The organism is Aeromonas sp. 19NY04SH05-1, from assembly GCF_040581895.1.
Lineage (GTDB): Bacteria > Pseudomonadota > Gammaproteobacteria > Enterobacterales > Aeromonadaceae > Aeromonas > Aeromonas enteropelogenes.
In genome coordinates, this window is the sequence record NZ_CP095328.1 from 1432805 (window position 1) to 1662582 (window position 229778).

Annotated in this window: 199 protein-coding genes, 4 tRNA genes, 1 pseudogene and 1 riboswitch (2 of these 205 running past the window's edge); of the genes and pseudogenes, 98 read left to right on the forward strand and 106 right to left on the reverse strand. The window is 60.9% G+C overall.

Going from position 1 to position 229778, the window contains the following annotated elements; genetic code table 11:
* Nucleotides 1-985, reverse strand: partial view of an L-threonine dehydrogenase gene (yiaY, locus tag MRK42_RS06780; RefSeq protein ID WP_338612018.1) — the 5' portion only. It extends 167 nt beyond the left edge of the window; only the first 985 of its 1152 coding nucleotides appear in the window; its start codon is at nucleotides 983-985; the stop codon falls past the left edge of the window.
* Between the two features lie 392 nt (nucleotides 986-1377).
* Between yiaY and udp the strand changes: the two genes are divergently transcribed.
* Entirely contained in the window at nucleotides 1378-2133 is a 756-nt protein-coding gene (gene udp / locus MRK42_RS06785) for a uridine phosphorylase (RefSeq protein ID WP_042072075.1), read from the forward strand.
* Between the two features lie 138 nt (nucleotides 2134-2271).
* Here udp and MRK42_RS06790 read toward each other — a convergent pair whose 3' ends face one another.
* Nucleotides 2272-2967 (reverse strand): RluA family pseudouridine synthase, encoded by a 696-nt coding sequence (locus MRK42_RS06790; RefSeq protein ID WP_354688947.1) that lies wholly within the window; start codon nucleotides 2965-2967, stop codon nucleotides 2272-2274.
* 198 nt (nucleotides 2968-3165) lie between these two features.
* Here MRK42_RS06790 and rihA point away from each other — a divergent pair, with 198 nt between their 5' ends.
* Nucleotides 3166-4101, forward strand: a complete 936-nt coding sequence (gene rihA, locus MRK42_RS06795) for a pyrimidine-specific ribonucleoside hydrolase RihA (protein ID WP_354688948.1) — start codon at nucleotides 3166-3168, stop codon at nucleotides 4099-4101.
* A 33-nt stretch (nucleotides 4102-4134) separates the two neighbouring features.
* Nucleotides 4135-4605, forward strand: coding sequence for a hypothetical protein (locus MRK42_RS06800; RefSeq protein WP_201940222.1), 471 nt, complete (start codon nucleotides 4135-4137; stop codon nucleotides 4603-4605).
* A 70-nt stretch (nucleotides 4606-4675) separates the two neighbouring features.
* On the opposite strand, the gene MRK42_RS06805 is transcribed toward MRK42_RS06800, so the two are convergent.
* From MRK42_RS06805 to MRK42_RS06815, 3 genes are all read right to left on the reverse strand, one after another.
* On the reverse strand, nucleotides 4676-4972 hold the full coding sequence (locus tag MRK42_RS06805) for a winged helix-turn-helix domain-containing protein (protein ID WP_354688949.1): 297 nt from the start codon (nucleotides 4970-4972) through the stop codon (nucleotides 4676-4678).
* Nucleotides 4969-5499 carry a DUF1523 family protein gene (locus MRK42_RS06810; protein ID WP_042028425.1) on the reverse strand — a complete coding sequence of 177 codons (531 nt, stop codon included), beginning with the start codon at nucleotides 5497-5499 and terminating at the stop codon, nucleotides 4969-4971. Before MRK42_RS06810 ends, MRK42_RS06805 begins: the two co-directional genes overlap by 4 nt.
* 169 nt (nucleotides 5500-5668) lie before the next feature.
* Nucleotides 5669-7291 carry a methyl-accepting chemotaxis protein gene (locus MRK42_RS06815; protein ID WP_354688950.1) on the reverse strand — a complete coding sequence of 541 codons (1623 nt, stop codon included), beginning with the start codon at nucleotides 7289-7291 and terminating at the stop codon, nucleotides 5669-5671.
* Between the two features lie 231 nt (nucleotides 7292-7522).
* Between MRK42_RS06815 and MRK42_RS06820 the strand changes: the two genes are divergently transcribed.
* Complete coding sequence (locus tag MRK42_RS06820; protein WP_026456777.1) at nucleotides 7523-8155, forward strand: LysE family translocator; 633 nt, start codon at nucleotides 7523-7525, stop codon at nucleotides 8153-8155.
* Between the two features lie 62 nt (nucleotides 8156-8217).
* On the opposite strand, the gene MRK42_RS06825 is transcribed toward MRK42_RS06820, so the two are convergent.
* The 3 genes from MRK42_RS06825 to MRK42_RS06835 are packed head-to-tail and all read right to left on the reverse strand — an operon-like array spanning nucleotide 8218 to nucleotide 12339.
* Nucleotides 8218-9429 carry a cation:proton antiporter gene (locus tag MRK42_RS06825; RefSeq protein ID WP_354688951.1) on the reverse strand — a complete coding sequence of 404 codons (1212 nt, stop codon included), beginning with the start codon at nucleotides 9427-9429 and terminating at the stop codon, nucleotides 8218-8220.
* Nucleotides 9430-9468: 39 nt separating this feature from the next.
* Entirely contained in the window at nucleotides 9469-10572 is a 1104-nt protein-coding gene (locus tag MRK42_RS06830) for a beta-N-acetylglucosaminidase domain-containing protein (RefSeq protein WP_354688952.1), read from the reverse strand.
* Between the two features lie 39 nt (nucleotides 10573-10611).
* The gene (locus MRK42_RS06835) at nucleotides 10612-12339 is read right to left on the reverse strand and encodes a potassium/proton antiporter (protein ID WP_042028431.1); all 1728 of its coding nucleotides are present in this window, start codon (nucleotides 12337-12339) and stop codon (nucleotides 10612-10614) included.
* Between the two features lie 354 nt (nucleotides 12340-12693).
* Between MRK42_RS06835 and MRK42_RS06840 the strand changes: the two genes are divergently transcribed.
* On the forward strand, nucleotides 12694-13965 hold the full coding sequence (locus MRK42_RS06840) for a GGDEF domain-containing protein (RefSeq protein ID WP_354688953.1): 1272 nt from the start codon (nucleotides 12694-12696) through the stop codon (nucleotides 13963-13965).
* Nucleotides 13966-14063: 98 nt separating this feature from the next.
* Here the strand turns inward: MRK42_RS06840 and MRK42_RS06845 are convergent, their stop codons facing one another.
* The 5 genes from MRK42_RS06845 to MRK42_RS06865 form a co-directional block, all read right to left on the reverse strand.
* The gene (locus MRK42_RS06845) at nucleotides 14064-14210 is read right to left on the reverse strand and encodes a hypothetical protein (protein ID WP_124240348.1); all 147 of its coding nucleotides are present in this window, start codon (nucleotides 14208-14210) and stop codon (nucleotides 14064-14066) included.
* Nucleotides 14207-14896 carry a M15 family metallopeptidase gene (locus MRK42_RS06850; protein ID WP_354688954.1) on the reverse strand — a complete coding sequence of 230 codons (690 nt, stop codon included), beginning with the start codon at nucleotides 14894-14896 and terminating at the stop codon, nucleotides 14207-14209. Before MRK42_RS06850 ends, MRK42_RS06845 begins: the two co-directional genes overlap by 4 nt.
* Before the next feature lie 52 nt (nucleotides 14897-14948).
* The gene (gene dapE / locus MRK42_RS06855) at nucleotides 14949-16076 is read right to left on the reverse strand and encodes a succinyl-diaminopimelate desuccinylase (protein WP_354688955.1); all 1128 of its coding nucleotides are present in this window, start codon (nucleotides 16074-16076) and stop codon (nucleotides 14949-14951) included.
* Between the two features lie 22 nt (nucleotides 16077-16098).
* On the reverse strand, nucleotides 16099-16449 hold the full coding sequence (locus MRK42_RS06860) for an ArsC family reductase (RefSeq protein WP_201940207.1): 351 nt from the start codon (nucleotides 16447-16449) through the stop codon (nucleotides 16099-16101).
* 218 nt (nucleotides 16450-16667) lie between these two features.
* Nucleotides 16668-16982 carry a hypothetical protein gene (locus MRK42_RS06865; RefSeq protein WP_042072059.1) on the reverse strand — a complete coding sequence of 105 codons (315 nt, stop codon included), beginning with the start codon at nucleotides 16980-16982 and terminating at the stop codon, nucleotides 16668-16670.
* A 285-nt stretch (nucleotides 16983-17267) separates the two neighbouring features.
* Here MRK42_RS06865 and dcuC point away from each other — a divergent pair, with 285 nt between their 5' ends.
* Together dcuC and MRK42_RS06875 are read left to right on the forward strand one after the other, a co-directional pair.
* Nucleotides 17268-18644: a C4-dicarboxylate transporter DcuC gene (gene dcuC, locus MRK42_RS06870; RefSeq protein ID WP_042028438.1), complete on the forward strand. Its 1377-nt coding sequence runs from the start codon at nucleotides 17268-17270 to the stop codon at nucleotides 18642-18644.
* Between the two features lie 104 nt (nucleotides 18645-18748).
* The gene (locus tag MRK42_RS06875) at nucleotides 18749-19888 is read left to right on the forward strand and encodes a M20 family metallopeptidase (RefSeq protein ID WP_354689045.1); all 1140 of its coding nucleotides are present in this window, start codon (nucleotides 18749-18751) and stop codon (nucleotides 19886-19888) included.
* A gap of 76 nt (nucleotides 19889-19964) precedes the next feature.
* Here the strand turns inward: MRK42_RS06875 and MRK42_RS06880 are convergent, their stop codons facing one another.
* The 3 genes from MRK42_RS06880 to asnS form a co-directional block, all read right to left on the reverse strand.
* Entirely contained in the window at nucleotides 19965-20621 is a 657-nt protein-coding gene (locus tag MRK42_RS06880) for a hypothetical protein (protein WP_354688956.1), read from the reverse strand.
* Nucleotides 20622-20746: 125 nt separating this feature from the next.
* On the reverse strand, nucleotides 20747-22090 hold the full coding sequence (locus MRK42_RS06885) for an anaerobic C4-dicarboxylate transporter (RefSeq protein ID WP_354688957.1): 1344 nt from the start codon (nucleotides 22088-22090) through the stop codon (nucleotides 20747-20749).
* Nucleotides 22091-22455: 365 nt separating this feature from the next.
* On the reverse strand, nucleotides 22456-23856 hold the full coding sequence (gene asnS, locus MRK42_RS06890; RefSeq protein WP_061475530.1) for an asparagine--tRNA ligase: 1401 nt from the start codon (nucleotides 23854-23856) through the stop codon (nucleotides 22456-22458).
* A gap of 188 nt (nucleotides 23857-24044) precedes the next feature.
* On the opposite strand from asnS, the gene MRK42_RS06895 reads away from it, so the two are divergent.
* Nucleotides 24045-24389, forward strand: coding sequence for a hypothetical protein (locus tag MRK42_RS06895; RefSeq protein ID WP_026457027.1), 345 nt, complete (start codon nucleotides 24045-24047; stop codon nucleotides 24387-24389).
* Here the strand turns inward: MRK42_RS06895 and MRK42_RS06900 are convergent.
* Complete coding sequence (locus tag MRK42_RS06900; protein ID WP_026457026.1) at nucleotides 24386-25201, reverse strand: HAMP domain-containing protein; 816 nt, start codon at nucleotides 25199-25201, stop codon at nucleotides 24386-24388. The two genes, MRK42_RS06895 and MRK42_RS06900, sit on opposite strands and share 4 nt — an antisense overlap.
* 142 nt (nucleotides 25202-25343) lie before the next feature.
* Nucleotides 25344-26618 carry an adenosylmethionine--8-amino-7-oxononanoate transaminase gene (gene bioA, locus MRK42_RS06905; RefSeq protein ID WP_354688958.1) on the reverse strand — a complete coding sequence of 425 codons (1275 nt, stop codon included), beginning with the start codon at nucleotides 26616-26618 and terminating at the stop codon, nucleotides 25344-25346.
* Between the two features lie 206 nt (nucleotides 26619-26824).
* On the opposite strand from bioA, the gene bioB reads away from it, so the two are divergent.
* The 5 genes from bioB (at nucleotide 26825) to htpX (ending at nucleotide 31660) form a co-directional block, all read left to right on the forward strand.
* Nucleotides 26825-27922 (forward strand): biotin synthase BioB, encoded by a 1098-nt coding sequence (gene bioB / locus MRK42_RS06910; RefSeq protein WP_354688959.1) that lies wholly within the window; start codon nucleotides 26825-26827, stop codon nucleotides 27920-27922.
* Complete coding sequence (gene bioF, locus MRK42_RS06915) at nucleotides 27919-29115, forward strand: 8-amino-7-oxononanoate synthase (RefSeq protein ID WP_354688960.1); 1197 nt, start codon at nucleotides 27919-27921, stop codon at nucleotides 29113-29115. The genes bioB and bioF overlap by 4 nt, the downstream gene beginning before the upstream one ends.
* Nucleotides 29108-29929 (forward strand): malonyl-ACP O-methyltransferase BioC, encoded by an 822-nt coding sequence (bioC, locus tag MRK42_RS06920; RefSeq protein ID WP_354688961.1) that lies wholly within the window; start codon nucleotides 29108-29110, stop codon nucleotides 29927-29929. Before bioF ends, bioC begins: the two co-directional genes overlap by 8 nt.
* 71 nt (nucleotides 29930-30000) lie before the next feature.
* Nucleotides 30001-30678: a dethiobiotin synthase gene (bioD, locus tag MRK42_RS06925; RefSeq protein ID WP_354688962.1), complete on the forward strand. Its 678-nt coding sequence runs from the start codon at nucleotides 30001-30003 to the stop codon at nucleotides 30676-30678.
* A gap of 109 nt (nucleotides 30679-30787) precedes the next feature.
* Nucleotides 30788-31660, forward strand: a complete 873-nt coding sequence (gene htpX / locus MRK42_RS06930) for a protease HtpX (protein WP_042025577.1) — start codon at nucleotides 30788-30790, stop codon at nucleotides 31658-31660.
* Nucleotides 31661-31720: 60 nt separating this feature from the next.
* Here htpX and MRK42_RS06935 read toward each other — a convergent pair whose 3' ends face one another.
* On the reverse strand, nucleotides 31721-33433 hold the full coding sequence (locus MRK42_RS06935; RefSeq protein WP_354688963.1) for a methyl-accepting chemotaxis protein: 1713 nt from the start codon (nucleotides 33431-33433) through the stop codon (nucleotides 31721-31723).
* Between the two features lie 229 nt (nucleotides 33434-33662).
* Nucleotides 33663-35471, reverse strand: coding sequence for an MOSC N-terminal beta barrel domain-containing protein (locus MRK42_RS06940; RefSeq protein WP_354688964.1), 1809 nt, complete (start codon nucleotides 35469-35471; stop codon nucleotides 33663-33665).
* Nucleotides 35472-35834: 363 nt separating this feature from the next.
* On the opposite strand from MRK42_RS06940, the gene MRK42_RS06945 reads away from it, so the two are divergent.
* The 6 genes from MRK42_RS06945 to yciA all read left to right on the forward strand — a co-directional run bounded on the left by MRK42_RS06945 (nucleotide 35835) and on the right by yciA (nucleotide 43962).
* Nucleotides 35835-37481, forward strand: a complete 1647-nt coding sequence (locus MRK42_RS06945) for an NAD(P)-binding protein (protein ID WP_354688965.1) — start codon at nucleotides 35835-35837, stop codon at nucleotides 37479-37481.
* The gene (gene nifJ / locus MRK42_RS06950; protein WP_354688966.1) at nucleotides 37478-41053 is read left to right on the forward strand and encodes a pyruvate:ferredoxin (flavodoxin) oxidoreductase; all 3576 of its coding nucleotides are present in this window, start codon (nucleotides 37478-37480) and stop codon (nucleotides 41051-41053) included. The genes MRK42_RS06945 and nifJ overlap by 4 nt, the downstream gene beginning before the upstream one ends.
* Nucleotides 41054-41300: 247 nt before the next feature.
* Entirely contained in the window at nucleotides 41301-41687 is a 387-nt protein-coding gene (locus tag MRK42_RS06955) for a hypothetical protein (protein ID WP_354688967.1), read from the forward strand.
* A 9-nt stretch (nucleotides 41688-41696) separates the two neighbouring features.
* On the forward strand, nucleotides 41697-42578 hold the full coding sequence (locus MRK42_RS06960) for a hypothetical protein (RefSeq protein WP_354688968.1): 882 nt from the start codon (nucleotides 41697-41699) through the stop codon (nucleotides 42576-42578).
* 85 nt (nucleotides 42579-42663) lie between these two features.
* The gene (locus MRK42_RS06965; protein ID WP_354688969.1) at nucleotides 42664-43497 is read left to right on the forward strand and encodes an NAD-dependent epimerase/dehydratase family protein; all 834 of its coding nucleotides are present in this window, start codon (nucleotides 42664-42666) and stop codon (nucleotides 43495-43497) included.
* A 60-nt stretch (nucleotides 43498-43557) separates the two neighbouring features.
* Nucleotides 43558-43962, forward strand: a complete 405-nt coding sequence (gene yciA / locus MRK42_RS06970; RefSeq protein WP_354688970.1) for an acyl-CoA thioester hydrolase YciA — start codon at nucleotides 43558-43560, stop codon at nucleotides 43960-43962.
* On the opposite strand, the gene MRK42_RS06975 is transcribed toward yciA, so the two are convergent.
* Nucleotides 43963-44187 carry a hypothetical protein gene (locus MRK42_RS06975; RefSeq protein ID WP_026458683.1) on the reverse strand — a complete coding sequence of 75 codons (225 nt, stop codon included), beginning with the start codon at nucleotides 44185-44187 and terminating at the stop codon, nucleotides 43963-43965.
* A gap of 96 nt (nucleotides 44188-44283) precedes the next feature.
* Between MRK42_RS06975 and MRK42_RS06980 the strand changes: the two genes are divergently transcribed.
* From MRK42_RS06980 to MRK42_RS06990, 3 genes are all read left to right on the forward strand, one after another.
* Complete coding sequence (locus MRK42_RS06980; RefSeq protein ID WP_042025586.1) at nucleotides 44284-45129, forward strand: endonuclease/exonuclease/phosphatase family protein; 846 nt, start codon at nucleotides 44284-44286, stop codon at nucleotides 45127-45129.
* Between the two features lie 320 nt (nucleotides 45130-45449).
* Nucleotides 45450-46400, forward strand: a complete 951-nt coding sequence (locus MRK42_RS06985; RefSeq protein ID WP_061475523.1) for an outer membrane beta-barrel protein — start codon at nucleotides 45450-45452, stop codon at nucleotides 46398-46400.
* A gap of 25 nt (nucleotides 46401-46425) precedes the next feature.
* On the forward strand, nucleotides 46426-48792 hold the full coding sequence (locus tag MRK42_RS06990) for a hypothetical protein (RefSeq protein ID WP_354688971.1): 2367 nt from the start codon (nucleotides 46426-46428) through the stop codon (nucleotides 48790-48792).
* Nucleotides 48793-48955: 163 nt separating this feature from the next.
* Here MRK42_RS06990 and MRK42_RS06995 read toward each other — a convergent pair whose 3' ends face one another.
* The 9 genes from MRK42_RS06995 to MRK42_RS07035 form a co-directional block, all read right to left on the reverse strand.
* Nucleotides 48956-49219 carry a GrxA family glutaredoxin gene (locus MRK42_RS06995; protein ID WP_026456982.1) on the reverse strand — a complete coding sequence of 88 codons (264 nt, stop codon included), beginning with the start codon at nucleotides 49217-49219 and terminating at the stop codon, nucleotides 48956-48958.
* 218 nt (nucleotides 49220-49437) lie between these two features.
* Entirely contained in the window at nucleotides 49438-50871 is a 1434-nt protein-coding gene (dacB, locus tag MRK42_RS07000; RefSeq protein ID WP_354688972.1) for a D-alanyl-D-alanine carboxypeptidase/D-alanyl-D-alanine-endopeptidase, read from the reverse strand.
* An 87-nt stretch (nucleotides 50872-50958) separates the two neighbouring features.
* A complete protein-coding gene (locus tag MRK42_RS07005) occupies nucleotides 50959-52719 on the reverse strand; it encodes a DEAD/DEAH box helicase (RefSeq protein ID WP_354688973.1) in 1761 nt (586 codons plus the stop codon).
* Between the two features lie 115 nt (nucleotides 52720-52834).
* Complete coding sequence (locus MRK42_RS07010; protein WP_354688974.1) at nucleotides 52835-53872, reverse strand: HlyD family secretion protein; 1038 nt, start codon at nucleotides 53870-53872, stop codon at nucleotides 52835-52837.
* A 3-nt stretch (nucleotides 53873-53875) separates the two neighbouring features.
* On the reverse strand, nucleotides 53876-54214 hold the full coding sequence (locus MRK42_RS07015; RefSeq protein WP_026457466.1) for a DUF3302 domain-containing protein: 339 nt from the start codon (nucleotides 54212-54214) through the stop codon (nucleotides 53876-53878).
* 207 nt (nucleotides 54215-54421) lie between these two features.
* On the reverse strand, nucleotides 54422-55843 hold the full coding sequence (locus tag MRK42_RS07020) for a carbon starvation protein A (protein WP_354688975.1): 1422 nt from the start codon (nucleotides 55841-55843) through the stop codon (nucleotides 54422-54424).
* A 140-nt stretch (nucleotides 55844-55983) separates the two neighbouring features.
* On the reverse strand, nucleotides 55984-56688 hold the full coding sequence (gene btsR / locus MRK42_RS07025) for a two-component system response regulator BtsR (protein WP_225632992.1): 705 nt from the start codon (nucleotides 56686-56688) through the stop codon (nucleotides 55984-55986).
* A gap of 94 nt (nucleotides 56689-56782) precedes the next feature.
* Entirely contained in the window at nucleotides 56783-58453 is a 1671-nt protein-coding gene (locus MRK42_RS07030; RefSeq protein ID WP_354688976.1) for a sensor histidine kinase, read from the reverse strand.
* Between the two features lie 352 nt (nucleotides 58454-58805).
* Entirely contained in the window at nucleotides 58806-60050 is a 1245-nt protein-coding gene (locus tag MRK42_RS07035; RefSeq protein WP_342009558.1) for an HD domain-containing phosphohydrolase, read from the reverse strand.
* A gap of 215 nt (nucleotides 60051-60265) precedes the next feature.
* On the opposite strand from MRK42_RS07035, the gene MRK42_RS07040 reads away from it, so the two are divergent.
* Nucleotides 60266-61882 (forward strand): phosphoethanolamine--lipid A transferase, encoded by a 1617-nt coding sequence (locus MRK42_RS07040; protein WP_042072031.1) that lies wholly within the window; start codon nucleotides 60266-60268, stop codon nucleotides 61880-61882.
* An 83-nt stretch (nucleotides 61883-61965) separates the two neighbouring features.
* On the opposite strand, the gene MRK42_RS07045 is transcribed toward MRK42_RS07040, so the two are convergent.
* From MRK42_RS07045 to nagB, 3 genes are read right to left on the reverse strand one after another with little or no spacing between them, the layout of a single operon-like run.
* Nucleotides 61966-63180, reverse strand: a complete 1215-nt coding sequence (locus MRK42_RS07045) for an ROK family protein (protein WP_042025596.1) — start codon at nucleotides 63178-63180, stop codon at nucleotides 61966-61968.
* Nucleotides 63181-63184: 4 nt separating this feature from the next.
* The gene (gene nagA, locus MRK42_RS07050) at nucleotides 63185-64330 is read right to left on the reverse strand and encodes an N-acetylglucosamine-6-phosphate deacetylase (protein WP_026457908.1); all 1146 of its coding nucleotides are present in this window, start codon (nucleotides 64328-64330) and stop codon (nucleotides 63185-63187) included.
* 9 nt (nucleotides 64331-64339) lie between these two features.
* Nucleotides 64340-65140, reverse strand: a complete 801-nt coding sequence (gene nagB / locus MRK42_RS07055) for a glucosamine-6-phosphate deaminase (RefSeq protein WP_026457909.1) — start codon at nucleotides 65138-65140, stop codon at nucleotides 64340-64342.
* 273 nt (nucleotides 65141-65413) lie between these two features.
* Between nagB and nagE the strand changes: the two genes are divergently transcribed.
* From nagE to glnS, 3 genes are all read left to right on the forward strand, one after another.
* Complete coding sequence (gene nagE, locus MRK42_RS07060) at nucleotides 65414-66892, forward strand: N-acetylglucosamine-specific PTS transporter subunit IIBC (RefSeq protein ID WP_042025599.1); 1479 nt, start codon at nucleotides 65414-65416, stop codon at nucleotides 66890-66892.
* Nucleotides 66893-67014: 122 nt separating this feature from the next.
* On the forward strand, nucleotides 67015-69678 hold the full coding sequence (locus MRK42_RS07065; protein WP_354688977.1) for a beta-N-acetylhexosaminidase: 2664 nt from the start codon (nucleotides 67015-67017) through the stop codon (nucleotides 69676-69678).
* A 336-nt stretch (nucleotides 69679-70014) separates the two neighbouring features.
* Nucleotides 70015-71676 carry a glutamine--tRNA ligase gene (glnS, locus tag MRK42_RS07070; RefSeq protein ID WP_354688978.1) on the forward strand — a complete coding sequence of 554 codons (1662 nt, stop codon included), beginning with the start codon at nucleotides 70015-70017 and terminating at the stop codon, nucleotides 71674-71676.
* Nucleotides 71677-71792: 116 nt separating this feature from the next.
* On the opposite strand, the gene fur is transcribed toward glnS, so the two are convergent.
* Complete coding sequence (fur, locus tag MRK42_RS07075; RefSeq protein WP_026457520.1) at nucleotides 71793-72221, reverse strand: ferric iron uptake transcriptional regulator; 429 nt, start codon at nucleotides 72219-72221, stop codon at nucleotides 71793-71795.
* A gap of 240 nt (nucleotides 72222-72461) precedes the next feature.
* On the opposite strand from fur, the gene MRK42_RS07080 reads away from it, so the two are divergent.
* Nucleotides 72462-72941 carry a DUF4442 domain-containing protein gene (locus MRK42_RS07080; RefSeq protein ID WP_026457521.1) on the forward strand — a complete coding sequence of 160 codons (480 nt, stop codon included), beginning with the start codon at nucleotides 72462-72464 and terminating at the stop codon, nucleotides 72939-72941.
* 69 nt (nucleotides 72942-73010) lie between these two features.
* On the opposite strand, the gene fldA is transcribed toward MRK42_RS07080, so the two are convergent.
* Genes fldA through MRK42_RS07100 form a run of 4 tightly spaced genes read right to left on the reverse strand, consistent with a single transcriptional unit; the run spans nucleotide 73011 to nucleotide 74951 of the window.
* Nucleotides 73011-73535, reverse strand: coding sequence for a flavodoxin FldA (fldA, locus tag MRK42_RS07085; protein WP_042072025.1), 525 nt, complete (start codon nucleotides 73533-73535; stop codon nucleotides 73011-73013).
* Between the two features lie 39 nt (nucleotides 73536-73574).
* Nucleotides 73575-73871, reverse strand: coding sequence for a LexA regulated protein (gene ybfE, locus MRK42_RS07090; RefSeq protein ID WP_026457523.1), 297 nt, complete (start codon nucleotides 73869-73871; stop codon nucleotides 73575-73577).
* Between the two features lie 20 nt (nucleotides 73872-73891).
* Nucleotides 73892-74113: a DUF2788 domain-containing protein gene (locus MRK42_RS07095; protein WP_005334296.1), complete on the reverse strand. Its 222-nt coding sequence runs from the start codon at nucleotides 74111-74113 to the stop codon at nucleotides 73892-73894.
* Nucleotides 74114-74168: 55 nt separating this feature from the next.
* Nucleotides 74169-74951 carry an alpha/beta fold hydrolase gene (locus MRK42_RS07100; RefSeq protein ID WP_354688979.1) on the reverse strand — a complete coding sequence of 261 codons (783 nt, stop codon included), beginning with the start codon at nucleotides 74949-74951 and terminating at the stop codon, nucleotides 74169-74171.
* Between the two features lie 274 nt (nucleotides 74952-75225).
* On the opposite strand from MRK42_RS07100, the gene seqA reads away from it, so the two are divergent.
* Entirely contained in the window at nucleotides 75226-75735 is a 510-nt protein-coding gene (seqA, locus tag MRK42_RS07105) for a replication initiation negative regulator SeqA (RefSeq protein WP_026457525.1), read from the forward strand.
* A gap of 57 nt (nucleotides 75736-75792) precedes the next feature.
* Nucleotides 75793-77442: a phosphoglucomutase (alpha-D-glucose-1,6-bisphosphate-dependent) gene (gene pgm / locus MRK42_RS07110; protein ID WP_354688980.1), complete on the forward strand. Its 1650-nt coding sequence runs from the start codon at nucleotides 75793-75795 to the stop codon at nucleotides 77440-77442.
* Nucleotides 77443-77566: 124 nt separating this feature from the next.
* On the opposite strand, the gene MRK42_RS07115 is transcribed toward pgm, so the two are convergent.
* Nucleotides 77567-78145, reverse strand: coding sequence for a TetR/AcrR family transcriptional regulator (locus MRK42_RS07115; RefSeq protein ID WP_354688981.1), 579 nt, complete (start codon nucleotides 78143-78145; stop codon nucleotides 77567-77569).
* A 112-nt stretch (nucleotides 78146-78257) separates the two neighbouring features.
* On the opposite strand from MRK42_RS07115, the gene MRK42_RS07120 reads away from it, so the two are divergent.
* Nucleotides 78258-78923: a peroxiredoxin-like family protein gene (locus MRK42_RS07120; protein WP_354688982.1), complete on the forward strand. Its 666-nt coding sequence runs from the start codon at nucleotides 78258-78260 to the stop codon at nucleotides 78921-78923.
* A 101-nt stretch (nucleotides 78924-79024) separates the two neighbouring features.
* On the opposite strand, the gene mltB is transcribed toward MRK42_RS07120, so the two are convergent.
* The 9 genes from mltB to MRK42_RS07165 form a co-directional block, all read right to left on the reverse strand.
* Nucleotides 79025-80116, reverse strand: a complete 1092-nt coding sequence (gene mltB, locus MRK42_RS07125) for a lytic murein transglycosylase B (protein WP_201977034.1) — start codon at nucleotides 80114-80116, stop codon at nucleotides 79025-79027.
* An 85-nt stretch (nucleotides 80117-80201) separates the two neighbouring features.
* Nucleotides 80202-80816 carry a CDP-alcohol phosphatidyltransferase family protein gene (locus MRK42_RS07130; protein ID WP_026457892.1) on the reverse strand — a complete coding sequence of 205 codons (615 nt, stop codon included), beginning with the start codon at nucleotides 80814-80816 and terminating at the stop codon, nucleotides 80202-80204.
* An 11-nt stretch (nucleotides 80817-80827) separates the two neighbouring features.
* Entirely contained in the window at nucleotides 80828-81472 is a 645-nt protein-coding gene (locus MRK42_RS07135; protein WP_354688983.1) for an ATP-binding cassette domain-containing protein, read from the reverse strand.
* Between the two features lie 16 nt (nucleotides 81473-81488).
* The gene (locus tag MRK42_RS07140; protein WP_354688984.1) at nucleotides 81489-83162 is read right to left on the reverse strand and encodes an ABC transporter permease; all 1674 of its coding nucleotides are present in this window, start codon (nucleotides 83160-83162) and stop codon (nucleotides 81489-81491) included.
* Complete coding sequence (locus tag MRK42_RS07145) at nucleotides 83162-84346, reverse strand: ABC transporter substrate-binding protein (RefSeq protein WP_354688985.1); 1185 nt, start codon at nucleotides 84344-84346, stop codon at nucleotides 83162-83164. The genes MRK42_RS07140 and MRK42_RS07145 overlap by 1 nt, the downstream gene beginning before the upstream one ends.
* A 17-nt stretch (nucleotides 84347-84363) precedes the next feature.
* On the reverse strand, nucleotides 84364-86514 hold the full coding sequence (locus MRK42_RS07150; RefSeq protein WP_354688986.1) for an FAD-dependent oxidoreductase: 2151 nt from the start codon (nucleotides 86512-86514) through the stop codon (nucleotides 84364-84366).
* Entirely contained in the window at nucleotides 86511-87098 is a 588-nt protein-coding gene (locus tag MRK42_RS07155; RefSeq protein WP_342009571.1) for a carboxymuconolactone decarboxylase family protein, read from the reverse strand. Before MRK42_RS07155 ends, MRK42_RS07150 begins: the two co-directional genes overlap by 4 nt.
* A 2-nt stretch (nucleotides 87099-87100) precedes the next feature.
* Complete coding sequence (locus MRK42_RS07160) at nucleotides 87101-87793, reverse strand: DUF1499 domain-containing protein (protein ID WP_223380256.1); 693 nt, start codon at nucleotides 87791-87793, stop codon at nucleotides 87101-87103.
* A gap of 311 nt (nucleotides 87794-88104) precedes the next feature.
* On the reverse strand, nucleotides 88105-89145 hold the full coding sequence (locus MRK42_RS07165) for a DUF1214 domain-containing protein (RefSeq protein ID WP_052445737.1): 1041 nt from the start codon (nucleotides 89143-89145) through the stop codon (nucleotides 88105-88107).
* A gap of 74 nt (nucleotides 89146-89219) precedes the next feature.
* Between MRK42_RS07165 and MRK42_RS07170 the strand changes: the two genes are divergently transcribed.
* Nucleotides 89220-90227 (forward strand): LysR family transcriptional regulator, encoded by a 1008-nt coding sequence (locus MRK42_RS07170; protein ID WP_354688987.1) that lies wholly within the window; start codon nucleotides 89220-89222, stop codon nucleotides 90225-90227.
* 129 nt (nucleotides 90228-90356) lie between these two features.
* Here the strand turns inward: MRK42_RS07170 and MRK42_RS07175 are convergent, their stop codons facing one another.
* A complete protein-coding gene (locus tag MRK42_RS07175) occupies nucleotides 90357-90635 on the reverse strand; it encodes a peptidylprolyl isomerase (protein WP_026457964.1) in 279 nt (92 codons plus the stop codon).
* Between the two features lie 109 nt (nucleotides 90636-90744).
* Nucleotides 90745-91119, reverse strand: a complete 375-nt coding sequence (locus tag MRK42_RS07180; protein WP_354688988.1) for a hypothetical protein — start codon at nucleotides 91117-91119, stop codon at nucleotides 90745-90747.
* Between the two features lie 523 nt (nucleotides 91120-91642).
* Between MRK42_RS07180 and MRK42_RS07185 the strand changes: the two genes are divergently transcribed.
* Together MRK42_RS07185 and MRK42_RS07190 are read left to right on the forward strand one after the other, a co-directional pair.
* Complete coding sequence (locus MRK42_RS07185) at nucleotides 91643-93418, forward strand: autotransporter assembly complex family protein (protein ID WP_042025400.1); 1776 nt, start codon at nucleotides 91643-91645, stop codon at nucleotides 93416-93418.
* Nucleotides 93415-97188 (forward strand): translocation/assembly module TamB domain-containing protein, encoded by a 3774-nt coding sequence (locus MRK42_RS07190; RefSeq protein ID WP_354688989.1) that lies wholly within the window; start codon nucleotides 93415-93417, stop codon nucleotides 97186-97188. The genes MRK42_RS07185 and MRK42_RS07190 overlap by 4 nt, the downstream gene beginning before the upstream one ends.
* Before the next feature lie 132 nt (nucleotides 97189-97320).
* Here MRK42_RS07190 and MRK42_RS07195 read toward each other — a convergent pair.
* Both MRK42_RS07195 and MRK42_RS07200 read right to left on the reverse strand, forming a co-directional pair.
* Nucleotides 97321-97405 (reverse strand) — tRNA-Tyr (locus MRK42_RS07195).
* A 34-nt stretch (nucleotides 97406-97439) separates the two neighbouring features.
* Nucleotides 97440-97524: transfer RNA gene (locus tag MRK42_RS07200), tRNA-Tyr, on the reverse strand.
* A gap of 124 nt (nucleotides 97525-97648) precedes the next feature.
* Here MRK42_RS07200 and MRK42_RS07205 point away from each other — a divergent pair.
* Complete coding sequence (locus MRK42_RS07205; protein ID WP_354688990.1) at nucleotides 97649-98158, forward strand: VC2046/SO_2500 family protein; 510 nt, start codon at nucleotides 97649-97651, stop codon at nucleotides 98156-98158.
* A 130-nt stretch (nucleotides 98159-98288) separates the two neighbouring features.
* On the opposite strand, the gene raiA is transcribed toward MRK42_RS07205, so the two are convergent.
* Nucleotides 98289-98627 carry a ribosome-associated translation inhibitor RaiA gene (gene raiA, locus MRK42_RS07210; RefSeq protein ID WP_026456769.1) on the reverse strand — a complete coding sequence of 113 codons (339 nt, stop codon included), beginning with the start codon at nucleotides 98625-98627 and terminating at the stop codon, nucleotides 98289-98291.
* A 381-nt stretch (nucleotides 98628-99008) separates the two neighbouring features.
* On the opposite strand from raiA, the gene MRK42_RS07215 reads away from it, so the two are divergent.
* The 3 genes from MRK42_RS07215 to MRK42_RS07225 all read left to right on the forward strand — a co-directional run bounded on the left by MRK42_RS07215 (nucleotide 99009) and on the right by MRK42_RS07225 (nucleotide 104678).
* Nucleotides 99009-101510, forward strand: a complete 2502-nt coding sequence (locus MRK42_RS07215) for an EAL domain-containing protein (RefSeq protein ID WP_354688991.1) — start codon at nucleotides 99009-99011, stop codon at nucleotides 101508-101510.
* Between the two features lie 99 nt (nucleotides 101511-101609).
* Entirely contained in the window at nucleotides 101610-103511 is a 1902-nt protein-coding gene (locus tag MRK42_RS07220; RefSeq protein WP_354688992.1) for a transglycosylase SLT domain-containing protein, read from the forward strand.
* Between the two features lie 168 nt (nucleotides 103512-103679).
* Nucleotides 103680-104678 (forward strand): LacI family DNA-binding transcriptional regulator, encoded by a 999-nt coding sequence (locus MRK42_RS07225; protein WP_042025406.1) that lies wholly within the window; start codon nucleotides 103680-103682, stop codon nucleotides 104676-104678.
* Nucleotides 104679-104761: 83 nt separating this feature from the next.
* On the opposite strand, the gene MRK42_RS07230 is transcribed toward MRK42_RS07225, so the two are convergent.
* Nucleotides 104762-105829: a 3-deoxy-7-phosphoheptulonate synthase gene (locus tag MRK42_RS07230; RefSeq protein ID WP_354688993.1), complete on the reverse strand. Its 1068-nt coding sequence runs from the start codon at nucleotides 105827-105829 to the stop codon at nucleotides 104762-104764.
* A 115-nt stretch (nucleotides 105830-105944) separates the two neighbouring features.
* Nucleotides 105945-107897 (reverse strand): TonB-dependent receptor, encoded by a 1953-nt coding sequence (locus MRK42_RS07235; RefSeq protein ID WP_338612054.1) that lies wholly within the window; start codon nucleotides 107895-107897, stop codon nucleotides 105945-105947.
* Nucleotides 107898-108161: 264 nt separating this feature from the next.
* Between MRK42_RS07235 and MRK42_RS07240 the strand changes: the two genes are divergently transcribed.
* From MRK42_RS07240 to MRK42_RS07290, 11 genes are all read left to right on the forward strand, one after another.
* Entirely contained in the window at nucleotides 108162-109310 is a 1149-nt protein-coding gene (locus MRK42_RS07240; protein ID WP_338612055.1) for an isochorismate synthase, read from the forward strand.
* Nucleotides 109307-110956 carry an AMP-binding protein gene (locus MRK42_RS07245; protein WP_338612056.1) on the forward strand — a complete coding sequence of 550 codons (1650 nt, stop codon included), beginning with the start codon at nucleotides 109307-109309 and terminating at the stop codon, nucleotides 110954-110956. The genes MRK42_RS07240 and MRK42_RS07245 overlap by 4 nt, the downstream gene beginning before the upstream one ends.
* Nucleotides 110953-111843, forward strand: coding sequence for an isochorismatase family protein (locus MRK42_RS07250; RefSeq protein ID WP_338612057.1), 891 nt, complete (start codon nucleotides 110953-110955; stop codon nucleotides 111841-111843). The genes MRK42_RS07245 and MRK42_RS07250 overlap by 4 nt, the downstream gene beginning before the upstream one ends.
* Nucleotides 111840-112592: a 2,3-dihydro-2,3-dihydroxybenzoate dehydrogenase gene (gene dhbA / locus MRK42_RS07255; RefSeq protein ID WP_354688994.1), complete on the forward strand. Its 753-nt coding sequence runs from the start codon at nucleotides 111840-111842 to the stop codon at nucleotides 112590-112592. The genes MRK42_RS07250 and dhbA overlap by 4 nt, the downstream gene beginning before the upstream one ends.
* Before the next feature lie 125 nt (nucleotides 112593-112717).
* Nucleotides 112718-116662, forward strand: coding sequence for an amino acid adenylation domain-containing protein (locus tag MRK42_RS07260; protein WP_354688995.1), 3945 nt, complete (start codon nucleotides 112718-112720; stop codon nucleotides 116660-116662).
* Nucleotides 116659-117516 carry a hypothetical protein gene (locus MRK42_RS07265; protein ID WP_354688996.1) on the forward strand — a complete coding sequence of 286 codons (858 nt, stop codon included), beginning with the start codon at nucleotides 116659-116661 and terminating at the stop codon, nucleotides 117514-117516. The genes MRK42_RS07260 and MRK42_RS07265 overlap by 4 nt, the downstream gene beginning before the upstream one ends.
* Before the next feature lie 235 nt (nucleotides 117517-117751).
* Nucleotides 117752-118840 (forward strand): pyruvate dehydrogenase (acetyl-transferring) E1 component subunit alpha, encoded by a 1089-nt coding sequence (gene pdhA / locus MRK42_RS07270; RefSeq protein WP_216991987.1) that lies wholly within the window; start codon nucleotides 117752-117754, stop codon nucleotides 118838-118840.
* Nucleotides 118833-119816 carry an alpha-ketoacid dehydrogenase subunit beta gene (locus tag MRK42_RS07275; protein ID WP_124239729.1) on the forward strand — a complete coding sequence of 328 codons (984 nt, stop codon included), beginning with the start codon at nucleotides 118833-118835 and terminating at the stop codon, nucleotides 119814-119816. Before pdhA ends, MRK42_RS07275 begins: the two co-directional genes overlap by 8 nt.
* Complete coding sequence (locus tag MRK42_RS07280; RefSeq protein ID WP_042025419.1) at nucleotides 119813-120913, forward strand: dihydrolipoamide acetyltransferase family protein; 1101 nt, start codon at nucleotides 119813-119815, stop codon at nucleotides 120911-120913. The genes MRK42_RS07275 and MRK42_RS07280 overlap by 4 nt, the downstream gene beginning before the upstream one ends.
* Before the next feature lie 206 nt (nucleotides 120914-121119).
* The gene (locus tag MRK42_RS07285) at nucleotides 121120-121329 is read left to right on the forward strand and encodes a cold-shock protein (protein WP_005302803.1); all 210 of its coding nucleotides are present in this window, start codon (nucleotides 121120-121122) and stop codon (nucleotides 121327-121329) included.
* 91 nt (nucleotides 121330-121420) lie between these two features.
* Nucleotides 121421-121720 (forward strand): hypothetical protein, encoded by a 300-nt coding sequence (locus tag MRK42_RS07290; RefSeq protein ID WP_354688997.1) that lies wholly within the window; start codon nucleotides 121421-121423, stop codon nucleotides 121718-121720.
* Here MRK42_RS07290 and MRK42_RS07295 read toward each other — a convergent pair.
* On the reverse strand, nucleotides 121707-121955 hold the full coding sequence (locus tag MRK42_RS07295; protein ID WP_026457400.1) for a TIGR02647 family protein: 249 nt from the start codon (nucleotides 121953-121955) through the stop codon (nucleotides 121707-121709). The two genes, MRK42_RS07290 and MRK42_RS07295, sit on opposite strands and share 14 nt — an antisense overlap.
* A 246-nt stretch (nucleotides 121956-122201) precedes the next feature.
* On the opposite strand from MRK42_RS07295, the gene MRK42_RS07300 reads away from it, so the two are divergent.
* Nucleotides 122202-122756 carry a hypothetical protein gene (locus tag MRK42_RS07300; protein WP_342016996.1) on the forward strand — a complete coding sequence of 185 codons (555 nt, stop codon included), beginning with the start codon at nucleotides 122202-122204 and terminating at the stop codon, nucleotides 122754-122756.
* A gap of 155 nt (nucleotides 122757-122911) precedes the next feature.
* Entirely contained in the window at nucleotides 122912-123304 is a 393-nt protein-coding gene (locus tag MRK42_RS07305; protein ID WP_026457402.1) for a DUF2750 domain-containing protein, read from the forward strand.
* An 89-nt stretch (nucleotides 123305-123393) separates the two neighbouring features.
* Here the strand turns inward: MRK42_RS07305 and MRK42_RS07310 are convergent, their stop codons facing one another.
* The 5 genes from MRK42_RS07310 to MRK42_RS07330 all read right to left on the reverse strand — a co-directional run bounded on the left by MRK42_RS07310 (nucleotide 123394) and on the right by MRK42_RS07330 (nucleotide 130758).
* Nucleotides 123394-125244, reverse strand: a complete 1851-nt coding sequence (locus tag MRK42_RS07310; RefSeq protein ID WP_354688998.1) for an extracellular solute-binding protein — start codon at nucleotides 125242-125244, stop codon at nucleotides 123394-123396.
* 131 nt (nucleotides 125245-125375) lie between these two features.
* Nucleotides 125376-126269: an EamA family transporter gene (locus MRK42_RS07315; protein ID WP_042025424.1), complete on the reverse strand. Its 894-nt coding sequence runs from the start codon at nucleotides 126267-126269 to the stop codon at nucleotides 125376-125378.
* A gap of 140 nt (nucleotides 126270-126409) precedes the next feature.
* Complete coding sequence (locus tag MRK42_RS07320) at nucleotides 126410-127156, reverse strand: DNA-binding transcriptional regulator YciT (protein WP_042025426.1); 747 nt, start codon at nucleotides 127154-127156, stop codon at nucleotides 126410-126412.
* 227 nt (nucleotides 127157-127383) lie between these two features.
* On the reverse strand, nucleotides 127384-129816 hold the full coding sequence (locus MRK42_RS07325; RefSeq protein ID WP_338612065.1) for a formate C-acetyltransferase/glycerol dehydratase family glycyl radical enzyme: 2433 nt from the start codon (nucleotides 129814-129816) through the stop codon (nucleotides 127384-127386).
* 45 nt (nucleotides 129817-129861) lie between these two features.
* Nucleotides 129862-130758, reverse strand: a complete 897-nt coding sequence (locus MRK42_RS07330; protein ID WP_026457585.1) for a glycyl-radical enzyme activating protein — start codon at nucleotides 130756-130758, stop codon at nucleotides 129862-129864.
* 129 nt (nucleotides 130759-130887) lie between these two features.
* On the opposite strand from MRK42_RS07330, the gene fsa reads away from it, so the two are divergent.
* Both fsa and MRK42_RS07340 read left to right on the forward strand, forming a co-directional pair.
* The gene (gene fsa / locus MRK42_RS07335) at nucleotides 130888-131541 is read left to right on the forward strand and encodes a fructose-6-phosphate aldolase (protein ID WP_042071985.1); all 654 of its coding nucleotides are present in this window, start codon (nucleotides 130888-130890) and stop codon (nucleotides 131539-131541) included.
* Between the two features lie 102 nt (nucleotides 131542-131643).
* On the forward strand, nucleotides 131644-131823 hold the full coding sequence (locus MRK42_RS07340; RefSeq protein WP_026457583.1) for a hypothetical protein: 180 nt from the start codon (nucleotides 131644-131646) through the stop codon (nucleotides 131821-131823).
* A gap of 15 nt (nucleotides 131824-131838) precedes the next feature.
* Here the strand turns inward: MRK42_RS07340 and MRK42_RS07345 are convergent, their stop codons facing one another.
* Nucleotides 131839-133038 carry an HD-GYP domain-containing protein gene (locus MRK42_RS07345; protein WP_268854844.1) on the reverse strand — a complete coding sequence of 400 codons (1200 nt, stop codon included), beginning with the start codon at nucleotides 133036-133038 and terminating at the stop codon, nucleotides 131839-131841.
* Between the two features lie 166 nt (nucleotides 133039-133204).
* Here MRK42_RS07345 and rsuA point away from each other — a divergent pair, with 166 nt between their 5' ends.
* The gene (gene rsuA, locus MRK42_RS07350) at nucleotides 133205-133897 is read left to right on the forward strand and encodes a 16S rRNA pseudouridine(516) synthase RsuA (RefSeq protein WP_338612066.1); all 693 of its coding nucleotides are present in this window, start codon (nucleotides 133205-133207) and stop codon (nucleotides 133895-133897) included.
* A 24-nt stretch (nucleotides 133898-133921) separates the two neighbouring features.
* Here rsuA and MRK42_RS07355 read toward each other — a convergent pair whose 3' ends face one another.
* A complete protein-coding gene (locus MRK42_RS07355) occupies nucleotides 133922-134818 on the reverse strand; it encodes a DMT family transporter (protein ID WP_338612067.1) in 897 nt (298 codons plus the stop codon).
* 158 nt (nucleotides 134819-134976) lie between these two features.
* On the opposite strand from MRK42_RS07355, the gene MRK42_RS07360 reads away from it, so the two are divergent.
* Both MRK42_RS07360 and yfcE read left to right on the forward strand, forming a co-directional pair.
* Nucleotides 134977-136614 carry a peptide ABC transporter substrate-binding protein gene (locus tag MRK42_RS07360; RefSeq protein ID WP_338612068.1) on the forward strand — a complete coding sequence of 546 codons (1638 nt, stop codon included), beginning with the start codon at nucleotides 134977-134979 and terminating at the stop codon, nucleotides 136612-136614.
* A 10-nt stretch (nucleotides 136615-136624) separates the two neighbouring features.
* On the forward strand, nucleotides 136625-137167 hold the full coding sequence (gene yfcE, locus MRK42_RS07365; RefSeq protein WP_338612069.1) for a phosphodiesterase: 543 nt from the start codon (nucleotides 136625-136627) through the stop codon (nucleotides 137165-137167).
* A 36-nt stretch (nucleotides 137168-137203) separates the two neighbouring features.
* Here yfcE and MRK42_RS07370 read toward each other — a convergent pair whose 3' ends face one another.
* The 3 genes from MRK42_RS07370 to flgA all read right to left on the reverse strand — a co-directional run bounded on the left by MRK42_RS07370 (nucleotide 137204) and on the right by flgA (nucleotide 138713).
* The gene (locus MRK42_RS07370) at nucleotides 137204-137620 is read right to left on the reverse strand and encodes a flagellar protein FlgN (RefSeq protein ID WP_338612070.1); all 417 of its coding nucleotides are present in this window, start codon (nucleotides 137618-137620) and stop codon (nucleotides 137204-137206) included.
* The gene (flgM, locus tag MRK42_RS07375; protein ID WP_338612071.1) at nucleotides 137617-137937 is read right to left on the reverse strand and encodes a flagellar biosynthesis anti-sigma factor FlgM; all 321 of its coding nucleotides are present in this window, start codon (nucleotides 137935-137937) and stop codon (nucleotides 137617-137619) included. The genes MRK42_RS07370 and flgM overlap by 4 nt, the downstream gene beginning before the upstream one ends.
* A 92-nt stretch (nucleotides 137938-138029) precedes the next feature.
* A complete protein-coding gene (flgA, locus tag MRK42_RS07380; RefSeq protein ID WP_124239744.1) occupies nucleotides 138030-138713 on the reverse strand; it encodes a flagellar basal body P-ring formation chaperone FlgA in 684 nt (227 codons plus the stop codon).
* 143 nt (nucleotides 138714-138856) lie between these two features.
* Here flgA and MRK42_RS07385 point away from each other — a divergent pair, with 143 nt between their 5' ends.
* The 14 genes from MRK42_RS07385 to mgtE all read left to right on the forward strand — a co-directional run bounded on the left by MRK42_RS07385 (nucleotide 138857) and on the right by mgtE (nucleotide 153453).
* Nucleotides 138857-139768, forward strand: coding sequence for a chemotaxis protein CheV (locus MRK42_RS07385; protein ID WP_042025439.1), 912 nt, complete (start codon nucleotides 138857-138859; stop codon nucleotides 139766-139768).
* An 18-nt stretch (nucleotides 139769-139786) separates the two neighbouring features.
* A complete protein-coding gene (locus tag MRK42_RS07390) occupies nucleotides 139787-140611 on the forward strand; it encodes a protein-glutamate O-methyltransferase (RefSeq protein WP_042025440.1) in 825 nt (274 codons plus the stop codon).
* 251 nt (nucleotides 140612-140862) lie between these two features.
* Nucleotides 140863-141261 carry a flagellar basal body rod protein FlgB gene (gene flgB / locus MRK42_RS07395; RefSeq protein ID WP_338612072.1) on the forward strand — a complete coding sequence of 133 codons (399 nt, stop codon included), beginning with the start codon at nucleotides 140863-140865 and terminating at the stop codon, nucleotides 141259-141261.
* Entirely contained in the window at nucleotides 141261-141680 is a 420-nt protein-coding gene (gene flgC, locus MRK42_RS07400) for a flagellar basal body rod protein FlgC (RefSeq protein WP_026456459.1), read from the forward strand. The genes flgB and flgC overlap by 1 nt, the downstream gene beginning before the upstream one ends.
* A 15-nt stretch (nucleotides 141681-141695) precedes the next feature.
* Nucleotides 141696-142442 (forward strand): flagellar hook assembly protein FlgD, encoded by a 747-nt coding sequence (locus MRK42_RS07405; protein WP_216992000.1) that lies wholly within the window; start codon nucleotides 141696-141698, stop codon nucleotides 142440-142442.
* A 10-nt stretch (nucleotides 142443-142452) separates the two neighbouring features.
* Nucleotides 142453-143811 carry a flagellar hook protein FlgE gene (flgE, locus tag MRK42_RS07410; RefSeq protein ID WP_026456461.1) on the forward strand — a complete coding sequence of 453 codons (1359 nt, stop codon included), beginning with the start codon at nucleotides 142453-142455 and terminating at the stop codon, nucleotides 143809-143811.
* Between the two features lie 152 nt (nucleotides 143812-143963).
* Nucleotides 143964-144710 carry a flagellar basal-body rod protein FlgF gene (flgF, locus tag MRK42_RS07415; protein ID WP_026456462.1) on the forward strand — a complete coding sequence of 249 codons (747 nt, stop codon included), beginning with the start codon at nucleotides 143964-143966 and terminating at the stop codon, nucleotides 144708-144710.
* A gap of 14 nt (nucleotides 144711-144724) precedes the next feature.
* Nucleotides 144725-145513, forward strand: a complete 789-nt coding sequence (flgG, locus tag MRK42_RS07420) for a flagellar basal-body rod protein FlgG (protein ID WP_026456463.1) — start codon at nucleotides 144725-144727, stop codon at nucleotides 145511-145513.
* A 14-nt stretch (nucleotides 145514-145527) separates the two neighbouring features.
* Complete coding sequence (gene flgH, locus MRK42_RS07425; RefSeq protein ID WP_026456464.1) at nucleotides 145528-146199, forward strand: flagellar basal body L-ring protein FlgH; 672 nt, start codon at nucleotides 145528-145530, stop codon at nucleotides 146197-146199.
* Between the two features lie 8 nt (nucleotides 146200-146207).
* Complete coding sequence (locus tag MRK42_RS07430) at nucleotides 146208-147305, forward strand: flagellar basal body P-ring protein FlgI (protein WP_042025443.1); 1098 nt, start codon at nucleotides 146208-146210, stop codon at nucleotides 147303-147305.
* 43 nt (nucleotides 147306-147348) lie between these two features.
* Nucleotides 147349-148416 carry a flagellar assembly peptidoglycan hydrolase FlgJ gene (gene flgJ, locus MRK42_RS07435; protein WP_042025444.1) on the forward strand — a complete coding sequence of 356 codons (1068 nt, stop codon included), beginning with the start codon at nucleotides 147349-147351 and terminating at the stop codon, nucleotides 148414-148416.
* Between the two features lie 3 nt (nucleotides 148417-148419).
* The gene (locus MRK42_RS07440) at nucleotides 148420-150423 is read left to right on the forward strand and encodes a flagellar basal body rod C-terminal domain-containing protein (protein WP_338612073.1); all 2004 of its coding nucleotides are present in this window, start codon (nucleotides 148420-148422) and stop codon (nucleotides 150421-150423) included.
* Nucleotides 150424-150427: 4 nt separating this feature from the next.
* A complete protein-coding gene (gene flgL, locus MRK42_RS07445; protein ID WP_042025446.1) occupies nucleotides 150428-151636 on the forward strand; it encodes a flagellar hook-associated protein FlgL in 1209 nt (402 codons plus the stop codon).
* Between the two features lie 174 nt (nucleotides 151637-151810).
* Nucleotides 151811-151980, forward strand: a riboswitch (M-box (ykoK) riboswitch).
* Between the two features lie 123 nt (nucleotides 151981-152103).
* On the forward strand, nucleotides 152104-153453 hold the full coding sequence (gene mgtE, locus MRK42_RS07450) for a magnesium transporter (protein ID WP_338612074.1): 1350 nt from the start codon (nucleotides 152104-152106) through the stop codon (nucleotides 153451-153453).
* A 68-nt stretch (nucleotides 153454-153521) separates the two neighbouring features.
* Here mgtE and ppx read toward each other — a convergent pair whose 3' ends face one another.
* The 3 genes from ppx to MRK42_RS07465 form a co-directional block, all read right to left on the reverse strand.
* Entirely contained in the window at nucleotides 153522-155012 is a 1491-nt protein-coding gene (gene ppx / locus MRK42_RS07455) for an exopolyphosphatase (protein WP_338612075.1), read from the reverse strand.
* Nucleotides 155002-157071, reverse strand: coding sequence for a polyphosphate kinase 1 (gene ppk1 / locus MRK42_RS07460; RefSeq protein ID WP_268854836.1), 2070 nt, complete (start codon nucleotides 157069-157071; stop codon nucleotides 155002-155004). Before ppk1 ends, ppx begins: the two co-directional genes overlap by 11 nt.
* A gap of 72 nt (nucleotides 157072-157143) precedes the next feature.
* The gene (locus MRK42_RS07465) at nucleotides 157144-157656 is read right to left on the reverse strand and encodes an ACT domain-containing protein (RefSeq protein WP_042025450.1); all 513 of its coding nucleotides are present in this window, start codon (nucleotides 157654-157656) and stop codon (nucleotides 157144-157146) included.
* A 234-nt stretch (nucleotides 157657-157890) separates the two neighbouring features.
* Between MRK42_RS07465 and MRK42_RS07470 the strand changes: the two genes are divergently transcribed.
* The 5 genes from MRK42_RS07470 to MRK42_RS07490 all read left to right on the forward strand — a co-directional run bounded on the left by MRK42_RS07470 (nucleotide 157891) and on the right by MRK42_RS07490 (nucleotide 163784).
* On the forward strand, nucleotides 157891-158760 hold the full coding sequence (locus MRK42_RS07470; RefSeq protein ID WP_338612076.1) for a DUF2726 domain-containing protein: 870 nt from the start codon (nucleotides 157891-157893) through the stop codon (nucleotides 158758-158760).
* A 242-nt stretch (nucleotides 158761-159002) separates the two neighbouring features.
* On the forward strand, nucleotides 159003-160424 hold the full coding sequence (locus MRK42_RS07475) for a sigma-54 dependent transcriptional regulator (RefSeq protein WP_042071969.1): 1422 nt from the start codon (nucleotides 159003-159005) through the stop codon (nucleotides 160422-160424).
* Between the two features lie 106 nt (nucleotides 160425-160530).
* Nucleotides 160531-161565, forward strand: coding sequence for an ATP-binding protein (locus tag MRK42_RS07480; RefSeq protein ID WP_124239155.1), 1035 nt, complete (start codon nucleotides 160531-160533; stop codon nucleotides 161563-161565).
* Nucleotides 161562-162902: a sigma-54 dependent transcriptional regulator gene (locus MRK42_RS07485; protein ID WP_338612077.1), complete on the forward strand. Its 1341-nt coding sequence runs from the start codon at nucleotides 161562-161564 to the stop codon at nucleotides 162900-162902. The genes MRK42_RS07480 and MRK42_RS07485 overlap by 4 nt, the downstream gene beginning before the upstream one ends.
* Nucleotides 162903-163022: 120 nt before the next feature.
* A complete protein-coding gene (locus tag MRK42_RS07490) occupies nucleotides 163023-163784 on the forward strand; it encodes a Nif3-like dinuclear metal center hexameric protein (RefSeq protein WP_354688999.1) in 762 nt (253 codons plus the stop codon).
* Between the two features lie 118 nt (nucleotides 163785-163902).
* Here MRK42_RS07490 and purN read toward each other — a convergent pair whose 3' ends face one another.
* Both purN and purM read right to left on the reverse strand, forming a co-directional pair.
* Nucleotides 163903-164541: a phosphoribosylglycinamide formyltransferase gene (gene purN / locus MRK42_RS07495; RefSeq protein WP_338612078.1), complete on the reverse strand. Its 639-nt coding sequence runs from the start codon at nucleotides 164539-164541 to the stop codon at nucleotides 163903-163905.
* Entirely contained in the window at nucleotides 164538-165575 is a 1038-nt protein-coding gene (gene purM, locus MRK42_RS07500) for a phosphoribosylformylglycinamidine cyclo-ligase (RefSeq protein WP_061475490.1), read from the reverse strand. The genes purN and purM overlap by 4 nt, the downstream gene beginning before the upstream one ends.
* Before the next feature lie 175 nt (nucleotides 165576-165750).
* On the opposite strand from purM, the gene upp reads away from it, so the two are divergent.
* From upp to hda, 3 genes are all read left to right on the forward strand, one after another.
* On the forward strand, nucleotides 165751-166377 hold the full coding sequence (gene upp / locus MRK42_RS07505) for a uracil phosphoribosyltransferase (RefSeq protein WP_026456137.1): 627 nt from the start codon (nucleotides 165751-165753) through the stop codon (nucleotides 166375-166377).
* 141 nt (nucleotides 166378-166518) lie between these two features.
* Nucleotides 166519-167538 (forward strand): DUF2066 domain-containing protein, encoded by a 1020-nt coding sequence (locus tag MRK42_RS07510; protein ID WP_338612079.1) that lies wholly within the window; start codon nucleotides 166519-166521, stop codon nucleotides 167536-167538.
* 102 nt (nucleotides 167539-167640) lie between these two features.
* The gene (gene hda, locus MRK42_RS07515; protein WP_026456135.1) at nucleotides 167641-168342 is read left to right on the forward strand and encodes a DnaA inactivator Hda; all 702 of its coding nucleotides are present in this window, start codon (nucleotides 167641-167643) and stop codon (nucleotides 168340-168342) included.
* Between the two features lie 214 nt (nucleotides 168343-168556).
* Here the strand turns inward: hda and aceA are convergent, their stop codons facing one another.
* The 4 genes from aceA to MRK42_RS07535 all read right to left on the reverse strand — a co-directional run bounded on the left by aceA (nucleotide 168557) and on the right by MRK42_RS07535 (nucleotide 172675).
* Nucleotides 168557-169870, reverse strand: a complete 1314-nt coding sequence (gene aceA, locus MRK42_RS07520) for an isocitrate lyase (protein WP_026456134.1) — start codon at nucleotides 169868-169870, stop codon at nucleotides 168557-168559.
* Nucleotides 169871-169943: 73 nt separating this feature from the next.
* A complete protein-coding gene (gene aceB / locus MRK42_RS07525) occupies nucleotides 169944-171551 on the reverse strand; it encodes a malate synthase A (RefSeq protein WP_338612080.1) in 1608 nt (535 codons plus the stop codon).
* A gap of 685 nt (nucleotides 171552-172236) precedes the next feature.
* Nucleotides 172237-172377 (reverse strand): hypothetical protein, encoded by a 141-nt coding sequence (locus MRK42_RS07530; RefSeq protein WP_197064441.1) that lies wholly within the window; start codon nucleotides 172375-172377, stop codon nucleotides 172237-172239.
* 221 nt (nucleotides 172378-172598) lie between these two features.
* Nucleotides 172599-172675: transfer RNA gene (locus MRK42_RS07535), tRNA-Pro, on the reverse strand.
* Nucleotides 172676-172972: 297 nt separating this feature from the next.
* Here MRK42_RS07535 and tadA point away from each other — a divergent pair.
* The 7 genes from tadA to MRK42_RS07570 all read left to right on the forward strand — a co-directional run bounded on the left by tadA (nucleotide 172973) and on the right by MRK42_RS07570 (nucleotide 181480).
* The gene (tadA, locus tag MRK42_RS07540; protein ID WP_354689046.1) at nucleotides 172973-173455 is read left to right on the forward strand and encodes a tRNA adenosine(34) deaminase TadA; all 483 of its coding nucleotides are present in this window, start codon (nucleotides 172973-172975) and stop codon (nucleotides 173453-173455) included.
* Between the two features lie 217 nt (nucleotides 173456-173672).
* The gene (locus tag MRK42_RS07545) at nucleotides 173673-175910 is read left to right on the forward strand and encodes an ABC transporter permease subunit (RefSeq protein WP_042071961.1); all 2238 of its coding nucleotides are present in this window, start codon (nucleotides 173673-173675) and stop codon (nucleotides 175908-175910) included.
* A gap of 16 nt (nucleotides 175911-175926) precedes the next feature.
* A complete protein-coding gene (gene pstA / locus MRK42_RS07550; protein ID WP_042025460.1) occupies nucleotides 175927-177576 on the forward strand; it encodes a phosphate ABC transporter permease PstA in 1650 nt (549 codons plus the stop codon).
* A gap of 198 nt (nucleotides 177577-177774) precedes the next feature.
* Entirely contained in the window at nucleotides 177775-178593 is an 819-nt protein-coding gene (gene pstB / locus MRK42_RS07555; protein WP_201940135.1) for a phosphate ABC transporter ATP-binding protein PstB, read from the forward strand.
* A gap of 102 nt (nucleotides 178594-178695) precedes the next feature.
* Nucleotides 178696-179406 (forward strand): phosphate signaling complex protein PhoU, encoded by a 711-nt coding sequence (gene phoU, locus MRK42_RS07560; RefSeq protein ID WP_042025462.1) that lies wholly within the window; start codon nucleotides 178696-178698, stop codon nucleotides 179404-179406.
* Between the two features lie 188 nt (nucleotides 179407-179594).
* Nucleotides 179595-180917 carry a hemolysin family protein gene (locus MRK42_RS07565; RefSeq protein WP_042071956.1) on the forward strand — a complete coding sequence of 441 codons (1323 nt, stop codon included), beginning with the start codon at nucleotides 179595-179597 and terminating at the stop codon, nucleotides 180915-180917.
* Nucleotides 180918-180937: 20 nt separating this feature from the next.
* Nucleotides 180938-181480, forward strand: a complete 543-nt coding sequence (locus MRK42_RS07570) for a hypothetical protein (protein ID WP_042071954.1) — start codon at nucleotides 180938-180940, stop codon at nucleotides 181478-181480.
* Between the two features lie 57 nt (nucleotides 181481-181537).
* On the opposite strand, the gene MRK42_RS07575 is transcribed toward MRK42_RS07570, so the two are convergent.
* The gene (locus MRK42_RS07575) at nucleotides 181538-182383 is read right to left on the reverse strand and encodes a sterol desaturase family protein (protein WP_338612081.1); all 846 of its coding nucleotides are present in this window, start codon (nucleotides 182381-182383) and stop codon (nucleotides 181538-181540) included.
* 194 nt (nucleotides 182384-182577) lie between these two features.
* Between MRK42_RS07575 and MRK42_RS07580 the strand changes: the two genes are divergently transcribed.
* Nucleotides 182578-183369, forward strand: a complete 792-nt coding sequence (locus tag MRK42_RS07580; protein ID WP_338612082.1) for a transporter substrate-binding domain-containing protein — start codon at nucleotides 182578-182580, stop codon at nucleotides 183367-183369.
* Nucleotides 183370-183479: 110 nt separating this feature from the next.
* Here the strand turns inward: MRK42_RS07580 and MRK42_RS07585 are convergent, their stop codons facing one another.
* From MRK42_RS07585 to MRK42_RS07635, 11 genes are all read right to left on the reverse strand, one after another.
* The gene (locus MRK42_RS07585) at nucleotides 183480-184223 is read right to left on the reverse strand and encodes an amino acid ABC transporter ATP-binding protein (RefSeq protein ID WP_338612083.1); all 744 of its coding nucleotides are present in this window, start codon (nucleotides 184221-184223) and stop codon (nucleotides 183480-183482) included.
* An 83-nt stretch (nucleotides 184224-184306) separates the two neighbouring features.
* Nucleotides 184307-185266: an amino acid ABC transporter permease gene (locus MRK42_RS07590; RefSeq protein WP_026457278.1), complete on the reverse strand. Its 960-nt coding sequence runs from the start codon at nucleotides 185264-185266 to the stop codon at nucleotides 184307-184309.
* Between the two features lie 98 nt (nucleotides 185267-185364).
* Nucleotides 185365-186165 carry a transporter substrate-binding domain-containing protein gene (locus MRK42_RS07595; RefSeq protein WP_026457279.1) on the reverse strand — a complete coding sequence of 267 codons (801 nt, stop codon included), beginning with the start codon at nucleotides 186163-186165 and terminating at the stop codon, nucleotides 185365-185367.
* 392 nt (nucleotides 186166-186557) lie between these two features.
* Complete coding sequence (locus MRK42_RS07600; RefSeq protein ID WP_338612084.1) at nucleotides 186558-187892, reverse strand: MFS transporter; 1335 nt, start codon at nucleotides 187890-187892, stop codon at nucleotides 186558-186560.
* Nucleotides 187893-187919: 27 nt separating this feature from the next.
* Nucleotides 187920-189440, reverse strand: coding sequence for a signal transduction histidine-protein kinase/phosphatase UhpB (gene uhpB, locus MRK42_RS07605; protein WP_338612085.1), 1521 nt, complete (start codon nucleotides 189438-189440; stop codon nucleotides 187920-187922).
* Nucleotides 189437-190027, reverse strand: a complete 591-nt coding sequence (gene uhpA, locus MRK42_RS07610) for a transcriptional regulator UhpA (RefSeq protein WP_042025474.1) — start codon at nucleotides 190025-190027, stop codon at nucleotides 189437-189439. The genes uhpB and uhpA overlap by 4 nt, the downstream gene beginning before the upstream one ends.
* Nucleotides 190028-190207: 180 nt before the next feature.
* Entirely contained in the window at nucleotides 190208-190603 is a 396-nt protein-coding gene (gene rnk / locus MRK42_RS07615) for a nucleoside diphosphate kinase regulator (protein WP_026456481.1), read from the reverse strand.
* Between the two features lie 227 nt (nucleotides 190604-190830).
* Nucleotides 190831-191571, reverse strand: coding sequence for a transporter substrate-binding domain-containing protein (locus tag MRK42_RS07620; RefSeq protein WP_338612086.1), 741 nt, complete (start codon nucleotides 191569-191571; stop codon nucleotides 190831-190833).
* An 83-nt stretch (nucleotides 191572-191654) separates the two neighbouring features.
* On the reverse strand, nucleotides 191655-192338 hold the full coding sequence (locus MRK42_RS07625; protein ID WP_338612087.1) for a hypothetical protein: 684 nt from the start codon (nucleotides 192336-192338) through the stop codon (nucleotides 191655-191657).
* A 53-nt stretch (nucleotides 192339-192391) separates the two neighbouring features.
* Complete coding sequence (locus MRK42_RS07630; RefSeq protein ID WP_338612088.1) at nucleotides 192392-193780, reverse strand: alkaline phosphatase; 1389 nt, start codon at nucleotides 193778-193780, stop codon at nucleotides 192392-192394.
* Nucleotides 193781-193791: 11 nt separating this feature from the next.
* Nucleotides 193792-195183 (reverse strand): alkaline phosphatase, encoded by a 1392-nt coding sequence (locus MRK42_RS07635; RefSeq protein WP_338612089.1) that lies wholly within the window; start codon nucleotides 195181-195183, stop codon nucleotides 193792-193794.
* A gap of 332 nt (nucleotides 195184-195515) precedes the next feature.
* On the opposite strand from MRK42_RS07635, the gene ylqF reads away from it, so the two are divergent.
* Together ylqF and MRK42_RS07645 are read left to right on the forward strand one after the other, a co-directional pair.
* On the forward strand, nucleotides 195516-196466 hold the full coding sequence (ylqF, locus tag MRK42_RS07640) for a ribosome biogenesis GTPase YlqF (RefSeq protein ID WP_005302716.1): 951 nt from the start codon (nucleotides 195516-195518) through the stop codon (nucleotides 196464-196466).
* A 290-nt stretch (nucleotides 196467-196756) separates the two neighbouring features.
* Entirely contained in the window at nucleotides 196757-197905 is a 1149-nt protein-coding gene (locus MRK42_RS07645; protein ID WP_338612090.1) for an MFS transporter, read from the forward strand.
* 157 nt (nucleotides 197906-198062) lie between these two features.
* Here the strand turns inward: MRK42_RS07645 and MRK42_RS07650 are convergent, their stop codons facing one another.
* The 3 genes from MRK42_RS07650 to dinG all read right to left on the reverse strand — a co-directional run bounded on the left by MRK42_RS07650 (nucleotide 198063) and on the right by dinG (nucleotide 201944).
* A complete protein-coding gene (locus MRK42_RS07650; RefSeq protein ID WP_338612448.1) occupies nucleotides 198063-198959 on the reverse strand; it encodes a histone deacetylase in 897 nt (298 codons plus the stop codon).
* A 98-nt stretch (nucleotides 198960-199057) separates the two neighbouring features.
* Nucleotides 199058-199717 carry a DUF2057 domain-containing protein gene (locus MRK42_RS07655; protein WP_042025481.1) on the reverse strand — a complete coding sequence of 220 codons (660 nt, stop codon included), beginning with the start codon at nucleotides 199715-199717 and terminating at the stop codon, nucleotides 199058-199060.
* A gap of 154 nt (nucleotides 199718-199871) precedes the next feature.
* A complete protein-coding gene (gene dinG / locus MRK42_RS07660; RefSeq protein ID WP_338612091.1) occupies nucleotides 199872-201944 on the reverse strand; it encodes an ATP-dependent DNA helicase DinG in 2073 nt (690 codons plus the stop codon).
* A gap of 396 nt (nucleotides 201945-202340) precedes the next feature.
* Between dinG and MRK42_RS07665 the strand changes: the two are divergent.
* A pseudogene (locus MRK42_RS07665) lies at nucleotides 202341-203464 on the forward strand (porin).
* A gap of 493 nt (nucleotides 203465-203957) precedes the next feature.
* Here MRK42_RS07665 and tyrA read toward each other — a convergent pair.
* The 4 genes from tyrA to secF all read right to left on the reverse strand — a co-directional run bounded on the left by tyrA (nucleotide 203958) and on the right by secF (nucleotide 209068).
* Nucleotides 203958-205097, reverse strand: coding sequence for a bifunctional chorismate mutase/prephenate dehydrogenase (gene tyrA / locus MRK42_RS07670; protein WP_354689000.1), 1140 nt, complete (start codon nucleotides 205095-205097; stop codon nucleotides 203958-203960).
* Nucleotides 205098-205167: 70 nt separating this feature from the next.
* Complete coding sequence (locus MRK42_RS07675) at nucleotides 205168-206241, reverse strand: 3-deoxy-7-phosphoheptulonate synthase (RefSeq protein WP_354689001.1); 1074 nt, start codon at nucleotides 206239-206241, stop codon at nucleotides 205168-205170.
* A 370-nt stretch (nucleotides 206242-206611) separates the two neighbouring features.
* The gene (gene glgC, locus MRK42_RS07680) at nucleotides 206612-207931 is read right to left on the reverse strand and encodes a glucose-1-phosphate adenylyltransferase (RefSeq protein ID WP_354689002.1); all 1320 of its coding nucleotides are present in this window, start codon (nucleotides 207929-207931) and stop codon (nucleotides 206612-206614) included.
* A gap of 222 nt (nucleotides 207932-208153) precedes the next feature.
* Complete coding sequence (secF, locus tag MRK42_RS07685; RefSeq protein WP_354689003.1) at nucleotides 208154-209068, reverse strand: protein translocase subunit SecF; 915 nt, start codon at nucleotides 209066-209068, stop codon at nucleotides 208154-208156.
* On the opposite strand from secF, the gene MRK42_RS07690 reads away from it, so the two are divergent.
* Nucleotides 209046-209198, forward strand: a complete 153-nt coding sequence (locus MRK42_RS07690) for a hypothetical protein (RefSeq protein ID WP_354689004.1) — start codon at nucleotides 209046-209048, stop codon at nucleotides 209196-209198. The two genes, secF and MRK42_RS07690, sit on opposite strands and share 23 nt — an antisense overlap.
* Here the strand turns inward: MRK42_RS07690 and secD are convergent.
* The 8 genes from secD to hinT all read right to left on the reverse strand — a co-directional run bounded on the left by secD (nucleotide 209188) and on the right by hinT (nucleotide 216197).
* Complete coding sequence (gene secD, locus MRK42_RS07695; protein WP_354689005.1) at nucleotides 209188-210990, reverse strand: protein translocase subunit SecD; 1803 nt, start codon at nucleotides 210988-210990, stop codon at nucleotides 209188-209190. The two genes, MRK42_RS07690 and secD, sit on opposite strands and share 11 nt — an antisense overlap.
* Nucleotides 210991-211146: 156 nt before the next feature.
* Nucleotides 211147-211566, reverse strand: a complete 420-nt coding sequence (locus MRK42_RS07700; RefSeq protein ID WP_201940106.1) for a hypothetical protein — start codon at nucleotides 211564-211566, stop codon at nucleotides 211147-211149.
* 94 nt (nucleotides 211567-211660) lie between these two features.
* On the reverse strand, nucleotides 211661-212518 hold the full coding sequence (locus tag MRK42_RS07705) for a DUF6279 family lipoprotein (RefSeq protein ID WP_354689006.1): 858 nt from the start codon (nucleotides 212516-212518) through the stop codon (nucleotides 211661-211663).
* A 3-nt stretch (nucleotides 212519-212521) separates the two neighbouring features.
* Nucleotides 212522-213325, reverse strand: a complete 804-nt coding sequence (locus MRK42_RS07710; RefSeq protein ID WP_354689047.1) for a phosphotransferase — start codon at nucleotides 213323-213325, stop codon at nucleotides 212522-212524.
* A 16-nt stretch (nucleotides 213326-213341) separates the two neighbouring features.
* On the reverse strand, nucleotides 213342-213938 hold the full coding sequence (gene lpoB, locus MRK42_RS07715; protein WP_354689007.1) for a penicillin-binding protein activator LpoB: 597 nt from the start codon (nucleotides 213936-213938) through the stop codon (nucleotides 213342-213344).
* Nucleotides 213938-214336 (reverse strand): YcfL family protein, encoded by a 399-nt coding sequence (locus MRK42_RS07720; RefSeq protein ID WP_223380319.1) that lies wholly within the window; start codon nucleotides 214334-214336, stop codon nucleotides 213938-213940. Before MRK42_RS07720 ends, lpoB begins: the two co-directional genes overlap by 1 nt.
* Before the next feature lie 68 nt (nucleotides 214337-214404).
* A complete protein-coding gene (locus MRK42_RS07725) occupies nucleotides 214405-215847 on the reverse strand; it encodes a hypothetical protein (protein WP_338612450.1) in 1443 nt (480 codons plus the stop codon).
* Nucleotides 215847-216197, reverse strand: coding sequence for a purine nucleoside phosphoramidase (gene hinT / locus MRK42_RS07730; RefSeq protein WP_026456433.1), 351 nt, complete (start codon nucleotides 216195-216197; stop codon nucleotides 215847-215849). Before hinT ends, MRK42_RS07725 begins: the two co-directional genes overlap by 1 nt.
* A 248-nt stretch (nucleotides 216198-216445) precedes the next feature.
* On the opposite strand from hinT, the gene MRK42_RS07735 reads away from it, so the two are divergent.
* Together MRK42_RS07735 and MRK42_RS07740 are read left to right on the forward strand one after the other, a co-directional pair.
* Nucleotides 216446-218458: a methyl-accepting chemotaxis protein gene (locus tag MRK42_RS07735; RefSeq protein WP_338612100.1), complete on the forward strand. Its 2013-nt coding sequence runs from the start codon at nucleotides 216446-216448 to the stop codon at nucleotides 218456-218458.
* A 147-nt stretch (nucleotides 218459-218605) separates the two neighbouring features.
* Complete coding sequence (locus MRK42_RS07740; protein ID WP_201940097.1) at nucleotides 218606-219238, forward strand: LysE family translocator; 633 nt, start codon at nucleotides 218606-218608, stop codon at nucleotides 219236-219238.
* 67 nt (nucleotides 219239-219305) lie between these two features.
* Here MRK42_RS07740 and MRK42_RS07745 read toward each other — a convergent pair whose 3' ends face one another.
* Complete coding sequence (locus MRK42_RS07745) at nucleotides 219306-220181, reverse strand: 6-carboxytetrahydropterin synthase (protein WP_338612101.1); 876 nt, start codon at nucleotides 220179-220181, stop codon at nucleotides 219306-219308.
* Between the two features lie 79 nt (nucleotides 220182-220260).
* Between MRK42_RS07745 and MRK42_RS07750 the strand changes: the two genes are divergently transcribed.
* The 4 genes from MRK42_RS07750 (at nucleotide 220261) to MRK42_RS07765 (ending at nucleotide 223986) form a co-directional block, all read left to right on the forward strand.
* Nucleotides 220261-221604, forward strand: coding sequence for a dihydroorotase (locus tag MRK42_RS07750; RefSeq protein ID WP_338612102.1), 1344 nt, complete (start codon nucleotides 220261-220263; stop codon nucleotides 221602-221604).
* 217 nt (nucleotides 221605-221821) lie between these two features.
* Nucleotides 221822-221898, forward strand: a tRNA-Pro gene (locus MRK42_RS07755).
* Nucleotides 221899-222050: 152 nt separating this feature from the next.
* Nucleotides 222051-222521 carry a hypothetical protein gene (locus tag MRK42_RS07760; RefSeq protein ID WP_338612103.1) on the forward strand — a complete coding sequence of 157 codons (471 nt, stop codon included), beginning with the start codon at nucleotides 222051-222053 and terminating at the stop codon, nucleotides 222519-222521.
* Nucleotides 222522-222726: 205 nt separating this feature from the next.
* Entirely contained in the window at nucleotides 222727-223986 is a 1260-nt protein-coding gene (locus tag MRK42_RS07765) for a dicarboxylate/amino acid:cation symporter (RefSeq protein WP_042025500.1), read from the forward strand.
* 43 nt (nucleotides 223987-224029) lie between these two features.
* Here MRK42_RS07765 and MRK42_RS07770 read toward each other — a convergent pair whose 3' ends face one another.
* Nucleotides 224030-224485 (reverse strand): helix-turn-helix domain-containing protein, encoded by a 456-nt coding sequence (locus MRK42_RS07770; RefSeq protein ID WP_338612104.1) that lies wholly within the window; start codon nucleotides 224483-224485, stop codon nucleotides 224030-224032.
* 143 nt (nucleotides 224486-224628) lie between these two features.
* Between MRK42_RS07770 and MRK42_RS07775 the strand changes: the two genes are divergently transcribed.
* Nucleotides 224629-225183: a flavodoxin family protein gene (locus MRK42_RS07775; RefSeq protein ID WP_338612105.1), complete on the forward strand. Its 555-nt coding sequence runs from the start codon at nucleotides 224629-224631 to the stop codon at nucleotides 225181-225183.
* 57 nt (nucleotides 225184-225240) lie between these two features.
* On the opposite strand, the gene MRK42_RS07780 is transcribed toward MRK42_RS07775, so the two are convergent.
* Entirely contained in the window at nucleotides 225241-225843 is a 603-nt protein-coding gene (locus MRK42_RS07780; RefSeq protein ID WP_338612106.1) for a DUF924 family protein, read from the reverse strand.
* A 112-nt stretch (nucleotides 225844-225955) separates the two neighbouring features.
* Here MRK42_RS07780 and MRK42_RS07785 point away from each other — a divergent pair, with 112 nt between their 5' ends.
* Nucleotides 225956-226870 carry a DUF808 domain-containing protein gene (locus tag MRK42_RS07785; RefSeq protein WP_338612107.1) on the forward strand — a complete coding sequence of 305 codons (915 nt, stop codon included), beginning with the start codon at nucleotides 225956-225958 and terminating at the stop codon, nucleotides 226868-226870.
* A gap of 96 nt (nucleotides 226871-226966) precedes the next feature.
* Entirely contained in the window at nucleotides 226967-228775 is a 1809-nt protein-coding gene (locus MRK42_RS07790; protein WP_338612108.1) for a M3 family oligoendopeptidase, read from the forward strand.
* Nucleotides 228776-228832: 57 nt separating this feature from the next.
* Here the strand turns inward: MRK42_RS07790 and MRK42_RS07795 are convergent, their stop codons facing one another.
* Nucleotides 228833-229778, reverse strand: partial view of a nucleobase:cation symporter-2 family protein gene (locus MRK42_RS07795; RefSeq protein WP_338612109.1) — the 3' portion only. Its footprint extends 461 nt past the window's final position; only the last 946 of its 1407 coding nucleotides appear in the window; the start codon falls outside the window, past its right edge; it ends in the stop codon at nucleotides 228833-228835.

Here is a 229778-nt window from a genome sequence, read left to right on the forward strand (position 1 = left end):
CCTTGATGGCCTCGATGGCGGCGGCAGCGCCCTGCTCGTCGCTCATGGCGCTTACATCCACGCCCATGAAACCGGCCACATCCTTCAGACGGGTGGCGCTCACCTGGGCGTTGTAGGCCTGAACATGGGGCAGCAGCACGGCGTTGCAGACCCCGTGTGGCAGGTCGTAGAAGCCGCCGAGCTGGTGGGCCATGGCGTGCACGTAGCCAAGGCTTGCGTTGTTGAACGCCATGCCGGCCAGGAACTGGGCATAGGCCATCTGCTCGCGGGCGTGCAGATCATCGCCCTGGTTGACGGCGGTGCGCAGGTGTTTGGCAATCAGCTGGATTGCCATGACGGCGCTGGCATCGGTCACCGGGGTAGCGATGGTGGAGACATACGCCTCGATGGCGTGGGTCAGGGCATCCATGCCGGTGGCGGCGGTGAGGCCAGCGGGCTTGGCCAGCATCAGCTCGGGGTCGTTGACCGACATCAGCGGGGTGACGTGCTTGTCGATGATGGCCATCTTCACGTGACGGGCCTCGTCGGTGATGATGCAAAAACGGGTCATTTCGGAGGCGGTGCCGGCCGTGGTGTTGATGGCGATCAGCGGCAGTTGCGGCTTGGCGGAGCGATCCACCCCTTCGTAGTCCTTGATGTTGCCGCCGTTGGCCGCCACCAGGGCGATGCCCTTGGCGCAGTCATGGGGGGAGCCGCCGCCCAGAGAGATGACACAGTCGCAGCCATTGGCCTTGATCATCGTCAGACCCGCTTCCACGTTGCTGGTGGTGGGGTTGGGCTTGGTCTCGTCAAATACCACGCTGTCGATGCCGTTTTGTGCCAGCAGGGTGGTGAGCTTGGTCACTACGCCGATTTGGTTGAGGATCTTGTCGGTGACGATCAGTGCCTTGCGGTAGCCGTAACCCTTGATGTCGGCCGCCGCCTCTTGCAGACAGCCTGCACCCATCAGGTTGATCGCGGGGATATAGAACTTGAATGTTGCCATGATGGAATTCCTGTCGTTAGCCATTAAGTGGTATGCGGGCTTCAACATAGCACCCAGAGAGGGGATGGAAAGGGGTCAATGGTATCTGTTTTACAACTTTATGGACTCGATCACGTACTGGCAAAACGGGGTACGACAGGGATTGACAAGGAGGAGAGACAAATGGCGACACGAAAAACGTTTTCCAATTAATTCATCAAGTTAGCAAACGTTTTGCGTGCAATTTGCGGCTGTCAATGCATGGAAGTGTGAGGCGCTTCAAGGAATTGGCAGACGCTTTCGCCCATAGTTGGCCCTTCCCCGAACAGGGGAGCAGGCTTGAAACCTATTATTAAGAATCATCTTATCGTGCGCCCGGACCATGTTTGGCAGGGGGCAACCAGGAGTCCACTATGTCTGATGTTTTTCACTTGGGTTTGAAAAAGGCTGATCTGCAAGGCGCCACCCTGGCGATCGTCCCCGGTGATCCCGAGCGCGTGAAGCGCATCGCCGAGCTGATGGACAACCCTGTGCTGCTGGCCAGCCACCGTGAATTCACCACCTGGCGCGGCGAGATGGACGGCAAGGCCGTCATCGTCTGCTCCACCGGCATCGGCGGCCCGTCCACCTCCATCGCCGTGGAAGAGCTGGCCCAACTGGGGATCCGTACCTTCCTGCGCATCGGCACCACTGGCGCCATCCAGCCGCACCTGAACGTGGGCGATGTGATCGTCACCACCGGCTCCGTGCGTCTCGACGGTGCCAGCCTGCACTTCGCCCCGATGGAATTCCCGGCCGTAGCCGACTTCGAGTGCACCACTGCACTGGTCGAGACCGCCAAGGAGCTGGGCTCCAAGCTGCACGTGGGCGTGACCGCTTCCTCCGACACCTTCTACCCGGGTCAGGAGCGTTACGACACCTTCTCCGGTCGCGTGGTACAACGCTTCCAGGGCTCCATGAAGGAGTGGCAATCCATGGGCGTGCTGAACTTCGAGATGGAGTCCGCCACCCTGCTGACCATGTGTGCCAGCCAGGGCCTGCGCGCGGGCATGGTGGCCGGTATCATAGTGAACCGTACCCAGCAGGAGATCCCGAACGCCGAAACCATGGCGAAGACCGAATCTGATGCCATCAAGATCGTGCTGGGTGCTGCCCGCAAGCTGATCTGATCGCCCTCTTTGTAACGAAGAGTACCGAGTGGGGGGTGGGGGCCGTTGCGCAAGCGCGGCCCCTATCTTTATCCACCGTTTTTCCCGTTTCCCTGTTCTCCCGTCCGCTCACCGTCTACTTTCTCATCCACTCGCTTGTCAGAAGGGGCAGGCACACCTTGCCGCCATGGACTCACCGCTCACCGGGTGGACAAAATCGAGTTCGCTGGCGTGCAGCATCAGCCTTGGCGCCGTTTGTGTGCCGGGCCGCTCCATGCCGCCATAGAGATCGCAACCCAGGATAGGGTGGCCCAGCCACTGGCTGTGAATGCGCAGCTGGTGGGTGCGCCCCGTCTCCGGCACCAGCCTGACCCGGGTCAGGGGAATGGCACCCTGCTCTCCCTGGCGCATCAGGCGCTCCACTACCTGAAAGCGGGAGCGGGCCGGTTTGCCGCCGTTATCGCAGATCTTCATCAGGGGAAAGAGCGCCGGATCCTTGGCGATGGGCGCTTCGATCACCCCCTCGTCTGCCGCCAAGTAGCCGCACAGCAGGGCATGATAGGCCTTGTTCACGGCGCGCTGGCTGAACTGGTGGCAGAGTGCGGCATTGATAGCCTTGTTTCGAGCCACCACCATGATGCCCGAAGTGCCAAAGTCGAGGCGGTGTACCAGAGTACAGCCGGGATACGCCTGCACCAGCCGATGGTGGACCGAGTCGAGGTTCTGCGGGTTCTTGCCCGAGAGGCTCAGCAGGCCGCTCGGTTTGTTGATGAGCAGCAGGTGTTCGTCTGCAAACAGGATCTCGATGGCAGCCTCGCAGGGCGGGGCGATAAATGTATCGACGATAACGGACATAAGGGACGCGGGCTGGAAAAGGGGGAAGGAATCATACCCGAACGGACGGCGTGCGGCGAATCGGGGCGGGCACACGGTAGATCACGATGCTAACTGCTTGATTAGTCGGGAGGGAGCCATTTTGTGACTCCCTCCCGAGTTAATCCGGCCGCCGCTTGTTAAGGTATGGCTCCCTGTCATGTTGTAAGGAGTCTGTCCATGGCGTTGCCCGTTATTCTCGATTGTGATCCCGGCCACGATGATGCCATCGCCCTCATTCTGGCATTGGCCAGCCCAGAGCTGAAGGTGCTGGCAGTGACCACCAGCGCTGGCAACCAGACGCCGAACAAGACCCTCAACAACGCCCTGCGCATCCTCACCTTGCTGGACCGCCACGACATTCCGGTGGCGGCGGGGGCGCCCAAACCCCTGGCCCGCGAGCTCATCATCGCCGACAACGTGCACGGGGAGTCGGGCCTGGATGGCCCGAAATTGCCGGCCCCCGCCTTTGCCCCACAGGCGATGACGGCACTCGAATTGATGGCCAGGTGCCTGCGCGAGAGTCCCGAGCCCGTGACCCTGGTGCCGACCGGTCCGCTTACCAACATAGCCCTGCTGCTGGCGGCCCACCCCGAACTCAAGCCCAAAATAGCCCGCATCGTGCTGATGGGGGGCGCGACCGGACCGGGCAACTGGACCCCGGCGGCGGAATTCAATATTTATGTGGACCCAGAAGCGGCCGATATGGTGTTCAACTCAGGGATCCCCATCACCATGTGCGGCCTCGATGTGACTCACGAGGCGCAGGTGATGGACGAGGATATCGAACGGGTGCGCGCTATCGCCAATCCGGTGGCCCAGTGTGTGGCCGCTCTGCTCGACTTTTTCATGATCTACCACCGGGATCCCAAGTGGGGATTTGCCGGTGCTCCGCTGCACGATCCCTGCACCATCGCCTGGCTGCTGGCCCCCGAGCTGTTTCATGGCATCGAATGCCGGGTCGATATCGAGACGCAGGGGGCACATACTAGCGGCATGACGGTGGTGGATCGCTACTGTCTCACCGGCAAGCCGGCCAATGCGCTGGTGTTGCTGGGGCTGGATCGCCCGGGCTTTATCGACTTGCTGGTCACGCGGCTGCGCGCCTTTGACTGAGCACAGACTCACTCTCAACAGAAGGGACAGGGAATGTGGAAGACAGGGTTGGCACTGTTGGCCGGGTTGCAACTGACCGGCTGTGCGTCGCCGTTCGAGCGGATGTGGCAGGGACTGGCCACCTGCGATCTTGCCGAGCTCTATGTCGATGGCGAGACCGGGCAGGCGGCCCATGCGCAGCTCGGGAAGTACGTCCCCTACAAGGTGAGCGACGGCTTTGCCTGGTACAAGCTGCATGAAGAGCTGCACGGCTTGCCGGTGGTAGGCTTTATCGTGCCGGCTTCCACCTTCGAGGTGCACGCCCTCTTTATCGATACCCCCATCGCCAACGCGCGGCGGCTGACCCACAACGCCTATGGCAGCGAGTTTGCTGACGAAACCCTGCACGACGAGGGCAAGGCTCCCCTGCTGCTGCGCGACCCCAACAACCCCAAACGCACCATCATTGACTGCACCCGGGGCGAGTCGGAAGGGGAACAGGGGGATGCAACCCTGCCCGAATAGGGGCAGTCCGACGCAAAAAAGAGGGGCCAGCCCATCCGGCTGGCCCCTCTTGTTATCTTTCAGCCCAAGCTCAGGGATAGCTCAGGGTCTCCTTGATGACCGGCAACCTCGCGGCAATCCACTCGGGATTGATGGGGCCCCAGTCGCTGATGCGGTAGTGCCCCTGCAGATGGCGGGCCCCCTCGGTTTGCTCGAAGCCGCAACAGATATCGAGATCCGCCAGCGCCGAAAGGGTGTCCTGTGCGGTGCGCCGCGGCATGCCGGTGGCCGCCATGATGGCGGGGACCGTATCCGTGCCCTGGCTTATCAGCCAGGCCACGTAGAGGCGGCGGTAGAAGCTGGTGCGGGTCTTGCTCGATTCCGTCATATCTCGTCCTCAAGGCGATCGAAATAGCGCCAGGTGGCCAGCGCAGCCTTGCCCATCACCAGGGCCCAGACACCGAACCAGAACCAGCGGAAGAAGCTCCAGGTGGAGGCGTCGGGCTCTGTGCTCTCAATCTTGGTGACGTTGGGGAACATGGAGAACATGTTCACGCGCCAGCCGTAGGAAGTAATGATGGCCAGCCGTTTTTCGAATTCCATGGATTTGGCCTTGGCCTGGACGTCGGCGGCGTTGAACTTGAAGTAGAAGGGCCAACCCCACTCGGTATCTTCATTGCGGAACACCCGGATCTGCTCACCGGGACGCTCGGTGTAGATGTAGTAGACGTCGGTGGTGGGGCCATCGGCCGGGTTCTTCTTGCTGATGGGGCCATCCTTGTCGGTACGTTTCACCTCGACCCCTGTGATGGTGGCGATGGTGTGCTCCGGCAGGTAGTAGTCGAGCCAGGTGGCAGAGAGCAGGGCGATCAGGCCCAGCAGAATAAAGGCGGGTTTCTTGAATTTCAGGCTCATGGATGTGCTCGCGTGAGGGGGAGTAACGTGCCTCTACCATACTCACATTTGGCGGAGCGGCCTAGCCCCTTATGGCACCACAAGCCAAAAAATGGCGTTTAAAACAGAAACAAACCCTTCACCTTGGCAACAAAAAAGGCCCTTGCGGGCCTTTGAAAACGGATGGCTATTACAGTTGGAACTGGGCGAGCTGCCTGCGCTGCTGCTCGGCCAGCTGGGAGAGCTCCTGGCTGGCGCTGGCGCTCTGGCTGATCCCGGCAGAGCTCTGGCTCACTATCTCGTGAATGTTGGAGATGTTGCGGCTGATGTCCGCGGTGACGCAGGACTGTTCCTCGGCGGCGGTGGCCACCTGGGCGTTGGCGTCATTGATCTGCTGCACCGCGCCGGTGATCCCGCCAAGCAGGCTCTGTACCTCGGCCGCGAGACGCTGGTTGTGCTCGAGGATGGTCAGGGTCTCCTGCACCCCCTGGTTGGCAGAGAGGGACTGGCTCTGCAACTGCTCTATGATGCCCTGGATCTCCTTGGTGGACTCCTGGGTGCGAGCCGCCAGCATCCGCACCTCGTCGGCTACCACCGCGAAGCCGCGACCGGTTTCCCCGGCGCGGGCGGCCTCAATGGCGGCGTTGAGGGCCAGCAGGTTGGTCTGCTCCGAGATGCCCTGAATGACTTCAATCACCTTGCCGATCTGCTCGGACTGGGACTTGAGCCGGGCCACTACGGCGGCGGCGCTCTCCAGGCTGCCCGCCATGCGATCGTTGGCGGCTACGCTCTCGCCAAAGAGAGTGAGCCCCTGCTCGACCCGGCTGTTGGCATCGCGGGCCAGATCGTCGGCCACGGCGGCGTTGTGGTTGACGTTGTCGGCGGTGCTGGAGAGTTCGGTGACCGCCGAGGCAACCTGCTCGATCTCGCCACGTTGCTGTTGGGCGTTCGCCTCGGCCTGGGTCATCACGGCGGCGAGCTCGGTGGCGGCGGAGGCCACGTTCTGGCTGATGCCGGTCAGGGTCTGGATGGTGTTGCCGAGCTGGCTCAGGGTGAGGTTGATGTCCCGCGCCAGGTGGGTCACTTCGTTATTGCCCTCTTCACTGGCACGGACGTTGAAGCGGCCCTGGGCCATGGCGCGCATCACCCCCTGCAGCTGACTGATGGGTTGCACGATATGGCCTGACAGCCACCAGCCGCAGGCCAGGGCCGCGATCAGGGCGGCGGCCGTCAGCAGCAGGGCATGGAACAGCGCCTCATCATAGTGTTTCTGCTCCCGGACCAGTTCGTCCTGGATCAGCTGGTTGATGTGGGCGGACATGCCGTCGATCTCCTTGTTCAGCTGCTCGCCCAGCTGGCGGAAATGGAGGCGGGCCGCCTCAAAGGCAACCGGATCCTCATTGCCCTGATGTTGCAGTGCCAGCAGCGGCATCATCTTGCCGCGCAGATGATCCAGATAGGCTTGCAGCGCCGCCATTACCTGGCGGTTATCCTGCTCGGCCCCCTCGATCACCAGACGGGCGAGAATGCCCCGGATCTCTTGCTCGGCTGCGTTGAGGCTGGCGGGCAGCTCGGCGAATTGCTTGGCGTCGTAGAGGCCGTAGATGGCATTGGTGCGCATCCGGTAGGCGGCATGGATCAGGGTGGCAATGTCATCCTTGTGGCGGATCACGCTGGCGGTGGTGTCATTTATCTCCCGAATGGCGTTGTCGACTTCCTGTTTGCTGAATCCGGCGGTGATGACCATCAGCAGACTGGCGAGGAGTAATGGAACGAGAACTTGAAGGCGAATTGATAGATTATTCAATGACATAAAAGGCTCTAATCGGAAGAATGGCAAAGTTTGGCATCTTACACAGACGCGACAAGGGTTGTCACAGACTTTATTGCCGACGTTGGAGGTAGTTACAGTTTTTTCTTGTGGTAAAAGAGCGAGATAGACGACACTGTCTGGCCAACTTGGTATAAGTTCGACCAATCCGATTGGATTGGGTCTGTCAGTTCCCGTTTTGTCCCTGTTCTATGCGTTCCATGGAGGTGTTGTGTGTCCAGCTGGATTGATCCGGCCATTCTGGCGTTGTTTATTCCCACTTTTTTCTTTGTCTCCGTGACCCCCGGCATGTGCATGACCCTGGCGATGACCCTGGGCATGAGCCTGGGAGTGCGCCGGGCCCTGCACATGATGTGGGGGGAGCTTATCGGGGTGGGGCTGGTCTCGGTACTGTCGGTGATCGGGGTGGCGGCCATCATGCTCAACTACCCGGGGATCTTCGCCGCGTTCAAATACGTGGGGGGCGCCTATCTGATGTGGCTCGGCATCCAGATGTGGCAGGCCAGGGGCAAGATGGCCATTCCGGCGGATCTCTCGGCGGGCCAGCAGACCAGCGCCATGGGACTGGCCATGCAGGGCTTCGTGACCGCCATCGCCAATCCAAAGGGGTGGGCCTTCATGATCTCCCTGCTGCCTCCCTTTATCTCGGCCAGCAAGCCGATGGCGCCGCAGATCTCGGCGCTGGTGGCCCTTATTCTGCTCATCGAGTTTTCCTGCCTGCTGCTCTACGCCAGCGGTGGCCGCACCCTGCGCCACTTCCTCGCCAGGAGTGGCAACGTCACCCTGATGAACCGCATCGCCGGCACCCTGATGTTGGGGGTCGGCGTCTGGCTGGCGCTGGGTTGACAAAAAGTGCATGAAAAATGCCCCCTCTTTGGCAAAAAGAGGGGGCATTTTTGTGGGTGGCGTCAGGCCTTGCGGGTGAAGCGCCTGACCCAGGGGTTGGCGCTCACCCCGTGCAGAATGACGCTCAAGATAATGGTGCAGAGCACGGTGGCGATGACGGGCAACTGGCCCGTCAGGGCTGGCTGATGCTGCAGCACCATGACGGCGAAGACGATGCTGGCCAGCCCCCTTGGCCCGAACCAGCCGATAAAGAGTTTGAGTTCCAGGGATTGACCCGTGCCCAGCAGGCTCAGCCAGACCGGCACCATGCGCAGCAAGGTGAGGCTGGCGGCGCCATAGAGCCAGTACTGCCACTGCAGCAGGATGGGCAGCAGCGGCATCATGATGGCGCCAAACACCATCCAGATCACCACAGAGAGCAGATCTCCGTACCCTTCGCAGCTGTCCATGTAGGCGTGCTTGTGCTCCCCCAAGCGATGCCCGATCAGCAGCCCGCCGACAAAGGCGGCGATAAAGCCGCTGCCACCCAGAGTTTGGGCCAGGGCAAAACAGAGCAGGGCCAGCCCCGGCATGGTGAGCTGGCGCCACAGCGGCAACTGCCAGCCATTGAGATAGGAGAGTTTGAGCAATCGGATGGTCAGGGTGCTGAGCACGAAGGCCACCAGCACCCCTATGCCTATCTCTTCCAATAACAGGGTCACGGCCAGGGTGGCGGTGCCTGCGTGTTGTTCGGTGGGGGCGATCAGGGCGAGCAGCAGGAGCAAAACGGGTACACAGATGCCGTCGTTGAGGCCGCTCTCCTGATTGAGCCCCTCCCGCACCGCTGCCGGTACTGCCGGATTGCTCACCACCGCCTTACCAAGCGCCGCATCGGTCGGAGCCAGTATGGTGGCGAGGATCGCCACTTCCAGCAGCGGCAGTTCGGGAAACAGCAGGCGGCCGAACAGGGTTCCCGCCAGCAGGGTCAGGGGCAGGCCGATGAGCAGCAACCGGACGGGGAGCTGGCGGTTGGCCAGCAGCACCTGCCAGTTGGTGTTGGCGGCGTCATTGAACAGCACTATGACCAGGGCCAGCTCGGCCAGCAGTTTGAGCCCTTCGCTGTCGATATCGAGGGAGAGCAGGCCCAGGCCGCTAGAGCCCAGTACGCCGCCCACCAGCAGAAACAGCAGGGGACCGTTGATGAGCTTTGACTCGAAGCGTCCGGCAATCAGGCTGTAGAGCAGTAAAAAGGCGGCGAGCACCGCCAGGTTCTGGTAGATCACAGACGCTTCCATGGGCTCTCCTCCTCGTTACTCCCTGCCGTCATAGGGACGTCAATCGGTCAGGCAGTCCGGATCGAACACATATTTCCCCTCCAGCCATCCCACGATCTCGTCGACGCAGGCCTGGTCGCGAAACGGCAGGTAGCGCGCCTTGAGGTGGCTTATTTGTTCCGGGGTGAGCTGGGCCAGGCCTATGTCCTGAAACAGTGGCAAGTCGGCGTCGATCATCGCCGAGATCTGCGGACCACAGGTGGCGTTGAGGGAGGCGTGCAGCGCCTTGTCCGGGTCGTACTGCTTGCCGAGCCGATAGCTCATGGGCAGGGTGGCGAGCGGCAGGACCGAGAGGGCGGCCTGCTTCATGGGATTGACCGCATGACCGCTGACGAGATCCGTCAGCTCCGCGGGACGGTTCTCGAAGGCGCGCAGATGCAGGAAGTTGCTCGCCTTGCTGCCATCGTTGACCGGGTAGTTGTCCCACAGGAAGGGCTTGCGCCCGAGCAGCTCGGTCACCTGTTTAAGGTGCGCCGCCGGGTATTCGCTCGAGCAGACCCTGGGGCCGGTCCAGAAGATCTCGAAGCGGCGGTCGAGCTGCTCGCCGATATCTTCCAGATAGCGGGGAGGCATGGCGCCAAACACCTTCTCCAGCACGGGATCGGTCGAGTAGTAGCTGGGGCAGAAGATGAGCCGGCCCGCCTTGCTGTGAGCCGCGATGTCGTGGGCGATGGTGAGCTGATGATGGGCGAGATCCGGGGTATCCCCCTTCATGTCGTCAAACAGCACCGCCAGAATGTCGGGCTGGAGTGTCTCTTCGATGAGACGCACCTTCTCGAGCAGTGCGGGACGCTTTCGTTCGTAATCGTGGTGGGCCCCCATGGGGCTCAGGCCCACCCCGAAGGCGAGACCGTTGTCACGGCACTGCTGAGCGAGGCGGGCCAGGTCTGCCAGCTGTTGTTCTGGCCAGGGCTGGGCCCAGTGCTTGCGCAGATAGCCATCCTCTTTCGGGGCATAGATATAGAAACCATAGCCGTGGCGAGGCAGCCACTGGGCATAACGGGCGCGTGCCTGCCAGCTCCATCCCTTGCCAAAGAATCCTTCGATCACCCCCAGATTGGGGAAGGGGGCTTGGGGGCCGGACAGCATGTTTTGATATGGCATAACTTCTCTCCCTTCTCGTTTGGAGGTCGGGACCCGGGGTTACACCGGATCTTCTTCCTGGAAACGCACCCCGATTTTGCTCGGCACGCTCTCGTCCATTTCGGCCACGGTCCAGATCAGGCCCTGCCATTCGATGTTGTCACCGACCACCAGATTATCGCCCAACAGGGAGGCAATAAAATCCCCCAGCGTCTGATCCGCCACCTCGCTCACATCAAGCCCGTAGAGGGGGGCAAGATCGATGAGGCGGGCGGAGGCTTCCAGCAGGAAGTCACCGAAGAAGCGCGGGCCCAGATCCTGCTCCGGCGCCTGGCTGAACAGCTGGCCGAGGGCGGGGAGGTCGTGCTCGTGACCGATGACGCAGAGGATGTCATCGGCCAGCAGGCAGGTACTGCCCGAGGGGTGCAGCAGCTCGCGGCCGCGAAACAGGGCGCTGACCCGGGTGCCGGCGGGCATCTTGAGATCCCTCAGCGGCGAGCCGATGCACCACTTCTCGGCCCCCAGCCGGTAGACGAAGGTCTCCCACTGGCTGTCGAGATCGATCTCGAGGCCGGAGCGGTTGATGGGGGACGGGGGCGCCGGCACCTCGACTCGTGCCAGCCTGGAGGCCAGCGGCAGGGAGCTGCCCTGCAGGATGAGGGAGACCAGCACCACGAAGAAGGCCACATTGAAATAAAGCTGGGCATTGGGCAGCCCCGCCATCATGGGGAAGACCGCCAGAATGATGGGCACGGCGCCGCGCAGCCCCACCCAGGAGATGAACCAGCGCTCGCGGGGGGCAAAGTTCTTGAACGGCAGCAGACCAATCCAGACCGAGACGGGGCGGGCAAACAGGATCATCCACATCGCCAGCGCCAGGGCCGGCAGGGCGATGGGCAGCAGCTTGTGGGGGGAGGCGAGCAACCCCAGCACCAGGAACATGCCGATTTGGCTGAGCCAGGTCAGGCCGTCCAGCACCGACAGTGTGCTGCTGCGACTGCGCAGGGCGAGGTTGCCGAGCAGCAGACCGGTGAGATAGATGGCGAGGATGCCGCTGCCCCCCACCGCCGTGGTGAGGGCGAAGATCAAGAGGCCACCACTGACGGTGAGCAGGGGATAGAGGCCGGGAGCCAGTTTGGCGTTGTTGATGAGCTTCCACAACAGCCAGCCGCCGGCCAGGCCGATGCCGGCCCCCATGCCAAATTGCTGGAGCAGTTGCAGCAGCAGGAAACCGGCATCCAACCCCTGCTGGGCGGTGGCCAGCACCTCGATCAGGGTGACGGTGAGAAACACTGCCATGGGATCGTTGCTGCCCGACTCTATCTCCAGGGTCGCGCTGACCCGCTCGTTGAGGCTGCGCCCGCCAAGCAGGGAGAAGACTGCCGCCGCATCGGTGGAACCGACGATGGCGCCGATCAGCATCCCTTGCAGCAGATTGAGGTCAAACAGCCAGGCGGCAGCGAGGCCCGTCAGGCCCGTGGTGATGGCAACGCCCACGGTGGCAAGCGACAGAGCGGGCCAGAGTGCCACCCGAAACGAGGAGACCCGAGTGCGCATGCCGCCGTCGAGCAATATGATGGCCAGCGCCAGGTTGCCCACCAGATAGGCGACCGAGTAGTCGGCGAACTGGATGCCACCGGGTCCATCTTCCCCCGCCAGCATGCCGACGGCGAGAAAGATCACCAGGATGGGGATGCCGAGGCGGGAAGAGAGAGCACTCAGCAAGACGCTGGCTCCCACCAACAGGGCACCGATGAAGAAGAAACTGTTGATGGTGACGGCATCCAAGGGCGAACTCCTTCCTGGCTGGTGTAAAGTAGGCACATTATATGCAGCAAATGTGACAATGTGGCGATTTTGTGTCTCGAATTTGCAATTCATTACATTTCTCCGCCTCTGGCCGGACGCAGTCTGTCGGTATGCCTATGAATCCCTTTCCTCGACCCCGCCGACATCCTGCCATCCCGGAAGCGGTTTTTGTCCTATTTCTTTCCTCTCTCAATTCGCGTCGTCCGCCCGATATGTGGCCCCCATCCGGTTTTCGAGATGACTACTGCTCGAAGTGTTAATAAAAAACCGTTTTCTCAGCGAACTGAGGTATATTCCGGCCATGATGCAATTGACGCTTGGATCGGAATAATAATGTTACAACTCAGACGGTTATGGTGGCTCCTTGCCCTCTTGATGGTGACCTCGCTGCTCCTGGTCGCACTGTTTGAGTGGGGCCCCAGACGCCATCTGGTGATAGTGCCGAGTGACAACTGGGAGATCGCTACCATCGACGATCGCCCCACGGGAGGCGACTCGGTAGCAACTCTGGTGGCGCAAGGCACCGGGATGACGTGCGAGCTGGGGAGCAAATACCGCTGGCCCTATTGCGAGCTGGCGATCACCCTCACCGCCCCCGAACAGGGGATCGATCTCTCCGATTTCGATAACCTGATCCTGCAGCTGGAAGGAGAGGGTCCGAGTGACGCCGCCTGGCGTATCTATCTGCGCAACTACCACCCCGACTACTCCCGGGCCGGGGATCCCGTCTCCCACAAGGTCAACGCCATCCTGTTCGACCCCAAACAGTACCCGGGGCGGGTCGAGATCCCCCTCAAGCTCTTTACCCCCACCACCTGGTGGCTGACCGACTACGACATTCCCCTGATGCAGCAGGGCCAGGATCTGAGCCGGGTCTTCGCCATCGAACTGGCGACCGGCTCCGGGGCGGCGCCGGGCCACTATCAACTCAAGGTGGAGACGCTGATCTTCGAGGGGCCCTGGATGTCGCCCACCCTCTTTTATCGCGCCCTCTTCATCGGCTGGAGCCTGTCGGTGATCTCCCTGCTGCTGATGGATTATCTCGGGATGCGGCGGCGCCTGGCAAAGTTAAGCAGGCAAGCCAGGCAGACCATGGCGCGCAACCGGGATCTCGAGCTGGAGTACCGGATGGCCAGCAACCAGGTGCGATATGACCCCCTGACCGGGGCATTGAGTCGCTATGAGGGGGAGTCCCGACTGGTGCACCACGGCGGCGAGATGACCCTGGTGTTTATCGATATCGACCACTTCAAACAGATAAACGACAGCCACGGTCATCCGGTGGGTGACGAGGTGCTCAAGTGCCTGGTGAGCGAGTTGCTGCTGCAACTGGAGGATGGGGACATGCTCTGTCGCTGGGGCGGGGAGGAGTTCGTATTGCTGTTGCCCGGGCGCTCATTGGCCTGGGGCCAGGCCCTGGCCGAGCGCCTGCGTCTGACGATGGTCGAGAGTCGCAACTGGCCGCTTGGGGTGGCAGTCACTGCCTCGTTCGGGGTGGCAAGCCGCCGGCCTGATGAGCCGCTGCTCAAGACGTTGCAGCGCGCCGACATGGCGCTCTATCGCGCCAAGGGGGCGGGGCGCAACCGGGTAGACGTCGCCGACTGAGGCGGATAAAAAGCGGCGGCCAGTCTCTGCTGGCCGCCTGTGAAGCGTGGTTGTGGCCCGGGATGCCGCCATCCATCGGACCGGGTTTATTCGCGAAGTCAGTCGTCCTCGTCATCCTTCACTTCGCGGATCTTGTCCTTGTACTTGGGCAACTGCTTTTCCAGCTGTTTCATGTCCTTGATGGCATTGAGAAACAGTCCGAGCAGGAAGAGCAGTGGCAAGCCTATCCAGAGCCATAAATTCATAATGTCGTCCTCTCGTCACTCTCGATAGTCACATAACGGGCCAGGATCTCGTCGAGATGGGCCAGTATGGTCTCCTTGCCTTCAATATCCGCCTGTTGCAGGCAAAGTGCCAGCGCATCCGGTTCGAGGCGCAGCTCCCGTGATTCGGGGGCAAAACTCAGATGCCAGGGTTCATAGGCAACGCCCTGGCCAGCCCCGACCGGTTTGTCATACGGCAGGAAGAAGCCAAAATCGTTCATCCGTTCGCCGAGCCATTCGCTCAGGTCGGCAAACCAGCCCCCCTCCTCGTACTCCCAGGGCTCCAGCGCCAGCTTGGTATTGGCGGGCAGGCAGTCCGGATCGTAGATATCGAGATCCGTGCCCCAGTGATGGCGGCTGGTGCCCGGCAGGGCGCTCCAGCGCAGGATGGCGTGCAGCCGCTCCTCGTCGCTCAGTTGCAGGGCGTCGATGGGCTGGCTGGCGGCATCCAGCAGCGGCCGCTCGCCGCGCCACTTGCCGTTCCAGATGGCGAGCTGGCGCGCGAAGCTGCGCCAGCTGGAGGCCGCCTGCAGGTTGAAGCCGTCGTGGGCCGCTGCCACCTGCATGTCGTTGAAGGCCGCCGCGGTGGCGGCGGTCAGGCGATGGGGCCCGCGCCCCATCAGGATAAGATGGCTCTCGTCGAGCCCCAGCAGTTGATCCTGGGTCATATCACAGTCCCTCCGATGGGTCTTGGAAGAGAAAAGCGTTGCTGGTCCGGGTTCACGCCAGCAACCGCGTCAGTACCCCTTGATACATGTCCGCCAGGAGATCCAGATCTTCGGCCTTCACGCACTCGTTCACCTTGTGGATGGTGGCGTTGACCGGACCCAGCTCAATGACTTCCGCCCCGGTGGGGGCGATAAAGCGCCCATCGGACGTTCCCCCCGTGGTGAGCAGAGCCGGCTGCTGGCCGTTGACCTGCTCGATGGCGCCCACGGTCGCCTCAAGCAGAGCACCGGTGTCGGTGAGGAAGGGCTGGCCGGAGAGGGTCCACGTGAGCTGATAGTCGAGGTCGTGCCGCTCCAGCAGCGCCTCGACCCGCTCGCGGATATCCGTGTCGGTGAGTTCGGTGCTGAAGCGGAAGTTGAACTGGACGTGCAGCTCTCCCGGAATGACGTTGGAGGCGCCGGTGCCGGCCTGGATGTTGGCGATCTGGAAGCTGGTGGGGGGGAAGTAGGCGTTGCCCTCATCCCACACGGTGGCAGCAAGTTCCGCCAGCGCCGGCGCTGCCTTGTGGATCGGGTTGTCCGCCAGATGGGGGTAGGCCACGTGGCCCTGCACCCCGCGCACCAGCAGATCGCCGGTGATGGAGCCGCGCCGGCCGTTCTTCACCACGTCGCCCACCTGATTGGTGGAGGAGGGCTCGCCGACGATGCACCAGGTGATCTTCTCCTGGCGCGCCTCCAGGGTGTCGATTACCCGGGTGGTGCCGTTGATAAAGGGGCCCTCTTCATCTGAGGTGATGAGAAAGGCAATCGATCCCTGATGATCCGGATGTTCGGCCACGAAACGCTCGGTGGCCACCACCATGGCGGCCAGCGCCCCCTTCATGTCGGCGGCGCCGCGCCCGTACAACACGCCATCTTGAATGGTCGGCTCGAACGGCGGGGTGTGCCATTTATCGAGCGGCCCGGCCGGTACCACGTCGGTGTGACCGGCAAAACAGAATAGCGGCCCTTCGCTGCCACGCCGTGCCCACAGGTTGGTGGTGTCCTCGAACACCATGGGTTCGATGACAAAACCAAGACGAGCTAGGCGTTCGCTCATCAGGGTCTGGCACCCTTCATCCAGCGGGGTAACGGAGGGGCGGCGGATCAGATCCTTGGCCAGTGCGATGACGTCCGACATCGGTGTTCCTTAAATGCAGAGGTTAACGAGAGAAGAGGGATTGGTAGTGGTCAGCCTTGAACCCCAGGGTCAGTTCGCCATCGCGGTCCAGCAGCGGGCGCTTGATCATCGCCGGGTGCGCCAGCAGCAGGGCACGGGCCTTGTCGTTGTCGAGCCCCTGCTTCTCCTCTTCCGGCAGGGCGCGGAAGGTGGTGCCACGAGTGTTGAGCAGGGCTTCCCAGCCGAGTTTGGCGAGCCAGCCATCCAGCGCGGCCGGATCCAGGCCATCGGCCCTGTGGTCGTGAAAGCGGTAGTCGACACCAGCCTCATCCAGCCACTTGCGGGCTTTCTTGATGGTGTCGCAGTTTTTGATGCCATAGAGGGTGGTGGCCATGGGGAGTCCTTGTCTGCGGGCACAGGCCCTGAAATCGGAAACTTGAGATCGATACGGGAAATCAAGGAGAGGCACGATTCTGGCATTGTGGCGATCCCAAGGCAATCACCGGGGCGCGTCAGTTGGCCGTTGCAGAGCGGAAAATGGCGGGCAGCCAGGGGGCTGATAGCCAAAACGCGCCATCGGGCGCGTTTTGGAGGAGGGAAGGAGCGGCAAGATCAGTGCAGCGTGGTCCACTCGTGATCAAAGACCCGGGCACGTTCCCAGGGAGCGTCCGGCAGACTGGAGGAGAGGCCGGTATATTTGCCCACATCGTCCACCACGATGGCGGAGAGGATCGGCAGATTGTTTTCGGTGCAGTACATGCGAATACGCTGCAGCAGGGTGCGCAGCTCGTCCTGGCACTGTTCCAGCCCGGCCTGTCTGGCCAGTTTGGAGTAGCGAATGGTGGTGCGTTCCCTTGCAGACTCGATGAGGATGTCCCACAGCTTGTAGTCGCAGCTTGAAGTCTCTGCGGTGGCTTGGCTTGTCATAACTCTCTCCGGTGCGAAATGGTCGCTAGGTGTCGATGCGCATCTTGGCGGCTTCAGGGCTCTCTGATGTTGATCCAACGCAAAAAAGAGACCAGTTATGTCGCACGATTCGTGAATAATCTCAGGCAATATGCATGAATCAGTTTAAATATCGAAATTTTGTTAACTTACCGACATATTACGCTGCTAAATGGCGGCGAGTTCACCTTTATTGATGGGGATCAAAGGCTGCTGGCAGAGGGCACACTAGATTTCGCTTTTCGATAAATCTGTCAGGAGTCTGTGTTGGAACTTCTATTCGTCCTGTTCGTCCTGGTGGCCGTGGTTTACGGCATCATCAAGGATTACAACCCGCAAGCCGTGCTGGCGCTGGCGGGCATGGCCATTTTCACCCTGGCCTACTGGCTGGGACTGCACCCCATACTGCCTGCCGACAAGAGCACAGGCTTCGCCCTGTTCGACCTGTTCGAGGTGTTCAAGGGGATCTTCTCCTACCGCGCGGCGGGCCTCGGTCTCACCATCATGGCGGTGGCCGGCTTTGCCACCTACATGTCCCACATCGGCGCCTCTCAGGCGCTGGTGCGGGTGGCGGTCAAACCGGTGGCGGGCATTCAGTCCAGCTACCTGATGCTGGCCATCTGCTACCTGGTGGCGGTGTTCGTCTCCCTGTTCGTCACCTCGGCGACCGGCCTTGGCCTGCTCTTGATGGTCACCATGTACCCCGTGATGCGCAACCTCGGCATCAGCCCGGCCTCCGCCTGCGGCGTCATCGCCACTTCCCAGGCGTTCGAGATTGGCCCGACCCAGACCAACGCCATCTTCTCGGCCGGTCAATCTGGCATGGATCCCACCAGCTACTTCGTCGACTACCAGATCTGGCTGGTGGCCCCCATGCTGCTGGTGACCATGGTGCTGCACTTCTTCTGGCAGCGTCACTGCGATCGTAAAGATGGCTGGGATCCGGCCTTGCATCGCGGCGAGCACGCCGAGCTGGACGAGAAGGGAACGGACGAAGTCAAGGCGCCGACCTGGTATGCCCTGCTGCCCATCATTCCCTTCGTGCTGATGATGACCTTCTCCAAGCTACTGGTGAGCGATATCAAGATGAGCGTGGAAGTGGCCATGCTGTTGTCGGTCTTCATCGGCATGTTGTGCGAGCTGCTGCGTTCACGCTCGGTGCGTACTTCCTTCGCCGGCCTGTCGAGCTTCCTCGACGGCATGGGCAAGGTGTTCGGTCCTGTGGTGGCGCTTATCGTCTGCGCCGAGCTGTTCGCCGAGTCCCTCAAGGCCATCGGTGCCATCGACACCTTGCTCCATTCGGCCAGCGACGCCGGCATCGGCAGCGGTCTGATGACCCTCGTCATGGTGGGCCTCATCATGGTGGCAGCCGTCATCATGGGCTCCGGCAACGCGGCCTTCCTGAGCTTCTCTACCCTAGCGCCAGCGGTGGCGGCCAAGTTTGGCGTGCCGGCGGTGACCATGTTGCTGCCGATGCAGCTGGCCTCCAGTATCGGGCGCAGCATCTCCCCCATTGCGGCCGTGGTGATTGCCTGTGCCGGTATCGCCAAGGTGTCGCCCTTCGTAGTGGTGAAGCGCACCAGTGTGCCCATGGCGGGGGCGCTGATCACCGCCCTGACACTCAACTACCTGCTGTTTATGTAATGGTTTTTTGACGGTATTGGCGAGGCGGGCAGCCAGGCTGCCCGTCTCTTTCACTCTGTTGCCGACGATGGCCCCCTCATGGGGGCCGTTGCATGGAGAAGATGATGACCGATGTAAAAACACCCTTTTCCCTCGAGACTTATCTGGCGGATCTGGCCCCCCTCATCAACCTGGATTGCGGCACCCGCACCCCGGCCGGGGTGGCCAGGGTCGCCGACATCATGACCGAGAAATTCGAGTCCATCGGTTGGCAGGTGCGCCGTCACCAGTTCGCCGCCGAATGTGGTCCCTGTCTCGAGATCACCAATGCGCCGGGCGCCGATCACTACGATGTGATGCTGATTGGTCACATGGATACCGTCTTCCCCGAGGGGACGGCGGCCAAGCGGCCGCTGAAAATCGAGGGCAATCAGGCCTTTGGCCCCGGGGTATCGGACATGAAGAGCGGTTTGCTCTCCCTCTGGTATGCCCTCAAGGGGATGGACCCGGCGGTGTTGGCCAAGCTCAGGGTGCTGGTCTGCTGCAACTGCGATGAGGAGATTGGTTCCCCTTGGTCGAAAGAGTGGCTGGTGGAGAGGGCCCGCCAGAGCGCCTGCGTGCTGGTGGCCGAGGCGGCTCGCCCGAACGGGGATCTCATCAGCGCCCGCAAGGGCAATGCCAAGTACCGGATCACCTTCCATGGCAAGGCTTCCCACGCGGGTTCTGCACTGGCGGAAGGGATCTCGGCCATCACCGAGCTCGCCAACTGGGTGCTCGCCATCAACCAGCAGGTCAACATGGAGACGGGCACTACCATGAACGTGGGGGTGGTACAGGGGGGCACCGGGGTCAATGTGGTGCCGGACTATGCCGAGGCCATCGTCGACCTGCGTTTCTGGAGCAATGAAGAGGCGGCCGCCGTGCACGACAGGCTCGGCTTTATGGCCAAGAACCCCTTCCTGCCGGGTTGCCGGGTCGAGGTGGATCGCCAGACCTTCAAGCCGGCAATGCGCCCGAGCGGCGACACCCAGGCGCTGATGGCACTGGTGGAGGCGGCGGCCAAAGAGGAGGGGATCCCCTTCAACTGGCTGGAGGCGGGCGGCGGCTCGGATGCCAACTTCACCGCCGCGGCCGGAGTGCCCTCTCTTGATGGCTTTGGCCCCATGGGTGGCGGTTTTCACTCCGAGGCCGAGTTTTTGCTGCTCGATAGCATAGCGCCGCGCATTCGCCTGCTGCAGCGGGTGCTGGGCAAGCTGGCCAAATAGTCCTGAGCAAGGACCATGAAAACGGGAGGCGGATGCCTCCCGTTTTTTATCTCTGCGATTGGCCAGAAGGGGGGGCTCACGCCTCCTCTTCGGCCAGGTAGGCGAGGGCTCCCTCCTGCGCCACCTGCCAGTGAGCGAGCCGCACGGGGGCGCTGAACCCGGGGCCATCGGTCACCATGGTGTGAAACTCCCCCTGCTCGCCGCAGGCGTCGAAGCCTTGGCTTGCCGCCAGCTGCTGCAACTCGGCGATGGTTTCACCATCGAGTACCCGGCCGACCCAGTCGGGCGTCAGGAAGCGGGTATCGACGCAGGAGAGGTGTGCCACTATCCCGCGGGTCAGCAGATCCGCCAGCAAGTCGTCACGGGATTGTTGCCAGAGCGGGGTATGAACCGTTATCCCGAGCGGGCGGCAGCGCTCGCGGATCCAGTTGCTGGCGCCCCCCACGCTGTCGATATCGCCGGTGACCACCCCATCGATGGCCCACTCCCGGCGTAGCTGGGCCAGCGCATCCTCATAGCCTCGCTCGAACGGCGCTTCGATGGTGACCAGCCGGTGGGGGAGCGCGAGGGCGGCCGCCTGGCGGCGAATCTGATGCAGTGGATGGGCGAGAAAGCGAGGTTCGGGCGGCGCAAAGGTCACCAGTGCCGCCACCTGATGGCCCTGTTCACGGGCATGGCAGAGGGCCTGCATGGCATCTTTGCCGCCGCTCCAGAGCAGGATGACGCGAGACATGGGGTTCCATTTTTGTGAAAAAAGAGAGGAAGCATGCTACTAGGGCGTCGACTGCTTGGCAAAGCAGCACGGGCCCAAAATGACAAGCCCCCGATGACGGGGGCTTGCGGGATGGGAGTGTCCGGTTACAGCAGTATGCTGGTCAGGATATAGCCCAGGGTACAGGAGGTGATCACCCCGATAAGACCCGGGATGATGAAGCTGTGGTTGATGATGAACTTGCCGATGCGGGTGGTGCCGGAGCGGTCGAAACCGATACAGGCCAGATCGCTCGGATAGGTCGGCAGCACGAAGTAGCCGTAGCTCGCCGGCAGGAAGGCGATCAGCAGCTTGGGTTCGACACCCAGCGCCAGACCCATGGGGGCGATGGCGGTGAGGGCTGCGGCCTGGCTGTTCACCAGCTTGGAGATGAGGAACAGCACCAGGGCGTAGGTCCAGGGTTGGGCCTGCACCACGTGGGCCAGGGTCTCCTTGAGTAGCGGCATGTGGGCCTGGAAGAAGGTTTCGCTCATCCAGGCAACCCCGAATACGGAGAAGATGGCGACCATGCCGGCCTTGAACACGGCACCGTTGGAGATCTCGCCCGGCTTGACCTTGCAGATCATCAGGATGAAGGCGCCGGCGATCAGCATCATCATCTGGATCACCAGGTTCATGGAGAGGGGACCTGTCTTCTCCTTGATGGTGAAGACGGGACGCAGACCCTCATAGGCACCAAGCATCACCACGGCTGCGATGGCGGCGAAGAAGATCCAGGTCGACCAGTAGGCCTGTTTCGGGAACTTGGTATTGAGCAGGGTTTCACCGCCGCCATAGATGAAGGCGCGCTGTTCCGGATCCTGGATCTTGGCCTGGAACTCCTCGTCCTTGTCCAGATCCTTGCCGCGACGCAGGCTCCAGAGGGCGGCGACGATGACGCCGGTCAGGGAGGAGGGAATGGCGACCATCAGGATGTCCAGCAGACCGTAGGCCTGGCCGATGCCGTGGGCCGCCGCCAGGATGGAGACCATGGAGACCACGGCCACCGAGACAGGCGAGGCGCAGATGGCCATCTGGGAGGCAACGGAAGCCACCGCCATCGGACGCTCGGGGCGGATGTTCTTCTGCAGCGCGATGTCGGCGATGATGGGGAACATGGTGTAGACCACGTGGCCGGTACCGCACAGGAAGGTGAGGGTCCAGGTGGTGAGCGGAGCCAGTATGGTGATGTATTGCGGGTGGCGGCGCAGCAGGCGCTCTGCCACCTGCATCATCAGGTTGAGACCGCCGGCGGTCTGCAGGGTGGCGGCACAGCCGATCACCGCCAGAATGGTCAGCATCACCTGTACCGGCGGCTCGCCCGGCACCAGACCGAACACGAAGGTCAGCAGGAACAGACCGATACCACTGATGAGACCGAGTCCCATGCCCCCAAAGCGGGTACCCAGCAGCAAACAGCCGAGTACTACCAAAAATTCCATCAAGATCATTCCATTACCTCGTGTAATTGAATCCATGCCTGAGTTGTGTCGGGCTCATGGATCTGAATAGCCCGTTTTTTATTTAGCCCTAAAGGGTTAGTTGGTATTTTGCCCGCCGGAAAAGGGCAAAAAATTGAGATACTTCAATAAGTCGACGTTTTCTGATTTAACGCCTTAAAAACCACGTATTAACTTAATTGTCATTTTGCTGTGCCGGAGCAGGTACGTATGACACTTGTGGTCTGGCGGAAAGTGGATAAATACCGTACGACTTTGCAAAACCCAAGGACAGGATGGGGTCAGCGGCCGGGTAGGGGGGAAGCAGATAGCAAAAAGCCGACCCTGGGGTCGGCTTTGTCGGCAAAGGCCTGTAATCAGAACTCTGCGGTGCGTGGGGTACGCGGGAAGGGGATCACGTCGCGCACGTTGCCCATGCCGGTCACATAGACCACCAGACGCTCGAAGCCCAGACCAAAGCCGGAGTGCGGCACGGTACCGTAGCGGCGCAGGTCGCGATACCACCAGTAGTCTTCCTTGTTCAGACCCATCTCGGCCAGGCGGGCATCCAGCACGTCCAGACGCTCTTCACGCTGGGAGCCACCGATGATCTCGCCGATGCCCGGGGCCAGTACGTCCATGGCGGCAACTGTCTTGCCGTCGTCGTTGAGACGCATGTAGAAGGCCTTGATGTCTTTCGGGTAGTTTTTCACCACCACCGGAGACCTGAAGTGCTCCTCGGCCAGATAGCGCTCGTGCTCGGAGGAGAGATCGATACCCCAGGAGACCGGGAACTCGAACTTCTTGCCGCAGTTTTTCAGCACTTCGATGGCGTCGGTGTAGTCAATCTGGGCGAAGTCGGAGGCAACGAAGCGCTCCAGACGGCCGATAGCGTCCTTGTCCACGTGCTGGGCGAAGAACTCCAGATCGTCGCGGCGCTCGGTCAGCACGGCGTTGAAGACATACTTCAGCATGGCTTCGGCCAGGGCGGCGTTATCTTCCAGATCGTTGAACGCCACTTCCGGCTCGACCATCCAGAACTCGGCCAGGTGACGGCTGGTGTTGGAGTTTTCGGCGCGGAAGGTCGGCCCGAAGGTGTAGACCTTGGAGAGGGCGCAGGCATAGGTTTCGGCGTTCAGCTGGCCGGATACGGTCAGGAAGGCCTCTTTGCCGAAGAAATCTTCGTTGTAGTCCACCTTGCCTGCGTCGGTACGCGGCAGGTTTTCCAGATCCAGGGTGGAGACACGGAACATCTCGCCGGCACCTTCGGTGTCGGAGGCGGTGATGAGCGGCGTGGCAACCCAGATGAAGCCTTGCTCGTGGAAGAAGCGGTGGATGGCCTGTGCCAGGCTGTTGCGCACCCGGGTCACAGCGCCAACGATGTTGGTGCGCGGACGCAGGTGGGCCTGCTCGCGCAGGTACTCGATGCTGTGGCGCTTGGCGGCCATCGGGTAGGTGTCCGGGTCTTCGACCCAGCCGACCACCTTGACCTCGGTGGCCTGCAGCTCGAACGCCTGGCCGCTGCCCTGGGATTCGGCAACGACGCCGGTCACTTCCACGGAGCAGGCGGTGGTCAGACGCAGCACTTCATTCTCGTAATTGGCCAGGGTATTGGGGACGACGGCCTGTACCGGATGGAAACAGGAGCCATCGGAAATGGCCAAAAATGAGATCCCCGCCTTGGAATCACGGCGAGTCCGGATCCACCCTCGTACAGTCAGGGTGGTGCCAACCGCATGTTTACCGGTCAGCACATCTACTACGGATGCGTGCGTCATCGAAATATTGTCTCCAGCTTGTTCTTGCAGCGCTATGGGTCTGGCCCGGGCATTCAAGGGCCCATCATGGCAGACTAAGCCGTTAATCTTACCCGCGCAGGTTTGATAAACAAGCAAAAATGTCGGACTCTGCTGGGGTTTGCAGCATGTTTTGCGCGAGACGAGAGTCATCAACGCAGGAGAGGCGGGTGAAAGAGCGACGACGTGGACCGGATTGGCTGACCAGGGTATTGCGAGGGCTGGTGCTGCTCTGCTGGGGCGGCTTTATCGTGCTGCTCTCCCTCTATCACTATGCTCGCCCCGAGATAGCCTACGGCTTTCTGGTTTATGGCGGCATTGAAGTGCGAAACTACTGGGAGCCGGCGTTGACCCCCTGGCTGGTGTACGGATTGTGGGGATGTTGCGCGCTCACCCTAGGGGTCTTGCTGCTGGAGCGCAAGCGCAGCCGGCGTCGGGACGATGCCCGCCATATCAATCTGGCCATCCTGTTGCTGATTTTGCTGGCCAGCCTGCTTTTTTATTACGTCGGTTAGCCCGCTGCCCGGTCGTTCTCTTCGTCCGGCTTCTTGGGGCGCTTGCCCAGTTGGCGCTCCACGCTGTCGAGCATCTGGTTGTAGGCGAGCGCTACCCGGCCAATCTCGTCACCGTCGTCCCCCTCCAGGCGGTGGCCGAAGTCGTGCAGATCGGTGGCCTCCTCCATGGAACGGGTCAGCTGGTTGAGGGGGCGAACGATCCAGGTGCGAATGACCCAGAGGGTGAGCAAGAGCCCCAGGCCGAAGATGACGGTGAGGCTCAGCGCCGAGGTGAGGATGTTCTGCTCGACCCGGGTAAAGAGGGAGTCGAGGGAGTAGTCAAAGCGCACCGCTCCCAGCACGCTGTTTTCCGCCACCTGGTGGCAACTGGTGCAGTCGGTGCCGCGAAAATCCTTTCTGGCCAGCAGCGGCTGGGTCACCACCAGCCGGCTGTGCATGCCGTCGTGTACCACCTCCAGACTGCCTTTCCCCGCCAGCGCCAGCTCATCGAACCTGTCTTTGGGCTGCTCGCTCTCGAAGCCGGGACCATACTGCTTGCTCACCCCCTCGCCGCGCACGATGCGGGCATCCTCCACATGGGCGTGCTCCAGAAACTTGGTGCGCAGGGTATCGCGGGCATCCATCTTGCCGGTCAGCATCAGCATGTTGAGGCCGTCGAAATAGGCTTCGGTTTGCTCGCGGCTCTGCTCCTTGATCAGGGTCAGGATGAGGTCGCGCTCGCGCACCGCCTGATAGGCCGCGGAAAAGACCAGCACCATGGAGAAGATGAACAGCAGGAAGAAGTTGATTTTGGCAGCAATGGAGAGGCGCATGGAGAGTCGATCTGTATGGTAAAACCGCTACAGTCTACCCTCCCGTGCGCCTCAGGTCTGGTGTTTTGCTCACATTCTGGCTAATGGGCCCAGATTAAGTTGCCATTGCAATGCAACAAATGGCGATGCTCGTCCGTCAGCCTCAATACTCACCCTGATGGATGGCCTCATGAATGGCGCGGGTCAGCACGCCGAGCTCTTCAGGAGTGATGACAAAGGGCGGCATCAAGTAGATGAGCTTGCCAAAGGGGCGGATCCAGGCCCCCAGTTCGACAAACTTGCGCTGGATGCGCGCCACGTCCACCCGCTCCTTCATCTCCACCACGCCGATGGCGCCGAGTACCCGCACGTCGGCCACTGCCGGGTGCAGGGTCAGCTCGACCAATTCGGTGCGCAGTTGGTGCTCGATGGCGCGCACTCGCTCCTGCCAAGGCGAGGCCAGCAGCAGCTCGATGGAGGCATTGGCGACCGCACACGCTAATGGATTGCCCATAAAGGTGGGGCCGTGCATGAAGACCCCCGCTTTCCCGTCGCAGATAGTGCGGGCGACATGTTCGGTGGTCAGGGTCGCCGACAGGGTGAGGTAGCCCCCGGTGAGCGCCTTGCCCAGACACATGATGTCGGGGCTGATGCCGGCCCAGTCGCAGGCAAACAGTTGGCCGGTGCGGCCAAAGCCGGTGGCAATCTCGTCGGCAATCAAGAGCACGTCGAACTCGTCGCACAGGGCGCGCACCCACTGCAGATAGCGCGGGTGGTAGAAGCGCATGCCACCCGCCCCCTGGACGATGGGTTCGAGCACGATGGCAGCGATTTCCTCATGGGTGTCTGCCATAAGCGTCGCCAGCTCCACCACGCAACTCTCGTCCCACTCGGCGTGAAAGCGACAGCTGGGGGCTTCCACGAAATAGTGCTCGGGCAGGAAGCCCTGATAGAGCTCGTGCATGCCGCCATCCGGATCGCACACGCTCATGGCGCCGAAGGTGTCGCCGTGATAGCCGCCGCGCAGGGCAACGAATTTGGTGCGAGGCGTCCCTTTGGCGTGCCAGTACTGCTGCGCCATCTTGAGCGCCACCTCCACTGCCACCGAGCCGGAGTCCGCCAGAAACACCCGATCCAGCCCGGCCGGGGTGATCGCCACCAGCTTGCGACAGAGCTCCACCGCCGGGGCATGGGTCAGGCCGCCAAACATCACGTGGGACATCTTGCCGAGCTGGGCGGTGGCGGCCGCATCGAGCTCAGGCACCTGATAGCCGTGCACGCAGGCCCACCAGGAGCTCATGCCATCCACCAGTTCGCGGCCGTCGCTGAGGGTAAGGGTCACTCCCCTGGCACTGGCCACTTCATAGCAGGGCAGGGGATGGGTGAGGGAGGTATAGGGGTGCCAGACGTGGTGCAGGTCGAATTCTTGGTTGGTCATTTGTTGTTCTGTTGTCAATTTATGAGGTCTGGTCGGTGTTGACAGTCTACGCCTGCTCTCTACACTAGCCAACAATTTCAGCCACTTGGCCCTGCGCGCACTTTTGCTCGCCCGGGCCCGGTGGCGGATTTTGCGCTCCTCTCTTGCAAAGACGTCTTGCAAGCAAGGCGGCGCAGGATCCCACCTATCACAACCGGAAGCCATGTATGAATGCTCTCACCCGGGGCGGCCACGCCCTTCGTCACGACTGGACCCTCGCCGAGGTTCAGGCCCTGTTTGCCCTGCCATTCAACGATCTGCTGTTCCAGGCCCAGACGGTGCATCGCGCCCATTTCGATCCCAACGAGGTGCAGGTGAGCACCCTGCTCTCCATCAAGACCGGCGCCTGCCCGGAAGATTGCAAATATTGCCCCCAGAGCGCCCGTTATCACACCGGGCTCGAGGCCGAGCGGCTGATGGAGGTGGAGAAGGTGCTGGAGCGGGCCCGCGAAGCCAAGGCCAACGGGTCGTCGCGTTTTTGCATGGGGGCGGCCTGGCGCAACCCCAAAGAAAAAGACATGCCCTACATCTTGCGGATGATCGAGGAGGTGCGCGGGCTCGGCATGGAGACCTGCATGACCTTGGGCATGCTCACCGCCGATCAGGCGGCGCGCCTCGGCGCCGCCGGGCTTGACTATTACAACCATAACCTCGACACCTCGCCGGAGTTTTACGGCGACATCATCACCACTCGCACCTATCAGGACAGACTTGATACCCTGGAGCACGTGCGCAGCGCCGGCATGAAGGTCTGCTCCGGCGGTATAGTCGGCATGGGGGAGCAGGCCAAGGATCGGGCGGGCCTGCTGATGGCGCTGGCCAACCTGCCGCGCCACCCGGAGAGTGTACCCATCAACATGCTGGTCAAGGTGAAGGGGACGCCGCTGGAGAACCAGGAAAATCTCGATCCGTTCGAATTTATCCGCATCATCGCCGTGGCGCGCATCATGATGCCTGCCTCCCATGTGCGCCTCTCAGCCGGACGGGAGAAGATGAACGAGCAGATGCAGGCCATGTGCTTTATGGCGGGGGCAAATTCGATTTTTTATGGCTGCAAGCTGCTAACCACCCCGAATCCGGACGAAAACAGCGACATGCAACTGTTCAAGCGGCTCGGCATTCGCCCCGCCCAGCGGGCCCAGAAGCCGGATCAGGTGCAAGAAGAAGAACTGCTTGCCGAGGTGAGTCGCCAGAGCGAGCCAAGGGATCTCTTCTATGATGCCACCAAAACGAAGACCCCCAGTGCCAGCGGCGCTCGCTCATGAACGCCCCCGTGGTAAAGGGCCCCTTTGCGCTGGGAGAGGCGCTGGCAGCGCGTGAGCAGGCCGCCCTGCTGCGCAGCCGCGTTGCCACCGACGGGACGAGTGGCGGGCGACTCAGGGTGGCGGGGCGAGAGTACCTCAACTTCTCCGCCAACGACTATCTGGGGCTGGCCGGTCACCCCGCCATCAAGGCCGCCTTCAAAGAGGGCATCGAGCGCTATGGCGCCGGCGCGGGCGCCTCGCCGCTGGTGACCGGTTACAGCCGCGCTCATCAGCAGCTGGAAGAGACGCTGGCTGACTGGCTTGGGCTGGAGGCGGTACTGCTCTTCAACTGCGGCTTTTCCGCCAATCAGGCGGTGCTGAAAGCCTTGCTCGGCAAGGATCATCTGCTGTGGCAAGACAGGCTAAACCACGCCTCCCTGCAGGAGATGGGCAGCCAGCTTCCCTGCAAGATGAAGCGCTTTGGCCACAACGATATGGCGGCTCTTGAACGGTTGCTTGAGCCAAACCGCGGGCTCATCGTCTCGGAAGGGGTGTTCAGCATGGATGGGGATCAGGGCCCCTGGGGTGAGCTCGCAGCCCTGGCCGCCCAAAGCGGCAACTGGCTGATGATTGACGACGCTCACGGCCTCGGTGTGCTGGGATCCGAGGGGCGTGGCACCCTGGCGGCCCAGGGGGTGGATCCTGTCCGAGTGCACATCCAGATGGGCACCTTTGGCAAGGCGCTCGGGGTAGCTGGCGCGTTTGTCGGCGGCAGTCGCGAGCTGGTGGAGTATCTGGTGAACTTCGCCCGCCACTATGTCTACAGCACCCATATGCCGGCTGCCCAGGCGTGCGCCGTGAGCCAGAGCATCGAGCTGGTGCGCGGGGCCGACGAGTCCCGTGCCCGGCTTGCTCGCCTTATCGCCCGCTTTCGGCAAGGGGCGCAGGCATTGGATTGGCAGCTTGGCGCGAGCGATACCCCCATCCAGCCGTTGCTGGTGGGGGAGAGCGGTGCTGCCCTGCGACTAGCCGAGCGGCTGCGGGGGTGCGGCGTCTGGGCCGGTGCCATCCGTCCGCCCACTGTGCCGGTCGGCACGGCGCGTCTTCGCATCACCTTGAGCGCCGCTCACCGCGATGAGGATATCGATCGGCTGCTTGATGCCCTCGGCCCTTGCCCCTTTGTCTATAGCGCGAGAGGCACCCAGGATGCATGAGCGTTTTCAGTCGGTCGACAAGGCCCGCCTCGCCCGCCGCTTCGGCGCCGCCGCCCGACACTACGATGCCCACGCCCGCTTTCAGCAGGAGGTGGGGCAGGCGCTGTTGGGGTTGATGCCGCAGGGACCGACCAGTCTGGTTGGATGCGATGTGGCCCGCGCCGGGCTGGATCTCGGCTGCGGCACCGGATATTTTCTGCCCGCGCTCGCCGATCGCTGTCAGAGCCTGGTGGGGCTGGATCTCGCCCCCGGCATGCTGGCCCGGGCCGCGGAGCGCGGCAGCGGCGCCCGCCTGGTGTGTGGCGATGCCGAGCAGTTGCCCTTTGCCGACGAGGCGTTTGATTGGGTCTTCTCCAGCTTGGCCCTGCAGTGGTGCGAGCGGCCGGCCCAGGCCTTTGGCGAGCTGATGCGGGTGCTCAGACCCGGTGGCCAGCTCTTTTTTTCCACCCTGCTGGACGAGTCGCTCTGGCAACTGCGCACCGCCTGGCAACAGGTGGACGGCCGTGCCCATGTCAATCGCTTCCTCAGCCTGCCACAATTGGAGCAGGCGCTGGCGGCGGCCGGGGTCACCGCTCCCCGCTTGCAGTGCCAGACCTGGGATCTTGCCTATCTTGATGTGACCCAGCTGCTGCGTGATCTCAAGGGCATCGGCGCCAATGAGGTCAACGACAACCAAGCCAACAGCGGCGTGGGTCTGAGCGGCCGCGCCCGCTTGCAGCGTCTTGGCCAGGCCTACGAGGCCTTTCGCCAGCCGGATGGCCAGCTGGTCGCCAGCTATCGGGTCTGTCTTGGCCGGATCGACAAACCGGTCTGACGCGAAGCGGATGTTGGAATTGCGGCGTGGCAGGGGCAGTGAGCTCGCTGTCACGCCAGGGAGAGAAGAAGATGAAATCATTTTTTATTACCGGCACGGATACCGACGTGGGCAAGACCCTGGTGGCCCGCACCCTGCTTAGGGAGTTCAGCGCCCAGGGGATCCGCTGCGCAGGCTACAAACCGGTGTCAGCGGGCTGTGCCCGCACCTCGGACGGGCTTCGCAACCTCGACGCCGTGCTCTTGCAGGAGGCGGCGAGTGTTGCGCTGCCTTACGATCTGGTCAATCCGTTTGCCTATGAGCCCCCCATCGCCCCCCATATCGCCGCCAGCGAAGTGCGCCAGCCCATCGACATGCAGGGGATCAGCGAGGGGCTGCGCAAGATTGAGCAGGCCGGGGCCGAGCTGACCGTGGTTGAAGGGGCGGGAGGCTGGTATCTGCCGCTGGATCGCCAGCATCTGATGTCGGACTGGGTGAAGCAGGAGAACATGGCGGTGATCATGGTAGTGGGAGCCAAGCTGGGCTGTCTCAATCATGCGCTGCTCACCTTTGCCGCCATTCGCAACGACAACCTGCCGGTGGCGGGCTGGGTCATCAACCGGCTGCATGGCGCCATGAGCCACTATCAGGAAAATCTGGACACCTTGAGAGGCTTGATACCTGCTCCGTTTTTGGGTGAAATCCCCTTTGTAAACAATCCACTTGAAGCGAATTTGCAGGGACGGCTGGATATCTCCCCACTGCTGTGACGACACATTCAGCGAACATTCATCGAATTTTCCTAGAATGTGGGCATTAACATGGGCAGGAGAGATCCGTTTTCCCCGTCCGTGTCCCTTATTTTCACAAGGAGTCTATATGAAGCGAATAATGCTATTCCTGGTGACCAACCTGGCCGTCATGCTGGTGCTGGGGGTGGTACTCAACATCCTGTTCTCGGTTCTGGGGATCAACAAGTCCAGCATTTCCGGTCTGTTGGTATTCTGTGCCGTGTTCGGTTTTGGGGGCTCCTTCATCTCCTTGCTGATGTCCAAGTGGATGGCCAAGCGCAGCTATGGCGTCCAGGTCATCGAACAGCCCCGCAACGAGACCGAGCACTGGCTGGTGAGCACTGTGGCCCGTCAGGCCCGTGAAGCCGGCATCAAGATGCCGGAAGTGGGTATCTACGATTCCCCCGAGATGAACGCGTTCGCCACCGGCGCCCGTCGTGACGACTCGCTCGTCGCTGTTTCGTCCGGGCTGCTCTACAGCATGAGCCGCGATGAGGCGGAAGCCGTGCTGGCCCACGAGGTGAGCCACGTGGCCAACGGCGACATGGTTACCCTGACCCTGATCCAGGGGGTGGTGAACACCTTCGTAATGTTCTTCGCCCGCATCGTGGCCGGCGTCATCAGCAACTTCTTCAGCTCCAACAATGAGGAAGAGAGCAGCAGCACCGGCGGTTTTGCCTACATGATTACCGTATTCGTGCTGGAGATGGTGTTCGGCGTGCTGGCCTCCATGATCGTCATGTGGTTCAGCCGTCAGCGTGAGTTCCGCGCCGACGCCGGCGCCGCCAAGCTGGCCGGCCGCGACAAGATGATCGCCGCCCTCGAGCGCCTCTCCCGCGGTGCCGAGCCGCAGATGGAAGGCGCCATGATGGCCTTTGGCATCAACGGCAAGCGCTCCATGAGCGAGCTGTTCATGAGCCACCCGCCCATCGAGCAGCGCATCGCCGCCCTGCGCGGTTAAGCGACTCTGCCATGAAAAACGGCTGCCCTCGGGCAGCCGTTTTGCTTTTAGGCTCCCTGCTCAGAGCTTGAAGTGGGCCATCTCCTGGCGCAGCAGCCGTGACAGCTGCTTGAGCTTGGCCGCCTCCTGGGAGACGTGGCGCGCCGCCTCGCCCGACTGTTCGGAGAGGGAGGTGATATTGCCCACGGTGGAGACCACCTCGTTGGCGGCGGTGGATTGCTCGCGCAGGGTGTGGCTGATCTCCCCCATCAGGCCGGTCAGGTTGGCGGCGTGGCTCTGGATGCTGGCGATGGCCTCGCCGGTCTGGTTGGCCAGGCTCACCCCGCGCGAGACGTTGTTGACTGTGAGCTCCATGCTGCGGATGGAGGTGTCCGCCCCGCTCTGGATCTTGCCTATCATGCCGGTGATCTGCTGGGTCGAGGCCGCCGAACGGCTGGCGAGGTTGCGCACCTCGTCGGCCACCACGGCAAAACCGCGCCCCTGCTCCCCGGCCCGGGCCGCCTCGATGGCGGCATTGAGGGCCAGCAGGTTGGTCTGATCGGCGATGCCGCGGATCACCTCTATGATCTCGGAGATCTGCTGGGTATGGTTGTTGAGGTCGGCAAGGCTGCTGGCGGCATCCCCCACCGTGCTCGAGATGTTCTCTATGCTGTCCAGGGTCTGTTTGATGACGCCGGCCCCCTGCTCCAGGGTATCGGCGGAGACCTTGCTCAGCTCGTCGGCATGGGTGGCGTTGTCGGAGAGGTGGCTGATGCTCACCACCAGCTCTTCAATGGCGGCCGCCATGGTCTGTGTGCTGCTCTGCTGGGAAGTGGCGAAGTGGGCCGTCTGCTCGGCAATCTGGGCAATGCTGTCGGCCGACTCCGACAGCTCGCCGCTGGAGTGGGAGACCTGGGCAATGATCCCCTTGAGGGTGGTCTGCATGCCGGCCAGCAGCGCGATCAGGCTATCTTTGGCCCCGTTCGGTACCTTGATCGGGCGAGAGAAATCCCCCTGGGCCAGGCTGTTCAGCTCGCTTCTGAGCTGATCGACCGAGGTGCCGACCAGATCGAGCAGTGCCTTGTAGGTTCGCCACAGGAAGAACATCAACACCAGACCCAAGGCGATGAAGAGGTAGCGCAACATGGTTGCGAGGCTTGCTGCGTCATCCACCGCCTGCTGGGTACGGGTCTCCATCAAGACGTAGAAGTCGTCGATGGGAGACATGATGCGCCCCTTGTTCTGGTGATAGGCCTTGTCATGCATCATGGCGATCGCCTGTTGCTGGTTGCCGGCCAGATCCCCGTCCTGTTGCTGCACCAGCTTGAAGGCGGCCACCTCGGTGTTGACCAGGGAATCCGAGTTGTTCTTGGCCTCGTTGAGTTTGGCCATCTCCTCTTCGGTAAAGCCGGTGTCCTTCATCAGATCGATGAGGCTGCGGCGCAGCCCGCTGTCGGGTCGCGGGTTCTGGCCCGTGGCGGCGACAAAATCCCAATAGATGCGGTTGTAGCCTTGCGGCCGGTTCTGCTCCCCGTTGCGAATGGCCAGGATCCGCATGTACTGCTGTTCGTAGGCGGGATCCTTGGTGATCACATAGGTGCGGGCCAGCCGGGTCAGATCGTCGGAGGATTGCCGTAGTTCGTCGGCCAGCAAATAGGATTGGTAGCGTTGCTGATAGTTGTGTTCGAGCCTGCTTTCCGACCAGCTGTAGGCAAAAAATACCAGTGACAGCAGGATCAGGGTGACAACCGACAGCAGCAGGTTGAGCTGAAAGGCGGGTCTGTTTTGTTCCATGGTTTGAGCGTTCCTTATTCGCGCCAAAGATACCCCCTTGGGCAGACGGCAGAACCCGCTGTCTTGATGGGGTTTTATTTTTGTTGTGAGTATAGGTGGCTGGTCGGACGGAGCAGGGCGCAGGCCAAGAAAAGCGATGTGACGCCGGGAGAGAGATTACGAAGCAGGGAGATAAAGAGGGAACGCAGGTGGAACAAGGGGGCCGGGAGCCTGGCTCCCGGCCTTGTGATTAACGGGGGCCGATCACCAGATCGGTGAGCGGCACGGCGCAGCAGGTGAGGATCTTGCCTTCGGCCCGCTCGGCGGCCGTGATGGCGGGGGCATCCGGGTGCTCCACCTCGCCCTCGAGCAGGGTCTGCTTGCAGCTGCCGCAGATCCCTGCGCGGCAGCTCCAGGGCAGCTCCACACCCTGCTTGTGGGCCTGATCCAGCACGGTGCCCTGATTGTTGCCGGCAAAGGCGCGCTCGCCGATGCGCAGCTGCACCGCCTGATGGGGACGAGCGACCGAGAGAATGGCGCCACCAAAGCTCTCCTGCTGGATGCGTTCGGCGGCAACGCCCAACCCCAGCAGGCGAGCCGTGGCATCGGCCATAAAGCCGTGGGGACCGCAGACAAACACGTCGCGTCCTGCCAGATCTTTCACCTGTTTGAGGTGTTCATCGGCAAGCCGTCCCTTGAGCCCCTGCCAGTGCTCATCGGGTTGGCTCAGGATCAGGGTGAGGGTCATCCCCTGGCGCGCCATGGCGTGCAACTCGTGGGCGGCCGGAATGTCCGCCTCGCTGCGGCACAGGTGCATAAAGTGAACATCCCCAAGCTCCCCGCGCAAGCCTAAGGTACGGGCGATGGAGAGCATGGGGGTCACCCCCGAACCTGCCGAAAGCAACAGCAAGGACCGTCCTGCCCCCAGGTGAAATTCCCCGGCCGGGTCGCTTGCCAGCAGGCGGTCACCCACCTGCAACTGCTGGTGCAGCCAGTGGGAGATGCGGCCATCGGCCACCTTCTTGACGCTGATGCTGTAACGCTCCGGCTGATCCGGGCTGGCGCTCAGGGTATAGCGGCGTTGAATGCGCTCGTTTTTGATATCCAGGCTGATGGGCAGGTGCTGGCCCGGCAGATAATCCGGCAAGGGCTCGCCGTCGGCTGCCTCGAACCAGAAGGTCTCCAGATCCCGGGTCAGGGGCTCGCGGGCCACGCACACCAGCTCGCGCTTTTTCGGGGCCGCGTTGGGATAGACGGGAGCGCGGGCGGTCTCCAGCACCTCTATCTCGCTGCCCGCCTCGATCCACCCCTCGTTCAGGGCTACCAGATTCTGGCCGAAATAGACCTCTCCATCCTCGCCCCGGCGGTAGCGGGTGAGGGTGGCCAGCGGCTCTTTCAGGGCATTGAAGCGATCCGTGCCAGGCTCCACCGTGGTCATGATGCAGCGGCTGCACGGCTTGGCCACCAGAAACTCCACCTCGCCGATGCGGATCCGCTTCCAGCCGTCCTCCTCGAAGGGGCGAGTGCCGCTTGCCACCAGGTTGGTGCGAAACTGGCTCATCTGGTGCAGAGCATCGGATCTCAGGTTGAGATCCTCAAGCGAACCCTGGCTGATAAGCAGCAAGGGATAGCCATCGGCAAAGCTGACCCGGGTGCCTGTCTTCTCCCGAAAGCGGTTGGACTCTTCGCCAAGCCAGAGCAGCTGCACCCTTTCCCCTGCCACCCGGCTTAGCCATGCATCGGCCAGGGCGTGGGTATGCAGGGCATTGAAGTTGTCCTTCCAGACGCCGGTGGCCTGCGGAGTCAGGCTGAACTCGGCCTCCTGCAATGTGAGCGGCTCGAACCCCGGATAGCGCAGCAGCAGGCCGCCATCAATGGGGGTGGCCTGCACTTGTTGCAGCTGGGGGTGGGTGCGGGCGGTGATGAAGGTGCCATCCGGTTTTACCACCATGTAGCGGCGATCCCCCAGCAGACCCTCCTCGGTGACCCGGGCGCGGGTCAGCGCCATGCCTGCGGTCGATTTGACGGGATAGAGATGAATGCTGTCGAGGGTTGGCATGTCCGGCTCCTTGTGACGTGGCTGCGTTGCCCGGGAAGAGGGCAACATAACGGTTTATGGCGTGAGCGGCAATTACGGCAGGTTGCGGATTTTGGGGCTGGCGATGGCAGGCCGCAGGCGCGTTCACGATGACGACCCGTTTGCATGGGGGCTACATGGGTCACAATTCGGACGCGATTGCCCATAAAATGCAACATTTTTTGATCCCGATCGGCCAAGGCGTACAAAAAACAGTCCACTATCGAGTCAGCTTCCAGTTTCTGACGCTTTCGCTTCTTCCCCTTCCGGCCACCGTCTGCCCAGGCTACACGGTATCAAGCGCATTTGGATGGGGCCTGTCCCACAACAAGAAGAAAGCAATGTATGAGCAAACAACTGGATATGACCCCATTGCCGGATCTCTCCCTGAAAACGGGAACAGGCCCGGTGCGTACCCGGCTACCCGTTTGGCGGCCGGCCCTGCCACCCTGCAATCACGCCTGCCCGGCCGGTGAAAACATTCAAGCCTGGCTCTCCCTGGCCCAGGCCGGGCGCTTTGAAGCGGCCTGGCAGACCCTGATCGAAGAAAATCCTCTGCCTGCCGTCCACGGCCGGGTCTGTTATCACCCCTGCGAGGGCGCCTGCAACCGCGCCCGGGTGGATGAAGCCGTCTCCATTCACGCCATCGAACGCTTTCTCGGTGACGAGGCGCTGGCCCAGGGCTGGCAGCCTGCGCCCCCCGCGCCCGCCAGTGGCAAGAAGGTGCTGATCATAGGGGCGGGCCCCTCCGGGCTTTCTTGTGCCTGGCACCTCAATCGGCTCGGCCATCAGGTGGAGATCCGCGAGGCGGGCCCGCTCGCCGGCGGCATGCTGCGCTTTGGCATTCCCGCCTATCGATTGCCCCGCGACGTGCTGGATCGGGAGGTGGCCCGCATTCTGGCCGCCGGGGTGACGCTGACCCTCAACCACAAGGTGGAGGATGTGCTGCGTGAGCGCGACGAGGGGGGCTTTGACGCCGTCTTTATGGCCATCGGCGCCCATCTGGCCAAGCGGGTCGACATTCCGGCCCGGGAGGCGGGCAAGATCCTCGATGCGGTGAGCTTTCTCGAGCAGGCAAGCCTGGCCGAAGAGCAGGGGCTGCCGCTTCCCAAACTGGGGCGCCGGGTAGCCATCTATGGTGGCGGCAACACCGCCATGGACGCGGCCCGCACCGCCCGCCGCCTCGGAGTGGAGGAGGCGATGATCATCTATCGCCGCGACCGGGATCATATGCCGGCCCACGCCTTCGAGGCTGACGAGGCCGAGGAGGAGGGGATCAAGATCAACTGGCTGCGCAGCATCCGCCAGCTCGACAACACCAACATAGAGGTGGAGGTGATGGCGCTGGATGCAGAGGGCAAGCCGGTGCCCACCGGCCAGTTCGAGACTCTGGAAGCTGACTCCCTCATTCTGGCGCTGGGTCAGGAGGTAGACCTCTCCGTGCTTGAAAGCATTCCGGGCGTGCGGGTCAACCGGGATGGGGTGGTGCAGGTTGGCGAAAACCTGATGACCGACGTACCGGGCCTCTTTGCCGGCGGCGACATGGTGCCCTCCGAGCGCACCGTCACCATTGCCACCGGCCACGGCAAGAAGGCGGCGCGCCACATGGATGCCTGGCTGCGGGGGCGCCACTACCAGAAGATGCTCTCCTATCCGCTGGTGGGGCCGGAGCAGTTGCAGCTCTGGTTCCAGACCCATGCGCCCGCCAGCAGCCAGCCGGTGAAACCGACCTGGGCGCGGGACGACTTTGGCGAGATCATCGGCGGGCTGGACGAAACGGCGGCCCGCTACGAGGCGGCGCGCTGCTACTCCTGTGGCAACTGCTTCGAGTGTGACGGCTGTTACGGCAGCTGCCCCGAGCAGGCCATCGAGAAACTGGGGCCGGGCCACGGTTATCGGGTGGATGCCGAACGCTGCACCGGCTGCGGCGCCTGCCACGACCAGTGTCCCTGCCACGCCATCGAGCTGCGCCAACCACAGGAGTCCCTATGAAACACGAACTGATCATGGTTGACGGCAACGAGGCCGCAGCCCGGGTGGCGTACCAGCTGAGCGAAGTGTGCGCCATCTACCCCATCACCCCGAGCTCGACCATGGCGGAGCTCGCCGATGCCTGGGCCGCGGAGGGACAGACCAACCTCTGGGGCAACATCCCCACTGTGGTGGAGATGCAGAGCGAAGGGGGGGCGGCCGGTACGGTCCACGGCGCCCTGCAGGCGGGGGCGCTCGCCACCACCTTCACCGCCAGTCAGGGTCTGATGCTGATGCTGCCCAACATGTACAAGATCGCAGGCGAATTGACCTCGGCGGTGTTCCATGTGGCGGCCCGTTCGCTGGCGGCCCAGGGGCTCTCGATTTTTGGTGACCATCAAGACGTGATGGCGGCGCGCAGCACCGGCTTTGCCATGCTCGCCTCCGGCTCGGTGCAGGAGGCGCAGGATCTGGCGCTGATTGCCCACAGCGTCACCCTGCAGTGCCGGGTGCCCTTTATTCACTTCTTCGACGGCTTTCGTACCTCCCACGAGGTGAACAAGATAGTCGCGCTGCACAAAGATGAAATTCGGGCACTGATCGACAACGACTGGGTGCGGGCTCACCGTGCGCGGGCGCTGAACCCGGATCATCCGGTGATGCGCGGCACGGCCCAGAACCCGGATACCTACTTCCAGTCCCGCGAGAGCGTCAACCCCTTCTACGAGGCGGTGCCGGCCCGGGTGCAGCAGTGCATGGAGAGCCTCGGCAAGCTGACCGGTCGTCACTACCAGCTGGTGGAGTATCACGGCGCCCCCGATGCCACCGACGTCATCGTGCTGATGGGCTCGGGAGCGGCCACCGCTCGCACCACGGTGGATTGGCTAAACCGGCAGGATCGCAAGACCGGGGTGCTGGTGGTGCGCCTCTATCGCCCCTTCCCGGTGCAGGCGCTGCTCGATGCCCTGCCCGAAAGCGTGCGCCGCATCGCCGTGCTGGATCGCACCAAGGAGCCGGGTGCCGGTGGCGAGCCCCTGCTGCTGGATGTGCAAAGTGCGCTGATTGACGGCTTGCAACGAGGCCTTATCAAGCGCCTGCCTTGGCTGAGCGGCGGTCGCTACGGTTTGTCTTCCAAAGAGTTCACCCCCGCCATGTGCGCCGCCGTGTTTGAGGAGCTCTCCTCCGATGCGCCGCGCCCGCGCTTTACCGTAGGGATTGTGGATGACGTGTCGGGCCTCAGTCTGGCCTGGCACCCCATCGGCGATCTGGAGCCCCCTAGCCGGGTGCGGGCACTGTTCTTCGGCCTCGGTGCCGATGGCACGGTCGGCGCCAACAAGAACAGCATCAAGATCATCGGCGAGCTGGAGGGCTTCCACGCCCAGGGCTACTTCGTCTACGACTCCAAGAAGTCGGGCTCGCGCACCGTCTCCCACCTGCGCTTTGGCCCCGAGCCCATCGACGCCCCCTGGCTTATCGAGCAGGCGAGCTTTATCGGCTGCCACCAGTGGGGCTTTGTGGAGTCGGTGGACCTGCTGGAACACGCCGCAGAAGGGGCGACCCTGCTGCTTAACGCGCCTTTTGAGGCCGATGAGGTGTGGGAGCAGCTGCCCGAGCGGCTGCGCGCCCGCATTCGCGCCCTCAATATCCAGCTCTACTGCATCGACGGGGATCGGGTGGCCGAGCAAAACGGCATGGGCAATCGCATCAACACAGTGATGCAGACCTGCTTCTTCGCCCTGGCCGGCATCTTGCCGCGGGATGAGGCGATCGCGCTTATCAAGGAGAGCATCGAGAAGAGCTATGCCCGCAAGGGGCCCGAGGTGGTGGCGCGCAACTTCGCGGCGGTGGACGATACCCTGGCCCACCTCTACCGGGTGAGCATTCCGGACGGGGAGGACGAGGCGGGTGACTATCCGCTGCCCCTGGCCCCCGGCGGCAGCGAGTTTGTCCAGCGGGTCACAGGCGAGATGCTGGCGGGGCGCGGCGATTTGATCCCCGTCTCCATGCTGCCGGTGGATGGCACTTACCCCACCGCTACCAGCCGCTTCGAGAAGCGGGATATCGCCCGCGAGATCCCTATCTGGCATTCGGATATCTGCATCCAGTGCGGAAACTGCGTCTTCGTCTGCCCCCACGCGGCGCTGCGGGCCAAGTTCTATCACCAGGACTGGCTGGCGAGCGCCCCCGAGGCGGCCCAGTCGGTGCCGGTGACCGCCAGGGGCTTTCCCGACAGCCGCTACACCTTGCAGCTCTATCCGGAAGATTGCACCGGTTGCGGCCAGTGCGTGCAGGCCTGCCCGGTGCGAGCCGGTGCCGATGAAGAGCACGAAGGGGAGCGCGCCATCGTCATGATGGACAAGATGCCGCACCTGGCCGGCCAGAAGCAGGCACTGCACTGGTTCGAGAGCCTGCCGTGGCCTGCCCGCGAGCGGGTGGATTTTTCCACGGTGCGCGGCGCCCAGTTCCTCGAGCCCCTGTTCGAGTTCTCCGGCGCCTGCGCGGGCTGTGGCGAGACGCCCTATCTGAAGCTGCTGACCCAGCTGTTTGGCGATCGCATGCTGGTGGCCAACGCCACCGGTTGCTCCTCCATCTATGGCGGCAACTTGCCGACTACTCCCTGGGCCAAGAACGGCGAAGGCAAGGGGCCGGCCTGGTCCAACTCCCTGTTCGAGGACAACGCCGAGTTTGGCTTTGGCTTCCGCCTCACCGCCGATCAGCACCACGCCCAGGCGGTGGCGGCGCTGCAGGCCATGAAGGGGGATCTCGGTGAGGCACTGGTCGACACCCTCATCAACGCCCCACAGCGGCTGGAGTCGGAGATCCGCGCCCAGCGGGGCCGGGTGGCGCAGGTGCGCGAGCGACTGGAGGAGGTGCGATCAAGCCGGGCCCAGGAGCTGCTCTCGCTCATCGATCAGTTGGTGCGCCGCTCGGTCTGGATCATCGGCGGCGATGGCTGGGCCTATGACATCGGCTCGGCGGGGCTCGATCACGTGCTCGCCTCCGGGCGCGATGTGAACGTGCTGGTAATGGATACCGAGGTCTACTCCAACACCGGCGGCCAGATGTCGAAATCGACGCCGCTCGGTGCCGTCGCCAAGTTCGCGGCGGGGGGCAAGACGCTGGCCAAAAAGGATGTGGCATTGCAGGCCATCTCCTACGGCAACGTCTATGTTGCCCGCATCGCCTTTGGTGCCAACCCGCAGCAGGCGCTGCAAGCGTTGCGCGAGGCCGAGGCCTATCCGGGCCCCTCGCTCATCATCGCCTACAGCCACTGCATCGCCCACGGCATCGATATGGAGCAGGGGCTGACCCAGCAAAAACGCGCCGTGGCCTCCGGTCACTGGCCGCTGATGCGCTACAACCCTGTGTTGCGCAGTGCGGGGCAGAACCCCTTTAGCCTCGACAGCCTGCGCCCCTCCATCCCGCTTGCCGACTACCGGGCCGAGGAGACCCGTTACCGGGTGCTGGCCCAGAGTCATCCGGAAGAAGCGCAGCGGCTGATGCAGGTTGCCCAACAAGTGGCGTGGCAGAAATGGGCCACCTACGAGGAGATGGCTACCCGCGGGGCCAGCCAGTTTCATCCGCCGGTGTGATGATGGGGTGAAATAGGTATGACAAAGCGGGCTATTGGCCCGCTTCGTTGTCAGGTAATATCATAGAAGGCTGTATAAAAATCCCTATTTATCTAGTTGTAAATATGGTCTACTTAACGGCGATATAATGATGTTGTTGATGTGTCATCTATTTGCAGGCTGCATGAGTGGATATGTTGATTGTTATGCAACCAATAGTGGTGCAATATTTATCTAGTTAATTTTAGTTAAATTGAGAGTGGGTTTCATGAAAGAGAAGTTAGAAGTGTTAGAGAAGTTTTTACTCGTTATCACGCTAGTTGTTGGCCTTGCCGCTAGTGGGTGGAAGGGGGCAGAATATATATCTGCACAATCATCTATTATTAATGCGAAAGCCATCCAGGAAAAGGAGATTGGAACTGCACAGCAGTTATTAACAAAAACATACTCTGATTTGCTCGCGAAGCTAGATTTGGATATTCGAGAGATAGATAAGAAACTGGAAGATGAATCATACAAAGGTACACTAGGATGGGAAAAATTATTCTCAATTCGCCAGTCAAAGGTAACTGATCGAAATCAGCTTTTAACATTGTTAGGAAGTCAGGTTACTGAAATGAAAGCTCAAGCTACAAGTGAAAAAACTAAAGAGTAAGGCTATTGAATGGATATTACTACTATACTTAGTTCTGGGGTTATCGCTGGTGCTGTAGCCGGATTTGTTACATTAAGAACTAGTGAACGAAAAATCTCTATAGAAAACATAACTCAACAAAGGCAAATTTGGCGAGATAAAATCAGGCAGTTAGCAATAGATATATGTTCAGCCTACTCAAGGAATGAACGCTATAAAATAAAGTCATATTATATTGAGCTGCAGCTTCTTTTAAATCCTGATGATGGTGACGACCGTGAGATTCTTGATACTGTCTGGAGAATGAAAGAAAGAGAGGTGATTGAAGGTCTTGATATAGAGTTCTCTGAAAAAATATCATTATTGCTTAAACATGACTGGGAACGAGCTAAGCTAGAAGCTAAATCATCAATTATCAGAATAATAAGCGCATATAGGATACCGTATAGTTCATTTAAATATAAACGTATGCCCCAAAAGGATTGTTGTGAGCAAACGACCTCTATAGATATAGAGGCCTCAACGAGAACTAGGGGGTCTTTAATAGAAAATCTTAAGAATTTATTTATCGATGATCCAAAACCAATTTTTGATCATTTTAGAAACATGGGTATTGCTTCAGCTTTTTTATTAGGCGCGAAATCGCTAAAGAGTTTAAACATTAAAAACCCTCCTTCTTTTATTAATGTTGAATCTGTATTTGCTGTATTGTCTGGTTCTGTGGTTGCAATAGCATCTTTATTGTTGGTTATGAATGTTTGTTTTGCAAAAAAGTCTATTGATTCATTTTTTAAAAAAGATTGTTTAGATACATGTTGCATGAGGCTGGTGCCTTCTATCGCTTGGTTTTTGTACACAGCAATAATATCTATTATCTTCTTTATGTATATGTGGGGGTTTATAAAAAATTAGAGGTAGGTTGATTTTTCACTGCCATAGATTATGTATCGGAAAATAAAAGTTACTTTTGGAATAGCGTCAAGCAGGAGAATGGACGATGACAGAGCAATATATCGCCGGGACGATCGGCATTCTGGGGGCGGGGTGGCTGGGGCTGCCGCTGGCGCGGGCCCTGCTGGCGGCTGGCAAACAGGTGGCGGTGACGGTGAGCTCGGACGAGAAGGCGGCCCGTTTGCAGGGGGAGGGGATCCATGCCCATCCGCTGACGATTTCTGCCCATATGCCCGTCGCTGATAAAAAAGAGCAGTGGCCTATCCCCTGCGAGACCCTGGTGATCTGCGTACCGCCAAGCAAGACCGACGATTATCCGCTGGCGGTGGCAAAGGCCTGTCAGCTTGCCAAAGCGCACGGCACCCGGCGAGTGCTGTTTGTCAGTGCCACCTCGGTATGGGGCGCAGGCCAAGCGGAGGGGGAGCAACCCAAGCCGCGTCATGCCCGCGGCGAGCGGATGCTGGCGGCGGAGCAGGCGGTGCAGACGGCCGGTTTCGAGTGCGTGATGATAGTGCGCCCCTCCGGCCTCTATGGCCCGGATCGTCATCCGGGGCGCTTTTTGGCCGGCAAGACCCTGGAGGGGGGCGCCCAGGCGGTCAATCTGGTCCATCTGGACGATGTGGTGGCCGCCTGCCTGCTGCTGCTTGAGCGGGGCAAGGATGGGGATGCCTACAATCTGAGCGCACCGGTTCATCCGCGCCGCGAGCAGTTCTACCCCTTTGCCGCCCGTCAGCTGGGGCTGCCCGTGCCGGTGTTTATCGAGCCTGCCGGGGCGTTTTTGCCCATCGACGGGCTGCGCATCTGCGAGCAACTGGGATTCAACTATCGCTGGCCCGATCCGGCCCACTGGTTCGCCGAGCTGGCGGCCCGTGGCAATTGAGGTTTGCCAAGGGGCAGATCGCCCCCTATCATGCCGCCCATCCATGAGAGAGAGGCAGTAATGATGGTAGATACACAACGTCACCCCGATGGGGAGCTGTTGCTGAGAACTCTGGCGATGCCAGCCGATACCAACCCCAATGGCGACATCTTTGGTGGCTGGATCATGTCCCAGATGGATATAGGTGGGGGCATCATGGCCAAGGAGCTGGCAAAGGGACGTATTTGTACCGTATCCGTCGAGGGCATGACCTTTCACAGCCCGGTGAAAGTAGGGGACGTGGTCTGCTGCTACGGCCGCTGCATGAAGATCGGCCGCAGCTCCATGAAGCTTAAGCTGGAGGTGTGGGTCAAGCCGGTGCTGCGTGAAAACGACGCCCAGCGTTACTGCGTGACCGAGGGGGTCTTTACCTACGTCGCCATCGACGAAAACGGCAAATCCCGCCCGGTTCCGGTGAACGAGTGATCAGAGCAACCGGGCATTGATGATGGATATTTCCTGCTCAAGCCCGGTTTTTTGCCGTATCATGCGTTCCAGCATCTCTTCCGACCCGACGTATTGCAGGGTGTCAAACAGGCAGAGATCGCACTGCGGGTCCCGTCTGATCTGGTAGACGGTGGCAAGTTCCACTTGATGACAATTTCCTTGTTGATCATAAAACGTCACGTTGTACCTGAGTTCTTTTGCCATGGGGGCATCTCCTCCTGGTTGAGCGGAACGGGAACTTATCAGCTTAGTCGGCACTCATGACGTTTGTGATGGTCACAGCACAATGCAAAGTAGCCAATGAAAAATAGTTATCGCATTCTGGGTACCTCTCTGCTGACCCTGGGGTTGGTGGGCTGTTTCGACGTGCCGGATCAGAACCATCTGGTGACCGCGCAAGGAATCGTGCCGGATCTCGATTGCCAACGCCCGCCACTGGTGGCGTTGGCGACCACGGCGCTGCCGCGCGAGTTCGGCATTACCGTGTGGAACCTCTACAAGGGGCAGCGCAAGAACTGGCGCGAGGGGATGGACCAGTACGCCAAGGGGCAGGATCTGGTGCTCCTGCAAGAGTCGGCGACCCGTCCCGAGATGCTCGACTGGCTGCGCGCCGGGAATTTCCAGTGGCAGCAGTTGCAGGCCTTCACCCAGGGTTCGGTTTCGTTTGGCGTGATGACGGTGGCCAAGACCCCGCAGGCGTTCGTCTGTGGCGTGCGCTCTCCCGAACCTCTGCTGCGTATCCCCAAATCCGGGCTGGTGAGCCTCTATCCGCTACAGGGCGATCCTGACGGCGTGCTGGTGATCAACCTCCATGCGGTCAACTTCGAGCTGGGGATGGCCACCTTCCGCGAGCAGCTCAACGATCTGACCGCGCTGGTGCGTCGCCATCAGGGGCCGGTGATCCTGGCCGGGGATTTCAACACCTGGAGCGACAAGCGCCAGTTCTGGCTAAACAAGCTGGTGGACGAGCTGGGCCTGCAGGAGGCCGTGCCCGTGCCCGACTTGCGCCGCACCGCCTTCGGCCGTCCGCTCGACCACCTCTACTACCGCAATCTGGACCTGGTGGAGGTGAGCTCGCCCGCGACCGATTCCTCCGATCACAACCCCATCATCGCTCGCTTTGCGGCCCAGTCGCTGACTCCCTGACAAGGGATGATGTGCGAGTTTTGCCCATAAAAAATCCGGCGCCATTGGCGCCGGATTGCTTTCGGAGGGCATTGCTATCCCTCTTGGCTTCCCTCTGTTACATCCATCGTGTTCATAGTCCCCTCCCTGGCTCAGGAAAATCGCGAAGGTAATCTCATCTGTCAACGCTGTGTGAATGGCGGGTGTAGAGATCAGACTTGCCTGCATCCTGTTTTGGTTGTGCATCAATAATGGCGTGTCGTCACATCTTTACCAAATGGATTTGAATGAGGCGATTGCTCTCCTTAACATGGTTGAGGATATGCAATGGACGCGTTGATATGAAAAATAAAGCTTTTGTTATCACTATGTTGACCTTGACCCATCTCTCCACTGCACAGGCTGTGACGCCTTATTCCGGGGTTCGTTTGGGGTGGTCCTACTATCAGGATGGCTGCGAGGCCTGGGCAACGGGTTGCAACCGTGATGCACTTGGTGCCGGCCTGTTTGGCGGGGTAGAAGTCAATGACTGGCTGGCTCTGGAAGCGGGTTACACCTGGCTTGGCAAAGCGAAGGGGGAGTACAGGGCTGGCAATGTGGAAGGCACCATGCAAAGTGCCGATTTTTCTACCAAATTGACCTATCCCCTGGCCGAGCGTCTGGATCTTTATGGTCGAATTGGTGCCACCCATTGGTGGGGAAAAGTTGAGGGGGACAATTACCATCAATCTGATCGGGGCTGGGATGCGCTCTTTGCCACAGGAGTCGAATATGCGCTCAGTGAGCGCTGGCGAGCCCGTCTTGAGTATCAATATATTGATGGGCTGGGCAGTGATCTGCTTGGGCAAAGTGATCATCACCTGACCTCCCTTGGCATTGTTTATCGCTTCGCAGCTGATCCCGCTCCGGTTATCGCCGTCGTGCCTCCCGAGGTCTCTCCTCCTCCCGAAAAAGTACAGCTAGCCCCTCTCTCTGCTGAAACCCTGTTTGCTTTCGACAGTGCCAGGTTGCGTGATCCGACACCTTTGCAGCCTCTACTCGAGCGTCTTCAGCAGGCAGAAAAAAGCCGACTGGTCATTGTTGGTCATACCGATAACCGGGGGGCTGATGCCTATAACCAACGTCTGAGCCAGCAACGAGCCGATGCGGTTGTCCGCTGGTTGACAGAACAAGGCATTGCTCCTTCCCGTCTGGATGCCCAGGGGGCCGGGGAATTGCAACCTGTCGCCAGCAATGAGACGACAGTCGGCAGGGCGCTCAACCGCCGTGTAGAACTCCACTGGCAACCCTGAATGATTGAGAGACAAGGAGTCCTGAATGAATCGTTTTGTTATCTCATGTGCCTTGCTGTTGGCTGGTTGTGGCGGCAATGGTGATGATGGTTTCCCCAGTCGTCCCGACGTAACCCCACCAGTTGCCGAGTGGCAGATCCCCGAAGCACATTTGCTTGATATTGATGGTCAAGCTTTGGCGGGATCGTCCCTGGAAGGTAGCTACTTTTTTGTTGACCCAAATACTCCAGCACGCCCGGAAGGCAACAGTGAGCTGGTGTGGCGCGAGAGTCAGGGTGGCGCCCTGGGTCAGGGATATGTTCTGGATTTGACTTCCGACATGGTGGGTAAACGTCTGGCGTTTTGTGTTACCCCTGTCGCGCAAGGTGTCAGTCAGACTCGAGGAGAGGAGCGTTGCAGTCTGCCGATGATAGTGACCCAGCCGACCGGCTATGCTCCCGAGGCCCTGGCTGTGGCATTGTCCAATGCAGGGGGCTTGACCGTCGGTGATACCGTTACCGGGCTTTACACCTATCAGGATGCTGACCCACAAGATCGCGAGGGGAGTAGTCGTTATAGCTGGCTGGCCGATGGTGTGGCCATTGCCGGTGCCAATACTCCATCGTTGATACTGACCGCCGCGCAACAGGGAAAGCAGATCATTTTCTGTGTGCGTCCCGCATCGGTGCCAAGGGATCCTTATAACAATCCGACGCTGGGACAGCGACGCTGCAGCGATGCCTCGGCTGCCGTGGCTGCCAAGGTGGGTCAAGCTCCCGAGGTTGCCCGCATAAACATTCTGGGGTCATCAGCAATCGGCAGCACCCTGTATGGCAGCTATTTGTTTGCAGACCCGGACGGAGATAAGGAAGGGAACAGTATTCGCCTGTGGAAGCGGGATAATGTGGCCATTGCTGGGCAAAACAGCAGGAGCTATCAATTGGTTGAGAGTGATCTGGGAGCCATGATCGGCTACTGCGTCACGCCGGTAGCTCAGACCGGCCTGCCAGATACCGGAAATGAGAGATGTACGATAACCGGGCCTGTTGTAGCCAATCCGAGTGGGGTAGCTCCGACGGCCACGCCAGTGATCAACATAAGCAATGGTGGGTGGCCAGAGGCAGGTGCAGTGCTGCGAGGCAGTTATCAATATTTCCCATCGGTCACAGCCAGACCTGAGGGCAACAGCGTATCTTTCTGGCGTGTTGAAAACCGGGATCAACTCTGTAGCGGCCAACCTTGTGATTACACCATCAGCAATGATGATATCGGTCTGGCCATCCAATATTGTGTGGTTCCCATTGATAATGCTGGCTTGTCCGGTTCACTGAGTTGTACCCAGATGACGGGGGCTGCGATTACTCTGCATGGCTATTTTGAATACAACCGTAATCTTTACGCTCGTATTGTCGGACTGAGCGGCACTTCCCGTTGGCTGGTGGATACCTCAAACACTCAGGGGCCCGAGCATAATGACAATATGACCGAGCCACTGGGATCCTTTCACATTCCGGCCTATCGCATCGGAACCAGTCTGTATGCCGCATTGCGTGGTCAGCTCGGATTTACCAGCGATGCGGTGACGGATTTGAATGGTAACGGCATGCTGGACAACCGCGAATGGGCGGACGGGATCCGTAATGGCACGGCTCCTACTATCGATGCGCGTCATTTTGTTGGCAAAGAGGTGAAATTCTGCCTGCAAACTACTGAGTATGGTGAGATATGCCTTAATGCATCCGAGAGCAGGGGGGCTGGCGATACATTATGTCAGGATGCGAGCCAGTGTGTTGTGGGGGGCGTTTATTACAATGCCAGCAATGCGTTGAAACGGGGTATTTCACCCGTTACTCGTCTGTTGCTGGCTGGCAACGACAGTTATGGTAATCCCATTGATGGCTCGGCTTATTTCCATCGTCCCTTGAGCAAAGCCGAGGCAACGCTCAAGGCGCAGGCTGGTTTTGGTAGTTCTCTGCCGGATCCGGAGGCTTCAGGCACTCTCACTCAGGGGGGGATTAATTGGGGGCTATTTAGTCATGCAGCTCCTGCTCCGATATCAACCAGTCATGCTCTGCAACTGTGTCGTAACCTGACTAACGGAGATCCTGTTGGCAGCTGGTCGTTGCCTGTTGAGAGTGATGCTTATCCAACAGATAACCATGCTGCACCAAATGGTGATAACCAGGCTCCAACCACGGCAGGGCTGAACTTGTTAAGCTTGTGGCAGCTGCGTTTTGGCGGTCAGGTAACGCCAGTTAACGAGCTGGATCCTCTTTTTGGTTGGCCTAAGAAGGAGGTATGGAGTGCAACCCTTGGAACGACTGGAACACACAAAGCGGTCAGCTGGCAATTGGGCAACAATGTGGCCAACTGGCGCGATAGCAGTGCTTTGCTAGTCAGCTGTATTCAATAAGCAGCATTATCGCTACCGATGGTGTTGTCGGAGTTCAGTGTTCGCTGAGTACTGGTCGAGAGCATTGTCAATGTTGACTTAAAAGTCACTTAAAAAGAAAGCGGAGCCAACACTTTTGGCTCCGCTTTGTTATGGTTTGATGCCCCTCGCCGAGGGGAAGCAATCACTGATAGAGGCCCAGATGCTCTTTGGCGTAGGCTTCGAAATCGGTGCAGCCACCGATGTGCTGCTCGTCCAGGAAGATCTGCGGCACGGTATTGACCGGCTTGCCGGCGCTCTTGGCCAGATCTTCCTTGGTGATGCCTTCTGCGTGGATGTCCACGTAGCGGAATTTGAAATCGTCGCGCTGCTCGACCAGCTGCTCGGCGATCTGCTTGGCGCGGACACAATAGGGGCAACCCGGGCGACCAAAAATCACTGCAAACATCTTATCTCTCCGTTATGGGGTCGTTAATTGAGGCTGGGCCCAGCATAGCCTCGCCTCGTGCTGACTTAAAGCTGAAATTGTCGATACCCTGCTGCGAGTGGCTCTATCGGCTCAACCCTGTGTGGCGAGCAGTCGAGAAGCGCTTTGGCTCGCCGTATCAAGCCGGGCTGGGTGTTATCGGGGCAGCCTGACGGTTGCCCCTGTTGTAATCGAGTGGGTTACTGGGCGGCAATCTGGATGGGTTGCTGCTGATAGATGCTCTCCAGCACGCCTTTTTCGAACACGGTCCAGGGCCAGGGCGCCTTGCTGGCACGATAGCGCTCGTGGGTGGCCGGATCCTGCGACAGGCCGCGCTGGAAGATGACGAAAGCCTTGCGTTGGCCACCGGCGGTGTCGATAAAGCCCGCCAGGTTGGAGGTGCCTGTGATGGTGCCGGTCTTGGCATGGACCTTGTTTTTCATCATGGGGGCAGTGACGCTGCGTCGCCAGGCCAGGGTGCCATCCACCTGGGAGCTTGGCAGCAGCTTGATGAAGTCGAGCTCGGCATCATTTTTCTGGATGAAGTTCAGCACCGACAGCATCTGGCGGGCGCTGATGAGATTGTGAGCAGAGAGGCCGGAGCCATCGGCCAGGGTGGCGTTGCCAAGGTCAATGCCGTGTTTGGTGAGGATGGCGCGCACTGCCATGGTGCCGCTGCGATAGCTGCCCGGCTTGTTGTAGTAGTGGCGGCCAACGGTTTTCAGGAAGGTGTCGGCGTAGAGGTTGTCCGATTTCTTCAGCATTTTGGCCAGCATGATGGGCAGGGAGACCGAGTAGTGGGTCGCCAGGGTCTGGGCACCGACCGGTGCCTTGTGGGTGATCCGCAGCAGACCGTCGTGCTTGATGCCGGCCCTGTCCATCGCCCAGCGGATGTTGTCCCAGCCCCAGGCTTCTACATCGTGAATGGCAAAGCGCAGCCCCTGGGGCTCCTTGTTCGGGGTGATGCAGCCCTTGAGCTCATAGAAGTTGCCCTTGGCCATGTCCACTTCCAGGGCGCAGAACTGGCGTGCCATGTCGCCATAGCTCATCACCTCCACGTTGTCGGCACCGACGCCGATGGCGACACCTTTGGCGACATTGCCCACCGCCGGCTTGCCGATCTGGGTGGCGGTGATGGTGGCGTAGGCGCAGTTCTTGTCGATGATGACGGAGGAGACGGGCGCTGCGAAGCAGAGGGTCTGATCCCCCCACGACCAGCCATTGCCGCGTTCATAGCCGTTGTAGGCGCCGGTATTGACGTAGACATTGCCATTGATGCGGTTGATGCCGAGCTGCTTGAACAGGGCCAGCAGATCCATTTTCGACAGGGTGGGGTCGCCGACGAAGTTGATCCAGATATCGCCGTTGATGGCGTTGCCCTGCTTGGCACCGGGCTCGGCCTGGATATCGGTGGCGAAGCGGAAGTCGGCACCCAGCTCCAGGCGGGCGGCCAGGGCGGTCAGCACCTTCATGGTAGAGGCGGGGGCAATCATGTCATCCGCGTTGCGGGCAAACTCAATGCCGTTGTTGCCCAGCACTATGATGGCGTACTGGCCACCCTTGGGTGGGGTGAGCGGGGTGGCGTGAACCGCCATGGAAACGAGGGCGCAAAAACCAATCAACAGCCGCAGCATAGGATCCTCAAACTTGATGAAGGGCGTCGGCAGTGGAGTACCGACTCTGATAATCGACGATGTTCATCTGCCGACCGGCGCTCGTCCTCAATAGAGGGCGTTGGCAGTTCGATACCGGCCGTCATAATCAAAAATTTTCTCTTTCACCTGCCAAAACCGTCCTGACTTGCGCGCGATGACGAAATCCGGGTGACGGAACTGGCCGGATGCGGCCAGCACGCTCTCCAGGGTGGCAAATTCGGGCTCCAGTCCCGGGGCGGGCCAATGATGACGCACAAAGCGCTGTTGAAACAAGCGCCGTGCGCCGGTGGAGTGAAAAGCGAAGTATTCGCAGAGGGTGAGGCCATCCTCGTCGTGATAGGTCACCTCCAGTCGTTCCCCCTGTTTGCCACGGCCAGCGGCCAGAGTGAGGCCGGCGCAGCGGATCACCATGCAGTCCTTGAGATTGAGCGCCTCTTTAAGCTTGTCGTCCGGATCCACCAGCAGCTGATCGCAGCACTGGCAGCGGCGGGCGGCGATGTCGTTTTCGGCGCCGCAGGCGGGGCAGATCTTGGCACGAAAGCGGTAGTCACACTCCTCGCGGTGGCCCTCGTCATCTTCAAACAACCCCTGACAGCGGCGGCCGTAGTGCTCGATGACCTTGCCATCTTCGTCAGTCTTGCCCCAGAAGGTGTTGGCAAAGCCGCAGGCGGGGCAGGGCACCTGTACCGGCTCGGTGCCGGCGTGGGGCCTGGGCTCCCCCACCTCGGGGGCAAACAGGTTGAAGTTGTTGCCGGCATAATCGAGCACCAAACAATCGGTTTTGCCCGGTGACAGGCGCAGGCCGCGCCCCACTATCTGCTGGTAGAGCGATACCGACTCGGTGGGTCTGAGCATCACGATAAGATCGACATGGGGGGCGTCAAAGCCGGTGGTGAGCACCGCCACGTTAACCAGAAACTTGAGTTCGCGGGCCTTGAAAGCGCTGATGAGGGCATCGCGTTCCGGCCCCGGGGTTTCGCCTGTGATGAGGGCTGCTTTCTCTCCTTTGGCACCGAGCAGGCCGTGAATCTCGCGGGCGTGTTCGACGGTGGCGGCGAAGATCATCACCCCCTGACGTTCGGCGGCATACTCCAGTACCTGGCTCAGGATATGGGGGGTGACCCGCTCCTGGCGCTTGAGTTCGCCGTTGAGATCCGCCTCGCTGAAGAGGCCATTTTCCCGCGCTACCAGCTTGCTGAAGTCGTAGTGGACTATGGGGGCATCAATCAGGCGCGGCGGGGTCAGGTAGCCGTTTTTCACCATGAAACGCAGGGGCAGCTCGAACACACAGTCGCCAAACAGCCGATCACCGTGGCTGCGCACCATGCCGTGGTAGTGACGCCGGTAAATCCAGCCAAGGCCGAGCCGGTAGGGGGTGGCGGTGAGACCCAGGATCTTGAGCGCCGGATTGGCGGCCTTGAGATGGTCGATCACCTGATGGTACTGGCTCTCGTCATCCAGCGACACCCGGTGGCACTCGTCGATGATAAGCAGGGAGAAGGCGCCATCGAAGGCGTCCAGATTGCGCGCCACCGACTGCACCGAGCCGAACACCACCTGGGCGCTGGCCTCCTTGCGCGACAGTCCGGCGGCGAAGATGTCGGCCTTGAGTCCCCAGGCTTCGTACTTGGCGTGGTTCTGCTCCACCAGCTCCTTGACGTGGGCCAGCACCAGCACCCGGCTGCGGGCTTTTCGCGCCAGCTCGGCGATCACCAGACTCTTGCCGGCCCCGGTGGGCAGCACGATGACGGCGGGATCAGGATGTTTGCGAAAGTGGCTGATGACGGCGTTGACGGCGTCGGTTTGATAGGGTCTGAGAACGAACATGGGGAGACTGGCTGCTGCAAGATGGCGCCATTATAGGGATTCGGTTTTTAAATGTCTGGCTTAAAAACAGAGGGCCGGCAAGTGCGGCCCTCTGGACAGGAGGTGGCAACGAAGCTTAGTGGAAGGGGAACAGGTAGTTGAGCCAGCTCGCCATCCGCAGCAGCACTTTGCGCATGATGGAAACATGGTGGAAGTGGTGGGTGTAGATGGCCGCCTGGCCGCTGGCACCGGCGATCACCTGATACTTGGACCACTCGGGGTCGGTGATCTTGATGGTGACCGGCAAGCGACCCGGGCGCTGGGCCGTGCTCTGGTCAAGCAGACCTGAGTTGGCCTGTACGTTACCGGCGGCGATGGCGGGCACCACGACAGTGACTTCGCCCTTGAAGATCTTGCCGGGAATGCCGTCGATCACCACTTCGGCCTCGTCGCCGACTTCCAGTCGCTGCATGCTGTTTTGCCAGAACCAGCCCACGTAGTAGTTCTCGCTCTGGTGTACGAAGGTCATGACGGGACGATAGAGGTAGGGGGTGGCAATCATGCCCGGACGCAGCGCCAGTTGCAGCACGAAGCCATCGGTGGGGGCAAGCACCACCGTCTGCTCGAGGTCATAACGGGCCTTTTCCAGCTGGGCCTGTACGTCGTTGACCAGGGCCCGCTGCTGATCGAGCTGGGAGACCAGATCGTCGACATTGGCCTGGCTCACGTCGAGATCCCGCTGCTTGCCGATGCCGCGGCGCAGCAGCTCCTGGGCGCGGTCACGATCCAGCCGGGCGGAGCGCAGGCGTGCGTCGATGGACTTGATGTGATCCTGGTTTGACTGCAGGCGGGCCTGCAGGCTGGCAACCTGCTGCTTGAACGGCGTGTCGTCGATACGGAACAGCACGTCCCCCTGTTTGACCTGCTGGTTCGGTTGGACGGGCACCTCCACGACGCGCCCCTTCACCAGCGGCACTATAGGGGTGGAGATATAGTAGTTGCGCGCCATTTCGGAGTAGGGGTGGTTGTAGTTCATCAGCATGATCAAGGTGCCGATGATCAACACGCCCCCGAGTACCGCCGTCGGTACTGTCCACTTGTTGAGCGGGATACGGAAGATTTTGAAGATGGCCACACAGATGGCCGTGTAGGTCAGGATCAGTAGCAGGTCCATGGCTTATCCCTTTTGTTCGCTCTGTTCGATATGGTTGAGGCGGTTTTTCAGCTCGGCCAGCTCCTCCCTGAGGGCGGCGAGTTCCTCTTCATCCTTTGCCAGACGCTTGTTGAAGCCCCAGCCGCGATCGGGGCGGTAGAGGGTTGCCCAGATCCAGAGAAAGGGCCAGAGGACATGGAGGGTGAAGAGACTGACCCAACCGGCGACATGAATGGCGTCCTGATGGGGGTGGTCGCGGTGCTTGGCTATCTCGTAGGGAATATCGTGGATCACGATGATGCCGTAGAAGATGACCAACCCGACAAACACGAGCAGACCGAGTGCAAAGTAATCAAGGGACATGTAGACCTCCGGCGGCTTGAGCACCCATTGATAATTGGTTTTTGTTGCCACTAAAGCAATTAATAATCACATCGTTAACGTGATATCGCCCGCCATGATAATGCGGAAAGCCTGATTTGGGATGGGGTTTTCAAGGAAGGGCGTTAATATTGTTTTCATCAAAAAGGGGGCCGCACGGGCCCCCTTTTGATTCAGGTGTTATTTGCGTCAACTCTCGCTGGTCTGGCTCACCAGTGGCTGGCGGAACTTGATCAGGAAGGTGGCGGTGATCACGGCAGTGGCGACCAGACCGATGATGGTGGAGATACCCATCTCCAGACCAAAACCGATGGGGGCGTTGGCCAGGTAGGTGAACACCACGGCAGTCATGAACATGGCCGGGATGGTGCATACCCAGTGCAGCTTGCCCTCCTTGATGAGGTAGGCGGCAGCGGCCCACAGCATCATGACGGCAGTGGTCTGGTTGGCCCAGCCGAAGTAGCGCCAGATCACCCCGAACTCGGCCTTGGAGATGATGAAACCAAGGACAAACATGGGGATGGCGATCAGCAGACGCTTGGCCATCGGCTTCTGGGTCAGGTTCAGGAAGTCCGCCACGATGAGGCGGGCGCTGCGAAACGCGGTGTCACCCGAGGTGATGGGCAGGATCACCACGCCGAGGATGGCCAGGATACCGCCAACGGTGCCGAGCAGGCTGGTGGAGACTTCGTGTACCACGGCAGAGGGACCGCCGCTTGCCAGGGTGGCGTTGAGCGCTTCTGTGCTGTCGTAGAAGGAGAGACCCAAGGTGCACCAGATGAGTGCGATGATGCCTTCACCGATCATGGCGCCGTAGAAAATGAAGCGGCCGGATTTTTCGTTCTGCATGCAGCGCGCCATCAGCGGGGACTGGGTGGCGTGGAAGCCGGACACAGCACCACAGGCGATGGTGATGAAGAGCAGCGGCCACAGGGGCAGCTCGGTCGGGTGCAGGTTGGAGAAGTCCATCCCTGTGTTGTAGAAGCCCTTGCCGGAGACGATGAGGCCAATGATGAGGCCGACCGACATGAACACCAGCAGTGCGCCGAAGATGGGGTAGAAGCGGCCGATGATCTTGTCGATGGGCACTATGGTCGCCAGGATGTAGTAGGCGAAGATGGCCATGATCCAGTGGACCAGATCGGTGGAGGTCAGGTTGGCCAGCAGGCCCGCCGGGCTCAGCACGAACACCACGCCCACCAGCATCAGCAGCACCACGGCGAACAGGTTCATGAAGTGCTTGGCGGCGTTGCCCAGGTGCTCACCGACCACGGTCGGCACCGAGGCGCCCTTGGCGCGCACCGACAGCATGCCGGAGAAGTAGTCGTGTACCGCACCGGCGAAGATGCAGCCAAACACGATCCACAGCATGGCGACCGGACCATACAGGGCACCCAGGATGGGGCCGAAGATGGGGCCGACGCCGGCGATGTTGAGCAGTTGGACCAGATAGACTTTCTTGTCCGACATGGGGACATAGTCAACCCCGTCCGCCATGGTGATGGCGGGGGTTTTCAGCTCGGGTTTCGGGCCAAATATCCGTTCGATGAATTTGCCGTATACGAAATAGCCGGCTACGAGCAAGCCGACGCATAGGAAGAACCAGACCATTGTTACGCTCCTGCATTGTTATTCTTTGATGTGCATGAGCAGTCTAGCGGGGATGGGCGCTGCCGGCAGTGGAAACGAGGCGAGCGGCGCCATGGCGCTGCGAGTGGTTGGCGCCTGTGATCAGGCGCACACAAACGGCCTTACTCCAGACCCAGCCTATCCTTCAACTCCTTGAGGTAGCGGCGGCTCACCGGCACCCGGGCGCCGCTCGGCGTGACTATTTCCGCCAGCTGGTTTTCCAGCAGCTGGATCTCGAAGATGGCCTCGGGGGCGATCAGATACTGGCGGTGACAACGCAGCAGCGGGCTCTTCTCCTCCAAGGATTTGAGGGTGAGCTGGGTATGGAACAGCTCACCCTGGCAAGCCACATGGACGCCACCGAGATCGGAGAAGGCATACTCCACCTGATTGATGGGCAAGAGGCGCACCCGGTTGTGCAGATAACCCGGAATGTGGTGAATGGCGGGGGCCAGCGTCTCAATCGGTTGCGGGCTGATGTCCTGGCGCAGGCGGGCGATGGTCTTGGCCAGCCGGGCGGGTTCCACCGGTTTGAGCAGGTAGTCGAAGGCGTTCTCCTCAAACGCCTGGATGGCGTACTCGTCGAAGGCGGTGACAAACACGATGCGGGGCAGGGGATCGAGCATGGCCACCAGCTCCATGCCGCTGAGCTTGGGCATCTGGATATCGAGAAACACCACTTGTGGCTTGAGCTGCTGGATAAGCGGCAGCGCCTCGATGGCGTTGGCCGCCGTGCCCAGGATCTCGATGTCGGGATAGCCGGCCAATTGCTGGGCCAGCTCTTCACGGGCGTAGGGCTCGTCATCGACAAGCAGGGCGCGGATCATGATTTCCTCCTATCAAACATGAATGGGTGCATGGGGTCGGCCACAGGGCCGGCGCTATCTCCTGCTGACGCCAGAACAGAGATAACGGCCTGCATCAGGGAGCCACTTTTGGAATGGTGCAGGAGACCCGGGTCCACTGCTCCGGCTCGCACGCAACGCTCACCCCGTAGCGCTCGCCAAAGGCGCTCTTGAGGCGCCTGTCCACTATGGTCATGCCCAGGCCATCGCCGGCCGGCTGGGGTTGCCAGGTGCCGGCGTTGTCCTCGACGTGGATGGTCACGCTGTCGGCGTGCTCCTCGGTATAGAGGCGGATCCGCCCCTGCTCCAGCAGGGTGGAGATGCCGTGCTTGATGGCGTTTTCAATCAGCGGCTGCAGGGTGAAGCTCGGCAGCTGCAGGTTGGCCAGGTGGACCGGGATTTCGTTGATCACCGTCAGGCGATCGCCAAAGCGGGCGAGCTCTATCTCCAGATAGGACTGGCAGTGCTCCTGCTCCTCCTGCAGGGTGCTGAGACCGCTGTGGCGCTTGAGGTTCTTGCGAAAGAACAGGGAGAGGTGCAGCAGCAAATCGCGCGCCTTGTCCGGATCCCGCCGGGTGATGGCGCTGATGGTGTTGAGGGTGTTGAACAGGAAATGGGGGTTGATCTGGGCCTGGATAAGCTTGAGCTCGGACTGCACCAGCAGCCGCTGCTGCTGCTCCAGCCGACCGGCCAGCAACTGCTGCGACAGCAGGTTGGCAATCCCCTCGCCCAGGGTGTGGTTGATCTTGAGGAACAGCCGCTTCTTCGGCTCGTAGAGCTTGATGGTGCCGATCACCCCCTTGTCCCCCTGCAGCGGGATCACCAGCACAGAGCCGAGCTGGCACTGGGGTGAGATGCTGCAGCGGTAGGGCTGGCTGTTGCCATCGGCAAACAGCACCTTGTTCTGGGCGATGGCTTCCATGGTGGTGGCCGAGGTGATGGGAGTACCCGGCTTGTGGTGATCCTCCCCGATCCCGATAAAGGCGAGGATCTTGTCGGTATCCGTGATGGCGACGGCGCCGACCCCGGTCTCTTCCTGAATAATTTTGGCGATTTTGCTGCTCGCCTCCGGGGTGAAGCCCTGGCTCATGATCCCCACGGTGCGGTTGGCGATGTTAAGCGCCTTGGCGGAGAAGACCCGGGAGAACTTCTCGTACATCAGTTGCTGGTCGCGGATCATGCTGATGAAGAGCGCCGCCCCGCAGGAGTTGGCCAGGATCATCGGGGTAGCGATGGTGCGCACCAGCAGCAGCGCCTTGTCGAAGGGGGCGGCCACCAGCAAGATGATGACCATCTGCAGCATTTCGGCGTAAAGGGTGGTGAAGAAGGCAACCTTGGGTTCAAACAGTGCGCCCATCCGGCCGGATCGCATCAAGCGCCAGTGCACCAGACCGCCCAGCAGCCCCTCGCAGGTGGTGGAGATGGCGCAGGCCAGATCGGTAAATCCCCCCAGGGTATAGCGGTGCAATCCCCCGGTCAGTCCCACCAGAAAGCCTACCAGCGGCCCCCCCAGCAGGCCCCCCAGCACGGCGCCGACCGCCCGGGTATTGGCGATGGCATCATCGATATCGAGGCCCACATAGGTGCCAAGGATGCAGAAAGCAGAAAAAATGATGTATATCAGTATTTTGTGTGGAAGCCTGACGGAGTAGTTGGCCAGCGGGCGCAGCAGAGGGCTTTTTGAGAAGAGATAGGCGATCACCAAGCTGACGCTCATCTGTTGCAGCAAGGAGAGAACCAACTGCATAAAAAACGCTCCTCAAGGGAAAGGTTAAAAAACAGCCAGCATCTGAACAAGTGTGATCAGGATCTTGTTCTGGGGGGCCAATTTTGCGACGCGGGCCGCCAGTTTGCCAGAACGTGCGGATAAAACCATATTAAATCAGCATGTTAAATTGATATTTGTGTAAGCGAGCCGGGGTTGCTATTGATGGATGGAGCATAAATCTATCCGCTGGATAGGCTACATGGAGGTAGCATGCTCCGCCCGGCCACTGGCTGGGCGTTTTTTATACATGGCCGGATGGCAACTTTCCGGTGGGTATTCGAGTGATTATTCCGGTTTGTCCAATGAGTTATCCCCAGCTTCTGGGGATAACTCAAAAAGCGAAGTAATAACAGAAGCGGCGAGTCAGATTGAAGAACTGGCGCTGCCCCTCATCCAGATCCTCCTGTCTGATACAGCCCGTGATGGTGCGCTCGTCTTCCCGCAGATCGATCATGGTGACGGCTTCCGGGCGCTGAGCCTTGATATAGGGGAGCAGCTTGGGTTTGAGGGGCATGGTGGGCTCGGTGGAGAGCACCAGCCCTATGCTGTCGTCGGACATTTTGACCAGAGAACCCGGTGGATACACCCCCAGGACCTTGATCAGCAATTTGACCAGATTCTGGTCAAATTTTTTCTGGGACAGCTTGTAGAGCTGGCTGATGGCCTGGCTCGGGGCAGCGGCACTGGCGCTGCTGCGGGGGTGAAGCAGCTCGTCATAATAGTCCACCAGCCCGATGAGACGGGCCAGCGGTGGTATATCCCCTCCCTTGAGCCCCAGTGGATATCCGCTGCCATCGAGTCGCTCGTGATGCAGGTGAGCCACCTGGCGGATCTTGGGTTCGAAGGCGTTGAGCTGGGTCAGCATGTCCAGTCCGTATTGGGGATGCATGTTGAGAAAGTTCTGCTCGGCCTTGTTCAATTCTCCCCGCTTCAAGGTGATCTGGGTCGGCACCTTCAGCTCGCCGATGTCGTGGATAAGCCCCGCCAGCCCCGCCTCTTCCAGTGCGATCGGGTTCATTCCCAGCTCGCGTCCCATCAGCATGGCGATGAAGGCGACGTTGAGGCTGTGCTGCAACAGGACATCGGTATGGGGGCTGCGGATCAGATGCAGGCCGAGGGGGCCTTCGTGTTCGCTCAGACGGGCGGCGGTATTGCGCACCAGCTGGGCGGCGTTGGCCAAGCCTTCGTCAGGTTTGAGGTTGAGGGCGCCCAGGGCGTCGCGAAGCTCCGACATCGACTGGCCAAAGGCCTTGTCGGCGGCGCGCATGGAGCGGCGAAAGGCTTTCTCATCGAAGGGGGGAGGGCCGGAATCTGTCGGCTCTTCTGTGGCATCCAGCTCGTCAAGATCGGGGCCTGCATCCGGCACATCCCCGCGCAGCAGGGGTTCGACGGGGAGATCGCTCTTGTCCGGGTCAACCATCAGGAGGTGGAGATCGAGGTGGCGAATGATGTCGAGTTGCTGCTGGTCTTTGATCTTGAAGGTATTAAACATAAAAGGGTGGTTGGTCCATCCGGTTGGCAGATGGATGAAGTGGCCTACCTTCAACTGTTCTATCGAAACCTGGATCAGTGCCATTGGAACGCCTGCATTTCTTGAATGCCTCTCAAACAAGCTAGCAAAATCCGATGGATAGACAACTAAAAATCCGTTTAGCCCCCCTGGAGAAGGGTCAGGTTGTGACCTCTTTCTCTCTTAATTCACTCTTAAGTTTCGCCGATTAGTCTGACGCCATGGTTTTAGTCAGTTAATCCGGGTCAATCATAGGCTGACCCGTTCGCTAGGAGTTGTTAATGCGTATTGCGCTCGGTGTGCTGAAGGCGAATTTGCTGCTGGTACTGTTTTTTGCGCTGGTGCTGAACTGGCCGATCTTTTTGCATTTCTACAAGGTGCTCAGCGGTCTGGAACATGTCAAAACCGGATTCGTACTCTCCATTCCTCTGGTGTTGGTAGCGGCGCTCAATGCCGTCTTTATTCCCTTTACCTTCCGCTTTATCCTCAAACCCTTCTTTACCCTGCTGATCCTGACCGGCTCCATCGTCAGTTACGCCATGCTCAAATATGGCGTTGTCTTCGATGCCGGCATGATGCAGAACATAGTGGAGACCAACAGTAGGGAAGCCACCTCCTATCTGAACGGGTCGGTCGCACTCTGGTTCCTGCTGACCGGTATACTGCCGACCCTGGGGCTCTGGTCGCTGAAGATCCGCTATCCCGCCACCTGGTACAAGGGACTGGCGCTGCGTGCCGGTTCGCTGGCGCTTTCCCTGCTGGTGGTGGGTAGCATGGCCGCCCTCTATTACCAGGATTACGCCTCGGTCGGGCGCAACAACAAGTCCCTTGGCAAGGAGATAGTGCCCGCCAACTATGTTAACGGGCTCTACAAATATGCCCGTGATGTGGTCTTCGCGACCCCGATCCCCTACCAGCAGATCGGCACCGATGCCAAGCTGATCGCCAAGGATGCTAAGCCGACTCTGATGTTCCTGGTCGTGGGGGAAACGGCGCGCAGCCAGAACTACTCCCTCAACGGTTATGCCAAGGCGACCAACAGCTTTACCGCGAAAGAGGAGGGGATAGTGTCGTTTCGGGATGTGCGCTCCTGCGGCACGGCGACGGCTGTCTCGGTGCCCTGCATGTTCTCCAACCTGACCCGCCGCGGCTACGATGATCAGCTGGCCGGCTCCCGTGACGGGTTGCTCGATGTGCTGCAACATGCCGGTGTCTCCGTGCTCTGGAAAGAGAACGACGGGGGCTGCAAAGGAGTGTGCCGTAATGTGCCGACCATAGAAATCGCCCCCAGGGATTATCCGGCCCTTTGCAAGGGTGGCTCCTGCTATGACGAGGTGTTGCTGGAAGGACTGGATCAGCAGATCGCCGCCATGAAGGGCAACAAGCTGGTGGCGTTTCACCTGATGGGCAGCCATGGACCGACTTATTTCCGTCGCTATCCCGCCAGCGAGCGTACCTTCGTGCCGGACTGCCCGCGCAGCGACATCGAAAACTGCACCAATGAAGAGCTGGTGAACACCTATGACAACACCATCCGCTACACCGACAAGGTGGTGGCCCGGCTCATCGACAAGCTGAAATCTTTGGAGAGTCAGTACAACGTAGGGTTGGTCTACCTCTCGGATCATGGCGAATCCCTCGGTGCCATGGGCCTCTATCTGCACGGTACGCCCTACAAGTTCGCGCCGGATGATCAGACCCGGGTGCCGCTGCTGACCTGGTTTTCTCCCCAGTTGCAGACGGATCGCCAGCTGAACATGGATTGTCTGCAGCAGGAGGCGGGCAGCAAGCGCTTCTCCCACGACAACTTGTTCCACTCGATGCTGGGGATCATGGATGTACAGACCAAGGTCTACAACGGAGCGCTGGACCTGTTCAAACCATGCCGGGCGGGGTAGGAGCCTAACTCCAGGCAAATAAGCAAAACAAAACGGCAGCCCGAGGGCTGCCGTTTGTCATTATGTACCTTGCGTCGCCAGTGCTACTTCTGTTCCATGATGATCTGCAGCAGATCCCCTTCCAGCAGGGCCCGTTTCACCAGGGCAAAGCCGCCGATGGTGGGTTGGTTCTGGAACCGTGCCTTCACGATGGGCAGACCACGGTGGAAGCTTGGCAGCGACTGGTGTTCGACACAGCGGCGGATGGCCGGGAACAGGATCTCTTCGGCGGCGGTGATTTCGCCGGCGATCAGCACCTTCTGCGGGTTGAACAGGTTGACCGTGATGGCCACCGCCCGTCCCAGATGCTCCCCCACGTTCTCGATCACGCTGTGAGCCAGTTCATCCCCCGCTTGCGCAGCCTTGCACACCTCCTGGATGGTGATGTGTTTTTCTTGCAGCGAGCTCTGGTGGCCACGGCTGATGAGCTCCTTCACCTTGTCGACGATGGCCTCGTTGGAGGCAATGGTCTCGAGGCAGCCGAAGTTGCCGCAGTGGCAGCGTTTGCCGAGGGGTTCGACCTGGATGTGGCCGATCTCGCCCACGTTGCGGTTCTGGCCTAAGAACACCTGCCCCTTGGTGATGATCCCCGACCCCGTCCCCTGGTGCACGCTCACCAGGATCGAGTCCATGCAGTCGCGGGACTCGCCAAAGAAGTGTTCGGCCAGGGCCAGCGAGCGGGTGTCGTTGCCCACGTAGCAGGGGAGGTTGAAGTGGTTCTCCAGGAGCTTGGCCAACGGCAGGTTGCGGATCTGGTACTTGGGGGTGTAGATGACCATGCCGGATTCGGGATTGACCAGACCCGGCATGGTCAGCGCGATGCTGATGAGATTGCGGCTGCGTTCGCTGTTGGCATCGATAAAGGCGCCAATCTCCCGCAACAGCATGTCGACCACGGGTTGCTGGTCGATCTCGGCCACCTGGGTAATGTGCTGGTCGAGCTCCTTGCCATCGAGATCATAGAGACTCAGGTGCAGGTAGCCACGGCCCAGCTTGGCAGAGACAAATTGAAAGCGATGCTTGATGGTGGTCAGGGAGATGGCACGCCGTCCGCCGGTGGAGGCTTGCGGCGAGGTCTCCTTGATCAGGCCATGCTCGATCAGTTGCCGGGTGATCTTGGTCACGCTGGCCGGGGCCAGGTGACTCAGTTCGGCAATTTTGACCCGGGAGATGGGCCCTTGCAGGTCGATGAGCCGATACACGGCCGCACTGTTGACCTGCTTGATAAGATCTACGTTTGCTATTTGTCCGCCAGTCATGATGTCACTGTTGTGTGTAGTGTCCGTTAACCACGGTCCCGCGGACCGTGAAGTCCTGATCGAATACAGTGAGGTTGGCAATCTTGCCGACCTGGATACTACCGAGACGTGAGTCCCATCCAATGGCGCGAGCCGGGTAGAGGCTGGCCATTCTCAGTGCTTCATCAAGCGGTAATCCGACCTGTTTGACCAGATTCTCCACCCCTTCAATCATGGTGAGGGAAGAGCCGCCGAGTGTACCATTCTCGTCAATGCACTGACCATCGCGTAAAAACACGGTCGTGCCACAAAAATCAAATTTCTCAAAGCCTTCCGGCGCCCCTGCCGCCGCGGTGGCATCGGTGACCAGCACCAGGCGCTCGCCGAGGATCTTGTGGGCCAGGCGCACGTTGGCGTAGTGCACGTGGTGACCGTCGACGATGACGCCGGTGTAGACATCCTTGCGATCGTAGATGGCACCGACCACGCCAGGCTCGCGGCCGTTCAGGGTCGGGGTCATGGCGTTGTAGAGGTGGGTGGCAAAGCGGATGCCATTGTCAAAGCCCGCCATCGCCTGATCGTAACTGGCGGCGGTGTGGCCGGCGGAGACCAGGATGCCGGCTTCCACCAGACGGCGGATATGGGCCGGATCGTTGCGCTCGGGGGCCAGGGTGATCTTGGCGATGGCATCCGCGTTGGCACAGAAGAAGTCGATCATCTCGTCCGCCGGCTGGCGGATCTGGGCGGCAGGGTGGATCCCCTTGCGCTTGAGATTGGTGTAAGGGCCTTCCAGATGTACCCCCAGCACCTCGTTGGGGTGCGCCGCCATGTAGTCGCGAGTGACGGCGACGGCCTGCTTCATGTCTGCATCCGGACTGGTGATCAGGGTCGGCAGGAAGCTGGTGGTACCGGATTTGAGGTTGGCCGCCTGCATGATGGCCAGGGTCTCCACCTTGATGTCGGTGTTGAACATCACGCCGCCACAGCCGTTGAGCTGGACGTCGATGAAACCGGCGGTCAGGTTGGCGCCTTCAAGATCGAATCGCTCGATCCCCTCGGGCAACTCATCCAGATGGGAAATGGCGACAATCTTGTCGCCCTCGATGACGACCCCGTAACCGGTCAGCACACAGCTGCCGGTGTAGAGGGTGCAGTTGGTCAATGCGTACATGTTCACTCCTTACAGGCGGCCGATGTTGGCGGCTTCCAGCTGCTGGAAGTAACGCACCGTCTTGACCTTGAGCTCCATGGTGGAGGGCTCGTCACATACCATCATGCCTTTCGGGTGCAGTTGCAGGGTGGAGATGGTCCACATGTGGTTGACGCTGCCTTCCACGGCGGCCTGCAGGGCCAGCGCCTTGCTGTGGCCGGTCACCAGGATCATGATCTCTTCGGCATCCATCAGGGTACCGACGCCCACGGTCAGGGCCAGCTTGGGCACCTGCTCGGTGTCGCCGCCGAAGAAGCGGGAGTTGGCGATGCGGGTGTCTTCGGTCAGGGTCTTGACCCGGGTGCGGGAGGAGAGGGAGGAGGCCGGCTCGTTGAACGCGATGTGGCCGTCATTGCCCACGCCGCCCATGAACAGGTGGATCTTGCCGTAGGACTTGATCTTGTCCTCGTAACGCTTGCACTCGGCTACCAGATCCTCGGCGTTGCCGTTGAGGATGTTGATGTTTTCCGGGCGAATGTCCACGTGGTTGAAGAAGTTGTTGTACATGAAGCTGTGGTAGCTCTCCGGATGATCTTCCGGCAGGCCCACGTACTCGTCCATGTTGAAGGTGACCACGTGCTCGAAGCTCACTTCACCGGCCTTGTGCAGTTCGATCAAGCGCTTGTAGGTGTTGAGCGGGGTGCCGCCGGTGGGCAGACCGAGCACGAAGGGACGATCAGCGGTCGGCTTGAACGCATTGATACGGTCAACGATGTAACGGGCTGACCAGAGGCCGACTTGGCTGGCAGATTTCAACGGGATCAGACGCATGTTGGATTCCTCGGTGTCGGTTTGCGACCGCTTGGACGGTGGCAATGGGCTAAGATGGATTCAAGTTGTTTTATAGCGTAAATAAAGATTGCGAACTAAGCCACATCTATCCGCGACCTTTATCTTGTTTGGGTGATAATGATCACGATTATCGGTTTATTAATTTGCGCAGCGAAATAAAACCCCTAGACTGCCAATCAAGCCTTGATGGCTTATGCGTCAAACGTGATAAGCACTTAATTTCTAGAAATACATTAACTAAGGAGAGGAACCGTGAACATTCTCGGTTATTTACAAAAGATCGGCCGTGCCCTGATGGTGCCGGTAGCGGTGTTGCCTGCCGCTGCGATCCTGATGGGGGTTGGCTACTGGATTGACCCGAATGGTTGGGGTGGTGACAGCGCGCTGGCTGCCTTCCTGATCAAGGCAGGCGCCGCCATTATCGACAACATGTCCGTGCTGTTTGCGGTCGGTGTCGCCTATGGTATGTCCAAGGATAAAGACGGTTCTGCCGCACTGGCCGGTCTGGTCGGTTTCCTGGTAGTGACCACCCTGCTGAGCCCGGGCGCGGTTGCCCAGATCAAGAGCATCCCGCTGGAAGAAGTTCCGGCCGCGTTTGGCAAGATCAACAACCAGTTCGTGGGTATCCTGTGTGGTGTCATCGCCGCTGAGCTGTATAACCGCTTCAGCAGCGTCGAGCTGCACAAGGCACTCTCCTTCTTCTCCGGCCGTCGTCTGGTACCGATCGTGACCTCAGTGGTGATGATCATCGTATCCTTCATCCTGATGGCCGTATGGCCTGCCATCTATGGCGGTCTGGTCGGTTTCGGTGAGTCCATCGTGAGCCTGGGCTCCACTGGCGCCGGTATCTACGCCTTCTTTAACCGTCTGCTGATCCCGATCGGTCTGCACCATGCCCTGAACTCCGTGTTCTGGTTCAACGTGGCCGGTATCAACGACATCCCGAACTTCCTGGGTGGTCAGGCTACCATCGATGCCGCGCTGGCCGCTGGCAAGAGCCTGGATCAGGTGAAAGGCGTGGTCGGTATGTACCAGGCTGGCTTCTTCCCCATCATGATGTTCGGTCTGCCGGGTGCCGCGCTGGCCATCTACCACTCCGCCAAGAAAGAAAACAAAGAGAAAGTTGCGTCCATCATGATCGCCGCCGCTTTCGCCTCCTTCTTCACTGGCGTAACCGAGCCGCTCGAGTTCTCCTTCATGTTCGTGGCACCGGTGCTGTATGTCATCCACGCCGTGCTGACCGGTATCTCCGTGTTCATCGCCGCCTCCATGCACTGGATGGCCGGTTTCGGCTTCAGTGCCGGCCTGGTGGATATGGTGCTCTCCAGCCGCAACCCGCTGGCAACCAACTGGTACATGCTGATTGCCCAGGGTCTGGTGTTCTTCGGTCTGTACTACGTGGTCTTCCGCGCCGTCATCGCCAAGCTGAACCTGAAGACCCCGGGTCGTGAAGAGGAAGAGGAGAGCGCTCCGGCGGTTGCTCAGACTACCGACCGTACCGAACTGGCCAAGCAGTACCTGGAAGTGCTGGGTGGTCATGACAACCTGGTCACCATCGATGCCTGCATCACCCGTCTGCGTCTGACCCTGAAAGATCGCAGCATCGTGGATGAGCGCAAGCTCAAAGCCCTGGGCGCGGCCGGTGTGGTCAAGCTCGGTGAGCAGAACCTGCAGGTGATTCTGGGCCCATTGGCCGAAATCATCGCCGGTGAAATGAAGGCCCTGCGTTAATCGGGCGCCAAGCTCGCCTCAAGTCTAAGTCCATTGTTGACATAACTAAGGGCCCCGCTTAGGGGCCCAATATAAAAAAAGCCAAGAAATTCCAACCTTTACTTCAAATGAGAGCAGCAGTTATGAACTTGAAACATTCTCTGTTAGCCATTGCCATGTCTACCGTTTTTGCCACCCAGGTACAGGCAGCCGATGCCGCCAAGCAAGCCGTGGTCGACTCCCTCGCCAATAACCTGGTGGTCAAGTATGAAGTGGTCACCAACGACGGTGCCGGTGCCGGTCTCGATTGCCAGGCGCTGGGCTCCGAGTGGGCAAGCTGTGGCGTTGCCAAGCTGCACCTGACCAACACCGGTGCCGATGTGACCTCCAAGGACTGGAGCCTCTATGTCTCCTCCATCCGCCGCATCCAGCGGGTGGACAACGACCAGTTCACCATTACCCACCTCACTGGCGACCTCTATCGTTTGACGCCGACCGAGAAGTTCCAGGGGTTTGCCAAGGATGCGACCGTGGAAGTGCCGCTGGTCGTGGAGTACTGGGTATTGTTCGAATCTGACATCATGCCGAACTGGTATGTGGCCAGCGAAGGGGCCGAGCCGAAAGTGCTGGCCAGCATGAGCAACATCGACGATGCCACCACCTACGAGAAGCCGATGCCGGCCGATGGCTGGAAGCGCACCAAGGATGACAACAACATCCTGATGAACAGCGAGACCCGTTTTGCTGCCAACCAGACCAGCACCCTGCTGCCGGCGGGCAAGATCGACAACCAGATCCTGCCGACCCCGATGAAGCAGGTGGTGAAAGCCGGTCCGCAGGTCGACTTCTCCACCATCAAGCTCAATGCCCTGGATCTGCCGACCGATCGCGCCGAGACCCTGAAGGCTCAACTGACCAAGCTGGGTGTTACCCTCTCCGACACCGGCTATCCAGTGACCATCAAACTTGGCAGCAAGGTCAAGCAGGCCGAAGGCTACGACATGACCATCGGCCAGAAGGGCACCGTCATCCAGGGCCATGACATTGCGGGTGCCTTCTGGGGCGCGCAATCCCTGGTATCCCTGCTGAGCGTCGATGACAAGCTGGTCTCTCCGATGAGTGTCGAGGATGCGCCGCGCTTCGAATACCGTGGCATGCAGACCGACGTGGCCCGTCACTTCCGCAGCCTGGACACCATGAAGAAGCTGGTTGACCAGATGTCCGCCACCAAGCTCAACGTGCTGCACCTGGGTCTGACCAACGATGAAGGCTGGCGTATCGAGATCCCGGGCCTGCCGGAGTTGACCGATGTCGGCAGCAAGCGTTGCCACGATCTCTCCGAAACTCAGTGCCTGCTGCCGCAGCTCGGCTCCGGCCCCACCAGCGACAACATGGGCACCGGTTTCTACAGCAAGGCTGACTACGTCGAGCTGGTGCGTTATGCCAAGGCTCGCGGCGTGACCGTGATCCCCGAGATCAACATGCCGGCCCACGCCCGTGCCGCCGTGGTCTCCATGGAAGCGCGCTACAAGCGTCTGATGGCAGAAGGCAAAGAGGCCGAGGCGAACCAGTTCCGTCTGACTGACCCGGCTGATACCTCCAACGTCACCTCGGTGCAGTTCTACGACAAGATGTCCTTCATCAACCCCTGCCAGCCGGGTGCCGCCACCTTCGTGGCCAAGGTGATGGATGAAGTGGCCAAGATGCACGAGGCCGCAGGCCAGCCGCTGACCGCCTGGCACTACGGTGGTGACGAGGCGAAGAACATCATGCTGGGCGGTGGTTATCAAGACCCGAACGTCACCAAACCGGAAGAGCTGGTGGGTTGGCGCGGCAATACCGACTGGAGCAAGCAGGACAAGCCGTTTGGCAAGTCCCCCATGTGCCAGAAGATGATCGAGGATGGCAAGATCAAGGACGTGGCCGAGCTGCCGGTCTACTTCGCCAAGGAAGTGAGCGAGATGGTCAAGGGCCACGGCTTCTCCACCCTGCAGGCGTGGGAAGATGGTCTTAAGTACGCCAAGGATGCCAGCGTGTTCGCCACCGACAAGACCCGTGTCAACTTCTGGGAGACCCTCTACTGGGGTGGCTTCAACGAAGCGATGAAGTGGGCTCACAACGGTTATGACGTGGTGCTCTCCAACCCGGATTACCTCTACTTCGACTTCCCGAACGAGGTGCACCCGGCCGAGCGTGGCTACTACTGGGCAACCCGTTTCAACGACACCCGCAAGGTGTTCGCCTTCGCCCCGGAAAACCTGCCGCAGAACGCCGAGACCTCGGTTGACCGCGACGGCAACGCCTTCGTGGCCAAGGGTGACCAGGAGCCGGTCAAGTTCAAGGGCATCTCCGGTCAGCAGTGGAGCGAAACCGTGCGCACCGACGCCCAGTATGAATACATGGTTTACCCCCGTGTCTTCTCCGTGGCCGAGCGTGCCTGGCACAAGGGCGGCTTCGAGCTGGATTACGTGAAGGGCCGCGAGTTCTCCGGTGAGACCAAGCACGTCAACAAGGCCACTCTGAACAAAGAGTGGAACCAGTTCGCCAACCTGCTGGGTCAGCGCGTACTGCCCAAGCTCGACCAGGCCGGTGTCGAATACCGCCTCTCCGTACCGGGTGCCAAGGTGGTGAACGGTGTGCTGGAAGCGAATGTGGATCTGCCGGGCCTGCCCATTCAGTACAGCCTGGACGGCACCACCTGGACTGCCTACGACGCCGCGGCCAAGCCGAGCGTGACTGGCAAGGTCTACCTGCGCACCGTCAGCTTCGATGGCAAGCGTACCAGCCGTGTGACCGAGCTGAACTGATAGCGCTCAATCCATAACGCAAGGTGGGTCGCAAGACCCGCCTTTCCCAAGAGCGGTGGTCATCGGTCTTGGGAAAGGTTGACTATGCGTGTGAGCCTTTGTTGTGTGTATTGTCTGTTTTTCATCACCTTCTGCCCCGCCTCGTGCGGGGCTTTTTTTGTGCTTTTTGCTGGAGTTCTTCCCTTGGGCGCTATTTTTGGCGCGTCAATGGCATGGAACGGCCAAATTCAGGTTGAGGCAGGGCGCGTAATGAGGGATCATATCCGGCTTGACGGCGGGGGGATGAGGGTGCCAGCCGGCACAACTTCCGCCAGTGACGCTTTTTTGAGGTGAGCCATGAGTCAGGCGAACAGCCCAACTAACTTTATCCGTCAGATCATTGATGAGGATCTGGCCAGTGGTAAGCACACCAGCGTGCATACCCGTTTTCCGCCCGAGCCGAACGGTTATCTTCACATCGGCCACGCCAAGTCCATCTGCCTGAACTTCGGCATCGCCCGTGACTACCAGGGCCAGTGCAACCTGCGTTTCGATGACACCAACCCGGTCAAAGAAGACATCGAGTATGTCGAGTCCATCAAGCAGGACGTGCAGTGGCTGGGCTTCCAGTGGAATGGCGAGATCTGCTACTCCTCCGACTATTTCGACAAGCTGCACGGCTACGCCGTTGAGCTTATCGAAAAAGGGCTGGCCTATGTGGACGAGCTGACCCCCGAGCAGATGCGCGAATACCGCGGCACCCTGACCGCCCCGGGCAAGAACAGCCCGTTCCGCGATCGCTCCGTGGAAGAGAACCTGGCGCTGTTCGAGAAGATGAAGAATGGCGAGTTTGCCGAAGGCACCGCCTGCCTGCGCGCCAAGATCGACATGGCCTCTCCTTTCATGGTGATGCGTGACCCCGTCATCTATCGCATCAAGTTTGCCCACCACCACCAGACCGGTGACAAGTGGTGCATCTATCCGATGTACGACTTCACCCACTGCATCTCGGACGCCCTGGAGGGGATCACCCACTCCATCTGTACCCTGGAGTTCCAGGACAACCGTCGTCTGTATGACTGGGTGCTGGACAACATCACTATCGACTGCCACCCGCGCCAGTACGAGTTCTCCCGTCTGAACCTCGAATACACCGTCATGTCCAAGCGCAAGCTGAACCTGCTGGTGACCGAGAAGCACGTGGATGGTTGGGATGATCCGCGCATGCTGACCGTCTCCGGTCTGCGCCGCCGTGGCTATACCCCGGCCTCCATCCGCGAGTTTTGCAAGCGCATCGGTGTGACCAAGCAGGACAACATCGTCGAGATGAGCATGCTGGAAGCCTGCATCCGTGAAGATCTCAACGAGAATGCCCCGCGCGCCATGGCCGTGCTGAATCCGGTGAAGGTCGTCATCGAGAACCTGGCGGCCGACGAAGTGCTGACCGCGCCGGCTCACCCGAGCAAGGCCGAGATGGGCACCCGTACGCTTCCCTTCACCCGCGAGATCTTCATCGACGAGGCTGACTTCAAAGAGGAAGCCAACAAGCAGTTCAAGCGTCTGGTGCTGGGCAAGGAAGTGCGTCTGCGCAACGCCTATGTCATCAAGGCCGAGCGGGTCGAGAAGGATGCCGACGGCAAGGTCACCTGCATCTACTGCAGCTACGACGCCGACACCCTGGGCAAGGATCCGGCCGATGGCCGCAAGGTGAAAGGGGTGATCCACTGGGTCAGCGCTACTCACTCCCTGCCTGCCGAAGTGCGTCTCTATGACCGCCTGTTCAAGGTACCAAATCCGGGTGCCGAAGAGGACTTCGAAGCCGCACTCAACCCGGACTCTCTGGTGATCGTTCAGGGTGCCCGCGTCGAGGCTTCCCTCAAGAACGCCCAGCCGGAGCAGGCTTACCAGTTTGAGCGCGAAGGCTACTTCTGCGCCGACAACAAGCTCTCCAGCCCGGAGCACCTGGTGTTCAACCGCACCGTGGCCCTGCGCGACTCCTGGGGCAAGGTAGAAGGCTAAGCGAGCAGGGCAGGGGAAACCCTGCCCTCTGTTTGGCAATCAACGTTGCCCAGGACAATAAAAAAGCCAGCATCAGCTGGCTTTTTTATTGTCTGTCATTCAGTGTGTCTGGCGGCTCAGTCGTCGTGCTTGCACTCGCCTGCGGCACAGTGGCCATAGAGATAGAGGCTGTGGTTGGTGAGACGAATGTTGTGCTTCTTGGCGATGTCGCGCTGGCGCTCTTCGATCACCTCGTCGGAAAACTCGATCACCTTGCCACAGTCGAGGCAGACCAGATGGTCGTGGTGCTCCTGGGTAGCCAGCTCGAACACCGACTTGCCCCCCTCGAAGTGGTGGCGGGTGACGATGCCGGCATCATCAAATTGGTTGAGAACACGGTAGACGGTGGCAAGACCGATCTCTTCGCCAAGATCGATAAGTCGCTTATAGAGATCTTCGGCGCTGGTGTGTTGGCAGTCCGGCTGTTGCAGGATTTCCAGAATTTTGACTCGGGGCAAGGTGATCTTGAGCCCGGCCTTTTTTAACGCTTGGTTGTTGTCTGCCATATTCTACTTATTCGCATTCTCGAAGGTGGGTTTATTCTGAGGGACTGCCGCGGGAATGGCAACCTTGAACTCGCTTGGCCTGTCATTATAGGGCGGCATCCCCAAAAATAAACCCGCTAATTCAAAGGGTTTAGCGAGAGATCCCGCTTTGTATCGAAAAAATCTATCGTGAGGTTCGGCTTGTCGACAGCCAGCATGTTGATAAAATGTAACTTCTGTATATCTGGTCGGATGAGATCCATGGATTGGCTTTTTGACAAGGCAGCGCGAGTGCGCCGCGCCCTCAATGCCTGGCCCCCTTTCTGGGGCGCCGGCATCAAGATAGAGACCCTGAGCGATGATTTTCGTTACTGCAGGGTGACCCTCAAGTCCCGCTGGTGGAACAAGAATGCCAACCGCACCCAGTTCGGTGGCAGCATGTTTGCCATGACGGACCCCATCTATCCACTGATGCTGATGGGGCACTTCAAGAACCGTTACTACGTGTGGGACAAGGCGGGCAGCATCAATTACATCAAGCCCGGCAAGGGCAAGCTGGTGGCCGAGTTCACCCTGACCGAGGGCAAGCTGGCATCGATCGTGGCGGCAACGGCTGCGGGGGACAAGCACTTCCCCGAGTTTGAAGTGACGGTGCAGGACAGCCGGGGCGAGCTGGTCGCTCAGGTCAAGCGCACCCTCTACGTGCGGGCACGGCCGGAACACAGAAATGGCGCAGAATGACGCTTGTACAAAAACAACAAGGGCCCCGACGGGGCCCTTGTTGTGTTCAGAGAAAATGCAGGGGCGGGATCACTCCAGCTCGGCCAGGCACATCTCTTCATGCAGCTGTTTGCACCAGCCCTTGACGCGCTCGGCAGTCAGCTCCGGCTGGCGATCCTCGTCGATACCCAGACCGACGAAGTGCTTGTCGTCCACCAGTGCCTTGGAGGCTTCAAACTCGTAACCGGCAGTCGGCCAGTGACCGATGATGATGGCGCCTTTGGCTTCGACGATGTCGCGCAGGGTGCCCATGGCGTCGAGGAAATATTCGGCATAGTCTTCCTGATCGCCGCATCCGAAGATGGCGACCAGCTTGTTGTTGAAGTCGATTTCGCCCAAGTCAGGGAAGAAGTCATCCCAGTCGGCCTGGGCTTCACCGTAGTACCAAGTCGGGATACCGAACATCAGCAGATCGAAGCTCTCGATGTCGGCCTTGCTGCTCTTGGCGATGTCACGGACTTCAATCAGTTGCTTGCCCAGTTCTTTCTGGATCATCTTGGCGACAGCTTCGGTATTACCGGTATCGCTGCCGAAAAACAGACCTACACTTGCCATAGTGTTTAGTTACCCGTGTTTGGTGTTAATGCTTAACGCTCAGACTGCAATGTCCACCGGATAGGCGGACTCAATCTGTTGTTTCAGGATAGATTGGATCAGCTCGGCTCGGCTGATGTTCTGTTGTAACGCAAGTTGGTTCAGGCGCTCCAGCAACTCGGCCTCCACCTTTAACTCTACCCGCTTCAGCCCATTTTCCCGATCGCGTTTAAGCTGGTTACGCTTGTTGATCTTGAGCTGGGTCTCGCGGGGGAGTGGGTTGGTCTTTGGCCTGCCGGGGCGCTTCTCATTTGCGAACAGATCCAGTGTTGTTCGATCAGTTTGCTGTTTGGCCATACATCACAGACGAAAAAAAGTTAGCCGAGACCTGAGCCTTCCCAGCCCAGTTCAATCAGCCCCTTGGCGACAAAACCTGCGCAACCCAGAAACAGCACCAACCAGACGATGAAACGGCCGAAACGGGGCACGTTGCCGCGTTTGAGGACGTCCTGAATGGCAAGGCCAATCAATATGAAGATGGCCACAAAGAATAACTTCAGGCCCAAACTTTCGATCAGGTCGATATGTTCACTTAGCATGGATTGCGCACACTCCTTATGACCGGCGCACTATATCACAAAGGATTTGAAACTGTTAACCGCCTGTCGACAGGAAATCCACAACCAGTTTGTTGAACAAAACCGGCTTTTCCGCATGCAGCCAGTGACCGGTTCCGGCAATGACCCGCACTTTTGCCGCCGGAAACTGGGCAAGCGCCGTCTCGCTGTACTGGGGCTGCATATAGTCCGAGTCGCCCCCCTTGATGAAGAGCACGGGCCCCTCGAAGCGGCGATCATCCTCGGGCCAGCCCATGATGTTGGCGTAGTTTTGCTCCAGCGCCGGCACGTTGAAACGCCAACCCCAGCCCGCCTCGGTTTTGGCAAAGGATTTGAGCAGGAACTGGCGAACGCCCGGGATCTCTATGTATTGGGCCAGCAGGGCTTCTGCTTCGCTGCGGCTTTGCGGGGGCGTGGCCAGGGTGGCGTTGAGGCCGGCAAACACATTCTGGTGGCGGGAGTGGGGGTAGGCCACCGGTGCCATGTCGGCAACGACCAGCTTGGTGACCCGCGCTGGCGCCAGTTTGGCAACCTGCATCCCCACCTTGCCACCCATGGAGTGGCCGATGAGCGTCGCCTCAGGGATGGCCAGTTGATCCATCAACGCCAGGATATCGGCGGCCTGGGCGGGGTAGTCCATCTTGTCCGAGTGGAAGGAGGCGCCGTGGTTGCGCAGATCGACGCTGATGACCCGATAGTGTTCACTCAGGGCACGAGCCAGCAATCCCAGGTTGTCGAGGCTGCCGAACAGGCCGTGGATCAGGATGACGGCCGGCCCCTGGCCCTGCTCTTTGAAGTTCAATTCGTGATTATGTTGCAAAATAACACCTTCCCGCTCATGAGTTCGAATGGTGATATGGCTTAACGCACTGGAAAGAAAAGCTTTTCATATCCTGGATAGAGATTTTGTGTGGTTTTTTTTCTAAAAAACCCCATCCGAATTGGCTATCAGTGCGGCCGATCACACACTTGGCCCGCCATTATGCCGTATTCTCGATGAGATTCATGTACATCTGCCAGCCCCTGGCTTGGGCTGTCGGGTCTGCCTATGTATAATCGCCGCATCCGAATTTCGACGAGTCCAGCGCATCCCTATGAAAACCATCGAGCTTGATGACGATCTCTACTTCTATATCGCCAGCCAGACCCGGCACATTGGCGAGAGTGCCTCCGATATTCTGCGCCGTCTGCTGGAACAGCCTGTCCAGGTGACGGCGCCCGTGACCGAGCCAGTCACGGCACCGCAGCCCGTTGCTGCGCGCAGCAACCAGGGGGTGCAGGCGCTGCTCGATTCCGGTGAGCTGCAAAAAGAAGAGAAGTCCATCAACCGCTTCATGCAGGTGCTCAGTACCCTCTACCGGGATGATCCGGCCGGGTTCACTCAGGCTACCGAAATCAAGGGGCGCAAGCGTGTCTATTTTTCGCGGGATCCCGACGCTCTGCGTGCCAGTGGCAGCACCACCAAGCCCAAGCCGGTGCCACAGACCCCGTTCTGGGTGATCACCAATACCAACACCAGCCGCAAGCAGAACATGGTGGCCCAGCTGATGAGCAGCATGGGGTATGACGACGAGGTGATCGCGCAGGTGTGCGGCGCAATTTAACGGTTCATCAGACTCAGGCCTTGGTCATCAAGGCCGCCATTACGCAAGGACAACGCCATGGCTCAGCATGCTCACGCCGGTCAGCCGGCCCGTTTAAGTGATCTGACCAACATCCCTCGTCTGGTCAGCGCCTACTACCTCAACAAGCCGGACATGAGCCGCCCCGAACAACGCGTGGCGTTTGGTACCTCCGGCCATCGTGGCAGCGCCTTGCACAGCGCCTTTACCGAATCCCACATCCTGGCGGTGACCCAGGCGCTGGTGGAGTACCGCCAGCAGGCCGGTATCACGGGCCCGCTGTTTGTCGGCATGGACACCCATGCTCTCTCCGAATCCGCCTTTGCCAGTGCGGTGGAAGTGCTGGCGGCCAACGGTGTCGAGACCCGCATCCAGGCTGGTCTCGGCTTTACCCCGACCCCGGTCATCTCCCACGCCATTTTGCGCCACAATGCCAGCAAGCCTGCTGCGCGTGCCGACGGCGTGGTGATCACCCCGTCTCACAACCCGCCGGAAGACGGTGGCTTCAAGTACAACCCGCCCCACGGTGGTCCCGCGGAAGGGGAGATCACCAAGTGGGTGGAAGACCGCGCCAACGCCATTCTGGAAGCGGGGCTGGCCGGCGTGAAACGCATGCCGTTCGCCGATGCGCTCAAGAGCCCGTTCGTGGTCGAACACGACTATGTCACCCCCTATGTGGATGATCTGAAGAACGTGCTGGATCTGGATGCCATCAAGCAGGCCGGCATCAAGATTGGCGTGGATCCCCTGGGCGGCTCCGGCGTCGCCTATTGGGACGTCATCGCCAAGACCTATGATCTCGACATTGAAGTGGTCAACTATCGCGTCGATCCGACCTTCTCCTTCATGACCCTGGACAAGGACGGCAAGATCCGGATGGACTGCTCCAGCCCGTTCGCCATGGCGAGCCTGATTGCCCTCAAAGACAAGTTCGACATCGCCCTTGGCAATGACCCTGACTACGACCGTCACGGCATCGTCACCAAGGTGGGCCTGATGAACCCGAACCACTATCTGGCGGTGGCCATCCAGTATCTGTTCACCCACAGAACCGGCTGGTCCAGGGATGCTGCAGTCGGCAAGACGCTGGTCTCTTCCTCGATGATTGACCGGGTTGCCGGCGAGATTGGCCGCACCCTGAAAGAGGTGCCGGTCGGCTTCAAGTGGTTCGTGGATGGTCTCTACAGCGGTGAGTTCGGCTTTGGCGGCGAAGAGAGCGCGGGTGCCTCCTTCCTGCGCAAGGACGGCACCGTCTGGACCACCGATAAGGATGGCTTCATCCTGGCGCTGCTGGCTGCCGAAATTCTGGCAGTCACCGGCAAGGATCCCCAGGCGCACTACGACGCGTTGGAAGCCAAGTTTGGTTGCTCCAGCTATCGTCGCATCGACGCGCCGGCCAACAGTGCGCAAAAAGCGGTACTCTCCAAGCTGGACCCAGCGCTGGTCGAAGCCTCCACCCTGGCCGGTGAGCCCATCGTCGCCAAGCTGACCAAGGCGCCCGGCAACGACGCCGCCATCGGTGGCCTCAAGGTGGTGACCGAGAACGGCTGGTTCGCGGCGCGCCCCTCCGGCACCGAGTCCATCTACAAGATCTACATGGAAAGTTTCAAGGGCGAGGAACACCTGGATCTTATCCAGCAGGAAGCCCAGCAGATCGTCTCTGCAGCCTTGGCCAAGGCTGGCGTCTAGGCAAGGTTTAACGCCGGTGCCTGAATTTCCCGGGCCGACATGCAACGAGAAAGAGGAGCCATCACGGCTCCTCTTTTTTGTCTGTGCAGACGATGACTGCTGCCCGCGGCAGGCGGTCAGTGGCTTACAGACAGGCCTGCATCTGTGCCAGCACGGTCTGAACATTGTCGGGGTCCGGATGGGTGCGTCCCAGCACGCGCAAGCCCCACAGCATGGTCATCAGCAGGGCGGCGGTCGCCGCCACGTCTCTATCCGGCGCCAGTTCCCCCTGCACCTGTGCCTGTTGCAGCGCCTGCGTCACCAGTTGCTCGACCTCGGCGAGGTGCGCGCTGACTGCCGCCTGTATGGTGTCGTGGTGGCGCCCCACCTCCAGCAAGGTATTGACCAGCAGGCAGCCGCGATGGGCCTCGCAGGCGATGGCATCCCGCGCCACGGCATCGAGCAGCGCCCGCACGCCAGCCAGGGGAGAATCCTCCGACGCTAGCAGCGCGCGGATCTGTTCCAGGCTCTTGGCAGAATAACGCTGCAACACCTCGATGAAGAGTCCCTCCTTGGAGGAGAAGGCCCCGTACAGGCTGCTGGGCTTGAGCCCCATCTTCTCGACCAGCGCCGCTATGCCGGTGTTGCTGAATCCCGTGTCCCAGAAGGCGTCGAGGGCGATGTCCAGGATGTTGTCTCTGTCAAATGATGCGGGTCTTGCCATGGTGTCACCTGCCGTGAGGAGATTGTTTTTTAGTGATCACTACAAAATAAGCTTGACCGACTGCCGGCCCCTGATTGATATTGTAGCGACCACTACAAAAAGGATGACAATCATGCAGACTCTGGAACAAAAAATCAAAGCCTACGACGAGATCAAGCAGAGCAAGGTCCCGGCTCATATTCTGGCGGTGATGGATCAGGCGACCGAGCAGCTCAGGGAAACCGCCCTCGAACAGGGGGCGCTCACCACTGGCGCGCAGATCCCCGATTTCGCGCTGCCGGATCAGCACGGGGTGACCCGTCCGCTCTCCCACTACCTCGCGCAGGGGCCGGTCGTGCTCAACATCTACCGCGGCGGTTGGTGCCCCTACTGTAATCTGGAGATGCAGGCCCTCAACGCCGTGCTGCCGGAGTTTCGGGCTCGTGGCGTCAACCTCATCGGACTGACTCCAGAGAAACCGAGCTCGGCCCAGGATACCCTCACCGCCAACGGGCTGGCGATCACCGTGCTCAGCGACGAAGGCAACCGGGTGTCGGCCTCCCTGGGACTGGTATTCACGCTTGCCGAAGAGCTGCGCCCAATCTATGAGAGTTTTGGCATCGATATTCCGGCGAGCAACGGGGATGACAGCTTCACCCTGCCGGTGCCAGCCACCTATGTGATTGGCCAGGATGGCACCGTGCTCTATCACTTCGTCAACGTGGACTACACCAAGCGGGTCGAGCCTGCGACCCTGGTGGCCGTACTGGACGAGTTGGCTGCGGTGGGGAAAATCTAAAAAAAACAGCGCCGGCTTGCCGGCGCTGCTGCTCTTTGTATTCAGGTAGAGAAGAAACCCGGCATGGCACTCCTTGCCGGGTTGTCTTTTTGCCGGGCGTCTCAGTATCCGCCGCGGGCGCTCTTGACCGCCAGCCCCAGCTGCCACACCGCCATGGCGTAGTGGGTGCTGTGGTTGTAGCGGGTGATGGTGTAGAAGTTGGGCAGTCCGTACCAGTATTGGTAGCCGGTGCCGACATCCAGACGCAGCAGGCTCGCCTCGCTGTGATTGCCGAGGGAGCTGGTGGGGGTGAGACCGGCGCGACGCAAGGAGGCGATGGGGTAGCGGGTCTGGAAACCATGTTCGTAGCCGGGCATCTGGCCCTGACCACGCACGGCCACCGGTTGCCCCTTCTCCCAGCCATGAGCCTTGAAGTAGTTGGCCACGCTGCCGATGGCATCCACCGGATCCCAGAGGTTGGTGTGGCCATTGTTATTGAAGTCCACCGCATAGCGCTGGAAGCTGGACGGCATAAATTGGCCATAACCCATGGCCCCTGCGTAGGAACCTGTCGGCGCGGTGGGGTCCATCCCCTCATCCCGGGTCATCACCAGGAAGGATTCCAGTTCGCCGGTGAAAAATTCCGCCCGGCGCGGGTAGTCAAATGCCAGGGTGGCCAGCGCATCCAGGATGCGGGTCTTGCCCATCACCCGACCCCAGCGGGTCTCCACGCCGATGATGCCGACGATGATCTCGGGCGGCACCCCATAGAGTTGCTGGGCGCGGTTGAGCTCGCTCTCGTACTCGCGCCAGAACGCGACGCCATTTTGCACATTGTCCGGGGTGATGAACTTGGCGCGGTAGCGATTCCAGGCACCGGTCGGGCCTGTGGGCTTGCTACTACTCGGCCCCTGGGCGTCCATCAGACGGATGATCCAGTCATAACGCTCGGCCTGGGCCAGCACCTGATGAAGGTGGGCACTGTCAAAACCATGCTTGTCGACCATCCGCTGTACGAACCTGTCCACGTTGGGGCGATTGGCGAAGTCTCCCTTGCTGATCCCCTGTGAATAGACGGGCTTGCTCGGCGGCGTCTGGTTGATAAAGGCGCTATTGGGCTGGGGTTTGACCACGGGCTTGGCTTCAGGCGTGCTGCTGCAGCCGCCGATCAAGGGGAATACGGAGAGAGTGAGTAGACAGACAAGGCGACGCATAGGGTTCTCATGAGCCTGAAAAAGAGTGCCGACATGGTAAAACATTGCCATCCATGCGCAAGTGCCAGTGCAGTGTGGCTGGCGCTTATTTTGTTCCCTGACGCAGGGTATGGTAGCCGCTCCAGAGTCGGGTCAGGGTGGTGATGAGGCAGAGTAGGGCAAAGCCGTAAGCGAGTGACGCAAAGCCGGCGGGCCACAGACACATCAGCACGAACAGGGCGATGGTCTCGCTCCCTTCGGTCAAGCCTCCGAGGTAATAGAGCGACTTGTGGTGATAGACGGGGTTATCGATCCCCCGCTTGCCCGCCATGATGGCGAAGGCGAGAAAGCTCGAGCCCGTGCCCATGAAGGCAAACAGCAGGGTGGCGGCGGGCAGGGCGTTGGCAGGGTCGCTCAGGGCGAACCCCAGCACCACGGCGGCGTAGAAGATGAAGTCGAGGGTGATGTCGAGAAAACCGCCGCAGTCGGTGATCCCCGTCTCCCGTGCCACGGCGCCATCCAGCCCGTCCAGCATGCGATTGAGCAGGATGGCGAGCAGTGCCCAGAGATAAAGGTCAAAGGCCAGCAGCGGCAGCGCCAGCATGCCGATGGCAAAGCCGGTGAGACTCACCTGGTTGGCGCTGATCCCCATGCGGCACAAGGGCTTGGCCAGCCGGGTGAGGGGGCTGCGAATGACGGGGATGAGGTAGCGATCGAACAAGGTCAGGATCCTCAGCAAACAGGGATGGAAGGGGTGAGGTCGAGGATGGTGCCGGGGGCATCCTCTTCGTCGTGAGTGACCAGGATGGCGGGGATCGCCAGCATCCTTATCTGCTCGAACACCAGGGCGCGAAACGCAGCCCGCAGCGGCTTGTCGAGGCGGGAGAAGGGCTCATCCAGCAGCAGGGCTTGCGGTTCGGCCAGCAGAGCCCGCAGCAGGCTGACGCGTGCCTTCTGGCCGCCGGAGAGCGCCCCCGGCAGCTTGTCTGCCTGATCCGCCAGCGCCACATGTGCCAGGGCCTCCAGCGCTTTCGCCCGCCGGGCTCCGCTTCCCTTGAGGGAGGCGGGCATGCCGAACATCAGGTTCTCGGCCACCGTCAGGTGGGCAAACAGCAGGTCATCCTGAAACAGCATGCCGATGCGCCTCGCCTGCGGGGGAAGGGGGGTGAGCAGTCGCTCGCCGAGCCGGATCTCCCCCTCCAGCCGAAGGGCCCCCTTGGGGGGCAAGACGCCCGCCAGCGCCGCCAGCAGCGAGCTCTTGCCGCAGCCACTTGGGCCCATCAGGGTCAGCACCTCGCCGGGGGCGATGGCGAGCGCGGGTAACGACAGCAAGGGATCTTGTCCAAGGTAGAGGTGAAGGGGCGTGGTGCTTAGCATCGAGACGTTTCCGTGTTTATCGGGCGCCCTTGAGCGCCGGGTTGAGGCGACCTGGCAGCCAGAGCGCCAGCAGATAGATTGCCAGTGGCACTAGCAGTTGCAACAGGCCGTAGAGCCCGGCCAGCCGCCGGTTGAGGCCGCTGCCGATGGCCACCGCCTCCGTGGTGATGGTAACCACTCGTCCTGCGCCAAACAGCAGGGTCGGCAGATATTGGGCGAGGCTCACTGCCGCTCCCACCGCGAACGAGAAAAGCAGCGGACGGGCCAGCAGGGGCCCCTTCACCCGCCACCAGGTGCGCCAGGGGCTGGCGCCGAGCAAGAGCGCCGTCTGGGTGAGACGGGGATCGAACTGGCGATAGGGACCGTGCAAACAGAGATAGACGTAGGGAAACACGAACAGCAGCTGGCTCCAGAGCACCCAGCCCCAGCCAATCCCGCCACCCAGCCAGTCGAGCCCGAGCCGGATGCCAAACAGCAGGCTGGCCTGGGGCAGCAGCAACGGCAGGCAGATGAGCCAGAGCGGCCAGGGGCGACGCCCCTGCTGCGCCTCCAGACTCAATACCACCAGCAACAGGGCCAGCGCCGCGCCTGCCAGGGCCAGCAGGGCGCTGTCGATGAGCAGGGGCATCAGGTCCGGCAGCAGCACCAGCCAGTGCAGGCCGCTCCACTGGCTTGGCCACAGATCCGGGAAGGACCAGCGCCGCGCCAGCGACCAGAGCAGCAGGGCCGCCAGCACCGCCAGATTGATGGCAAACATGGCGGCCACACAGAGGCTGGCCAGCCTGGCCGCCAGGGGGCGCGATGTGCGGCGCTGTCCGTCGAGCCAGGTCTGCTTGCCATACCTCTGATGAGCCCACTCCAGCAGGCGCAGCGCTGCCAGCAGCAACAGGCTGATGGCCAGCAGCAGCAGGGCGCCGCTGGCGGTGACGCCGCGCCAGCCAAGATCCGGATCCTGATACCAGAGCCACAGCCTGACCGCCAGCGGAGCGGGGGCATCCGGGCCCAGCAGCTGGGCGAGATCCACCACCGCCACCCCGTAGGCGGCGACCGCATAGAGGGGCAGGCGCAGGGCGGGCCAGAGGGCGGGCAGCAGCAGACGCCACCAGATCTGCGGGGCGCTGAAGCCCAGGCTCGCCCCGAGCCACTGCTGGCGCGCCAGTTTGGCGGGCTCCAGGGCCGCCAGCGCCATCAACAGCAGAAACGGCGTCTCCTTCATGATGAGGGCCAGGATCAGGCCAAGCCCCCAGGGATCCCGGATGGTCTGCCAATCGGGGGGAAACTCGAACCCGGTCAGGGAGGGAGAGACGAGGCGCAGCAGCCAGCCTGAGGGGGCGAGCAGAAAGGCAAAGCCGATGGCGAAGGCGACGTGGGGCAGAGCCAGCAGGGGGGAGAGCAGGCGGCGTAGCCAGCGAAAACAGGGGCGTTCGTCACCCTGCTGACCGCTTTGTGCCAGCAGCAGGGCGGTCAGCAGCAGGCTGCCGAGAGTCGAGGCCGTGCCAATCCACAGGCTCAGGGCCGCCGAGTGCCAGAGTCCGGGCTGGGCCAGCAGGCGATGGAGGTTTAACTGGTTTAGCCCGCTGCCCAGCAGTTGCCACAACCCCACCAGCACGGGCGCCGCCAACAGGAGGGCGCAAGCGCAGGTGAAGAGGGGACGCCAGCCTGGCAGCCGGTTGTCGGTGGTTGATGGCATCAGTGGCCGTAACGTTCGGCCCAGGCTTCTTCAAGCCTGAGCTGCCAGCTGGGGTGGGGTTCTGCCACCGCCTTGAAGCGCAGCGCCGGCGTCTGGCTGGCCGAGGCGGGCAGGGCATCGGTCCGCAGCACGCTGGGATCGCCCCAGAAGGCGGGATCGGCCTTGCGTGCCTGGGCCGCCGGGCTTAGCAGGAAATTGGCCGCCACTTTGGCGCCGGCACGGGCGCTGGCGTTGAACGGGATGGCGAGAAAGTGGCTGTTGGTGAGCGCCCCCTTTGCCATGGCCACTGCGACCACGCCAGGTGGCAGGGCACCGTTTTGCACCGCGCTCTGGGCCTCTCCCGGATTGAAGCTGATGGCCATGGCCAGCTCGCCGTCATCCAGCAGCTGGCGGGTCTCGGCGGCGCTGGCAGGAAACAGTTTGCCCTTGCGCCAGAGCGCTGGGTGCAGTTCATCGAGCCAGACCCAGAGGGGTGCCGTCAGACGGTCAAACTCGGCATCGGTCGCTTCTCGATAGAGGGGGGCGGGATCCGGGGTGAGCTCCAGCAGAATTTGCTTGAGAAAGCTCGAGCCGTGGAACTGGGGCGGCTTGGGATAGCTGAAGCGGCCGGGGTTGGCCCTGGCCCAGGCGAGCAGGGCGGCGGCCGAGGTGGGGGGCGTGGCGACTTCCTCTCCATTGACCATCAGGTTGAGCTGGCCTATGCCCCAGGGGGCCTCGAGCCCCGCTACCGGCACGGTGAAGTCCTCACTCACTGGCAGACTGGTATCCACCAGAGCCATGTTGGGCAGCTCCCCAGTGAACGGCACCCCCAGCAGTTCCCGTTCTTTCATCGCCTTGAAATTCTCGCCATTGACCCAGAGCAGATCGATGGGGCCGCCCGCGAGTTTGCCCGCCTGTTTGTTGGCAAGCAGCTGGCTGACGCTCGGGGCTATGTCATCCACCTTGACCTGCACCAGCTTGACCCCGTACTGGCGCTCGAGCTCCTGTCCGGCCCACACCAGATAGCCGTTGATCTCCGGGCTGCCGCCCCAGGCGTTGAAGTAAACAGTCTGGCCTTTGGCCTCGTCCAGCGTCTGCTGCCAGCGGGCATCGGGAGCCGGGTTCTCGCCGGCAAGCAGGGAGCCGCTTGCCAGCAGGGGCAGGGCGCAGGCCAGGGTTTTGAGCAGAGGCAGGGTCTTGAACATGAGTGTCACCTAAGGGATCAGGCGCCGCGGCGCCAGTTGTGATAACGGGCCAGCAGGGCCAGGATGCGGGTGGGCTGGTGGGCCCGTTTCCACTCGCCGGCCACGTATTTGTTCCCCTCCATCAGGGTGGGATAGGCGTGGATGGTGGCGAGGATCTTGCCAAGCCCCAGCTTGTGGCGCATGGCGAGGACGAACTCGGCAATCCGCTCGCCGGCGTGAGTGCCCACTATGGTGGCACCCAGGATCTTGTCCTTGCCCGGCACGGTCAGCACCTCGACAAAGCCCTCACGCTCACCGTCGGCGATGGCGCGATCGAGCTCGGCCAGATCGAAGCGGGTCGCCTCGAACGCAATGCCCTGCCCCTCGGCCTCCTTGCGATTGAGGCCAACCCGGGCAATTTCTGGCGTGGTGTAGGTAGCCGCCGGGATCACCCGGTAGTCGGCGCGAAAGCGCTTGAACTGGCCGAACAGGGCGTTGACGGCGGCATACCAGGCCTGATGGGCGGCAAAGTGGGTGAACTGATAGGGGCCGGCCACGTCTCCTACCGCCAGAATGCTGGGGTAGTTGGTGGCCAGAAAACCATCGACCGCGACTGTGCCGCGCGGCGCCAGCGTGACTCCCAGTTCCTCCAGCCCGAAGCCGCTCACGTTGGCGACCCGGCCCAGCGCCAGCAGCAGCTGATCCCCTTCGATCACGTGCGTCTCGTCACCCCGACGCAGGTGCAGCCGGATGGGCAGCCCATCCTCTATGGCTTGGTATTGCGCCCGCTCGGCGCGCCAGCCGGTGAGAAGGGTGACGCCGTCCCGTTTCATCTGGTGGTGCAGTGCCTCGGCCACTTCCCGCTCCTCTCGTGGCAGCAGCTGATCGGCCAGCTCCACCAGGGTGACGGGGATGCCGAGCAGGGCGAAGCTCTGGGCCAGCTCGCAGCCGATGGGGCCGCCACCGAGCACCAGCAGGCGGCGCGGCGGGGTGCGTAGCTGCCACAGGGTATCCGAGGTGAGGTAGGGGACGTCGCCAAGGCCAGGCAAATCGGGTACCAGCGGTCTGGCGCCGGTGGCGATGACCACGTGGCGGGTGGTGAGGCGCCGGCCGTTGACGTCGACCTCCCAGGGGGAGACCAGTCGCGCCGCTCCCTCGATACACTCCACCCCCAGCCCCTGGTAACGCTCGACGGAGTCGTGAGGCTCGACCTCCCTGATCACCTGCGCGACCCGTTCCATCACGGCGGCAAAATCAGCCTCGCTCTGGCTTGGGCTAAAGCCGAGCTCGCCCGCCTTGCGCTGCTCGGCAGCAAAGCGGGCAGCGCGGATCAGCGCCTTGGAGGGGACGCAGCCGGTGTTGAGGCAATCTCCCCCCATCCTGTGCTTTTCGATCAGGGCCACTTTGGCCTTTACCGCCGCGGCGATATAGCTGGTGACCAGGCCGCCGGCCCCGGCGCCGATCACCACCAGGTTGTAGTCGTAGCGGATCGGTTTTTGATAGGGGGCGTGCAGGCGGCGCAGGGCCAGGGTCTGCGCCAGTTTTTTCATCAGCCAGGGCATCAGTCCCAAGAGGGTCAGCGCCACCATCAGGCCGGGGGAGAGAATATTACCGGTGCTGGTGAGGGTCGCCAGCTCGCTGCCCGCCAGCACGAAGACGAAGGTGCCGGGTAGCATGCCAAGCTGGCTCACCCAGTAGTAGGTACTGACTCTGATGGGCGTCAGCCCCATCAGCAGGTTGACCAGAAAGAAGGGGAAGATGGGGATGAGGCGCAGGCTCAGCAGATAGAAGGCGCCATCTTTTGCCATCCCCGCCTGGAAGGTGGCCAGCTTGTCGCCAAAGCGGGCGCTCACCCAGTCGCGCAGCAGGAAGCGGGCACTGAGAAACGCCAGGGTGGCCCCCAGGGAGCTGGCAAACGAGACCAGCAGCAGCCCCCACGCCACGCCAAAGACAGCGCTACCTGCCAGGGTGAGCAGGCTGGCCCCCGGCAGGGAGAGGGCGGTGCTGAGCACATAGATCACCAGAAACAGCAGGCTGGCCGCGACAAAATGGCGGTCGACCCAGAGCGCCAGGCTCTCCTGGCGAGTCTGCAACTCGGAGAGGCTCAGATAGTGGCCGAGATCGAACGCGAAAAAGGCGCCGATGAGGCACCCCATCACCAGCAGAAGCAGCAAACGGGCTCGCGTCATTTGGCGTCCTTGTCGGCGTTGGCATCGGTCGGACGCGCTGGCTGCACCGGCAGCTGGCAGAAGCCCTGGGGAGCGATGTCGAGGGCCGCATTGAATTTGGCCGACATGTTCTGGAAGGCGATGAGGCCGGTCAGCTCCACCATGGCGTCGTCATCGAACCATGGCTTGAGACGGGCAGCCTGTTCATCGCTCACTCCATCCAGCCCTGTCATCGCCTCTGTGTAGTCGAGCACGGCCCGCTCCCGCTCGTCGAACAGCGGGCTTTCGCGCCACTCGGCCAGGGCTTCCACCTTCTCGCTGGAGCCGGCCCGCTTGATGAGGGTCATGGCATTGATGTCGACGCAGAAACGGCACCAGTTGAGCTGGGAGACCCGTACCGTCACCAGGGAGCGCAGCACGGGATCGATGGGAGAGCGTTTGCGGTTGATGACGCCATAGAGGGTCGCCACGGCGGCAAACAGCCTGGGGGAGCGGCCCCAGCACTTGCCCGGGATCAGAACCTGGCCGTAGTTGCGTTTTTGCAGCCAGAAAAAGGGGCGGATAAACCAGGCATACTCCTGATCCGGTTTGACCTCGACGCGCATTGCTACTCCTCTTCTTTGTTCTTCTTCATCATCTTGGGTTTGTAGGCCCCACCCAACCGTTCATTGAGCCGATCCAGAAAGCAGTTGATCCGTGCCCGGTTGGTGCCAAGGTCACTGCGTCCCTGACGGGAGGCGGAGCGCATGTCGATGCGGGTCTCTTTGGGGCCGGTAAAGACCCGCAGCGCCACATCATCCTGAAAGCCGAACCAGGGGGTGGTGACGACGGCATCGAGCCCGTGGAGGCTCGGACGTACCTGCCAGCCCAGCTCTGCCATCAGTGCGTTGGCCTCGGCGATCACCTCGGCCCCGGAGGCGCGGGTATAGAGAGGACCGGGGTTGCCGGCAAAAACTTTCAGGGGCGGTGCATTGACGGGCAGATCCGCCGGGGTTCTGAGTTCGCTGGCCCAGCTCAGGGCGGGGGGATGATAGGGATCCGTGCTGACATCGTTGGTCAGTGGCATGCGCCACGCCTGCACCAGGAACAGCAGGGGCAACAGCAGCGGGATGGCCCCCCACAGGTTGGACGTCTTGTTGCGGCTCCAGGGCAAACGTACCAGCAGGAAGAGGGAGAGCAACGCCCCGGCCAGACAGAGGGTAAAACCCAGCCACCAGGGCCAGAGATGGATACGGCTACCGAGGGCCCCTACCAGAGGAACGAACCAGGCCAGCAGTGGCCACAAGATGGTGCTGGGCATAGGGCGGGATCCATGGATTGAGTGGGCAATGCCGAGAAGGATAAACCTAATAGCCTGATAACGTTAGCAAATTGAAGCCTGTTCGGCGATTTTTTGGTCGAGGTGACAAGTGCTGGAACGCGGTTTGGGCGTCATCACCAGGCTGGCGACCAAACGGGGCGCCATGTGCCAGCATGATGAGCCAGTTATCAGTTAATGAGAGAGGGGCGAGGGTGGAGTGAAGCAAAAGGATAAAGAGAATTTCAGGAGAGTGATGACCCACCGATGCCGCGCTCACTGGGCGACATCGGTGGGAGAGGCGATTTACGTCGTTACTGTTTGTCGACGGCAACCGGTACCGGCAGCTTGTAGTCGCCATTGATGACATCAGCCTTGGGCCGATAGACACGCAGACCCAGATACCAGTTGTCGGTTGGCGTCTCCAGGAGGTTGTCGACCTTGCCACACGTGGCTTCTGAGCCGTAGTAGAGGGTGAAGGAGCCATCCTTGTTGCGCTTGATGGTGCGATCGTTCAGCGTCGATTTATCGGTATGCAGGTACTTGTCCGAGCCATACATGGTGAACGAGAAAAACCCCGGCGCATTGAATCCCGGCGCATCATAGGTGGCCGAATAACAGGTGTCTTTGGAGAGGCCATAGTCACGGTACTGGTATACGGCGTCTTGTGGCGGCAGCAGCCCCAGGGCAACGGCGACCCCCATCTTCTGCAGCTCGGGATCTATGGTGCCGTGGCGACCCGAAGTGCCATTAAAGTTGGGCAGCTTTTTCGCCTTGATCTGGTACTCGCTTCTGATGGTATCCAGGCTGGCGCTGTCCCAGTTTCTCGGCTCATATTGTTTCGGCGTCACCCCCTTGGGGAAGGTGACCTTGATCTGATCCTGCAGCTGGTTGACATACTTGACGTCGTCCGGGTTGTTGGCATCGACCTGGGTGCGGATCACGATGGCGACGAAATCGGTTTTGGAATCGATCTCGTGGGTACCCGCGCCGTAAAACACCTGATCGATGTAGTGATCGCTTTGCAGGATCATGGCCGACTGATAGCGATTGTCTTTCGAGGTCGGCAGCGTGATGGTGGTCCCTTTTGGTGCATAGAAAATGCCGAATGAATAGACGGTATCGCGATTCATGGTTACGGCTGGTTGCTGATCGAGGGCGATCAGGTTGCGATCATGTCGGAATTGATTGGCTCCGGCGCTCTTGTAGATATTGGCAAATGAAAGGTCCACCTCGGCTTCGACATAATTGTTGGTCGTGACCGGAATGGGCGCCGAGCTGGCGGCATAAGCCGTGGCACTGCCAAGGGTTGCTGAGGCGATGAGTAAGCACAGAGCCGTTTTCTTCAAAGACATAGATAATTCTCCACAAACCATGAGGGTGTTGATATCCGAAATATCCTGCCGTGATGCCTTGACAAGAAGTATTAATGTATCGACCGGATGCATACTATGGTAGCGTCACGCTCAGGAAAGTGAGTCAATATCTTCTTGAATTAAATTCAATTAACGCGAGAGTCGGGATGCGCAGTGATTTTGATTTGAATCTGCTGAAAACGCTGGTGATCCTGGCGGAAAAGAAAAATCTGAAAAAAACGGGCATCTCTCTCGGCTTGACGGAAAGCGCCGTGAGCAAACAACTCGCCCGGCTGCGGGAGCATCTCGATAATGAACTGTTTGTCAGAGTGGCCGGCGTGCTTGAACCGACCGACTATACCCTGTCTATCTTGCCGCGCGTCAATATCGCGCTGACCGATATAGAAGACGCGTTGATCCCCATCTCCTTCAACCCACAAAACTATTCCGGCTCCATCAATCTGGCGTTGCCTGATCTGGTGATGGAAGTCTTTGGTCTGACGCTGTATGAAACCTTGCAGCGTGAATTCCCCAATGCCCTCATTGCACTTCATAACTGGGGAGAGGAGACCGAAAATAAAATACTGTCTGGCGAAATCAATCTGGGTATTCACCTGCTGCATCCCGATCGCTTGAACGGGTTATATCAGCAGCGAGTGTGCGGCGATCAGTTGGTGATCGCGATAGCGGGTAATCACGGCGTGCATGACTGGCAGACAGTAAAACATTGGCCATTCATCAAGCAGAAAAATATTGGCTGGAATGCACAGCGCTTTCATTTTATTAAAAGCCTGAAAGAGTTGGCGGTAGAGATTGATTATTTGCATGATATTGACACCACTTCCCTCGCACTCAAATTGATGAGAAGCCAGCGCGTTGGCAATGTACTGCCCAGTTTGATCCTGGGAGAGGAATTAATCAGGGTGCCGGGTGCTGAATTTCTCGACTATGAGGTTGTCTGGACGACCTGCGTTCGTCTTACCGATCGGCGCTCCGGCCTGTATCAATATCTCTATAAAATCATCCTGACCCTGTTTATTGGCCAACGCCGGGGAGACATCTCGGCAAAACCGGCAGATTAGCGGGGGGATTTATGCTCATCCGCCCAGCCAGATAAGGCCGGTTATGACCTGATCATGGTATGCAGGGCGGAGGACAGGTGCTCGCAGGAGCAAGGAGATAAGCAGTTACGCCGCACTGGGCGATGAGGCCTAGTTGCGGTAGAGCACCTTGATCAGGTGAAAACCGAACTTGGTGCGCACCGGCCCCAATACCTTGAGCAACTCCCCCTTGAAGACGGCATCGTCGAAAGATTTGACCATGTCCCCCTTGGAAAACTCCCCCAGATCGCCGAAGCGCTTGCCGGAGGGGCAGGTGGAGAAGCGCTTGGCCATCTGGCCGAAGTCGGCGCCCTTTTCGATCTTCTCCTTGATCTCCAGACACTGTTTCTCTGTCTTGACCAGGATGTGCTGGGCACAGGCTTTTTTCATGGGGCGCTCCTCGGGTTAACGGGTGGATGGCAAATCGGGGGCGCAAGGGTACCCCAAATTGCGCCCCGCGTCAGCCGTCCGGGTAACGTTTGGCAAAGCCTTGCCGTCATCAGGGATGGCTGCTGGCGGCCAGTTGCGTTCTGGGGCGAGCCTGCCAGAGGATTTCCAGTCCCAGCAGGGCATAGAGGCTCCAGATGGCCAGCGGGTTGAGCCATTCGCCACCAAGCTGCATCGTCAGCAAGGCAGCTGCCGCCAGCAACAGTGTGATGCCGGGCAGGCGCCAGTAAGCGGGCAGGGGCGCCAGCAACGCCATGGTCAGCAGGATGGCGAGACCAAATGGCAGGTTGAGTGCGGTAAAGGCCAGCGCCTGCTGGCCGTTCATGCCGGTCAGCAGCGCCAGCAGGGCGCTGCAACAGGCGAGAAAGGTGATGAACTCGAGCCGGTCGGCAATGTAGTCAGCCATCTGTTCGCTACGGGCATGCATGATGGGATCTCCTTCGGTTGATGGCTTGAGTGTGCGCGAGGGTGTCAGACAAGGGCAGCGGGATAATTCGATTACACTGAACGAGTCAGTCTCAATCCCGCGTGGCGCGGGCCTTGCCGCGGGATTGCGGGGTTTGAGAGGCAGGCTGTTCAATCGACCGGCAGGTTCCGACAAGCCTTGTCGTGGAACACCCACGGACGCGCTGTTCGACGTGGGCCGGGAGTGATGGATATTTATCCGGTTTCAGATGGCTAGCGGTATCCTGGGTCGGCGAGCGAGGCCAAAGGGGGCACCTGGCTGCGCAATTTGTGGCCAACATCTTAAAATCTATGGCGAATTTGCCAGGTCGGCGGCTCTGTCGTTGGCAAAAGCCTATGTTAGGATAGGGTTCGCCATATGTTGGTGCGCTCTTGGTCCGACCCCGTGCATGACTGCGTTCCCCGCTTGGCGGGCGAGCAGCTGCACTGGGCTATGCCTGTGTGCGTCTTTATATTCGTTACCCAACTTTCAGGAATATCGACCTTTGACCGGATGCAATCCATCCCTGCCGGCAGGGCGTTTACTCTCCGGCTCCGCCTGTCGTCGCGGCCTGCTGATCCTGGCGCTGGGCCTGTTTCTGTCGCTCCTGGCGGCGCCAGCGCTGGCGGCCAAGCTCACCTATCAGGTCAAAGGAGTGAAAGGGGACAACAAGGACAACGTTGAAGCCTATCTCAACGCCCTGCCCGTCTATCAGGAGCGCCAGTATCGTCCCGCCCGCCCCAAGATCATCGAGAGCGTGCAAAAGGCGCTGCAGGTGTATGGCTACTACGAGCCCAAGATCACCCTCAGCCGCGACGAGAAGAAGCCATCCCGGGTCATTGTCACCATCGACAAGGGGGAGCCGGTCATCGTCTCCCGTCTCGACGTCTTGCTGGAAGGGGATGCCAGCAGTGACGAGCGCTATAGCGAGCTGCTCGATCAGTTGCCCCTGAAAGAGGGGGAGCCCCTCAACCATGCCAAATATGAATCCATCAAGGCCGATCTCGGTAGCCTGGGGCTGGCGCGCGGCTATTTCGACGCCAAGCTGAGCAAGAGCCAGGTCAAGGTGTTTCCCGACAAGGGCACGGCGGAGATCTTCATCCTGTTCCAGTCCGGTCATCGCTACCGTTTTGGCGATATCCGGTATGACGCCACCCCCGAAGCGCTCAAGCTGATCAAGCCGCTCATCACCATCAAGGATGACGAACCCTATCTGGCCATCCGCCTGGCCGAGATGTCCCAGGATATCTCCTCCACCAAGCTGTTCCGTCAGGTGGATATCAAGCCCCAGATCAGCGAGGCGACCGATTACCGGGTGCCCATCTCGGTGACCCTGGCCAACCGGGTCGATCACGAAATAGAAGCGGGTCTGGGCTATGCCACCGACGTGGGGCCGCGGATGAGTGCGACCTGGGAGAAGCCCTGGGTCAATCGTTACGGCCACCGCCTGTTTGCCACCGCCAAGGTGTCGGCGCCGGAGGCGGAGCTCAGCTTCGACTACCAGATCCCGGTGGGCAACCCGCTGCGGGACTACTACTCCATCCAGAGTGGCTACCAGTACAAGGACAACAACGACACCCGCTCCGATCTCACCACCATAGGGGTGCACCGTTGGACCCGGCGGCCGGAGAGCTGGGATCGCGACGTCTTCATCCGCCTGGAGAACGAGGTCTATACCCAGGGCATGGACGAGGGGAACAGCTTGCTGGTGATCCCCGGCGTCTCCTGGTCGCGGCTGCGGGTGCGGGGCGGCCTGGTGCCGGATTGGGGTGATCGCCAGCAGCTCACCCTGGAGTTTTCCGATCCCACCTGGGGATCCGACATCAGCTTCGTGCGGATATGGGGCCGCAGCAAGTGGCTGCGCACCCTGGGCGAGGATCATCGCTTCCTGATGCGGGCCGAGCAGGGGGCCATCATAGGGGACAGTTTCTCCCTGGTGCCGCCATCCCTGCGCTTCTTCACCGGGGGCGATCAGACGGTGCGTGGGTTTGACTATGAAACCATCTCCCCGACCGGGCCGGATGGCAAGCTGACCGGTGGCCGTTATACCAGCGTGGCCAGCCTGGAGTACAACTACCGCTTCAGCGAGAAGTGGCTGGGGGCCCTGTTCGTGGATGGCGGTACCGCCACCGTCGATTACAGCGAGCCGTGGAAAATCGGCACCGGGATCGGGGTGCGCTGGGTTACCCCCATCGGTCAGGTCAGACTCGATCTGGCGGTCGGAGTATCGGAAGAGGATAAGCCCGTGCGGCTGCATTTTGCCTTGGGGCCTGAATTATGATCTGGGTAAAGCGTCTTTTTCTCTGGCTGATGGGCCTCGTTTTTCTGCTGCTCATCGGCGTCAGCCTGCTGGGCTTCACCCATCAGGGCAACAAGTGGCTGTGGCAACAGGCCAAGGGCGCCCTGCCTTCCCTCAAGGGGGAGCTGGTGGCGGGTCAGCTCGGTTATGGCTGGACCCTGGAAGGGGTCGGCTGGCAGGATGAGCTGGTGGATGTTTCGGTCGAGCGCGCCGTGCTGGACTGGGATCTTGGCAAGCTCCTGCAGGGCAAGCTCTGGATCAAGTCCCTGGTGGTCACCCATCCGGTAGTGAAGGTCGCCGACTCCGAACCCACGCCGCCAGAGCCCTCCGAACCCTTTGTCTGGCAACCACTGCCCCTCAAAATCCAGGTAGACACCCTGCAGGTGGCCGATCTCGATCTGGCCGTGCCCGGTGTGGCCGTGACCCTGGGCTCGCTGGATATAGGCGCGACCCTCGATCGCAAGGGGCTGATAGTGCGCGGCCCCGTGCTGGATGGCTTGAGCGTCACCCTGGCTGACTCGCCGCCAGCCAAAGAGGCGGCCGAAGAGAGTGCCAAGGCCGGGAAAACGGCTCAGGACAAGGCTCAGGATAACGCGAGCGGGACAACCAACAGTGAGTCAACTCAGGTTGATAAAGCTGCGGCCATCGAGCTGCCCGCCATTTCCTTGCCATTCCCCGTCCAGCTGGAAGGAGTGAATCTGACCCGTTTTCGTTATCAGCAGGGCGATCTGATCGAAGCCGTCGACAAGCTGCACCTCTCGGCCGGCGCCGAGGATGATCGCATCGAACTGCGCGAGCTTTCGCTGCGCCACGCCATGGCCGATCTGGTCCTCAAGGGGAATATTCGCCTGGGCGATGATTATCCGCTGGATCTGACCCTGGATGCCAAGGCGCGCAAGGGCTTGCTCGATGGCGAGCTCAAGGGGGAGCAGGCCACCCTGGCCCTGAGCGGGTCGGTCGGCAAGCTGGATCTGGCATTGCAGGCCAAGGGGCCGATGGCCGCCAGCCTCAAGGGGTCGCTGGCAGCCCTCGACCCGGATCTGCCGTTTGATCTGGCGCTCGACTGGAAGAGCCTCGGCTGGCCCTTGCACAAGCCGGCCAAGGATGAGCCGAATTACCGGTTGGACAAGGGAAGCCTGACCGCCAAGGGCAAGCTCTCCGGCTATCAGTTTGCCCTCAAGACGTCGGGCAAGGGGACGGATGTGCCCCCGTTCAAGATTGCCCTTGATGGCAAGGGGGATCTCGAACAGCTGAGCAAACTGGCCCTGCGGCTCGAGGCTCTCAAGGGGGAGTTGACCCTGGATGGCAAGCTGGCCTGGCAAAAGGGAGTCCACTGGCAAGGGAGCACTCGCTTCAAGGGGATCAATCCGGCCGAGCTGGTGCCGGATCTCAAGGGCACCCTGGCCGGGGAAATAGAGAGCCGTTTCGTGATGAACGAGGCGGGCAGCTGGGAGCTGAACCTGCCCACCCTCAGGGTGGATGGCAAGCTCAACCAGTATCCGCTGGCCATCAAGGGGGAGGCGAGTGGTAATGACAAGATGGAGTGGCGCATTCCCGGGCTGTCGCTGCAAAGCGGCCCCAACCGGCTGCAGGCCAAGGGGCAGATCAGCCAGCAGGTGTGGCAACTGGTGGCCGATCTCGATGCTCCTAATCTGGCGGGGCTCTACCCCGGCCTGAAGGGGGACATCAAGGGGCAGGTACGCCTGGGGGGCAATCAGCAGGCGCCGCGGGTGACCACAGAGCTTTTGGCCAATCGCCTCTATTATGCGGGCACCAACATCAAGGGGATCGCCATCAAGGGCAATGCCCTGGTGGGTGACAAGCCTGCGGGTGAGCTGGCGCTCACCGTGGCCAGCCTGACCCAGGGGGAGACCAAGCTAAGCCAGTTGGCGCTGGCCCTCGACGGGGATCTGGCGCGCCATCAGCTCACCCTGACGATGAAGGGCGATCCGGTGGCCGCCAATCTCAAGCTGGGTGGCGGCGTGCGCGGGGATCACTGGCGCGGGACCCTCTCCGAGCTCAAGCTCAAGACTCCCTTGCGGCGCTGGAGTCTGACCAACCCCTGGGCGCTGGATCTCGATCTGCCGCGCCAGCGCTTGGCGATGGGGGATCTCTGTCTTGACTCCCAGGGGGCCAACCTCTGCATCAAGGGCAGTCAGGTATCGGCCGAGCAGGGGGCGCTGGAGTTTGCCCTCAACGGGTTTGATCTCAAGCGGCTGCGCCCCTGGCTGCCGGACAACTTCCGCTGGCAGGCGGTGCTCTCCGCCGATGGCCGTGCCAGCTGGCGCGGCAGCCAACCGACCCTGCATGCGGTGGTGCGTACCACACCGGGCAGCTTCGTGGCTGACGAGATCAAGACCGATTATCAGCAGTTGGCGCTGGCCGTGGAGTTCGAGCGCCAGCAGGCGGCGATCCGCCTCGACTTCGCCTCGCAGCAGATCGGCAATATCGATACCGACCTGCTGATCAGGGAGCCCGCCGGTCGCGGCCAGCTCGGGGGTCAGCTCAAGTTTGACGATCTCAAGCTCGACACCTTTGCCCCCCTCATTCCCGAGGTGCGCTCCCTGCAAGGGGGGATCTCCGCCAATGCCCGCTTTGAGGGAACCCTGGCATCCCCCCTGCTGTTCGGTCAGCTCAATCTGCTGGATGGCGAAGTGCAGACTCACTCCGATATGGTGACCCTCTCCAAACTGGTGACCCGCCTCAAGATCGAGGGCAACCGCGCCGAGCTGGATGGCTCCATGCTGGTGGGCAAGGGGCCGCTGGCCCTCGGCGGCTGGCTCAGCTGGGCCAAGATGCCGGTGAGTGGCAGCCTGACCATCCAGGGGGATGAGCTGGAGGCGCAATACCCGGGCATGGGCCGGGTGCGGGTCTCCCCAGACATCGCCATCTCGTTGGGGGAGGAGACCCGCATCACCGGCAAGGTGGATATTCCCTGGGCGCGGATCCTGGTCAAAAGTCTGCCGGACTCGGCGGTCGCCGTCTCCGATGACGTGACCGTGGTGTACGACGATCTGCCGCCACCTCCTCCCCAGGCCAGCCTGCCACTGCTGATGAAGGTGGCGATCCGGCTCGGGGACGATGTGAAACTGGAGGCGATGGGGCTCAAGACCAATGTCTCCGGCGGGCTCAATATCAATCAGGATCCGGGCAAGCCACTGGCGGGCAACGGCCAGTTGGTGCTGACCGACGGCCGCTTCAAGGCCTATGGCCAGAACCTCATCATCAAGGAGGGACGGATCATCTTCTCCGGTCCCCTCGATCGCCCCTTCCTCAATATCGAGGCCTATCGTGACCCGGATACCATAGAGGATCAGGTGACGGTCGGGGTACGGGTGACGGGGCCGGCCACCAAGCCGGAGATCAAGGTCTATTCCGAACCCCAGATGGCCCAGTCCGAACAGCTCTCCTATCTGTTGCGCGGCAAGGGGCTGCAAACGGGCGGCGAGGATGGCGGCTTCAACGGCCTGCTGGTGGCCGGCGCGGTCAGCCAGGCCAACGGCGTGGTGTCGAGCATCGGCGAGGCGCTGGGGATGAGCGATGTCTCCCTCGATACCGCCGGCAGTGGCGATGATACCCAGGTGACCCTCTCCGCCTATTTGCTGCCCGGTTTGCAGTTCCAGTACGGGGTGGGGGTATTCAGCCCGATCGCCGAGTTCAAGCTGCGTTACGAGGTGCTGCCACGACTCTATCTGCAGGCCATGAGCGGGGTCGCCCAGGCGGTGGATGTCTTCTATCGTTTCACCCTCTAACGGGGGCGACCGTGACTGACGAGACGGGAGGCGCTGGCCTCCCGTTTTTTATCCTGATTGCGAGGTGTAAGGGAAAGAATTGGGCGGGACGGAAAAGCGAAAACCCGGCGCAAGGCCGGGTTTTCTGAATGATGGTGGAGGGAGAAGGATTCGAACCTTCGAAGGCAGAGCCGTCAGATTTACAGTCTGATCCCTTTGGCCGCTCGGGAACCCCTCCACGGGGTATTGCAAACAGATTGTGGCACTTGAAATGGTGGAGGGAGAAGGATTCGAACCTTCGAAGGCAGAGCCGTCAGATTTACAGTCTGATCCCTTTGGCCACTCGGGAACCCCTCCACAAGTGCGAGGCGCATACTAACAGATCTTCCGCTTTTGTGAACCCCCAAGCGGGATTTTTCCATTAAAAGAATCGGATTGATGGCCGATAAGAAGTGAAATCGCCATTTTCAAGAGTTATGCCATGCTACCCCGCTCAATCCGTGATCACCTGCTCGTCGATGAGGGCCAGTTGGGGCAACGCCTCAACCTGGATCTGCAGCATGGCGATCGGGCGGATTTTCGGCTGCACCTGGCGTTGCTCACCGATTCGGTGGAGGAGCAGCCCTGGTTTGATGCCAAGCCGGCCGCCGCGCTGGATGAGCGGGACTGGCGGGCCCATTTCGGGTTGCGCCCGGCAGAGGCACTGATGGCTGAGGGGGCCGGTGCCGATAGCAGCGCCCTCAACGAGCGGTTGCAGCAGGGGGGCAGCATAGTGGATGTGCGGCTGTGGCTGGCATTGCAGCCACAGCCACTGGTGGCAAAGCAACCGCTGCTGGATGAGGCGGTCTACGACAACCTGACGCCACTCGGGCGTGAGCGGCTGCGGGGAGCACTTGTGGATGAGACTCGTCAGGAAGATCCACTGGTGCTGTTGCCTGTGCTGGATCGCTTACAGCAGGGCATCGATACTCGGCTCCACTGGCTCAGTTGAGCGAGACGGGTTGCATGAAGGGCGGTTCGAGTCGCCCATGTCGGTAAGCGAATGCGGGCATGCAAGCGGACATACAAAAGGCGGGATATCCCGCCTTTGTGTTGAGTGACTGAGTTAACCTTGCCGGGAGTTATGCGTCGGCTTCATCCGGTTGTGGCATCTCCTTGCGTGTGCCATTGGCGCGACGGGCGATCGGCTTTTCGGTGTGGCGGTTGATTTGACGCTCCAGTTTTTGTCCCAGTTCATTGATGGCGGCGTAGAGATCCTCATGCTCTGCCTGGGCAAACAGCTTGCCGTTGGGGATGCCAGCAGTGGCTTCGACGATAAACATCAGACGCTCTTTGGACACAATCACATGGGGTGTGATGAGAGGCACCTGAAGACGCTCGAGCTTGTCAAAACGGGATTCGATACGCTCGCGGATAGCCGGGGTGATGTCGATGATTTTGCTGGTAATTTCGATTTTCATATTGGCCCCCTTCGGGTCGTCTTGCTTGTGTCTTCACCTTCAGATTACTCATCGGTGGCATTGAAAATGTGATGTTGGTCACAAAATCTCCCGCCATGTATTTAGCGATTTGTAAATTGTGAGCTTTTCCGGTTTCGTGCCAAAAATAGCTTGAGCTCCTTGAAACTGGCAGGCAGTATGACGGGAATAGGATCGTTTCTGTCCCTTCTTGGCAGCACCTTGTGTCGACTTCTTGTCCGGTTCGCCCGGTTTTCCCCGCTCGATACTGCATGTTAGCCCCCTCTCTTGTATTGTCTTTGAACTCATGAGTCGATGTGGGGAGTGGTTGTGCCCGTTCTGCCTGGACATCAAACGTGAGCGATTGTTGTGTTGGAGTTGTAGATGAAGCAGCAAGCCACTCAAATCATGTGGTTTTATGATCGGCAGCATGATCAGTGGAGCCTCTCCGATCAGGGCGCCTACCAGCAGTGGCAGGGGGAGGGGAAACACCCCTGGGCAGGTTGCCTGCAGCCGGAAGATGAAGCGGGCTTTGCCGATTTTTTGGAGCGTCTGCATCAATCCACCTTGCCGGAACAGTTCATCGGCCATCTCAAGGATGAACGGGGCCTGTTCAGTCACGTGATCTGGAGTGGGCAATACGTGCCCAGCCAGCAGTTGTGCTGCGGCTGGCTGGCGCCCCTTGACGGGATGAGCGCGGCGGCCGAATCACTCAATCTCTCCCAGCCATTGCAGACCTCATTGCTGACCCGCCTGGCCCAGGCGCTTTCTGCCTGTACCGGTACCGAGTTTTTCAACACCCTGGTCAACCAGCTGACTCACATCCTCAAGGTGGATGCCGTCTGGGTGGGTGAGCTGAGCGGGGTGGACAGGATCAAGGTGCTGGCTGCCGACGGGCTGGATATTCGGGATTACCCCCTGGCGGGCACCCCGTGCCAGCAACTCTATCGGCAGGGAACCAGCTGTCAGGTGAACCTGGATGAGCTGAGCGAATGCCAGACCCCCTCCCGACCCGGGCAGCGCTATTATGGCCAGCCGCTGTGCGATAGCCGGGGCCAGCTGCTGGGTCATCTGGCCCTGCTCTACTCCGCTCCCGCCGACATCGCCAACCTCGACTCCGTGCTCAACACCTTCTCGGTACGCATGGTAGCCGAGCTGGAGCGGTTGCAATCCGATGCCCAGATGCGGCTCTCCGCCGTGGCCTTTGAAACCCACGAGGGGATCATCATCACGGATCCCGGTTTCAAGGTGCTGCGGGTTAATCACGCCTTCAGCCAGATCACCGGTTTTGACAGCCAGGCCGTGCTGGGCCTGCATCTGGAAGAGGATCTCTGGCCCACCATGGGAAAACCGGGCTACGAGCTCAATACCCTGAGCCGCTGGCAGGGGGAGACCCAGCGGCGCCATGCCGATGGCCACGTCTATCCCCAGTGGGAAATCGTGACGCCGGTGCAGGATGAGAAGGGGGAGATCAGCCACTTCGTCATCTGCTTCGAGGATATCTCTGAGCGCAAGGCGGCCGAGCTGCGGATCCAGGATCTGGCCTATTACGACGAGCTGACCGGTTTGCCGAACCGGCGCCAGTTGCACGAAACCCTGGTGCAGACCTTCAACGAGGCCAGTCGCAACGGATTGATCGGGGCCCTGCTGTTTATCGATCTCGATCACTTCAAGACCATCAACGACTCCCTCGGTCACGCTACCGGTGACTGGCTGCTCAAGGAGGTGGCGACCCGTCTCAAGCGGCTGGTGCGTCAGGGGGACTGTCTCGCTCGCCTCGGTGGCGACGAATTCGTGCTGCTGTTGCCCTCTCTCTCTGCCAGCCCGCCCCAGGCCGAGATGCAGGCCGACATCATCGCCGAGCGCCTCATCACCGAGATTGCCTCCCCCTACAGCCATGGCGGGCAGGTATTGCACATCGGCGCCAGCGTCGGCATCACCCTGTTTCCGGATCGGGAACAGGGGGTCGACGATCTGCTCAAACAGGCGGATACCGCCATGTATCAGGCCAAGTCTGCCGGCCGCAAGACGCGGCGTTTCTTCGATGCCTCCATGCAGCATCAGGCGGATCGGCGCCTGCTCATCCACAACGAGCTGCGCAACGCCCTGAACAAGAACGAGCTGACCCTCTACTATCAGCCGCAACACCTGGTGGATGGCGGCGATCTCATCGGCATTGAAGCCCTGATCCGCTGGCAGCCGCCGGGCCGGGCCCTGGTCTCGCCCGCCGAGTTCATCCCTATTGCCGAGGAGACGGATCTCATCGTCGACATCGGCAACTGGGTGTTGCACGAGGCGTGTGTCCAGTACGTGTTGTGGGAGGAGAGTGGCATCCACATTCCCCAGATCTCGGTCAATGTGAGCGCCAAGCAGTTTCATGCCACCGATTTTGTCGAGCGGATCCACGATGTGCTGACACAAACCGGCATGGATCCGGCCTGCCTCAACCTGGAGATCACCGAGTCGGTGGTGCTGGGCCATGCCGAGGACACCATCAGCAAGATGGCGGAGCTCAAGGCCCTTGGCATCAGCTTTGCCATCGACGATTTTGGTGCCGGCTACTCGTCCCTCAGCTATCTCAAGCGGCTGCCCGCCGATGAGCTCAAGATCGACCGCTCCTTCATCCAGGACATTCCGCGGGATGGGGACAACATGGCCATTGTCGAGGCGGTGATAGCCATGGCGCGCCACATGGGGTTCAACGTGACGGCGGAAGGGGTGGAGTCGCGCCAGCAGCTTGAGTTTCTCAAGGCGCAGGGGTGCAGCTTCTATCAGGGCTACCTCGCCTCCAAGCCGTTACCAGTGCCTTATCTGGAGAAATATGTGCAGCGGCTGGCCAAACCCGAGTACCAGCGCGACGTCCATCTGGCCAGCGCGGAAAAATAGTCGTCATCCCCGCTTTCGCACCGCCCGGCTGCGGGTAGAATGGGCATTTCCGGATCCACCGCCTGCGGGCGGTGGCGTGCTTCCCAATGGAGATGTTCAGTGAAAGCTGTGTGGGGAATTCTCTTAACGACACTGTTTGCGCCAGGGATCATGGCCCAGACCCAGGATCAGAGTCTGTACCGTCAGGCCTATGATGCCGTGCGGGCCAACGATCAGGCCCGTTTTCAGCAGCTTCGCGCTCGCTTGACCCATTATCCTCTGCTGCCCTATCTCGATTACTTCCAGCTCGCCTTTCGGCCCGGGGCGGCCGATTATCAGGATGTGACCCGTTTCATCCGCCAGCATGGGGATACCCCCCAGTCCAACCGGCTGGAGCGTACCTATCTGACCTATCTGGCCCAGAGCCAGCAGTGGTCGCAGTTCCTGCGCTTCTACCCGGCCAAGCCCAAATCGATCGACCTGCTCTGCATGCACTATCAGGCGCTCTATTACAGCGGCAAGACCAGGGAGGCGTTGCAGGGGGCGGGCAAGATGTGGATGAGCGGGCAATCCCGTCCCGATGCCTGTGATCCACTGTTCACCCTCTGGCAGGGGGCTGGTCTGCGCACCCAGGACAAGATCTGGCAGCGGATGACGATGGCCTTCGAGGCGGAAAATCCCAACCTGATCCGCCATCTGGGGGCCTCCCTCGGTACCGGCCTGCAGGGGTATGGCAACCAGATGGTGACCCTGTTCGAACAGCCGGCCAAGGCGATGAACCCCACCTACTTCAGCAACAACCCTTACTCCAGGAAGTTGTTGTCGCTGGGGCTGACTCGCTATGCCAACCAGCAGCCGGAGGCTGTGCTGCGCCAGCTTGACCTGTTTCGCAGCCGCTTTGGCCTGAACCAAGACGAGATCACGCCGGTGGAGCGGGCTATCGCCCGCCGCCTGCTGCTGGATCGCTCGAGGAGCGAGCGCCAGTGGCTGGACAACATGGTCAGGTTGCTGGCCGATCCGGACATCACCGAATTGCGGGCCAGGCTCGCCATCTGGGAAGAGGATTGGCGCGGTCTCTCCGGTTGGGTGAAGATGATGCCGATGGCACGCCAGAAGGAGGATCGCTGGCGCTACTGGATGGCCCGCTCGCTGGAGGTACAAGGGCAGCAGAAGCAGGCCCGTGACCTCTATCTGGAGACCGCCAATCTGCGCGGTTTCTACGGGTTTATGGCCGCCCAGCGCACCGGCGCCCCCTACCGGATGAAGAACCAGACGGTGCCGCATGTACCGGACTGGCGCAGCGCGAGCCGGCGTTGGCCCTTCCTGCTTCGGGTGCAGGAGCTCCTGGCCATGAACGAGGTGGCGGCTGCCCGCTCGGAGTGGATCCACAACATGGATCGCAACCCGGTTGCCCAGCGCATCGAATTTGGCCACATCGCCCTCAATCGGGGCTGGCATGATCTGGCGATCCTCGCCAGCATCCGTGCCGAGGCCTGGGATGCCCTCGAGTTGCGCTTCCCCAAACCCTACAAGCAGACCTTCAGTCAGGTGGCCCGCGAGCGGGCGGTCAACATGAGCCTGCTCTACGCCATCTCCCGCCAAGAGAGCGCCCTCTACCCGCGGGCACAATCGCCGGTGGGGGCGAGGGGCCTGATGCAGCTGATGCCGGCGACCGCGAAAGAGACTGCCGGCAAGATTGGGGTGCCCTATCGCAGTGAGCAGCAACTGTTTGATCCTGCCATGAATATCCGTTTGGGCAGCGCCTATCTCAAACGCCTGCTGGATGTCTATGACGGCAACCGGATCCTGGCGGCGGCGGCTTACAACGCAGGCCCCGGCCGGGTGAAGCGCTGGCGTGAGCAGAGTGCCGACAAGCCGATGGATGTCTGGGTCGAGAGCATTCCCTACCGGGAGACGCGCAACTATGTGCAGAACGTGTTGTCGTTCGATCTCATCTATCAGCACAAGTTTCAGCAGCCGCTGCGGTTCATGTCCGATCGCGAACTCAAGCACGGCTATTGAATGCGGGGGCCGCTGGCCCCTGCCTGTTACCCGGCGCCGGGTATCACGGCGCAAGAATTTGTTACCAAAGGAAACCTGTCAGGTGACCTGGCTCCGGGAATCGGATCCGCGAGCAGGATATACTGGGCCGTCGGTACCGACAGGTTCCCCACAATAAAGGAATGGATAGTGGCAACGATTAAAGACGTTTCTCAGCTGGCAAATGTGTCCATCTCAACCGTCTCCCGGGTGATCAACAACACGGCACAGGTCGCGCCGGAAAAGCGCGAGGCCGTGCTGGCTGCGATGAAGGAACTCAATTTTCGTCCCAACAGCTTTGCCCAGGCCCTGGTCAGCAAGCGCTCCAACTGCATCGGCGTGCTGGTCGGCGATCTTTGTGGCGGCCCCTTCTTCGCCCAGATGATGCGAGGCATCGAAGCCATGGTCGATCGGGCCAACAAGTTCACCATAGTGATGTCAGGCAACCATGACATCACCCGCGAGCGTCATGCCATCCAGGCCCTGTTGCAGCGCCAGTGTGACGCCCTGATCCTGCACAGCAAGGCGCTCCCCGATGAGGAGCTGAGCGAGCTGGCCGCCGGATCCACCCCTGTGGTCTTTATCAACCGCCAGGTGCCGGGAGCCGAAGATCGCTGCGTCTGGCTCGACAACCAGGCCGGTATCACCACGGCATGCCAGCATCTGCTGGAGGCCGGCCACCGCAAGATCGCCTTTATCACCTCGGACGATGAAGAGTTCGTCGACGGCCAGCAGCGCATGGCGGGCTACACCCAGACCCTGGCCCAGGCCGGTATTGCACTGGAACCGGCCTTGATCGGCCGTGGCTTTGCCGATGAGAACGGCGGTTATGTGGCGATGAACGAGCTGCTCTCCCGCGGGGTTGAATTTACCGCTGTGCTTGGCTTCAACGATGCCATGGTGGCGGGAGCCATCTCCTGTCTGCTGGAGCGGGGTTACAAGATCCCGCAGCAGATCTCGGTGGTGGGGTTCGACGATATCCCTTACGCCCGCTACATCTATCCCAAGCTCACCACGGTGCGTTATCCCATCGAGGAGATGGGGAGCCGTGCCGCCGAGCTTGCTCTTCGCCTGCTCGATCACAAGCCGGCCGACGGCCTGTCACTCAAGTTTGAAGCCAGGCTGGTGGAGCGCGAGTCCGTCGCCTGACGCCCGCCAAAGAGAGTAAAAATGTGGCCCCGTCGGGGCCATATTGCGCTCTGGCGCTGTACCAGGAATGCCGCCGTTTTATCTCAACCTGCCAGCGCAATCCGCCGCTGGCGCCTTGCCTCCACCCCTTCGGCCAGCATATCGAGCAGTACCAGGGTCTGTTCCCAGCCGATGCAGGCGTCGGTGATCGACTGGCCGTAGCAAAGTGGCTGACCCCCCTTGATCTCCTGACGCCCTTCACACAGGAAACTCTCCACCATCACGGCAACGATCCCCTGGTTACCAGCTGTCAGCTGATTGGCCAGATCCTGTGCCACCCGCAGTTGACGAAGATGCTGCTTCTGGCTGTTGCCGTGGCTGCAATCGACCATCAGCCGGGGAGCTAGGTGGTGTCGTTGCAACAGTAAACAGGCTTGTTTCACGGCATCATGTTGATAGTTGGGTTGGCGGCCGCCACGCAGGATCAGGTGGCAATCCTTGTTGCCGTGGCTACGAACCAGTGTCATGCGCCCCTCATCATCCGGTTGGGTATAGAGGTGGGCAGCCCGACTGGCAAGGATCGCCTCCACGGCGACCTGGACATTGCCATCGGTACCATTCTTGAAACCGATGGGGCAGGGGAGCGCAGATGCCAGCTGGCGATGGAACTGGGATTCGGTGGTGCGTGCTCCGATGGCTCCCCAGCTGATAAGGTCCCCCAGATAGAGCATGCTGGTGAGATCGAGAAACTCGGTAGCGCAAGCAAGACCCGCTTCTCCAAGCTCCAGCAGCAGAGCGCGCGCCTGGTGCAATCCCTCCGCCAGTCGGTCACTACCATCGAGGCGGGGATCGAAGATGAATCCCTTCCAGCCGAGGGTGGTACGTGGTTTTTCGAAATAGGTGCGCATCACCAGCAGCAGTTGATCGCCGTAGCGTGTCTGCAGCTCGACCAGCTGAGCGCCATAGTCGCGGGCGGCGATCGGATCGTGAATGGAGCAGGGGCCAATCACCAGCAGCAGGCGATCATCCATGCCTTGCAGGATCTGGCTGGCATGGTGGCGGTAGTAGCCGATTCGGTGGGCAAGCCGGGTGGGGCAGGGGTGCGTCGCCAGCAACTCGCCCGGAGTGGGGAGAGTGGCAAGTGGCGATGCGTTCAGTAGTGAGGGGAACATGGAAGATCCTCGAACAGAGTGAAAATCTGCATGCTCATTGCTATCCAGTGGGACTTGTCCCTTGTTGTCGTAAATTGCGGCACGGGAAAGTTCCCGTGCCGCGTGGAGGGCCGGATCAGAAACGGGCCGAGCCGCTGATGTAATAGCTGCGGCCCGGTTCCACGTTTTGGAAGAGGGCATCTTTCTCTTGCAGACGGACATCGGTCAGGTTGGTGATGCCGACTCGCAGATCAAAGTTGTTGGTTACCTTGAAGCCGGTGCCAAGATCGAACGTCTGGTAGCTGGGTAACTTATGCAACACAGTGGCCTTGTTGACGGTCTGCTCCGCAAACTGGGTGCCCGTGTAGGTCGTGCCGACGAAGGCATTCACCCGCTCGGTGGCTTGCCAGGTGAGCCTGGCGTTGGCCTTGTGCTCCGGGCGCTCGGGCAGGGGCTGACCTTGTTCCCCTTCTGCCTTGAGGTAGGTGTAGTTGGCATTGAGGCTGAGATCCTCGAACAGATCGAGGCGACCGGTCAGCTCCAGTCCCTTGGTCGTGGCCTTATCCAGGTTGTACCAGGTACGGTCTTTGGAGTTGGGTATCTGCTTGAAGGTCAGCATGTCTTCTATGTCGGAGTAGAAGAGAGTGGCGCTGGTTTCCCAGATACCTTCCCCTGCGATGATCCCCAGCTCGTAGTTGGTGCTGGTCTCGGGTTTGACCTTGTCGCTGCCGTAGATGAGGCAGTTGCCGCCGCAGCTCTCGATGCTGTAACCCTTGGAGTATTGATGCGGAGCCGGCGCCTTGAAGGCCTGGCTGACGCCGCCCTTGACGGTCACCAGGTCGCTCAGCTCATAGACCAGATAACCGCGTGGCGTGAAGTGGCCGCCATAGATCTCGTGGTGATCGTAACGCCCCCCCAGGGTCAAGGTCAGGCTATCGGTCAGGCCGATCTCGTCCTGGGCAAACAGCGCCTCCTGGGCGTGACTCTCCCGGCCGCCGATATCCTTGTAGCTCACCGTATCCACCAGCTCCCGGTCGAGATATTCGCCGCCGAAGGTCAGATAGTGATTGGCCAGCATCAGATTGGTGTAACCCTTGAGAGTCAGGGTGTTCTCCTCCAGCTCGCGCTGCTGGGGGGCTGAGTAGCTGGTGTTGAAGTCGTCGATCCGGGAGCTTTCGTAATTGGCCATGACGGTGGTGTCACCCCAGCTCCAGTTCCCCTTGTGAGTCAGGCCAAACAGATTGCGGTCGTTCTGCTGCTGGCGACTGTGCACCTTGTTGCCTGTTTTGCGGAAAATGTCGAGGGGCCGTTCGTCCTGGTTGTAGAGATAGTCGAGTTCGAAGCGTTGTTGCTCATCCACCAGCCAGCTCAGGGTGGACGCGAAGTTGCGCGTCTGTTTGGCTTCGATGAGGGGAATGCCGTCGGTTGCCTCTGTGGGTGTCCAGGCCTGGCGATCATAGACTTCGCCGTTCATCCGGATCAGCAGGTTGTCGGTGAGCGGGCCGGTAAAGCCCAGGTTGGTTCTGTGCTGCTCGCCGCCATCCTTGCCTTCTATGGCCTTGAAGTCGGCATCCGCCGCCCCCTGCCACTGCGTGCCTGGCTGCTTGGTGATGATGTTGATGACACCGCCGATGGCGTCGGAACCGTAGAGCGCTGACATGGGGCCGCGGATCACCTCGACCCGCTCGATCATGCCAAGGGGAACCGGAGTGTTGTCGAAGTTGCCGCCGCGCCACAGGGCATTGGAGGAGGAGAGGCGTTTGCCATCCACCAGTACGAGCGTGTACTTGCCCGACATGCCGCGAATGCCGATATCGCTGCGGCCATTGGTGTCGGTTTCGGCCTGGATACCCACCTCGTGACGCAGCAGATCCGAGAGATCGTTGACCGGTGCCGCCTTAATCTGTTCGGCGGTGATGACAGAGATGGAAGCCGGTGCCGAGCGGGTATTGTGTGCCGTGGTGGTGACGGTGATCACCTCGTCGGCTTGGGGCGTGCTATTGGCGGCTGTGGCTTGCTGGGTCAGCAAGGCCACTATGGTGGTGGCCAGTAGCGTGGGGGTGACAAAACGGGAGGCTGAGGATTTCATTATTTATATTTTCCATAATATTCAAATGATAAGCATTATCATTATCAAATTGCTTTTGCCTCGTTCGCAACTCTTTTTTTAGCTTTCTTTCAAAGATTCATACGCTCCCCTTTTTGACAGAAAAGAAGTTAATGATATTGATTATCATTTGTATTGATCCCGATTTTGCTCCTTGCTAGGATGCCGCTCACCTTGTTGCCAAGCGAGTCGAATGACGGGCTTGTCAGCATCAGGCAGAGATTCATTCCAAGGAGTAGCACCCTCATGTGTGACTATGTACAGGAAGAAGAGTGGCCCGCCACTGCGGCTGATCTGGACAGAGCCTGCTGTTTTGCCAGTGGTGAGCGGGTACTGCTCACCTCGGGCATTCACGACAGCTTCACTGGCATCGCACCGGGTCAGTTGCTGAGGCATTTGCGTCAGCTGCGCCGGCAGGGCATGACCAATCCCGTCGCGATTGGCGCCATCCCCTTCGACACCCGAGCCCCCTGGCATCTGGTGATCCCGGAACAGTGGCAATGGATTGCGCGGGAGCGCCTGCTGCCCGCCTGCCACTGCCAGCTGCACGGCAAGGTGTGTGAGGTGACCGATGCGGCTCACTATCAGGGGGCAGTGCGAGAGGCCCTGCAGCAATTCAGCGAAGGCCAGCTTGAGAAGATAGTGCTTTCGCGAGCCATTGATGTGCAGAGCGCGCAGCGTACTGCCCCTTCGCAAGCCTATGGCAGCCTGCTGGCCCAGAATCCCGGGGCCTATGTGTTTCAGGTTCCGCTTCCCGAGGGGGAGACACTGCTGGGCGCGAGCCCGGAGTTGCTGATCTCGCGCAATGACATGACTGTGGTGAGCAACCCGTTGGCAGGCTCTCGTCCCCGCCACGCCTTTTGCGAACAACAGGCAGCCTGCTCCGATCTGCTGCAGGCACGCAAGGATCGCTATGAGCATGCGCTGGTGGCCGATGCGGTCGCAGCCGCGCTATCTCCCTTCTGTCGCGAGCTCGAGGTGCCGGTTGAGCCGCAGGTGATCGCCACGCCCACCATGTGGCACCTCTCGACCCGGATCGAGGGGCGGTTGCGCGAGCCATCTACCGCGCTGGAGTTGGCTCTGGCGCTCCATCCCACCCCGGCAGTATGTGGTACTCCCCAGGAGGAAGCCCGCCAGGCCATCGCCCGGCTGGAAGGATATGATCGTCACTTCTACAGTGGCGCAGTGGGGTGGATGGATGCCGATGGCAATGGCGAGTGGGTGGTCACTATTCGCTGTGGCATGCTGGCCGGGAAGACGTTGCGTCTCTATGCCGGCGCCGGGGTGGTGGTGGGTTCCTCGCCCGAGGCTGAGTGGCAGGAGACGGCCGCTAAACTCGGCACCATGCTGCGTGCCTTTGGCCTTGAGCGCCGTGAACCGGAGGTGGCTGCATGAAGCCGCTGGTCCCCTTTACCCCCTGGCCCGCAGAACGCGCAGCCCACTATCGGGCGCAGGGGTGGTGGCGCGGTCAGCCGCTTACCGCCCTACTGGATGAGTCTGCAGAACGTTATCCCGATCGCACAGCCCTCATCTGCGGCGAGCGTATCCTGAGTTATGGCCAGCTGCGTCGTGAGGTCGATGCATTGGCGGTGCGGCTGGCCGCCCGCGGGCTCGGTCACGGCGATACCGCGCTGGTGCAGTTGCCCAACTGCGCCGAATTCTATATCTGCTGGTTTGCCTTGATCCGCTGTGGCGTGGTGGCGGTACATGCCCTCTTCAGCCATCAGCGGCGCGAGCTGGTCGCCTTTGCTCGCCAGATTGATCCCTCGCTGCTGGTACTGAGCCCTGCTCATCCGGGTTTGGCGGGAGAAGCGGGCAGCCTGGCGGCCCTCGAGGCGCTGGCGCAGCCATCCTGCCAGATGCTGCTCTTCGAGCCTGTAGACGGGGAGGTGTCAGCACAAGGGTTTGCATGGCGTGAGCCGGACCCCGTTTCTGTTGCAGATCATCCGGCACCTGTTGCAGTGGCTCAGCCTGTGCCGACCCCGGCCGATCAGGTTGCCTTTTTCCAGCTCTCCGGTGGCAGCACAGGCACTCCCAAGCTGATCCCCCGTACTCACGACGACTACGGCTACAGCGTGCGCCAGAGCGTGGCGGTCTGCGGCTGGGACGAGCGGGTCATTTATCTCTGTGCCCTCCCTGCCCCTCATAACTTTTCCCTGAGCTCTCCCGGAGCGCTCGGCGTTTTTCATGCCGGCGGCTGTGTGGTGATGGCGCCGGATCCTTCACCGGCAACCTGTCTGCCACTGGTACAGCGTCACCGGGTCAACTGGGCCGCACTGGTACCCCCCGCCCTTGCGCTCTGGCTGGAGGCGGCAGGCCATTATCCGCAAACGTCCCTTGAGTGGGTGCAGGTGGGGGGCGCGCGCCTGAGTCCTGCGCATGCCGAGTCGGTAGAAAACCGTCTGGGTTGTCGCTTGCAGCAGGTATTTGGCATGGCGGAGGGGCTGGTCAACTACACCCGCGCCGAGGATGACCACTGGCATCTCGTCAACACCCAGGGGCGTCCGATGAGCCCGGGAGACGAAGTGGAGGTGCGTGACAGCAACGGGCGCACCTTGCCCGATGGCGAGTGCGGTGAGCTGTGGACGCGCGGACCCTACACCTTCCGTGGTTACTACAAGGCCGAGGCCCACAATCTGCGGGCCTTCGATCGGGATGGCTTCTACTGCACCGGCGATCTGGTCTGTCGCTTGCCCGGCGGCCATTTGATGGTGGTCGGTCGCAACAAGGATCAGATCAATCGGGGTGGGGAGAAGATCGACGCCCTTGAGATAGAGGAGCTACTGCTCACTCATCCCGACGTGCGGCAATCGGCGCTGGTGGCCATGCCCGATCCGCTGCTGGGGGAGCGCAGTTGTGCCTTTCTGATGAGCCGTGAGTCCCTCGATTTGCCCCGTTTGCGTCGTTTCCTGCGAGAGCAGGGGGTGGCGGATTATAAGTTGCCAGATCGCCTGGTGCTGGTGGATGAACTACCCCAGACCCCGGTCGGCAAGATAGACAAACAGACGCTGCGCGAGCAGCTTGCCAAGGAGTGTGCATGACCATTCAAGCCCTTGATGCCTACCCGCTGCCCACCGCAGAAGAGCTGCCCGCCGCTCGGGTCAACTGGCCCTTCGAACCGGGCCGCGCCGTGCTGCTGATCCACGACATGCAACGTTACTTTGTCGACTTCTACGGGCCGGATAACCCGCTTATCAACCAGGTCGTCGATAATATCGTGCTCCTGAGCCGCCAGGCTCGGGCCCTCGGCATGCCGGTGGTCTATACCGCCCAGCCCGCCGAGCAGAGTCCGGCTGATCGCGCCCTGCTAAACGACATGTGGGGGCCGGGTTTGACCCGCTCGCCGGAACGCCAGCCCATTGTCGCGGCGCTGACGCCACAGCCGCAGGATACTGTGCTGACCAAGTGGCGCTACAGTGCTTTTTGCCGCTCCCCCCTTGCTGATCTGATGGTTGGATGGGGGCGGGATCAGCTGGTGATCTGCGGTATCTACGGCCACATCGGAGTGATGCAGACGGCGGTCGATGCTTTTATGCGCGACATACGCCCCTTCCTTGTGGCCGACGCCATCGCCGACTTCTCCCGCGAGGATCATCTGCTGGCTCTCTCTTATGTCAGCCGCAATGCCGGTCGGGTGCTCACGGTGGCAGAGGTGCTGGAGGCAGCAAACGCCGTTCCGCTTAGCCGTGCGCTGTTGCAGGCGCAGGTGTTGGCCCGTTTGCCAGCAGAGATGCAGCAGACGCTGCCGGCAGAGGATGAGAACCTGCTCGACTACGGCCTCGATTCTTTGGCGGTGATGGGGTTGGTGGAGGAGTGGCGCCAGCGTGGCCTGGAGGTTGAACTCGCCGAACTTGCCCGTCAACCGACGCTGGCCCACTGGTGGTCGCTGCTCTCCCGTCACGCCGAACAGCCGGAGTGCACCCCATGAGCGAATGGCAAGGCAGAACCGTCTGGGTGACCGGCGCAGCGCAGGGAATAGGCCATGCCGTGGCGCGCACCTTTGCCGAGGCGGGGGCGAGCGTGGTGGTGCTCGATCTTAAATTGGCCGAGGCGCTGCCCGGCAATGTGAAGGAGGTGGTGATCGATGTGAGCGACAGCGAGGCCATCGCCCGCTGCTGCGAGCAGTTGCTCGAAGAGGGACAGGGGCCCGATGTGCTGGTCAATGTTGCCGGCGTGCTGGCCACCGGCAGACTGGACGAGGTGGATGACGTCCTGCTGGCGCGCACCTTCGCCGTCAACACCTTCGCCCCCTTCTACCTGATGCGGGCCCTGGCCCCCTGGTTTCGCACGCGACGAAGCGGTGCCATCGTCAATGTCTCCTCCAATGCAGCCAAGGTACCGCGAGCGGGGATGGGAGTCTATGGTGCTTCCAAGGCTGCTCTGACCAGCCTCACTTTGACGGCGGGGCTTGAGCTCGCCCCCTACGGGGTGCGTTGCAATCTGGTGTCACCGGGCTCGACCCAGACGCCGATGTTGTGGGGCATGTGGCAGGACGGGGAGGGGGAGCGGAGAACCATCGCCGGGCTCCCCGAACAGTTCAAGCTGGGGATCCCCCTTGGCAAGCTGGCCACACCGGCCGACGTGGCGGCCAGCGTTCTCTTTCTCGCCTCCGATGCTGCCAGCCATGTCACCCTGCAGGATCTGGTGGTCGATGGCGGCGCCACTCTGGGCGTCTAGCCCCGCATCTTCAGATGTCGCGGGCATCGCCCTTTTCTTACATTGAGGAGGCTCTGCTTCCTCGCTTTTCAAGCGTTCGGGGAGGCGAAAACGCTACCCGGTCGATGTTGCGCAAGGATATTCCCATGGAACAGACAATGGCGATGCGTGCCCCGCACCAGGGCGGGGACAAGCCGCGCTGGCCACTCACCACGGCGCAGGCGGGCATCTGGTTTGCCCAGCAAAAGTACCCGGAGAGTTCGGCTTGCAACACGGGAGAGTACTGGCTGCTGGAGGGGGCGCTCGCCCCTCATCACTTCATCCGGGCGGTGCGTCAGACGCTCGATGAGATCCCCGGTCTGCACTGCGCCTTTGTGGCAACTGGGGAGGGCCCCTTTATGGAGGCCAACCCCGCCTGCTGGCAGATGGCAGAGCGGGATCTGCGCCGTGAGTCCGATCCGCTCGCAGCTGCGCAGGTAGAGATGGAAACCCTGTTGGCGACCCCCTTCAATCTGGCCGAGGGCCCGCTCTTTGCCACCTCCCTTTACCGCCTTGCCGACCGGCAGTGGGCCTGGCTTATCGCGGTGCACCATATCGCCATCGACGGTTTTGGCCTGCGCCTGATCTGCCAACGCGTGGCGCTCTGGTACGAAGAGCTCTGCCGCGGGGTACTGCCAGCCCCATGCCGTTATGCCACCCAGACCGAGCTGCTGGCTGAAGAGGCTGATTATCAGGCATCCCCCCGTGCCGCGCGGGATCTCGACTTCTTCGTGCAGCAGTTGGCTGGCGTGGAGAGCCCGGCGTCGCTCTCCCGTCGTCCGGTGCAGGGACCGGGAGACATCCATCGCCTCGAGCAGCGTTTGGCTGGCCGACTGTGGCAGGCGCTGGTGGCGCGGGCTGGCTGCTCTTCCTGCCATCCATACAGCCTCTTGCTGGCGGCGGTAGCCAGCTATGTACACCGGATGAGCGGTGCTGGCGAGGTAGTGCTGGGGATCCCCCTGATGGGGCGGCTGGGCTCACAGGCTGCCGATACCCCCTGTATGAAGGTCAATGTGCTGCCCCTTCACATCGAGGTGACAGGGGCAAGCCGGGTTGGCGAGCTGCTGGCGCAGGTAGAGCGGCAATTTGCCGCCCTGCGTCGCCATCAGGGTTGTCGTCAGGAGCATTTGCAGCAGCGTCAGCCCGGGCTGCCTCTCTTTGGCCCTCAGGTCAACCTGATGCCCTTTACCCGCACCCTGACTTTTGGCGAGGTACGCGGGGAGGTACGGGTACTGGCGGCGGGGCCGGTGGAAGAGTGCGCCTTTTACTTTGCCGAGGAAGCAGGCGACGTCACCCTGACCCTTGAGACCCATCAGGGGCGCTTCAGCCGTCAGGAGAGTGAGCGCCATCTGGCCCGTCTGGTGGCCTATCTGGCGGCCTGGAGTGATGCCGGTGATGACATTGAGACCGTGCGTCTACCGCTGCTGCTGGCCTGTGAGCAGGCCGAATTGGCACGCTGGAACGAGACCAAGCATTCGTTACCATCCACGACGCTGAGCGCCCTGCTAGGCGAGGGGTTGGCCGCGGCCAACCCCGCCGCCATCGCCCTTGAATGTAGTGAGGAGCGCTGGTTAGTGGCCGAGCTGCGCCAGCGCACTCGCCAGCTGGCCAGCTATCTGGTGGGGAGGGGGATAGGTCCCGGTTGCCGGGTGGCAGTGGTGATCCCCCGCTCGCCCGAGCTCATCTTGGCCCAGCAGGCCATCATGGCGGTGGGGGCCGTCTATGTGCCGGTCGATCCAGACTATCCGGCAGAGCGGATCGGCTACATTCTGGCGAGTAGCGAACCTGCGCTGTTATTGACTTGCCGAGCCCTGGCCATGTCGATGGCGCCCGATATACCTGCCGTCTGCCTTGATGCACCGGAGGTGGCGAAGACGCTGGCGGCGGTGGCTCCTTGCACCTTGCCGGCCCCCAAACCAGAAGATGCCGCCTACATCATCTACACCTCGGGTTCGACCGGCCGCCCCAAGGGGGTGGTGGTGAGCCACGCCGCCATCGTCAACCGACTGCTCTGGATGCAACATATGTATCCCATCGGTCCAGCGGATCGAGTGCTGCAAAAGACGCCGGCCGGTTTTGATGTCTCCATCTGGGAGTTCTTCTGGCCTGTTATGATGGGGGCGCGATTGGTGCTCGCCAAACCGGGTGGTCACAAGGATCCCGCGTATCTTGCCGCGCTTATCGAGCAGGCGGGGATCACCACCTTGCACTTCGTTCCCTCCATGTTGCAGATCTTCGTCGGTCAGGCCGAGCCCAAGCGTTGCCGCACCTTGCGCCAGATCTTCTGCTCCGGCGAGGCGCTGCCGGCCGATTTGGTGCAGCGCTGGTATGGCGCTTTTGCCGCGCCCCTGCACAACCTCTATGGCCCGACCGAGGCGGCAGTGGATGTCACCTGGTACCCTTGCCGTGCGGATGAGGAGGTGACCAGCGTGCCCATCGGCTATCCGGTCTGGAATACCTGTATCCATATTCTCGATCCCTGGCTGCAGCCAGTGCCACCCGGTGTAGCGGGAGAGCTCTGGATAGGGGGCGTACAGGTGGCAGAAGGCTATTTCGGACAGCCTGAGCTTACCGCCGAGCGTTTCATTGCCAACCCCTTCGGGGCGGGGCGTTTCTATCGAAGCGGCGATCTGGCCGCCTGGCGGGAGGATGGCGCCATCGAGTATCTGGGGCGCCTCGATTTTCAGGTGAAGATCCGCGGTCAGCGCATCGAGCTGGAGGAGATTGAGCTGGTGTTGCTGCAACATCCCCGCGTGGCACAGGCAGTGGTACTGGCCCCCGAGTGTGCCCAAGGCGATCGCCGCCTGGTGGCCTATGTGGTGGCCGCCGATGAGGGGGAGTTGACGCTGGCAGAGCTGACGCCAGCGCTCAGCGCAGTGCTACCCGACTACATGGTGCCGGGGCTGCTGGTGACGCTGGCCGAGCTGCCGCTCACTCCCAACGGCAAGCTGGATCGCAAGGCATTGCCGCTGCCAGATCTTGCTACCGCAGTTGGCCAGCAGTTGCCGCGAACCCTGCTGGAGGAGCGGCTCTGCCGTCTCTTTGCCGAGGTGCTGGGGCTGGTGCGGGTCGGCGCCGGGGATAACTTCTTTGCCCTCGGCGGCCACTCTCTGCTGGCGGCGCAACTGGTGGTGCGCATTGAAGAGGCGCTCGGCCAGACGCTTTCCCTGGCCAGCCTGTTCGAAACACCTAGCCCCGCCCAGTTGGCACGGCATCTTGGCGGCGAGCGTGAGACGATGCCCATGTTGTTGCCACTCAGGGGGCGCAGGGAGGAGGCGGGGCTATCCGGTCCAACCCTTTTCTGTGTCCATCCCGCCGGTGGCCTTGGCTGGTGTTATGCCTCGCTGGTGGCCCATCTGCCTACCAGCATGGCGGTCTATGCCCTGCAGGCCCGGGCCCTCTGCCAGCCGGATGCCCCTTTGCCCGCCACATTCGATGAGCTGGCGCTTGACTATGTGACCGAGCTGCGCCGCCATCAGAGCGAGGGGCCTTACTGGCTGCTTGGCTGGTCGCTGGGGGGCATGCTGGTTCACAGGATGGCGGCCATGCTGCAAGAGCAGGGGCAGGAGGTGGCCATGGTGTTGCTGCTCGATGCCTATCCCTGTCACCAGTGGCACACCCGGCCGCTGCCCGACGAGCAGCACATGCTCGATGCTCTGCTGCGGATGGGAGGCATTGTCGTGTCGGACGCGGTGCTGGGTTCCCTCACTCGTGAAGAGGTGGTTGCCCGGTTGGGGGAAGAAGGAAGTGCGCTGGCCATGCTCGATGAGCAAGTGGTGAGCGCCATGATCGGGCTGATTGACCACAATAACCGGCTGATCCGCCAGCCTGTCAACTATTGCTATCACGGAGAGGTGATCTTTATCGAGGCGTTGGGCTCCCGTCAGCCCTGGCTGGATGGCCGTGGCTGGGAGACCCTGACGCGAGGGACGATCCACTATCAAAGCTTCCCGTGTCTGCATCAGGAGATGGTGCATCCTGACTGGCTGGCGAAGATAGGTGAGCTTGTCTGCAAGCGCCTTCAGGCAGCAGAGCGGGAGGTGCAGTCGTGACCCCGGTCGCAGCCATCAGGGAAGCGCTGCTGGCAGGCAAGCTGGTGGGGCTTGGGGAGCCGCACTGGCACCCCGCATTTATCAGGCGCCAGCACGCCTGGCTTTGCGATCCGATGCTCTGGGGGGTGATGACGGATCTGGTGCTTGAGTGCGGCAACCGCCGCCATCAGGGTTTGCTCGACGCCTGGCTGGCGGGAGCAGATGGCTGGCAGGGAGAGCCGCTCACGCTGGAGAGCCTCTATCCGGTCTGGCTGGACTCCAGCGCTTTCACCGCCTGGATGCCCCCCGAGTTTCCAGCCCTCTTCGCTGCCTTGCGCCAGAGCAATCTGGCGCGTCCTGCGCAACTGAGGTTGCGGGTTCATCTGTGCGAGCCGCCATTCGAGTGGCAGGAGCTGACTCCCGAGGCGTGGCAATATCACAACAGGGGGCGGGATCAAGCGATGGCCGACTGTATCGCCGGGTTGCCCGAGCGCGGTGTGGTGGTGTTGGCGGGAGCGCGCCATCTGCTCAAGGCGGCGGGTGATCCCCATTTCTCGCAGCCAAGCCTTGGTCAGCTGCTGGAGATGGTCAATCCGGGGCGATTGCATGTGCTTTACCCCTGGCTCACTTCAGCTCCGATGGGGGAGAGCGTCAGCGAGGTGGACGGGCTTACTACGGCCGAGCTCTTTCCTCACTGGCCGGTCCAACTTCCCCTCGACTCACTTATCGATCAACGGGTCTGGGTCGCAGGCGCCGAACGGCAGATACAGATTTGTCCGATCCTGCAGACAGAACCCTGGCGAAGCAGGTTGCGTGCCCGGGTTCCCTTGTTGCCTCCGAGAATGGCTAGCCAGCTGACACGCTGGCTGGATTGATACCAGGGAGTTCGACTCCCTTTTGGGTGTATTGGCGTTCTGTATCAGCCCCAGAAAACCTGCACCATTTACGGCATCACGCCACCTCTTTCGACGAAAATTCAATTTATTTACTATTTCAAAGAAGTTTCTACTGGTCTTACCTGGCTGATTCCCTTTGCTTTTTCATTAACATGATATTTACATTTGAAATGTCACCACTCCCGGTGGCGTTCTCAACGGCAAGGAGCCAGTTATGACCCATGTCGACATCCCTTTCCTTCGTTACCTCGATGCGGAAGGGGGCCAGGTTGCTAACCTGCCGACCTGGCTGGACAAGGCGATACTGCACACCTTCTACCGCAACATGGTGATGGTGCGCAGCTATGACAAGAAAGCGATCGCACTGCAGCGAACCGGCAAGCTCGGTACATTCCCCTCCCATCTCGGGGCGGAGGCGGTCGGCGTCGGCATTGGTCTTGCCATGCAGCCGCAGGATGTCTATGTGCCCTACTACCGGGATATGCCCACCCTCTACGTGCGGGGCGTGCCCATGGAGAAGAACCTGCAGTATTGGGGAGGGGACGAGCGGGGCAGCTATTTTCTCAAGGCTGACGGCACTCCCTCGGAGGATCTGCCCATCTGCGTACCTATCGCCACCCAGATCACCCATGCCTGCGGCATTGCCGCTGCGTTCAAGCTGCGCAACCAGCCCAGGGTTGCCGTGGTCACCATCGGCGATGGCGGCACCTCCAAGGGGGACTTTCTGGAGGGGCTGAACTGCGCCGGCGTCTGGCATCTACCCATGGTCATCATCATCAACAACAACCAGTGGGCCATCTCGGTGCCCCGCAAGTTGCAGTCGAGCGCCCCGACCCTGGCCCAGAAAGGAATTGGGGCCGGAGTGCGCAGCCTGCAGGTCGATGGCAACGATGTGGTCGCTGTCTACGATGCCGCTCGCAGCGCCATCGAGCGGGCTCGCACCGGCAAGGGGCCGACCCTGATCGAGGCGGTGAGTTATCGCCTCGGGGATCACACCACCGCCGATGATGCCACTCGCTATCGTGACGGGGCTGAAGTTGAGGCCGCCTGGGCCCGCGAGCCGGTCAAACGGCTGCGCCAGTTCATGCACAGCCAAGGGTGGTGGGATGAACAGCAGGAGCAGGCGTTGCTGGCCGAGGCGAGCCAGGAGGTGGAGCAGGCGGTGGCACGCTACGAGGCGATGCAACCCCAACCACCGGAGGCGCTGCTTGATTATCACTACGCCGAACTGCCCGCCGAGCTGTTGCCCCAGCGCGAGCGGATCATTGCCAAGGGGATGAAGCGGGAGGCTGGCCATGAGTGAGATGAGTCTGCTGGAAGCGGTCAATATGGCCCTTCACTACGAGATGGAACATGACCCTGACGTGGTGGTGCTGGGGGAGGATGTGGGGGTCAATGGCGGGGTGTTTCGCGCTACTGTGGGCCTTCGCGACAAGTTCGGTTTCAAGCGGGTGATAGATACGCCACTGGCCGAGGGGCTGATCGCCGGGGTGGCGGTCGGCATGGCGACCCAGGGACTCAAGCCGGTGGCCGAGTTCCAGTTTCAGGGGTTTATCTTCCCCGGCATGGAGCAGATCATCTGCCAGGCGGCCCGAATGCGCAACCGTACGCGCGGCCGACTCTCCTGTCCCATCGTTTATCGTTCACCCTATGGTGCCGGCATCCACTCACCCGAGCACCACAGCGAGAGCGTCGAGGCGCTGTTTGCCCATATTCCGGGGCTGCGGGTGGTTATCCCCTCCAGCCCACGGCGCGCCTACGGCCTGCTGCTCTCGGCCATCCGCGATCCGGATCCCGTGATGTTCTTCGAGCCAGATCGCATCTATCGCTCCATGAAGTCCGACGTGGTGGATGATGGCATCGGCCTGCCACTGGATGTCTGTTTTACCCTGAGGCCCGGGCGGGATATCACGATCGTCGCCTGGGGTGCCTGCATTCAGGAGGTGATGCGGGCGGCGAATCTGCTGGCCGAGCAGGATATCCAGTGTGAGGTACTAGATCTGGCTACCATCAAGCCGCTGGACATGGAGACGATCCTGGCTTCGGTGCGCAAGACCGGTCGCCTGCTGGTGGTGCATGAGGCGTGTGGCAGTTTTGGCGTGGGCGCCGAGATCGTGGCACGCGCGACCGAGCAGGCATTGACCTCCCTCAAGGCGCCACCAAAGCGCCTGACCGGGGTGGATGCGGCCGTGCCCTACTATCGCAACGAAGAGTATTACCTCATCACCGAGCAGGATATCGCGGATGCGGCTCACCAGCTGATGGAGAACTGGTCATGAAATTTTTCAAATTACCGGATTTGGGCGAAGGACTGGCCGAGGCCGAGATTGTTGAGTGGAAGGTGAAGGTCGGCGATACCGTGGCGGTCGATCAGGTGTTGCTCTCGGTCGAAACGGCCAAGGCGCTGGTGGACGTCCCCTCGCCAGTGGCGGGGGTGATCGCCCGCCTGTGTGGTGAGGAGGGGGATATCCTCCATATCGGCGCCCCGCTGGTGGAATTTGAAGGGGGCGAGGATGACGGCACAGTGGTGGGCAAGGTGAGCGCCCATCAGCATCATATCGAGGATCACTTCGTGGTGGGGGCCATTGCGCCCGGCGGCACTCTGGTGCGGGCCATGCCTGCGGTGCGCCTGCTGGCCCAGAAATTGGGGCTGGATATCGAGCGACTCAAGGGGAGCGGCAATGCCGGCATGGTGACCGAGCAGGATGTGCAGGCGGCCTTCGAAGCGATGCAGGGCAGTGGCAACGAATTTCTCAAGGGATCGCGCCGGGCCATGGCCAAGGCGATGGAGATTTCCCATCAGACGGTGGTGCCGGTCAGCATCACCGACGAGGTGGATTTGCGTCACTGGCGAGCCGATGAAGACGTGACGGTACGTCTCATCAAGGCCATCGGCGTGGCCTGTCGTGCCGAGCCCTCCATGAACGCCTGGTTCGATGGTGAGACCCTGTCAAGGCGGCTGTTCAACGAGGTCAATGTGGCCATTGCGGTGGATTCCAGACATGGGCTCTATGTGCCCGTGATGGAGAACGTAGCCGAGCGGGAAGGGGCCGACATCCGCCAAGGGCTGGATCGGATGATAGCCGACGTGAAGGCCCGTGCTGTGCCGCGCGAGATGCTGCAGGGGGCGACCATCACGCTGACCAACTTTGGCGCCATCGCGGGTCGCTACGCCAGCCCCATAGTGACGCCGCCCCAGGTGGCCATCATAGGGGCCGGGAAATTGTTCGAAAAAGTGGTCTTCATTCACGGGGAGGCCAGGCCGGTTCGGGCACTGCCTTTGTCGATGACGTTTGACCACAGAGCCTGCACCGGTGGTGAGGCGGCACGCTTCCTAAAAACCCTGGTACAAGCACTGGAAGCGCCGAGTCTGTAAACGATTGTGCCCTGCTCCCGCAGGGCACAAATTTGTTTGCGTAATCTACAAAGCCACGTATAATCCTATCCAGCTTGAAAGGGCGATAGTTATGTCAATGAATTTGATGTTTTACATCTTTTCCTGTTGTTCATAAGTTAATCCCGTTTTTTGAGCTTTACCCGCTGAAAAGCATAAGTAATTATTTTGAATACAGGTTTAAAGATATGTCTAACATGATCACCGGTACCGTTAAGTTTTTCAACGAAACCAAAGGTTTTGGCTTCATCCAGCAAGAAAACGGCCCGGACGTTTTCGTTCACTTCAGCGCCATTCAAGGTAACGGTTTCCGTACCCTGGCTGAAGGTCAGCGCGTACAGTTCTCTGTGACCCAAGGTCAAAAAGGCCCGCAGGCTGAGAACGTAACTGCTCTGTAATCTTACAGAATTTAAGAAAGCCGTGGTGCCTCAGGTACCACGGCTTTTTGTTTATCTGGAGCCCGTCAGGGCTCAGGACGCGGGTTGAATCATGCTGTTGCCACTGCTGACCCTTGCTACCTCCATGTCGACACCGGAAGTGCCGGTACAAGCTGCCATGCAGGCACAAAGCGTCTGCCAGCAATTCGTGGCGGCGCGTCTGGGCAGTGATCGCCAGCCTGACGAGATACAGGCCCGGCCTCTGCCTGGCAAGGAAGGGGAGTGGCTGGTGGACGGCAAAGTAAAAGGACCCGAAGGTCCTTTGCTGTTTGCCTGTCACCTGCATCAGGGACGGCGTTGGAAATTGCTGAATTTTTCGCTCTGGGCACCGCAACCCGTCAAACAGGCTTGAGCGCGACCAGCAGGTGCTGCAGATGCTCCACCATGGTCATGCCAAACGGGGTGAGATAGCCGCCATCTTCCGCGCTGATGAGTCCCTGCTGATGCAGGCGAGCCGCCGCCTGGCACAGCTCCTCGGACATATCGCTGCGCAACTTGATCCCCAGGCTCATGTTGGCTGGATCAAAGCAAGCCAGTATCTTCAACTGGTTTATCACGTCATCCGAAATCTGATCGATACCAATCATGGATCCACTCCTTACGCTAAAGATGTAAGCAAACTAGCATCCCTGTCGCCACTTTAGTGGGCGCTGGCTCAAATTATTGCGCTTTGCAGGGGGCGTATGGGGTGAATGCTGTTTTTTTGGTCGTTATCAAGTACTTGGCGTTCGGTTTATCGAAAGGTTTGGGCCGTACAAACATGATAGGATAGGTCACTCCTTTTATATCGGACGGTCCGTCGGCGACTGTTCGCTCGGTTCAAGGTATCGTCCATGGTCAAGATCACTCTGGTATCCCTGCTGCATTCACTATCTGCCCGTTTTCCCGTCTATCAGACGTCATTGCTGACATCCCTGCTGGACTCCTGCCAGGGGGAGGTATGGCTGCCCGCTCGCAACGGGAACGATGTCGCCCAGCTGCGCAAGCACGCCAAAGGAGCGTCAGCTGGTGAGCTGGTCTCCCTCGATGCGGGCTGGTGCGACTTTGCCACTGGCGCTAGTGGGGCCACGGCAGAGCTCGATGCCCTGGCCAACTATGATGCCGAAATGATGGACAACCTCCTGATGTATTGGCACAGCGCCGCCAAGATCAACAGTCCCATCACCGACAACCTGTTCGAACTGCGCCGCGAGGTGGTGGATGAAGCCCATGGCACCAAGCTGGCGCAGGCCTGGCAACAGCAGCAGCAACAGCGTTTCGAGCAGCTGATGGCCGCGGCGGCCAGTGGCCGTGATCAGCTTTGCTTTGTGGAAGTCGAATCCGCCTACTGGCTGCGCCAGAAGCTGAGCGAAGTGGCGGAGATCGAGCTGGTGACTCCTGAATTTTGACAAAATTCCCAGGCAGTTGCCGCTATGTGGCGTGCTTCTGCCCTATTCTTGTGGGCGTCGCAACCCCTCATTCGGTGCCGGGGGCGGCGAGCTGGACAAGCTGACCACAAGATGTGAACATGGCGCCCTTTTATCGAGAGAGAGAGACCTGGCCGATGAGCTATGAACTGAGCGACACCGAGCGCAATGCCGCGCTGCAACTGAATGCCGACTACCGATACGATCACTTCATCAGCAAGCTGGTCGAGCATGAAGAGCTCTACGTGCTGACCGATGAGCACGGCGTCATGATGCTGACCACCGACGATGAAGACTGCATCCCGGTATGGCCGCACCCCGAGTATGCCAAGGCGTGGGCCGAAGGCGAGTGGGCCGATTGCAAGCCACAGTCCATCACCCTGAAGGTGTGGCTGGAGCGCTGGATCGACGGCATGGAGCAGGACGAGCTGTGTGTCGCCGTGTTCCCGACTCCGGATCAGGAAGGTATCGTGCTGGAGCCGGCCGACGTGGCCGACGCCATCGCCCAGAAGCAGGCCAAGCGCGGCTAAGCGACGGCGACCTGTCCCCGCAACCGGTCAGTTGCAATAACAAGACCCCGCCAATGAGCGGGGTCTTTTGTTGGGGGGGAGAGGGGCGGTCAAGGCTGCAGGTAGGTTTTGTCTATTCGCATGACCGGGGGGAATGTCTGGCCACGTTTGAGGGCCGCCTTCGTCTCGGTTTTCAGGGCCTCGTCAATCCACAGCAAACCGCCGTAACTGTAGCCACTGTTGCCCCCGTCCAGGGGCCAGTAGAGCAGTTCGCTCTTGGGCGTGGCGGGCACCTTGGGCAGTTTTATCCAGCGCCAGGCCCCTTCCCGGGTATAGGGCACCTGATAGGCGGGTACGAAGCTGGCCAGCTCATAGAGCCGCTGCTGGATCTGCCGTGACAGCGCCGCCTTTTTGGCGAAGTCGAACTCCTTGTCGTACTGCTCCACCAGGGCTGTGATGGCGTCGTCATTTATGTTCATGATGTTGTTGGTCTGCGGCTTGTTGGCGTTGACCTTGTGGAAATATTCCCAGTAGGCGGGATAGCGGCTGGTACTCCAGCCCATCCAGGCACTCTGGTGTTTCTTCTCCAGCATGGATTTGAAGCCGGCCGAGGCATCCATCAGGTTGAGCTCGAGATTGAGCCCCGCCTTTTTCGCCTCTTCGCGCAGCAGGGTCAGGCGCTGGGCATGTTCCGCCGTGGTGTAGGTGATGGTCAGGGTCAGCGGTTGTCCCTTGTCATCCTGCAAGATCCCGTTTGGCCCCGCCTTGCTGAAGCCTGCTTTGGCAAAGTATTCCCGGGCGAATTTGGGGTCGAAGGGGCGCGCCTTGATCTCGGTATTGGTAAAATCCCCCTGGCCCGAGCCGTAGCTGTTGAGACGCTGATAATCTCCTCGCAGCAGGGTGCTGAGCATCTTGTCGAGGTTGAGGGCGTACTGGATGCCGAGACGCACGTTGAGATCTCGCAGCAAGGGATCCGCCGTGTTGAGGTAGAGCCCCATGGGAGATTGCGGGGTCTGGTTATAGAACCAGGTCCGCTCGATATAGCCCTTCTCGAACTCGGCCGTTTTGGTCTTGTCGTGCCACCAGTTGGGCATGGTCAGGCCAAAGGTGTCGAGATCGCCGCGCAGAAAGTGCTGCCAGGCGATGTTCTGATCCCGCAGTACCTTGATCTCAATCCTGTCCGGGTTGAAGCGGTGCTGAAAGTAGCGCTCCTCATCTCCCCACCAATCCTTGACCCGCTCCAGGGTGATGGACTTGCCTTTTTTCACCTCGCCGATCCGGTAGGCGCCGGTGACCGGCAAGACCTTCCAGTTGTACTCTTTGACCCAGTTGGCGGTGAGCTTGATGGCGTGGCTCGGTACCGGGGTGAAGGGCAGGGAGTCCAGCAGATCTTGCCGGCTCTTCTCGCTGCCGCTGGTGATGGCCAGGGTATGATCATCAAATTTGGTGACGTCGGTTATCTGGGTGCTGTAGTAGTTGTTGTACCAAGGGTCGTTGATCTCCTTGCTGCGCAGCATCTTGAGGGCGAACAGCCAGTCATCGGCGGTGACCGGCTTGCCGTCCGACCAGCGCGCCTTGGGGTTGATGCGAAAATAGAGGGTCTTGTTGTCGGGTCCGAAGGCCCACTCATTGGCCAGCAGCGGCATGGGGTTGCCGGTCAGCGGATGGGTACCGAGCAGGGGCAGGTTGGTCTCCCTGACATAGCCGGCAAAGCCGCCATTGGAGTCGGGTCCGTAGACGCGCAGGGTGAGCGGGAAACTGGTCATGAAAGTGTGGAAGGTGCCGCCTCGTTTGGCCGCCGGATCCCCATAGACGGGATCCGTGTTGTTGCTCTCCCACGTGAGATCGGTCGGCAGGGCGCCGCTCCAGCCAAACTGGCTCCAGCACAGGGTCAGGGTGATGGCGGTGGCGCGGATCAGATGGGGGAAGGCACGCCCCCCGGCGGCGATGGTCGATGGCATATCCTTGCTCTCCTGTTGGTGGCTGCATCCTGCAGGTCACTCATGGGTGACACCACTCCCGAAGGGGATTGGGCCATCATGGAAATTTTCCCCGGGCGGGTCAATGGTCAGAGGCAAATAACGCGAAGCAATCAAGGGGTTGGCTGTGGCCTCAACCAGCGCAGCCGTCCCCCCAGCAGATGCACCACGAAGCCGAGCAGCACCAGGGCCGAGCCCAGCCACTGCAAGGGGGTGGGGTGTTCGTCCAGCAACAGGGCCGCCGCCACCATGCCGACGCAGGGCACCAGCAGGGAGAGGGGAGCCACCTGCGCCACCGGGTAGCGCATCAGCAGCCGCCCCCACAGGCCGTAGCCAAGCCAGGTGGCGATCAGCGAGAGGTAAAGCACGCAGAGTACGCCCTGCCAGCTGATGTGTTGCAGGCTGCTCGTGATGCGTTCGGGCCCCTCGAACAACCAGGAGAGGGCGAGAAACGGCACAATGGGCACCAGGCCACCCCAGGCGATGAGGCTCGGCAGGGCGGCTTGATAGCGCAGACCAATCTGGCGATTGATCACGTTGCCAAGGCCCCAGCAGGCTGCGGCGCAGAGGGTCAGGGCAAAGCCGAGCAGGGTCAGGTTACCCGCCCCCTGGGTCGCGATAAGGTAGAGCCCGGCACCTGCCAGCGGCAGGGCAACCCAGTGGTGGGGTTGCCAGCGCTCCCCCAGCCAGAACATGGCAAACAACAGGGTGAAGAGCACCTGGGATTGCAGCACCAGGGAGGCCATGCCCGCCGGCATGCCGAATTTCATGGCGCAAAACAGGAAGGCAAACTGGCCCAGGCTGATGGTGCCGCCATAGGCGAGCAACCAGCGCCAGGGGAGAGCGGGTCTTGGTACCAGCAAGATGGCGGGGAAGACAACGCCGATAAAGCGCAGCGCCCCCAGCAGCAGTGGCGGGATCCCCTCCAGCCCCCACTTGATCACCACGAAGTTGAGCCCCCAGCAGAGGATGACCAGGGCGGCCAGACATTTATCCTTGATGTGCATCTTGGGTCCTTGTGCAAGAGACGCCGCCCACAGGTGGTCTGCCTGCGGACGGAGCAAGGGGTTGAGCATACTCCGGGCTGGGTGGCGGGCGTCAAGTCATCCGGCTGCGCGGGACGCCGGGGTTGGCCTGATTAGCGGCTTCAGGCCGTGACGCAGTGCAGGGTGAGGCCGCGCGCCGCGAGCGCCGCCCGCATGGGGGCAGGCAGGGCATCGTCGGTGACCAGCACACCGATCTCGCCGGGTTTGCCGAGGGGGCTCGGGTGAATGGCACCAAACTTGCTGCTGTCGGTGATGACCACATTGGTCACTCCCTTGGCCAGCACGCTGTTGACCACGTCGGCCCGCATCATGTCCCGGCTGGTGAATCCCACCTCGGGGTGAAAGCCATCGACCCCGATAAAGGCTTTGGAGAAGTGCACCTGCTCGATGCAAAGGCGGGTCAAAGGGCCCACCACGCTCTCGCTCTGGTGCTGGAACAGGCCGCCGAGCAGCACTACCTGGGCCTGGGTGTCTTTGAGCAGGTGGGCGATGTAGCTGCTGATGGTGATGATGGTGACCCGCTTGTGCAGGGCCAGGTGACGAGCCAGCAGGGCGTTGGCACTGCCCCCCTCGATAAAGACCGTCTCGCCATCTTCCACCAGCTGGGCCGCCCGCTCGGCGAGGCGCTCTTTGAGCAGATAGTTGATGTTCATCCGGGCGTCCGGGTCATCGCTTTCCAGCGCCATGGCTGAGCCATGCACCCGCTTGAGCAGACCCTGTTTTTCCAGGGCGGTGAGATCGTTGCGCACCGTGACTTCCGACACGCCGGTATGTTGCGCCAGCTCGGCGACGCTCATCTTGCGGGCCTGATGGACCAGGGTGAGGATCTGTTGGTGGCGTGGGTTCATGGGGGCTCGCATACAAAAATCTGTGATGGCAGGAGCGCTTGGCGCCTGCCGCTAACATGGGCCCGGCCTCATCGATGTGCCTTGAAGCAGCGACATATGAGCCAGGCGGGCAATCATAACATCTTGCCCTCTGTCCGTGGAGCCGGGATGGCCAGGACAGGGGCATGGTACAGGTGGCGTGCACCTCTGCCAAAAAAGCGGGAGGGCATGGGCCCTCCCGTCCGTTGTCAGAGGCTGTGTTCGGTGCGGGCGATGATGTCGTCCTGGGCATCCGGAGAGAGGGCCGTAAAGAAGGCCGAGTAACCGGCCACCCGCACCACCAGATCCCGGTATTGATCCGGGTTGGCCTTGGCCGCCAGCAGGGTCTCCCGCGAGACGATGTTGTACTGCACGTGCCACCCCTTGTGCACCTCGAAGAAGGTGCGCAGCAGGCTCATCAGCTTGGCCTTGTCCCGTTCGTTCTCAAGGCTCGCCGGGCTCAGCTTCTGGTTGAGCAGCACGCCGCCGAGGATGGCCTGGGTGGGCAGCTTGCCGATGGAGTTGAACACCGCCGTGGGGCCGAGGCGATCCGAACCCGACGCAGGGCTTGCCCCCTCCGCCAGCGGGGTGCGGGCATGACGGCCATCCGGGGTGGCCATGGTGGCTGCGCCAAAGGGGACGTTGGCCGAGATGGAAGAGGTGCCGGCATAGTAGGTGCCGCCGATGGGGCCGCGGCCGAAACGGGTGTTGTGCAACCCCTTGAGCTCGTCGATGTAGCTTTGGTAGGCCTGTACCAGCAGCAGATCCACCTCGTCCAGATCGTTGCCGTATTTGGGGGCCGCGTTGGTGAGGCGCTGGCGCAGCTGCTCGCCGGCGAGCCCCGCAAAGTCCTGTTCCAGCGCATTGGCCAGCTCGCGTTGATCCACCATGCCCTGTTCGAACACCAGTTTCTTCAGCGCCGCCAGGCTGTTGCCCAGATTCGCGATCCCCACCTGCAGGCCGGAGACCCAGTCATAGACTGCCCCCCCCTCCTTGATGGTCTTGCCGCGCTCGATGCAGTCATCCACCAGGGTGCTGCAGAGGATGTCGTGAGCTTGCGCTTCCAGCACGCTGTCGACCACGCAGTCGATCTCGATGGACTTGCGGGTGAAGTAGCGCACCTGCTCGTCCCAGCGGGCCATCACCTCGTCAAAGTTGCTAAATGATCCTTCTCGCAGCGACTGCGGCTGGGGCAGGAAGATCTTACCCGTGGTGGCATCGCGGCCGCCATCCAGTGCAGCCAGCAGGATGCGAGCGAAGTTGATGAAGCTCATGCCGGTGCAGCGATAGCCCCACTTGCCGGGCACCGCGGTCTCGATGCAGCCTATGGCGGCGTAGTTGTGGGCATCCTCCACGCTCACGCCGAGCTTGATGAATTCGGGGATCACCACCTCGTCGTTGTTGAAGGCGGGCATGCCAAAGCCGCAGCGGATCACCTGGATGCAGGCATCGAGGAAATCCTCGCTCATGCCGGCATGGTAGCGCACCGAGAGGTTGGGCTGGGTGGAGCGCAACTGGCCGCAGGATTCGAGGATGGCGTAGGAGAGGCCGTTGACCGCGTCATGGGCCTGGCCATCTCGCCAGATCTGGCCGCCAATCGTCACGTTCTGATAGAGCGGGCTGCCGGCGGAGGCCTTGGAGTGGGTGCCGGAACGGATCTTGTTCACCTCCAGCAGTTTCAGCCAGCAGCCCTGCAGCAGCTCGATGGCGTGCTCGCGCGGCAGGGATTCTGACAGCTCCACTTCGCGGCGATACCAGGGGTAGAGGTACTGGTCCATCCGGCCAAACGAGACCGAGTGGCCGTTGGATTCAATTTGCAGGATGAGCTGGATGAAGTAACACAGCTGCAGCGCCTGCCAGAAAGTCTCGGGAGGCTGGTGGGCGATATGGGCGCAGTTGAGCGATATGCTCTGCAGCTCGTCACGGCGCTCGGCGCACAATTCCTGCTCCGCCATGCCGCGAGCCAGGGTCGCGTAGCGCTCGATGTGGTTGCTCACTGCATCGAGGGTGATGGCAACGGCCTGCAAAAACTGCTCGCGCTGCAGATCCGCCCAGTCAGCCAGATCCAGCCGGCCGCGTCGCTCGGCCACCTTGGCCTTGAACCCATCAAGCCCCAGGGTGAGCAGCTCCTCGTAGTTGACCGCGAGGTGAGCATCTCCCGAAGTCATGTTGCCCTCGGCCTTGATGATGCCGCTCTCCAGCAGCGCTTTTTGCTCGTCGGTAAAGAGGCCGTAGCAGCGATCCTGTACCGTTTGGCCACGCCAGAAAGGGGTGAGGGCGTGGATAGCCTCCTTGTCCTCTTCGCTCACCGCAAAGCCGGCACCGGGCCTGTCTGCCAGCTCGTCGATCTCCTTCTCAATCCAGCTGACCGTGTACTCGGGAAAGAGCGGCGCGGCCCGCACCTGGCTTGCCTGGTTGCCGACGATGAGCTCGTCGTGCCTGATCCAGATGGTACGCTCCTTGAGGTGGTGGGCCAACGCCAGGGCGCGGCGCACCGGTAGCGGGCGGGCAAGGTAAGCCTGGTAGGCTTGTGTGTAGTGGCGGACCCGCTCGGTGCAGACCGGTGGCTGGACTATGTGGATCAGGCTCTCTTTGTGGGCGCGGATCCGCGGGGTGAGGGTGGTGAGGTCGAGCTGGGTCATGATCTTATCCTCTGGTGGGTCTGTGTCTGCGTCATGGTGGTGTGCCTATCCCCGGGTGATGGGGGTCAGCCCCCGTTGCCGGGCGCAATCATGGGCAAAGGCGAGCAATTCGGGGGCATCCAGGGGTTGGCTGGGGGCCTGATAGGGCTGATCCAGCAGGGCATATTTGCCCATTCCCAAGGTGTGGTAGGGGAGAAAGTGGATCTCCTGCACGCTACCAAGGCTCGCGGCGGTGTCGACGATGGCCGCGATGCTGGCCTCGTCGGCGTTGAAACCGGGAACAAGTGGCACCCGGATCTGCATGGGAATACCGGTTTCGGCGAGGCGTTTGAGGTTATCCTGCACCCGTGCCACCTTGCCGAGGGTCCACTCGAAGAAACGCGCCTGGTCGACGTGTTTGAGGTCGGCCAGCACCAGATCCAGGTGGGGAAGGCTCGGCTCAATCTGGTGCCAGGGTACGTGCAGGCAGGTCTCCACCGCGGTATGCAATCCCTCCTGTTTGCAGCGGGCCAGCAGGGCGGCTGCGAAGTCGGGCTGCATAAAGGGCTCGCCACCGGAGAGAGTGACGCCACCGCCGCTGCGCTCGAAGAAGGGGCGATCCCGCAAGATGGTAGCCATGAGGCTCTCCAGGCTCTCTTCCCGGCCGCACACCTGCAGCGCCTCGCTTGGGCAGAGATCGCGCAGTCGTTCTACGTCCTGCTTAGCGAGGGCGGCACGATCCAGCTGAATGCCCCGGGTGTCACGCAAGATTGCCGGACAGGCCTGGCTGCAGAGCTGGCATCCCTCGATGCATTGGCGCCGGTCGAGTAGGATGTCCGGTCTGGGAGAGCGGCTTTCCGGGTTTTGACACCAGCGACAGGCCAGGGAACACCCCTTGAGAAACACCAGGGTGCGAATGCCGGGGCCATCGTGAGTCGAGTAACGTTGCAGGTCGAAAATCATACCGCCTCCTTTTGTTTTTATTTTATTTGCTTTCGTTCGAAAGTTGATTTGATTTTGATCAAGAGTTTTGTGGATGTTTTATCGCTAGAATGACGGCAGATTGAACACCCCAACCTAAAGGAGTCAGAGATGGAGTTGTATCTCGATACCGCCGATGTGGCCGCGGTGCGCCGTTGGTCACGGATCCTGCCGCTGGCTGGCGTCACCACCAATCCTTCCATCACCGCTGCCGGTGGCATGCCGCTGCCCGAGTTGCTGCCCGCTCTGCGCGAGGTGCTGGGGCCCAAGGGGCGGCTGTTTGCCCAGGTGATGGCCAAGAGCGAGACCGAGATGGTGCGCGAGGCGTTTGCGTTGCGGGAGCTGGATCGGGATCTGGTGGTCAAGATCCCGGTTTGCGAAGAGGGGTTAGCCGCCATCAAGACCCTGACGGCCAATGGGGTGCCGACCCTGGGGACTGCCGTCTATACCCCGTTGCAGGGTTGGCTGGCGGCGGTGGCCGGGGCCGAGTACGTGGCGCCCTATGTCAACCGGCTGGATGCCCAGGGGGGCGATGGCATCGCCACTGTGCAGGAGCTGCAGCAACTGCTGGCGCTGCACGCCCCCAAGAGCAAGGTGCTGGCGGCTTCCTTCCGCACCCCGCGTCAGGCCCTTGACTGTTTGCTGGCGGGTTGCCAGTCCATCACTCTGCCGCTCGACGTGGCGGAACAACTGCTCAATGTGCCGGCGGTGGACGCGGCGCTGGTCAAATTTGATCAGGATTGGCAGCGCGCCTTCGGCCGCTGAATCGAAAAGGAGTGACGGGGGAGGGGACGTGTCGCCGGCCGACTAGACTGGAAGAAGGTGGCCAATCTGGATGACCACCATCGGGTTTGTCGGAGGTATCCCATGAGCGATCATCTGCTTCTCCCCCATGGCGAGGATCTGCGCCGGGCGGTGCGCTGGCTCAGCGAGCATCACGAATACGATATTGCCGCGATTGAAGAGGTCAGCTTGCGCTTTGATCTCTCGCCGCTGGATGAGGAGTTTCTGATCCAGCACTGGCTCGGCAGCCAGCGCCAGTCCTGACAAGCCGGGGGAACGTCAGAAGAAGTTGGCGAGGTTGATGCCGTACTCTTTCGGATCGACCGTGCTTTCGATGCTCTCCTGCACGTTGCTTTTGGCCAGATCCAGCCACTGCACCTCAAGGTAGTGGCGCTGGGTGGCATGATAGATCACCTTGACCACCGGCTTGAGCGGCTGCTGTTCGTTGCGCTGCATCACGATGGCCAGCCGCTGGTTCGAGAGCATGACCAGGGTACCCACCGGATAGACTCCCATGCATTTGATGAACTTGGTGACCAGCTCGGCATCAAAGTGCTGGTTGATCCCCTTGAGCAGGATGCGAAACGCCTGGGTCGGCTGCATACCGGTTTTATAAACCCGATCAGCGGTAATGGCATCGTACACATCGACGATGCAGCTCATGCGGGTATGGAGGGAGAGTTGATCCCCCTTCAGCTTGCGGGGATAGCCGCTGCCATCGAGCCGCTCGTGGTGATTGGCGGCCACCTCCAGCATGGTGGCCGTGATGCCCTTGGTATTTTTCAGGATGCCGTAGCTGTGCACCACGTGCTGGCGCATGATGGCGAACTCTTCGTCGGTCAATTTCCCCGGTTTGTGCAGCACCTCGTCCGGGGTCATGATCTTGCCCACGTCGTGCAGCAGCCCCCCCAGGGTCAACTCCTTCAAAACGCTGCGCTCCAGCCCCAGATAGCGGCCGAAGTTGGCCAGCAGGATGGCCACGTTCATGGAGTGTTCCATCAGGTAGGCATCCTTGGCGCGGATGCGAGCCAGGCAGAGCATGGCATCACCGTGAGTGAACATGGTGTCTACCATCTCCTCGGCCACTTCCGCCAGCGGCGTGATGTCGATGGGCTCACCTGCCTTGAGATGGCGGATGAACTTGCCCTGCAGTTCGCGGGCCTCCTGATAGAGGCGACGGATCTTTAGCTCCCGTCCTTCACCGCTGCCGCGAAGATGGCGCTCGCCGTGGGCGGTACTGGTGCCGGGATCCGGTGCAGCAAGGGCGTCGCTGTCGGCACTGCCCAGTTTGCTGCGGGCCAGATCGATACGCACCGTCAGTACCCCCAGTTGGATCAGATGGTCGATTTGGGCCTGGTTACTCACCAGTCCCATCTGGGCAATCTCCATCCCGCCAGTCTGACTGGCGATGGCGATGACATACATGCCGGGTTTGAGTTTGTTGACGGGGATGACGGGATAGGATGCTTGAGACTTCATGGTGCTTCCTGACTTTTATTATTATGGGGTTGTGCCAATGAACCGCACCGTTGCAGTGTACCATCGGATAATGGCTTCGTCACAATTGCGCACGCCTTAACGGTGGCGTTGTCGCCCCTGCCCGATATAATGACGCCCCTTTCGTTGTTGGACTCCGAGGTTGTGAATGCGGCTTGATAAATTTATTTGCGATTGTTCCGATTTGACCCGCTCGCTGGCGGGCAAATTGATCCGCCAGGGAGAGGTGATGGTGGACGGTATTGTGGTCAAGCAGCCTGCCTTCCACATCAATGAAGAGAGCCAGATTGAGTTCGACGGTGTCACCCTGACCCTGGATCGGCGCAACCGCTACTTCATGCTGCACAAGCCGGAAGGCTATGTTTGCTCCAACGACGATCCGGATCACTCGACCGTGTTCTTCCTGATGGATGAACCCGCCATGGGCAAGCTGCACGTAGTGGGTCGCCTTGACCTCGATACTACAGGCCTGGTGCTGGTGACCGACGATGGTCAATGGTCCCATCGCATCACCTCGCCGCGCCACGAGTGTGCCAAGACCTATCACGTCTGGTTGGCCGATCCGGTGAGCCCGGATGCCATCGCGCTGTTTGCCGAAGGGGTGTTGCTGCGCAGCGAGACCGAGAAAACCCGCCCTGCCCAGCTGGAAATTCTGGGTGAGTGCGAAGCACGTCTGACCATCCACGAAGGCAAATACCATCAGGTGAAGCGGATGTTTGCCGCCATCGGCAACAAGGTGGTCGGCTTGCACCGGGAGCGAGTTGGCAGCCTGCAACTGGATGATGACCTGGCTCCCGGTGAATACCGTGAATTGACCGCCGACGAGATCGCCCTGTTCTGATCCCGCCGCGTCAAGTCTCGGGCGTCAGAGCGTACTGACGCCCAGCACCAGCGCCGTGCCCAAGGTGGCCAGCAGGGCGCCGCCCCAGGCAGCCGCAGAGGGGCGTTCCCCCGAGTGCCACCAGAGCAGCGGCAACAGGATGACAGGGGTGGTGGAGGAGAGAATGGCGACCATGCCGACCTCTCCTTCACGCAATGCCACCAGGATCAAGGTCATCCCGAGGGCCATCGCCAGAAAGCCGTTGACGGTGATCATGCCGAGGATCCGCGGCGTGACGGGCTTGAGGGGCATGACCAGGGGCAGGCGCACCAGCCGCAGGGCGCAGTGGGCCAGCAGAGCGCTGCCCATCCTGATCCCGGAGGCACTCACGGCGTCCACCTCGCCACTCATCATCACCGGCTTGGCAATGATGGCCCCCACGCTCTGGCAGAGGGCGGCAGTCAGGCCAAGGCCAATGCCCACGGCCAGGCTGCCGCGGATCTGCTCCCATGCGCTGCTCGAACGTCGCCCGAACAGGATCGCCAGCATTACCCCGCTAAATACCAGCAAGGCCCCCAGCAGTCGCCAGCCGGTGAGCTGCTCGTTGAACAGCCACAGGCCAAGCAGGGCGGAGAAGAGCGCATGGCAGGAGAACAGCAGACCGCTGCGTCTGGGGCCCAGCCGGTTCATGCAGGCGAACAGGGCGGTATCCCCGATGAAGATGCCGACCAGCCCGGAGAGTGCCAGCAAGGGGAGGGTGGAGGTCGACAGCGTCTGCCAGCCACCGGTGAAGAGGCTCATGGTACCGAGCATCAAGGTGACCAGGAACATGCGCCAGCGGCTGTAGGCAAATGCCCCCAGATGGCGGGCCGGTGTGACCGAAATCAGGGCGGCCACGGCCCACAAACTGGCCGAAGCGAGAGCCAGCCATTCATACCCCATAAAAAAACTCCTGAAAAAATTAACCCGAAAGACTCCATCTCTCGGGCAAGCCCGATACAATACGGGGCGTTTTCGGGGATAACAAGGGCGGCATCAGGCATTCATCAGGCGCGCCGTCGGCCTTCCCCCCTGCAGGTGGTTTATTCGAGGTTGTTGTAATGCGGTATGGTCTTTCCCCCGGGCTGGCACGACGCTGGCTCTCTCCCTTCCTGATTGGTGTGTTGAGCGGACCGCTGGCACACGCTACTCCGGTTGAGCAGCAGCCTCAGCTTTCCGATAGGCAGACCCTGGTCAAGGGCAATGGTGCCGAACCCGAATCACTCGACCCTGCCCAGGTGCGCTCCGGCTTTCCCGGCGAAGTGGTGCTGGTGGATTTGTTCGAGGGGCTGGTCAATGAAGATGGCCAGGGCAGGATAGTGCCCGCTCAGGCCCAGCGCTGGGAGACCAGTGACGATGGTCTGGTGTGGCGCTTCTTCCTGCGCCCTCAGCTCAAGTGGTCCAACGGCGAGCCGCTGGTCGCCCGGGATTTTGTCTACGCCTGGCGGCGGTTGCTGGATCCGGCGCAAGGTTCCCCTTCCGCGGGCCTTTTGCTGGCGACCGGCATCAACAATGCCCAGTCCATCTACGCCGGCGCGCTTGAGCCCGACATGCTGGGGGTGGAGGCTGAGAGCGATCAGATCCTCAAGGTGACGCTGGAACGTCCCGTGCCCTACTTCCTGCAGCTCATCAGCCAGCGCCCCTTCGTGCCGGTCAACGAGAAGGCCATCGCCAGCTTTGGCAAGCAGTGGACCCAGCCCGGCAAGCTGGTCAGCAACGGCGCCTACAAGCTCGAGAGCTGGGTGCCCAACGAACGGCTCGAGGCGCAGCGCAATCCCCACTATTGGGATGATGCCCATACCCGCATCCAGCGAGTGACCTATTTGCCGCTCGCCTCCCAGCATGCGGAGCGGCTGCGCTACGAGGCGGGGGAGATCCAGCTCACCAACAAGGTGGCGCTCGAGTATTACCAGAAGATCAAGCAGGCTACCCCCGAGCGGATTTGGGGTCTGCCGCTGCTGGGTACTTATCTCTATACCTTCAACCTGCGTCGCCCTGAGCTGCAGGATGTACGGGTGCGCCAGGCGCTCTCGATGGCCATCGATCGCACTCTGTTGACCGACAAGGTGAGCGGCCAGGGCGAGCAGCCTGCCTGGTCTCTGCTACCCCAGATGCCGGGGTATGACGCCCTGCATCCGGCGCAGGCGTCACTGGATCAACCGACCCGGCTGGCCAAAGCCACCGAACTGCTGGCCGAGGCCGGTTACAGCAGCGCCCGTCCCCTCAAACTTACCCTGACTTACAACACCTCGGAGAACCACAAGAAGCTGGCTCTGGCGGTCGCCGCCATGTGGAAGCCACTGGGGGTAGAGGTGACGCTCAACAACATGGAGTGGGCGGCCTATCAGGTGGCGAAGGACAGCGGTGACTTCATGGTGGTGCGCTCCTTCCTGTTCGGTGATTACGTGGAGCCTTCTGCCATGCTCAACAGCTTCCGCTGCCAGGACGTGCGTAACGAGAGCGGTTACTGCAATCCCGACTTTGATCTTTTGCTGGAGCAGGCGGCCAATACCCTGGGGGCGTCGAGCCGGCGCGCGCTCTATCAGCATGCCGAGCAGTTGCTGGTCGACGAGGTGCCCGTCATACCCGTCTACCACTACAATCAGATGCGTCTGGTCGATCCCGCCTTGCGCGGATTGCCGAGCCAGAATCTGAAGGGGGCGATTGCCACCAAGGATCTCTATTTCAGCCCGCAGTGAGGAGCATTTCATGAAACTTGCCATTATTTCCGACATCCACGGCAGTATCATCGCCCTGGAGCGGGTGCTGACCCAGCTCGAACCCTGGCAGCCGGATCACTATCTGCTGCTGGGTGATCTGCTCAACCATGGGCCGCGCAATCCGGTACCGGAAGGGTATAACCCGGCCGCGGTTGCCGATCGGCTCAACGGCCTGGCACCGCAGATCCTGGCCGTCAGAGGTAACTGTGATTCGGAAGTGGATCAGATGCTGCTGCGTTTTCCCATTACCGCCCCCTACAACCAGTTGCTGGTCGATGAGCGGCGCTGGTTTGTCAGCCACGGTCATCTCTATCATCCCGATGACATCGCCTTGCCGGCGGGCAGTCTGTTTCTGAGCGGCCATACCCATGTGCCCGTGCTGGAGTGGCAGGGGGAGCGCATCTTGATGAATCCGGGGTCTATCTGTTTTCCGCGCGGCGACTTGCCGGCCAGTTATGGCCGTTATGACGCTGGCGTACTGACGGTCAACGCCTGTACAGACGGAAGGGAATTGCTGAGACTGGCTCTCTAGCCGAGCGGGAGAAATACAAAAGGCCTGATGGGGAGATCAGGCCTTGATACCGTAGGAGCGGGTCCCGGAGCGGGTATTGCCCTTGGCGTCATAAGTGAGGCTGTTGCGATCACGCAGCTGGCTCAAGAAGCCGGCTAGGCGGCGATTCGATACGATGCTGAGTTCGAGCAGGCGACCATTGATGTCATTCTGGCTCTGGCAGGCATCCAGTTTTTCCCGCAGCTGTACCATCTGGTCTGGATAGGCAGCCAGCTGCTGCGCCAGATCAGGCAAGGCTGCCAGGGTCTTGTCCAGCGCCTCGATGGCAGTCAGCAGCTGCTGTTTGCGCTCGCTCAGCTCAGGCAGGGCCAGTGCCTGGTGCTGTTTGAGCAGGTTGAACTCCTCTTCCAGAATGCCTTGCATCCGGGTGAGGTAGTCATCCTGAGTGTGCAGTAACGAAGGCAGGTCCATCATCCCAGCATTTTATCCAGGTTGGTTTCGAAGCTGAACATCTTGCGGGCAACCGCTTCGTTGTTGACCTGGTACTCGCCACTGGCAACGGCCTTTTTCAGGCGTTCGACTTTGCTCTCATTGCCGGTCGAGGCGGCATTGAGGTTTTGTTGCATCTTTTGCAATTGCTGGGCCTCGTTGGTCAGGGAGACAGAATCCTGTCTGACCGCCGTGGACTTGCTGTCGGGGGAAGAGGCAACCGATTTGTTGCCTGTTCCCTGGCTGTTACCGGTATTTTGCAACCGATTGTTCGCCAAGTTGTTGATATTGTTGATGGCCATTTTGATTACCTTCGTCTGCTTTAAGGTTCGCTTACCTGTTTATCGGTACGCCAGGTCAGAACTTTAGAAAAAAGTTGTCGACGATCCGGATATTAGAAAGTGACCGTGACGGCACCCACTGCGCTGACCTTTCCCTGCACGGTTTTACCGGAGCGAATGTTAACGAGCCTGATGATCTCTCCGAAGCTGCCATCTTGCAAGGCTCGGGCCATTGTTTTGATTTCAAAGTGGTTATTTTCTGCGGTCAGGGTGACCTGATCCCCTTTGCACACCACGCAGACCTGACTTAACCGGACGGGTTGCCCCGGCTTGAGTTCCCGCTTGCTGCGCACACCTATGAGGGCAGTGGTATCACTGAGGTAGTCGCCCCGGATCAGAGTCTGATCCAGATAGGCCAGTACCAGCTGGCTTTCGGTCAGCAGATCCCCCTTTGCGACCGGGTTGGCGACGGTGACATAGGGTTTCTGGATGCTCACCCGCACAGGTAAATAGACATCCCAGGGTTTGTCTTCCTCGCACTTCATGTAAACTGTTGTATTACGGCGAATTTCCATTTTTGCCGGGAGGGAGATGGTCAGGCTGTCTTCACAACGGGTCAGCGGTAGACGTTCATCCAGGGTCGCTGCAGTGACCTCGGCCCTGGCATCAAGCGGCACAGCCAGTTGCTCGTAGACGAATTCTTGCGCTCTTTCTTGCAGGTAATCGGTGACGTCCGACGCGTAGCTGGAGGAGATGCTGCCGAAAAAAAGGCTGATGAGTAAAAGTCGATTAATCATTTTCGCTCGTTGGTCGATAAGTTATCCACGCATATCACCAAATTAACTATGATTGCTTCAGGATTTGTTCGTTTCTACATCGATAGTCTGACGCAATCCATTACGCATGCATGAACAGTGCCAAGCGTTTTTAGGGAGTGTTTATGGCCAGTATTCTGGACTCGGTCAACCAACGCACCCAGCTAGTGGGGCAAAACCGGCTGGAGTTGTTGTTGTTTCGTCTCAATGGTCGTCAAAGATTTGGCATCAACGTATTCAAAGTACGTGAAGTGCTGCAGTGTCCCCCTCTGACCGTGATGCCCAAATTGAATTCCTGCATTCGCGGGGTCGCCCACATTCGTGGCCAGACCATTTCGGTCATCGATCTGAGCATGGCGATGGGCAAACGTCCCATCGAAGATCTGAGCAAGTGTTTCATCATCATTTCCGAATACAACCGCTCCATTCAGGGGTTTCTGGTGCACTCGGTCGAGCGCATCATCAACATGAACTGGGAGTCTATTCTGCCGCCCCCCAAAGGTGCGGGTCGTATCAACTACATGACGGCCGTCACCGAGGTGGATGGGGAGCTGGTCGAGATACTGGATGTAGAGCGCATCCTGAACGAGATCTCCCCTGTCTCAACCGAAGTGAGCCAAGAGTTGGTGGAAGCGAGCGTTGAACACCCGACATTGGGTCGTCCCGTGCTGGTGGCCGATGACTCCTCTGTTGCTCGCAAGCAGGTGCAGCGTGCGCTGCAGGCTATCGGGGTGGAGTGCGTGCTGGCCAAAGATGGCCGGGATGCACTGAACATGTTGCTGGAGATGGCCAAAAATGGCCCGATCAAGGATCAGATTGCTCTGGTCATTTCGGATATAGAGATGCCGGAAATGGATGGTTATACCTTCACGGCTGAAATCCGGAATAATCCCAACCTCAAGGATTTGCATGTTATTCTGCATACATCCCTCAGCGGAGTATTCAACCAGGCAATGGTGCAGAAAGTCGGTGCGAACAATTTTATTGCCAAGTTCCAGCCTGATGAATTGGCCAAGGCCGTACAAAATGCACTCTGATAAAAGAAGAACAGCTGCATGAAGACACTTTCGGACGACTTATACAAACAGTTCAGCAATTTTCTGGCGATACAGAGCGGGATTGTGCTGGGCGATAACAAACAGTATCTGGTGAAGAGCCGTCTTTCACCCTTGATGGCTCAGTTTGGCATTGAGAGTCTGTCTGATCTGGTTACCCGTGCAATGAGTGTGCGAGAGCGTGACCTGAAAATGGCGGTAGTGGATGCCATGACCACCAACGAAACCCTCTGGTTTCGCGATACCTACCCCTTTCAGCTGTTGACCGACAAGATCTTTCCCGAACTAGGCAAGAGTGGCCGCCCTGTTAAAATCTGGTCTGCGGCCTCTTCATCCGGACAGGAACCCTACTCGATAGCCATGACGGCGCTGGAGCAGCAGATGAAAAAGCCGGGCACCCTGCCGGGTGGCGTCCAGATCGTGGGAACGGATATTTCGACCACTATGCTTAACCAGTGCAAGGAAGGGGTGTATGACAGCCTGGCGCTGGCACGCGGCCTCTCTCCCGAGCGCAAGAAGATGTTTTTCGAGCCTTGTGGCGACAACAAGATGCGGGTGGTCGAGCGAGTCAGAAAATTGACCACCTTCAGACCGCTCAACCTGCTGGAGAGCTACAGCCTGCTCGGCAAATTTGACATTATTTTCTGCCGCAACGTACTCATCTACTTTGCGCCGGAAGTGAAGTCGAAGATCCTTAACCAGTTTGCCACCAGCCTTAACCCGGGTGGTTACCTGATGCTGGGGGCGTCTGAGTCGCTGGCCGGGCTGACTGACCGGTTCGAGATGATCCGCTGCAATCCGGGGATTGTCTACAAGGTCAAATAAGCCTTGGGGCCACGCCATCCAAGGGTTTGCGGGATCCTCTCGCATCATATGAATCATCAATGAGGGAAGCGACAGCTTCCCTCATTTTTTTATCTGACTGTACCTGTCTGCGCTTGAGCGTGACTGACAGTATGTCTGCCTCTTTGAGCGACCCACCGCCAAGCCGGGGATTGCCTGTCTGGGCATTCTATTGATATGAAACCTTTCTGGCATAGCTCTTGCTAACAAATACTCCAAGCAGGAGGTGTGCTATGGCTATTTCATTCGACAAGGCATTCGGGGTTCACCAATACACCCTGAGCGTGCGTGCCAAACGGGCAGAAGTGCTGTCCAGCAACATTGCCAACGCGGATACCCCGGGTTTCAAGGCCAGGGATCTCAATTTCGCTCAAGCGTTGCAGGAAGCCCGGCATCAACAGGGGTTTGGATTGGCGACCACAAGTGAAAAGCACTTTGCCCTGAATATGGATGCGCCGGGAACTGTGCAGTACCGCAACCCGCTGCAACCTGATACCGGTGATGGCAACACGGTGGATGTCCAGCAGGAGCGCAGCGAGTTTTTGCGAAATAGCCTTGAGTATCAAACCTCCCTCGAATTCATGAATGGCAAGATCAGTGGCCTGCTCAAGGCCCTGAAAGGAGATCAGTGATGAGTTTGTTCAAGGTCTTTGACATAGCAGGCTCGGCCATGAGTGCCCAATCGGTACGACTCAACACTGTGGCCAGCAATATGGCCAACGCAGACAGCGTCAGTTCGAGTGTGGAGGCAACTTACCATGCCAGGCGGCCAATTTTTGCCGCCCAGCTTGACCAGGCCATGTCGGATAAACAAGGGTCAGTCGGCGTTGAGGTGAAGGGGATAGTCGAGAGCAAGGCTCCCCTGCTCAAAGAGTACAACCCCAACCATCCCATGGCGGACAAAGACGGCTTCATCTTCAAGCCCAACGTCAACATGGTGGAAGAGATGGCTGACATGATCAACGCCTCGCGCAGTTACCAGACCAACGTTCAGGTTGCAGATTCGGCCAAGAAGATGCTGCAGCAGACGTTGAACCTGGGCAAATCTTGATAGGAGTGTTGTCACATGGTTGATATCACCAATACGCTGGGCGGGGTCAGTACGACAAGCCAGACATCGGGCACGAGCACGACCCCGAAGAAAGAGCTGGATCAGGCGTCATTCCTGAAACTGCTCACCATGCAGCTCTCTTATCAGGATCCGTTCAAACCGGTGGATAACGCCCAGACGCTGTCGCAGATGACCTCCATGTCGACGTCGGATGCCATCAACCAGCTGTCGACCCAGATGGGGAGCCTCAACGACCTGATGACCTCCAGCCAGGCGCTGCAGGCGTCGTCTCTGGTGGGGCAGAGCGTCCTTATTCCCTCGGATACCGGTTATCTCGATACAGATGGCCAGGTTTCCGGTGTGGCGGCCGTCGGTGGGCAAAAGCTTTCCAACCTCAAGATCACGGTTGAGGATGAAAAGGGTCAGGTCATCAAGGACTTCGTCATCAACGGTGAGCAGCAGGGCAACGTGCCGTTTACCTGGGATGGTACCGACAAGGATGGCAAGCCTGCTCCAGCCGGCAAATACAAGTTCAAAGTCAGTGGTACCGATGCCAGTGGCAAATCAGAGAGCATACCTGCACTGACTTACGGCCAGGTAGAGAGTGTGACCCTGGGGAGCTCGGCTTCTCCCACCCGGGTTCAGCTCAAAGGGCTTGGGTCCATTCTGCTGACGGATATCCTGGAGATCTCCGGCACCAAGAGCAAACCTGAAACAACCCCCACGCAACCAACTACACCTAATTCCTCAGCAGTGATTTAAGGAGCTGAACATGTCATTTAACAACGCTTTAAGTGGTGTCAACGCGGCACAGAAAGACCTTAACGTCACCGCTAACAACATCGCCAACGTCAACACTACCGGCTTCAAGGAGTCACGTGCCGAGTTTGCTGACGTCTATGCCAACTCCATCTTTGTCAACGCCAAGACTCAGGTCGGCAACGGTGTGGCAACCGGTGCGGTGGCGCAGCAGTTCCACCAGGGGGCGCTGCAGTTCACCAACAACTCGCTGGACCTGGCCATCCAGGGCAACGGTTTCTTCGTGACTTCGGACGGGCTGACCAACCTGGATCGCACCTACACCCGTGCCGGGGCTTTCAAGCTCAACGAAAACAGCTACATGGTCAATAACCAGGGCCACTATCTGCAAGGCTACGAGATCAATGATGACGGCACCCCCAAGGCGGTGAGCATCAATGCGACCAAGCCGATCCAGATCCCGGATCGGGCCGGTGAGCCGGTGCAGACCAGCAAGATAGAGGCGAGCTTCAACCTGCCTTCAACCGCGACCCCGCTGCCGGCGGGTAATGCTGCCGCGGATGCCTCGACCTTTGATCCGAAAGATTCGAAAACCTACTCCTCTTCGACTTCCGTGGTGGTTTACGACTCGCTGGGTGAACCCCATACCATCACCCAGTACTTTATCAAGGAGGCCGATCCGGCCGATCTGACCAAGCCGGCCGATCCCACCTCCTGGCGCATGTACCTGTATGAAGGGGACAAGCCCATCGATATCGTGGGGGGGACTGCCCCGACCATGGCCACCGGCCTGAACCAGGCGCCACAGGGGGCCAAGATCCAGTTTGGGGCCGATGGCAAGATGATCACCCCGACCAGCCCTGCCGTCATCACGACCGAAGCGCTGGGGGCCGGTGGTGCCGGCATCATTACCAACGGCGCCGATCCGACCCAGCAGGTGGAGATCAAGCTGGGAACCGTCACCCAGTATGCCTCTCCGTTCGAAGTCAACAAGTTGACACAGGATGGTTCCACCGTCGGTCGCCTGACCAAGGTCGAAATCACCCCGGATGGCATCGTCTCCGCCACCTACAGCAACGCAACTACGGTCAAGGTCGCCATGGTGGCCATGGCCAAGTTTGCCAACTCCCAGGGGCTGACCCAGGTGGGGGACACCTCCTGGCGCGAATCCCTGCTCTCTGGCGCCGCTCTGCCCGGTACGCCCAACTCGGGTACTTTCGGTAGCATCAAGTCGTCGGCACTGGAGCAGTCCAACGTCGACCTGACCAACGAGCTGGTGGACCTTATCACGGCGCAGCGCAACTTCCAGGCCAACTCCCGTTCGCTGGAAGTCAACAGCTCACTGCAGCAGACCATATTGCAGATCCGCTGATCTCTCTGATAGCGAGGCGCCTTTAGGCGCCTCGCGCTTTTCTGTCCCGCCTTCGACTATCCGCAAATCATCCCGTCACCGAGCCAAATTTACGCTGTTGGCATCCAAATTGCAGTTATCCCCTCAGAGTCATCTGTTTGACGGAGGATCCCATGGATCACCTGCTTTACATCGCCATGTCCGGGGCCAAGGAGAACATGAACAGTTTGGCTGTTCGTGGCAACAACCTGGCCAACGCCAACACCATCGGCTTCAAGTCTGATTTTGAGCAGGCCAGAAGCATGCAGGCGTTTGGCGAGGGCTTGCCGTCACGGGTATTTGCCATGACGGAGCGGCCGGGCCAGAACCTGCAGCACGGCATGCTGATGACGACCGGGCGGGATCTGGACGTGGCCGTGGATGGCCCGGGCTGGATTGCGGTACAGGATCCCAAGGGGGGAGAGGCCTTTACCCGCATGGGTAACCTCCAGGTGAGTGCCACGGGCAATCTGCAGACCTCGACCGGGCTCAACGTCGTGGATGACGGTGGCCGCCCCATCGTGCTGCCGATGCCAATGGAAAAGATCGAAATCAACCGGGATGGCACCATCAGTGGCCGTCCCGAAGGGGCCGCCGCCAACCTGCCGGAGGATTTCCAGCGGATCAAGCTGGTCAACCCGGCCGCCGATGCGGTGGAGAAAGGGCAGGATGGCCTGTTTCGCCGCAAGGATGGCCAGAACGAGGCGGCCTCCGCCAATGTCGGCCTGATTGCCGGCTCCCTTGAGGGGAGCAACGTCAATGTGGTTGACGAGATGACCAACCTGATCCGGCTGCAACGTCAGTTCGAAACCCAGGTCAAAATCATGAAGACGGCCGAGGAAAATGACGAGGCCCAAACCCAGCTGCTGCGTATCAGCTAATCAAGGAGTTTTACATGAATCCTGCACTCTGGATCAGCAAGACCGGGTTGGATGCCCAGCAGACCAACATTTCGGTCACCTCGAACAACCTGGCGAACGCCAGCACCGTCGGCTTCAAGAAGTCGCGGGCCATCTTCGAGGATCTGCTCTATCAAAACATCAACCAGCCAGGTGGCCGCTCCTCGGCGGATACCGAACTCCCCTCCGGCCTGATGCTGGGGGCCGGTGCCAAGGTGGTGGCGACCCAGAAAAACCACAGCCAAGGCAACGTCCAGACCACCGATAACTCGCTGGACCTGATGATCAGCGGCCGCGGCTATTTCGAAATCCAGCTGCCGGATGGTAGCGCCGCCTATACCCGTAATGGTCAGTTCACCCTGAACGACGAGGGGACCATAGTGACCCCGGGCAACGGTTATCCCCTGCAGCCCGAAATCCAGATCCCGCAGGATGCCCAGAGCGTCACCGTGGGGGAGGATGGCCAGGTCTCGGTCCAGCTCAAGGGCGATGGTGCTTCCCAGGTGGTGGGCCAGATCAATATCTCGGATTTCGTCAACCCCACCGGCCTGCAGCCGATGGGGGAGAACATGTTTGTCGAGACCCAGTCCAGCGGCGCGGCCATTCAGGGTACCGCCGGGGCTGACGGGATCGGGGTGATCAAACAGGGCATGCTGGAGACCTCCAACGTCAACGTGACCGAGGAGCTGGTCAATCTCATCCAGGCACAGCGTGTCTACGAGATGAACTCCAAGGTGCTCTCCGCCGTCGATTCCATGACGTCCTTCCTGATCCAGCGAACCTAATTAGGAGGTCCAGAATGAAAGCCGTATGGATGTTGGGATTACTGGTGCTGGGGGGCTGTTCGTCCACGCCCTATACACCCAGACCGGATGACCCCGAGTTTTCTCCCGTCTACGGGGAGTCGGAGCCGGTATCGGTCAAACCCACCGGAGCCATTTTTCAACCGGATCAGGTCAATGGCATCTATTCGGACATCAAGGCGCACAAGGTGGGTGACATCATCACCATCGAACTTGCCGAATCGACCTCGGCGTCCAAGAAGGCCAACACCCAGAGTGGCAAGGACAACAAGTTCAACCTGGATACCGTCACCCTGGGTGGCGTGCCGGTGACGGCCAGCCCCTACGATCTCTCCGCCAACATTGGCCAGAACAGCGCCTTCAAGGGGCAGGCCAAGGCGGATCAGAGCAACAGTCTGCAAGGTAACATCTCGGTCAGCGTGGCCAAGGTGCTACCCAATGGCAACCTGCTGGTGCGGGGCGAGAAGTGGATCATGCTCAACAACGGCAACGAATATATCCGCATCACGGGTCTCATCCGTCCCGAGGATGTCTCCTCGGAGAACAGCGTCTCCTCCCAGAAGGTGGCGAATGCCCGCATCTATTACGGCGGCACCGGTGATCTGGCCAATAGCCAGGAGCAGGGATGGCTCACCAGCTTTTTCAATGGTCCCTGGTGGCCGCTCTAGGAGATGTTATGAAGTCACTGCGTCTTGTGGCCCTGCTCTGCTGCCTGTTGCCCCTGGGGGCGGCCCACGCCGCCCGCATCAAGGACATCAGCTCGGTGGAAGGGGTGCGTAGCAACCAGCTGATCGGCTATGGCCTGGTGGTGGGTCTGCCCGGTACCGGTGAGAAGAACAACGCCTTCACCGAGCAGACCTTCCGTACCATGCTGAACAACTTCGGCATCAAGGTACCGGACAACATCAAGCCCAAGATCAAGGACGTGGCGCCGGTGGCCATCCATGCCGATCTGCCCCCCTTCTCCAAGCCGGGGCAGACCATAGATGTGACCGTTTCCGCCATCGGCGAGGCCAAGAGCCTGCGTGGTGGCACCCTGCTGCAGAGCTTCCTCAAGGGGCTGGATGGCCGGGTTTATGCGGTCGCCCAGGGCAGCCTGGTGGTTGGCGGTCTGGGGGCCGAGGGGGCCGATGGTTCCAAGGTGGTGATCAACACCCCGACCGTGGGACGTATCGCCAATGGCGCCACCGTGGAGCGGGAGGTACCGAACTCCTTCAGCCAGGGGGATACCATCACCTTCAACCTCAATCGCCCGGACTTCACCACCGCCCGCCGTCTGGCGGACGTGGTCAACGATTTGGTCGGCCCCAATACGGCCCAGGCCCTCGATGCCACCTCGGTGCAGGTTTATGCGCCGCGGGATCCGGGCCAGCGCGTCTCCTATCTCGCCACCATCGAGAACCTGGAGGTGGATCCGGCCAACGAGGCGGCCAAGATCATCGTCAACTCCCGCACCGGTACCATCGTCATCGGCAGCGAGGTACGCCTCAAGCCGGCCGCTGTCAGCCATGGCGGCCTGACGGTCACCATCGCGGAAAACCAGCAGGTGTCCCAGCCCAATCCGCTCTCCGGCGGCCAGACGGCGGTCACCAACAACTCCACCATCAATGTGCAGCAGGCCGAGGGACGCATGTTCAAGCTGGATACCGGCGCGACCCTGGACGATCTGGTGCGGGCAGTGAATCAGGTCGGGGTGGCCCCCGGCGATTTGATGGCGATCCTCGAGGCGCTGCAGCAGGCGGGTGCCATCGAGGGCCAACTGGTCATATTGTAACAAGCGGCAAGGGGTTGCCGTGGGCGGCAATGAGGTATGAGAAATGGCAGAATTTGACAGCAACAGCGGCATGAATCTTGGGGTCGTACAGGATATCCAGAACCTGGATCGCCTGCGCCAGATGAGCCAGAGCGAGAGCAAGGAGGGGAAAGCAGAAGCGCTGCAAGCCGCCTCCCGTCAGTTCGAGTCCATCTTTACCCAGATGCTGTTCAAGGGGATGCGCCAGGCCAACCAGGTGCTGACCCAGGACAACCCCATGAGCAGCAGCTATACCCAGTTCTATGAGGGGATGCTCGACGAGCAACGGGTCGCCGACATGTCCAGCAAGGGGGGCCTGGGGCTGGCCAACATGGTGGCCAAACAGCTTTCGCCCGAGACCTTCACCCACAGCGATGGCCGCATCCTCAAGATGCCCCAGCGTACCGAGCGGGTCTACAAGCCCTATCAGCCGCCCACCGCTGCCGCCAACGATTTGATTGAAGCCTCAAAAGTTGGCAAAGATTTTGCTGAAAAGGAGATGGCGCAAGAGAAACGTGACCTTGCCGCGCCGCGCCGGACTCACCGCACCGTGCCCCCGATGGGGCCCAGACACAGCGCTGGCGCGACTGCGCAGGATGGCAGCCAGGGTTTTGACACTCCGCAGGAGTTCGTCAACCGCCTGATGCCGCTGGCCAAGAAGGCGGCGGACAAGCTGGGCCTGAGCCCGGCGGTGCTGGTGGCCCAGGCTGCCCTCGAGAGTGGCTGGGGCAAGCGGGTGATCCGGGATGGCGAAGGCCAGATAACCCACAACCTGTTTGGCATCAAGGCCGATCCGCGCTGGCAGGGGCCAAAAACCGTGGTCAGCACGCTGGAGTATGAACAGGGAGTGGCCTCGCGCCAGAAGGCGGCCTTCCGTTCTTACGAATCGTTTGAAGAGAGCTTCAACGACTACGTGGATTTCCTCACCTCGGGCACCCGCTACAAGGGGGCGCTGGCCAAGGTGGACAGTCCGGACCGCTACTTTGAAGCCTTGCAGCAGGCGGGATATGCCACGGATCCCCACTATGCCAGGAAACTGAAACAGGTATTGCGCAGCGATGCCATTGCCCAATACAACGAAAGGGAGCTGTAACGTATGGCAAGCGATCTGCTTGGAATTGGTACCTCGGGCGTGCTGGCACAGCAACGCCTGCTGCAGACCACCAGCAACAACATAGTCAACCTCAACAGCCAGGGCTATGTGCGCGAACGGACGCTGGTTTATACCAATTCCATCGGATTGGGCACGGGCGACATGGTGACCGAGCGGGTCATCAACAGTTACGCCCAGGGGGAAATGCGCCGTGACACCTCGGCCTATCACGCCTCCGCCACCCGCTTTGAACAGCTCTCCACCGTCGACGGCCTGCTCGGGGATACCAGCAACAGCGTCGGTACGGCCATTACCTCCTATTTCAAGGCGTTTCACACCGCCAACGAGTCCCCTGCCGAGATCGGCGGGCGCAAGACCACCATGACCGAACTCGGCAACCTGGTGAACCGCTTCCATACCCTCTCAGGTCAGTTCGACACCCAGATGGATACCATCAACAAGCGTATCGAGGACGAGACCAAGCAGGTCAACAGCCTGCTCAACAGCATCAATGACCTCAACCAGGCCATCCTGCGCACCCAGGGTTCCCCCGAAGAGAACCTGATGCTGTTCGATCAGCGGGACGAGGCCATTCGCAAGCTCTCCGAGAAGATGGACATCCGCACCGTGCCCCAGGCCAATGGCAGCATGCTGGTCAACCTCAGCACCGGCCATTCGCTGGTGCTCGACGGCGGCGTGGCCCAGTTCCAGACGGTGGCCGGCGATCCGGACTCCCGCTCCCTGGAGCTCAAGCTGACCATGGGCAAGAATGAGGCCGATATCGACCACACCATCTTTGGCGGCGCCCTGGGCGGTCTGTTTGCCGCCCGCGACGATCTGGAGCCGACCCAGCGTGAGTTGGGCCAGTTGGCCATTGCCATGGCCGATGCCATGAACCGCCAGAACCACCTCGGCATGGATCTGGACAACGAGATCGGCGGCGATATTTTCTCCCTGCCCAGCAGCAAGGGGTTGCCCTACAGCGACAACGCCGGTACTGCGGGGGCCACGGTCAACTTCGTGCCCGGCAAGGGGGGGGAAGTGACCACCTTCGATTACGAGATCCAGTTCAGCAGTGCGACCGGATACGAGGTTTTCTCCCTGGACAAGGACGGCAACCGTACCTCCATCACCACGGGCACAACACCGCCGACGACTTTCGAGATCCCGGGCCATGGTCTCTCGGTGGATCTCACCGGGGCGCCTGCCGCCGGTGACAAGCTGCTGCTGCAACCAACCAAACATGCCGCGGCCGGGGTGGAACAACTGATCACCCGGCCCGAAGATCTGGCCCTGGCGTCGCCCCTCAAGGGGGACAAGGACAGCAACAACTTTGGCAGTGCCGAGATCAAGCTGAACGGCATTTTCAACACCGGGGCCGGTTCGAGCTTTGGCGCCAACAGCCTGGATCCGGCCGCGCCCCAGGTCATCAAGATCGACAGTGCCGGCAACTACGAAGTCTACGCAAAAGACGGTACCACCCTGATCGGGGTAGCCCCTGCCTCCAGCAAGGGGCAGAACCTGATGGGGGCCATCGTCAACCCCTTCCCGGCGGGCACGCCTGTCTACAGCGATCCCAAGCAGACGCCGGGCTATGAGTTCAGCATCACTGGAACGGTCGAGCCCAAGGATACCTTCACCATCAGCTACAACGAGGATGGCTTTGCCGACAACAGTAACGGCCTGGCGCTGGCCGAGCTGCAAAACAAGGATTTGGTGCGCAAGAGCAGCAGCGGCAATACCAGCAACGACAAGATGACTTTCAACGAAGCCTATTCCGGCCTGGTGATGGGGGTGGGGAACAACACCAGCCAGGCGCGCACCCAGCTCAAGGCCAACGAGGCCAAGCTGATCCAGAGTTCCGGCATCTACGAAAGCGTGTCAGGGGTCAACCTGGAGGAGGAGGCGGCAAACCTGATCCGCTTCCAGCAATCCTATGCCGCCTCGGCCCAGGTGGTCAGCACGGCCAAGACCATCTTCGACACCCTGCTCTCTTCCGTGAGGTAAGTTCATGCGTATCACCACCAACATGATTTACAACCGCAGCCTCAGCTCACTGAACAACGCCAACGAGCGGATCGCCAACGCCTATGAGCAGTTGCAGACCGGCAACAAGTTCAAGACGGCGGGGGAGGATCCTTCCGGCATGAGCCAGAAGATGGCCCTCACCAAGGAGATCGATCTGTTCAAGCAGTACGGCATCAACGGCAGTCTGCTGGAGAACAGCCTGGGTCACGAGGAGACGGTGTTGAGCTCCATCAACACCGCCATGATGAGCGCCCAGACCCTGATCCAGAAGGCCAACAACTCGGCGGTCAGCTTCGATGACCGCAAGGCCATCGCCAGCGAGCTGGAAGGGCTGCAACAGCAGATCTTCGACCTGATGAACAGCAAGAACTCCCAGGGGGAGTACATCTTCGGGGGCAACCAGAGCAAGAACCAGCCCTTCATCAAGGATGCGAGCGGCAACTATGTGTTTCAGGGAGACACGGGTCAGCGCAACATCCAGGTCTCGCCCACCGTCGAGATCGCGGCCAACGACTCGGGCCAGGGGTTGTTCCAGATCGTGGCCACCCGCCGTACCGCCAGCGCCACTACCGGCAACCTCAAGGTGGAGATCGCCGATCAGGGCAACTTCGACAGCTTCTACCGCAATAACTACGACTCCTCCCTGGCCAGCAACAAGTACACCATCACCACCACGGCGGGTACCCCGGATACCTACGAGATCCTGGATGCTGGAGGCAACCCGGTGCAGTCTGGGGATTATGTGGCGGGTAACAAGATCCCCTTCAACGGGATGGAGCTGACCCTGGATCTGCCGGCCGGCGGCGCCGCCCAGGAGCTGGTGCTGGATCCGCCGCAAAACGACAATATCCTGAACGGCATGTCGAACTTCATCAACGACCTGCGCGATCCTTCCATCACCCCGGAGAACTTCCAGCTGTCGGTGGCCGATGCGAGCGTGCACATGAACAACGCCCGCTTCAACATGGATCGCGGGCTGGGGGATCTCGGCAGCCGGATGAACAGCCTGGAGCAGGTGATGAACTCCAACGAGGGGCTAAGTACCCTCAATACCGAGGCGCGGGCCAAGGTGTCGGAAGCGGATCTCTACGATGTGATCTCGACCCTGGCCAAGGAGGACGCCGCCCTGAGCGCCTCCCAGCTCTCGTTCAGTAAGATAAGCCGCTTGACCCTGTTCGACTACATCCGCTGATGCATGAACTAACAAAAGGCCCTTCGGGGCCTTTTGTTATCCCGCCTTACACCCAATCCGCCGACAATTGTAACAAGCTGTTGCGTATGGCTATTTTTGCCGCGCCCTGGGTTGACCCCTCTGGCCGATTGGCTGATCATGCCGCCCGCACAACAGGGGTTGTGCGTATTATTTGCAGCATCTCGTTAGGCGAGGCTCCTGTATAAACACAGGCCACTGATCTCACGACGTCCAGAGACGCCCAAGATCAGGACAGTTTTCATCGGATTAAGGTGTCAACCCAAGTGGCTTCCGGCATGCCGGATACGTTATGCAGTGCTAAAGCTGGTACGTGGGGATGATGACACGCCGAACGGCGTCATTTCCTGCCTATTACTCGTCCATCAAATTGCTGTTTTCTTGTCGTCACATCCGGCGCCCTGCCGGATGTGTTCAGGCTTGCCTGAAATCACATGAGGATATCTGTGATGAAGAAAACACACACCCTTCTCAATCGTCATCAACTGCTCGATCTGGCGGCCCTGCAGGGCTGGCTGGCGCACAATCTGGATCCGGTCCAGCGCGCCGATCAACTGCTGACCCTGAAGGCTGAAGAGCTCAACTGTGTCTTTGACACCCTGCCGGTCACGCAAGGGGGCGCCCTGCTGGGGTCGCTGCCGGCGGAGAGTGCCGGCAACCTGCTACTGAGGTTGCATGGCAGCATCGTCAGCGTGCTGCAGGAGGCTATCCCCCGCCGGGAGATGGTGACCATATTGCGCAAACTGGGTCGCAAGGATCGCCCCCGCCTGCTCGAGCGTTTTCCGGCGCAGGCCAGGGAGATGTACGAGGCCCTGCTGGATTGGCCCACCGAATCGGTAGGGGCCAACATGCGCCAGGAGTATCTGGCGGTGCGGGAAGCCGACTCTGCAGGCCGGGCCCGGCAACTGCTCCACGATGCCTGGGACAACGCCAGACTGTTTCGCCAAATCTACGTCGTCAACGGGGAGGGCAAACTCCTGGGGAGCATCTCCCTCAAGGCGCTGTTGATCGCCGACCCGCAGGCGAGCGTAGCGACCCTGATGGACAGGGAAGCTGTGCGGATCAATGCACGGGCGGATCAGGAGCTGGCGGCGCGCCTGCTGATCGACCGTGACCTCCAGGTATTGCCGGTGGAGGATAGAGGGCGCCTGGTGGGGATCTTTCACCTCGACGATGCCGCCGACATTCTGGAGCGCGAATCCACCGAGGATGCCGAGATGCAGGGGGGATCATCGCCCCTCGATACCTCCTATCTGCAGGCGACCCCCTGGCAGCTGTGGCGCAAGCGAGTAGGTTGGCTGCTGGTCCTGTTCGTGGCTGAAGCTTACACCGGCACGGTATTGCGGGCGTTTGAAGAGCAGTTGGAGGCGGTCATCGCCCTGGCTTTTTTCATTCCGCTACTCATCGGCACCGGCGGTAACAGTGGCACCCAGATCACCACCACGATCGTGCGCGCCATGGCAGTGGGGGAGGTGAGCCTGCGCAATTTGGGTTCGGTACTGAGAAAGGAGCTATCTACCGGCGTGCTGATTTCCCTGGCCATCGCGCTGGCCGCCTGGGTGCGGGCCTGGAGCCTGGGGGTTGGGCCCGAGATTGGACTGGTGGTGACCCTGACCATCATCGCCATCGTGCTGTGGAGCGCCACTGTCGCCTCGGTGATCCCCATGGTGCTGCGTCGCTTTAGGATCGATCCGGCCGTAGTGTCGGCGCCCTTCATCGCCACCCTGGTCGATGGCACCGGTCTCATCATCTACTTCGAAATTGCCAAGCTGTTGTTGCCGCAACTGCAGGTGGCGTAAGCAAGAAGCCCGTCAGCAATAAGGCAGCCAGTGGCTGCCTTATTGCTTTGCTGTGAGCGGTCGGTTTGTCAAGTGAGGTGAAACAGCAGGGGCCAGTCCTGTTCATTGCAGTAGCGCTGCTCTTTTTCCAAGTTTTGCATCAAGAGCCGGTTCTCCTCGCACCAGCTGGCGGGCAGGTTGACCACCAGTTGATCGCCGGCTGCCTGCACGTGCAGCTCGGGCAGCAGGTCATCCTGGCGCTTGTGATGGGCCGCCACGGCGAGGCGCAGGATGCGGATGCAGCGCAGCACCGTCTGCTCGTCGTGGTTGGGCAGGGCGGGCAGCTCGGCGAGTTTGAGCCCTTTGCGCTGGAAGCGCACCAGGGCCGCCAGCAGGGCCTGATCGTCCTGGTTGAAGCCGGGCAAGTCGGTGTGCTGCAGGATATAGGCGGAGTGGCGATGGATGCCGCTGTAGTTGATGGCAAGGCCAATCTCGTGCAGCCGCGCCGCCCAGCCGAGGATGGCGCGATAGGGCTCGGTCGGCATCTGCCAGGGCGCTTGCAAGGCATCGAACAGGGCCAAGACACTCTGCTCGACCCGGGCGGCCTGCCTCTTGTCCATCTTGTAATGCAGCCCGAGAGCCTGGGCGGTGCGCTCGCGAATGTCGTGGTGCTGCAGCCGCTCCTCGAATTCATAGAGCAAGCCTTCGCGCAGGGCGCCGTCGGAGTACTCCATCCGCTCGATGGGCAGGGAGGTAAAGAGCCCGAGCAGGATGGCCACCGCGGCGGCGAACACCTCCTGCCGCTCCTCTGACAGACCGGTCAGTTTGAGATTGTCCACCCGCTTGCGTTCAATCATCTCGGCCTTGAGTCGCTCCAGCCCCGCCAAGGTGATACCGCCGTCGGTCCAGCCTTCCCCCTGCAGCACGTCCCGCACGGTGCGGATCGACCCCGAGCTGCCGAGGCAGCTCTGCCAGCCGAGCTTGCGGTACTGGTTGATGATGGGGGCGAGTTGGTGCTGGGCCTCCAGCACGGCGCTGGTGAAGGCCTTCTCGGTGAGCTTGCCGCCGGCAAAGAAGCTCTGGGTAAAGCTGACGCAACCCATCTTGCGGCTGGTGAGCGCCTTGTGTTCGAACCCCTCGCCAACGATGAGCTCAGTGCTGCCGCCACCGATGTCCACCACCAGCACCTGACCCTCGATGTGCTGGGTATGGGCGACTCCCTGATAGATGAGGCGCGCCTCCTCCTGACCGCTGATGATCTCGATGGGGTGGTTGAGCACCTTGGCCGCCTCGCTAACAAATTCGCGGGCGTTGCTGGCGCGGCGCAGGGTATAGGTGCCGGCGATGCGGATATGCTCCGGCCTGATGTTGGTGAGCCGCTCGGCAAACAGCGCCAGGCAGGCGAGGCCGCGGGCCATCGCCTCCGGGCTCATCCGCTTTTGTTCATCCATCCCTTCCGCCAGCCTCACCCGCTCCTTGATGCGATCGACGATGCGAAAACGCCCCTCCGAGAGGTGGGCGATCACCATGTGAAAACTATTGGAGCCGAGATCCACGGCGGCATACAGACTATTGTCCATTGTTGGCCTCGATACGTTTGAGGTAGTCGTAAATCGCGACCTGGGAGCGGATCTTGCGGCGGTTGCCCCGCTTCACGTATTCGTTCTTCTGGTCGGCATCGATGACCCGCGCCTTGCAGGTGTCGCTCAGTTGCAGCTCGAGAATGTCGAGGATGCGCTGCTTGAGCCGCTCGTCATAGATGGGGGTGCCCACCTCGATCCGCCCGTCGATGTTGCGGCTCATCCAGTCGGCGCTGGAGATGTAGAGCTGGGGATTGCCCTTGTTGTGAAACACCATCACCCTCGGGTGTTCGAGGAAGCGGTCGATGATGCTGATGACCCGGATGTTGTCACTGAGGCCCGGCACACCCGGGCGCAGGGCGCACATGCCGCGGATGATCATCTGGATGGGCACCCCGGCCTGGCTCGCGGCATAGAGACGGTTGATGAGGTCTCTGTCCACCAGGTTGTTGATCTTGAGAGTGATGCCGCTGGGCTGGCCCGCCTTGGCGTTGGTGAGCTCGTTGTCGATCATCCGGTAGAGCTGGCGGCGGCTGTTGATGGGGGAGACCAGCAGGTGGTTGAACTTGTAGCGCCGATAGGGGTATTCGATGTACTCGAACACGCTCTCCACCTCGGCGGTGATGTCCGGGTGGCGGGTCAGCAGGGAGAAGTCGGTGTAGATCTTGGCGGTCTTCTCGTTGAAGTTGCCGGTGCCGATGTGGGCATAGCGCACCGCTTCGCCATTTTCGTGGCGAGTGATGAGGCAGAGCTTGGAGTGGATCTTGAGGCTCGGTACCCCGAACACTACCTTGACTCCGGCATTGGTCAGGATATTGGCCCAGTCGATGTTGGCCGCCTCATCGAAACGAGCGCGCAGCTCCACCACTACCGTCACCTTCTTGCCGTTGTTGGCGGCATCGATGAGGGAGTGGATGATCCGCGACTTCTTGGCGACCCGGTAGATATTGATGCGAATGGCACTGACCGCCGGATCGAACGCCGCCTGGCGCACCAGCTCGGTGAAGTGGTGGAACTTGTGGTACGGGTAGTAGAGCAGTATGTCCTGCCTGGTGATGGCGTCGAAGGCATTGACGAAACCGTCGAAGTCGCGGCACTCCAGGGCCGGCAGCTTGGGGTTTTCCAGATAGTCCCGCCCCACATTGGGGAAGCCGATGAAATCCTTGAAGTTGTGATAGCGCCCGCCGGGCATGATGGCGTCGTAGGAGCTGATCTGCAGCTTGAGCTTGAGGAAGCTTATCATGGCCGCCGGCATCTCCCGCTCGTAGACGAAGCGCACCGGCATGGCGGTGAGGCGCTGTTTCAAGCCATCACTCATCTTGTCCACCAGGCTGAGGTCGAGCTGGTCGGAGAGGTCATACTCGGCGTCGCGGGTCAGCTTGACCGCATAGGCGGCAATCTCGTCGTAATCGAAGAAGCCCTTGAAGATCTCGTCCAGACAGAAGCGGATGACGTTGTCCAGGATGATGATCTGCTTCTTGCGCCGGGTGCCCTCCGGCGGCAGCTGGAAGAAGCGGGGCAGATCGTCGGTGGGTACCTCCACCAGGGCGTACTGGATCACCTGGCCATTCTTCTTCATCTCGATGGCCAGATAGGTGTACTCATCCTTGAGGAACTTGACCGGGTTGACCTCCTTGTTGAGCAGGATCGGGATGATGTGGCGCAACACCTTCTCCCGGAAAAAGACCCGCAGCCATTTCTGGATGTTCTCGGAGAGCTGGTTCTCGTTGACCAGGAAGATGTTGTGGCGGGCCAGCGCGATCAGCAGCTCCTTGTAGGTGTTATCGAACGCCTCGCCAAGGGCCATCACCTTCTGCTGGATGGCCCGCAGCAACACCTTGGCTTCGTCATCGCCGCCGTGTACCTCGTTGATCAGGATGCGGCGCTTGACGTCAGATACCCGCACCTTGAAGAACTCGTCCTGATTGGACGAGAAGATCCCGAGGAAGCGGACCCGCTCGATGAGGGGCACCGTCTTGTCCATCGCCTCTTGCAACACCCGTTCATTGAATGAGAGCCAGCTCAGCTCTTTCTCTTCATACAGCTTGTCGGTGCTCATCTTGTGCCTCTGTGTCGATCCGTTTTAGGGGCTGGTATGGCGTGAATATATGACAGTTCAATGACAAAAATATTACTCGCCAAACCCCTCGTCGATATCGACCACCAGATCATCGGAGAGGGACTCCAGTGCGCCGATCAGGGTCTCCATTTCGAGCTCGTCTGGCAGGGCGACCAGCGCGTGGGCATAGAAGAGCGGGGCGCCGGAATGGGGTGCCGGTTCACAGCCGGTGGTGAGATCGGCCACGTTGATGTTGAGCTGGCGCAAGATGCTGGCCACCTCGTGGACAATACCGGGGCGATCGTTGCCGGTGACCGTCATCATCATCTGGTTGACTGGCTCTGCCGAGGGGGTTCCTTCGGCGAAGCTGATGGTGAGGCCTGGCAGCATGGCCAGCGCCTCGCACAGGCTGCGATAGTGCTCTTCGGGAACCGATACATGGAGGATGCCGGCAAACTGACCTGCTAATTCACTCATGGCACTGCCCAGCCAGTTGCCCTGCTCGCGGCTGATGACGGCCGCCAGGCTTTCGACGATCCCGGGTTTGTCTGCACCGATCACGGTGACCACCAATTGCTTTTGCATCCTGCTCTCCTTGGAATGGTTTTTGGTCCGGCCGGGATGTCGTCGCGAGTGCAACATCATCTCAACCGACCCTAGCATTGTGCCTGCTGTGGCAGGCCATATGAAGCCCCGTCCGCAGGCAAATGGACAAAAAGCGGGGCGTTTTGCATATCCGCCTCATTGCCGGCTGCCTTGTGCCACGACGGCTGTGGTAGAGTGAGCGCCCTGTCGTGTCGTGAACTGGATCGCGTTTTCATGAATATCCTCATCCTTTCGGGTTTGCTGTTGCTGGCGCTGCTTGTGCTGGCGATCGTCTGGCGTCGGGGCCGGCGCCCGCAGCGTCTGCCCTATGAGCTGCAGGAGACTCTGCTAAACCCCGCCGAGCGGGCCTTTCTCACCGTGTTGGAACAGGCGGCAGGGGAACAGGCCAGGGTCTTTGCCAAGGTGCCGGTGGCCGATGTGCTGGCGCCACAGGCCGCTCTTGGCAAGGGCAAATGGCAGCAGTACGCGGGCAAGATAGGGGGCAAGCATTTTGATTACCTGCTGTGCCATCCCGCCGATCTCTCTTTTGTCTGCGCCATAGAGCTCGATGACAGTGGCCCCCGCCACCAGAAGCGCAAGGTGCGTGACAGCTTCCTGAAGGCGGCCTGTGATGGCGCCGGTTTTCCCCTGCTGCAGATCCCCGCAGGCAGCCACTATCTGGTGGAAGATCTGCGCGAGCAGCTTCAGCCGCTGTTGACCAAGAGGCGTGAACCGCAGGCCGATGAGCTGCTGCCCGGGGAGCGGCGAGAACCAACCTTCAACCCGTTGTTGCTCGATGGGGTCGATGTGGAAGGCAAAGAGCACAAGCGGGCTGCCCCCCTGGCCGGGCTGTCGTCAACCGAACCCGAGTTGGCTGTCACCAGGACAACCGTCGTGTCCGAGCCAGCAGAAGAGGAGCTGGCCGCTCTGCTGTTCGACGATCCGGAGGATGATGAGGAGCAAGACGCCCCCCACTGTCCTCGCTGCGATGCCCCGCTGGTGGAGCGGGAAGCCAAAAAAGGCCCTCATGCCGGCCGGCTATTTCTCGCCTGCAGTCGTTTTCCCGAGTGCCGTTACGCAGCTCCTCACCATTCCCGTCACTGAGCTTGTCGGGAGTGCCGACACGGCCCGCCTGGCGGGCCGTTTTCCCCGTTTCTGCTTGCGCAAAAAAATCGTTGGCAAAATTTATCTTCTCCCCTCTTTGTGTCGATACACTTACCCTGACTACGACAATTTTTGACAATGTGTCGGATTTTTGGCACTTTGTGTGCCGCAAAGGAACCGTCAACGAGCGTTTTATAATCAAATAAAACAATAAGTTAGCTATGTAATCGCGAGAGGTGGATATGGTGGAGATGGGCGTGTTGATTGTTGATGCCGATGAAGCACGGCGTCAGCAATTGGAAACAGTGCTCTCGTTCATGGGGATCCCGTGGCAGGATGTGGCCGAAGGGGACCTCGACGTTGCCATCGAATCCGCCGGCCCGCTGCAGGGGGTATTGGTGGGTGAGCTGACGGAGCGCCCCTTGCCCGAGCTGCTGGCGGCCTTTCCCCGCACACCGTTTCTCTCCCTGATCGATGCCGATCTCGACAACAGCAATTTCATCGGTGTGGCGCAGGCCCCCATCACTTACGAATCCCTCACTCGCCATCTGCATTTCTGTCAGGCGTTTGTCTCCCTGCATCCTCGCCAGCAGACCCACGACAAGGGTCAGGCTCTGCTGCGCCTGCTGGTGGGCAAGGGCAAGGGGATCCAAGAGGTGCGCCGCCTCATCGGTCAGGTGGCCGAGACCGATGCCAACGTGCTGATCCTGGGGGAATCCGGGACCGGTAAAGAAGTGGTGGCGCGGGCCATCCACGAACTATCAACCCGCAGTGCTGGTCCCTTCGTGCCCATCAACTGTGGTGCCATTCCCGCCGAACTGCTTGAAAGTGAGCTGTTTGGCCACGAGAAAGGGGCCTTCACCGGTGCCATCGCCGCTCGCCGTGGTCGCTTCGAATTGGCTCAGGGGGGCACCCTGTTTCTTGACGAGATCGGCGACATGCCGATGCCGATGCAGGTCAAGCTGCTGCGGGTATTGCAGGAGCGGATGTTCGACAGGGTCGGCGGCGGCAAGCCCATCCAGGCGGATGTGCGTGTCATCGCCGCGACTCACCGGGATCTGGAGGCGATGATCCGCACCCAGGATTTTCGCGAGGATCTCTATTACCGCCTCAACGTCTTCCCCATCGAGACGCCGCCGCTGCGGGATCGCTGTGATGACATTCCCCTGTTGCTGCAGGAGCTGCTCAACCGCCATGCGGAGCAGCACCAGGGCGTCATTCGCCTGACCCAGCGCGCCATGGAGTCCCTGATGCAGTACCCCTGGCCCGGCAATGTGCGCGAGCTCTCCAACCTGCTGGAGCGGCTGCTCATCCTCTATCCGCACCAGATCGTCGATGTAGCGGATTTGCCGAGCCGTTACCGCCTGCTGCCCTGCGAGCCACGGGATGAGCGACTGACCGAGATGGACGAGCGCGATGCGCTGGCCGCCGTATTCCAGGATCCGCCGGAGCTGGACCTCGCCTTCAGCTCGGCCCGCTCCATGCAGTTGCCGGAGGAGGGGGTCAATCTCAAGGAGATGCTGGCCGACCTCGAGGTGGAGCTGATCCGCCAGGCGCTGGAGTCTCAGGAGGGGGTGGTGGCTCGCGCCGCCGACCTGCTCGGCATGCGTCGCACCACCCTGGTCGAGAAGATGAAAAAATACGGGATGAGCAAGGAGGGCTGAGGGTCAATGCCTTGACGCCTTTCTTTAATCCTTTGTTTTAATTGATTTAATTTAGTGGCATGAAAATTGAATGAGCTGACCAAATTGCCAGTTTGAGGTCAGCTTTATGACAATCTTGCAGCAGGACATGCCACTCCAGTCCCACGAAGTGAGCCAGCTCTACGCTATCTTCACGGCACTCCCCACCGGGGTGTTGCTGCTCGATGGCGCCGGGGTGATCACCCGGGCCAATCCGGCCGCGCTCTCCCTGCTGGGGGAGCCGCTGGAAGGGGAGCTCTGGCGTCAGGTCATTGCCCGCTGCTTCGAGCCCCGGGAAGATGACGGCCACGAGATCTCCCTGCGTGATGGTCGCCGGGTCCAGCTCTCGACCCAGCCCCTGCCGGATCAGCCCGGCCAGCTGGTGTTCATCAACGATCTCACCGAGACCCGCAAGCTGCAGGATCGCGTCAACCACATGAAGCGGTTGTCGGCCCTTGGCAACATGGCGGCCTCACTGGCCCACCAGATCCGCACGCCACTCTCTGCCGCCATGCTCTATGGCGCCAACCTGGCCAACCGTACCCTCAAGCCCGAATCCCGCAGCCAGTTTCAGCAAAAGCTGATGGACAGGCTCAAGGATCTGGAAAAGCAGATCAACGACATCCTGCTGTTTGCCCGCAACGGCGACAATCAGGTGGTCACCCCCATCTCGGTGCAGGGGTTGATGGCCGAGGTGCAGGCGGGGGCCGAGGCCTTCTGCCTGCAGCAAGGATGCGAGCTGCACATACAGGCGCCGGAGCCCGATCTCTGCCTGCTGGCCAACAGCAACGCGCTGTCGGGAGCCATCAACAACCTGATCGCCAACGCCCAGCAGGCGGGGGCCGATTCGCTCCTGGTGAGTGCGGTGCGCAGTGGCACCCGGGTGGAGATGCGCGTCATCGACAATGGCAAGGGGATCCCGAGTCATCAGCTCGGCCAGGTGTTCGAACCTTTCTTTACCACCCGCTCCCAGGGCACAGGCCTGGGGTTGGCGGTGGTGCAATCCGTCGTACGTGCCCACCAGGGGGAGGTCAGCGTGGCCTCCGTGCCTGGTGAAGGCACCTGTTTTACTCTGTCGTTCCCCCTGCATCAGCAGTCGGTGCAGCTTGGAGGTGTAGCATGACACAGGCCAGGATCCTGGTAGTGGAAGATGACAATGGCCTGCGCGAGGCGCTGGTGGATACCCTGCTGCTCGGTGGCTACGAGTGCCGCGAGGTGGACAGCGGCGAGCGGGCCCTGCTTGCCCTCTCGCGCCAGAACTTTGACATGGTGATCTCCGATATCCAGATGGGGGGCATGGATGGCCTGACCCTGCTGGCCACCATTCGCCAGCAATATCCGCAGTTGCCGGTGCTCCTGATGACCGCCTACGCCAACATCGACGGCGCGGTGCGCGCCATGCGCGAGGGGGCCATCGACTACCTGGCTAAGCCCTTTTCCCCCGAGGTGCTGCTCAATCAGGTCAGCCGTTACGTGCCGGCCCAGAAGGTGGAAAAACGCGCCGTGGTGTACGGGGATCCCAAGACCGCCGAGTTGTTCCAGCTGGCGACCCGGGTTGCCAGAAGCGAGGCGACCGTGATGGTGACCGGTCCGAGCGGCACCGGCAAGGAGGTGTTGGCCCGCTACATTCACGACAACTCCAGCCGCGCCGAGCAGCCCTTCATCGCCATCAACTGCGCCGCCATTCCGGAAAACATGCTGGAGGCGACCCTGTTCGGCTACGAGAAGGGGGCCTTCACCGGCGCGGTGCAGGGGTGCCCGGGCAAGTTCGAGCAGGCTCAGGGAGGGACTCTGCTTCTTGACGAGATCACCGAGATGGATCTTGGGCTGCAGGCCAAGCTGCTGCGGGTACTGCAGGAGAAAGAGGTGGAGCGGCTCGGCAGTCGCAAGATGATCCCCCTCGATGTGCGGGTCATCGCCACCAGCAACCGGGATCTGAAAAAAGCGGTGCAGGATGGCCTGTTCCGTGAAGACCTTTACTACCGGCTCAACGTCTTCCCGCTGCGCTGGTTGTCCCTGTGCGAGCGCCCCGGCGACATACTGCCGCTGGCGGAACACCTGCTGGCCCTGCATGCCAGCCAGCAGGGCTTGCCAACACCACAGCTGGAGGCCGACGCATGCGAGTGTCTGCTGGCTCACCCCTGGCCCGGCAATGTGCGCGAGCTCGACAACGTGGTGCAGCGTGCTCTCATCCTGAGCCCGGACGGCGTCATCGGCGAGGGGCATCTCATCCTGGAAGAGGTGGACGAGCAGGAGATGGGCGCCATGCCCGATCGCAGTTATGGCGGGGATCGCCTCGGCAGCGAGCTCAAACAGCAGGAGCACCAGATCATTCTCGACACCCTGCAGGACTGCAACGGCAGTCGCAAGGAGGTGGCCGACCGGCTCGGCATCAGCCCGCGTACCCTGCGCTACAAGCTGGCGCAGATGCGGGAGGCGGGGATCGACCTACCTGCCTGAATGTAGGGGCTGTCATGGTCTTGCCGGCCCGGCTCGATTATCATGGGGCCCTTGGCGCTTTGAGCCTGGGCCCTGTTTTTATTGGTAAAACAGGGGCTCGAGCCTTAATAAGGGACCCTTATGATCTCTCATCGAAAACTCGAAACCGTACTCAATCATCTGCTCGAACCGCACGCCATCAAGGACTACTGTCCCAATGGCCTGCAGGTGGAGGGGCGTGAGCGCATTCGCAAGGTGGTGACCGGCGTCACCGCCAGCCAGGCCCTGCTCGATGCGGCAGTGGCCGCCAACGCCGATGCCATCCTGGTCCATCACGGCTACTTCTGGAGCGGCGAACCGGCCCAGATCACCGGCATGAAACAGCGCCGCATCAAGACCCTGCTGACCCACGACATCAACCTGTTCGCCTACCATCTGCCGCTGGACGTGCATCCCGAGGTGGGCAACAACGCCCAGCTGGCCCAGTTGCTGGGCATCAAGGTGCGCCGCGGGCTGGAGCCCTGGAACAGCAAGAGCGTTGCCATGGTGGGCAAGCTGGAAGAGCCCATGAGCGGAGCCGATTTTGCCAGGCTCATCGCCGAGCGCCTTGGCCGGGAGCCACTCCATTGCGGTGACAGCGGCCCCGAGCTTATTCGCTCCGTGGCCTGGTGCACCGGCGGCGGCCAGAGCTACATCAATCTGGCGGCGGAGCAGGGCATTGATGCCTTCATCTCCGGTGAGGCGTCCGAGCAGACCATCCATACCGCCCGTGAAATGGGGATGCACTTCTACGCCGCCGGTCATCACGCCACCGAGCGTTACGGCGTCAAGGCGCTGGGGGAGTGGCTGGCCACGGTGCACGGGCTGGATGTGACCTTTATCGATATCGACAATCCGGTCTAGGTTCGATTAGCCGCGTCGCGGGGTAATCGGACCTGACTGCAGCAAGTGTGGTGGTCGATAGAAATGACAAGGGAGGCCGAAGCCTCCCTTGTGACATTGTGCATGCTGTGGTTAGTTGTTACTCGCAGGCATGTCCCGCCGGGCCGAGCTGTGCGCTATCCAGAAAGGCGGCGCCCTCCTGCATCCGCAACCTGCCCTGACAGAACCACTGCACCACCAGCGGGTAGATGCTGTGCTCCTGGGCCTGTACCCTTGCTGCCACTTCATCAGCTTCATCCCCCTCAAAGATGGGAACGCGGGCCTGCAGGATCACCGGGCCGCCATCGAGTTCTTCGGTGACGAAGTGGACGCTGGCGCCGTGTTCGTCGTCACCGGCGTCGATGGCGCGCTGGTGGGTGTGCAGCCCCTGATACTTGGGCAGCAGGGAGGGGTGGATGTTGACTATCCGCCCGGCAAAGTGCCGCACCAGGTCGGCACTCAGGATCCGCATAAAGCCGGCCAGCACCACCAGGTCGGGCTGATAGTCGTTCATCAGCGCCAGCAGGGCGGCGTCATACTCCTCCCGACTGGCAAACTGCTGCTGGGCGAGGATGCTGGTGGCCACACCGGCTTCCCTGGCGCGCACCAGGCCATATGCATCGGCCTTGTTGCTGATGACGCCAACCACTTCCCCGGCAATCTTGCCGTCGGCGCAACTGTCGAGGATCGCCTGCAGGTTGCTGCCGCTGCCGGAGATAAGGACCAGGATCCGCATCATTGGATGATGACCTGCTCCTCGCCATCGGCCGCCTTGGCGATATGGCCGATGTGCCAGGCGTTCTCGCCTTCGGCCTTGAGCAGGGTCAGCGCTTTTTCAAGCTGATCTGCCGGCAGGGCGATGATCATGCCGACGCCGCAGTTGAAGGTGCGATACATCTCGTGACGGGTCACGTTGCCGGCCTCTTGCAGCCAGCTGAACACCGCCGGCCACTGCCAGCTCTGCTCGTCGATCACCGCCTTGGTGTTGGCGGGCAGCACGCGCGGGATGTTTTCCCAGAAGCCGCCGCCGGTGATGTGGGACAGAGCGTGGATCTCGCACTCCTTGATGAGCTTGAGCACCGGTTTCACGTAGATACGGGTCGGCTCCAGCAGGGCATTGGCCAGGGTGGTGTCACCCAGCGGTTGATGCACGTCGGCCTGGGAGACCTCCAGGATTTTGCGAATGAGGGAGAAACCGTTGGAGTGGGGGCCGCTGGCGGCCAGGGCAATCAGGGCATCCCCTTCGCCGACCTTGCTGCCGTCGATGATCTCGCTCTTTTCCACTACACCGACGCAGAAACCGGCGATGTCGTAGTCATCACCCTCATACATGCCCGGCATCTCGGCGGTTTCGCCGCCCACCAGGGCGCAGCCGGACTGCTCGCAACCTTCACCGATGCCGGTGACCACGGCGGCGGCAGTGTCCACATCCAGCTTGCCGGTGGCATAGTAGTCGAGGAAGAAGAGGGGCTCGGCACCCTGCACGATGAGATCGTTGACGCACATGGCCACCAGATCGATGCCCACGGTGTCGTGTTTTTTCAGATCGATGGCCAGGCGCAGCTTGGTGCCCACCCCATCAGTGCCGGAGACCAGCACCGGCTCCTTGTAGCCCGCAGGGATTTGACACAAGGCCCCAAAGCCGCCAAGACCACCAAGGACTTCAGGACGACGAGTGCGTTTGGACACGCCCTTGATACGTTCAACCAGTGCATTGCCGGCATCGATATCCACGCCAGCATCCTTGTAGCTCAGTGAGGTTTTGTCTGTCACGAGTATTCCCCGTCATGTGAAGAAGTGGAGGGTAAAATTCGGGGCGTATTCTAGCAGTGCGGGGGAAAAACCAGAAAGGAAATCGTTTGCGCATTTTTGCGCGGAAAAACTCTACAAGCGGCGGCTTTTGTTGTATGATTCCGCGATTTTTTTGCGGCAGTTAGAGGAGATAATAATGAAAGTCGTTGAAGTCAAACATCCCCTGGTCAAACACAAGATCGGTCTGATGCGTGAAGGCGATATCAGCACCAAGCGTTTCCGTGAACTGGCCAAAGAAGTGGGCAGTTTGTTGACCTACGAAGCGACCTCTGACTTCGAAACGGAGAAGGTTACCATCGATGGCTGGAATGGGCCAGTAGAAGTTGACCAGATCAAGGGCAAGAAGGTCACCGTCGTGCCCATCCTGCGTGCCGGTCTGGGCATGATGGACGGCGTGCTGGAGCACATGCCGAGCGCTCGCGTCAGCGTGGTCGGCATCTACCGCGATGAAGAGACCCTGCAGCCGGTGCCTTACTTCGAGAAGATCGTCAGCAACATCGACGAGCGTCTGGCCCTGGTTATCGACCCCATGCTGGCCACCGGCGGCTCCATGATCGCCACCATCGACCTGCTGAAAAAGAAAGGCTGCCACTCCATCAAGGTGCTGGTGCTGGTTGCCGCCCCGGAAGGGATCAAGGCGCTGGAAGCCGCTCACCCGGACGTGGAGCTGTTCTGTGCCTCCATCGACAAGGGGCTGAACGAGAAGGGCTATATCGTCCCGGGCCTAGGCGATGCCGGTGACAAGATCTTCGGCACCAAGTAAGCCGATGCAATCAGCCGCCCCTGTTCGGGTGAGCGGCATTCCGAGCCGGCGTTCTGCCGGCTCTGTTGTTTCTGGCAGCCTTGCTGCATGGCGCGCCTTGCCGCTACCATAGCCACAGGCTCCCAGTTCGAGATGATATTCATGTTCAAACGCGCAATCACCGCTCTTTGTTGCGGTCTCTCCTTCATGGCCTCTGCCGCCCAGGTGACCGATCTCTATCAGGGCAAGGCGCCCACCAGCGGCGATATGACGGCGGCCCAGTCCCAGGCGTTGGGAGAAGTTCTGGTCAAGGTGACCGGCAAGCGGGACATCCTCAGCCAGCCAGCGGTAGCCAAGGCGTTGGCGGCTCCCGGCGACTATGTAAAGAGCTACGGCTATCAGGATCTGGATTCGGTCAAGTATCTGAAGGCCGAATTCAAGAGCGACAAGGTCAACCGGCTGGTGGCCGACAGCCAGTATGCCCTGCTGGGCCCGGTTCGCCCCCAGGTGGCGATCTGGCTGGTAGTGGATCAGGGGGAGCGCCGCCTGCTTGCGGATCAATCCGCCGATGGTTGGGCCAGGGCCCTGCGTGAACAGGCCCAGACACTGGGGCTGCCAGTCAGCATTCCGCTGATGGATCTGGACGACAACATGGCAGTCAGTGCGACCGATGTGTGGGGCCGTTTCGCCGATCCCATCCTCAAGGCGAGTCAGCGCTATGGCGCCGAGATGGTGGTGTTGGGCAAGCTGACGCCGGAAGGGGAGAAGTGGAACATCGACTGGGGTCTCTACGGACCCAAGGCCGGTGGTGAGGTGGCCGAGCTGACCCGGGGCAATGGTGCTGGCTCCCAGGCCGAGGTGGCACAGGGCTTTGCCGATACCCTGGCAGGCTGGTTGGTGAAAAACTATGGTGCTCGCATCTCGGGGCCGGCCTCCAGCCAGAGTCTGGTGGTGAGTGGGCTATCCGACGTGGACAGCATGATCGCCGTGCAGAAGATGCTGCAGGGGATGGCCAACGTGAGCAAGGTGGAGATTGGCAAACTGGAAGGGGACCAGGTCACCTTCAATTTCACCTTGCAGGGTGATCAGGCCGAGTTGGCCCGCATGCTTCAGCTCGAGAGCCGCCTGCATCGGGTTGACGATAATGGCAGCGCATTGCGTTACCAATGGTCGCAGCCCTGATTTTATAAGGCTTTTGTATACCGCCCGGCTTGTCCGGGCGGTTCTCTATCCGGCCCGGCGATGATACACTTGGTAGCAAATGTCACAGTCAAAGCCTAACGAGTGAAGCAACCGGCCCAACTGTCTTTAGCCGTACAACTACCGGACGATGAAACCTTCGTCAGTTTTTATCCCGGCAACAATGCTCATCTGATCACCGCCCTGAAAAATGCGGCTATTGGTCAGGGGGCTCCTTTCCTCTATTTCTGGGGAGCCAAGGGGTCGGGGCGATCCCACCTGCTCCATGCGACCTGTGCCGAGGTCAACGCCCGCGACGCAGCCGCAGCCTATCTCTCCCTCGATCAGTTTGAACAGCTGGATCCCAGCATGCTGGATGCCCTCGAGAGCCTGCCGCTGGTCTGTCTCGACAGCCTGGAAGCCATCGCCGGCAATGCCCTGTGGGAGCGCGCCCTGTTCGATTTTTACAATCGTTGGAAGGAGAAGGGCGAGGGAACCCTCATTGTGACCGGCTGCAGTGCGCCGCGCAAACTGGGGCTGCAACTACCGGATCTCGCCTCCCGCCTCGACTGGGGGGTGAGTTTCCATCTCGATGAGCTGGATGATGAAGGCAAGCTCAGTGCCCTGCAGCTGCGTGCCGAGCTGCGGGGCTTCAAACTGCCCATCGACGTGGGTCGTTTCCTGCTAAACCGCCTCTCCCGCGACATGCGCACCCTGCTTACTACCCTCAATCAGCTCGACAACGCCTCATTTCGCGCCAAGCGAAAGCTCACCATCCCCTTCGTCAAAGAGATCCTCGAGCTCTGATCCCCCTGTCACATCTGGCGACTCTCTTTGGTGTGAGCTGGCAAGCGGACAAAAAGAAACCCCGGCATCAGGCCGGGGTTTTTGATTGCTGCCGTCAGATGATCAGTGGAACTGATCCTCTTCGGTGGAGCCGGTCAACGCGGTGACCGAGGACTGGCCACCCTGGATAATTGGCTGAAAGGGTCACCTTGTCGGCTCCACTCTAGCCATCACCTTAGTGGAACTGGTCTTCTTCGGTGGAACCCGTTAAAGCGGTCACCGAGGATTGGCCACCCTGGATGACGGTGGTCACCTTGTCAAAGTAACCGGTACCCACTTCCTGCTGGTGCGCCACGAAGGTGTAGCCACGCTCGGCGGCGGCAAACTCGGGCTGTTGCACCATCTCGACATAGTGCTTCATCCCTTCGCCACGGGCGTACTGGTAGGCCAGCTCGTACATGTGGAACCACATGTTGTGGATGCCCGCCAGGGTGATGAACTGGTACTTGTAACCCATGTCGGACAGCTCCTGCTGGAAGCGGGCGATGGTGGCATCGTCCAGGTTCTTCTTCCAGTTGAAGCTCGGGGAGCAGTTGTAGGCCAGGATGCGATCCGGGAACTTGGCCTTGATCGCTTCGGCAAACTTGCGTGCCTCGTCCAGATCCGGCTTGGCGGTTTCACACCACACCATGTCGGCGTAGGGGGCGTAAGCCAGACCACGGGCAATCGCCTGATCGATGCCGGCACGTACCTTGTAGAAGCCTTCGGCGGTGCGCTCGCCGGTCAGGAAGTCGGCATCGTAAGGATCTGCATCCGTGGTCAGGAGATCCGCCGCGTTGGCGTCGGTACGGGCGATCACCAGGGTGGTGGTGCCACAGACGTCGGCTGCCAGACGAGCTGCCACCAGTTTCTGCACTGCTTCTTGGGTCGGGACCAGCACCTTGCCGCCCATGTGGCCGCATTTTTTCACGGAAGCCAGCTGATCTTCAAAGTGTACGCCGGCGGCACCTGCCTCGATCATTCCCTTCATCAGTTCGAAGGCGTTCAGCACGCCACCAAAACCGGCTTCGGCATCTGCCACTATGGGCAGGAAGTAGTCGATGAAGCCCTCATCCTGCGGCCCTACCTTGTTGGCCCACTGGATCTGGTCGGCACGGGCGAAGGAGTTGTTGATGCGCTCCACCACCGACGGCACCGAGTTGGCCGGATAGAGGGACTGATCCGGATACATGGTGGAGGAGAGGTTGTTGTCCGCTGCGACCTGCCAGCCGGAGAGGTAGATGGCCTCGATGCCGGCTTTGGCCTGCTGCACCGCCTGGCCGCCGGTCAGGGCGCCGAGGCAATTCACGTAACCTTTTTTGGCCTCGCCGTGGATCAGTTCCCACAGTTTGTCGGCGCCGCGTTGGGCCAGGGTGTGCTGCGGCTGCAAGCTGCCGCGCAGGTTCACCACGTCCTCGGCGCTGTAGCCGCGCTTGATCCCTTTCCAGCGGGGGTTTTGGGCCCAGTCTTTCTCGATAGCCTGGATCTGTTGCTCACGGGTCAGTGCCATATCAGTTCCCTCTTTCATTGATTTCACGTTTCCATTGACTTGTTATTGGCGAGCCCCCTCCGGGGCCCGTGATTCAGAGCCGCTCGTAACCGGGCAGCGTCAGAAAATCGATCAGGGTATCGGCGCAGGTGATCTGCTCCATCAGCTCGCTTGCCTCGGCAAAGCGACCAGCCTGCCAGCGGGCCTCACCCACTTCGCGTTTGACCACCTCCTGCTCTTCGGCCAGCATCTGGCGGAACAGATCCTTGGTCACCACCTGGCCGTTGGAGAGGCTCTTGCCGTGGCGGATCCATTGCCAGATGGAGGTGCGGGAGATCTCGGCGGTGGCGGCATCTTCCATCAGGCCGTAGATGGGTACGCAGCCGTTACCGTTGATCCAGGCCTCCAGATACTGCAGGGCAACCCGGATGTTGGTGCGCATGCCAGCTTCGGTGCGCTCGCCCTCGCAGGGGGCCAGCAGGTCGGCGGCAGTAATGGGGGCATCCTCTTCACGCAGCACGCCGATCTGGTTCTGTGCACCGGCCGGGATGGCGGCGTTGAACACCGCCATAGCGGTGTCGGCCAGCCCCGGGTGGGCGACCCAGGTGCCGTCGTGGCCGTTATCGGCTTCACGCTGCTTGTCGGCATGCACCTTGGCAAAGACTTGTTCGTTGACCGCCGGATCCTTGGCCGGAATAAAGGCCGCCATGCCGCCCATGGCGAGAGCGCCGCGCTTGTGACAGGTCTTGATCAGCAGACGCGAGTAGGCGGAGAGGAACGGCTTGTCCATGGTCACTACCTGGCGATCCGGCAGGACGCGATCCGGGTGATTCTTCAGGGTCTTGATGTAGCTGAAGATGTAGTCCCAGCGGCCGCAGTTGAGGGCGACGATGTGATCCTTCATCTGATAGAGCAGTTCGTCCATCTCGAACACCGCCGGCAGGGTCTCGATCAGCACGGTGGCCTTGATGGTGCCGCGGGGCAGGCCGAACTTGTCTTCGGTCCAGGCGAACACCTCGCTCCACCAGCGCCCTTCGAGGTGGCTCTGCAGCTTGGGCACGTAGAAATAGGGGCCGGAGCCTTTAGCCAGCAGCGCCTGATAGTTGTGCAGGAAATAGAGGGCGAAGTCGAACAGGCCACCAGGGATGGGAGCTCCATCGAAGGTGACATGTTTTTCCGACAGGTGCAGACCGCGCACCCGGCAGATGAGCACGGCCGGATCGGCATTGAGGGTATAGGCCTTGCCCTCGGGGCTGGTATAGGCAATGGTGCCGTTCACCGCATCGCGCAGGTTGATTTGACCCTCGATCACCTTGTTCCAAGCCGGCGCCAGGGAGTCTTCGAAGTCAGCCATGAAGACCTTGACGTTGGCGTTGAGGGCGTTGATCACCATCTTGCGCTCGACCGGGCCGGTGATCTCCACGCGGCGATCCTGCAGGTCGGCAGGGATACCACGAATGGTCCAGTTACCCTCGCGGATGTGGGCTGTCTCCGGCAGGAAGTCCGGCAGCTCACCGCCATCGATGCGAGCCTGACGGGCCACACGTTGTTTCAGCAATTCGTCCCGCTGGGGGGCAAAACGTTCCACCAGTTCGGATACCAGGGCCACTGCGTCCGGCGTCAGGATTTGCGCGTAATCGGGAAGCATGGCGCCCTGGATGCGAAGGCGTGCGCTGCAGTGGGTCTGGGCTGGTGCCGACATAAGATTCACTCCTTTGAGAATTACATTTTGAACTTATTAACTACGACTAAAGTCGATCCCTGTTCCTGTAATCTTCCCGTAACAACGGGATAACACGTTTCATACGGTGCGAAATATTGCCGATTCCGTCAACAACTTTTTTTAAACGCCCGTTTTTGGGTGATGATTAACTTTATGTTTTTTAATGATTTATGTGGTTGGTGTAAAAGCTCTACGCAGATGGTTATGCTTCTGCTTTTCATCGCGGGGTGATGGGTAATTCGGTCTGGTGAAAACAGGCATGCCATGTAATTTATTACGTAATAAAATTACAAATGCAAAAACAAATCCCGACCTTACTCCAAGCTTTTGAAAAACAGTTGTATTAATTTAGTTTGAAAGCCTCTATGCAGCCTCAGGCCTTTCTGGCTATTGCCAATGAACGTCTGTTTTAAACCAAATGACCATTAATGGGTATGAATGGCGCAGGTTGCCATCCTGGTGGAAAGTGAAGGGCAATAACGTAGGTTTGTATCAGGTGATGAGGAAAATGTCAGGAGAGCAGGGGGGTGACATATTGGTGGATAATCCTGCGATTGTCTGCCGATGCAGTGATTTGTCGTTTTTTGTGTGCACGCTCTCAAATCGGGGAAAAAAAGGCCATAAAGGCCTGTCGTGAAGTGCATGGCGATGTCCCCGGAAGGGATTAGTACTCCTCTTCCGGCTCTGCCAGATCGATCACGTCCAGTTGAATGACCTGCACATCTTCATGTGCAGCGGGGCAGGTGGTGTCTTGGGGGACGGTAAAAAGCGCGATGGTGGGGCTGGTCTCTGTGGTCTGTTTCATGCTTGGTCCTTGGTTGAACGCAAGCCGGTGTGTGATCCCTTCACCGATTTTCCACCTCCTTGTCTCGCTACCGGCGGAAAGTCGCGCATATTAATGAGTTCACATGAAAGATTCAAGCGGTTCTGTATATTTTTTGTTCCTGCGAAGTCGGGATGGCAGTCGATAGAAAATGCGGACAAAAAAATAGCCCAGTCGTTTGACTGGGCTATTTCGGGGAATGATGGTCGGCGTGAGAGGATTTGAACCTCCGACCCCTGACACCCCATGACAGTGCGCTACCTGGCTGCGCTACACGCCGACAAGGTCAGTCTGAGCTGACGGGGAGGAAGTCTAATGTTCTGGCGCTATGGGTGCAACTCCTTTTTTATCATAGAGATGCCGACTGCTTCTTTCTTGTGCAACCAAGATGCAACTTGGGCCTTGCGGCCGGATTTGGCATAATCGCCGCCCCGTCATGGGCGTCTACTTTGAAAGGTATCGCGAGCCGGGGCAGAGATATAGCTATCAATCAAGAGAGGCATGGGTGGAATCATCAGCAATCGCCGCAGTGCAAACACAGGCAGAGCTGGCACAGGCAGAGCAGGACGAACACTGGATGCGTCATGCCATGGCATTGGCGGTCAGAGCCGAAGGGATCGGCGAGATCCCGGTCGGGGCCGTGCTGGTGCTGGGTAATGAGGTGGTCGGGGAGGGCTGGAACCGCTCCATCAGCGAGCACGATGCCTGCGCTCATGCCGAAGTGATGGCCATCCGCGCCGCCGGACAGCGTCTTGAGAACTACCGCCTGCTGGATACCACCCTCTATGTGACCCTGGAGCCTTGCTGCATGTGCGCCGGCGCCCTCATTCATAGCCGGGTCAAGCGGGTGGTGTACGGAGCGCGGGATCTGAAGACGGGAGCGGCTGGCTCTGTGTTCGAGATCCTGCAGGACCCGCGTCATAACCACAGGGTGGAATTGGCGGGGGGGGTGCTGGCAGAGGCCTGCTCGGCCCAACTGTCAGCCTTTTTCAAGCGCCGCCGCGCCGAGAAGAAAGCCGCCAAGCAGGCATTGCAACAATCCGCCGGCTCATCCAGCTGACCCGCAGAGGGAGGTTGCCTCCAGCCTCCCACGCGACGCTTGTCAATTATGCCTTTTCAAACAGCCTGTTAGCCTTGCCAACGTGGGCAAAATCTTACCCATCTTCGATGCTGTAAAATCCCCTCATACTGCCGCTGCAAAAGCGGTTTCCATGTAACAAAACTGTCATGCAACCGCCATATAATGCCGGCAAGCCTAGCTCACATTGAGGTCTTGCATGTCATCGGAATCGATAAACTTAGGTATGGCGGGCAGCAGAAAGCGCCGTATCAAGGATAAGTTGGCCAAATACGGGGTCACCACGGGGGGAGCCCTGGTACTGGTGGCCCTGCTGCTTATTTTCTTCTATCTGCTCTACGTGGTGAAGCCCATCTTCAATGGCGCTTCCATGGAGCCGACCGCCTCATTTTCGCTGCCCGTAGAGGGCAAGACCGCCTGGCTCGGCGTCGAAGAGCAGAACGAGATAGGTTACCGCTTCAGCGACAAGGGGCAGGTCGACTTCTTCGCCCTCCAGGCTGAAGGAGAGGTCAAGGTTGGCCAGATACTGGGCCAGGATCGGGTCGCTGGAGAGGTCACGACCGTGGCCGCACCGGCGCCGGGCCAGAAGTTCATCGCCTATGGCTTTGCCGATGGTAAGGCCCAGGTGGTGCAGCCCTACTTCAAGGTCTCCTATCCCAAGGACGTGCGCGTCATCGAGCCCAGCCTGCAATATCCGTTTGGCAAGGAACCCATGGTGATCGATCCCGAGGGCAAAGCGCTCTCGCGCATGGTGTTCGAGGCCACCAAGGACAAGATGGCAGCTGCCGCCGTGACAGAAGATGGCCGCGGCGTGCTGATGGTGATGAGCGGGGAGGAGAACTTCCTCTCCGGCGAGGTGGAGTGGACCACCCAGAACTACAGCATTCCCTCCCTGCCGCGCCATGTGGATCAGATGTTGCTGACTCCCAACCTGCGCATCCTGTTCGTGCGCGAGGGCAACCGTCTCTCCGTCTATGACATCCACAACCTGAGCGAGATCTCCCTGCGTGATGTCATGGAGGTCAATGCCCCCAATGCCAATGTGACCCGAATTGATCTGCTCTCCGGCGCATCTTCCCTGCTGGTGGGCAACGACAACGGCGTCATCTCCCAGTGGTTCGAAGTGGCCAAAGATGGCAAACGTGAATTCACCCAGATCCGTGATTTCAAGAGTGACGGCGCCGTCGACCTGCTGACGCCGGAACATTTTCGCAAGGGCTTCATCAGTGCCGACAAGAAGGGCGACATCAATTTCTTCCACGCTACCGGTGAGAGCAAGCTGTTGAGCGAGAAGGTGGAAGGGGGCGAGCTCTCTGCCCTGGCCATTTCGCCGCGTCACAATCTGTTGCTGATGCAGCAGGGCGAGACTCTCAAGCTGTTTGCCGTCGAGAACGATCACCCCGAGGTAACCTGGTCCGCCCTGTGGCAACAGGTGTGGTATGAAGGCTACCCCGAGCCGCAGTATGTGTGGCAGTCCACCTCCGCCAGCAACGACTTCGAAGCCAAGCTGAGCCTGGTGCCGCTGGTGTTCGGTACCCTCAAGGCCTCCTTCTATGCCATGGTGTTTGCGGTGCCGCTCGGCGTTGCCGGCGCCATCTACACCGCCTACTTCATGTCGGCGGGGCTGCGCAAATACGTCAAGCCGACGGTCGAGATCATGGCGGCGCTGCCGACCGTTATCCTGGGCTTCCTGGCGGGTCTCTGGCTAGCGCCCATCATAGAAGGGGCCCTGCCCGGCGTGGTACTGCTGCTCATCCTGCTACCTATGGGGATGCTGCTCACCGCGCTGGTATGGAACTATCTGCCGGAGCGCGGCAAGTCCTGGTTGCCGGAGGGGTGGCACGCCATCCTGCTGATCCCTGTGCTGCTTTTCATCGGCTGGGGGGCCTTCGCGGTGAGCCCGCTCATCGAGAACGCCTTCATGCACGGCGATTCCCGGATCTGGCTGACCCATGACATGGGTATCAAGTTTGATCAGCGCAACTCCCTGGTGGTCGGTATTGCCATGGGTTTTGCGGTTATCCCCACCATCTTCTCCATCGCCGAAGACGCCGTCTTCTCGGTGCCCAAGCACCTGACCCAGGGCTCCCTGGCCCTCGGTGCCACGCCGTGGCAGACCCTGAGTCGAGTGGTGATCCTCACCGCGAGCCCGGGCATCTTCTCGGCGGTGATGATGGGCCTTGGCCGCGCCGTGGGCGAGACCATGATAGTGCTGATGGCTACCGGCAATACCCCCATCATGGACTTCTCCATGTTCCAGGGGCTGCGTACCCTGGCCGCCAACATCGCGGTGGAGATGCCGGAGTCGGAAGTGGGCAGCTCCCACTATCGGGTGCTGTTCCTCGCGGCCTTCGTCCTGTTCGTGTTCACCTTCTTGTTCAACACCCTGGCCGAGTTCATCCGTCAGCGGTTGCGTGAAAAATACAGCTCTCTGTAAGGACCAAGGAATGACAATGGGTAAGTGGTTTAAATCAGGGGCCCCCTGGATCTGGATGACCGGCGGTGCCGTCAGCCTGAGTCTGGTCGCGGTACTGGGTCTGTTGCTGCTCATCGGCTGGCGCGGTCTGGTCTACTTCTGGCCTCACCCCATCTATGAGTGGCAGCTGATCGATGCCAATGGCAACAAGAGCGTGCTGATCGGCGAGATCAACGATCGCGAGCTGGTGCCGGTGGAGCGGCTGCGGGCCGCCGGCCTGCCGCTGGAAGGAGAAGAGCGCGAGCTGCTGACCCGCTATCTGGTCAAGACCGGCAACCGCGAGTTCGTCGACCTCGATTTTCGCTGGGTGCTGGAGACCGACATCAAGTCCCAGACCCAACCTGCCGAGCTCGCCATGGTGGAGCGCGCCACCAACGGCAACTTTTACGGCTACATCGTCGGGGTGAAGGAGGATGGCCGCGAGCTGACTGCGGATCTGCACCCGGCCCTGCAGCGCGTGCTGGCACGTGCCAACGGGCTTTCTGAACAGGCCAATGACCTGCAAAAAGGGGACATCGGCAGCATCAACTATCAGCTGGAGCGGCTGCGCCTCAAAGAGCGCAAGGCCGAGCTGGATGATCAGCTGACCGACGAGCTCAAGGCCCAGCTGGCGAGCGAGCGCCAGGCGCTGAACGATCGCTATCAGGTACTGGAGAAGGAGCTATTCTCCCTGCGTGCCCAGGCGGACAGAGACAGCATCACGGTCAAGGACATGCGTGGCGAGCTGGTGACCATGCCCATGTCCAAGGTGCTGGACGTGGTGTGGCCCAACGACATGAGTCTGCTCGCCAAGACCGGTTACTGGTTCCATCAAATCGGCAAGTTCATCTCCGACGATCCCCGTGAGGCGAACACCGAGGGCGGCGTCTTCCCGGCCATCTTCGGCACCGTCTTCATGGTGTTCCTGATGGCGATCATCGTGACCCCGCTCGGCGTGGTGGCGGCGGTCTACCTGCATGAGTACGCGGGCAAGAACAGTCTGACCAAGATCATCCGCATCGCGGTGATCAACCTGGCGGGCGTGCCTTCCATCGTTTACGGCGTGTTTGGTCTGGGCTTCTTCGTCTACACCCTGGGCGGCTCCATCGATGCGCTCTTCTATCCGGAAGCGCTGCCGAGCCCGACCTTCGGCTCTCCCGGCGTCATCTGGTCGGCACTGACCCTGGCCATCCTGACCCTGCCGGTGGTGATCGTCTCCACTGAAGAGGGGCTGGCCCGGATCCCGAGCACCATTCGCCAGGGTTCCCTGGCGCTGGGGGCCACCCAGGCCGAGACTCTGTGGCGCATCGTGCTGCCGATGGCGAGCCCGGCCATCATGACCGGCCTCATCCTGGCGATTGCCCGTGCGGCCGGTGAAGTGGCCCCCCTGATGCTGGTGGGGGTGGTGAAACTGGCGCCGACCCTGCCGATGGATGGCAACTTCCCGTACCTGCACGTGGAGCGCAAGTTCATGCACCTGGGCTTCCACATCTACGACGTCGGCTTCCAGAGTCCCAACGTCGAGGCGGCGCGACCGCTGGTGTATGCCACCTCGTTCCTGCTGGTGACGGTGATCGTCGGCCTCAACCTGACGGCCATCGGTATTCGCAACCACTTGCGGGAGAAGTTCCGTTCTTTGGAGCATTGATGATGAACCTGACGGACATCACAGGCATTCGCAACCACCTGCGTGAGAAATTCCGGTCGCTGGAACATTAATCCGGCCACCCAGAACAGACCAGGCGGCCGATGGCACTCTGACAAAAGAGGCCATGGCCGCCACCCGAGGATCCCGGTCGCTGGCACAATGGATGCCAGCCACCCCAGAGCGTTTTTGAGGTAACAGATGATCAACGTAACGACACCGTCGAGCCAGCACACCACGCTGGATCTGCTCAACCTGAGCCCGGCCCAGACAGCGCTGGAAGTGAAGGATCTCAACCTGTACTACGGCAGCAAGCAGGCGCTGTTCAACGTCAACATGAAGATCCCCAAAGGCCAGGTCACCGCCTTCATCGGCCCGTCCGGCTGTGGCAAGTCCACCCTGCTGCGCTGCATCAACCGGATGAACGATCTGGTCGAAAGTTGCCGCATCGATGGCGAGATCCTGCTGCACGGCCACAACATTTACGACAAGAATGTCGATGTCTCCGCCCTGCGCCGTCAGGTAGGCATGGTGTTCCAGCGTCCGAACCCCTTCCCCAAGTCCATCTACGAAAACGTGGTCTACGGCCTGCGCCTGCAGGGCATCAACGATCGGCGTACCCTGGATGACGCGGCCGAGCGTTCCCTGCGCGGCGCGGCCCTGTGGGAGGAGGTGAAGGATCGTCTGCATGACAACGCGTTCGGCCTCTCCGGTGGTCAGCAGCAGCGTCTGGTGATTGCCCGGGCCATCGCGATTGAGCCGGAAGTACTGCTGCTCGATGAACCCACCTCGGCGCTCGACCCCATCTCCACCCTCACCATCGAGGAGCTGATCAACGAGCTCAAGAGCCAGTTCACCGTGGTGATCGTCACCCACAACATGCAGCAGGCGGCGCGGGTGTCGGATCAGACCGCCTTTATGTACATGGGCGAGCTCATCGAGTACTCGGACACCAACACCATCTTCACCACCCCGGCCAAGAAGAAGACCGAAGACTACATCACCGGCCGTTACGGCTAAGGCCTGACCGGTGCCATGAGGATGAGCAAGATGAGCATTAACAAACAGATTACCGGTCAGTTCAACGGCTAGGGCATAATCGGAGCAACAAGGATTATTTGTATGGACAATATGAACCTCAACAAACATATCTCCGGTCAGTTCAATGCCGAGCTGGAGGGAGTGCGCAACCAGGTGCTGGTGATGGGCGGCATGGTGGAGCAGCAGCTCACCGACGCCATCGCGGCCATCCACGATCAGGATCTGGAAGCGGCGCGCAAGATCGTCGCCAACGACCACAAGGTGAACGCGATGGAAGTGGCCATCGACGAGGAGTGCACCCGCATCATCGCCAAGCGTCAGCCCACCGCCTCCGACCTGCGTCTGGTGATGGCCATCATCAAGACCATCACGGATCTGGAGCGTATTGGCGATGTGGCGGACAAGATCGCCCGCATGCTGACCGACAACGCCAACAAGCCCCAGCCGCCGCTGGTGTCGCTTGAAAATATGGGCCGTCGTACCATCAAGATGTTGCACGACGTGCTCGACGCCTTCGCCCGCATGGATCTGGATGCGGCGCTGGCGGTTTACAAGGAAGATGACAAGGTGGATCGGGAGTACGAGTCCATCATTCGTGAACTGATGACCTACATGATGGAAGATCCCCGCACCATTCCCCAGGTGCTGAACGTGCTGTGGGCGGCGCGGGCCATCGAGCGGGTGGGCGATCGCTGCCAGCACATCTGCGAATACATCGTCTATTACGTCAAGGGCAAGGACGTGCGTCACACCAAGACGGACGATCTGGGCACTCTTTTGGGGAAAAGCTGACCCGATATGAATAAAAAGGCGCGAAAGCGCCTTTTTTTATTGCATCGAAGGACAGAGTAAGATAAAGCGCATCGCTGGTCGTTTTCTGATAGAATAGCCCCCTTGTGAGTCCCGGATGGACTCACGGTCCGGCCTCCCGGGCCCAGTTTGCCGTCTTGTGCTAAGGCGGCTGTTGCAATAGGTTAATCATGAGTTTTGCCGATAGTTTGTTCTTTCTGATGCTGCTGGTCGCCGGCAGCGTGTTCTTCTCCCTTTCAGAGATCTCTCTCGCCGCGTCCCGCAAGATCAAGTTGCAGGTGATGGCGGACGAAGGCAATCGCCAGGCCGAAAAGGTGCTGGCACTGCAGGCCCAGCCGGGCAACTTTTTCACCGTGGTGCAGATTGGTCTCAATACCGTCGCCATTCTGGGCGGTATTTTGGGGGAATCCTCACTCAACCCCGCCATCAAGGAGATCGTCTCCGGCTTCTATCAGGGCCCCTGGCTTGGCGAGATCAGCTCGGGCATCTCCTTCGTGTTCGTCACCGGCATGTTCATCCTGCTGGCCGACCTGATGCCCAAGCGTTTGGCCATGACCATGCCCGAGCGGATCGCCGTGGTGGTGGTGCGCCCCATGATGTTCTTCGTCGCCGTGCTGTTGCCACTGGTATGGGTGTTCAACGGGCTGGCCAATACCCTGTTCCGCATGCTGCGCATCTCGACGGTGCGCCGTGACGAGATCACCTCTGACGACATCTATGCGGTGATGGATGCAGGCGCCGAGGCCGGCGTCATCCAGCGCGAGGAGCACCAGCTCATCGAGAACGTGTTTGAGCTGCAGTCCCTGTGCGTGACCTCCGCCATGACCGCGCGCGAGAGCCTTATCTACTTCACCCTGCAAGAGGGGGAGGAGAGCATCAAGGCCAAGATCGCCGAGCATCCCCACAACAAGTTCCTGGTGTGTGACCACAACCTCGACAGCGTCAAGGGCTTCGTCGATTCCAAGGAGCTGCTGATCCGCGTCATCGGTGGCCAGAACATCGATCTCAACAGCGGCTCCCTGGTGCAGAGTGTCATCATTCTGCCCGACACCCTGAACCTCTACGAGGCGATGGAGTACTTCAAGAACCATCGTGGTGACTTCGCCGTGGTGATGAACGAGTATGCCCTGGTGGTGGGGATCGTCACCATGAACGATCTGATGAGCACCGTCATGGGTGAGTGGGCGACCCACGTGGTGGAGGAGCAGATCGTCCAGCGCGACGAGAACTCCTGGCTGGTGGACGGGGTCACCCCCATCTCCGACGTGATGCGCGCCTTCGATATCGAAGAGTTTCCGGAAAACCAGAACTACGAGACCATCGCCGGTTTCATCATGTACATGCTGCGCAAGATCCCCAAACGGACCGACTCGGTCAAATATGCCGGTTACAAGTTCGAAGTGGTGGACATCGACAGCTACAAGATTGACCAGCTGCTGGTCACCCGGCTGGATCCAGTGGCGGCAGCCGAGAAGCCCGCACAGGAATCGTAAAAGGATCGACACAAGGAGTTATGAAGATGCAGTCTCATTCCCGTGCGCTGGCCTGTGTGGCGCTCGCCCTGACACTGGGTGCCTGTAGCCAGAGCGCGCCGCAAAAGGCAGCTGTAGCCACCAGGCCCGCCGCCTCCAAGGCTGCCGTGGTGGTGCCGCAGCCGGATCCCGATGCCGTGGTGCAAAGCGCCATGGCCGAGCCGAGCCCCATCTTTGATGAGGAGTATCACGGCCCGGATCAGGGCTCTCTGGAGTCGGTGACCGCCCTGTTTGCCCGCGGCTATATCGAGTCGGCCATGCGCGAGACCATGCTGGCGGCGGTGCACAACGACTACCCGCTGCTTGGCATGCGGGACGTGCGTCTGACCGATCCGGTTTCCAAGTTCCTCACCTCGGCCCAGGCCCGCACCACGGCCCACGACTACCTCTACGCCGGGGTGCAGCGTCGCCTGGGTCGCCCTCTCAGTCCTGCCCAGTGGGAGCAGATCTGGCAAGGGTTGCCCCAGCAGGGAAGGGTCTCCGACTGGGTCAAGCAGACCAAGCGGATACTGGCAGGGCGTTGAGTCGTCCGAACGTCATGTTGCAACAAGGCCACCTTAGGGTGGCCTTGTTTTTTGTCGTCAACGGTCGGAAGAGGCCGGCCCCGCCGGCTTGCCAAACAGCACCTTGAGTCTGACGCGCCAGGGCAGGACACGGGCGTCCCGCAGCATGTCGCGCCACTCGTGAAAGGTGAGGGTGAGCGGGTTGAAACTGTGGATGGGCTTGGTGATGCCAAAGCGACACGGCTCGGCGGGGTCTTCCTCGACGAAGGTGCCAAACAGCCTGTCCCAGATGATGAGCACACCGGCGAAGTTGCGGTCTATGTATTTGGCGTTGCTGGCGTGGTGCACCCTGTGGTGGGAGGGCGTATTGAAGACCCACTCAAGGCGGCCGAGTTTGCCCACCACCTGGGTGTGGACGAAGAACTGAAAACCCAGGCTCAAGAGTACGGTGGCGACCACGGCTTCGGGCGGAAAGCCGATGAGGATCATGGGGATCCAGAATAGCCACATGCCGGAGACCGGATACATCAGGCTCTGGCGAAAGGCGGTGGAGAGGTTGAGCCGCTCCGAGCTGTGGTGCACCACGTGGGAGGCCCACAACCAGCGCACATGGTGGCTGGCGAAGTGGAACAGCCAGTAGCAGAGATCCTGCAGCAAAAACAGCAGCAAGAGGCTCCAGGCGTTGAGCTCGATGTTCAGCAGCCGCCATCCCCACAGGGCGTCATACAGGTAAGCGATGGCGATGGCTGCCAGGGCGTCGCTCCCCTGGTGCATCAGCGCCAGGGTGGCGTTGGCGAGGAGATCCCGCCACTGGTAGGTCGCGGTGGGAAAAGCGGCGCCATGGCGTCGCAGATAGAGCATCTCCCAGCCGATAAAGGCCACAAAGACAGGGGAGAGGTAGAGCAAGAGCAGTTGCACATCCATGTCGGGCATCCATCCAGAGCAATTGCTTTCCAGCATAAAGGATGGATGTCATCTTTCATTAACAATTTGTCCCGTTATCCGCACGGCCAGGTCGGCAAGCGGCGCCAACTCGCCAGCAATGAGGGATGGCGTCCCTGACGGTCCGGCGCAGTGACTATGCTTGGTGGAGCTTTCTACCTCTGGAGTAGCAGACGATGCGGCTGTGGTGCTGTTTGTTGATGGGGGTCTGCCTGTTGGCGCAGGCCAAGACCCGGGTCGAGATCCTGGCCGATGCCAGTTATCCGCCCTACTCCTGGCAGGAGGGAGAGGAGATCAGGGGCATCTATGCCGACATAGTGCGCCAGGTGACCGCCTCCATGGAGGAGTACGAGGTGGTGATCAAGCCAGTCCCCTGGCGGCGTGGTCTTAGCATGATAGAGCAGGGGGCGGCCTTCGCCATTTTCCCGCCCTACTACATGCCGGACAGCCGGCCCTGGATCTGGCCCTATTCGCAACCCATGCTCGATGAGGAACTGGTGGTGATGTGTGGCGAGGGCGTGGCGGTCAATACCCCGCAGGCCCGTTTCCCCGGTGATTACCAGGGCCTTCGCTTTGGCATCAACGCAGGGTTTGCCATCGGCAGTCCCCCCTTCTGGCAATTGGTGAAAGAGCGCAAGATCGAGGTGGAAGAGGTGAAGGGAAACCGGGAAAACCTGCTCAAGATAGTCCGGGGGCGGGTGGATTGTACCGTCAATGATCGCCTCTCTTTGCTCTTTGAGCTGCTCAGCATGATCCAGAACAACCAGCTGGCGGTGGCCGATATGTCGCGGCTCAAGCAGGGGCCCGTGATCAGTCGGGAGCAGGGTTTTCTCGGCTACAGTCGCAAGGGGGCGTTTCCCTTCAGGGAGGACTTCGCCGGGCAATTTGACAAGGGACTCTACCAGTTGAAGAAACAGGACGGGATCAGGGCCATCGTCGAGAAATATCTGGGAAAGTCTCCACGCTGAACTGGTAACCGGCGCAAATAGGTTCAGCGGGAAAATGGCCAGGTTCCGGACGGCAAAGAGGGGCAGCCTGGCCCCTCTTTCTGTTTTTTCTTCTCCGATTGTCCGGGTTGTTAGAGCACCTGGCTCAGGAACTGGCGCAGCCGTGGAGAGGACGGATTGTCGAAGAAATCCCCCGGCTTTTCGTCCACCAGCAGTTCGCCGCTCTCCATGAAGAGCACACGGTCGGCCACCTCGCGGGCAAAACCCATCTCGTGGGTCACCACCACCATGGTCATCCCTTCCCGGGCCAGCCCCTTCATCACGTCCAGCACCTCGCCGACCATTTCGGGGTCCAGCGCACTGGTGGGCTCGTCAAACAGCATGATGCGCGGCTGCATGGCGAGCGCCCGGGCGATGGCCACCCGCTGCTGCTGGCCGCCCGAGAGCTGGGAGGGGTAACTCCGGGCCTTGTTCGAGAGCCCTACTTTCAGCAGCAGGTTTTTGGCTCTGTCCTCGGCATCCTTGCGGGACAGCCCGCGTACCTTTTGCGGGGCGAGGCAGATGTTGTCCAGCACGCTCAGATGGGGAAAGAGGTTGAAGGACTGAAACACCATGCCGACCTCTTCCCGCAGCTTGTTGACGTCGCCAGGCTTGGTCAGGCTGATGCCGTCGACCACGATCTGGCCATCGTTGATGGTCTCCAGCTGGTTGAGGGTGCGCAGGAAGGTGGACTTGCCAGAGCCGCTGGGACCCACGATCACCACCACTTCCCCTTCGGCCACCTGGGTGCTGACGTTCTTTAAGGCATGCACCTCGCTGCCATAGAACTTCTCCACGCCGCTTGCCTGGATAATGGGGTCAGTTGCTGCGCGCATGTTGTACCTCCAGACGACACACTGTGAAGGGGGTGCCAGTGACGGAAGAACTTCTCGACACCGGTTGCGCCTGGATAATGGGATCAGTTGCTGCGCGCATATTTCACCTCCAGACGACGCACCAGGAAAGAGAGGGTGCCGGTGAGCACCAGATAGAGCAGGGCCACGGTGAACCACACCTCGAACGGACTGAAAGTGGAGCTCACCACTTCGCGACCCGCCTTGGTGAGATCCGTGATGGAGATGACCGAGACCAGCGACGAGTCCTTGATGAGGTTGATGAACTGGCCGGCCAGGGGTGGCAAGACCCGCTTGAAGGCCTGGGGCAGGATCACGTAACGCATGGTCTGGGCCGAGGTCATCCCGAGGCTGCGGCCTGCCTCCATCTGCCCTTTATGGATCGAGCTGATGCCGGCGCGCACGATTTCCGCCACATAGGCACCGGTAAAGACGGCAAGTGCCGCCACCCCGGCGGTGAAGCGGTCGAGGTTCAGCACGGTGCCGATGAAAAAATAGACGATGAAGATCTGCACCAGCAGCGGGGTGCCGCGGATAAGTTCCACATAGGTAACTGCCAGGTTGCGCAGGGCCGGATTGGGGGAGAGCCGCGCCAAGCCGGCCAGGGTGCCGAGCAGGATGGCGAACACTCCGGCCACCAGGGAGAGCTTGACCGTGACCCAGACGCCCCAGGCGATGGGGCCGGCGGTCCAGCTCAGTTGAATGTCGAGGGCGTCGCCGCGAAAGACGGTGTCCCCTTCGGCGACCTGGGCGCCACGGGTGGCGATGGGTTGGCGCTGGTTGGGGTCGAGATCGTCTTGCAGGAACAATTTGCCCTTGTCGGCCTCGGTGGTGCCGGCAATCACGGTGCCGTCAAACTCGGCATAGTTTTTCTGCTCCGCCTGATAGGCGATGTATTGGGGAATACGCTCCCAGCGCCAGGTGTAGTCAATGGACTGGACCGCTTTATAGATGCCGAATATGGCTGCCAGCACGATCAGTAGAAACACGCCGTGCCAGAGCAGCTGGTTGGGCTGCTTTTCCATCTGTCTTGTCGGTTTGGGGATGTGCACAGTCACAACCTCTTCTCGTTATTGTTGGGGGAGGAGCGGGGTGCGGGGGCGGCATGCCGCCCCCCGGGAGGTTATTTCAGCTGGTTCAGCCAGGTAGTGGATTCGAACCACTTCTTGTAGAGGCGGTCGTAGCTGCCGTCGCCCTTGATCTGGCGCAGGTAGTTGTTGAACCAGTTGAGGGTGTCCTGATCCCCCTTGCGGATGGCCCAGGCCAGCGGTTCGAAGGTGAACGGCTTGTCCAGGTGCACCACGGCGCCCTGATTCTGGGAGGCGAAGATGGCGTTGTAGGGCAGGTCGTAGACAAACGCATCGACTTTGCCGTTGATCACTTCCAGCTTGGCGTCATCCTGGGTTTCAAACTGCAGCAGGGTGGCTTTGGGGATCAGGCGCTTGACCGCCTGCTCGCCAGTGGTGCCCAGCTTGACCGCGATCTTGTACTTGGGATCGTTCAGATCCTGGAACGACTTGATTTCGCCCGCTTTATCCTTGCGCAGGACGATGGTCTGGCCGACGACGATGTAGGGATCGGCGAAGTTGACCCGCAGGTTGCGTTGGGGGGTGACGGTCATGCCGCCCATGATGACGTCGAACTTGTTGGTCAGCAGGGCCGGGATGATGCCATCCCAGGCGGTGTTGACGAACTCGACCTTGACGCCCATCTCCTTGGCGACCATCTTGGCCAGATCCACGTCAAAGCCGATGTACTGGCCCTGCTTGTTTGTCATCTCGAACGGCTGGTAGCCGGCGTCGAAGCCGACTCTCAGCACACCGCGTTCCAGCACGGCATCCAGGGTAGAAGTGGGGGCAGGGGTCGGGGCCGCACTGGCCAGCCCGCAAAACAGCAGGGTAGAAAGAAGCAGTTTTTTGATCATAGTGACGTCTCTGTCGATGTTGTGTTCGGCCTTGAACCTGATCCCGTGCGACTCCGTGGCACAAGAGACTGCTGCATCCGGCAACAGGCAAGACAGGATGAATGTCTTGAGCGGAGCAAAAGCCCCATATGAGATGCTATGAATAACGAAGTGAGTGAAAAATGTACCAAAACCGAATTGTGTCAGAAGACTCAAGAGGTTAGAGGCATTTTTTGCTCATGGCTTCACTCATAAAATCACACGAAAACAACATATCTATCTAATAGAGTGGGTTCAAGCGCAAAATGTGTTCGAGGGCCATTGAGGCCAAAAGAGGAGACAATTGAACCGCCCCACCATAATGAAGAGCCTCGATTGAATTCATGCATGGGAGGGCGGGCACGGTATGAGATTCAGGGGAGGTCGACTTGCGCCACTCTGGGGGCCTGGGCCTTGAGGAAAGGAAGGAGCAGCAAGGCCGAGACCCCGGCGGCCACCGAGATCACCACGAAGAAGCCGTTCCAGTGCCAGATCTCCATCACCTTGGCCAGCGGATAGCCGGAGAGCGCCGCCCCCATGTAGGCGAACAGGCCGACGAAACCGGTGGCCGCTCCCGCCGAATTCTTGTGGGAACACTCCGCCGCCGCCATGCCGATCAGCATCTGGGGGCCGAACACGAAAAAGCCGATGGTGAAGAAGCAGGCCGCCTGCATCACGTAGCTGACGAAGGGCATCAGCCACAGCGACCCCACCGAGAGCAGTATCCCCACCGCGAAGATGAGGTTCATGGGGCCGCGATTGCCGTTGAACAGCTTGTCCGAGCCCCAACCCGCCACCAGGGCGCCGATAAAGCCCCCCACCTCGAACATGGAGATGGCCGAGTTGGCGCTCATCAGATCGAAGCCGCGCTGCTCAGTCATATAGAGGTTGCCCCAGTCGTTGATGGCGGTGCGCACCACATAAACCAGCACGTAACAGCAGGCGAGCAGCCAGATGTAAGGGTTGCCCAGCACATACTTGCGCAGGATCTGGCGATGGGAGAGACCCGCATCCTGGGTCTGCTGGGCCAGCTCCATGGCATCGCTGCGCCACACGCCCACCGCGGGCAGCCCCATGGCGCTCGGGGTATCCCGCAGCCGCCAGCAGAGGAATAGCCCCGCGACGATGGCGATAAGGCCGGGCACTATCATGCCGTAGCGCCAGCCATGCTGCAGGGCCAGAGTGCTGACGATGAGCGGGATCAGGGCCCCGCCCACGTTGTGGGCCGTGTTCCAGGCAGACCACCAGACCCCGCGCTCGCTGCGTGAATACCAGCTGGTGAGCAGCTTGGAGCAGGGGGGCCAGCCCCAGCCCTGGAAGAAGGCGTTGGCGACCCAGAGGGCGGCGAACAACAAGAGGGACGACGAGAGGCCGAACAGTATATTGATGACCCCGGTCGCCATCAGCCCCAATCCCATGAAGTAGCGCGGGTTGGCCCGGTCGCTGATGATGCCGGAGAAGAACTTGGAGCAGCCGTAGGTGATGTAGAACAGGGTCCACATCATGCCGATGTCGGCCTTGTCCAGCATGCCGCTGGCCAGCATGTCCGGCATGGCGAAGTTGAAGCTCTTGCGAGTGAAGTAGAAGACCGCATAGCCCAGGTACATGGTCAGCAGCAGGTGCAGCCGCCAGTGGCGATAGGTGGCGTCAATTTCGGCCTGATCGCGCAGAGGCGGCCGGGGCGGCGCGCTTCTCATAAAGCTCAGCATGGGGCAGCGCTCCGGTGACCGCGGGGGTTAATCATGGGCCTCCTCCCGCCTGCGGCTGGGCAGATTGACGGTGAGCTGGGTGCCGTGGGTGCAGGAGAGTTGCAGGCTGCCCCCCAGTGCCTGCACCCGCTCGCGAATGCCGAGCAGACCGTAACCCTGCGCGGGGCTAGGCTGGGGCAGGCCGCGGCCGTCGTCCTCCAGCACCAGTTTCAGCTGCTCGCCGCCTTGGCTGGCGCGGATGGTGACCGAGTGGGCGTTGGCGTGTTTCACCACGTTGTTGAGCCCCTCCTGACAGACCCGAAACAGGGTGACCCGCTGGGCGTCGGAGAGATCTGCGTCGGGCAGCTGCCACTCCAGCCGGGTGACGATGCCGTGGCGATCCAGCTCCAGTTCTCTCAGCAGGGCACGCACCGCCTGCTCCAGACTCATGTCGTCGAGCTGGCGGGGGCGCAGCCGGCCGAGCAGGGCGCGTACCGCATCGTAGATGCCGAGGGACAAGGTCTCGATGAGGGTGCTGCTCTGGCCCACGCCGGCGTTGTCCGGTGCCAGCCGGCGCACTATGCCCGCCTGGGTGCGGATGGCGGTGATGGTCTGGCCGATGTCGTCGTGCAGTTCGCGGGCCACCTCTTTGCGGATGCTCTCCTCGGTCTCCAGCAGCCGCTCGGTGAGCTGGCGGTTGTGGGCAAGCTGGCGGGTCAGCGCCTGGTTGAGTTCGCGCTGGCGCTGGATGCCTGCGCCGAGCAGCAGGCCGGTAAGGCTCTGGGCCAGCAGGGAGAGCAGCAAGTCCAGCGGATGATCATGCCAGGCCTGGCTCGCCAGCAGGGCGATAGTGTTCATCAGGGTGGCGAGCAGAGCCCCCTGCCAGCCGTAGCGCCAGGCCATGGCGATGATGGGAATGGCCAGACAAAACGGGGTGAAGCGCACCAGAGAGTTGGGTAGCCCCAGCTGCAGCCAGAGGCTCAGCACGAACAGCAGCAGATACCAGATCAGGTGGCGAAAGCGCCAGTCCACCGGCTGATCCACCAGGGCAGGGCCCAGCGGCACCCAGGTGGCACGGGTCAGGTAGTGCCAGATCAGCATGCAGGTGGAGGTGAGGGTCAGGCCGCCAGTCAGGGTGAGCAGCAGGGCGGAGAGGCCATCCTCCCCGGCCAGATGCCATAGCAGGGATTGCAGCAGGGCCGCGGCGGTGACCGTCGCCAGCAGTAGTAGCAGTTGCTGCCAGTCGTTGCGCACCTGCTGACGGCGGGCGATGAGCAGCGGCAGCAAGGTGAGCAGGCTGCCTGCCACCAGCCAGGGCCAGTGGGGCAGCCCCACCTCAAGGTTGAGCCAGTAGAGCAGCCCCCCTTCGCACAGCAGGAGCGGCGGCCAGTAGGCAGTGGGGCTTTGCAGCAACAAACCGAGGCGCAGGCCAAAGGGGAACAGCAGCACCGCCAAGGCCGGGCCACCCGCCAGATGCAGGCTGATGCTCCACAGGCAAAGCCAGCCGGCGGCAAAGATGAAGCAGGCCGCCAGGGTGATGGCGACGTAGCTGACCAGACGCGGGATCACCAGCTGTCCAGCATGCGGTGGGCCAGCTCCACGTTGTTGCTGACCTTGAGTTTGTCCATCAGGTTGGCGCGATGCACGTGCACCGTCTTGGGGGAGAGGCCGAGGCGCTCGGCGATGCTCTTCACCTCCAGCCCCTGGGCCAGCAGCTGGGCTATCTCCCGCTCCCGGTTGGTGAGGGGATCCCGGCTGCTGCTGGCGAGCTTCTGGGCGATGTCCGGAGTGAGGTAGCAGCCACCCAGGGCGGCGGTGCGCACCGCGGCGATCAGCTCGTCCGGGCTGCAGCGTTTGGAGAGAAACCCCTTGGCTCCGCTCTGCAGCGCCTGCTCGATGAGGGCCGGACTGTCGTGTACCGACAGCATCACCACGGCGAGGCCGGAGGGCAGCTGTTTGAGTAGCTCCAGCCCGGATTGATCCGGCATGGAGATGTCGCAGACGCAGACCCGGGCGCCGCTGCCGGGCAGACCGGCCAGGGCGTCGCTGGCGGAGCCGAATTCGGCGACCACCTGCAGATCGGGCTCCAGATTGAGCAGTTGGGCAAAACCGGATCGGACGATCTGGTGATCGTCGATGAGGGCAATCTTAATCATGATGTCAGCCTGAAATTCGGGGCGTCATGACCATGACGCGGCCAACAAGATACCTGCCCGGCGGGTCAGGCTCAAGCCGCAGTGGGAGTGAAAGGAGGAAAGCGCCTCTCTGTCGGCGCAAAGCTTGATCGGGATCAGTTGGTGCGGGTGGGTCGCGCTGCCCGGACCCGCACCGAGGGATCAGCGGTGCAGCTCGCCTGCGCGCTCCGGCTGATAGACCACTTCGAGGATCTCCACCTGAATGGTGCGACCGGCAGGGCCGGGCCAGGCGATGCTGTCACCGACTTTCAGCCCGAGCAGGGCGCTGCCGACCGGCGCCAGCACGGAGATGTTGCTCTCGTCCCCTTTGGCATCGCGGGGATAGACCAGATTGAGGCAAAACTCGTTGCCGCTGCTCTGCATCTTGAAGCGCACCGTGCTGTTCATGGTGACCACGTCCGGCGGCATGTCGGCCGGCTCGCGGATCTCGGCGCGATCCAGCTCCTCTTGCAGGGCCAGGTGCTGGGGGTGGTTGCCGAGCAGCTGTTCGATACGATCTAGGTCCAGGCTGGAGATGACGAGATGAGGTTGTTTCATAGGATATTCCTTATCAATGGGTTAAATGACCAGGATGGCAGGCAAGCTGGTCGAAATTCGGATGTCAGTGCTGAAAAAAACAGACGGGAAACACCATGCCCCCTGGCGACTCGCGGCCGAAGGAGCGAGGCGGGGGCTTAACAGGGTGTGAGCAAACAGGGAGAAATAACGAATATTTTCATGTGGATACCATAACCATTCTGATCACCCTTGGCAACCGGATTGGATTACCTGACGGGGGCCTGATAGTGGTACTGCTTGATGATCCGCGCCAGGCTGCCGTCTGCGCGCATCTGGGCCAGGGTAGCCTGCCAGCGCCGCTTCTGTTCGGCAGGAAACGCCTTGTTGGCGGCGACGAACAGGGAAGTGCTCATCAGGGTCTCCCCTCGTACCAGCCGGGCCTCGTCATATCCACCAAGCTGCTGGTTGTAGAGGATGGTGTTCCAGGCTGCGACCCAGGCATTGATGCGGCCACGATGGAGCTTGTGGGCGTTGAGTACCTCGGTGGCGACCGTCTGGCTCGCGAGATTGAGTCGCTGCCTGAGCAGCGTCTCGCCAAAGGAGTAGCGCAGGGTGCCCACCCGAAGGGCTGGCAGTTCCCGAACCTTGAGGGGGACGGGGTGATGACGGCGATCCGTAACGATGACGAAATCTTCCTCCAGCAGGGGGGCTATCCAGTCATAGAGGTGTTCGCGCCGGGCGCTGCGCACCGGGGGGACGAACAAGACATCCTGGCGATGATTGGTCTCGGTGAGGGCGCGGGCCAGTGGCATCAGCTCCACGGTAAGCGGCTCCCCCAGGCGACGGGCCGCCTCTTCCATGATTTCGATGACCATGCCGCTGGGGTTGCCCTGCTTGGCACGGATCACATAAGGAGGAAGTTCTGCCGCCACCAGCACGATGGCCTGGGTAGCTGACGGGATCAGCATCAGCAGCAGGGCGGTAAAGAACAGGCAGGATGTACGCATTCATCGAGTGAACCAGGGGGGAATGAATCGAGTGTAACACTCCTGCCTTTGAAAACGTACCCCCGGCAAGGAGGGATGGGATCTCAGTCGAAGAAATCCCGCAGATCGCGCACCTCGTGGTCCGCCAGTTGCAGCCAGGGATACTGGCTCGGCAGTTTACGCAGGGTCACCTCCATCCGGTAGCTGCGGTAGCCGTCGAGGCTCGCCGACTCCACCACCAGCGGCAGCTGCCAGCGGCTCGACCAGAGGATGCGGGTGCGCTGTTTGCCCTCGCGCTTTTCATACCAGCGGGCCTGCCCGGGGGTGGCATCCTCCAGCGGGGTCATGGTCTGCAGCAAGGCCGGATCCACCAGATGGCGAATGCGCGCCCAGTCGGGCTTGAAGGCCACCTGACCATACTCTTCCACCGGCACCTCCACCAGCTGGTTGTGCCAACCATCGGCGTAGCGCAGCTCAAGCTCACCCATTTTGGTTCGCGTCACCCAGCGGGCCGCCATCTGGTGGGTAAAGTGCTTGTGACCCGGGTTGGCATCGTGGGCGGCATGATAGGCGCGGGCCAGGGGCAGGGGAATGAGCCGCTGGCTCCACACCTGGTTGCCGACTCGCAGCCAATTCTCCCGCCATTCGCTCTGTCTGGCGATGCCGTCGTTGCTGGTGACCCTCTCCTGATAGTGGATCCGGGCGGCCAGGTCGGGGATGTCGGCGGCGTGCAGCGAAAATGAGAGGGTGCTGCCAAACAGCCATAAAGGAAGTAACAATCGCATCATGGTCTTTCGCTCGAGAGGAAGGGGCCCGGATGTTGCGTCCGGGCCCCTGCCGCTTACAGGCCGAGCGCCTCCTTGAGCTTGCCGAACACCTTGGTGTTGTCGAGGGTGCCCTTGAAGCGGCTGCTGCCGGCGCCGTCGGCAAACAGCATCACATCGCCGCCGCCGTGAGTCTCGGAGCCCAGCTTGACCCCGGTCTCCTGCAGGTAACCATCGGCCATCACCTGATCGCTGGTGAGGGTCGGGCGCACGTCGGCGCGGTTGGGGCCGTTGCCGAACACCAGGGTAGTGAACGGCTTGCCATCCACGTCGTTCTGGGTCGAGCCGTCGCCGTTTTTCACCAGATCCAGCACCTTGTTGCCCTTGGCGGAGTAGCCGTTGATGGTCATGGTGTGGTCATGGTCGGCGGTGACCACGATCAGGGTATCTTTCAGATCCACCTTGCCCAGCGCCGTCTTGACCGCCTCGTCCAGCGCCACCGCATCGGTGAGAGCGCGCTTGGCGTTGGTACCGTGCAGGGCGTGGTCGATACGTCCCCCTTCCACCATCAGGAAGTAGCCCTGGCTGTTCTGGCTGAGCAGATCGATCGCCTTGGCGGTCATCTCGGACAGGGACGGTTGGGTCGAGGCGCTCCCCTTGGCGACTCTGTCCAGCTCGTAGTCGAGGTGGGAGCTGGCGCTGAACAGCCCAAGTACCTTGCCCGAGTCGACGCCAGCCAGCTCGTTTTTGGTGGTGACATAGCGATAGCCCTGGGCGGTCAGCTCGGCGGTGAGGTCCCGCCCGTCAGCCCGTCCCTTCTTGTTGCTGGTGCTGTCGTAAGGGGTCCAGTGGTTGGCGCCGCCCCCCATCAGCACGTCGACCCCATCCCCCAGTGCGGTGTTGAAGCCGGCGCCGCCAGGTACCGCCTGCTCGGCGATGGCGTAGGCGGCATCCCGATGGCAGATGTGGGAGTAGGTGGCAGCCGGGGTGGCATGGGTCAGCTCGGTGGTGGTGACGGCCCCCACCGACTTGCCGGCCGCCTTGGCCAGCTCGAGAATGGTGGGCACCGGCTTGCCGTTGTCGCTGGTGCAGTTGTTGATGCCCTTGTTGCCGTTGACATCCTTGGACGGCTCGACGGCCTTGGTGTCGCTGCTCATGGCGATCACCTCGTTGTTCATCTTGACTCCGGTGGTGTAGGCCGCCATGGAGGGGGCCGAATCGGTGGTCTGGGCGTCGTTGGAGAAGGTCTTGATGCGGGCGCTGCGGGCCAGCTTCATTATCTCCAGATTGCCCTCTTCCCCCACCTTGTTGAGGCGGGTGGCGGTGAGCACGGTGGGGCCCATGCCGTCGCCGATAAACAGGATGACGTTCTTGGCGTCGCTGGCCTGGGCCGCGCTGCCGAGGGCGGCCAGCAGGGCCGTGCTGACGAGGGTTTTATGCAGTTTTTGTTTCATGGCGCTTTTCATGGGAATGCTCCTTACAGCCCGGCCGCAGCCTTGACCTTGCCGAACACGGCGGTGTTGTCGAGTGAGCCGTGGAAGCTCTCTGCTCCCTGGCCGATGGCGCCGAGGAAGACGTCGGTACCGCCGTGGGTTTCACTGCCGATGTCGCCCACCTTGACCACCACTTCCTGCAGGTAGTCGTTGGCCGAGACGGTGGCATCATCCAGCGGTGTCACGCTGCTGCGTGGGCCATCGACCCGGTTGTAGCCGTTGCCAAAGCCGATGATGGTGTAGGGCATACCGTCGCTGTCCTTGCTGGGGTTGCCGGTCTCGTAGTTCTTCACCAGTCCGAGCACCCCGGGGTTGTCGGCGGTGGTCTTGCCGGTGCGTTTGGCATAACCATTCAGTACTAGCGTATGGTCATGGTCGGCGGTGACCACGATCAGGGTGTTTTGCAGCTCGGGATCGGTTTTCTTCACCTCGTCGATGGTCGCCTTGATGGCGTTGTCGAAGGCGAGGGTGTCCTGCAGGGCACGCTTGGCGTTGGTGTCGTGCAGGGCATGGTCGATGCGACCCCCTTCCACCATCAGGAAGTAGCCCTGTTTCTTGTCCTTGAGCTGCTTGATGGCGGCCAGGGTCATCTGGGTCAGGGAGGGCTCGCTGGCGGGTCGGTCCAGGTCATATTTCATGTGGCTTGAGCCAAACAGCCCCAGCAGCGGCTTGCTCGCATCGGCCTGGTTCAGCTCGTCCAGGGTTGCGGCAAACTGATAGCCCTTGGCCTTCATCTCGTCGATGAGGTTGCGGCCATCCTCACGCTTGCCCTTGTCGGCCTTGGGCAAGAAGAAACTGCTGCCGCCGCCGAGTACCACGTCCACTCCCTCTTTGAGGGCGCTGTTGTAACCGGCGCCGCCGGGTACCAGCTGGGCGGCGATATCGGTTTCCAGATCCCGGTTGCAGAGGTGGGCATAGGTGGCGGCCGGGGTGGCGTGGGTCACCCGGGTGGTGGTGACCACGCCGGTGCCGCGACCGGCGGCCTTGGCCAGCTCCAGCAAGGTGGTGACCGGCTTGCCGGCGCTCTTGCTGCAGTCGTTCTCCTGGGTGGCATCGCCGTCCATGCTGATGACACCGTTGTTGCTCTTGACCCCGGTCATGTAGGCGGACATGGAGGGGGCCGAGTCGGTCACCTGGGCGTCGTGGGAGAAGGTCTTGATGAAGGCCGTCTCCGGCAGGATATCGATGGTGAGGCTGCCCTCTTCACCGACGCCGTAGATGCGGGCGGCGGTCAGGGTGTTGAGACCCATGCCGTCGCCGAGGAAGAAGATCACGTTCTTGGCACCGGGCTCGGGCGCACTGCTGTCGTTGTTGGAATTGCAGCCGGCGGCCAGGGCGGCGCCGATCATCAATGCAAGTCCTGCCATCTTTCTCATTGGGGTTCGCTCCTTGTAAAACCTGAGCGCAGCCTAGAGGTCGCAGATGACACTTTTAGTGAAACTGGATGACAATCCGATGAAGGTGTTGCGTGAATGTTATGTTGTATCAATCACTTATCTATCAATAGCCGAGACTGGCTACACCGGCTGACGAGGGGAGGGGGCGGGCGAAAATCTGGCCGATTTGCCGACTGGCGGCTAGAATGGCCTGTCAAATCGGGGCGGGTGCAGGTAAAATGCGCCCCCTTGCGACGCCCTGCGTCCGCCATCGCCCGCCGCTCGCGCCACCGCAAGCCCGCGCCCGCAGTCCCTAGATGAGAGTAACGGATATGTCCATCAACTGGTTCCCCGGCCACATGCACAAGGCCCGCAAAGAGATTGCCGAGGTCATGCCCCAGGTCGATGTCATCATAGAGATGCTCGACGCCCGCATCCCCTTCTCCAGCGAAAACCCGCTGGTGCCCGAGCTGCGCGGCGATACTCCGGTGATCAAGGTGCTCAACAAGGCGGACCTCGCCGACCCCGAGATCACCGCGCTGTGGGTGGCCCACATGGAACAGGAGAAGGGGATAAAGGCGCTGCCCCTGACCCAGCAGGAGCCGGAGAAGATCAAGCAGCTGCTGACTCTGTGCCACGAGATGCTGCCGGAGCGCAATCTGGAGCTGCGCGGCGTACGCGCCATGATCATGGGCATTCCCAACGTGGGCAAGTCCACCCTGATCAACACCCTGGCGGGGCGCATCATCGCCCGCACCGGCAACGAGGCGGGGGTGACCAAGTCCCAGCAGCGGATCAAGCTCGACAACAACGTCATCCTGACCGACACCCCGGGCTTCTTGTGGCCCAAACTCAACCCACCCTCCTGCGGTTATCGGCTGGCCATCACGGCCGCCATCAAGGACACCGTCTATGACTACGCGGACATCGCCATGTTCGCCGCTGACTACTTCCTCAAGGCCTATCCGGAGCGGATCCAGGCGCGCTATCAGATTGAAGCGCTGCCCGAGACCGAGATCGAACTGCTGGATCTGATTGCCCGTCAGCGCGGCTTCATGCGCAAGGGGGGGCTGTCGGATCTGCACAAGGCGTCCGAGATCCTGGTCAACGAGTTCCGCTCTGGCCTGCTGGGCCGCATCTCGCTGGAGACCCCGCAGATGGTGAGCAGCGAAATCGTGGAGGCCGATGCCGAGGCCGAACAGAAGGCCAAGGAGAAGGCGGAGCGGGAAGAGGAGCGTCAGGCGCGGGCCCGCCGCAAGTATGCCAAGAAGCGTCAGCGCTGACCGGCCTTGTGCCAGGTATAAAGAAGAGGCGACCCGGGGTCGCCTCTTCTTGTTATGGCGTCCTGGATTGAGGGGGAGGCCAAGAGGCCGACAGGCAACCGGCATCTGCCCGTCATCATGGCCAAAGAGTCCGTGAATCAAGGGGATAAGCTAGGCGCCGAACGGTGCCGTGCTGCACCGCACCAGCAGCATTCGATAAAACCTTGCGATCCTGCTTTCAGTGCCGATTGACAATGGCATTGGCGGTGGCATGATGCGCTCGCATTTTGACTCTCCTCACGGTTTTACCCATGACCATATACACCCGGCCAGTGCTGTTATTGCTCTGTGGCCTGTTGCTGCTGACCCTCTCCATCGCGGTGCTCAATACCCTGGTACCGCTCTGGCTCGCCCATGAACAGCTGCCGACCTGGCAGGTGGGCATGGTCGGCTCATCCTATTTCAGCGGCAACCTGCTGGGCACCCTGCTGGCGGGCACCTTGATCAGGCGCTGCGGTTTCAACTGCAGCTATTACCTGGCCTCCGCCCTCTTTGCCGCCGGTTGTGTCGGGCTCGGCATCACCCTTGATTTCTGGAGCTGGCTCGGCTGGCGATTCCTCGCCGGTATCGGCTGCGCCATGATCTGGGTGGTGGTGGAGAGCGCGCTGATGTGCAGCGGCAACGCGCACAATCGGGGGCGCCTGCTGGCCGCCTACATGATGGTCTACTACCTGGGCACAGTGCTCGGCCAGCTCTTGGTCAGCAAGTTGCCGACCGGCCTGATGGAGGTACTGCCCTGGGCGAGTGGGCTGATCCTGGCGGCTATCCTGCCGCTGTTGTTCACCCGCATCGTCAGTGAGCGTAGCGAAGCGCAGGGCTCAACACGGGTCTGGTCCATGTTGCGGCTGCGTCAGGCACGGCTCGGGGTCGATGGCTGCATCATCTCCGGCATCGTGCTGGGGTCGCTCTACGGCCTGATGCCGCTCTACCTGAACCATCAGGGGGTGAGCGATGCCGGCATTGGTTACTGGATGGCGGTGATGGTGAGTGCCGGCATCCTGGGGCAGTGGCCGGTGGGTCGGCTGGCGGACAGGTTTGGTCGCCTGCCGGTGCTGCGGGTGCAGGTGCTGGTGGTGATCCTGGGGTGCGGGGCCATGCTCGGCGGCGTGGCGATGGGGCCGGCGCTGTTCATCCTGGGCGCCGCCGGGTTTACCCTCTATCCGGTGGCCATGGCGTGGGCCTGCGAGAAGGTCGAGCACCATCAGCTGGTGGCCATGAACCAGGCGCTGCTGCTGAGCTATACCATCGGCAGTCTGCTCGGTCCGGCTTATACCGCACTCCTGATGCAGCACCTTTCGGACAACCTGCTGTTCATCATGATCGCTGGCGTGGCCTTGCTCTATCTGCTGATGTTGCTGCGCCCCATGGGGAAACACTCGACACCGGTGGCCCACGCCTGAACTGTGGTCGGCAGCAGGGTACCATACTCGCTTTCCGATAGGGGGCTGGATGGCACGCATATAAAGCAGAGGCGGCCAAGGGGCCGCCTTCTTGTTGTCTGCAACGGTGGCCAGTTCGAGATTCATGGAGAGGAGAGATTAACGAAGAGATAAACTGCTAGCCGTAGCGCTTTTTCGCCTCTTCGAACAAGGACATATGCAGCGGGATCAGCTGTTGCCAGTCACGCCGGTAGCCGCCACCGGGAACGGCGGCAATGGGCAGCCCGTGCCGTTGTGCGCAGTCAAAGACCATGGCATCGCGCTGGCGCACCCCCTCATCACTCAAGGAGAGATAGCCGAGTTCGTCGGCATGATGCACGTCCACCCCGGCCTGATAGAGAATGAGGTCGGGGGCGTAGAGCCGCAGCGCCAGATTGAGCGCCTCTGCCAGCGTGGTGAGGTAGGCATCGTCCTCCATGCCGCTTGGCAGGGCAAAGTCCATGTGGGAGGCGGGCTTGTGGCGGGGAAAGTTGTGCTCCCCGTGCAGGGAGAGGGTGATGATGTCGCGCCGACCCGTACAGAGTGCCGCGCTGCCATCCCCCTGATGCACATCGAGATCGATGATCAGCACCTGTTCGCAGCGCCCCTCGTCCAGGCAGGATTGTGCGGCGATCACCAGATCGTTGAACAGGCAAAAGCCGCTGCCGTGGTCATGGTGGGCGTGATGATAGCCACCGGAGATCTGCAGCCCGCAGCCTTGTGCCAGCGCATGGTGACTGGCGGCTATGGTGGCGCCGACCGAATGCCGGGTGCGTTCAATCAGCATGGGTGACCAGGGAAAACCGAGCTGGCGGATGGCGCGAGCATCCAGTTGGCCGGCCAGGGCGGCCGCCACATAATCCTTGTCATGGATGCGACAGATCTGCGCGGTGCTTGCCGCAGGTGCCCGGACAAGAGGATAACCCTCCGAGGTGAGTCGCTCGAACAGACCCTGGTATTTGGCCAGGGGGAAGCGGTGTCGCTCGGGCAGCGCTAGGGCGGAGTAGAAAGGGTGGTAGAAGATCTGCAGTGACATAAGGTCGATGGGGTGGATGCAGTTATCTGAAATTGTGCCATGAAAAAGGGGAGCCAGGCTCCCCTTGTAGCGATCCATCATGGTGATGGGCGCATGCATTACTGCTGCTGGATAACCCAGATCTGGAAGGCTTTGCGGGTCTCCGCATCGGCCTTGTTGTACCAGTTTTGCAGCTGGGTCAGGGCTTCCGGATTGCTCATGGCCTTGCTCGGTGCCACCTGTAGCGGTGCGCTGTTGGCGGCCATCACGGCGGCAGTGGAGACAGCTACCGTTTTGGGCTGGTTGAATGCCTTGCCCATGTTGATCAGCTCTTGCTGATAGTCGCGGGTCAGCTGGAAGCCTTCCACTTTCGGCATCACAAACTGCTCGCTGGCAACGACTTGACCACTGGCCTTGTCTTTCAGCACCACCTTCTGATCCTTGGTGAACTGCTTGGCTTCGGTTTCGTTGCGGGGCTTCTTGTAATCCAGCACCAGCTGCTGGTTGTCGGCGGCGGTAAAGTTGATCACCAGCGGCTCGGCGGTGACCAGCTTGATATCACTACGGCTGGAGTAGTTGCCTTCAAAGGCGATCACCAGTTGGTGCTTGCCAGCAGAGAGCGGGAAGCTGTTGGTCTTGTCGAGCAGCTTGGGATTGATGGACTGGCCATCGATCAGTTGAACCACGTAGGGGTTGGTGACTTCCAATTGGGCATCGGCCAGGGCACTACCTGCCCATAACAGACCAGCCAGCGCTGGCACCAGAACAGTCAGTTTCATCTCATCTCCTTGAACAGTCAGGCGTTTGCCCACTGAAAACAGGGGCTCATTCTTGCAGGTTTGACCCATGGCGGCAATTGCTCTTTCAACTGCACGTTATAGTGAGGGGCATTCGTCCCGTTACCCGCTTTTTTGTCAACAATCGAGGCTTGGTCTACTCGATGCGTCGCTTGAACGGAGGAAGGGCATCCAGCAGCCCCTTGCCATAACGCTTGGTCAGCAGGCGACGATCAAGGATGGTGACCCGCCCTCGATCCGCCTCCTTGCGGATCAGACGACCACAGGCCTGGATCAGTTTGCGAGAGGCTTCAGGCACCGTCAGCTGCAGGAAGGGATTGCCCCCCCGCTGTTCGACCCACTCGGCTGTGGCCTCCTCGACCGGTGAGTTGGGGACCGCGAAGGGGAGCTTGGTGATCACCAGGTTGGTGAGGTAGTGGCCCGGCAGATCCAGCCCTTCCGAGAAGCTGCCGGTGCCAAACAGTATGCTGGCCTGTCCCCCGTCGCACTTCTGCCTGTGCAGGGTGAGCAGGGCGTGGCGGGAGGCTTCCCCCTGCACCAGCAGCGACAGCCCCTTGGCCCGCAGACCCTGTGCCACCTCGTTCATCTGCCGGTAAGAAGAGAAGAGCACCAGACTTGCCTCCTTGCCTGCCAGCAAGCGTGGCAAGGTATCGATCAACTCTTGGGTAAAGGCCGGGGAGTTGGGCTCGTGGGCCATCTTTGGCAAATAGAGCTCGGCTTTCTGGTAATCAAACGGGGATCGCAGCCGCAGATAGCGGGTACCGTCATGCTCCTTGAGCCCCACCTGATGGCGAAAATAGCTGAAGGAGGAGAGGGCGGTGAGGGTAGCAGATACCAGCACGGCTCCCAGGCATTTGGACCAGAGCCACTCCTCCAGCAGGTAGCCCACCTCGATGGGGGAGGCATGCAGCCAGATATCGCCATCCTCGCTCCTGGCCATCCAGCGGGCGAGGGGAGTCTTGCCTGTTGGCGTATGGCGGCTAAGCATCTCCCACAGGGCGCAAAAGTTTTCCAGCCGCTGCAGGTGAAAACCACTCTCGGCCAACAGAGGTTCGGCCTCCTTGCGGCGGATCTCGCCATCCTTCAGAGCCTCGCCAATGGCGCCCTGCAGCCGATCCAGTGCCCGCAGCGCCTTCTTGCTCGACTCCTTCAGATTCTCCGCCAGCATGGGCAGAGGATCCGGCAAGATGCCGTCACTGAAGCGGTAATGGGGCTCGTTGCCAAATAACCGATCGTTGGCTGCCAGCCACTGCTCGACGGCTTTCAAGTCGGGCTGTATGGAGGCGAGGGCATCCTGCAACTTCAGTTGCGGGTCGATCAGACTCTCCTTGTTCAGGGTTCGCCCCAGCTTGCCGGCGCTTTGCACCAGTTTTTCCAGCCAGCGGCGTGAACCCTTCACGCTGGCACTGGCGGCGCCGTGATCCCGGGCGATGGTGGGCAAATGATGGGCCTCATCCAGCACATAGAGACACTCGTCGGGGGGCGGCAATATGATGCCGCCCCCCATGGTGAGGTCGGAAAGCAGCAAGGCGTGGTTGACCACCAGCACGTCAGCCGCATCCATGTCGTTGCGGGCACGATGAAAGGGGCAGTGTTGATGGTGACTGAGCGCCTTGTTGCAGGTATGGCGGTCGGCGGCAATGCGATCCCAGCAGGGATCCGGGATAGGATCGGGCCAGTTGTCCCTGTCTCCGTCCCATTTGCCATGGGTATAGGCCTGCCACAGGGCTTGGTAGCGATCCTTGTCTGCATCCGACGGTTTGTGCTTGCTGAGCGCGGTGAAGTCGAATTCGAAGTTGGCCATCTCGCTGCCACTCGCCGCCTGCTCCAGCAGATGTTCGCAGCAGTAGCGCTGGCGTCCCTTGACCAACATGAAACGAAACGGCAGTTCGCTATGTTGATGGTAAAAAGGGAGGTCCTTGTGGATCAACTGCTCCTGCAAGGCCACGGTGGCGGTAGAGATCACCAGTTTTTTCTGGGTCAGACGGGCCACCGGGATAGCACCTTGGGCATAGGAAAGAGATTTGCCGATACCGGTACCCGCCTCGGCCACCAGAATACGGCGCTGCTTGTCATACTCTCCGGTCAGGGTCTTGGCGATTTCCGCCACCAGGAAATTCTGCTCCTTGCGGGGCATGAAACCGGGTAATCCATCGGCAATCTGGCGATAGGTATGGCGAATGGTCGCTTTGAGGCGAGTTGACAACATAAGGAAGAGGCCAGTCAGGAAATCAATCGAAGAGGTAGGATACCTGTAACGCACTGTCGGGGTCGAGATGGAGGCCATGATCACGGCTTTTTCGTGCAGATCAGACCACTTTGGCGGTTTATCAGGCAGTTAAACGACATAGCCTGTGAAACAAGCTATTCGAGGCCAAAAATACAGCAAAATGGGTTGTAAACGTTTTCTTTTCGTAGGCGGGCAATATGGGACTTGGCTCACATTTTTCCCTCGGTGACCATGATTTCCATAAAAAGTTCCAAGTTTTTTCATTGCGGTTCAGAAATCTGGGTGCTAGTCTCGGCGCCATAGTGATGCAAAGTACATCGCTAACACAGGGAATAACAACGACTTAGTGTTTAATTACAGTAGGCATTGGAAACTATGAAAAAGACAATTCTGGCTATTGCCATTCCGGCTCTGTTTGCGTCTGCAGCTAACGCTGCCGTTGTGTATGACAAAGATGGCGTAACTTTTGATGTGTATGGTCGTGTTCAGGCCAACTACTACGGCGATCACAACAAATCTGTTGCTGCTACTGACGACTCCTTCAAGCTTGATACCGAGACTGGCAATATTGTTCCTGTTAAAGGAACTTCTGCTGGTTACAAAGACGTTGATGGCGAGCTGGTTGGTTCTTCCCGTCTGGGTTGGTCCGGTAAGATTGCTCTGAACGACACCTGGTCTGGTATTGCCAAGACCGAGTGGCAAGTCTCTGCTGAAAACTCTGACAACAAGTTCAACTCCCGCCACATTTATGTCGGCTTCGACGGTACCCAGTACGGTAAGATCATCTTCGGTCAGACCGATACCGCGTTCTACGATGTACTGGAACCGACCGATATCTTCAACGAGTGGGGCGATGCCGGTAACTTCTATGACGGTCGTCAAGAAGGCCAGATCATCTACTCCAACAGCTTCGGTGGCTTCAAAGGCAAGCTGTCTTATCAGACCAACGATGATAAAGCTGTTCAGGTTACCGACGTAGGTCAAGGTATCAAAGAAAAGCCGTATACGGTGACAACGTTAAGCGTAACTATGGTTATGCTGCTGCTGCCAGCTACGACTTCGACTTCGGCCTGGGCTTCAACGCCGGTTATGCCTACTCCGATCTGGAAAACTCCGTGACCAGCACCACTGGTGACAAGAAAGAGTGGGCTCTGGGTGCACACTACGCCATCAATGGCTTCTACTTCGCTGGTGTTTATACCCAAGGCGACCTGAGCTATGACACCACCACCGGTGGTGACAAAGACAAGGGCCGTGGCTACGAGCTGGCTGCTTCTTACAACGTAGATGCCTGGACCTTCCTGGCTGGTTACAACTTCAAAGAAGGCAAAGCTAACTCCGGCGCTGCTGACTCTCGCTACGAGGATATGGTTGACGAAACCCTGCTGGGTGTTCAGTACGCCTTCACTCCGAAGCTGAAAGCTTACACCGAGTACAAGATCCAGGGTATCAACGACCTGGACGACGAGTGGACTGTTGCTCTGCAGTACAACTTCTAAGTTGTGTTTGCATGAAGTCCTAGCTTGAGTCTCTGACTTGACGCTTAAATGGCCAGACTGTTCAGTCTGGCCATTTTCATTTCTACTACCCCGATATGGTCCAGAGTCCTTCTGATTCCTATCCCTGATTACCTCACCACTTATTCCGCTATGTCCCTGGATGTTTTCTAAGGTGGCTTCCGTTGTTTCCTTATGCTGTTCCATCACGCGAAAGAGGCCTTCAGCATGTCAGGATTTAGTTGACCACTACAGAGTCTCGTTATCGGCTGTGAGAGTTACCCATGCTGGTGTAAACAGAAGTTGTAGCTGACAGAGTGAGGGGCTAGGTTACAGATAATGGGGTCAGGCAGCAGGAGAAGCCCGGTAAACAGGATTGGGAATACGGACAAGTTCTTATCAGGAAGAGGGCCTGCTGGGATTACTGGGCGGGAGCAATAAAAGAGGGAAGGTTCATCCTTCCCTCTTTTTATGTATGCAAGATGACAAACCGGGTTTAGCCGTGGTGACGGCGGTCGTTGGCCTGGGCCAGCAGGGTGCGGCTTTCCCTCAGGAACTGCTGCGCATGTTCGCCGAAGAAGCCGGATACCTGGCTGAAGGCATCGATAAAGCCGGCCCTGTCCCCTTGCTCCAGCAACCCCAGCACCTCACCGAAGTTCTGGTAGTAGCGGCGGATCATCGCGAGGTTCTGCGGTGACGACAAAATGATGTCGGCATAGAGATGCGGATCCTGGGCGAACAGCCGTCCCACCATGGCCAGCTCCAGCCGGTAGATGGGTGAGCTTAGATGCAGCAAACGATCGATGTTGGCCTGCTCGCGGGAGAGATGCCAGCCGTAGGCGAAGGTGGCAAAGTGGCGCAGCGCCTGGATGAAGGTCATGGCCTCATCGTGGGCTTTGGCCTCTACCTGCTGCAGACGGGCTCCCCAGATGGTCATTTGATCCAGCAGCCACTGGCTTGCTGCAGCGTCGCGCCCCTGACAGCAGACAATCACCTGCTTGGCAAGGCTCGCTACATCCGGCCCGAACATGGGGTGCAGTCCCAGCACAGGGCCCTTGTGCACCGCCAGCATGTGTTCAAGCGGCGCCTCCTTCACGCTGGTGACATCCACCAGCAGACAGCGGGCGGGCAGGTTGCCGAGCTGGTCGATGATCTGGCAGGTGATATCGATGGGCACCGCCACCATCACCAGCCCCGCATCGGCGAGGATTTCGTCAGCCCGTGGCCAGTCTTCCTGCTCGAGGGTCTCGACCCGATAGCCAGAGAGGCTGAACAGATTGCCAAACAGACGGCCAAGCTGACCTTGACCGCCGATGATGACCACCTTGCCAAGGTCCGGCTTCATGCATTTGAAGTGGTGCTCCTTGTCGCTGGCGGATTCCAGAATATAGGATTCGCGCATCACCCGGCGCAGCACGTCTTCGATGAGATCGCCGGGCACTCCCAGAGCCTCGGCTTCCGCGCGGCGGCGGGCCAGCATGCTCGCCTCCCGATCCGGCGCGTAGATGGGCAGGCCGTGACGGCTCTTCACTTCCCCCACTTCTCCCACCAGGGCGAGACGTTCAGCCAGCAGATCGATCAGCTGTTTGTCTACCGCATCTATCTTGTCCCTGAGGGCATTCAACTCTTCAGCCATATCCGGTCCCTGTCGGCGCCGCTGGCTGCGACGCTCTGTGATTCAAGAGGTTACAACAAGATACCACGACTCAAGAGGCTGTTCTGCTTTTGAGTGGCGCCGCCAGCTGGCTGTGGCAACGGGTCAGCAGATCGGCCGTGGTGTCCCAGTCGATGCAGGCATCGGTGATGGAGACCCCGTAGCGCATCTCGCACTTGGGCTGCTCGCTCGACTGGTTGCCTTCGAACAGGTTGGATTCAAGCATGATGCCGATGATGGAGCGGTTGCCCTCCTGGATCTGGTGGATGACGTTGTCGGCTACCTTGGGCTGCAGACGGTGATCCTTGCTGGAGTTGCCGTGGCTGCAATCCACCACCAGGCCGGGCAGCAGGCCCGCTTTTTCCAGCGCCTCTTCCGCCAGCGACACATTGACCGAGTCGTAGTTCGGGTGCTTGCCGCCGCGCAGGATCACGTGGCCATCCGGGTTGCCCTGGGTCTGCAGCAGCGCGACCTGGCCCTGCTGGTTGATCCCCATGAAGGCGTGGGGGCTGGAGGCCGCCTGCAATGCATTGATGGCGGTGCCCAGGTTGCCGTCGGTGCCGTTCTTGAAGCCGACCGGCATGGAGAGGCCGGAGGCCATCTCCCTGTGGGTCTGGGATTCTGTTGTGCGGGCACCGATAGCCGACCAGGAGAAGAGCTCCGCCAGGTATTGCGGGCTGATGGGGTCGAGGGCCTCGGTCGCGAGCGGCAGCTCCAGCTCGGCGAGCCAGCAGAGCAACTCGCGGGCCCGGTGCAGCCCCAGCTCCACGTCGAAGGTGCCGTCCAGGTTCGGGTCATTGATAAAGCCCTTCCAGCCCACCGTAGTACGCGGCTTCTCAAAGTAGACCCGCATGACAATGTAGAGAGAATCCTGATAGGCATCATGGAGCGCCTTGAGCCGGGTGGCGTACTCCTTGGCGGCGTCCATGTCGTGGATGGAGCAGGGGCCGCAGATCACCAGCAGACGGTGGTCACGACGGTGGATGATATCGGCGATGGTATTGCGGGCACCTTGCACGAAGGCCAGCGCACGCTCGGAGATGGGCAGTTTCTCCTTGAGTTGGGCCGGGGTGATCATCACTTGCTCGGACTGAATATGGATATTGTTCAGGGGATCTCGATGCATGGCGGCTTCTCTCTACTGGGTGTCGCATATTGATTCTGGATCCGGGTTGCTATTGAGTGATGCGTCATCGCATCGTCAGCAAACCAAGAGAGATGTGTGAATATTTAATTACACTGTCCACTTCTTGTTACGGATTGCTGCCCACCATAGCAAGGAATGGCAAACAAGCAAGTGAAAAGCGCGCTTTTACGCTACAAAAGTATCTAAGTAAAAATCAGATAGCGTTAAATGGAATGAAAAAGAGAGATTAAAGGTAGGTGGAATATGATTTTGTAAACTTATAATTACAATTGGTGCTCCGACCTGATTGTCAGGCAGAGAAACGGGGGGCGAAGGCCCCCCGTCACAAACCAGATCTGTTAAGCCCTGCTTATACCGTCACAGTCACCTTGGTGGCGCCAGCGACCCGCTGGCTGCGTGCCAGCGCGTCCAGCATCTCCTTGGTCACCAGCACAATCCCTTGCGGCGAGCGATAGAAGCGGCGGGCGTCTTCATCGGCATTTTCACCGATCACCATGCCTTGCGGCAGCTTGCACCCCTTGTCGACCACCACCCGGCGCAAACGGCAACCCGAGCCAATCTCCACACCCGGGAAGATCACCGCCTGATCCAGGGTGCAGAAGGAGTCGACCCGCACATTGGTGAACAGCACCGAACTCACGATAAAGGAGCCGCTGACGATGGTGCCGCCGGCAAACATGGAGTTGATGGCCATGCCGTGCTGGCCGTTTCTGTCCTGTACGAACTTGGCGGGAGGCGTCATGTTCTGGCTGGTCCAGATGGGCCACTCCTGATCGTAGATATCCAGCTCGGGAGTGACGGAGGCGAGATCCATGTTGGCTTCCCAGAAGGAATCCAGGGTGCCCACGTCGCGCCAGTAGGGACGTTTTTGCGGACAGCAACCGACGCAGGACATGCCAAACGGGTGGGCATAGGCGGTGCCCTCCTCAACGACCCGCGGGATCACGTCCATGCCGAAGTCGTGGTGGGAGTGTTCGTTGGCGATGTCCTCTTCCAGCAGTTGGTAGAGATAGACGGCGTCGAAGATATAGATCCCCATGGACGCCAGCGCCGTGTCGGGCTTGTCCGGCATGGCTGGCGGGTTGAGGGGTTTTTCCACGAAGGCGTTGATCTTGCGATCCTCATCGATGGCCATTACCCCGAAGGCGCTGGCTTCGCTGCGGGGCACCTCGATGCAGGCCACCGTGACCTTTGCACCCTGATTGACGTGATCGAGCAGCATGGCGGCGTAATCCATCTTGTAGATGTGATCCCCGGCCAGCACCACCACATATTTGGGGGCGTGATCACGGATGATGTCCAGATTCTGGTAGACCGCATCCGCGGTGCCGCGATACCAGTGCACCTCGTCCACCCGTTGCTGGGCGGGCAGCAGATCGATGAATTCATTCATCTGGTAGCGTAAAAAGGACCAGCCGGATTGCAGGTGGCGCAACAGGCTGTGGGACTTGTACTGGGTCACCACGCCAACCCGGCGAATGCCGGAGTTGATGCAGTTGGACAACACGAAATCGATGATGCGGAATTTGCCGCCAAAATGGACTGCCGGTTTTGCCCGGTTATCGGTCAACTGCTTGAGGCGACTGCCCCGCCCTCCTGCGAGCACCAACGCCATGGTCTCGTTCAGCAACTGTCTGGATCTTGCAGTATTGGCAGGTTGTAACAACATCTTCTATCCCTTTGTGGCTAACCTATCCTGATAATGCCTCTTTTGAGGCCCAATGAAAGTGCTTTCAATCACAGAACATTCGTCGTGACGATTATTAAGTAACTTTGTTGTCAGTAATGTGATGTGCCGAGGGGGTAATCAGACTTTCGAGAGTCAGAGGGGATGGCAAAGGGAAGGGGGAAAGAAGGATGGCCCCTGCCAGCGGTGGCAGGGGCGCCAGGGTTATGCCTCCTGAGGCAGAGGCTCCGCCTGTTTCTGATACGCCTGGGGTGTCAGTCCCAGCAGCTCCTGCACCGTCGATGCAACCGTGATGGAAGACACCGTCCCCACCAGGATGCCGACAAACAGGATGAAGGAGAAGCCGTAGAGGGCATCCCCCCCGAACAGCAGCAGGGCGCCCACGGTGAAGAGGGTGGTGCCCGAGGTGATCATGGTGCGGCTGAAGGTGGCCTTGATGGCGACATCGGAACACTCATGAATGTTCATCCTGGTGCGGGAGCTCAGCAGATCCCGTAGCCGATCCGAGATGACGATGCTGTCGTTCAGCGAATAACCGATCACCGCCATCAGGCCCGCGATCACATTGAGATCAAACTCGATGTTGCACAGCGCCAGCAGCCCAAGCGCGACGATGGCATCGTGCACCACCGAGAGCAGGATGCCGATGGCCTGACGCCACTCGAAGCGAAACGCCAGATAGGCCGACATGGCCACCGAGGCTACCAGCACCGCCAGCATCCCCTGCTGGAATAGCTCGGCCCCCACCTGCGGGCCAACGATGGTGGTGCGCAAGAGCTCGACCGGCATGCCGAGTTGTTCCCCCAGCAGGGCGGCGAGCTCGGGGGCGGCCCAGGGCAGCTCGTGGGGCGGCAGCTTGATGAGCCATTCCCCCGGCACGCCCGCTGAGCTCAGTTCCAGCGCGCCGGCCAGCGGGGAGGTCAGCATGGCGTTGAGCTCATGGGCCTCTTTCAGGGTCTGGATGTGAAACTCCAGCAGGATCCCACCGGTAAAATCGAGCCCAAGGGTGAGGCCGTTCAGCAGCAGGATGGCGATGCTGGCCAGGGTCAGCAGGATGGAGGCCCACAGACCGATGTAGCGCCAACGGGTCAGGCCCATGGCAACAATCATTCTCAACATGTTGTTTCTCCTGGCCACCGAAGTGGCCTTGCTCGCGCAGGTGGACCTGCGCGAGATAAAAAGGGTGGCCGGCCTTGGTGCCGGCTGGTTGCGAAGCTACCTGAGAGGGTGCTGGCCCATCACACCCTGAGGGTGCGCTCGCGGCTGCGTCCCCACAGGGGATTGATGATGGCGCGGGTGCCCCAGATCCCGGTGATCATGCTGGAGACGAGCCCCAGGATGAGGGTGATGGAGAAGCCCTGCAGCGGTCCGGAGCCGATGGAGTAGAGCACCACGGCGCAGATCAGGGTGGTGATGTTGGCATCGAAAATGGTGCGAAAAGCCGAGCGATAGCCGAAATCGATGGCATTGGCGAGGCTGCCGCCTTCACGCAGCCTATCCCTGATCCGCTCGAAGATGAGCACATGGGTATCCACCGCCATGCCCACGGTCAGCACCAGGCCGGCGATTCCCGGCAGGGTCAGCACGGCGCCCGGCAGCACCGCCAGCATGCCGACCTGCATCAACAGGTTGCCGATCAGCGCCGTGATGGCCACCCAACCAAACTTGCGATACCAGGCCATCATGAACAGCATCATGCCCGCCATGCCAAAAGCCAGGGCGGTGAAGCCCGCCTCGATGTTCTGCATGCCGAGGGTCGGCCCTATGCTGCGCTCTTCGAGGATCTTGAGCGGCGCGGTGAGGGCGCCGGCCCGCAGCAGCATGGCCAGCTCTTGTGCCTCGGGCATGCTGGCAAGGCCTGTTATGCGGAACTGGTTGCCAAGGGCCGTCTGGATGGTGGCGACGTTGATCACCTCGCTGTGGGCTCTCAGGTGCCCCTGGGCATTGGTCTTGTACTCGGTGAAGACGGTGGCCATCGCCTTGCCCACGTGCTGGCGACTGAACTGGTTCATCTTGCTGCCCCCCAGGGTGTCGAGCACGATATTGACCTGGGGTTGACCCATCTCCCCCATGCTGGCGCGGGCGTCGACGATATGCTCGCCGGTCAGCACCGGCTTGCGTGCCATGGGGATGGCCTGCCCGTGGCGATCGGACATATAGAAGTGGCTGTCTGCCTTGGTCTCGTAGAAAGCCAGGGAGGCGGTGGCCCCGATCACCTCTTTGGCCTGCTTGGGATTGTGCACCCCGGGCAGCTCGATGCGGATGCCCTCCTGCCCCTGGCGCTGGACCGAGGCCTCGACGATGCCGAGCTCGTTGATCCGTTTTTTCAGGATCGACAGGTTCTGGGTCACGGCGTTGTTGACCAGCAGGGTGCGCTCGGCCTCGCTCAACACCAGGCGCAGCTCGTTGCCGCTGCGGGTGAGTTGCCACTGTCCTTGCAGGGTACCGGCACTCTCCTTGACGATGGTGAGCCAGGGGGCCTGCTCGGCCGCCTCCGGCAGGGTCACGATCACGGTGCCCTGCTCGCTCCGCATCACGTTGGCACCGCGCAGATGAGCATCACGAAAGCGGCTGCGCAGGGAGTCCACCAGATTGTTGGTCTGGGCGTCGATGACGAAATTGACGTCGACCCCGATCAGCAGCTGGGAGCCACCGCGCAAGTCCAGCCCGAGCTTGATGGGGGTGGCGCCGAGCCGGCTGATCCAGCCGGGGGCGTTGGAGTGAAACTCCAGGGTCAGGGCGGCGCTGTCGACCCCCTGCTGCTCCAGCAACTGCTTGGCTCTTTGCTGTTCTTGCTGGATGGCAAACACCAGCTCGACCTTGTCTTGCTGCTGCACTGTCTTGACCGGCGAGATCCGGTTTTCAACCAGCAGCTGATGTTGACTGACGGTCAAGGCCGCTTGTCCGTGCAGGCCGAGGGAGGGTTGCTCACCGAAGAAGGTGGGCAGGGAGTAAAAGGTAAAGGTGAACAGCATCAGCAGCAGCAGTGCGTACTGCCACCTGCTCATGCGGTTGAGAATGGCGCTGTGATGTTTTCTCATGGCAAATCGCCTCTGTCAGGAGAAGGGGCGCGGGCCGGCCCTTGGGGCAGGCAAGGCGCTAAAAAATAGAGATGCGAACAGGGCGGGATGGCACCTGGGTGCAACCCGTCAAAGGGGAGGAGAAGCGCGAAAAAGAGATGTGCCAACCCCTCGGGGTCAGGCGGTCAGATAGCTCTGGCTGAAGCGATATTGCAGGTGCTGACGCTGCAGGCGGTGCCGGTGAATGGCACCGAAAAAGTCCCGAAAACTCTGTCTGTGATAGAGCAGGATGACAGGCGTCAGCCAGCCGAGCAACAACAGCAGGATGGCCTCGGCAGACCAGCTGTGCACCAGCTCATAGACAAGGGTTCTGGGTTGAGTGTCATTGCGCTGGGATTGCTCGAGGCGCAGCAGATGATTCTGATGGGACGCGACAAACTTGATGATGCCGTCGTCGCTGTCGCTCGCCTGGGAGAGGGTATGGGTTTGCGTCGCCGCGGGCAGCCGTGGCCCTTCCACCTGGACGATGGAACAAAGCAGGGTGAAGGAGATGACCAGGGTCATCAGCACCAGTTTGACTTTGTCGATGGGACGCAAACGATCAATTCCAGAGAAACGAGAGGGGCAAGCTATCACAGGAGGCGGGATTGGACAAGCCGGCACAGACCTGCCGTGCCGGCTTGGAAGTGAGTCAACTGCCGGTCATCTGCGAAAAATCCCGGGCATACCCCTTGAGCAGGCTGTAGAGGTGGGCCCGTTGCGAGATGTCCAGTGACTGGCTCATGGCGCTCAGCCACTTGATGGTACGTTGGCGCGACTGCTCGGTGTAGCCGGTGAAGCGGCCATCCATCAGGCCATCCCCCTGAGCCAGCAGATCGGTCAGCTCCCGGGTAAAATCCGGGCTCTGGCGCTGCTTCATCAACCGATCCAGCTCCAGGGTCCAGGAGGTCTGAAACTCGATCCAGGGGGGCATCAGCTCGTACTGCCACTCGGCCCACTGGGCCACCAGCGGTGCCTGGGCCGGTTTGACCTCGCCAATCCAGAACGTGAGCCGCTTGTTCATCTTGTCGCGAAACTCCGCCAGCATCTGCTCCTTCGGCTGATCGGCAAACTCCTGCTGCCGCTCCCGCTGGCGCTTGACTCTGTCTTGCATGAAGCGGGTCACCTGCTCGTCGGTCAGGGTGCGAGCGAGGCGCACCGCCCGGGGGATGGTGTTCTCCAGGGTGCGGGTCAGGCTCCCCTGCACCGCATCGAGATTGGTCTCGATTTGTGCCGGGGTCATGGGGCTGGCCACCGCTTTTGCCAGCACATCGAGATCCCGGGCATAGCGGGGCAGCTCGTGTTGCCGGTGCCAGGCCATCAACCCCTTCACCTCGCGGCTGAGCAGGCTCTTTTGCGAGGAGGAGAGGGCGAAATAGTCATCCAGCTGCCAGATGATGGCGGTGTCGAGCCAGTAGTAGATGATCCGGGTGGAGCAGCCCACCAGCATCAGCGTCAGCAGCAACAGACCCCAGGTTTTCGGTTGGTACCAGCGTACCTTGTTTGTCATCGGTTACTCCAGTCGTTGCCGATTGAGATCAATCAGCCCGTGATAATCCGGATGGTCTTGCTGTTCGGCCATCAGCAGTGCCCACAGGAGGGCGATGTAATCGACCCAGGGCAGGAACGCTTCGCCGTGAAAGGAAAACCGTCGTTCCCGGGGCAGGGCGCGCAGATAGTGCTCCTCCAGCGCCTCCCGCTCCTGTGGCTGCCAGCCGTGGGTGCGCTGGATGCTGGCGACCTCGAAGCCCGGATGGCCCGCCGCCCCATACTCCCAGTCGATGACCCAGGGCCTTGCTCCCAACAAGTTAGCCGGATTGAGATCATGGTGGCAAGGCAGCCAGCAATCGTCAGGCTCCCGGCTGGCGAGCAGGGCGCGCTCCAGCGCCGGCAGCCAGGACGGGATCCGCGCTAGTCTGGCGCGATAGCCGGCCGCATGGGCCCGTACCGCCATCACCATGGAGGGCAGGGGAAGGCGGTGCAGGGTGCGCAGGGTATCGGCCAGGCGCCTCGGCTGCTCGGCCCGCGGCGGCGGGGCGTCGGCCCAGTTCGGCTCGTCACACCAGTCGAGCAGCATCAGGCCGGTGGCGGGATCGCTGTGATGGCAGGGCAGGGCGATCCCCTCGGCCATGGCCCCCCGATAGAGCTGCCACTCGGTGGCCCGGTCGATGCCAAGACGCACCGGGTCCGGGTGCCCCTGGCGCAGAAAGTAACTGCGCCCCGAGGGGAGGCGCAGTCGGTAGTTGCAGTTGGTCAGGCCCGCCCCGAGCGGCGTCAGCTCTGCCTCGGCCCAGGGGGCGGGCAGGCGGCGCCGCAGGGCTGCCAGGTGCGGATCACCAGCCAAAGGTGGACTTCTTCGCCTGTTTGCGGATCTCCTTCTGATCGGCCCACAGCAGCTCGCCGCTTTGCAGATCCAGCAGGTTCATGGTCATCTGGTAGTAGACGTCCTTCACCTTGCCGTTGTCCTTGACGATGCTGGCGAGGTTGCCATAGACCATGTAGCGGGCACCGGTCTGCTGGCCGATACGCACCATGGTGGCGGGATCCACCATGCCGCTGCTCTGCTGATATTCGAGCTGCTGCTTGATGGCAGCCACCTTGCTCATGTCGACGAAGCGGAACTTGCCGGCGCGCAGCAGCTTGGTGCGGATGGTGTCGGTGATGGCCTCGGTATCGATATGCTCGGAGGTCTTGTTGCGGATGGAATCCATGTACATCACAGGGCGCCCCCCCGCAGTGATCTCGCTGGTGGCGGGTGAGGCCAGCAGGGAATCCGCCATCTTGTCGGCGATGGCCTGCAGATCGGCGGAGCCATAATCGACAGTGACCGTCTCGGTTTCGGTCGGATCGCCATAGCTGACGGTGGTGCTGGAGCAGCCGCCCAGGAGCAGAGCGCCGGTCAATATCAGCAGGGCATGATTCATTTTCATCAGTAGGATTCCTCAATCACTTCGCGTACATAGAGTCGGTAGCCTCGGGCGGCCGGACTCGGCGCCAGGGCGGACAGGGTGCGGCTCTGATAGCCGTGCAGCTTGAGCGGGGTCCAGCCGCGGCCATCGCTGGCCACCTCCTGACCCGCCTCGTCATACCAATAGAAGAGGTATTGCAGACGGTTGTCGCTGCGCTGGGTGCTGGTGGCCGCCACGTTGACTTGCAGCAGGCCGTTTTGCTCGCGCCGGCTCAGCTCGGTCAGGGTGACGTTGACGTTCTGATGCTGCTCCGCCACCGCTGCGGCGCCCGCCGCACCATAGAGCGCAATGCCGGAGGTATTGGTGGCACAGCCTGCCAGCAGCAGCGCGAGCCCCAGGGCCAGTGTGCATCTTTTCATCTTGCTCTCCTTGCCGGCAGGCCGGGGGCCGCGCCGGTGGTTGTTCATGATTTGTCGGCCGAACCTGCTCACAGGGGCATCACCCGGGTGGTCAGTCCCGCGCCGAGGCGCTGCACCCATACCAGGGTGGTGCGTCCGCCGTGAATGGTGAGGGGCAGCTGGCGCGTGGCGCTGCCGGCCCCCAGGACAAGCTGTATTTCACCTGCGGGCAACATGTCCTGCCAGCTGGAGGCCTGGGCGGGCAGAGTGAGCCAGCTGCGGGTATCGGCCCGCTCCGAGAGGGTGTTGAAGATCCCCACCAGCAGGTTGCCCACATCGCCCCCCTCCTTGGCGGCGGTGCGCCGCAGCTGCTCCTTGGTTACCAGACGCAGGGCCTGGCGGGTCAGCATGCCAGGCAATCGTTCCTGCAGATCCTTGGCCGCCAGCGCTTCGAGCCGCACCAGCTCACTGGTCTGCTCGACCCGCTTGCCGAGGGTGACGGTCAGCGGCCCGGTGTCGCTCGTCCGGTTGTCGTAATAGGGTACCGCCACGGTGAAGGTACGAAAATCACCGCCGGAGGTGGAGATGGGCAGCGGCAGGAACAGCTCGCGCCGCGCCGGGATCAGCCCATCTTCAAACAGCACCACCAGCTGGCCCTGTTTTTTGGCAATAGAGGGGGTTAACGGCGGGGCCTTGCGGCCGATCTTCTTCTCGGTCTCGCGGATCTCGTCCGCGGCGCCGCGCAGGCGGGCGAGGCGCAGCAGGGCATCCTGCAGGCTGCGGTTGTCAGGCGCTATCTGGTAGCCGCGCTGATAGTCGACCCAGGCGTCGTTGAGATCCCCGGCCGCCTCGTAGAGCACGCCGGAGAAATAGAAGGTGTAGGCGTTCTGAAAGCCGTTTTTCACCCGGCCGATGAGTCGGTCGAGATCCGGTGCCCGCGATACCAGCTGGCGCATCTCCCCTTCAGTTGCGGTATCAGCCTCGGTCTCTTCGCGCTTCTCTCTGGCCTTGCGAACCTCGTCATCCCGGCGTTTGAGGGCCTGCTCCTGCACCTGGTTGGCGCGGCGCACCTCCACCAGGGCCCCCTCGGCATCCCCCCGTTGCAGGTAACCGAGCGCCAGATAGTGGTGCAGCATGGTGCGCTCGTAATCGGGGGCGCGATAGGCCATCGACTGATCGTTGGTAAGCAGGCTGCCCACCTGAGCCAGACCGTGGCTCAGCCGGTACTCGGCCTGGTTGTCTTCCCAGACGAGCTGGCTGTCGGCGGCGGTAAAGGCCTGCTTGCTCTTGGCATCCTGGCCGGCCAACCAAGCGATGCGCCCCTGCTCGAGCCTGTCCAGCACATAGGTGTCATCTCCCACCGTGGAGTCGCGCACCTCGGGCAGGGCCTCGGCGGCGTGCCCCAGCAGCAGCTGGTTGCGCAGCGGTACCATCTGATCGGAGTAGGAGACGAACATGTCCTGCCAGTGGGAGGCACAGCCTCCCAGCAGGAAGCTGACCAGCAACAGGCCAGCCAGTTGAAGGCGAGGTATCACAGGCTGAGCAGGGGTCCCAGCGGCTGGCCACCGACCAGATGCATGTGGATGTGATAGACCTCCTGCCCGCCGTGGCGGTTGCAGTTCATGATGAGGCGGTAGCCATCCTCGGCGATCCCGGCCTCGCTGGCCAGTTTGCGGGCCACGGTGAACATCCGGCCCAGTGCCAGCTCGTGTTCGGCTTCCACATCGTTGACGGTGGGGATCAGCACGTTGGGGATGATCAGGATATGGGTCTTGGCCTTGGGCTGGATGTCGCGAAACGCGGTCACCAGTTCGTCCTGATAGAGGATGTCAGCGGGGATCTCTTTGCGAATGATTTTGCTGAAAATGGTTTCTTGCGCCATTGCTAACTCCCTTATATGAAAAAGAAAATTGAAACTAAGCCCTGATTGACCCCTGGGTGGGGCAGCGCTGCACGCCAAGTGTGACACAAGCCGACATTTGGCACAGCTGATGTCCCATTCCCTTCAGTTATTGTTAAAAATACCGATAGCCTGAGGGACGTCATGGCACTACCCGGGCGGGTGGCTGCAGGGTATCAAAGGGACGGGGTACTCAGGCAAGGGACTTTTGCATATACAGCGGGACAATAATGAAACAAACCATGTCAGATCTCTCCATCTTGCAGCGAGTCTATCTTGGATTCGCCATTCTGGTGGCCGTGATGGTGGCCAGCTCACTGCTTACTTTTCGCAGCCAAGGGGCCCTTGGGGATGCCCTGGATCAGGTGACCCAGCAGTCGATGCCGCTGGTGATCGCCAGCTCCCAGACCCAGATCAGTTTGCTCAGCGCCAACAAGTGGCTCACCGACGTGCTGACCGAGCAGGACAGCAAGCTGATCCCGGCCGAGGTGGCCGAGTTGCAGCAGGCCAAGGCCCAGGTCAACAAGACCCTGGCCACCCTCAAGCAGCAGGCGGCCAGCCATCCCGAGTTGCAGGAACAGATGGCCGCGCTGGAGCAGCTGGCCGGCGACTATCTGAAACTGACCGACACCCTGCCTGCCGAGCATGAGGCGCTGCTGGCCCGGTTGCACAAGGTCAATCTGGCCAAGGGGCAATTTCAGGTCAGCCTGCCCCAGTTCAAGAAGAACTTGGGGGACATGATGGTCAGCATCGATGACAGCTTCATCAAGATGCTCTCCGAGACCCTGACCACCAAGCTCTCCGCCATCGAGCTCTCCACCATGGATGCGCTCAACCAGAGCATCCCGGCCCCCATCGAGGGGGCGCTCAAGCGCAACAAGATGCAGATCGAGGGGTTCAACAACACCATCAAGGATCTGCAAAATGAGCTGGCGAATTTCGACAATGACATGGGCCACTATGTCCACGGTTTCGTGCGCGACACCACCGGCAGTGATGGGGTGCTCGCCCAGTACCTGACCCTGATGCGCGAGCAGGAGCGGATGCGCAGCCAGAGCAGGCAGGCCAGCGCCCTCATCGTCGAGATCCAGGGCAAGCTGGAGCAGATCACCGCCCAGAGCCAGCAACTGATGAACCGCAGCATCCTGGCCTCCGAGCAGGTGCAGCGCCAGAGCACCCTCACCCAGGGGGCCAGCATAGGGGTCGCCATCCTGATCGCCATCCTGGTGGCCTATACCCTGGGCAAGGCCATTCGCCGTCCCCTCAAGGAGTTGTTGCGGGTGCTCAACGAGGTGACCCGGGGCGACATGACCCAACGCATCGGCTTTCGCAGCAACAACGAATTCGGCCAGCTCGGCAAGCAGGTCAACCTGCTGATCGAACAGATGGGGGAGGTGCTGACCCAGCTCTCCCAGGCCTCGGCCCAGCTCAATGACGCCGCCCACGGCAACCGTCACACCACAGAGTCAGTGCGGGCGGATCTGGAGAAACAGCGCCAGGAGACCGCCTCGGTCGCCGCCGCCATGACCCAGATGGAGGCCTCGGTGCGGGAGGTGGCCCAGGCTGCCAACCAGACCCTTGAGCGGGTGATGGACGTGGAGAAAGCCTCCGAAACCGGTCGCAAGGTGATGGCCGGTAACATCACCACCACCCATCAGCTGGCGGGCAAGTTGCAGCAGACCGGCAAGGTGATCGGCGATGTGAACGCCATGAGCGGCCAGATTGGCAACATCCTCGACGTCATCCGCGGCATTGCCGAGCAGACCAACCTGCTGGCCCTCAACGCCGCCATCGAGGCGGCCCGGGCCGGCGAGCAGGGGCGCGGTTTTGCGGTGGTGGCCGACGAGGTGCGCAGCCTGGCCGGGCGCACCGCCCAGTCCACCAGCGAGATCCAGACCATGATCGAGAACTTGCAGCAGGGGGTCGCCAAGGCGGTGGCCGTGATGCAGGAGTGCTCCCGCGAGATGGACAGCTGCATGGATCAGAGCTCCCACGCCAACAACGCGATGGAGGAGGTGCAGGGCATCGTGGTGCTGATCAGCGACATGTCGAGCCAAATCGCCTCCGCCGCCGAGCAGCAGCAGGCCACCAGCGCAGACATCGCCACCAACCTCAACCGCATCTCGGATATCTCGGATCTCAACTATCAGGGCATAGAGCGGGTTGCCGAGACCAGCCAGCAGCTCGATGCGCTGGCCGAGCAGCAGGAGGAGCTGGTCAAGCGCTTCCGGCTCAGCGCCTGAATCTGGATGTTTTACATGGGGGCCTGCGGGCCCCTTTTTTATCCGGCAGTGCCAAAGGCCGATCCCGGTCACGGAAAGCCGGGTCACCGCGCGCCAGCATAGTCGGATCTGCCGCCTTTAGAGCCACTTGAACGTCAGGACGTAACCATGATCTCCCTAAGCCAGTTGCTGCTGTTTGCCGGTGCCTCCCTCCTGATGGCCCTGACGCCGGGCCCCAACATGCTCTACCTGCTGTCACGCTCCCTCTGCCAGGGGCGCGTGGCGGCCATTATGTCCTGGGGCGGCGTGGTGCTGGGGTTTACCGTGCACATGCTGTGCGCCGCCATCGGCCTCACGGCGCTCTTCATGGCGATCCCCATGGGTTACGAGCTGATCAAGGTGGCCGGTGCACTCTATCTGCTCTGGATCGCCTGGCAGGGGATCAAGCCTGGCTCCCGTTCCCCGTTCGAACCGGCGCCGCTGGTGGCGCACTCCCCGGGCCGGTTGTTTCTGATGGGACTGCTGACCAGCGTGCTCAACCCCAAGGTCGCCATCTTTTATCTGTCGGTGCTGCCCCAGTTCATCTCGCCGGATGCGGGCACGGTACTTGGCCAGAGCCTGCAGCTCGGTACAGTGCAAATTCTTATCAGCGCGGCCGTCAACCTCTCGGTGGCCTTGTCCGCCGCCCGTCTTAGCGGCTGGTTTGCCCGTCATCGCCTCTGGCTGGCGGTGCAGCGCTATTTGATGGCCACAGTACTGGGGCTGCTGGCGGTTCGCCTGCTGGCTCAGGGGCGCAGCTAGGCTGACGGGCAGAAACAGCAAGGCTCCCCGCAGGGAGCCTTATTGATCAGGTTGAGTAGCGCCGGGATCAGACGTAGGCGATGGCGCCCTTGCCAACCCCTTCATAGGCGACAATCTTCACGAACTTGTCACCCACCGCTTTTTTCACTTCCCGGGCGATGTAGTGGGCCAGCAGCTCGACCGTGGTATCGGTGTCGATCATCTCCACCTCGGCGGACGGGATGGCCAGCTGGAACAGCCCCTGGGGCGCCACATATTTGAAACCGGCGTGGTGATCCCCCAGCAGCACGTTGGCGCGAGCGCTCAGGGCCAGCTCGGTGAGGGCGACCCTGTCTTCTTCGGTGCCAAGGTAAATATCGGCCCAGCGCTCGGCCCAGTTCAGCTCGAGCTCTTCATCCCGCTCGCCATCCACGTGGATCTCGATGGGGGAGCGGTGGCCGTGGGCGATGCGCTGACAGTTACCGTCGTGTTTCTTCAGGCCATGGCTGTAGTGGTAGAAGGCCCCCTCGATCTGCTCCTGGCGCAGGGTCAGGGAGAGATCCTTGATGTTGCCGGGCAGCCGCTTGGCCAGTACTGCCAGCAGGTAGCGGGTGACGGACTCCTTGTCCACCTGGGGCGCCGGGATGAAGGCAAAGCCCTGGGTCGGGCAGCGCAGGTGGATGGAGCGCCCCTGGCGCAGCAGGTCGACGGTGCTCTCGTCTCCCTCCAGATGTTCGACATGGATCAGGGCGCATTCGGTGGGCACCAGCAGCTTGTGATCCACCTCTTCGTCGATGATCGACTTGATGAGCTTTTTCACCCGGCCAAAGTCCAGCAGCATGCTCATTTCGTTGAGCTCGCCACTCATCTCGATATCCACCAGCCAGCTTTCCCCTACCATGCCGCGGCGTTCGCACAGGTAGCTGGAGTCGATCACGGTCAAATCTCTTACAAATAACTTCATCAGTCAGGCCTTGCTATAGCGAAAGGGCAGTTTGCGATATTATGACCCGCGATTATCGGCAAAGGAACTGGAACCCCCCATGAACAAACTGCTTATCAAGAATGCCACCTTGGTCAACGAAGGCCGCATCTATGCCTCCGACGTGTTGATCGAGGGGGAAAGGATTGCCCGCATCGCCCCGCAGATCGAGGCTCCCGATGCGCTGGTCATCGATGCCGCGGGCCGTCACCTCATCCCGGGAATGATCGATGATCAGGTTCACTTCCGGGAGCCGGGGCTGACCCACAAGGGGACCATTGCCAGCGAATCCCGGGCTGCCGTCGCCGGCGGCACTACCAGTTTCATGGAAATGCCCAACGTCAATCCCCAGACCACCACCCTCGAAGCCCTCGAAGCCAAATACCAGATAGCCGCCAACGCCTCCGTTGCCAATTACAGCTTCTACCTCGGCGCCACCAATGACAACCTGAGCGAAATCAAGCGCCTCGATCCCAAGCAATCCTGCGGAGTCAAGGTGTTCATGGGCTCCTCCACCGGCAACATGCTGGTGGACAACCAGGAGACCCTGGCGGCGATTTTCCGCGAGAGTCCGGTGATGATCGTCACCCACTGCGAAGACACCCCGACCATCGCCCAGGCCGAAGAGGCGGCGCGGGCCAAGTGGGGCGAGAACGTGCCGATGGGTGAGCATGGTCGCATTCGCAGCGACGAGGCGTGCTACAAGTCCTCCAGCATGGCGGTGGCGCTGGCGAAAAAATATGGCGCCAAGCTGCACGTGCTGCACCTCACCTCCGCCAAGGAGCTGTCGCTCTTTACCGCCAGCCACGACCTGAGCGAGCTGAAAGACAAGAACATCACCGCCGAGGTGTGTGTTCACCACCTTTTCTTCAACGACGCCGATTACGAGACCCTGGGCAGCCAGATCAAGTGCAACCCGGCGGTGAAGAACGCCGCGGATCAGCGGGCCCTGCTCGATGCGGTGCGCAACGACGTGCTGGACATCATCGCCACCGACCATGCTCCCCACACCTGGGAAGAGAAGCAGAACAGCTACTTCAAGGCGCCGTCCGGCATTCCCCTGGTGCAGCACTCCCTGCTGGCGCTGCTGGAGCTCTACCACAACGGCGTCTTCACCCTGGAAACCATCGTCAAGAAGACCTCCCACGCGGTGGCCGAGCGCTTCCAGGTGCAGGATCGCGGCTATATCCGCGAGGGTTACTTCGCCGATCTGGTGCTGCTGGATCTGGGCAAGCCCTACGTGGTCAACGATGACAACATCCTCTACCACTGCGGCTGGTCGCCGTTCAACGGCTACCGCTTCCACAGCACGGTTGAGATGACCTTGGTGAACGGTCAAGTAGCCTGGCAAAACGGCCAGGTCAGCGATCAGGTGCTGGGCAAGCGGCTGACCTTCAACCGCTGAGCTGGTTGATGAGGGGACGCGAGCAAGGCAATGGCAGGAGCTATTGGCCTTTGAGCCCTGCAAGCGGGCGGATAGTGGGCAGATAATGGGCTGATGGCGGCACTTTGAGCGCAGATTGCTCGCAAAGCAGGCGAACGCATCGTTGTGGCGGTTTCTTTGTTGACAGGGGGGGAGCATCTCCATAAACTCAGCCCCCGTCAGCTCAGACTGACTTCGTCGGCGTGTAGCGCAGCCAGGTAGCGCACTGTCATGGGGTGTCAGGGGTCGGAGGTTCAAATCCTCTCACGCCGACCATCATTCCCCGAATAAAGGCCTTGTTTTGTGACAAGGCCTTTTTCTTTTTCCGGTATTCCCCTTGCTGGCCTCGCGCTCGGCGATTGTCTCGCTCGCCGGCCTGTGCTCTAGTAACGGCGTCTTTCCATCAGCCTTGCGCCGGAGGCCTCTCTATGTCTGCATCCATCCTCGCCCCTGTCCGGTGGCTGTTGCTGGTGACCTTGCTGCTCGGCGGCTGCGCCACCTCCTATCACAGTGAAAAATCCTTCTGGAACGGGCAAACCGGTTTCTCCCAGACCCGGCTTGGCCCCACCACCTGGCAGCTGGAGTTTGTCGGCAACGATCTGGTGGACAGGGAGACGGCTCGCAAGTACGTGCTCAAGCGGGCAGGGGAGATGGCGCTGGCCGAAGGCTATCGGCGGCTGCGGGTGGATGAGCTGACGATCAGCCGGGACGCCATCCGGGTGACCCCCTCGCGCCCCGTCTTCGATTTTGACGAGGATGAGCCGGATCCCTTTCTCGATGAGATGCATGTCCAGCACACCACCTCGGCCCTGCTGGTGTTTACCCTCGACAATGAGGCGACGGACAAAAACAGTCTCTCGGCTGAATATCTCGTAAACATAGAAATAAACAGCGTTTAATATAGTAGTTCGACAAGGTGTAGATAATATACATCTGCCAGTAGCATAAAATTCCGGAGCCAGGCTCTGGATTTACCCCTCGCTTTTAGGCATGCTCCCAGCATACCGACTATCCGGAGTCAACGGGTCGGATCACAAAAACGGACTTTAGTGGCACCCACTGCCACTGATGAAGGCTTGTATCACTCTCTATCGAGAAACCCCCATGAAAATGAATAAGCTGACGGTCGCCATCCTCATTTCGATGATGTTTGGCATCCTCACCGGTCAGGGCTATCGTCTGTTTGCCGCCGATCAGGCGGCGGATTTCGCCAGCAACATCACGATTCTTACCGATATCTTCCTGCGACTGATCAAGATGATCATCGCCCCCCTGGTCTTCAGCACCCTGGTGGTCGGCATCGCCAAGATGGGCGATACCCGCACCGTGGGCCGCATCGGTGCCAAGACCCTGGGCTGGTTCATGCTGGCCTCCCTGATGTCCCTGAGCCTGGGGCTGGTGATGGTGACTCTGTTGCAACCGGGCGTCGGTCTCTCCCTCTCCCTGCCCGATGACACCGCCAGTTCCGGCATTGCGGTGGGCGCCATCACCCTGAAAGACTTTGTCACCCACGCCATTCCCAAGAGCGTGGTGGAGGCCATGGCCACCAACGAGATCCTGCAGATCGTGGTGTTCTCCCTCTTCTTCGGGCTGGCCGCTGCCGCCCTCGGGGATCTGGCCAAGCCGGTGGTCGTGCTGATGGCCAGCGCGGCGGAGATCATGCTGAAGGTCACCGGCTACGTGATGAACTTCGCGCCGTTTGCGGTGTTCGGTGCCATCTCCGCCATGGTGGCCAAGGAGGGGCTCGGCATCCTGCTGACCTACGGCAGCTTCATGGCCCAGTTCTATCTGGCCCTGGGCTGTCTCTGGTTGCTGCTGGTCGCCATGGGCAGCCTGTTCCTGCGCGAACGGGTGCTCAAGCTGCTGGCCATGATCCGCGAGCCTATTTTGCTGGCATTTTCCACCGCGAGCTCCGAGGCGGCCTATCCCAAGACTCTGGATCGGCTGGAAAAATTCGGTTGTGACAAGCGCATCGCCAGCTTCGTGCTGCCCATGGGCTACTCGTTCAACCTGGATGGCTCCATGATGTACTGCACCTTCGCGGTGATGTTCATCGCCCAGGCCTATGGCATCGAGCTCTCCATGGCCCAGCAGATCACCATGCTGCTGCTGCTGATGGTCACCTCCAAGGGGATGGCCGGGGTACCGCGCGCCTCCCTGGTGGTGATTGCCGCCACCCTGAACCAGTTCCATATTCCCGAAGCCGGCGTCTTGCTGCTGCTGGGGATCGACCACTTCCTCGACATGGGGCGCTCTGCCACCAACGTGTTGGGCAACGCCATCGCCGCGAGCGTGGTAGCCAAGACCGAGGACAGTCTGGGCGAGACAGTGGTGCAAGGGGAAAGCGAACCCGTCAAGGTGTGAGTCTGCTCCAGGCAGATCGCTGGCGTTGGCGCCTGGCCGACCGTCACTCGCCGTTCTTGTTATTCCCGGGATTGGCGGGTTTGTTGAGCGGGGAGAGGAAGCGCAGGGGCGGCCGGGCGCGCTCCTGCTCTTCGGCTGCCTGGGTTTCGTCGAAACGCAGCTGGGCCGCCAGCAGGGTTTCGACATGCTGCTGGGCCCACTGGGAGACCTGCTCTATGGTGTCGGCGTAAGAGCGACCGAGCTCGGTGAGGCGGTACTCGACTCGCACCGGCATCGAGGGGTAAACCTCCCGTGCCACCAGGCCGTCTCGCTCGAGCAGCTTGAGCTTTTGTGACAGCACCTTCTGGGAGATGCCATCTACCTCCCGCTTGATCTCGTTGAAGCGCAGGGTCGGTTGCTGGCGCAGCAGGCCGATGATGAGCAGTACCCAGCGTTCGGCCAGCCGGTCGAAGAAGAGGCGGGCAGGGCAGTGGCGGGAGTAGACGTTGTAATCGGACATGGTTTCCTCCGGGTAACCAGGGCACCTTGGCGCCACTCATTGGCGACCAGGTTTCTTAAAGATACCATCTTCCTCGATGACGGCTCCATCCCGGGGCCGCCTTCTTCTGCAGCATGCAGTTCGCACTCGCAAGGAGAGAGCAGATGGCCAAGACAGTCGTGGTCTATTTTTCCGGTTATGGGCACTCCCGCCGCGTGGCCGAAGAGGTGGCGCTGGGCGCCGGCGCCGAGTCAGTCGTCATCGATGAGCAGGGGGAGATCTCCGCGGAAGCGTTCGCCGCGCTGGACGCCGCCGATGCCATCATCTTCGGCGCGCCAACCTACATGGGCGGCGTGCCCTGGCAGTTCAAGAAGTTCGCCGACGCCAGTTCCAAGGCCTGGTTTACCCGCGCCTGGCAGGACAAGGTATTTGGTGGCTTTACCGTCAGCGCCAGCCTCAACGGTGACAAGCAGGTGACCCTCATCTACCTGCAGACCCTGGCCTCCCAGCATGGTGGTATCTGGGTCAGTCTGGGGCAGTTGCCCTCCAATACCCAGGCGGCCACCCGTGCCGATCTCAACAGCCTGGGAGGTTCGGTGGGGTTGCTGGCTCAGGGCCCGTCGGACGCCGGAGCCGAGGCGATCCCGAGCGGGGATCTGGAGAGCGCCCGGCTCTACGGCGCCCGGGTGGCGTCGGTGGCGGCGCGCCTGCGCGGCTAGATCATCTGAACATGACAACGCCAGGGGATCCCCTGGCGTTTTTTTATGAAGTGAGGGTTAGAAACCTGAGCCGGGTTGTTGCAGGAAGGCGGCTTCGTCTTCGCTATCAGGGCGGCCCAGGATGGCATTGCGGTGAGGGAAGCGGCCGAAGCGCTCGATGATCAGTTGATGGCGGCGGGCAAAGTCGGCAAAGCCGGCGAAGGTGGTGAGGGCGGACCCTGCCGCCTGCTCCGTTGCCAGGGCATCGAACAGTGCCACGCTGCGGGTCTGCAGCTCGCGGGATTCCGCATGCTCGAGCGGCAGATAGAAAAAGACCCGGGCCAGCGGCGAGAGTGCCCGATCCGCCCCCTGTGCCAACCCCTGCAAACAGAGCTCGCGGGCCTTGGCATCCTGGGCGAAGGCGGCCGGAGTGCCGCGATGGATATTGCGCGGCAACTGGTCGAGTAGCAGGATCAGCGCCAGCCGCCCGGCGGGAACCTCGGCCCAGTCGCCGAGCCGGCCGTTGGCTGCGACCTCAGCCAGCTCGCCGAAGCGGCTGGCCAGCATGCTATCCGTCGCCGTGTCTTTGCCCCACCAGAGCGGGGCTTGCCGTTTGGCCCGGGCCGCATCGTCGGCATCATCGCCAAACCAGAGATCGAGCAGGGGCTGCCAGGGTTGCATAAAGACTCCTTGTGTCAGGGGGATAAGGCTCAGAAGGGGCGACGTGCTTGCTGCCGACGGCGCCGCTTATCGTTACACTGTGGCATCTTTTGCCCGAAATGAGGAATTCCTGATGGCCGGAACCAGTTTGTTGGCCCTGCTCGATGATATTGCCAGCGTGCTCGATGATGTTGCCCTGATGACCAAGGTGGCAGCCAAGAAGACCGCCGGGGTGCTGGGGGATGATCTTGCCCTCAATGCCGAGCAGGTCTCCGGGGTGCGGGCCGAGCGGGAGCTGCCGGTAGTGTGGGCGGTGGCCAAGGGATCGCTTCGCAACAAGCTTATCCTGGTGCCTGCCGCCATCGCCATCAGTGCCCTGGTGCCCTGGCTTATCACCCCCTTGTTGATGCTGGGGGGCGCCTATCTCTGTTTCGAGGGGGCCGAGAAGCTGGTCCACAAGTTTCTGCCCCACGAAGAGGCACGCGCCACGCAGGACGAACCCATCCCCGATGATCTGGCTGCCTTCGAGCAGCAGAAGGTGAAGGGGGCCATTCGCACCGACTTTATTCTGTCGGCCGAGATCATCGTCATCGCCCTCGGCACCGTGCAGGGGGCGAGTCTGGCCCTGCAGCTCTCGGTAGTGGCGGGGATCGCCCTGTTGATGACGGTGGGGGTCTACGGCCTGGTGGGGCTTATCGTCAAGCTCGACGACATCGGCCTGCATCTGCTGCAAAAGCCCGATGGCGGTGCCCTGCGCCGTAGCGTGGGGCAGGGGCTGCTGGTGACGGCGCCCCGCCTGATGCACCTGCTGGCACTGGTCGGTACCATCGCCATGTTCATGGTGGGGGGCGGCATCCTGATGCACGGCCTGCCCTTTGCCCATCATCTGACCGAAGGCACGGCCGCGGCCGTTGCCACCCTGCCTGCCGTGGGCGCCGTGCTCTCTGCCCTGATCCCGACCCTGCTCAATGCCCTTGCCGGCGTGGTGGTGGGCCTGGTGCTGGTGGTGGTGATGACTCTGGTAGGCAAGCTCAAACCCGCCAAATAAGGGCGCTGTTGTTGCGCGTCACGTTTCACGGGTGGCCCCTGCGCCGCCCTCTTGTTTCGCGGGCATGGCCCGCCAGATTTTGATGGCATCTTCTTTATGCAGCAAACACCTTACCCCCAGCAGTGGGACAACCGACACATCTATCCCGCCCTCGACTGCCCCGAGCTTGAGGCGGACATGGCGCAGGCCCGCACCAGCCTTGACCAGCTGACCACCTTTATAGGCACCTTGGAGCAGGTGAAAGGGCAGCCCGATGCCTTGCAGGATTTCTTGCGGGAGGTGCGCCTGCGCGCCCGGCGCATCCGCAATATCGGCTGGAACGTCGCCATTCTGACGGCCTGTCGGGGCAGCCAGGATGCCCGGGATGTGCTCGCCAAGCAGCTGGCCTCCCGCGCCCGTGCCCTCAATGCCGATTTGTTCAAGACCATGGCACCAGTGGAAGACCTGATGCTGGCGCTGCCGGAGGCGCAGTTTACCCGGCTGATGCAGGATCCCCTGCTCGGGGAGGAGGCGTACCGGCTGCGCCACGAGCGCCTTTTGCAGGATCAGCGTCTGCCGGTGGCGGCGGAGCAGCTGGTGATCGGCCTTGGCACCGACGGTCTGCACGCCTGGGGCAACCTCTACAACGATCTGGTGGGCAAGATCCGGCTGGTGATCGACGGCCGCGAGATGGGGCTGGCCGAGGCGAGCAACCTGCTCTCGAGCCCGCTGCGAGCCCTGCGCCGGGAGGCGTTCGATGCCATCAGCGCCGGCTGGGAAGGGGAGGAGGAGACGGTGGCAGCCATCCTCAACGCCCTCAATGGCTGGCGGCTGGAGCTCTCGCGCCAGCGCGGCCGCAGCCGCCAGCTTGATGCGCTCGATCTCTCCTGTCACCAGAGCCATATCGAGCGGGCAACCCTGGATACGCTGATGGCGCAGACCTATCTCGCCCGCGGGCTGGGGCAACGGGCGCTGGGGCTGATGGCCCGTCGTCTTGGCATTGAGGATATGGGGGCCGAGGATCTGTTCGCCCCACCGCCGGCCGCCAGCAGCCGCGAGATCCCGTTCGAGGAGGCGATCGCCATCATTGCCGAAGCGTTCGCCCGCTTCGATCCCGAGATGGGGGAATTTGCCCGCATGATGGCGGAGAAGGGATGGATTGATGCCGCTCCCACCCCAAACCGGCGCACCGGGGCCTACTGCACCAAGTTTGCCGAACCGGTGGAGCCGCGGGTCTTCGTCACCTACGCGGGGACCATGGACAACGTCATCACCCTCGCCCACGAGCTCGGCCATGCCTGGCACAACTGGCTCATCCGCGATCTGCCCATGAGCCAGCGCGGATACCCCATGACGCTCGCCGAAACCGCCTCCATCTTCGCCGAGACCCTGGTGCGTCGCGCCCTGCTTGAGCAGGCACAGAGCCCGGAGGAGCAGCTGGCCATCGCCTGGGCCGAGGCCGATGGTGCCGCCACCTTCCTGGTCAATATCCCGGCCCGCTTCGACTTCGAGCGCGCCCTGGTGGCCGCGCGCGAGCAGGGTTATGTGCCGGCCGGGCAGCTCAAAGCGATGACAGACGAGGCCTGGGGCCGCTGGTATGAGGGGAGCCTGTGTCGCTATCACCCCATGTTCTGGGCGGCCAAGGCGCACTTTTCCATCGCGGGCCTGGGTTTTTACAATTACCCCTACCTGTTTGGCTATCTGTTCAGCCTCGGGGTTTATCAGCAGCTGATGAGCCGCCAGGGGGCAGGAGAAAGGAATGTGGCCGAGGCGTACCGCGCCCTGCTGCGGGACACCGGCCGCATGAGTGCCGAAGAGCTGGTGGCCAAGCACCTGGGGCAGGATATTCGCGAGCCCGCCTTCTGGCAGGGCAGCCTAGCCCTGGTGGCGGCGGCGGTGGATCGCTTCGAGCAGCTGGTGGTGTAACCGCCATGCATAAGAGGTAAAGGGCCCCGGGCGGCATGGCTGTCCGGGGCTTTTTTGTCAGGAGCGCTCCTGCTGTGGCTTGATGGGCCCCACCAGCAGGGGGCGGGTCTGGTGGCTGGTATCGGGCTGATAGCCGTTGAAGAAGAGGTTGAGCAGCACAGAGCTGATGGTGGCCAAGAGGATACCGCTATGGAACAGCGGCTGCAGGGCGGCGGGGAAGTGCTGGAAGAAGTGGCCGGAGACGGTGGGGATCATGCCGACGCCTAAGCTGATGGCGACGATGTAGAGGTTGTGGCGGTTGCTGTTGTAGTCGGCCCGCGCCAGGATGCGGATGCCGGTGGCCAGCACCATGCCGAACATGACGATGCCGGCGCCGCCGAGCACGAAGGGGGGAATGGAGGCGACCAGCACCGACATCTTGGGGATAAGGCCGAAGGCGAGCAGGATCCCCCCCGACATGACGCAGACCCAGCGGCTCGACACCCCGGTCACGCTCACCAGCCCGATGTTCTGGGAAAACGAGGTGTGGGGGAAGCTGTTAAAGATGCCGCCGATGATGGTGCCTATGCCATCCACCCTCAACCCGCGCACTATGTCGCCGCGACTGGCCGGATGGCCGACGATGTCGCCGAGAGCCAGAAACATCCCCATCGACTCGATGAAGGTGATAAGCATGATCACTGTCAGGGTGGCGATGGAGATGGGGTCGAAGGTGGGCCAGCCGAAGGCGAACGGCACAATGGGAGCAAACCAGGCTGCGTCATTGAGGCCGTCCAGGCTCACCTCGCCCATGGCGATGGCCACCCCGAAGCCAAACAGGATGCCGAGCAGTACTGAGATGTTGCTGAAAAATCCCTTGGTGAAGCGGGTCACCAGCAGGATGAAGGCGAGCACCAGAAAGCTGGTGCCGATGTAGCGCAGGCTGCCGTACTCGGGATTGCCCTTGCCCCCGGCCATCCAGTCGATCCCCACCTGCATGATGCTGATCCCGATGGAGGTGATG

Bases quoted from the DNA above. Each gene is read 5' to 3' on its own strand.
- MRK42_RS07510 (WP_338612079.1), top strand. From the start codon at position 166,519: ATGTTCAAACGCGCAATCACCGCTCTTTGTTGCGGTCTCTCCTTCATG.
- MRK42_RS07570 (WP_042071954.1), top strand. From the start codon at position 180,938: ATGAAGATGCAGTCTCATTCCCGTGCGCTGGCCTGTGTGGCGCTCGCC.
- MRK42_RS07095 (WP_005334296.1), bottom strand. From the start codon at position 74,113: ATGCTAAGTGAACATATCGACCTGATCGAAAGTTTGGGCCTGAAGTTA.
- MRK42_RS07250 (WP_338612057.1), top strand. From the start codon at position 110,953: ATGACCATTCAAGCCCTTGATGCCTACCCGCTGCCCACCGCAGAAGAG.
- MRK42_RS07790 (WP_338612108.1), top strand. From the start codon at position 226,967: ATGCAGCAAACACCTTACCCCCAGCAGTGGGACAACCGACACATCTAT.
- upp (WP_026456137.1), top strand. From the start codon at position 165,751: ATGAAAGTCGTTGAAGTCAAACATCCCCTGGTCAAACACAAGATCGGT.
- MRK42_RS06935 (WP_354688963.1), bottom strand. From the start codon at position 33,433: ATGGAACAAAACAGACCCGCCTTTCAGCTCAACCTGCTGCTGTCGGTT.
- MRK42_RS07140 (WP_354688984.1), bottom strand. From the start codon at position 83,162: ATGCCATCAACCACCGACAACCGGCTGCCAGGCTGGCGTCCCCTCTTC.
- flgL (WP_042025446.1), top strand. From the start codon at position 150,428: ATGCGTATCACCACCAACATGATTTACAACCGCAGCCTCAGCTCACTG.
- ylqF (WP_005302716.1), top strand. From the start codon at position 195,516: ATGTCCATCAACTGGTTCCCCGGCCACATGCACAAGGCCCGCAAAGAG.
- bioA (WP_354688958.1), bottom strand. From the start codon at position 26,618: ATGACCAACCAAGAATTCGACCTGCACCACGTCTGGCACCCCTATACC.
- flgJ (WP_042025444.1), top strand. From the start codon at position 147,349: ATGGCAGAATTTGACAGCAACAGCGGCATGAATCTTGGGGTCGTACAG.
- MRK42_RS06985 (WP_061475523.1), top strand. From the start codon at position 45,450: ATGAAAAATAAAGCTTTTGTTATCACTATGTTGACCTTGACCCATCTC.
- bioD (WP_354688962.1), top strand. From the start codon at position 30,001: ATGAAATCATTTTTTATTACCGGCACGGATACCGACGTGGGCAAGACC.
- MRK42_RS07135 (WP_354688983.1), bottom strand. From the start codon at position 81,472: ATGCTAAGCACCACGCCCCTTCACCTCTACCTTGGACAAGATCCCTTG.
- MRK42_RS07705 (WP_354689006.1), bottom strand. From the start codon at position 212,518: ATGACAAACAAGGTACGCTGGTACCAACCGAAAACCTGGGGTCTGTTG.
- MRK42_RS06815 (WP_354688950.1), bottom strand. From the start codon at position 7,291: ATGTCATTGAATAATCTATCAATTCGCCTTCAAGTTCTCGTTCCATTA.
- secD (WP_354689005.1), bottom strand. From the start codon at position 210,990: ATGAGAAAACATCACAGCGCCATTCTCAACCGCATGAGCAGGTGGCAG.
- flgB (WP_338612072.1), top strand. From the start codon at position 140,863: ATGGCTATTTCATTCGACAAGGCATTCGGGGTTCACCAATACACCCTG.
- MRK42_RS06790 (WP_354688947.1), bottom strand. From the start codon at position 2,967: ATGTCCGTTATCGTCGATACATTTATCGCCCCGCCCTGCGAGGCTGCC.
- MRK42_RS07440 (WP_338612073.1), top strand. From the start codon at position 148,420: ATGGCAAGCGATCTGCTTGGAATTGGTACCTCGGGCGTGCTGGCACAG.
- MRK42_RS07165 (WP_052445737.1), bottom strand. From the start codon at position 89,145: ATGTCTTTGAAGAAAACGGCTCTGTGCTTACTCATCGCCTCAGCAACC.
- MRK42_RS07650 (WP_338612448.1), bottom strand. From the start codon at position 198,959: ATGTCACTGCAGATCTTCTACCACCCTTTCTACTCCGCCCTAGCGCTG.
- MRK42_RS07590 (WP_026457278.1), bottom strand. From the start codon at position 185,266: ATGGAAAAGCAGCCCAACCAGCTGCTCTGGCACGGCGTGTTTCTACTG.
- MRK42_RS07750 (WP_338612102.1), top strand. From the start codon at position 220,261: ATGAACAAACTGCTTATCAAGAATGCCACCTTGGTCAACGAAGGCCGC.
- MRK42_RS07330 (WP_026457585.1), bottom strand. From the start codon at position 130,758: ATGATTTTCGACCTGCAACGTTACTCGACTCACGATGGCCCCGGCATT.
- MRK42_RS07045 (WP_042025596.1), bottom strand. From the start codon at position 63,180: ATGACTGGCGGACAAATAGCAAACGTAGATCTTATCAAGCAGGTCAAC.
- MRK42_RS07180 (WP_354688988.1), bottom strand. From the start codon at position 91,119: ATGCATGCCCGTAGCGAACAGATGGCTGACTACATTGCCGACCGGCTC.
- MRK42_RS06880 (WP_354688956.1), bottom strand. From the start codon at position 20,621: ATGTCTCGCGTCATCCTGCTCTGGAGCGGCGGCAAAGATGCCATGCAG.
- MRK42_RS07320 (WP_042025426.1), bottom strand. From the start codon at position 127,156: ATGAACCCACGCCACCAACAGATCCTCACCCTGGTCCATCAGGCCCGC.
- lpoB (WP_354689007.1), bottom strand. From the start codon at position 213,938: ATGAAAATGAATCATGCCCTGCTGATATTGACCGGCGCTCTGCTCCTG.
- MRK42_RS06900 (WP_026457026.1), bottom strand. From the start codon at position 25,201: ATGCGCCTCTCCATTGCTGCCAAAATCAACTTCTTCCTGCTGTTCATC.
- MRK42_RS07740 (WP_201940097.1), top strand. From the start codon at position 218,606: ATGATCTCCCTAAGCCAGTTGCTGCTGTTTGCCGGTGCCTCCCTCCTG.
- dhbA (WP_354688994.1), top strand. From the start codon at position 111,840: ATGAGCGAATGGCAAGGCAGAACCGTCTGGGTGACCGGCGCAGCGCAG.
- tyrA (WP_354689000.1), bottom strand. From the start codon at position 205,097: ATGGCTGAAGAGTTGAATGCCCTCAGGGACAAGATAGATGCGGTAGAC.
- nagB (WP_026457909.1), bottom strand. From the start codon at position 65,140: ATGCGTCTGATCCCGTTGAAATCTGCCAGCCAAGTCGGCCTCTGGTCA.
- mltB (WP_201977034.1), bottom strand. From the start codon at position 80,116: ATGCGTCGCCTTGTCTGTCTACTCACTCTCTCCGTATTCCCCTTGATC.
- MRK42_RS07475 (WP_042071969.1), top strand. From the start codon at position 159,003: ATGGTGGAGATGGGCGTGTTGATTGTTGATGCCGATGAAGCACGGCGT.
- MRK42_RS07285 (WP_005302803.1), top strand. From the start codon at position 121,120: ATGTCTAACATGATCACCGGTACCGTTAAGTTTTTCAACGAAACCAAA.
- MRK42_RS07065 (WP_354688977.1), top strand. From the start codon at position 67,015: ATGAACTTGAAACATTCTCTGTTAGCCATTGCCATGTCTACCGTTTTT.
- MRK42_RS07160 (WP_223380256.1), bottom strand. From the start codon at position 87,793: ATGCCCAGCACCATCTTGTGGCCACTGCTGGCCTGGTTCGTTCCTCTG.
- rihA (WP_354688948.1), top strand. From the start codon at position 3,166: ATGGCGTTGCCCGTTATTCTCGATTGTGATCCCGGCCACGATGATGCC.
- MRK42_RS06845 (WP_124240348.1), bottom strand. From the start codon at position 14,210: ATGAATTTATGGCTCTGGATAGGCTTGCCACTGCTCTTCCTGCTCGGA.
- aceB (WP_338612080.1), bottom strand. From the start codon at position 171,551: ATGTCGGCACCAGCCCAGACCCACTGCAGCGCACGCCTTCGCATCCAG.
- MRK42_RS07275 (WP_124239729.1), top strand. From the start codon at position 118,833: ATGAGTGAGATGAGTCTGCTGGAAGCGGTCAATATGGCCCTTCACTAC.
- MRK42_RS07150 (WP_354688986.1), bottom strand. From the start codon at position 86,514: ATGACGCGAGCCCGTTTGCTGCTTCTGCTGGTGATGGGGTGCCTCATC.
- flgM (WP_338612071.1), bottom strand. From the start codon at position 137,937: ATGGCCATCAACAATATCAACAACTTGGCGAACAATCGGTTGCAAAAT.
- MRK42_RS07015 (WP_026457466.1), bottom strand. From the start codon at position 54,214: ATGTCCCTTGATTACTTTGCACTCGGTCTGCTCGTGTTTGTCGGGTTG.
- hinT (WP_026456433.1), bottom strand. From the start codon at position 216,197: ATGGCGCAAGAAACCATTTTCAGCAAAATCATTCGCAAAGAGATCCCC.
- MRK42_RS07040 (WP_042072031.1), top strand. From the start codon at position 60,266: ATGCGTATTGCGCTCGGTGTGCTGAAGGCGAATTTGCTGCTGGTACTG.
- btsR (WP_225632992.1), bottom strand. From the start codon at position 56,688: ATGATCCGCGCCCTGCTTGTCGATGACGAGCCCTACGCCCGTGAAGAG.
- MRK42_RS07310 (WP_354688998.1), bottom strand. From the start codon at position 125,244: ATGCCATCGACCATCGCCGCCGGGGGGCGTGCCTTCCCCCATCTGATC.
- bioC (WP_354688961.1), top strand. From the start codon at position 29,108: ATGCATGAGCGTTTTCAGTCGGTCGACAAGGCCCGCCTCGCCCGCCGC.
- fldA (WP_042072025.1), bottom strand. From the start codon at position 73,535: ATGGCAAGTGTAGGTCTGTTTTTCGGCAGCGATACCGGTAATACCGAA.
- MRK42_RS07675 (WP_354689001.1), bottom strand. From the start codon at position 206,241: ATGCATCGAGATCCCCTGAACAATATCCATATTCAGTCCGAGCAAGTG.
- MRK42_RS07300 (WP_342016996.1), top strand. From the start codon at position 122,202: ATGGTCAAGATCACTCTGGTATCCCTGCTGCATTCACTATCTGCCCGT.
- flgF (WP_026456462.1), top strand. From the start codon at position 143,964: ATGGATCACCTGCTTTACATCGCCATGTCCGGGGCCAAGGAGAACATG.
- flgG (WP_026456463.1), top strand. From the start codon at position 144,725: ATGAATCCTGCACTCTGGATCAGCAAGACCGGGTTGGATGCCCAGCAG.
- MRK42_RS07585 (WP_338612083.1), bottom strand. From the start codon at position 184,223: ATGCGCGCAGCAACTGACCCCATTATCCAGGCAAGCGGCGTGGAGAAG.
- MRK42_RS07655 (WP_042025481.1), bottom strand. From the start codon at position 199,717: ATGAAACTGACTGTTCTGGTGCCAGCGCTGGCTGGTCTGTTATGGGCA.
- phoU (WP_042025462.1), top strand. From the start codon at position 178,696: ATGGACAATATGAACCTCAACAAACATATCTCCGGTCAGTTCAATGCC.
- dacB (WP_354688972.1), bottom strand. From the start codon at position 50,871: ATGCTGCGGCTGTTGATTGGTTTTTGCGCCCTCGTTTCCATGGCGGTT.
- glgC (WP_354689002.1), bottom strand. From the start codon at position 207,931: ATGTTGTTACAACCTGCCAATACTGCAAGATCCAGACAGTTGCTGAAC.
- MRK42_RS06945 (WP_354688965.1), top strand. From the start codon at position 35,835: ATGAGCAAACAACTGGATATGACCCCATTGCCGGATCTCTCCCTGAAA.
- MRK42_RS06885 (WP_354688957.1), bottom strand. From the start codon at position 22,090: ATGATCTTGATGGAATTTTTGGTAGTACTCGGCTGTTTGCTGCTGGGT.
- MRK42_RS06955 (WP_354688967.1), top strand. From the start codon at position 41,301: ATGAAAGAGAAGTTAGAAGTGTTAGAGAAGTTTTTACTCGTTATCACG.
- MRK42_RS07020 (WP_354688975.1), bottom strand. From the start codon at position 55,843: ATGGTCTGGTTCTTCCTATGCGTCGGCTTGCTCGTAGCCGGCTATTTC.
- MRK42_RS07720 (WP_223380319.1), bottom strand. From the start codon at position 214,336: ATGAAAAGATGCACACTGGCCCTGGGGCTCGCGCTGCTGCTGGCAGGC.
- MRK42_RS07005 (WP_354688973.1), bottom strand. From the start codon at position 52,719: ATGTTCGTTCTCAGACCCTATCAAACCGACGCCGTCAACGCCGTCATC.
- MRK42_RS07565 (WP_042071956.1), top strand. From the start codon at position 179,595: ATGAGTTTTGCCGATAGTTTGTTCTTTCTGATGCTGCTGGTCGCCGGC.
- fur (WP_026457520.1), bottom strand. From the start codon at position 72,221: ATGGCAGACAACAACCAAGCGTTAAAAAAGGCCGGGCTCAAGATCACC.
- MRK42_RS06875 (WP_354689045.1), top strand. From the start codon at position 18,749: ATGACCGATGTAAAAACACCCTTTTCCCTCGAGACTTATCTGGCGGAT.
- fsa (WP_042071985.1), top strand. From the start codon at position 130,888: ATGGAGTTGTATCTCGATACCGCCGATGTGGCCGCGGTGCGCCGTTGG.
- MRK42_RS06830 (WP_354688952.1), bottom strand. From the start codon at position 10,572: ATGCCATATCAAAACATGCTGTCCGGCCCCCAAGCCCCCTTCCCCAAT.
- ybfE (WP_026457523.1), bottom strand. From the start codon at position 73,871: ATGGCCAAACAGCAAACTGATCGAACAACACTGGATCTGTTCGCAAAT.
- pstB (WP_201940135.1), top strand. From the start codon at position 177,775: ATGATCAACGTAACGACACCGTCGAGCCAGCACACCACGCTGGATCTG.
- rsuA (WP_338612066.1), top strand. From the start codon at position 133,205: ATGCGGCTTGATAAATTTATTTGCGATTGTTCCGATTTGACCCGCTCG.
- MRK42_RS07485 (WP_338612077.1), top strand. From the start codon at position 161,562: ATGACACAGGCCAGGATCCTGGTAGTGGAAGATGACAATGGCCTGCGC.
- aceA (WP_026456134.1), bottom strand. From the start codon at position 169,870: ATGGCACTGACCCGTGAGCAACAGATCCAGGCTATCGAGAAAGACTGG.
- MRK42_RS07490 (WP_354688999.1), top strand. From the start codon at position 163,023: ATGATCTCTCATCGAAAACTCGAAACCGTACTCAATCATCTGCTCGAA.
- MRK42_RS07760 (WP_338612103.1), top strand. From the start codon at position 222,051: ATGTCTGCATCCATCCTCGCCCCTGTCCGGTGGCTGTTGCTGGTGACC.
- MRK42_RS07145 (WP_354688985.1), bottom strand. From the start codon at position 84,346: ATGTTCAAGACCCTGCCTCTGCTCAAAACCCTGGCCTGCGCCCTGCCC.
- MRK42_RS06825 (WP_354688951.1), bottom strand. From the start codon at position 9,429: ATGGAAGCGTCTGTGATCTACCAGAACCTGGCGGTGCTCGCCGCCTTT.
- MRK42_RS07625 (WP_338612087.1), bottom strand. From the start codon at position 192,338: ATGATGCGATTGTTACTTCCTTTATGGCTGTTTGGCAGCACCCTCTCA.
- MRK42_RS07175 (WP_026457964.1), bottom strand. From the start codon at position 90,635: ATGAAAAAAGCCTGTGCCCAGCACATCCTGGTCAAGACAGAGAAACAG.
- raiA (WP_026456769.1), bottom strand. From the start codon at position 98,627: ATGAAAATCGAAATTACCAGCAAAATCATCGACATCACCCCGGCTATC.
- MRK42_RS07530 (WP_197064441.1), bottom strand. From the start codon at position 172,377: ATGAAACAGACCACAGAGACCAGCCCCACCATCGCGCTTTTTACCGTC.
- MRK42_RS07575 (WP_338612081.1), bottom strand. From the start codon at position 182,383: ATGGATGTGCAACTGCTCTTGCTCTACCTCTCCCCTGTCTTTGTGGCC.
- MRK42_RS07315 (WP_042025424.1), bottom strand. From the start codon at position 126,269: ATGCACATCAAGGATAAATGTCTGGCCGCCCTGGTCATCCTCTGCTGG.
- MRK42_RS07155 (WP_342009571.1), bottom strand. From the start codon at position 87,098: ATGCGCGTCGAGGTCAAACCGGATCAGGAGTATGCCTGGTTTATCCGC.
- MRK42_RS07120 (WP_354688982.1), top strand. From the start codon at position 78,258: ATGCAGACTCTGGAACAAAAAATCAAAGCCTACGACGAGATCAAGCAG.
- asnS (WP_061475530.1), bottom strand. From the start codon at position 23,856: ATGACGCACGCATCCGTAGTAGATGTGCTGACCGGTAAACATGCGGTT.
- glnS (WP_354688978.1), top strand. From the start codon at position 70,015: ATGAGTCAGGCGAACAGCCCAACTAACTTTATCCGTCAGATCATTGAT.
- MRK42_RS07600 (WP_338612084.1), bottom strand. From the start codon at position 187,892: ATGCTGAGCTTTATGAGAAGCGCGCCGCCCCGGCCGCCTCTGCGCGAT.
- flgH (WP_026456464.1), top strand. From the start codon at position 145,528: ATGAAAGCCGTATGGATGTTGGGATTACTGGTGCTGGGGGGCTGTTCG.
- MRK42_RS07405 (WP_216992000.1), top strand. From the start codon at position 141,696: ATGGTTGATATCACCAATACGCTGGGCGGGGTCAGTACGACAAGCCAG.
- flgE (WP_026456461.1), top strand. From the start codon at position 142,453: ATGTCATTTAACAACGCTTTAAGTGGTGTCAACGCGGCACAGAAAGAC.
- MRK42_RS07240 (WP_338612055.1), top strand. From the start codon at position 108,162: ATGTGTGACTATGTACAGGAAGAAGAGTGGCCCGCCACTGCGGCTGAT.
- MRK42_RS07770 (WP_338612104.1), bottom strand. From the start codon at position 224,485: ATGTCCGATTACAACGTCTACTCCCGCCACTGCCCTGCCCGCCTCTTC.
- MRK42_RS07190 (WP_354688989.1), top strand. From the start codon at position 93,415: ATGATCTGGGTAAAGCGTCTTTTTCTCTGGCTGATGGGCCTCGTTTTT.
- pgm (WP_354688980.1), top strand. From the start codon at position 75,793: ATGGCTCAGCATGCTCACGCCGGTCAGCCGGCCCGTTTAAGTGATCTG.
- MRK42_RS06990 (WP_354688971.1), top strand. From the start codon at position 46,426: ATGAATCGTTTTGTTATCTCATGTGCCTTGCTGTTGGCTGGTTGTGGC.
- MRK42_RS07595 (WP_026457279.1), bottom strand. From the start codon at position 186,165: ATGATCAAAAAACTGCTTCTTTCTACCCTGCTGTTTTGCGGGCTGGCC.
- flgA (WP_124239744.1), bottom strand. From the start codon at position 138,713: ATGATTAATCGACTTTTACTCATCAGCCTTTTTTTCGGCAGCATCTCC.
- MRK42_RS07345 (WP_268854844.1), bottom strand. From the start codon at position 133,038: ATGAAGTCTCAAGCATCCTATCCCGTCATCCCCGTCAACAAACTCAAA.
- MRK42_RS07340 (WP_026457583.1), top strand. From the start codon at position 131,644: ATGAGCGATCATCTGCTTCTCCCCCATGGCGAGGATCTGCGCCGGGCG.
- nagA (WP_026457908.1), bottom strand. From the start codon at position 64,330: ATGTACGCATTGACCAACTGCACCCTCTACACCGGCAGCTGTGTGCTG.
- MRK42_RS07290 (WP_354688997.1), top strand. From the start codon at position 121,421: ATGCTGTTGCCACTGCTGACCCTTGCTACCTCCATGTCGACACCGGAA.
- MRK42_RS06860 (WP_201940207.1), bottom strand. From the start codon at position 16,449: ATGGCCACCACCCTCTATGGCATCAAAAACTGCGACACCATCAAGAAA.
- secF (WP_354689003.1), bottom strand. From the start codon at position 209,068: ATGTTGAGAATGATTGTTGCCATGGGCCTGACCCGTTGGCGCTACATC.
- yciA (WP_354688970.1), top strand. From the start codon at position 43,558: ATGATGGTAGATACACAACGTCACCCCGATGGGGAGCTGTTGCTGAGA.
- MRK42_RS06940 (WP_354688964.1), bottom strand. From the start codon at position 35,471: ATGCCAACCCTCGACAGCATTCATCTCTATCCCGTCAAATCGACCGCA.
- flgC (WP_026456459.1), top strand. From the start codon at position 141,261: ATGAGTTTGTTCAAGGTCTTTGACATAGCAGGCTCGGCCATGAGTGCC.
- MRK42_RS06865 (WP_042072059.1), bottom strand. From the start codon at position 16,982: ATGACAAGCCAAGCCACCGCAGAGACTTCAAGCTGCGACTACAAGCTG.
- MRK42_RS07010 (WP_354688974.1), bottom strand. From the start codon at position 53,872: ATGGACCTGCTACTGATCCTGACCTACACGGCCATCTGTGTGGCCATC.
- MRK42_RS06805 (WP_354688949.1), bottom strand. From the start codon at position 4,972: ATGACGGAATCGAGCAAGACCCGCACCAGCTTCTACCGCCGCCTCTAC.
- MRK42_RS07295 (WP_026457400.1), bottom strand. From the start codon at position 121,955: ATGATTGGTATCGATCAGATTTCGGATGACGTGATAAACCAGTTGAAG.
- MRK42_RS06980 (WP_042025586.1), top strand. From the start codon at position 44,284: ATGAAAAATAGTTATCGCATTCTGGGTACCTCTCTGCTGACCCTGGGG.
- rnk (WP_026456481.1), bottom strand. From the start codon at position 190,603: ATGAAACAACCTCATCTCGTCATCTCCAGCCTGGACCTAGATCGTATC.
- MRK42_RS07205 (WP_354688990.1), top strand. From the start codon at position 97,649: ATGCTACCCCGCTCAATCCGTGATCACCTGCTCGTCGATGAGGGCCAG.
- MRK42_RS06960 (WP_354688968.1), top strand. From the start codon at position 41,697: ATGGATATTACTACTATACTTAGTTCTGGGGTTATCGCTGGTGCTGTA.
- MRK42_RS06810 (WP_042028425.1), bottom strand. From the start codon at position 5,499: ATGAGCCTGAAATTCAAGAAACCCGCCTTTATTCTGCTGGGCCTGATC.
- MRK42_RS07355 (WP_338612067.1), bottom strand. From the start codon at position 134,818: ATGGGGTATGAATGGCTGGCTCTCGCTTCGGCCAGTTTGTGGGCCGTG.
- MRK42_RS06975 (WP_026458683.1), bottom strand. From the start codon at position 44,187: ATGGCAAAAGAACTCAGGTACAACGTGACGTTTTATGATCAACAAGGA.
- MRK42_RS07470 (WP_338612076.1), top strand. From the start codon at position 157,891: ATGAATATCCTCATCCTTTCGGGTTTGCTGTTGCTGGCGCTGCTTGTG.
- MRK42_RS07215 (WP_354688991.1), top strand. From the start codon at position 99,009: ATGAAGCAGCAAGCCACTCAAATCATGTGGTTTTATGATCGGCAGCAT.
- MRK42_RS07360 (WP_338612068.1), top strand. From the start codon at position 134,977: ATGCGGTATGGTCTTTCCCCCGGGCTGGCACGACGCTGGCTCTCTCCC.
- pstA (WP_042025460.1), top strand. From the start codon at position 175,927: ATGGGTAAGTGGTTTAAATCAGGGGCCCCCTGGATCTGGATGACCGGC.
- MRK42_RS07235 (WP_338612054.1), bottom strand. From the start codon at position 107,897: ATGAAATCCTCAGCCTCCCGTTTTGTCACCCCCACGCTACTGGCCACC.
- MRK42_RS07785 (WP_338612107.1), top strand. From the start codon at position 225,956: ATGGCCGGAACCAGTTTGTTGGCCCTGCTCGATGATATTGCCAGCGTG.
- MRK42_RS07385 (WP_042025439.1), top strand. From the start codon at position 138,857: ATGGCCAGTATTCTGGACTCGGTCAACCAACGCACCCAGCTAGTGGGG.
- uhpA (WP_042025474.1), bottom strand. From the start codon at position 190,027: ATGATTAAGATTGCCCTCATCGACGATCACCAGATCGTCCGATCCGGT.
- MRK42_RS07780 (WP_338612106.1), bottom strand. From the start codon at position 225,843: ATGCAACCCTGGCAGCCCCTGCTCGATCTCTGGTTTGGCGATGATGCC.
- MRK42_RS07465 (WP_042025450.1), bottom strand. From the start codon at position 157,656: ATGCAAAAGCAATTGGTGGTCACCGTGATCGGTGCAGACAAACCCGGG.
- MRK42_RS07735 (WP_338612100.1), top strand. From the start codon at position 216,446: ATGAAACAAACCATGTCAGATCTCTCCATCTTGCAGCGAGTCTATCTT.
- mgtE (WP_338612074.1), top strand. From the start codon at position 152,104: ATGAAGAAAACACACACCCTTCTCAATCGTCATCAACTGCTCGATCTG.
- MRK42_RS07630 (WP_338612088.1), bottom strand. From the start codon at position 193,780: ATGAAAAGCGCCATGAAACAAAAACTGCATAAAACCCTCGTCAGCACG.
- MRK42_RS07030 (WP_354688976.1), bottom strand. From the start codon at position 58,453: ATGCAGTTGGTTCTCTCCTTGCTGCAACAGATGAGCGTCAGCTTGGTG.
- pdhA (WP_216991987.1), top strand. From the start codon at position 117,752: ATGACCCATGTCGACATCCCTTTCCTTCGTTACCTCGATGCGGAAGGG.
- MRK42_RS07430 (WP_042025443.1), top strand. From the start codon at position 146,208: ATGAAGTCACTGCGTCTTGTGGCCCTGCTCTGCTGCCTGTTGCCCCTG.
- MRK42_RS06965 (WP_354688969.1), top strand. From the start codon at position 42,664: ATGACAGAGCAATATATCGCCGGGACGATCGGCATTCTGGGGGCGGGG.
- MRK42_RS07080 (WP_026457521.1), top strand. From the start codon at position 72,462: ATGGATTGGCTTTTTGACAAGGCAGCGCGAGTGCGCCGCGCCCTCAAT.
- MRK42_RS06850 (WP_354688954.1), bottom strand. From the start codon at position 14,896: ATGACCCAGGATCAACTGCTGGGGCTCGACGAGAGCCATCTTATCCTG.
- ppk1 (WP_268854836.1), bottom strand. From the start codon at position 157,071: ATGAGCACCGACAAGCTGTATGAAGAGAAAGAGCTGAGCTGGCTCTCA.
- MRK42_RS07115 (WP_354688981.1), bottom strand. From the start codon at position 78,145: ATGGCAAGACCCGCATCATTTGACAGAGACAACATCCTGGACATCGCC.
- seqA (WP_026457525.1), top strand. From the start codon at position 75,226: ATGAAAACCATCGAGCTTGATGACGATCTCTACTTCTATATCGCCAGC.
- MRK42_RS07480 (WP_124239155.1), top strand. From the start codon at position 160,531: ATGACAATCTTGCAGCAGGACATGCCACTCCAGTCCCACGAAGTGAGC.
- MRK42_RS07245 (WP_338612056.1), top strand. From the start codon at position 109,307: ATGAAGCCGCTGGTCCCCTTTACCCCCTGGCCCGCAGAACGCGCAGCC.
- MRK42_RS07170 (WP_354688987.1), top strand. From the start codon at position 89,220: ATGTATCGACCGGATGCATACTATGGTAGCGTCACGCTCAGGAAAGTG.
- bioF (WP_354688960.1), top strand. From the start codon at position 27,919: ATGAACGCCCCCGTGGTAAAGGGCCCCTTTGCGCTGGGAGAGGCGCTG.
- MRK42_RS06995 (WP_026456982.1), bottom strand. From the start codon at position 49,219: ATGTTTGCAGTGATTTTTGGTCGCCCGGGTTGCCCCTATTGTGTCCGC.
- tadA (WP_354689046.1), top strand. From the start codon at position 172,973: ATGCGTCATGCCATGGCATTGGCGGTCAGAGCCGAAGGGATCGGCGAG.
- MRK42_RS07765 (WP_042025500.1), top strand. From the start codon at position 222,727: ATGAAAATGAATAAGCTGACGGTCGCCATCCTCATTTCGATGATGTTT.
- MRK42_RS07390 (WP_042025440.1), top strand. From the start codon at position 139,787: ATGAAGACACTTTCGGACGACTTATACAAACAGTTCAGCAATTTTCTG.
- MRK42_RS07370 (WP_338612070.1), bottom strand. From the start codon at position 137,620: ATGATGGACCTGCCTTCGTTACTGCACACTCAGGATGACTACCTCACC.
- MRK42_RS06800 (WP_201940222.1), top strand. From the start codon at position 4,135: ATGTGGAAGACAGGGTTGGCACTGTTGGCCGGGTTGCAACTGACCGGC.
- MRK42_RS07745 (WP_338612101.1), bottom strand. From the start codon at position 220,181: ATGAAGTTATTTGTAAGAGATTTGACCGTGATCGACTCCAGCTACCTG.
- MRK42_RS07325 (WP_338612065.1), bottom strand. From the start codon at position 129,816: ATGACCCAGCTCGACCTCACCACCCTCACCCCGCGGATCCGCGCCCAC.
- ppx (WP_338612075.1), bottom strand. From the start codon at position 155,012: ATGGACAATAGTCTGTATGCCGCCGTGGATCTCGGCTCCAATAGTTTT.
- MRK42_RS07305 (WP_026457402.1), top strand. From the start codon at position 122,912: ATGAGCTATGAACTGAGCGACACCGAGCGCAATGCCGCGCTGCAACTG.
- MRK42_RS07545 (WP_042071961.1), top strand. From the start codon at position 173,673: ATGTCATCGGAATCGATAAACTTAGGTATGGCGGGCAGCAGAAAGCGC.
- MRK42_RS07775 (WP_338612105.1), top strand. From the start codon at position 224,629: ATGGCCAAGACAGTCGTGGTCTATTTTTCCGGTTATGGGCACTCCCGC.
- MRK42_RS07580 (WP_338612082.1), top strand. From the start codon at position 182,578: ATGCGGCTGTGGTGCTGTTTGTTGATGGGGGTCTGCCTGTTGGCGCAG.
- MRK42_RS06840 (WP_354688953.1), top strand. From the start codon at position 12,694: ATGTTACAACTCAGACGGTTATGGTGGCTCCTTGCCCTCTTGATGGTG.
- MRK42_RS07035 (WP_342009558.1), bottom strand. From the start codon at position 60,050: ATGGCACTGATCCAGGTTTCGATAGAACAGTTGAAGGTAGGCCACTTC.
- purN (WP_338612078.1), bottom strand. From the start codon at position 164,541: ATGATGCGGATCCTGGTCCTTATCTCCGGCAGCGGCAGCAACCTGCAG.
- yfcE (WP_338612069.1), top strand. From the start codon at position 136,625: ATGAAACTTGCCATTATTTCCGACATCCACGGCAGTATCATCGCCCTG.
- MRK42_RS07620 (WP_338612086.1), bottom strand. From the start codon at position 191,571: ATGCGTACATCCTGCCTGTTCTTTACCGCCCTGCTGCTGATGCTGATC.
- udp (WP_042072075.1), top strand. From the start codon at position 1,378: ATGTCTGATGTTTTTCACTTGGGTTTGAAAAAGGCTGATCTGCAAGGC.
- MRK42_RS07690 (WP_354689004.1), top strand. From the start codon at position 209,046: ATGGCAACAATCATTCTCAACATGTTGTTTCTCCTGGCCACCGAAGTG.
- MRK42_RS07635 (WP_338612089.1), bottom strand. From the start codon at position 195,183: ATGAGAAAGATGGCAGGACTTGCATTGATGATCGGCGCCGCCCTGGCC.
- htpX (WP_042025577.1), top strand. From the start codon at position 30,788: ATGAAGCGAATAATGCTATTCCTGGTGACCAACCTGGCCGTCATGCTG.
- MRK42_RS07280 (WP_042025419.1), top strand. From the start codon at position 119,813: ATGAAATTTTTCAAATTACCGGATTTGGGCGAAGGACTGGCCGAGGCC.
- MRK42_RS07260 (WP_354688995.1), top strand. From the start codon at position 112,718: ATGGAACAGACAATGGCGATGCGTGCCCCGCACCAGGGCGGGGACAAG.
- MRK42_RS07645 (WP_338612090.1), top strand. From the start codon at position 196,757: ATGACCATATACACCCGGCCAGTGCTGTTATTGCTCTGTGGCCTGTTG.
- dapE (WP_354688955.1), bottom strand. From the start codon at position 16,076: ATGTCGGACGTCATCGCACTGGCCAAGGATCTGATCCGCCGCCCCTCC.
- dinG (WP_338612091.1), bottom strand. From the start codon at position 201,944: ATGTTGTCAACTCGCCTCAAAGCGACCATTCGCCATACCTATCGCCAG.
- MRK42_RS07230 (WP_354688993.1), bottom strand. From the start codon at position 105,829: ATGTTCCCCTCACTACTGAACGCATCGCCACTTGCCACTCTCCCCACT.
- nifJ (WP_354688966.1), top strand. From the start codon at position 37,478: ATGAAACACGAACTGATCATGGTTGACGGCAACGAGGCCGCAGCCCGG.
- bioB (WP_354688959.1), top strand. From the start codon at position 26,825: ATGAATGCTCTCACCCGGGGCGGCCACGCCCTTCGTCACGACTGGACC.